Genomic DNA, 182,074 nt, shown 5'->3' on the forward strand with positions numbered 1-182,074 from the left:
GGTTTATGGGGGACCTGAAGGATACAGGAATACATAAAGCACCAACTGGAAGAGGATAAAATGGGTGAGCAGCTCTCGATCCCATATCCGGGCAGCCCGTTTACGGGCAGTAAGTAATCCATAGATGCAAATGTCAGATCGCGATGCGCCTGTTAGGGCGCGGCTGGTAACAGAGCCTTATAGGCGCATATGAAAAACCTCCGGCTATGCCGGAGGATATTTATTTGCCCATTTTTGTGATCACATTCACGTAAGTTCTTCGGGTGATTTAACGCTTTTAAGTTATTAGCACAGAAAGTGAAAAGATAGTGTTAAAGGGGTGGGCGCTTCAGGATTAGTCTGATAGATTAAATTTCAAGGCCTGAAGAGAACGTAATTATTAAGTGATGTGTAAGCGATGATAATTAAAAAGGGGCCGAAGCCCCTTAAGTGAAATAACTCAGTATATTCAGGTTAAAATGCGCACGCATTTATTCTCCCGACGAGTGATCTGAAAATATAAGAGTCAGATATAGAATATTAAATTAATGGTTGTAGAACATACGCGGTCCACCAGGGCCACCGCCGCCATGACCACCACCGTGACCGCCACCACCAGGGCCCCAGAACGGCGGGAATAGACAGCCACTGAGGCTGACGACGACCAGAGCTACGCTAAATAAAGCTAAAATACGACGCATAAAAGACATCCTTTGTTTGAATAAACAAGGCGAGTATAAAGAGATCGCAACAACGTTGTTGTCAGACTTACGTTAAGATTTGTTAGAGTCGTAATAAGATTTGAATAGATAATAATCTTCATCCTGTTGAGTTATTTCAATCAGGATATATTTGTATTTTTATTGTAAGGGCTCGGCAAGTTATCCGAAAATACGCCTATTTCTCATATTCACTTCTATTCCCTGCTGATATAAAAAACACGTCATAAAAAATAAAGAAGGCGTGACTATCGTGAAAAAATCTCTCTTATTGCTTTGTTGTGCACTGGCATTGCCTGTGATCGCGCAGGCAAATGTTTCTATTGACGTTAACGTCCCTGGCGTAACGCTCCACCTCGGGGATCAGGATCAGCGCGGCTACTACTGGGATGGCTATGACTGGCGTCCGCCGCAGTGGTGGCACGAGCATCAGGGTCATCATTACGGTGACCGTAATGAGCATGGCATGTACTGGCATGGCGATCGCTGGGATTCCAAACCGCCACAGCGCAGGCACTCGAACCCACCGCCAAGACCGCAGCCACGGCCACATAATCAGGGCCGTCCAAACGGCGATGATCACCGTGGCAACAACAACGGTCATCCTGGCGGCAACGGCCAGCAGGGCGGTCATAACGATCAACATAATGATCAACACGGGAACGGTCAGCCGATCCCGCCGGACGGTCATCAGGGGCGCTAATCCCCCCGTAAACGAAAAATATGTCCTAAGCCGGTGCTCAGTCACCGGCTTTTTTCATTTCTGCTTCCCTGTTGTGGAGCTAACTGCCTAATATCGGTAGGATAGTAAAATTCCAGCCACCGGAATTCAGCCTCAGGAATCCGATATTTATGCCTGTCCCGCAGACTTTTTCTGCTCTCGAACACCAACAAAAATCACGCGACCGTCTCTGGCTCTCCGGGCTGAGCGTATTGCTGCTGCTGATTGGTGTGCTCAGCCTGAGTGCGGGTGAGCGCTGGCTCTGGCCGGATCAATGGCTGAGCAGTGAGGCGCGTCTTTTCATCTGGCAGCTGCGTCTGCCCCGTGCGATTGCAGTGATTCTGGTCGGCGCAAGCCTGGCTGTTGCCGGATCGGTTATGCAGTCGCTGTTTGAAAACCCGCTGGCAGAACCCGGTTTGCTTGGCGTTGCAAACGGCGCGGGCGTGGCGCTGGTTTTTTGTGTGATGCTCAGTCACGGATTTATGCCGGTCTGGGTCATGAGTATCGCGGCCGTTGCTGGCGCGCTGATTGTGACGGCTTTTCTTTTGTATGTTGCGCGAAAACGCCTGTTGACCAATGCGCGGATGCTGCTGGTTGGTGTCGCGATTGGGATTGTGTGCAGTGCGCTCATGACGTGGGCGATTTATTTCAGCGACAACCTCGATCTGCGCCAGTTGATGTACTGGATGATGGGCGGATTTGGTGGCGTGGACTGGAATCAGATCTGGCTGGGCGCGATGCTACTGCCGGTTCTCCTGTGGCTTATCTTTCAGGGAAAGGCGCTCAATTTACTTTCCCTGGGTACGCAACAGGCACAGCAACTGGGGATATCCCTCCGCGCCTGGCGGTTTATTCTGGTTCTTTCGGTCGGCTGGATGGTGGGCATCAGCGTAGCGCTGGCCGGGGTGATCGGTTTTATCGGGCTGGTTATTCCACATATTCTCCGGCTTTGCGGGATCACCGATCAGCGTCGTTTGTTGCCGGCCTGCGCCCTGAGCGGAGCGGCAGTTCTGCTGCTGGCCGATGTTATCGCGCGCATTGGTTTATATGCGGCTGAGCTGCCCGTCGGAGTCGTGACCGCCACGCTCGGCGCTCCGGTGTTTATCTGGCTGCTGGTCAGAAACGGACAAATCCGCTGATCCTTTCTGAAGGGTCGGCTATGCTCTTCCTTTACCTAACCCACAAAACTCAGGACTAAACGATGAGTAACACTATTTTTGATATCTCCCTGAAAACTATCGATGGCGAAACAACGACTTTAGGCGCTTACAAAGGTTCGGTACTTCTGGTCGTTAACGTGGCGTCACAGTGTGGCCTGACCAAGCAGTACGAAGGGCTGGAAAGCCTTTATCAGGAATTACATCCGGAAGGTTTTGAAGTTCTTGGGTTCCCGTGCAACGAGTTTGGTGCGCAGGAACCAGGCACAGAAGATGAAATCAAAACCTTTTGCACCACGAATTTTGGTGTGAAATTCCCGATGTTCAGCAAAATTGACGTTAACGGTGATCATCGCCATCCGCTGTATTCCGCGCTGATCGCTGCCCGTCCGGAAGCCGTTAAACCGAAAGACAGCGCGTTTTACGAACGTCTTGCCAGCAAAGGTCGTGAACCTGTTAAGCCGGAAAATATCCTGTGGAATTTTGAAAAATTCCTGATTGGGCGCGACGGCACTGTGCTCGGGCGTTTCGCGCCGGATATGACGCCGGAAGATCCGCTGCTTACCGGTGCCATTAAAGCCGCACTGACAAAATAGTCCATTGTTGATAAAAGAGCAGGGAACGCAGATGCTGGAATGTCGTGAGGTGAGTGTGAGCGGGCGTCTTCGTGCGTTTAGCGCGCGGGTTTCGTCCGGTAGCCGGATCCACCTTATCGGCCCGAACGGGGCGGGAAAAAGTACCCTGCTGGCCCGGCTGGCGGGGATTTCCGGTTCTGACGGTGACGTTTTTATCGGCGGGGAAAACCTGACAGAAATCTCAGGGCCGCGGCTGGCACGTCTGCGTGCATGGCTTTGTCAGCAGCTGACGCCTGCGTCGCTGATGCCGGTCTTTCAGTATCTGTCATTGCACCAGCCGCCGGGCGCTTCCCCGGCTCTTTTAGAAAATACGATTGGCCGGTTGTGTGATGCGTTACAGCTCAGCGACAAACTTTCACGGCCTGTGACGCATCTTTCAGGCGGAGAATGGCAACGCGTCAGGCTGGCGGCGGTATTATTGCAGCTCTGGCCGGAGATGAATCCTGACAGTCAGTTACTGTTTCTCGATGAACCGGCAAACAGTCTGGATGTTGCTCAGCAGCAGGCACTTGATCAGCTTCTGACTGAGTTTTGTGCTGCCGGGCGTTCCGTTATCGTCAGTGATCATGACCTGAACCATACTTTGCATCACGCGCATCAGGTCTGGTTAATGTCGGCGGGCGTAGTGGTCTCGGCAGGTGAATGTTCGGAGGTTATGCAGGCAGAAGCACTTTCTGCGGTATATAAAGTTCCCTTTCAGATACATGCTCTGGCAGGCCGTCGCTGGATAATGACAACACCGGCATTAATCTGAGTTTAATGAATAGCGCTTTAATTATATAATTATTGGGTTTTCAACAATGGCGGCGTGCTTATATTGTTCATAAAAAATACAGTGGTCATTTTTTTTCCATAAAGTTCATTTTTTTAATTGAAAAATGAATAATGTAACTTTCTGTTATTGAAAGGTTTTGTTTTTTCTGCTTGTTTATTCCCACTCCATTTACTTTCTGTTTAACTTCACAAAACTGGAAAATCCTTAAGGTTAAATTAAGCTTAAACCGACATCATAAGAGTCATAATTTCAGGGCAGCGTTTACTTACGGTTAAATAAATGCGGTCTAAAGTCGGTATGAGTTAATTACCTTTTGGGATAGCGTAATGGAAAACTTTTTGCCTTTCTCCCGCCCGTCGATGGGTGATGAAGAGATTGAGGCTGTGGGGCAGGTTTTGCGCTCCGGTTGGATCACCACCGGGCCGCAGACACACCAGCTCGAACAGGATTTTTCTGCAGCTTTCGGTTGTAAGCACGCGATAGCGGTCAGTTCCGCGACCGGCGGTATGCACGTAGCGTTGATGGCGCTGGGTATTGGTCCCGGCGATGAAGTCATTACTCCTTCCCAGACCTGGGTTTCCACCATAAACATGATTGTTCTGCTTGGTGCAGAACCGGTCATGATTGATGTGGATCCCGATACCCTGATGGTCAGCGCAGAAGCCGTTGCGGCGGCCATCACGCCGAAAACCAAAGCGATTATTCCTGTCCACTACGCGGGCGCGCCTTTAGATCTCGATCCTATTTATGCCGTGGCAAATCAGCACGGTATTCCGGTGATTGAAGATGCTGCGCATGCCGCAGGCACGCGTTACCGTGATCGCTGGATTGGCGCGCAGGGGACCGCTATTTTCTCCTTCCACGCCATCAAGAACATGACCTGCGCCGAAGGCGGTCTGATTGCGACCGATGACGACGCGCTGGCTGATAAAGTCCGCGCACTGAAATTCCACGGTCTGGCTGTCGATGCGTTTGACCGTCAGGTTCAGGGCCGCAAACCGCAGGCGGAAGTGATTGAGCCGGGTTTCAAATACAACCTTTCGGATATTCACGCTTCTATTGCCGTTGTCCAGCTTAAGCGTCTGACGGAAATCAACGCCCGCCGTACCGAACTGGCGCAGCGTTATCTCGATAAATTGCAGGGTTCTCCTTTCCTGCCGATGGGCATTCCGGCGTATCCGCATCTGCATGCGTGGCATTTATTCATGATCCGCGTGGATAAAGAACGCTGCGGGATCACCCGTGATGCGCTGATGGAGCGTCTGAAAGAGCAGGGCATCGGAACAGGTTTGCATTTCCGTGCCGCCCATACTCAAAAATATTACCGCGAACGCTATCCTGACCTGAGCTTGCCAAACAGCGAATGGAATACCGATCGTTTATGCAGTCTGCCGCTGTTCCCGGATATGCAGGACAGCGATGTTGACCGTGTTGTCGCGGCTCTTTTTTCCCTTCTGGAGGCGCAGTAGTGGCGCAATATGAACCTATTCGTAAAGTCTCGGTAGTTATCCCGGTCTATAACGAAGAAGAAAGTCTGCCGGCGTTGCTGTCCCGGACGCAGGCCGCGTGTAAACAATTAACGCAACAATACGAAATTATTCTGGTCGACGACGGGAGTGCGGATCGTTCCGCCGATATGCTCACCGTGGCCGCGGAAGAAGCGGACAGCCATATTATTGCGGTTTTGCTTAACCGTAATTACGGCCAGCACTCTGCAATCATGGCTGGTTTCAGTCATGTGACGGGGGATCTGGTGATTACGCTGGACGCTGACCTGCAAAACCCGCCGGAAGAAATTCCGCGTCTCGTGGCGAAAGCGGATGAAGGTTACGACGTCGTCGGTACCGTTCGTGCAAACCGCCGTGATTCCTGGTTCCGCAAAACTGCTTCTAAAATGATCAACATGATGATCCAGCGTGCGACCGGGAAATCGATGGGCGATTACGGCTGTATGCTGCGCGCTTACCGCCGTCACATCATCGAAGCCATGTTGCACTGCCACGAGCGCAGCACGTTTATTCCTATTCTGGCGAATACCTTCGCCCGCAAAACGGTAGAAATTCCGGTTCAGCATTCCGAACGCGAATTTGGTGATTCCAAATACAGCCTGATGAAACTGATCAACCTGATGTATGACCTGATCACCTGTCTGACCACAACACCGCTGCGCATGCTCAGCGTAGTGGGCAGCGTGATTGCCATCTTCGGTTTCCTGCTGGCCGTGTTCCTGATTTTAATGCGCCTTATCAACGGCCCCGAATGGGCGGCTGAAGGTGTGTTCACGCTATTTGCATTGTTATTCATGTTTATCGGTGCGCAGTTTGTCGGTATGGGTTTACTCGGTGAATACATCGGGCGTATCTACAACGATGTTCGTGCACGTCCCCGTTATTTCGTTCAAAAAGTCGTCGGAGTTCGTTCCGAAGAAAACAGTCAGGAAGAAGAGTGATGAAAGCGATTGTATTTGCCTACCATGATATTGGTTGCGTTGGTTTACAGGCTTTGGTTGATGCAGGCTACGACGTACAGGCAGTCTTTACCCATACTGATGCCCCGAATGAAAATCAGTTTTTCTCTTCAGTTGCCCGCGTGGGTGCTGATCTCAATCTGCCTGTTTATGCGCCGGAAGATGTTAACCATCCGCTGTGGGTTGACCGCATTCGTGCCTTGCAGCCTGATGTGATTTTCTCTTTCTACTACCGCAACATGCTGAGCGAAGAGATTTTATCTCTCGCGCCGCGCGGTGGCTTTAACCTGCATGGTTCTCTGTTGCCACGCTACCGTGGCCGCGCGCCGGTGAACTGGGCGCTGCTGAATGGCGAAACAGAAACAGGCGTTACCTTGCACAAAATGGTGAAACGTCCTGATGCGGGCGACATCGTTGGCCAGCAGAAAGTCGCGATTACCGCGGATGATACGGCGCTGAAACTGCACGCCAAAGTGCGTGAAGCGGCGAAAGAGTTGCTGACCAAACTGCTGCCGGAAATGAAAGCCGGTAAAATCAGCCTGACGCCACAAGACGAAACGCAGGCGAGCTATTTTGGCCGTCGCACTGCGGCTGACGGTGAAATTCACTGGCACAAATCTGCGACAGAAATTAACAACCTGATCCGCGCCGTGACCGAACCTTATCCGGGTGCGTTTTCATTCCTGGGCCAGCGTAAGCTGACTATCTGGCGTGCGCGTCCGCTGGCGACTCAGCATGACAAACAGCCGGGCACCGTGCTTTCTTCTGATCCGCTGACCATCGCCTGTGGCGAAGGCGCGCTGGAAGTGCTGGCAGGGCAGAGCGAAAACGGTCTGTATGTACAGGGTTCCCGTCTGGCGCTTGAACTGGGCATTATGCCGGACATGCGCGTTGCCACGCTGCCAACGGCCGTGATGAAACGCCGTACCCGCGTTTTGATTTTGGGTGTGAACGGCTTTATCGGTAACCATCTGAGCGAACGTCTGCTGCGTGAAGATCGTTATGAAATTTACGGTCTGGACATCAGCTCTGACGCGGTCAGCCGATTCATGGATAACCCGCACTTCCACTTTGTTGAAGGCGATATCAGCATCCATTCCGAGTGGATCGAATACCACATTAAAAAATGTGACGTCGTATTGCCGCTGGTGGCCATCGCAACGCCAATCGAATACACCCGCAACCCGCTGCGCGTATTCGAACTGGATTTCGAAGAAAACCTGAAGATTGTCCGCGACTGCGTGAAATACAAAAAACGCATTATCTTCCCGTCCACGTCTGAAGTTTACGGCATGTGTGATGACAAAGAGTTTGATGAAGATAACTCACGTCTGATCGTCGGCCCGATCAACAAACAGCGCTGGATTTACTCTGTGTCCAAGCAACTGCTGGACCGCGTAATCTGGGCTTACGGCGCGAAAGAAGGGCTGGCATTTACCCTGTTCCGTCCGTTTAACTGGATGGGACCTCGTCTCGATAACCTGGATGCGGCACGTATCGGCAGTTCTCGCGCTATCACTCAGCTGATCCTCAACCTGGTTGAAGGCTCACCGATTAAGCTGGTGGACGGCGGCGAGCAGAAACGCTGCTTCACTGATATCAATGACGGTATCGAAGCGCTGTTCCGCATTATCGAAAACCGCGACAACCTGTGCGACGGCCAGATCATCAACATCGGTAATCCAACCAACGAGGCAAGCATTCGTGAGCTGGCCGAAATGTTGCTGAGCAGCTTCGAAGCCCACCCGTTGCGCGCACAGTTCCCGCCTTTTGCCGGTTTCAATCTGGTCGAAAGCAGCACGTATTACGGCAAAGGCTATCAGGACGTTGAGCACCGCACGCCAAGCATCAAAAATGCGCGCCGTCTGCTGAACTGGAAACCGGAAATCGGCATGGATAAAACCGTCGCTGATACGCTGGATTTCTTCCTGCGTTCTGTTAATCCTGATGCTGACAAAGCCTGAAACGGTGTCTGTGATGAAGAAAGTGGGTCTGCGCATTGATGTAGATACCTGGAGTGGCACCCGCGAGGGTGTCCCTCAGCTTCTGCAAGTCCTGTCGAAACATAACATTACCGCCAGTTTCTTCTTCAGCGTTGGGCCGGATAACATGGGGCGCCACTTGTGGCGCCTGCTTAAACCGCGCTTTTTGTGGAAGATGCTTCGCTCCAATGCCGCCTCGCTTTATGGCTGGGATATCCTGCTTGCCGGTACCGCGTGGCCGGGAAAACTCATCGCCCGCGACCTGGGTTATCTGATGAAAGAAACCGCCAAGCGCGGCCATGAAGTCGGTTTGCACGCCTGGGATCATCAGGGCTGGCAGGCAAAAGTGGGTAAATGGTCGGAGCAACAACTTGAGCAGCAAATTAAGCTGGGGCTGGATGCACTGGAAAAAAGCCTGGGTCACGATGTGGAATGTTCAGCCGTTGCTGGATGGCGCGCCGATGAACGCGTGATTGAGGTCAAAGAGCGGTTCCATTTTTACTACAACAGCGACTGTCGTGGGAAATATCCTTTCCTGCCGGTGCTGGAAAACGGCGCGCTGGGCACGGTGCAGATTCCGGTGACGTTACCCACTTACGATGAAGTGGCAGGTGGCGAAATCAATGCGGACAACTTCAATGATTTTATCCTCAACGCCATTATTGAGGATCAGGGCGTGCCGGTTTACACCATTCATGCAGAAGTTGAAGGTATGTCACTGGCTGCTCAGTTCGATGAGTTATTGATTCGGGCTGCCGCGCAGGGGATTCAGTTCTGTGCGTTGGGCGATTTGTTGCCTCAGGACCTCAGCACGTTGCCAAAAGGCAAAGTGGTTCGTGCCAGTTTCCCGGGTCGGGAAGGCTGGTTAGGCTGTCAGCAAGAAGGTTTTTCCTGATGTCTAAATCCCTTAAAGGCGTATGGAGCACCTTAATTTTGGTGTTCTTTGCCCTGGTTTATCTTGTTCCTCTTAATTCCCGCCTGTTATGGCAGCCCGATGAAACCCGTTATGCCGAGATCAGCCGCGAAATGTTACAGCGCGGCGACTGGGTTGTGCCGCATCTTCTGGGTTTACGCTATTTTGAAAAACCGGTGGCCGGTTACTGGTTTAACAACATCAGCCAGATGATTTTTGGTGACAGCAATTTCGCTGTTCGCTTTGGTTCAGTGTTCAGCACCTTACTGAGCGCCTTGCTGGTCTTCTGGCTGGCGAATCTGATGTGGCGTAACCGCCAGACGGCGTACATTGCCACGCTGATTTACCTTTCCTTCACACTGGTATTCAGTATCGGTACCTACAGCGTGATGGATCCGATGATCACGTTGTGGATGACCGCCGCGATGGTCGCCAGCTATTTCTGTCTGCGGGTTTCCGGAACACGGCAAAAAGCGCTGAGCTGGGTTGCGCTGGGGCTGGCCTGCGGTATGGGCTTTATGACCAAAGGTTTTCTGGCGCTGGCGTTACCGGTGATTGCGGTTCTGCCGATTGTCTGGCGTGAGAAACGGTTCAAAACCCTGTTTGCCTGGGGCCCGCTGGCGATTGTGGCTGCGGTGGTACTCAGCCTGCCATGGGTGCTGGCTATTGCCCGTGAGGCACCGGATTTCTGGCGCTACTTCTTCTGGGTTGAGCATATTCAGCGTTTTGCCGAATCCAATGCGCAACACAAAGCGCCGTTCTGGTACTACGTGCCGGTCTTGTTGCTGGGTGCTTTGCCATGGCTTGGGCTGCTGCCGGGCGCTTTACGCGATGGCTGGACGAAACGTGTGCTGCGTCCTGAATTATTCTTCCTGCTGAGCTGGACGATCATGCCGCTGATTTTCTTCAGCGTAGCGAAGGGTAAATTACCGACGTACATTCTTCCGTGTTTCGCGCCTCTGGCCTTGCTGATGGCCGATCATCTGGATCAGATCCGTCAGTCCGGAAAATTACGGGCGCTGAAAGCCAATGGCACCATTAACATCGTTTTTGGCGTGCTGATGGCGGTCGCGGTTCTGGTGATCTCCGGCATTTTACCGCTGCATGTTAAAGCCGTGTTCACCCGCGCCGAATTGCCCCGCGCGCTGATTGGTATTCTGTGCTTTGCCGTGTGGGCGCTGGCCGGTGCGATGTCGCTGACTGACGTGAAAAAACGCTGGTACTGGGCGGCTGCGTGTCCGCTGGTGCTGGCACTTCTGGTCGGGCAGGCGATCCCGCAAAAAGTCATGGACTCCAAGCAACCACAAGGATTCATCGGCGAAAATATTGCGATGTTGCAGGACAGTCGTTTTGTGCTGTCAGATAATGTGGGGATTGCAACCGGTTTAGCCTGGGTTCTGAAGCGCGACGATATCATCATGTTTGGTGAAAAGGGTGAGCTGGAATATGGCCTGAGTTATCCTGATGCGAAGTCAAAATTTGTCGATTCCGCGGACTTCCCGGAATGGTTACAAAAAGCACGTCAGGAAGGAAATGTTTCTGTGATCCTCAGACTTGATAGAAATGCAGGTATCTCCGGCAAACTCCCACCGGCTGACCAGACGGTGCAGATTGAACGTCAGGCGCTGCTGTTCTACAAAAAACTTCCATGACCGGATTCCTTCTGGTTCTTGCCGTAAGCATTATCACCTGTGCCGGTCAGCTTTGTCAGAAGCAGGCCGCACAGGTCGCGGGTAACGGTCTTGCCCGCGTCTTACGCTGGCTCGGGCTGGCGGTATTGTTGCTCGGCATCGCGATGTTGTTATGGTTGCGCGTGTTGCAGCTTCTGCCGCTGAGCCTGGCTTACCCGATGCTCAGCCTGAATTTTGTTCTGATCACGCTCTGTGCCCGCTGGTTTTTCAGGGAGTACGTTGACGCCCGCCACTGGTGTGGCGTGGCGCTAATCATGGCCGGTATTGCACTGATGAGTGTCAGCTTATGAAAGGGTATCTGTGGGGCGGGGCGAGCGTTCTGCTGGTGACGGCGGCGCAGTTGCTGATGAAATGGGGCATGGTGCAGATCCCGTGGGTTTCACTGGCTGAGCTCAATATTGCTTTTATTCTCAGCCATTTAAACCCGCTGATTGCCGTCTTTTTAGGGCTTTGCGGGTATGCGTTTTCGATGGGTTGCTGGTTCTTTGCATTACGTTATTTGCCGCTGAACCGGGCTTATACCTTACTGAGTTTGAGCTATGCGCTGGTTTATATCGCGGCGGTCACATTGCCGTGGTTCAATGAAAGCATCAGCTTAACCAAAACGATTGGCGGGCTGTTGATCTTATCCGGTGTCTGGTTAATTCACAGCAAACCGGTAAAAGACGTCCATTAAAAACGGCTTTAAACGATAAAAAACATTATTAAATATTGGATGACGGATAAAATAGCGCTAAATTCTATTAGTTCTTAGATAACGGCGACTTATCCGGTCCGCGCAAATTCCCGCGTCTGACCCTGCCGTGATGCAATTCAAGAAGGAATGCACTATGCGCTGGTCATCCGTATCCATGTATTCCCTGCTGGCTGTTGCTGCGCTGATTCTTAACGGCTGTAGCAGCCACGCGCCACCGCCAAGCGGACGTTTCGCCGATTCTATTACTGTTGTCGCAGAGCTTAACGATCAGCTTAGTCAGTGGCACGGCGCGCCTTATCGCTACGGCGGATTGCAGCCCAGCGGCGTCGACTGTTCCGGCTTTGTCTTCCGCACCTATCGCGATAGGTTTGGTGTCGTTCTGCCTCGTACCACGGCCGATCAGACCAAAATCGGGACCAAGGTTTCTCGCGATGAACTCCTTCCCGGCGATCTGGTTTTCTTTAAAACCGGCAGCGGCGAAAATGGATTACACGTCGGTATTTATGATACTGCCGACCAGTTTATTCACGCCTCCACCAGCCAGGGCGTAACGCGTTCCTCTCTCGATAATGTTTACTGGCGCAAAGTTTACTGGCAGGCACGACGCATCTGACACCCCGCATTAAATAAACTATCCCCTGATTTCGCTGCGTATTTCATCCTGATTTTTGCTGTTATTATCGGAACAGACTTTTTCAGGATGAATATGCAATGAAACCTCTCAGACTCTTACTTTCCGACTCTTACGATCCCTGGTTCAATCTGGCCGTGGAAGACTGTATTTTTCGTGAGATGACGACGCAGCGTGTTCTTTTCTTATGGCGAAACGCCGAAACCGTGGTTATTGGTCAGGCGCAAAATCCATGGAAAGAATGCAATACGCGCAGGATGGAAGAAGACGGCATTCGTCTGGCGCGCCGCAGCAGCGGTGGCGGGGCGGTCTTCCACGATCTGGGCAATACCTGTTTTACGTTTATGGCAGGCAAACCGGAATACGATAAAAGTGTCTCGACCGGTATTATTCTTAATGCGCTAAAAAGTCTGGGCATTGATGCCAGCGCATCCGGCCGCAACGATTTGGTTGTTCAGACTGCCGGAGGTGAAAGAAAAATTTCCGGCTCAGCTTACCGTGAAACGGCCGATCGCGGTTTCCACCACGGCACGCTGCTGCTCAATGCTGACCTGAGCCGTCTGGCAAACTACCTCAATCCGGATATTAAAAAGCTACAGGCAAAAGGCATCACGTCTGTCCGTTCGCGGGTTGCAAACCTCAATGAATTTGTTCCGGATATTAATCACGAGCAAATTTGTCAGGCCGTGACTGCCGCATTTTTCGAATGGTATGGCACCAGCGTCGAACCTGAAATTATCTCCCCTGACGTTTTCCCGGATATTCCCGGTTTTCCGGAACGGTTTGCGAAACAAAGCAGCTGGGAGTGGAATTTCGGCAAAGCGCCGGCGTTCAGCCATTTACTCAATGAACGCTTTGTCTGGGGCGGTGTTGACATCCATTTTGACGTGGAAAAAGGCGCCATCAGCCGGGCGCAGATTTTTACCGACAGCCTGAATCCAGCGCCTTTGCTGGCGCTGGCCGATGCACTGGTGGGAACGCGTTACCATGCGCAGGATGTTGCACTGACCTGTCAGGAAATCACTGCACAATACCCGGCAATGCAGGCTGAGCTTGGTGAGCTGCAAACCTGGCTGGTGCGCTGTATCCGCTAAACCCAGATAACCGGAACCCGTTTCTGCCGCAAAAAAGGGTTCCGGTAAACTCGTCCATGCCTCTCCGTCTCTAATGCCCCTTCTTTTATCCATGAAGCAGCAGACATATTTGAAATAATCTCTGGTTTATTATTGCGTTAGAAAGTCAACCGGGCTGCCAAACCGCACCTTATTCTTGCTGCTGATACTTGCGCAACATTTCATAAGCCACTATAACCATTAGATAAAATATTAAGTAACATGCTTAATTGTGCGATTGCACAATTAATAATCAAAATTTTGTCAAAATATGTCTGATAGCGCTCACAGACTGTGTTGCGCGTTTGCACCACTGACGATAAGATTAGTCCGAAAGCCCCTTTCTGACCGAAAGACGCCTCAAAACGAAGGCGCAAAAGGGACATACATTCTTACATTTTTTGATCTCTCTGCCGTTCGCGAGATCAGTGCCCGACCCTTGAATCCGGCTAGGTTCTTTCTTGATATCAATTTCTCTAATATTTCGGTGACGCCTCGGGGCTCCGGTATCTTTATGATCTGATTGATAGTCAAAAAAGTTATTAATCAATTCGCAGTGCCGTTGATGTTTTGGACAAAAATGAAAATACAATTCGATACGGCGTTTAACAGCAGCTATCTGTGCCAGCCGGTTTACTCAATCGAAGGGAAGTTACTCGCGATAGAATTAGTGTGTCGTTTTTCCAGCGCAGACAGCAAGCTAATCATGCCAACAGAGCTTGTACTAAATTTGCTCACTCAGACGCAGCTGCAACGTTTTCTGAATGAGCAACAAATTTGGGCTGATGAACATGCCCGTTGGTTTTGTGATAACCAGGTCATTTTAAATATCGGCGTGGAAGAAAAGCAGGTGGCGTTATTGCTCGAGGATGAAAATCTCCGCGATGCTTTTAAGGCACATCCTTTTATTCATCTGAATCTGAGCGAATCTTTTCCGCAACTCTCTGAAGGCCGGAAAAACCCGCAGCTGATGGCGCTGAAGCAGCACTTTCCCTTATGGCTTGAAAATTTTGGCTCAGGGAACGTCACGATGGCACCTGTTTTCGATCACCTTTTTCAGTGGGTGAAACTGGACAAAAATCTGTTCTGGCAGCTTTTCGAGGGCGAGCATTTCGCCATTGTAATGCCGTCGCTCCTGAGAAATGTTAACCGGTTTTGCCGCAATATTGTGGTGGATGGCCTGGACAGTCAGGCCTACTTCGATGCGTTGCGTAAAACCGACGTGCAGGGGATGAAAGGTTTGCTTTGGCCGGGTGTGGAACCGGCAGAGCTGGATAATCTGCTTTTACGGCCCGCCCAATTTCATTAATCGGAACTTCAGTTCTGGTGCCATGATCCCGGTCAGCGCCTGCTGCACCGGGATTTTTCATTTCCGCGCTCCGCAATCTCCCTGTTATTACTCCGTGTTAATCACCGCGATGCCGCCCTACACTAAAGAAAAGGGGGATTTATGCCGCAATTCGAACATCATTACGCAGACCAGTTACCCGGTTTTTATACCGCGCTTCAGCCCACGCCGCTGAAGGGCGCGCGCCTTATGTACCACAGTGAACCGCTGGCCCGCCAGTTGGGGCTGGATGACACTCTCTTTAACGCTGAGCACCGGGAATTCTGGTGCGGTGAGAAATTCTTTCCGGGCATGTTGCCGCTGGCGCAGGTTTACAGCGGCCATCAGTTTGGGCAATGGGCCGGACAACTGGGCGACGGTCGCGGAATTTTACTTGGTGAACAGGTTTTGCCTTCAGGACAGCGCTTAGACTGGCATCTGAAAGGCGCGGGTCTGACGCCTTATTCACGCATGGGCGATGGCCGCGCCGTGCTGCGCTCGGTGATCCGTGAGTTTCTGGCGTCCGAAGCGCTTCATCATTTATCAGTGCCGACAACCCGCGCGTTGTCGATTGTGACCAGCGACGAGCCTGTATTTCGTGAACAGCCAGAACGCGGCGCAATGCTGATGCGCGTGGCTGAAAGTCATATCCGCTTCGGCCATTTCGAACATTTCTATTACCGTAAACAGCCCGAACAGGTGAAACAGCTGGCGGATTACGTGATTGCCCATCACTGGCCGCAGTTGCCGGAAAGTGAGTCGGACGAGGCGCGGCGTTACCAGCAATGGTTCTCCGATGTGGTTGAGCGAACCGCCGCGCTGATTGCGCAGTGGCAAAGTATCGGGTTTGCGCACGGCGTGATGAACACGGATAACATGTCGGTTCTCGGCCTGACTATTGATTTCGGTCCCTACGGTTTTCTGGATGACTACCAGCCGGGCTATATCTGCAATCACTCCGATCATCAGGGACGTTACAGCTACGATAACCAGCCCGCGGTGGCGTACTGGAATCTTCACCGGCTGGCCCAAACGCTGTCCGGCCTGATGAGCACCGAACAATTGCAGGCAGCGCTGGGCTGCTACGAACCGGCGCTGATGAAAGCCTATGGGACGCTGATGCGCGGTAAGCTGGGCTTTTTCACGGAAGATAAACGGGATAACGATTTGCTGACCGGATTGCTCAGCCTGATGGCGAAAGAAGGCAGGGATTTCACGCAGACTTTCCGGCTGCTCAGCCATGTGGAACAGCAACAGGCGCAATCCCCGTTACGCGATGAATTCATTGATCGCGCGGCGTTTGACAGCTGGTATCAGTCCTATCGCGAGCGTTTGCAGACGGAAAATATCGACGATGCGACCCGCCAGCAGGCCATGAAGCAAAGTAATCCGCGGATTATTTTGCGAAATTATCTGGCGCAGCAGGCGATTGAAAAGGCGGAAAAAGACGATATCAGTGCGCTGACACAGCTGCATCAGGCGCTTCGCGACCCCTACAGCGATGCTCCGCAACATGATGCCATGGCGGCATTACCGCCGGACTGGGGAAAACATTTGGAAATTTCCTGCTCCAGCTAACGCGCAGTTAAAAATTGCCACAAACCCGAAACGGTGTTGTGGCATTTTTGTTTTGAGGTCGTGTTTACTGGCGCAGAAAAACTTGCGGCAAAGCGGTTTCCGGATGCGGGCAGACGTTCAGATCGGCCTGATACCAGCGGCTCAGCGTTTCTTCGCTCAGCACTTCAGCCGGTGTTCCGCTGGCGACAACTTTACCGCTGTGCAGCAAAATTATTCTGTCAGCATACAGCGCCGCCAGATTGAGATCGTGCAGCACGCAGCACACTGACAATGGCGTTTTCAGGGTTAGCTCGCGCAACAGGCGCAATGCATGTTGCTGATGGTATAAATCGAGCGCCGACGTCGGTTCATCCAGAAAAAGCCAGCGCGGGGCAGGTGCCGGTTGCCAGAGCTGGATCAGAACGCGTGCAAGCTGCACCCGCTGCTGCTCGCCGCCTGACAAATGGCGGTAGTCGCGTTCTGCCAGCGTCATACAACCGGTCTGCTGCATCACTTCGTTCAGTGCATGTTGCATATTTTGCTGGCCGTGCGGCGAGCGTCCGAGCGTCAGCACTTCACGCACGCTGAAACCGAACGCCATCGTACTGTTCTGGCGCATCACCGCGCGGGTGCGGGCGAGATCCTTCGATGTCCAGTCGGCCAGCCGTTTTCCCTGTAATGTACAATGCCCAGACTGCGGCGTCAGATAACCTGTCAGCATGCGCATCAGCGTGGATTTCCCCGCGCCGTTTGGCCCGATCAGCGCGACCATTTCGCCGCTTTTCAGGCTGAGTGAGACGTCGTCAATTAAGCGACGTCCCCCGGCGGAAAAGGACAGATTTTCCGCAACCAGCAATGAAGAGAGATCAGACATTGCGCGGCACTCCGGGACGTAAAATTAACCATAAGAAATACGGACCACCCAGCAGACTGGTCAGCAGACCCACCGGCATTTCAGCCGGTGCGACCAGCGTTCTTGCCAGTGTGTCGGCCAGTAACAACAGGCAGGCTCCGGCCATGGCTGATCCCGGTAATAACCAACGATGATCCGCACCCAGCCGCATGCGCAGCAGGTGAGGAATGACCAGACCGATAAAGCCGATAACACCGGAAACTGCGACCGCAGCGCCCACCAGCAGCGCACTCAGAAGCAATAATTGCAGCTGCGTGCGGCGGACGTTAACACCAAGGTAATGCGCATCTTCCTCACCGAGCTGCAAAATATTCAGGCGACGCGCCATGAATAATGTCGCCACGCAGGCGGGCAGAATTAACGATGCTGCAACCGCCAGCGTTGGCCATTGCGCCTGCCCGAGGCTGCCCATGCTCCACAAAGAAAACTGGCGCAGCTGCTGGTCATCGCTGACGTAAGTCAGAACCCCAACCGCCGCGCCACATAAGGCATTAATGGCAATCCCGGCGAGAAGTAAACGCGACAATCCGCCATGCCCGAAACGGCTCAGCGCAAACACGATGGCCGAAATCGCCAGGCTTCCCGCAAAGGCGCTGATCATGTGACCGTAGAGTGCCAGAATCGGCGGTAGCGAAAGCGGCATGACAATAGTCAGCGCCACGGCCAGCGCCGCGCCGCTGCTGATCCCAAGCAAACCCGGATCCGCCAGCGGGTTGCGAAACAAACCCTGCATCACGGCACCGGAACAGGCCAGCGCGCAGCCGACCACCACGGCCAGCAGCACGCGGGGCAGGCGCACGGTCAGCCAGATTTGCCATAACCCGTCGTCAAAAGGCCGCGTTAACAAGGTACGCAGCGACAACGCCATCGCGCCGGTATTGGCTGCCAGAATAGCCAGTACCAGCAGAGCACCACCGAGGCCGATCAGCGCCCAGACAGGAGAACGGCGTCGGGACGGCATTGGGGGGCTCATGCTGCTCATTTCGCTTGTTCCGCCGCCTGACGCAGTTTTGCCATAACGACCGGTGTTTGCAGGCCAAAGCCCAGCAGGGACATATCATCAAGCACTAAAACGCGCTTGTTTTTGCCTGCCGGCGTCATGGCAACCCCCGGTAATTTCCAGACCTGATCCATGCCACCCAGCGTTTTCACGCCGTCGGAGGTCAGCAATAAAATGTCCGGAGCGCTGGCAATGACGCCTTCCTGCGAAAGAGGGCGATAACGGCTGAAGCCCTGCATGGCATTTTTCGCACCGACGGACGTGATCATCGCGTCAGCCGCCGTATTCTGACCTGCTGCCATAGACGACATTCCGCCGTGGCTCATGACAAACAGAATCTTTACCGGCAAAGCATCGTGATGGATGGCATCAAGCTGAGAACGGTACGTCGCAATCAGCTTTGCACCTTCCGCCTGACGGTTGAGCGCGCCTGCAATCACTTCAATCTTTTTAGGTACGGTATCGACAGAAGCCGTGCCCGGCACGCGAATGACCTTCACACCGTTTTGCGCCAGTTGCTGTAAAACCAGTGAAGGTTCTGCCAGCTCGCTGCTCAGCACCATCGAAGGGCGCATGGAGAGGATCCCTTCGGTGTTGAGCTGGCGCATATAACCGACATCTGGCAGTTTCAGCACCGCCTGCGGACGCAGGCTGGTGCTGTCGCGTGCCACCATTTCATCGCCTGCGCCGAGGGCGTAGACAATTTCGGTCACATCGCCGCCGATGCTGACCAGTTTCTCTGCGGCGTGGAGCACGGGTGCAGACAAAATTGCCGCAGCGGCAATCAGCGCTTTCAGAGGTGTTTTCATGCGGCAACGCCTTCGCTGCTCAGTTGTGCCAGTTGTTCGCGCCACTGGGTCTGTTCTGCCGTGCCTTCAGTACGCTGGCCGTACAGTTGGGCAATTTGCGTGCCGTCTGCGGCAAATAATTCCAGGCTGGTGACAAAGCCGTCTTTGGTCGGTTTACGGGTGATCCAGCTTTCTGCGATGGCGCTTTCCACCAGATGAAGGGTGAAGCGTTCGTTGAAAACGTTAATCCATTCGCCGTGTGGCATCACTTTCTCAATCTGGCCGGTGAAGATTTGCACGCAACCGCGGTTGCCAACGAAAATCATAATTTCATTCTGATCTTCTTTTGCGATGTTCAGCAAACGGGTCAGTGAACCGTTTTCGACACGCCATGCCAGATCGTCACCTGCTGCTTTGAAAGCCTGCTGGCGGGTGACATCATGGCGTTTGAGAAGCTGGAAGAACTGGTGAACATCCGTCATTGCGCGCCAGTCAGCATCGATACTGCTGGTATCAGAAACGCTGGCCGGAGCCACAGGCGCGACCGGCTCAATCTGCAGCGGAGGATTGACATCAGTTTTGTATTGGGCAATCAGGGCGTCCCAGGCTGCCATGTCGGTTTCGTCGGTGTTATACACTTTATGAACCGCGTCGCCGTGTGCATCAAAGAACTGAATACTGTGGCGCACGCCGCGGGCTGTGTTTTCAGACATGCTGAAAACGTGCAGCCAGTGCTGAAGGAAAAGACGTAAATCCAGCGCGCGCGGATTCAGGATTAACCCCGCATGGCCGCTGAGATGCTGGTTTTCATAGCGCCCTTGCTGTTCGTGAACAGCGTAATCATTGCGGGTGATGGATTTTGTCCCGCCCACATTTTCCAGTGCGGCCAGCAATGTACGGGCATCGACATCCAGTTTCACTGCATCATGCGAAACGCGTAAAGACGTTAACTCGGCTTCACTGATACCTAAAATTCCCGCCAGATCGCGGGCATATTTACCGGGATTGGCTTCTTTGGCCTGTAAATAGTCCTGATAGTGAACTGAATGCATTGCTGTCTCCTCGTTGTCTTAACGTCATCTGCCAATAGGCAGATAAAAAATCGCGTTGTTATGTGAATGATTTGTAAAAATATTTGGGCCAGAGACCAGCTAACTTCATTGCTGGTAATGGGAATTAATATCAATTTGATAATCATTATCAAATCATTGCACAAACACATCAAGAAAATTTTTGTTGATGGAATGTAATTATTTACTGATAACACCTTAATTTACGGAGGATAAGCCGTGGGGAAAATCACTGGAAGCGGTTGAAGGGACGGAAAATTGCGCTGGAGCGGGCATTAAAAAGGGCAACATATGTTGCCCTTAAGAAGATGACTTCGGGGTGTTCAGAATCTTGAATTGGTCGCTTCAGCCAGCATCGACAGAAGGGTTTCAGTGTCAGCCCAGCTCAGACAAGGATCAGTAATGGATTTGCCGTAAACCAGCGGTTTGCCGGGAACAATAGGTTGCGTGCCTTCTGCCAGGAAACTCTCGGCCATAATCCCCGCGACGGCGGTTGAGCCATTGCGGATTTGCTGGCAGATGTCTTCGGCGACGTCCAACTGGCGGCGATGCTGCTTCTGGCAATTTCCGTGGCTGAAATCGACTACCAGACGTTGCGGCAGGTCAAACTCAGACAAACTCAGGCAGGCCTGTTCAAGATCATCGGCGTGATAATTAGGCTTTTTGCCGCCGCGCATAATCACGTGGCCGTAAGGGTTGCCAGCGGTGCGGTAAATGGTCATCTGACCGTTCTTATCCGGCGACAGGAACATGTGGCTGGTGCGTGACGAGCGGATGGCGTCAATGGCGATACGCGTATTGCCGTCAGTACCATTTTTAAAACCGACCGGGCAAGACAGCGCAGAAGCCATTTCACGGTGGATCTGGCTTTCCGTGGTGCGCGCACCGATTGCGCCCCAGCTGATAAGGTCGGAGATATACTGGCCGATAACCATATCCAGAAACTCAGTGGCCGTTGGAATTCCTAACTGATTGATGGCCAGCAAGACTTTACGCGCCAGTTCAATTCCGTCGTTCACGCGGCAGGAACCGTTGAGTTCCGGGTCAGAAATTAATCCTTTCCAGCCCACGACGGTTCGCGGTTTTTCAAAATAGGTGCGCATCACGATCTCTAAACGATCCTGATATTTTTCGCGCAATACGCTGAGCTGACCTGCGTAATCAATTGCAGCTTCAATATCGTGAATAGAGCAGGGACCAACAATCACCAGAAGGCGAGGGTCTTCGCCGCTGATGATTTTTTCAATACGTTTGCGTGATTGCATTACATGCTGTGCGACCGACGGGGAGATTGGCAATTTGTCTGCCAGTGCCTGAGGCGTAATCAGGCTGTCGATGCGCGTCGTACGCAGTTCATCTGTTTGTGACATGGTGTTCTCGAAAATTTGTTTCTTCGCTGCGGCAGGAATACCGGGAAGTGATGGCGATCACAATAACGTAAAAACAGATGATTTCAATCACTCTCGGCACGTTCTGCCATCCAAATCATTAAATGAATCAGAACATGCGGCGACTCATACCAAAGCTGTCCATAATCTTCGCCGAAATTTCCTCAACGGAATAATTTGTACTGTTGAGATACCGAATTTGGTTTTTGCGAAATAATGCTTCGACTTCAGACACTTCCATCCGGCACTGGCGTAAAGACGCGTAGCGGCTGTTTTCTACCCGTTCCTGACGGATAGCGGTCAGCCTTTCCGGGTCAATCGTCAGCCCGAAAAGCTTGTGCATGTGCGGTTTCAGCGCGGCGGGAAGCTGAATATTATCCATATCATCGGCGGTAAACGGATAGTTGGCCGCGCGGATCCCAAACTGTAATGCCAGGTAAAGGCTGGTGGGTGTTTTACCGCAGCGCGAAACGCCCAGCAAAATAACCTGTGCCTGATCGAGATTACGCAGGGATATCCCGTCGTCGTGCGCCAGCGTGTAATCGATAGCCGCAATACGGGCATCATATTTGCTGATATTGCTGGCGGTCAGACCGTGCGTACGGTTTGCCACCGGTGTCGGTTCAACGCCAAGCTCATTCTGAAGCGGTGCGACCAGCGACTGAACGATGTCCTGGCAGAATCCTTCGCTGCTTTCAATAATCTGACGGATCTTCGGAGCAATAATGGAGTAGAACACCAGCGGACGGGCGCCCGTTTTTTCGAAAATCTCATTGATCTGGCGGCTGACGGCCTGAGCCCGTTCTTCGCTTTCAACAAAGGGCAATGAGTAGGTCGTCGAATTGACCGGGAATTGTGAAAGCACGGCATGACCTACCACTTCAGCGGTAATCGCCGTGCCATCGGAAATATAAAACACGCATCTGTCCACTCATTGCTCCTAAATTTATATCAGTTCACTTTCCCTTGTCGGGACTCCGTAAGTAATAACCAGAATTTCAGGAAATAAAAAGGATAATTCTTCTTAACCATAACCTTCCTTTAATCCCTGCGAGACAGTGCGCAAAATGGCTGTAATAAATGAAATGGCATTTTAAATTTTCCGCGATATCTCGCAGCTTTATGAATTGCGTCAGCAATACTTCAGCAACTTTGTTATGGTTAATTTACTTGCGAAACTACTACGCACTTCTCACTGATTCATAAGGGATTATGTTGTTGTCGTGTTGCTGACGAATTTTAGCGTTCTGGAATTTTCCTAAACAAAAATAGTTTAATTTGCTGGATCGATTCACCTGTCTATGTCTTATGGATCATTATGCTAGTCTCGAAATGACAACGTTGCTTATTGGCATCCACTTGCCTCAGGCAACGATTGCACGACCGGTTTTACACTCCTACTGACTTTTACTGTGAATAAATTAAGAAAGGATTGTTTCATGGCTCATCTCGATCCCGATTTACGCAATGTTATCTGGTACAACCAACTGGGTATGAACGACGTTGATAAAGTCGGGGGTAAGAACGCATCCCTCGGGGAAATGATCACTAATCTGTCTGATCTGGGTGTTTCCGTGCCTAACGGTTTCGCCACTACGTCTCAGGCTTTTAATGATTTTCTTGATCAAAGCGGCGTTAACCATCGGATCCACGAACTACTGGACAAAACAGATGTGGATGATATCGGGCAACTGACCCAGGCGGGCACGCAAATCCGCCAGTGGATCATTGATACGCCATTCCAGCCTGAGCTGGAACAGTCCATCCGTGAAGCTTATCAGCAGCTTTCTGAAGGCGAACCGGACGCGTCATTTGCTGTGCGTTCCTCTGCCACCGCGGAAGATATGCCCGACGCTTCCTTTGCCGGGCAGCAGGAAACCTTCCTGAACGTTCAGGGGTTTGATGCGGTTCTCATCGCTGTGAAACATGTTTACGCCTCCTTATTTAACGATCGCGCCATTTCTTATCGCGTACATCAGGGCTACGACCACCGCGGCGTTGCGCTGTCTGCGGGCGTTCAGCGCATGGTTCGCTCTGATCTCGCGTCTGCGGGCGTGATGTTCACCATCGATACGGAATCCGGTTTTGATCAGGTGGTCTTCATCACCTCCGCGTATGGTCTGGGTGAAATGGTGGTGCAGGGCGCGGTGAACCCGGATGAGTTCTACGTGCATAAACCGACGCTGGCCAAAAATAAGCCTGCGATTGTGCGCCGTACCATGGGCTCGAAGAAGATCCGCATGATTTATGCGCCGAGCCAGGAACACGGTAAACAGGTACAAATTGAAGACGTGCCGGCTGAACTGAGCACCCGTTTCTCACTGACCGATGATGAAGTGCAGGCTCTGGCACGTCAGGCATTATTGATTGAAAAACATTACGGTCGCCCGATGGATATTGAGTGGGCGAAAGATGGCCATAACGGCAAGTTATACATTGTGCAGGCTCGTCCTGAGACCGTACGTTCAAACGGTCAGGTAATGGAACGTTATCAGCTCAATGGCAGCAGCAAAGTTCTGGTTGAAGGCCGTGCTATTGGTCATCGTATCGGTGCCGGGCCGGTGAAAATCATCCATGACATCAGCGAAATGCATCATGTGAAAGCGGGTGACATTCTGGTGACGGACATGACGGACCCTGACTGGGAACCGATCATGAAAAAAGCGTCAGCCATTGTGACTAACCGTGGCGGTCGCACCTGCCATGCGGCAATCATTGCCCGTGAACTGGGGATCCCTGCCGTTGTCGGTTGTGGCGATGCGACTGAAAAACTCAAAGAAAATCAGAAAGTGACGGTGTCCTGTTCTGAGGGCGATACCGGTTATGTCTACCAGGACGAACTGGACTTCACGGTACAAAGCTCAGAAGTCGATGAGCTGCCGAAGTTGCCGCTGAAAATCATGATGAATATCGGTAATCCGGACCGGGCTTTTGATTTTGCCTGTCTGCCAAATGAAGGCGTCGGGCTCGCGCGTTTAGAATTTATTATCAACCGCATGATCGGCGTCCATCCAAAAGCGCTGCTGGAGTTCGATACTCAGACGCCGGAATTACAGGAACAAATTAAGAAACTGATTCAAGGCTACGACAGTCCGCGTGAATACTATGTTGCCCGTCTGACAGAAGGGATCGCGACACTGGGCGCAGCGTTCTGGCCAAAACGTGTGATTGTGCGTTTATCCGATTTTAAATCGAATGAATACGCCAATCTGGTGGGCGGCGAGAAGTATGAACCGCATGAAGAGAACCCGATGCTGGGCTTCCGCGGCGCTGGTCGTTACGTTTCAGACAGCTTCCGCGATTGTTTCGCGCTGGAGTGCGAGGCGATGAAACGGGTTCGTAACGATATGGGGCTGACCAACGTTGAAGTTATGATCCCATTTGTCCGAACTGTGGCGCAGGCTGAGGCTGTGGTGAAGGAACTGGCAAATCAGGGGCTGAAGCGCGGAGAAAATGGCCTTAAGGTCATTATGATGTGTGAAATTCCATCGAATGCATTACTTGCCGATCAGTTCCTTGAGCATTTTGATGGCTTCTCAATCGGTTCAAATGACATGACTCAGCTGGCGCTGGGGCTGGATCGTGATTCCGGCGTGGTGTCTGAACTCTTTGATGAGCGCAACGAAGCGGTTAAAGCTTTGCTTTCAATGGCAATCAAAGCCGCCAAGAAACAGGGTAAATATGTCGGCATCTGTGGTCAGGGCCCGTCTGACCATCAGGATTTTGCACAATGGCTGATGGATGAGGGCATCGACAGTCTGTCGCTGAACCCGGATACCGTGGTGCAAACCTGGTTGGCACTGGCTGAAAAGTAAATAAACACGTCAGGTTTAAATAAATGAAATAAAGGCTGTTGCTTTCGGGCAATGGCCTTTTTTTTGAAACATCAAACCAGGAAAATGGAGGTGCCGTAATTAATCGCCGGGGAGAGAAAATAAAAAAAAAGCCCGTCATTGGAGACAGGCAAAGACTACACACAGCAATTTGGGGTATACCGGCTCAGGGGAAAGCCTGTATATAAATCAGTGGGTTGAAATCCGAACTGTTAATAATACTAGATTTCTCGAGATATTTAGTCTGTAAGAATCGTCCTAATAGGTATTATTCTCATACTAATAGATGAGAAGGATTGTTTTTGATGGTTTCAAAATAGGAAGAAGGAATGAGGAATAAAGAAGAGGGCGTTGCCTTTTAAGATCCAAGACAACGCCGGATGAAATTATTTCGCGGAACAATTACTCATCGAGTGCTTTCAGCGCTTCTTCCGGATCGGCATCCGGTTCTGGCGCTTCGTGAACCCACAACGAAATCAGGCGATAAGACACCGCCAGAACGACAGGGCCGATGAACAGGCCAATCATCCCGAACGCGAACAGACCGCCAATTACACCGGATAAAATCAGTAGCATAGGCAAATCTGCACCCATACGGATAAGCACCGGGCGTAAAACGTTATCCAGCGAGCCTACGACGCAACTCCAGACCAGCAGAACCGTACCCCAGGTATTATCACCCGACCAGTAAAGCCAGATGATGGCCGGGATAAGCACCAGCAAAGGTCCGATTTGTGCGACGCAACAAACAAACATCACCACGGTTAAAACCGTTGCATACGGGATACCGGCTATTGCCAGCCCGATGCCGCCCAGCACTGACTGAACAATCGCTGTGACCACCACGCCCAGCGCAACGGCGCGAATTGCCTGACCGGCGAGAATAACCGCAGCATCGCCACGTTCTGCCGCCAGACGCACGGCGAAATGACGGATACCCATCGCGACCTGCTCGCCACGACTATAAAGAAGCGCGCTGAACAGCAACATCAGAGAACAGTGGACGATGAACCGGCCCAGATGTCCGGCCTGCGTGACAAACCAGGAAGCGGTTTGCCCGACATAAGGCTGAACTTTGCTCATCAGGGCATTACCGCCGCCGTTAATGAGAGCATGCCAGCCGCTGTAAAGTTTATGGCCGACCAGAGGAATTGAGTTTAGCCAGTGGAAATCCGGCATATGAAGGGTCGACGGATTGGTGGCTATCCCCACCAGCGGCGCGCCATTTTCAATTGCGCTGCTGACCAGCAAGGCAATCGGCAAAACGAACAACAGGATCAGCAACAGCGTCATCACGATGACGGCCAGAAAACGCCGCCCCCACAGAATTCGCTGTAATTTAATCATCAGCGGCCAGGTTGCAATCACCACCATCCCCGCCCAGGCAAAGCCCAGAATAAAAGGCTGAACAATCCAGATACTGGCGATGGTCATCAGTGCTATGAACAATACCCCGAACATAATCTGGGGCAAATCGTAACGTTTAATTGGGAGATTCATTCATGTTTCTCATTTGGATAAACGAAGTAAGGCACGCGCCTTGTGCCTTAAAAACTACTGCTACATTGGGATAGCGATAAATAAGCATGGGACATCAGGCTGCTTTTGGATAGCGCCGCACACAATTAGTTGCAACACGTTGTTGCCAGTCGTGCTTTTTGCGGCGTGTCATGAAACAAATGCAACAAAGGCGAACCAGACGGAGCGCTTAAAAACGAAGTATGTTAGTTTTTATTCTGGGTAAATAACAGGGTGGATCTGCCTCGCAGATCCGGCAGGTCGCCTCGGGCCCGCCAGGCATACAACAAAGACAGAGTCATAATTCAATGATCCCACAGATTTCTCAGGCGCCGGGTGTCATCCAGCTGGTGCTCGATTTTTTGGAAGCGCTTAAAAGTAACGGTTTTACAGGTGATGTCACGACGACTTATGCGGACCGCCTGACGATGGCAACCGATAACAGCGTTTATCAGCTGTTACCGGATGCTGTCTTATTCCCTATCGCCACGTCTGATGTTGCACTGATTGCGCGTCTTGCCGGGCAGGAACGTTTTAAAACGCTGGTCTTTACGCCGCGTGGTGGCGGTACCGGTACCAACGGTCAGTCGCTGAACCGTGGAATTGTTGTTGATATGTCCCGTCATATGAACCGCATTCTCGATATCAACGTTGAACAAGGCTGGGTCAAGGTCGAAGCCGGTGTCATTAAAGATCAGCTCAATGATTATCTCCGTCCTTTTGGTTATTTCTTTTCTCCGGAGCTGTCGACCAGCAACCGTGCAACGCTCGGTGGCATGATTAACACCGATGCGTCCGGACAGGGCTCGCTGGTTTACGGTAAGACGTCAGATCACGTTCTCGGGGTTCGTGCGATTGTGCTAGGCGGCGAGATGCTCGATACCGTTGCCGTGCCGGTGGCGCTGGCGGATAAACTCGGTGAAGAAGATTCGGTAATCGGGCGGATTTACCGTACGGTGCTGGACAGTTGCCGCGATAACCGTGCGCTGGTTATTGAAAAATTCCCGAAATTAAACCGCTTCCTGACGGGCTATGACTTACGCCATGTCCTGAGTGATGACCTGCAAACCTTCGATCTGACCCGCATCCTCACGGGCTCTGAAGGGTCGCTGGCCTTTATTACTGAAGCGCGTCTGAATATTACGCCAATTCCCAAAGTGCGGCGTCTGGTGAATATCAAATATGATTCTTTCAACTCCGCGTTGCGCAATGCCCCTTTCATGGTGGAAGCCAAAGCGCTGTCGGTTGAAACCGTTGACTCCAAAGTCCTGAATCTGGCCCGTGAAGATATCGTCTGGCACAGCGTGCGTGATTACATCACCGACGTTGAAGGTAAGGATATGCAGGGACTCAACATTGTTGAGTTTGCGGGAGATGATGCCGACCTCATTGAAGATCAGGTCAGTGCGCTATGTGAGCGTCTGGACGGGCTGATGAGCGACAAAAAAGGTGGCGTTATTGGCTACCAGATTTGCGCGGATCTGCCCGGAATTGAGCGCATCTATAATATGCGTAAGAAAGCCGTCGGCCTGCTGGGGAATGCGAAAGGGCAGGCTAAGCCGTTGCCGTTTGCAGAAGATACCTGTGTGCCGCCGCAACATCTGGCCGATTACATCGTTGAATTCCGTGCGTTGCTCGACAGCCATAACCTGAGCTATGGCATGTTTGGGCACGTGGACGCCGGTGTTTTGCACGTTCGCCCGGCTCTGGACATGTGTGACCCGCAACAGGAAATGCTGCTGAAGCAGATATCGGATGAAGTCGTTGCCCTGACGGCCAAATACGGTGGTTTGCTGTGGGGAGAACACGGTAAAGGTTTCCGTGCCGAATACAGCCCGGCTTTCTTCGGAGAAGCGCTGTTCCATGAATTACGCCGGATCAAAACGGTTTTTGACCCTGACAATCGTCTTAATCCGGGCAAGATTTGTGCGCCGCTGGAATGCGATGAGCCAATGATGAAGGTCGATGCGCCGAAACGCGGCACTCTTGATCGCCGGATCCCGCTGGAGGTGCGCCAGTCATTCCGCGGCGCTATGGAGTGTAACGGCAACGGGCTGTGCTTTAACTTTGATGCGAAAAGCCCGATGTGTCCGTCGATGAAAATTACCGGCAGCCGTATCCATTCTCCGAAAGGGCGTGCCGGTCTGGTGCGGGAATGGCTGCGCTTACTTTCAGAACAAGGTGTCGATCCGCTGGCGCTGGAAAATGCGCTGCCGGAAAAAGGCCTGAGTTTCCGCAGCCTGATCGACCGTACCCGTAATACCTGGCATGCCAACAAAGGCGAATACGATTTCTCCCATGAAGTAAAAGAAGCGATGTCGGGTTGTCTGGCCTGTAAGGCGTGCTCGACACAGTGCCCGATCAAAATTGATGTTCCCGGTTTCCGTTCGCGCTTCCTCCAGCTTTATCACACCCGCTACCTGCGCCCGGCGAGTGACCATTTCGTGGCAAGTGTCGAAAGCTATGCACCGATAATGGCTAAAGCGCCAAAGCTGTTTAACTTCTTTCTTAAGCAGCCCTGGGTAAGGGAAATGAGCCGCAAAAGTATTGGCATGGTGGATTTGCCTTTGCTGTCCTCCCCGACGTTACGCGAGCAGTTGCTGGGGCATCGCGCCAGTAAAATGACGCTTGAAGAGCTGGAAAAAATCCATCCGGCACAGCGCGGCGAATACGTTCTGGTGGTGCAGGATCCGTTCACCAGTTTCTATGATGCACAGGTCGTGGCTGATTTTGTCCGGTTAATTGAAAAACTGGGTCTCAAACCGGTGCTGTTGCCTTTCTCTCCAAACGGAAAAGCGCAGCACATCAAAGGATTCCTGACGCGTTTCGCGAAAACGGCACGCAAGACGTCGGTATTCCTCAATCGTGTGGCGCAGTTAGGTATGCCGCTTGTCGGTGTCGACCCGGCGCTGGTACTGTGTTATCGCGACGAGTACAAGGAAATCCTTGGAGAATCACGCGGCTCGTTCCAGGTTCAACTGGTACATGAATGGCTGGATAACTGGCTGGGCGAACGACCGGCACAGCAGCAAAGCGGAGAGTCCTGGTATCTGTTCGGCCATTGCACTGAAAGCACGGCATTACCCAACAGCAGCAAACAGTGGGGAGATATCTTTGCCCGCTATGGCGCGAAGCTGGAAAATGTCAGTGTGGGATGTTGCGGAATGGCGGGAACGTACGGACATGAAAGTAAAAACCTTGAGAATTCGTTGGGGATTTACGAGCTGTCCTGGCACACCTCTTTACAGCGCTTGCCTCGCCAGCGCTGCCTGGCGACAGGCTACTCCTGCCGTAGCCAGGTAAAACGCATTGAAGGCAACGGGGTTCGCCATCCGTTGCAGGCATTGCTGGATATCATCCCCTAACCGATAAGGAAGCACGATGTCATTCTGGAAAAGGAACGCAAATCTTGAAGCGCTTAATCAGCGAAGTCAGGGATGTATGGTCGGGCATGTGGGGATTGTGTTCACCAGGCTGGGTGAAGATTTTCTTGAGGCGACGATGCCGGTAGATGCGCGCACGACTCAGCCATTTGGCCTGTTGCACGGCGGGGCCTCGGTGGTTCTCGCGGAAACTATGGGATCGATGGCCGGTTATCTGTGCACTGAAGGTCATCAGACAGTGGTCGGGGTTGAGATAAATGCCAGCCATATGAAGTCGGCGAGAGAAGGGGTTGTGCGCGGGGTTTGCCGTGCGCTGCGAACCGGGAAACGGAGCCAGGTCTGGCAGATTGAGATTTTCGATGAGCAGGGCGGTCTGTGTTGTGTGTCCAGACTGACCACAATGGTCATTGATCATTAAGTTCAGGCCATAAGGCTGGCGCATTTTTCCAACGTCATATCCATAAGCTCAATGCAAAAGGCGGAGTCACAGTAATGTGTCCGCCTTTTTTATTTGCCTTAAGTTTTTCTCTAACACGTTGAAAACTGACTAAAGCTGGAAGGGAACGCGCTTGGCAAAATCAGTTTGAAATGCCGTCGCTTTTTCCCAGATGCCCATCATGGCATAATACTGACAAATGAGTTTTAGCGTGTGTCTGGCAAAATGATAGCTCTGAACACGGAAGAGTTCACAACGCACAACGCTGTTGATTTCAAGGATCAGCCGGTTGTGGAGCTTGCACAAAGCATGCAGGTAACTGTGGTCGTCTCCGTTTTGCAGGCAAAGATTGGCCATATCAAGGCAAATGCTGTTAAAGCGTTTTAGCTGGCAAAGATGCGCATCCGGACGTCGTAAGGCGGCATCCGCCATATAGAAATCCACGGTGGCATCGCGGACACTCGATTTGTAGTCGTCTATCTTGCCCTGCAACCACGCATTTACCGATTGAGCCATTCTCAGTATTCCGGGTTATCTGAATGATAATCATTATCAAAGAATAAGTATCATATTGGCAAAAAATCGCCGGATCAACGTTTTCATCCGGTTTTTTTGATTTTGTTGCGCCAAAGCAGGTAAGCAAAAAGAGCTTTAATTATTTTGATTGTGGCGAATTCATAAATAGGCATTTCCGATGAATGTTTTATAATAGACACAATGAAAGCTATTAAGCCACACAAAATATAAGGTTAATTTTAATTTTTAACAAAAAATTGACAACTTATTCAATCAGTTGATGGTTGCGGTGTTCAAGACCCGCCAGCGGCCAGATGTAAACCCGATGCACATTGAGCGACTTTCCTCATGCGCAATCGCTATACCCTCTTAAAACAAGAGGTTGAAGTGATAAATCTTATCACTAGAATAGAGACAATAGGTCTTCTCTATGACCGTAAAAATATGAGGTAAGACAGATGCAAACTGAAACTGTCGGCTCTTTCTCTTTAGACGACAACGTATGGCAAGGTGTGATCCTGACTGATTCTGCGGCCAAACAGGTGAAGAACCTGATGGAGCAGGATCCAGAAGTCAAAGGTCTCCAGCTCTCGGTAAAACAATCGGGCTGCGCCGGCTTTGGCTACGTTCTGGATTTAACCAAACAACCGGCCAGCGATGACCTGGTGTTTGAGCATGACGGCGCTTTGCTGTTTGTTCCGCTAAAGGCGATGCCTTTCATTGACGGAACCGAGGTGGATTTTGTCCGCGAAGGGCTGAATCAGATATTTAAATTCAATAATCCAAAAGCTCAGCATGCCTGCGGGTGTGGTGAAAGTTTCGGCCTGTAAGTCAGCCGGGCAAACCGTCTTTAAGATTATTGTAAACAAAGCGATGTAACCAACATGTCACGAAGCAACGTAGAAATTCCAGATGATGTGCAGTCTTGGGTCGGCGAGGAGACGAACTATAAGGAAGGGTTCTTCACCCAGCTGGCAACCGATGAATTAGCATCAGGCATCAACGAAGATGTCGTGCGTGCCATTTCCGCAAAGCGCAATGAGCCGGAGTGGATGCTGGAGTTCCGTCTGCAGGCTTATCATGCCTGGTTGAAAATGGAAGAACCTCACTGGTTGAAAGCGTATTACACGCCTCTCGACTATCAGGATTACAGCTATTACTCCGCGCCTTCATGCGGCAGTTGTGATGATACCTGTGGTTCTCAGCCTGGAGCCACGCAACAACCTCCTGAAAATTCTCACAGCATTCCTGCGCTTGACGGTAAAAACTACCTGACAAGCGAAGTGGAAAAAGCGTTTGAACAGCTGGGTGTTCCTGTGCGTGAAGGGAAAGAAGTGGCGGTTGATGCCATTTTTGACTCCGTTTCCGTTTCCACCACGTACCGCGAAAAGCTGGCTGAATCAGGCGTTATCTTCTGCTCATTCGGCGAAGCCATTCACGAATACCCGGATCTGGTGCGTAAATACCTCGGTACCGTTGTGCCTGCACAGGATAACTTCTTTGCAGCGCTGAATGCGGCGGTCGCGTCTGACGGTACTTTCGTGTATGTCCCTAAAGGCGTCCGTTGCCCGATGGAACTCTCCACGTATTTCCGTATTAACGCGGCAAAAACCGGCCAGTTCGAACGTACGATCCTGATTGCCGACGAAGGCAGTTACGTCAGCTATATCGAAGGCTGTTCCGCACCGGTTCGTGATACTTATCAGCTTCACGCGGCCGTGGTTGAAGTCATTCTGCATAAAGATGCGGAAGTGAAATATTCCACCGTGCAGAACTGGTTCTCCGGCAGCAAAGACAGCAGCGGCGGGATCCTGAACTTCGTGACCAAACGTGCATTGTGTGAAGGCGCGGGCTCAAAGATGTCGTGGACGCAGTCTGAAACCGGCTCAGCGATTACCTGGAAATATCCGAGTGTTATCCTGAAAGGCGATAACTCAATCGGTGAATTCTTCTCAGTTGCGCTGACCAGCGGGAAACAGCAGGCGGATACCGGCACCAAGATGATCCACATTGGTAAAAACACCAAATCGACCATCATCTCCAAAGGTATTTCCGCAGGCCACAGCCAGAACAGCTATCGCGGTTTGGTGAAGATCCTGCCAAGTGCTGAAAATGCCCGTAACTTTACCCAGTGTGATTCCATGCTGATTGGTGCGGACAGCGCCGCGCATACTTTCCCGTATGTGGAAGTGCGTAACAACACAGCGCAGCTGGAGCATGAAGCCACGACCTCCAAAATCGGCGATGACCAGCTGTTCTACTGTCTGCAACGTGGTATCAGCGAAGATGACGCGATTTCCATGATTGTTAACGGTTTCTGTAAAGATGTCTTTTCCGAGCTGCCGCTGGAGTTTGCTGTCGAAGCACAGAAACTGCTGGCGATCAGCCTTGAACACAGCGTCGGTTAATCTTCCGAGCGCTTTTCCTCCCGTCGCCGCGTGGTGTGACGCCGGCGCCGGGCAGGTTTGAGTTCAGCACAGTCAAAGCATAAACAGAATTATGAGCGCGCAGGCGCAAACTCAAGGATACGTATGTTAAGCATTAAGAATTTGAAGGTCCGTGTCGAAGAAAAGGAAATTCTGAAAGGACTTGATCTCGAGATCAAGCCGGGTGAAGTACACGCCATCATGGGCCCAAACGGCTCAGGTAAAAGTACACTCTCCGCGACACTGGCTGGCCGTGAAGATTACGAAGTGACCGAAGGCTCCGTAATGTTCAACGGTAAAGATTTGCTGGAGCTTGCTCCGGAAGATCGTGCCGGTGAAGGCGTGTTCATGGCCTTCCAGTATCCGGTAGAAATCCCCGGCGTAACCAACCATTTCTTCCTGCAAACTGCGGTAAACGCTGTGCGCAAGTACCGCGAACAGGCTCCGATGGATCGCTTTGATTTCGCCGATTTCATCGAAGAAAAAATTGCCATGCTGAAAATGCCTGCGGATTTGCTGACCCGTTCAGTGAACGTAGGTTTTTCCGGCGGTGAGAAAAAGCGTAACGACATTCTGCAAATGGCGGCCCTTGAGCCAAGCCTGTGCATTCTGGATGAAACCGACTCCGGTCTGGACATCGATGCGCTGAAAATCGTCTCTAACGGTGTTAACGCACTGCGCGACGGCAAACGTTCATTCGTCATTGTGACCCACTACCAGCGTATCCTCGACTACATCAAGCCTGACTACGTGCATGTTCTGTATCAGGGCCGCATTGTTAAATCCGGCGATTTCACCTTGGTTAAACAGTTAGAGGAGCAGGGTTATGGCTGGCTTACCGACGAAGAGTAATGCACCTGCGGCGGGCAGTTCGCACGCCATGCAGCAGCTTTACCGTCTTTTTGAAAGCCGGGGTGGTGAACAATCTGCTCACGCGCATGCACATTGGCAACAGGTGCTTCGCCTTGGTTTTCCACACGCAAAACTGGAAGACTGGAAATACACGCCAGTTTCCTCACTGCTGGGCAATCAGTTCTTCGCCCCGCAGCAGCAGGCATTGACAGTTGAGAATGTTAAATCACTGGCTTTGCCGCTTGATTGCTATCGTCTGGTTTTCGTGGATGGCCGTTTTGATGCGAGCCTGAGTGACGAAAATACCGGCGCATTCGAAATTGAAAAACTGAACGCGGCTGCGCAGCAAACGCTGCCGGATCCGATTCAGTCCGAAGTCTTTTTGCACCTGACGGAAAGCCTGGCGCAGGATTCTTTTACTGTGCGTTTGGCTGCCGGTAAACAGGCTGATAAGCCGTTGTATTTACTGCATCTGAGCAGCGGTCGTGATCAGTCTCGCGAAATGAACACGGTTCATCATCGTTATCATATCGAGATTGAAAGCGGTGCAAGCGCTAAAGTCATCGAACATTACCTGAGCCTTAACGATCACGGTCATTTCACCGGTGCGCGTATGACGGTAAAAGTGGGCGATAATGCCGGTTTCACGCATTACAAACTGGCCTTCGAAAGCCAGGCCAGCTTCCACTTCTCGCATAACGATCTGGTTATCGGGCGTGATTCCCGTGTTTCCAGCCACAGTTTCCTGATGGGTGCGGGCCTGACCCGTAATAACACCAGCGCGCAACTGAACGGTGAAAACAGCGATCTGAACATTAACAGTCTGGTATTGCCTGTTGATTCTGAAATTGCTGATACCCGTACTTACCTGGAACACAACAAAGGCTATTGCAACAGCAATCAGCTGCACAAAGTAATTGTGAACGATCGTGCAAAAGCGATTTTCAACGGCATGATCAAGGTGGCGCAGCACGCTCTGAAAACTGACGGAAAAATGACCAACAACAACCTGTTGCTGGGCAAGCACACTGAAGTTGATACCAAACCTCAGCTTGAAATTTATGCCGATGACGTGAAATGTAGTCATGGTGCCACTGTGGGTCGTATCGACGACGAACAGCTTTTCTATCTGCGTACCCGTGGGATCAGCGGTCAGGATGCTCAGCAAATGATCATCTTCGCGTTTGCTGCTGAACTGACGGAAGCCATTGAGAATGAAACCCTGCGTGAAGTCGTGATTGCCCGTATTGCAGGCCGACTCAATCGAGGTGCGTAATGAGTTTTCCACTGGAAAGAGTACGTAGCGATTTCCCTGTGCTGAGCCGTGAAGTCAACGGCCAGCCGCTGGCTTATCTGGACAGTGCGGCCAGCGCACAGAAACCGCGTCAGGTTATTGACCGTGAGATGTCTTTCTTCGAACAGGGTTATGCTGCGGTTCACCGCGGCATTCATACCATGAGCGCCGAAGCGACCGAGCAGATGGAAAACGTCCGTGTTCAGGCCGCTCGCTTTATGAATGCGGCGTCAGCGGAAGAAATCGTCTTCGTAAAAGGGTCGACGGAAGCCATTAATCTGGTCGCCAACACCTATGGCCGCGCATTATTGCAGCCGGGCGACCACATTATTCTGACCGAAATGGAGCACCACGCCAACATCGTTCCCTGGCAGATTCTGGCGAAAGAGCGCGACCTGCACATCGATGTCTGGCACCTCACTCCGGAAGGTGAACTGGATTTATCACAGCTTGAAAAGCTGATTACGCCACGTACTAAACTGCTGACGCTGGCACATGTTTCCAATGTGCTGGGTACCGTTAACCCGATCGAGAAAATCATTCCTCAGGCGAAAGCTGCCGGTCTGACCGTTCTGGTCGATGGCGCGCAGGCTGTCATGCACCATGCGGTGGATGTTCAGGCGCTGGGCTGTGATTTCTATGTCTGGTCCGGGCACAAGCTTTACGGGCCAACGGGTATCGGCATTCTTTACGGTCGTAAAGAATTGCTCGATCAGATGCCGCCATGGGAAGGTGGCGGCTCAATGATCAAACACGTCAGCCTGACCGAAGGGACCACCTTTGCGGCAGCACCGTGGCGCTTTGAAGCGGGCACGCCAAACACCGGTGGCATCATGGGGTTGGGCGCGGCGATGGAATATATCACCGAACTGGGGCTGGAGAATATCCACGCTTATGAGCAGGAGCTGATGAGCTATGCGCTTGAAGCGATGGCGCAGGTGCCTGACATCCAGATCTACGGCCCGGCAACGCGCGCTGGCGTGATTGCGTTTAATCTCGGCAAACACCATGCCTATGACGTGGGCAGTTTCCTCGATCAGTACGGTATTGCAATTCGCACCGGTCATCACTGCGCGATGCCATTAATGTCCTTCTACGGTGTTCCGGCTATGTGCCGCGCCTCACTGGCGATGTACAATACCCGTGAAGAAGTCGACCGGTTGGTCGCAGGATTGCAACGTATTCACCGGCTGTTGGGTTAATCCTGACGGCCCTGAGCAGGACGTCGTTATGGCTTTGCCAGATAAAAATAAGTTAGTCAGAAATTTTTCCCGATGCCCGAATTGGGAAGAAAAGTATCTGTACGTGATTGAACTGGGCGGCCAGCTGGCTGCCTTGCCTGAAGAACATCGTCAGGACAAAAACCTGATTGCTGGCTGCCAGAGCCAGGTTTGGATCGTGATGCGCATGGATGAAACGGGTGCGCTGACCTTTGAAGGCGACAGTGATGCCGCTATCGTGAAAGGTCTGGTGGCTATCGTATTCAGCCTGTATCAGGGCTTAACGCCGCGTGATGTGGTGGAACTGGATGTGCGTCCGTTCTTCTCTGAGCTTGAACTCAGCCAGCATCTCACGCCTTCCCGCTCTCAGGGGCTGGAAGCCATGATTCGTTCTATCCGTGCAAAAGCGGCTGAACTGGCCTAAGCCGGTTCCTGTACGACACCTTTGCTCATTAGGAATTGTCTGCTAATGAGCAAAGTCATTTTTTCACTTCTCTCTGTATGAACTCATTTACTCCTGATTTTTCAACCCACTATCTCCTGTGTATTTCCCTGCATCTGCGTAAGGTAACTTTCTGATTTTCTGTGGTTTGATTGCCACCCGATTCTGCGCTGCTAGTATTATCAGACGAGATAATTGTCTTGCTTCAGATGGTCTGAATGCGAGCCGAAAAAGGACTGAGTATGAGACGCGCATTACCCCTTCTGGCAATGTTGGTTGGCACATTTCTGACAACACATTCCATGACCGCAGGTGCAGCAGAATACCCCTTGCCGCCGGACAACAGCCGCCTGATTGGCGAAAACACGACGTATGTCGTGCCCAATGACGGCAAACCTTTAGAGGACGTGGCGGCTAAATACCAAATCGGGCTGATTGCGATGCTGGAAGCGAACCCGGGTACCGACCCGTATTTGCCGAAAGCGGGCACTGTGCTGACCATTCCTTCGCAAATGCTGCTGCCGGATAGCAAGCGGGAGGGGATCGTCGTGAACCTCGCAGAGCTGCGTCTTTACTACTATCCGAAGGGTGAAGACAAAGTCATTGTTTATCCGATTGGTATTGGCCAGTTAGGCCGTAATACCCCGGAAATGGTGACGTCGGTAAGCCAGAAGATACCGAATCCGACCTGGACGCCAACGGCCAACATCCGTAAAGCCTACCTGAAAGACGGCATCACGTTGCCGGGTATGGTCCCGGCGGGGCCAGATAACCCGATGGGGCTGTTTGCCATGCGTCTTTCTGCCGGCACCGGCCAGTATCTGATCCACGGGACAAATGCTAACTTCGGTATCGGCATGCGTGTCAGTTCCGGTTGTATCCGCTTGCGTCCGGATGATATCGAAGCGCTGTTTAATTCGGTGCCAAAAGGCACCCGCGTTCAGATAGTCAATCAGCCCATCAAGTTTGACGTTGAGCCGGATGGCAAACGTTACATTGAAGTACATCAGCCGTTGTCGCATACCGAGAAGGACGATCCGCAAACTAAACCTATTCTTCTGACGGCCGCGATGAAAAAATTCATCAAAAGCGATGATACCAATGCAGAGATTGTAAAAGAGGCTATCAGGCGCCGTTCAGGGATGCCCGTAGTGGTCAGTGTGGGTGATAAAGCGACGGATATGCCACCGGCAGCTAATGCGCCGCAAACTGTGTCTGCGGATACACCTGCAGTTACGACGGCAAGTACGCAGTAACGTTATACAGAAACGTTTAAGAAGCGATTTTCCCCAAAGGAGCCAATATGGCTCCTTTATTGTTTCCGAAGCTCAGGAAGTGGCGTACAAGGCGTAAAATGGGCTAGAGAACAGCAGGGGATATTCAGGAAACGGAAAAGGAAGAGTGGGGAACTGACTGAATGACAGGCAAAAAAATGGCGCACTGAGTGCGCCATTGAACTAGAGAAGTAAATATTACTTCTTGTAAGCGTGAGCTTGGTTGTCCAGACGTTGGTTAGCGCGAGCTGCATCGTCTTTAGCTGCTTGAACGTCAGAACGGATTGCGTTCACGTCGTTGCTCAGTTGGTCAACTTTAGAGTTCAGAGTAGAAACGTCTGAAGACAGTTGATCGATTTTAGCGTTGCTTGAACAACCAGCCAGCATAGTTGAAGCCAGGATTACAGCGCCCAGTACCAGTTTAGTGCGATTCATTATAAAACCCTCTAGATTAAGTTAATCTCCATGTAGCGTTACAAGTATTACACAAACTATTTTCTAATGAGAATAATTTTTTGCCGGTAAACGCTATATTTTGATCGTTCGCTCAAAGAAGCATCTTTTTTTACGAAAAAGTTAAAAATTGCAGCGAAAACAGCCTTATTCCATGGGACTTATCCCAATTTTGCTGCTACTGCTTTTAGCACTTTTTAAGTAAGAAGAGCCTTTTTGAAGAAATAGACGCTGCATTATGCAACGTCTATTAATGCCTTAGGTCACGTTTCTAATTAAACAACATGTACCGAAGAAGTATTGGTTGTGCCGCTTTGTACCAGCGCACCAGAAACCATCACAACGATATCGCCTTTCTGAGCCAGACCACTTTCGATCGCTGCTTCTTTACCGATACGGTAGAAATCATCAGTGGAGGCAATCTCTTTCACCAGCTGAGTGACAACACCTTTGGTGAGGATCAGCTGACGGGCAGTGATTTCATTGGTGGTCAGAGCCAGGATAGTGGCGTGCGGGAAGTATTTACGCACAGCTTTAGCAGATTTACCACCGCTGGTTGCAACAACGATCAACGGAGCATCCAGTTTTTCTGCGGTTTCTACAGCGCCACGGCAAACAGCTTCGGTAATACGCAGTTTACGGTTTTCGTTCTGGCCATCGATGCGGCTCTGCATCACACGGTCAGTACGGTCGCAAATGGTCGCCATGATGGTCACAGCTTCCAGCGGGTATTTACCTTTTGCACTTTCACCAGACAGCATAACGGCATCGGTACCGTCGATGATGGCGTTAGCAACGTCGCCAGCTTCTGCGCGGGTAGGGCGTGGGTTTTTGATCATGGAATCGAGCATCTGCGTTGCGGTGATGACCACTTTGCGTGCGCGGTTACATTTTTCAATCATCATCTTCTGCGCGAAGATAACTTCTTCGACAGGGATTTCAACGCCGAGGTCACCACGAGCAACCATGATGCCGTCTGAAGCTTCGAGGATTTCGTCGAAGTTGTTCAGGCCTTCCTGGTTTTCAATTTTGGAGATGATCTGGATATGTTCGCCACCGTGTGCTTTCAGGTGTTCACGGATTTCCAGAACGTCCGAACGTTTACGGATGAAGGAAGCCGCAACGAAATCAACGCCTTGCTCGCAACCGAAGATCAGGTCACGTTTGTCTTTTTCAGCCAGTGCTGGCAGTGCGATAGAAACGCCCGGCAGGTTAACGCCTTTGTTTTCGCCCAGGTCGCCGTTGTTCAGTACTTTACAGGTCACTTCAGTTTCAGTGACGTTAGTGACTTCCATGCCGATCAGACCATCGTCGACCAGAATGGTGTTACCAATTTTCAGGTCAGCAGCGAAACCCTGATAGGTCACAGCAACACGTTCGGTGTTACCAATAACGCTCTGATCGGTAGTGAAGGTATAAGTCTGACCCGCAACCAGGGAAGCGTCTTTGCCGCCTTCCAGTTTCATGGTACGGATTTCAGGACCTTTGGTGTCCAGCAGGATTGCTGCTTTATGACCGGTTTTAGCCATAACATTGCGGATATTCTGGATGCGCTGACCGTGCTCTTCGTAATCACCGTGAGAGAAGTTCAGACGCATAACGTTCATGCCTGCATCAAGCAGTTTGGTCAGCATTTCTTCGGATTCGGTTTTCGGCCCGATGGTACAAACAATTTTGGTCTTTTTCATGACGATTTTATCTACAAGTTGTGATGGATTGGAAAAGTGTTTGCCTGACAGCATGGCTGCCCGCGCGGAATTGAGGTGTTGCCTGGTTGAATCAAATCATTACTAAGCGTAGAAGACTGTGAAAGGAATGGTGTATTAAGTTCAGCCAAAGCATAGCGATTTGTGCGATTAATCATCGCTACTGGAGTGGTCACGCTTTTATAAGTGCGATATCGACAGATCAAGGGGCTGAAACCATTCAATCGAAGAGACGATGGGTATTATAGGGGGGAACGGGGCGGGAAACCAAATAAAAAACGTGATGCTGCGCAAGCTTAGGGCAGATGACAGAGCTTTGTTGCGCAATTATCCAAAGCGGGCAGAGCAAAAACCCGAAGGGATAACAGTTTCGTCACGCTACCTTCGAAAATGCCACATTTGAGAAATAATCTTAAAAAAATACAAACGGATGACGGCGGAGCCATTTAAAATTCAGAAGTAGGGTGAACGGATAATTCAAATCAGATTTATTCAGAAACTGGAAGTGTTCAGGGAAAGTGTAAAACAGAAAGGAGGAGAGAGAACGTTGCTTTGGTGCGTCCGAGTGGACTCGAACCACCGACCCCCACCATGTCAAGGTGGTGCTCTAACCAACTGAGCTACGGACGCACAATGTGCAACGGTAAAGCTTTGAAGAATGGTGCGTCCGAGTGGACTCGAACCACCGACCCCCACCATGTCAAGGTGGTGCTCTAACCAACTGAGCTACGGACGCATCGTTTTCTTCGGTGTCAGCCAGTGTTGGCGACGGGGACGAATATTAGCGACCTCTCTGAATGCTGGCAAGGGAAAAAAGACATTTTACTGTCATATTGTGAGTGATTGCCGAGCTAATGCGCATTGCGTTGTTTTTTTAGGCATAACGGCTGGTCAGATGACGAAATTTTCCGCGGGCTGCATCACATTAGCAGCCCGCCGAATTTCAAGTCATGCTATCCCAAATCAGATCAGCGGCCTGCTTTTTGTAAAATAGTAAATGACGGTTGTTTTTGTAACCAGCGCATACGAAACGTCATCATGACCGCCGCAAAAGTCAGACCCAGAATGAAGCCGCACCAGAATCCGCTTGGCCCCATTTGCGGCACCAACAGATCAGTCAGCCCGAGCACATAGCCCACCGGCAATCCCAGCACCCAATAGGCGACAAACGTAATATAGAAAATCGAACGCGTATCTTTGTACCCGCGCAGTACGCCGCTGCCGATCACCTGAATTGCATCTGAAATCTGGAACAGTGCGGCAAATATCAGCAGGTGAGACGCAAGCGTCACCACTTCGACATTGTCATTATAAAGTGACGCGATATGTTCACGGAAAATGATGGCGGCCATGCTTGTACAGCAGGCCATCAGAATACCGGTCAGAATACTGGTGTAAGCCGCCACTTTGGCGCCTTCTACCGAAGATTCACCGAGCCGCGAGCCGACGCGGATCGTCGCAGCAACGCCCAGCGAAAGGGGGATCACAAACATCAGTGAGCCGACATTAAGCGCGATCTGATGGCTGGCGACGGCCACGATACCTAGCGGTGAAACCAGCAGCGCGACAATGGCAAACAGCGTCACTTCAAAGAACAGCGCCAACGCAATTGGCATCCCGAGCTGAATCAGACGGCGCAGCGTCGGCCAGTCAGGTTTTGCAAAGCGGGAAGGGGCGACGATATCGCGCATCGTGTAATTGCGGCGCACGTAAAATCGCATCATGAAGAACATGACCCAGTAAACCGTGCCCGTCGCCACACCACAACCTACGCCGCCGAGAGCCGGCGCGCCAAATTTCCCGTAGATGAAGATGTAGTTAACGGGAATATTCACCAGCAGGCCGATAAACCCGAAGACCATGCCGGGTTTCGTTTTTGACAATCCTTCGCACTGATCGCGTAATACCTGAAAGAATAAATACCCCGGTGCACCCCACATGATGGCGTGCAAATAACCGACGGCTTTTTCTCTCAGTTCAGGATCGATGTTGTGCATCAGCCCGATGAGATGATCACACTGAGACAAGACGGCGATGATCAGTACGGAAACGCCGGAAGCCAGCCAGAATCCCTGCTGGATCTGATGGCCGATTTTATCGCGGCGGCCGGCGCCGTTCAGATGAGCAACGGTGGGCGTCAGTGAAAGTAATAAACCATGGCCGAATAAAATCGCGGGCAGCCAGATGGAGGTGCCGACGGCAACCGCAGCCATATCGGTGGCACTGACTGAACCGGCCATAATGGTATCGACAACGCCCATGGCGGTCTGGGCGACCTGCGCAAGGATGACCGGGATCGCAAGCGCCAATAATACCCGCGCCTCTGCAAGGTACTTCTGCACTGATACACCTTTTTTTGTTGATTATATTGAATAAAAAACGCCACACGTGGCGGCATTTAAGAGCGGAAAATAGCCAGAAGATTGTACATCTTCAATATTTTTAAGCAAACAATGCTGTTAATGACCGGTTAAATAATGAAATTCGTCAATCCCAGACTATTTTTGTCCGCAGAGATTTGGCTTTCATTTAATTCTGCGGCAAACTGACCTTAGCGTCGTCTTAATACAGCAGATTTAAACATTGAGGAATAGGCTATGTTTACCGGAATAGTTCAGGGAACCGGAACGGTCGTGTCCATTGACGAAAAACCGAATTTCCGTACCCATGTAGTGCGTCTGCCTGAGGATATGCTTGATAACCTCCAGCTGGGGGCTTCTGTCGCGCACAACGGTTGTTGTCTGACGGTCACAGAAGTGAAGGGGGATTTAGTCAGTTTCGATCTGATGAAAGAAACCCTGCGTCTGACCAACCTCGGCGATCTGAACGTCGGTGATCAGGTCAATCTGGAACGCGCAGCGCGTTTTAATGATGAAATCGGCGGGCATCTAATGTCCGGGCATATTATTTGTACTGCCGAAGTGGCGAAAATTCTGACGTCAGAAAATAACCGTCAAATCTGGTTCCGCATGCCGCATGAAGATTTAATGAAATATGTATTACATAAAGGGTATATCGGGATTGATGGTATCAGCCTGACCATCGGAGAAGTGACCCGCACCCGTTTTTGTGTGCATTTAATTCCTGAAACGCTGCAAAGAACCACGCTCGGCACTAAGCGTCTCGGGGATAAAATTAATATTGAAATTGATCCGCAAACGCAGGCCATCGTCGATACGGTTGAACGTGTGCTGGCCAGCCGCGAAGCCGCAATAGCCACTGCGCAGGCGATGATCGAAAAGGCTGAATAATTATTTTCAGCACGTGTGTGAAGAAGCACCAAAGCAAAAAACCGGACATTAACGTCCGGTTTTTTGCTTTGGTAGCGCGGTAAAAGAATTTTGCGCATTAGCGCGGCACGCGCATCCCGCCATCCACACCTTCAGGGCTGAACACAACTTGCCAGAGCTGAATATCACGCGCTCTGAATGCACCCGCACAGGCATTCAGATAGTAGGTGAACATCCGGTGAAAACGGTCGCCGTAACGTTCTGCCAGTTCAGGCCAATGTTTCTGGAAACGTTCATTCCAGGCCATCAGAGTACGATCATAATCTGCGCCGATGTTGTGCCAGTCTTCCATCACAAACAATGACTCGCTGTTTTGAGCAATTTGCTGGACAGATGGCAGGCATCCGTTAGGGAAGATGTATTTATCTATCCACGGATCGACACTCAGATCTGTTTTGTTGGAACCGATGGTGTGCAGCAGGAAAATGCCGTCAGGTTTGATGTTGCGTCGGGCGACATTAAAGTAGGTCTCATAATTCTTTGGACCCACATGTTCGAACATACCGACGGAAACAACACGGTCAAACTGATCGTTAAGATCGCGGTAATCCTGTAGCAAAATGGTGACGTCCAGACCTTCGCAGCGTTTCTGGGCCAGCTTTTGTTGTTCGGCAGAAATCGTAACACCGACGACGCTGACGCCATAATTGCGGGCTGCAAACTCAGAGAGTCCACCCCAGCCGCAGCCGATATCGAGCAAACGCTGGCCCGGTTTCAGTTGCAGTTTATCGCAGATCATTTTGAGTTTAGCTTCCTGCGCTTCTTCAAGCGTGGTGGCATCTTTCCAGTAGCCACAGGAATATTGCATATACGGGTCGAGCATCAGGGTAAATAAATCATTACCTAAATCGTAATGTTCTTTCCCGACGATCCATGCCCGTTTGCGGGACTGAAGATTGGTGAGGCGTGCTGCTGCGATACGTAGTGTGTCTTTAAAATGGTGGGGGAGTTTATTTTCCAAACCGGCACGGAGAACGCGCTGGAAAAATATATCAAGGCGCTCGCATTCCCACCAACCATCCATATAACTTTCACCCAGACCCAAAGAACCTTCCTGTAAAACACGCTTGAAAAAGTCAGTGTTTTTTACTTTAAGGTCGAAAGGGCGATTACCGTTAACCTGGATGTCTGCCGTAGCCAGCATTTCACTGACTATCCGATACCACTGATTGTCCTGAATGCTTTGGTCTTCTATACACGATGAACTCATAGCTTCTCCATCACTTTCTCTTCTGACTTATTAACCTGCCGGGAAAAGCAAAGGCTATTTGTGCAGGTCTTTATGAGAACAGACGACTTGCGCCACGTCCGATATTCGACACCAACAGAGGAAATTAGAAGAACGCCTGCACACAAAATGTGGGCAGGAAAATCATCCTTGAAAAACGAACCAGAATAAATAGTGTGACGCGATCCTCGCGCCGACGCTAAGTATGTAATAAAAGTATTGTAAAAATGCTATTTTATTGGGTTCAGTTGAGTATAGGCTCGCCGGCTGGCATTCTCAATAGTTAATCGCTGCGAATGTAAATGTCCATTAAGTGATTGTTACTTAAAGTCATTATCACTATTAATTCGCATGCCGTGCCTGCTGTTTCTGCTCCGGTTCCTGTTCACCAGATTGCCCTTCTTCCTGACGCTGTGACAGCCAGCGGCCTAAAACTACCAACAGTAGTGTAGACAGCATCGTGGTGACTGTCGCCATGAGTGGTTGCACAATAAATGCGGAAACCAGCAAACTCGCGAGGAAACACAGACCCAACTGCAGGGTATTTTGCAACGCCGCGGCCTTACCTGTATTAGCAGGAAATGGCATTAATGCATTTGCGACAACAATGGGATAAATCGCGCCATTCACCAAAGCCATCAGACAGAACGGAATTAACAGACTCACCAGCCCCGCATCAGTAAATATAGCCACGCCGAACAGACCCGCCACACTGATGCCATAACCTGCCAGCAGCCACGGCAGGACCTTATTCCCATCCGTTTTGCTGATCAGCACACGACATCCAAAACCGCCCAGTAGGAAAGCAATAGTCTGCGGGACGTAGCTCAGGCCAATCACGCCCGGGGAATATCCCATGTCGCTGAGAATAAACGGGGAACCGGTCAGCCACGCAAAAAAGCCAGCAGAGCAGGCGGCATAAATCATCACGTTACCGCTGTAAACCCGCGAAGCGAGAAGCTTTGCGAAACCGGCTTTATCAGCAGGAGCATGAGCCTTTGGCGCATTTTCACGCAGTGTGAACGTGGTGATAAGTAAGATAGCTGCCACAGCGGTCAGCAGAACGAAAATCGCTTCCCAGTCAAAATGGTTGAGAACCCAGGCGCCCAGTAAAGGTGCCAGAGCAGGGGAAAGCGCAACCAGCGGCATGATGCTGGCAAAGGTTTTTTTAGCAACATCGGCAGAAAAGCGATCCACCACCAGCGCCTGCCAGGTGACGGCGGCGGCGCAGACGCCGACAGCTTGCAGAAAACGCAGAGCCAGCAGGGCGCGGACATTCTCAACCCACAGCACGCCCAGACAACCGACAACAAAGAGCGCCAAGCCAATCAGCAATACCGGTTTGCGGCCAATCTTGTCGGACAGTGGCCCCCACAACAGCTGGCCGATGGCAAATCCGCCAAGGAAAATACTCAGGCTGGCACTGATCATCCCCGGGCTGGTCATCAGGCTGGTTTGCATTGCACTGAAGGCCGGAAGGTACATATCTGTCGCTAAAAAGCCAAGCATGCTCAGCCCGGCAAGATAGAGCATAAATCCAAGTGAGGGTTTCATTATTGTCTCTTTAATTTATTTATTGCAGATGATTTGACGCGGAAATCGTATCGGATGCGGAGTTTAACGCTTTGATAACAGGCTTGTGAAACGCTAATATTTGCAATCTGCTATCAAAAATATTGAAGGCTAAACGATGTGGTCAGAATATGCTCTTGAAGTGGTCGATGCTGTCGCCCGAACAGGCAGTTTCAGCGCTGCTGCGCAGGACTTGCACCGGGTTCCTTCTGCCATCAGCTACACCGTTCGTCAGCTTGAACAGTGGCTGGCTGTTCCGTTGTTTGAACGCAGACACCGCGACGTTGTTCTGACTCCTGCCGGTAAAGTTTTTGTCGATGAAGCACGCGTTCTGACAAAAAAAATGATAGCGACCCGCCGCCAGTGTCAGCAGGTCGCCAACGGCTGGCGCGGAGAATTACGGGTGGCCGTTGACCGTATCGTTAGACCCGCGCGGACGCGGCGGCTGGTGCTGGATTTCTATCGCCATTTCCCGGATACCGAACTCATCATTCATTCTGAAGTCTTTAACGGTGTCTGGGACGCGCTGGTAGACGGGCGGGCGGATGTCGCCATCGGCGCGACGCGGGCGATCCCCGTCGGAGGACGGTTCAATTTCCGCGATATGGGTTTTATGGACTGGCATTGTGTGGTCAGCGCACAACATCCGCTGGCGCAGACGTCGGGAACACTGAGTGACGATCAGTTACGGCCTTATCCGGCGCTTTGCCTGGAAGATACATCGCGGACATTGCCGAAACGCGATACCTGGACGCTGGATAACCAGCGGCGGCTGGTGGTTCCCGACTGGACGTGTGCGCTGGAATGTCTGAATGAAGGTTTATGCGTAGGCATGATGCCGGTTCACCGCGTGACGCCCTGGATTGAACAGCAGAAATTGCAGGTTCTGTCGCTGGAAAATACATTTCCGGACAGCCCGTGCTGCCTGACGTGGGATCAGAGCAATCCGTCGCCTTCGCTGGCGTGGCTGCTGGAATACATGGGCGATACGGAAACGATGAACCGGGAATGGTTGCGCGACTGACAAAAAAAACGCCTGCGGCACAGGCGTTTAATGAAAGTTAACGGCGGTAATCGCGGTACGGGCCGTCGGCCACGGAACGGCGCTCAACCAGTTTCGGATGCACTTCAATGGTCTGCGACTCTTCGCGTTTGCTGATAATTCTGTCCAGCAGCATGGTAAATGCCATTTCGCCCAGACGTTCTTTTGGCTGATGAACTGTCGTCAGTGCCGGCGAGAAATAGCGCGCATTACGCACGTTGTCATAGCCAATCACGGAAATATCCTGCGGTACGCGCAGGCCCAGTTCATCGGCGGCACAAATTGCGCCCATTGCCATCACGTCGCCGCCACAGAATACGGCCGTCGGACGGTTTTTCTGCATCAGAATTTTGTGCATGGCCTGATAGCCCGATTCCGGCTCAAAGTCGCCCTGAACGACCCATTCTTCACGAAGAGGAATATTGGCTTCCGTCAGTGCTTTCACGAAGCCCTGGAAACGGCCGCCGCCGGTGTTTCGCGCCAGCTGCCCCGGGATCACGCCGATATCACGATGACCACGTTCAATCAGATAACGTCCGGCCATATAACCGCCTTCGAACGCGTTATCGATAATGCTGTCGGTGAAATTCTTACGCGCTTCGCCCCAGTCCATCACAACCATCGGGATGGAGCGGTATTCTTCAAGCATGTTCAGCAATTCGTCCGGATATTCCGCGCACATCACCAGTAAACCGTCGACGCGCTTTTGCGCCAGCATTTGCAGGTAGGCCTGTTGCTTCTCCAGATTATTGTGCGAGTTACACAAAATCAGCGTATAGCCTTTTGAGAAACAGCTGTTTTCCACGGCCTCAATCACTTCGGCGAAGTAGGGCGCTTCACTGGACGTTGCCAGCAGGCCGATAGTTTTAGTGTTATTGACCTTCAGGCTGCGTGCCACGGCGCTGGGAGAATAGTGTAACTCTTTGATTGCAAGGAGAACCGCGGCTCGGGTTTCTTCGGCGACGAAACGGGTTTTATTGATGACGTGCGACACGGTTGTGGTGGAAACGCCAGCGCGCTTTGCGACATCTTTAATCGTTGCCATGTAAAAAATGACTCCTGTGCTCACGTGTTTCAGCACGTTAGCATTATGTTAATCGTTTGCTTGCGTGGATTTAACTGCTGACTTCGAAAAGGGCAGTGAAATCGTTGGGTGGATTCTTCAGAGTGAGGCGTGAAATGCTCTCGGGTGAAATCGACCGGCACACAGGCGTGGTAACCGACAATTTTCACTTATAATGCAGGAAAGTGGAAGTAAAATTGTCATGAACCTGTTGTCATTCAGCACAAGATTTTAAATGCGAATTGTGAGAAAATGCGTTGGCACACATTTAGTGTGGCTAAACGAACGCCACAATTTGATCCGTAAGGGGGTTTGATGGACAGCAACCTGAAATTTTCTTTGATCACTACGGTCTGCGCTTTGCTCGTGATTATTGCTTTCAGCTTCACCGCAGTGATGAACTGATTTGCGTGAAAGCCGCAATAAAAAAGGGCGATTACCTATAACAGGAATCGCCCTTTTCAATTTTACGCAGTCACCCGTTCCGCCGATACTCTTCCCTGCAGAAACTCTTCGTTAAATGCTATTCAATGGCTGATTAGCGAAACTTCAGACTTAACGAATTGTTTATTATCGGATCGTCTTAGGGGTCATTACCCGACGTGCGCCTACATAATGATCTTGCCAGTAATCGTCACCCAGTGAGGTGATCTTAATGTCTTCGCCGGTGCGCGGTGACTGGATAAACTTCCCGTTTCCTACGTAAACACCGACATGGTCTGCGGCGCCTCGGTTATTAATCCGGAAGAAAACCAGATCGCCGGATTCTAATTCACCCCGTTTGACCGGAGCCGCATCGCGCAAGTGGTACATTTCATTCGCTGTGCGGGGCATTTTAATGCGGATCAAATCTTTGTATGCGTAGTAAACCAGTCCGCTGCAGTCGAAACCTGTATTCGGTGACGTTCCGCCCCAGCGGTAAGGTTTGCCGACCTGGTGCATCAGTTTGGTCATCGCAGTTTGTTGTGCGTGCTGATAACGTTTCTTGTGTGTGGCGCTGAGCGTTATCGGTTTACTGTCTTCTTCACGTAACTTTTTGCCTTTGCGGTGGCGGCCATACGCTTCTTTTTTACTGGCCTTTTCACTGCTGTTTTTAGCGAGAGAGCGGGTTTTCGTTTGCTTCCCTGCTTTCGCCTCGGCCCGTGTTGTCTTGAGTGTTTTTTCTTTTTTACTCTCGGCCCGCGTCGTTTTTACTGTTTTTTCAGAAGACGTCTTTCGCTTAACCAGTTCAGTGCTTTTGACTTTCTTCTTCGAATTTTTTTCCTGAGTTTTAGGTTCTGAAACCGGCGCGACTTTGGTTTTCTTGCTGGTTTTCGCGGCTGCCGTTTTTCGCTTTCGGCGTTCTTCAGGCGTGACCTGGTTAACATGACTCTTTCGCTGGTCGGCCGCGACACGAGTCTGTGGCGACGCATGAGCCATATTCAGAAACAGCTGGGTAAAGAGCAGCACAAAAAGCGTGAACAGTAAGCGCATAGCTTCGTTACCATGAGTGGTAGGGTTAAACATCAGGGATGTCAGAGTATTGCCTAAAAGAACGAGACAAAAAAGCACGAATTGCCTCGATTCTAGATCATATTGTGAGAAAAAGTTAATAGCTTTTTTTATGTCGAAATAACCGCCATTTTTAGTCAAAAAAATAACCACTTTTCATCATGTTATTATTTAAGTTAAAGAATGGGATTTTGCAAATCTGACATTATCGTGGAACGGCAAAAATGTTATTCTCGATGAATCTTTAAATATGTGAGCCTTAACGCAAGCGCTGAAGATTGTTTAGGAAAATGCCAGTATTGAGAAAGACCCCACAAAAATTGGCGTTTTTATCTGGTGGCAGCCATCGTTACAATAGAAAGCATTGTGATTGCGCACCGTCTCTGTGTGCTGCGCGTGAAGAGTAATGACCGTGACAGCCTGTACCGGCTTGAGGAAGCAAGAAATGACCACTCCAACGATTGAAAAAATTCAGAAGCAAGTTTCTGAAAACCCGATTCTGCTGTACATGAAAGGTTCTCCAAAACTGCCAAGCTGCGGTTTCTCTGCACAGGCCGTTCAGGCGCTGTCTGCGTGCGGCGAGCGTTTCGCTTACGTTGATATCCTGCAGAACCCGGATATCCGTGCTGAGATGCCAAAATTTGCAAACTGGCCAACGTTCCCGCAGCTGTGGGTTGATGGTGAACTGGTTGGCGGCTGCGACATCGTGGTTGAGATGTTCCAGCGCGGTGAACTGCAACAGCTGATCAAAGAAACGGCTGAGAAATACAAATCCTCTGAAGAGTAATTCAGGGCGATTCAGAAGTACCGGCAGCCTGACCCGGGGTTACCGGTAAAAAAAGAGCGACATTATGTCGCTCTTTTTATTTGTCCTTCCGACCGCATGAAAGCCGCGAAAATTATTGCTGATTCTCTTCCGGCGCTTCTTCCGCTTCGTTTTCATCCGCAGAAAGTGCCAGCGGCCAGCCGCCGAGACGTTTCCAGCGATTCACCAGCTCGCAGAACAGTTCTGCTGTGCGTTCAGTGTCGTACAGGGCGGAGTGTGCCTGACTGCTGTCAAACACAATACCTGCGCTGATACAGGCCTTCGCCAGCACGGTTTGCCCGAGCACCAGCCCGCTTAACGCGGCGGTATCAAAGGTGGCAAACGGATGGAAAGGATTGCGTTTTAGCCCCGCGCGTTCGGCGGCGGCCATCAGGAAACTGTGGTCGAAATTGGCGTTATGCGCCACGATAATCGCCCGGTTGCAGTTCTGCTCTTTCATCCCTTTGCGGATAACTTTGAAAATCTCATGTAGCGCTTCGTATTCGCTGACCGCACCGCGCAAAGGGTTGGTCGGATCGATACCGTTAAAAGCCAAAGCTTCCGGCACCAGCACCGAGCCTTCGAAAGGCTCGACGTGGAAATGCACGGTCTCGTCGCTTTGCAGCCAGCCGTCCTCATCCATTTTCAGCGTGATTGCGGCAATTTCCAGCAGCGCATCAGTTTTGGCATTAAATCCGGCGGTTTCCACATCAATCACCACGGGATAAAAACCACGAAAACGACCTTTCAGGGCGTTAATGTCACTATTCTCGGCCATTAGCTTCTTAATCTTCATCGAATTCAGCGCGCATTATGACAAATTTTGTCACCCGTTGCAGGGGCACGGAGAAATTGGCAATAAAAAAGGGCGCATCAGCGCCCCTGTCCGTGGTTAATGCCTTTATTGCAAAGGATTAATTTCCCAGACCCTGACCGGCATGTTTGGATTCGATCAGCTCAATTTTGTAGCCATCCGGATCTTCCACGAACGCGATGATGGTTGAACCGCCTTTAACCGGGCCTGCTTCACGTGTCACTTTACCGCCAGCATTGCGGATGTCTTCGCAGGTTTGCGCCACGTTATCTACGCCCAGCGCGATGTGACCATACGCGGTACCGATGTCGTAGCTGTCTACGCCCCAGTTGTAGGTCAGCTCGATCACGGCGCCTTCACTTTCTTCGGTGTAACCCACGAAAGCCAGTGAATATTTATACTCTGTATTTTCGCTGGTACGCAGCAGGCGCATGCCTAAAACGTCAGTATAAAAGCTGATTGAACGTGGCAGATCGCCGACGCGAAGCATGGTATGGAGTAAACGCATAATTTCCTCTTTATTTGCAGGATGATGATTATTATTTCAAGCCTAACTGATAGTGACCGTTTTGTCCGTAAAACGGCAATCAGTTGCTGAATGACTGACCAAAAAAAGCGGCAACCGGAGGGCATCGGCTGCCGCAAAGAAGGCGTAAAAATTTATTATTGATTACAGCGTTGGGTAATCGGTATAGCCCTGAGCACCGCCGCCGTAGAAGGTTTCAGGTTTTGGTTCATTGAGTGGCGCATGTGATTTCAGGCGCTCGACCAGATCCGGGTTGGCGATGTAGCTGCGGCCAAATGCCACGGCATCGATGTAACCTTTTTCGATCAGCTCTTCGCCTTTCTCTGCGGTATACGCGCCAGCACCGACAATCACGCCCTGATAATGCGCGCGGATCACTTCGCGGAATTCTGTGGTGTAAGGTTTGCCGCCCGCCCAGTCAGGTTCTGAAATGTGCAGGTAGGCCAGTTTACGTTTGTTCAGTTCATCCAGCAGATAGATTGCCGCTTCTTCCTGATCCTGGCCGTTGTCCAGGCCGTTGAACGGGCCCATCGGGGAAATACGGATACCGACGCGATCAGCACCGATGGCGTCAATGGCGGCGTCTACCACTTCGAGGGTCAGACGTGTGCGGTTTTGAATGCTGCCGCCGTACTGGTCTTCACGCAGGTTAGAGGCCGGAGACATGAACTGGTGCAACAGATAACCGTGCGCCGCGTGCAGTTCGATGTAATCGAAACCGGCTTCTGCTGAACAGGCTGCCGCGTGACGGAAATCATTCACGATGCCTGGGATTTCACTCAGCTCCAGCGCGCGCGGTGTCGGACAATCGACGCGAATGGCGTGGCCTTGCTCATCACGCAGGCTGGTGCGCGTATTGGGATTGACCGCTGAGGGCGCGACCGGCGTCTGGTTGTCCGGCTGAACGCTGTTGTGCGAAATGCGGCCGGTGTGCCAAAGCTGTACGGCGATGTGGCCGTTTTTCTGATGCACGCCGGCAACAATTTTTTTCCAGGCCGCAACCTGTTCCGGCGTATGCAGGCCGGGTGCGCCCGCGTAACCTTTCGCCTGGAAGGAAACTTGTGTCGCTTCGGTGATGATAAGGCCGGAGCTGTGGCGTTGTGCGTAATATTCACCCATCAGCGGCGTCGGGATATCACCCGGTTCAATGCTGCGCAGACGAGTGAGTGGCGCCATAAACACGCGGTTTGGCAGAATGTTTTTACCAACAACAAGAGGGGTGAAAAGCTTAGTCATTTTGAGTAACTCCGAAATTATGGGATTGATCGGTATGACATTATGGAGCGTACTCCCCGCATACGACCGTTTATTCATGGCTCTTTCTATCGTATCCGGGGCGCTTGTGACTACGCGCACGGTGCCTTTTCGAAAAAACTTACCCTGCGTAGTATCACTGTGTGGGCGAGAAATGAAGAAAAAAGAGCCGGCGGGTGCCGGCTGAGGTGAGGGCAAACATCTGTTTTCTTATTGTTGTCTGGGAAACAGTAGGGCTGTTTTCAGACAGAATAAACAGCCACGCGTAAGGTAGCAGCGCCGTGTTGCAGATATTTGAAGATTGAGACATCGGGCGATAAATCATCTTGCGGGATGGCGGGAAAACGTCTTGAATAAAAGTTCACCGTTATTTGCGGAGGGCGTGTGGCCCAGCAGCTTGAGTTTTTCGACATCCCCAGTCCGTGCCGCGGAATTTGTCAGGCCGATGAACGTGGTTATTGCCGTGGTTGCCTGCGCAGCCGCGAAGAACGTTTTGGCTGGATAAAAATGACCGATACGGAAAAACGCCACGTGCTGCGCTTATGTCAGCAACGTTTAGCGCGCCAGCAGCGTGCCGGAAAACAGCCGGACGAACAGCTGCCGGAACAACCCGAACTGTTCTGAAGACGTAACGCAGATTGTCAGGGTCGTGATGGCGGTCTGCTTCTTTGCAATTCTTCCGCTTCGCATCAATACAGCGTCACAGACGTTGTGTATTCTGTCGCTTGAAAATACGAAAAATTTAAGGGAATCATAATGGAAGCACGCACTCCGATTTCGCCGCAAGGCCCGGTTTTCTCAAAACTGATTTGCGGTTACTGGCGTCTAATGGAATGGAATATGACGCCGCAGCAGGTGCTGGCGTTTATGGAACAGCATATCGAGCTGGGCATTACGACCGCCGATCATGCCGATATCTACGGCGATTATCAGTGTGAAGCGGCGTTTGGCGCGGCTCTGCGTCTGAAACCGTCGCTGCGCGAAAAAATGCAGCTGGTGAGCAAATGCGGTATCGCCACCAGAGCAAACCCCGACAACAAGATTGGTCACTACATTACCGATCATAAATATATCGTTGAACGCGCTGAGAAATCTCTGAGCATTTTGCATACGGATTCCCTGGATTTACTGCTGATCCACCGCCCTGATCCGCTGATGGACGCCGACGAAGTGGCAGAAGCGTTCACGCAGTTGCATAAAAGTGGCAAAGTGAAACACTTCGGTGTTTCCAACTTCACGCCTGCGCAGTTCAGCCTTTTGCAGTCGCGCCTGCCGTTTTCACTGGTCACCAATCAGGTGGAAATTTCTCCGATTCATCAGCCCGCTATTCTCGACGGAACCTTAGATCTCTGCCAGCAGTTGCGTATCAAACCGATGGCGTGGTCCTGTCTGGGCGGCGGTCGCCTGTTCAGCGAGGCAGAATTCCAGCCTCTGCGTGACGAGCTTCAGGCCGTGGCCAATGAAACCGGTGCAGACACCATTGAACAGGTGGTTTATGCGTGGGTGATGCGTCTGCCTTCACAGCCGTTGCCGATTATCGGCTCGGGCAAAATCGAACGCGTGGCGTCAGCACTGAAATCATTATCGCTTGAGATGACGCGCCAGCAGTGGTTCCGCATCCGTAAAGCGGCTCTGGGTTACGATGTTCCGTAACCCGTTTTGAGTCTTAACGGTCAGGCGGGTTTTGTGGCAGTAAGCGCAGGATCCGCCGGGCCGTCATCCGTTGAAATCGCCTGTTGAAGCTGTGACAGCGAGCAATATAAACGCCAGATGACACCCGCCAGATCGCGCGCCGCCGGTTCAGGATGATGCGCCAGTGATTCACTCATACGCAGTAATTCAGCCAGCGTACCATCCAGATTTGCATGGCTGACGCCACGTTCCGTCATCACGCCTTTCAGACAATGAATACAGACATCACGTACCGCAGAAAGCGGGTCGGATCTTGTTTCCCATTCGCGTAGCTGCCAGACGATGTGACTGCAATTGAGCAGCACCACGCCCCAGCGCAGCAGCCAGGTGCGCGAAAGCTGATCTTTACTTTGATTGAGCTGATTCATCCGGTGGTAAATCAGGGATTCAAACTGGAAATGGCTCAGAGAAGGTTTACGGCTGAGCTGATCCATAAAGTCCCGGCGCAGTGCGCGAATAATGCGACGGCTTTTACGTTTATCCGAACTTGGGCGTAAAACCTGGAACGCAATCCCCGCCAGCATGACGCCCGCAATTTTGGCGACGCCGTCATTCATAAACGACCCGTAATCGAAGTCGGGCGGGTTTGTAACGGCAAGAAACGAGCCCATAAACACGATCATCTGGCCCCACAATCCGGCGTACTTTTTGTATTGCAGCTTCATCATCTGCATAGTCACCAGCATCGGCAGGAAGAACGCGCAGAACACCCAGAAGTTATCGATCTGCACCATCAGGCCAAATTTCAGTAAAAAACAGCCAATGAATAACAGGCCTAGCGATTTAATTAACAGCGTTATGCTGCCGATGGGCGATGCGGTTGAGGAATAAAGCACGCAACTGACGGCGGTCAGCGCCACAGCACCGGCACCGGAATCCCATTGCGTGGTCATCCAGAACGCACATCCGATAACAATACACAGGAACGTTCGCAGGCCGTTATAAGCGGCTTCAACGGTGTCTGTATGCTGAGCGAGATGGCTGATTTTTGGCGGTTGCAGCGTTTCTGCTTCTGCGGCATTGGCATTTTCAACGCGGCGCAGCCAGCGTTCACTGCGCAGATACAGCCAGCAAAAATCACGCAGCCGCTTCCAGAATGCCTGATGGCGAAAATCTGCGGTGTCATGAGGCTTAATGCACTGAAGGATTTTCGACAGCTTATATTTATCCGTGTCCGGTTTGCGGAGTTCATCGAGTAAAACAGTTAATACGTCAGCCAGATTTTCCGGCGGATGGGGCCAGTTCAGCAGCATCCGGCGCAGGCTGGAAATGTAACTGGTCATGCGCAGTTGCTGATGCAGCAAATAATTGAGTACGTTGTTTTGGCGGCGCAGGCGGTAATGGCTCCAGACTGCCTGTATGCGCAGCAGATTCATGGTCAGAATTTGCCCGATCAGTCCTTCATGCGAAGTACGGATCTGCTCATTGATTTCGGCCCGCCACAGCAACTGCGCGTGCTCCAGCAATTGTGTGTGCATTTTTCGCAGGGAAGTGAGCAGGGCGTCGCCGTCAGAGGTGCTTGGCAAAACCATCATCATGAAACCGCCGCACAAAATGCCGGTGATCACTTCCCCGACGCGTGCCTGAGCGATATCAAAAATCTGCGTTGTGTCGGTCACGTCTACGGTCGAAAACGCGATGATCGCCGCCGTGTAACCGGCCAGCGCGAAGGCGTACGAAACGTTATTTTGATAGTGGTTGGAAATATACGTGCAGACGCCCAGCCAGGCGGCGATAGAAAACGTAAACAACCACGGCTCATTCAGACAGTGTCCGGCGATAAAAACTGCGCCCACCGCACCCAGCAGGCTGCCAATAATACGCCCGATGCTTTTACTGATAACGCCGCCAACGGTGGGGAAACTCACGACTGCCGCGGACGTCAGCGCCCAGTAAGGTTCATCCATCTGGAATTCAAAGGCGATATACAGCGCCAGGATCATGGCGATGGAATTGCGCAATGCGTATCGCCATTGGCCGCCGGTCGCTTTGCCCCACGGTGTATTTTTCCACTCGAGCCAGGAAAGGTTCACGGCAGGGCCTTAATTACGGATCGAAATGGTGCAGGTGGTACCCGCCACCAGAACGACATGTTCCGGGACATTTTCCAGCTTAATCCGCACCGGAACGCGCTGTGCAAGGCGAACCCACGGCACATTAGGTTTCACGTTCATCAGCAAATCCGACGGCGTATCCAGGCTTTGATCATAAATGGCGCGGCCAATACTTTCGACGCGCCCCTGAAGTGGAATATTCCCGTTAAATAAAGTGATATCAGCCTGGCTGCCTTCGCGAATACTTTTTAGTTTCGTCTCTTCGAAATAGCCGAGTACGTAAAAAGAATGAATATCTACCAGCCCCACCAGCGGAGTCCCGGTGGTGGCGTAATTCCCTTTGCGGGTTTGCAGATTGGTTATATAACCGTCAGTCGGGGCGACAATATTGGTTTTACTCAGATTCCATTTTGCCTGTTCCAGAGACGCCTGAGCAGCCTGATATGCAGCCTGCATGGCTTTGGCGCTGATATTCGATTCATCCAGCGATTCGGCAGAAATAACGTTGGTGCCCAGACCGCGACGGCGCGTTGCCTCATGTTCCGCTTTGGCTAAATCGGCTGCCGCTTTTGCCAGCGCCGCCTGTGCATTGTCGACAGCGATTCTGAAAGGCACCGGATCCAGGCTGAACAAAGGATCGCCGCTTTTTACGAACTGATTATCATGAACATTGATGTCGATAATCCGTCCGGAAACCTCCGGCGTGATGTCAACAATTTCGGCGCGAACTTTGCCGTCACGCGTCCATGGCGATTGCATATAGTAATTCCACATCCACCAGCCCGCACATATAGCGACCGCAAAAACCAGCACGGTAGAGAAATATTTGAGTGTCTTAAATTTCATTTTTAGATGTTCACCATAAGCATCAGTGCGGCACAAATAGAGATAACAAAAAGGGATAAATCCATCAGGGTGGGATGCCAGACTTCACCAGAATAAATCCAATCACGCAGAACCCGGTGTATCAGAAGCCAGAATACCAGCCCCAGTAAAAATGCTTTGAACATCGGGGGGAAATAAAGTGAGGCACCCAGGACCAGATCCGGTAGGGGGAAGCCTGAGTGAAACATTTGCGCATTCACAATATTAATCTCTGCCAGTGATTGTGTTATAAACAAGTTTACCCTTGGAAGCAGACGACCCGCTTCCGGATGCAATAGTACCTACCATTATATATAGAATTGTAATTTCTCGATTAAAGTTCCTAAAACTAAGCTAAACTCTGGGGAGTTATCTTAGCATGCTAATTATAAGGAGGGGATAATTGGAATCGAATCTGGGGTCAGATCTAGCACGATTAGTTCGTGCCTGGCGTGCGTTGATTGACGATCGGCTAAAACCATTGGAACTCACGCAAACACATTGGGTAACACTGCATAATATCAATATGTTACCTCCTGAACAGTCTCAAATTCAGCTTGCAAAAGCCATTGGGATTGAACAACCTTCTCTGGTCCGCACGCTGGATCAGCTTGAAGAAAAGAAACTGATCACCCGTCAGACTTGTGCCAGCGATCGCCGTGCTAAACGCATCAAGCTGACTGAAGAAGCGGAACCTATCATCAGTGAGATGGAGTCGGTGATTGATTCCACGCGCAAAGAAATTTTGTCCGGTATGTCGTCTGCAGAAATTGAACAACTGGGCGGAATGCTGTCCCGGTTGGAAAAAAATATCGCTTCCCTGCAAAGCAAATCATAAGAATTGCGTTTTTTTTACGTCACACAGCGTTGTATTTGCTCTGCCGGAAAAGCAGGGCGCATAAAAAAAACCGAAGCCATTGGCTTCGGTTTTTTGTTTTGCGGCGAAAGCTATCAGGCGCCAGGAGAGACAGTAATGGTGCTGCCGCTGCTTGCCATGCTCACACGCTGACCGACGCTGAATTGGGTCGGGCCTGCTTTCTGAACAACCTGAATTGTGCTGCCGTCATCGCGACGGATTTGCAGTTCCACACCGTTTGAACGGTTAAGAGAACTTTGCACGCCCTGACCAGCTACACCACCGGCAACGGCACCTGCGGCGGTTGCCAGGCTGCGGCCAGTACCGCCACCGACAGTGTTACCCAGGAAGCCACCCAGCACCGCACCGCCCAAAGCGCCGACGATGTTCGCATCATCTCCGCCCTGAATCTGTACAGGACGTGCAGAAACGATAGTCCCGTAGGTAACTTGTTGAATTTGCTTAGCCTGAGATGCGGAGTAAACATCGCCAGACAGAGAATTATCGTTGACGCAGCCAGCAAGGGTTGCACCGGCAAGGGCGACGACGAGTAAACGCTTAATCATAAAGAGCTCCTTTTTTATGCTGCTGCACATCTTTCAGAGTAGCGGCAGCAACAGAGAAAAAACAGTACACAGTTCAACATCAGTGTCGAGGGTGTCATAACACATATTCACTTCACTATCTCCAGTATACAGGAGAGGGACTCAACTAATAATAAACGCAGGTTTAAGTTTTAGACAGCCATCTGTTAAATCAAAATTCCTGCGCTTTATCCTGCGCTTTATGTTGTTATTGGCGATTATTGCAGCACACTTATTTTCAAAAATAAAAAACCGTAACAAGAAAAACACGAAGTCATCACACGGCGTAATAAAAAATTCAGTAACTCATGGCGCTGCTCTCTAAATACCGATTACTCTGTGGCTATTACTTTGTCGGACGTTTTTCCTGAGGAGTTGGGGATGTTATCTATGAAGTCAGGTCGCTATATCGGGGTGATGTCCGGCACCAGTCTCGATGGTGTTGATGTTGTGCTGGCCGCCATTGATGAACGCATGGTGGCGCAGCAGGCGAGCTATTCTCATCCCATTCCTCTGGCGTTAAAAAATGCCATTCTGGGGATGTGCCAGGGGCAACAGGTTACGCTTGAACAGGTTGGCGAGCTCGATACACAGCTGGGAATTTTATTTGGTGAAGCGGTTTTAGGCTTACTGAAAAGTGCCAACATCCCGGCGGACGAAGTTACGGCGATCGGCTGTCACGGGCAGACCGTCTGGCATCAGCCAAAAGGCAAAACCACTTTTTCGATGCAGCTTGGCGACAACAACCGTATTGCGGCCATGACCGGTATTACTACCGTGGGCGATTTCCGCCGCCGCGATATGGCGTGGGGCGGGCAGGGCGCACCGCTGGTTCCGGCGTTCCATCAGGCATTACTGTCTGACGTGGCAGAACGCAGAATGATCCTGAACATTGGCGGCATTGCCAATCTCTCTATGCTTTTGCCGGGGCAACCGGTGCGCGGGTATGACACCGGGCCGGGTAATATGCTGATGGATGCATGGATCTGGCGTCATAAAGCCCAGCCGTATGATACAGGTGCGGAATGGGCCGGCCAGGGACGGGTCAATTTGCGGTTGCTTCAGCAGATGCTCTCGGATCCCTATTTTGCCGAGCCTGCACCGAAAAGCACCGGGCGTGAATATTTCAATATGGCGTGGCTTGAAAAACAGCTGGCGCGATCACCGGAAATTCCCCCCGCAGACGTTCAGGCGACGCTGGCCGAACTGACGGCGGTAAGCATCGCCGAGCAGGTTCAGCTGACCGGCGGCTGCGATCGTCTGATGGTGTGCGGCGGTGGCGCACGTAATCCATTACTGATGGCGCGGCTCTCGGCGATGTTGCCGGGCACTGAAGTCTGCACCACGGATTCCTGTGGCATCAGCGGTGATGACATGGAAGCGCTGGCGTTTGCGTGGCTGGCATTCAGAACGTTATCCGGCCAGTCGGGGAATCTGCCGTCCGTGACCGGTGCCAGCCGTGAAACCGTGCTTGGCGCGATTTATCCGGTGGTTTCAAGCCGTCCCTGATGCGTTCTCGGTTTTATCTCAATGTGCTGCGCCATCTGGCGTGGTACATAACGGAGGTAAACCAGAACCTACAGGGAGCACCACATGAAAAAGGCGATTATCGCTTCGTTAGCCGGATTAACGCTGGCAGGATGCAGCCAGTTCAGTCATCAGGCTGAAAGCCCGACGGAAGAATTACATTATCAGTGCGGTACGTTGCCACTGACCGTCACGCTGGATAAACCGGCACAGCAGGTGAGCATGGTGCTTGATGGCGAGCAGTTGAAACTCAAACAGGTCGAAGCTGCATCAGGAACCCGTTACAGCGATGGCCGCTATACCTTCTGGTCAAAAGGCAATCAGGCCTTCGTCCAGCGCGGGGATAACGTCATTATCGACGATTGCGTCCAGAAATAGCCTCGCTTTCCGCTTTCCAAAACCCTGCGTCAGGAACGTTGAGATCCTGACGCGTCGGGTGCACAATGCGTTTTACCTTCCTCAGAGACGCATTTGAATCCATATGGCTGATAACAAAGAATTTGATATTGCGGACTCGCGCCGTGAATACACGCGCGGCGGGCTGCGTCGCGCAGATCTAACTCCTGAACCGCTTCCTTTGTTTGAACACTGGCTGAAACAGGCCTGCGATGCGCGTCTGGCGGATCCGACGGCGATGGTTGTGGCTACCGTTGATGAACGCGGTCAGCCTTTCCAGCGTATCGTTTTGTTAAAGCACTATGACGAAAAAGGGCTGGTGTTTTACACCAATCTGGGTAGCCGCAAAGCGCAGCAGTTAGCAAACAATTCCCGCATCAGCCTGCTGTTTCCGTGGCATATGCTGGACAGACAGGTCATCGTCCTCGGTCAGGCAGAACGCCTGTCGACGCTGGAAGTCATGAAGTATTTCACCAGCCGCCCGAAAGACAGCCAGATCGGCGCCTGGGTTTCGCAGCAGTCGAGCCGTATCTCGGCGCGCGGTGTGCTGGAAAGCAAATTCCTCGAACTCAAACAAAAATTCAGCAACGGTGAAGTGCCGCTTCCCAGCTTCTGGGGCGGTTTCCGCGTGAAAGTGGATTCGATGGAATTCTGGCAGGGCGGCGAACATCGTCTGCACGACCGGTTTATCTATCAGCGCGATGAAACAGAAACAGAAACTGGCTGGAAAATAGACCGCCTCGCACCTTAACCACGAAAAAAAACGCGATTCCCTAGCGCTCGGACGACGAGCGCTTTATTCTATGTCGTTCCCCGTAAAGGTGAGAGAAAAGGCACATGCGCGGCATGATGTCAGACATGAATCTGCACACATTCAGTACATAATTTTCAGTACATACAAACGGAGTCTTTGATGGCGAGCAGCAACCTGATTAAACAATTGCAAGAGCGGGGCCTCGTTGCCCAGGTAACGGATGAAGAAGCGTTAGCTGAGCAACTGGCGCAAGGGCCAATTGCACTCTATTGCGGTTTCGATCCTACCGCAGACAGCTTGCATTTGGGTCATCTGGTGCCACTGCTGTGCCTTAAACGCTTCCAGCTGAATGGCCACAAACCTGTGGCGCTGGTCGGCGGTGCGACCGGCCTTATCGGCGATCCGAGCTTTAAAGCCACTGAACGTAAACTGAATACCAACGAAACGGTCAACGAGTGGGTTGAGAAAATCCGCCAGCAGGTTTCTCCTTTCCTGGATTTCAACTGTGGCGAAAACAGCGCCATTACCGCGAATAACTACGACTGGTTTGGCGGCATGAACGTGCTGACTTTCCTGCGTGATATCGGTAAACACTTCTCCGTTAATCAGATGATCAACAAAGAAGCGGTGAAACAGCGCCTGAACCGTGATGACAGCGGCATCTCCTTCACCGAATTCTCCTATAACCTGTTGCAGGGTTACGACTTCTCCGAGTTGTACAACCGCCATCAGGTGGTCTTGCAGATTGGTGGTTCCGACCAGTGGGGCAACATTACGTCCGGTATCGATTTAACCCGCCGTATGCACCAGAAACAGGTCTTCGGTCTGACCGTACCGCTTATCACCAAAGCTGACGGTACCAAATTCGGTAAAACCGAAGGCGGCGCAGTCTGGCTGGATCCGAAGAAAACCAGTCCGTACAAATTCTACCAGTTCTGGATCAACACAGCGGACGCCGACGTTTACCGCTTCCTGAAATTCTTCACCTTCATGAGCATCGAAGACATCAATGCGCTGGAAGAAGAAGATAAAAACAGCGGTAAAGCCCCGCGTGCGCAATACGTTCTGGCCGAAGAAGTGACCAGCATGGTCCATGGCGCAGAAGGTCTGGCCGCCGCGAAACGTATTACGCAAAGCCTGTTCTCCGGTTCCCTGAGCGAAATGACCGAAGTCGATTTCGGCCAGCTGGCGCAGGATGGCCTGGAGCTGTTTGAAGTCCCGCGTGATACCGACCTGCAACAGGCACTGGTGATCGCCGGTATGGCGCCGTCTAAAGGCCAGGCGCGTACTATGATTTCGTCAAACGCCGTGTCCGTTAACGGTGAAAAACAGACTGACACCGAGTACAGCTTTACTGACGGTGATCGTCTGTTTGGCCGCTACACCTTGCTGCGTCGCGGTAAAAAGAATTACACCCTGCTGCTCTGGGCATAAGTTTTACGACCGGCACGACGGGGAGCGAAAAGCTCCCCGTTTTGACCTGTGATCTCAGCTATTCCGCCATCCACCGATGACGCTGCTATCGGAAATTCCTCATGAAAAGCATTCTTTCTATCCAGTCTCATACTGTTTTTGGGCACGCCGGCAACAGCGCGGCTGAGTTCCCTATGCGCCGTATGGGCGCAAACGTTTGGCCGCTGAATACTGTTCAGTTTTCCAACCACACCCAGTACGGACACTGGACAGGCTGCGTGATGCCCGCCAGCCATCTGACCGAAATTGCGCAGGGTATTGCGGAAATCGATCGCCTGAAAGACTGCGACGCCGTGCTGAGCGGTTATATCGGCTCGCCGGAACAGGGGCAAAGCATTCTGGAGATTGTCCGGAAGGTGAAAGCAGCGAATCCCAATGCCTGGTATTTTTGCGATCCGGTCATGGGACACCCTGAGAAAGGCTGTATCGTGGCGCCGGGCGTGGCGGAATTCCACTGCAATCAGGCGCTGGTGAACTGCGATATCGTTGCGCCAAACTTGCTGGAGCTTGAACTGCTGAGCGGCCATGCGGTGGCAAGCGTTGAAGAAGCCGTTGCCACGGCGCGTGAGCTTATCGCGAAAGGCCCGAAAATCGTGCTGGTGAAACATCTGAGCCGTGCGGGATATCACAGCGATCGTTTTGAAATGCTGTTGGTGACGGCGGATGAAGCCTGGCATATCGACCGCCCGCTGGTCGATTTCGGCGTGCGTCAGCCGGTTGGCGTGGGCGACCTGACCAGCGGATTATTGCTGGTGAATCTGCTCAAAGGCGAGGCGCTGGATAAAGCGCTGGAGCATGTGACTGCCGCCGTTTACGAGGTGATGCTGACTACTCATTCGATGGGCGAGTACGAGCTGCAAATCGTCGCAGCGCAGGACAAAATGGTTAAACCGGAACATCATTTCCCGGCGGTAAAATTGTAACTGGCGTAAGGATCGGATCCGCGTAAAACGCGACATCACGCTTCAATAAAAATGCCCCGGACTGATTATTCAGCCGGGGCATTTTTTTAACTCAGGAAATGCTTATTTCAGGCCTTCAGCCTTCATGGCTGCGTCAACAGCCGGACGTGCAGCCACACGCTCCAGATAGGCATTCAGCTCGGTCAGCGCCGCGAAATCAAACTTCAGCGCTTTCGCCCAGCCCATCACGGTGAACAGATAAGCATCGGCTACGCTGAAACGTGTGCCCAGCAGGAATGCGTGACCTTTCAGGGATTCATTCACGTACGCAAATTTCTTGCTCAACGCTTCGCGGGTCAGTGCCTTGAATTCGTCAGGCGTTTTCGGATTGAACAGCGGCGAGAAACCTTTGTGGAGTTCGGTCGCAATGTAGTTCAGCCATTCCAGCGCGTGATAACGGGCCAGCGTACCTTGTTCCGGCATCAGCTGGCGGTCGGGTTTCTGGTCAGCCAGATACTGAACGATGGCAACGCCTTCGGTCAGAATGCTGCCGTCACTGAGCAGCAGCGTCGGGATTTGCCCTTTCGGGTTCACTGTCAGGAAGTCATCACCGGTTTCTGTCTTCTTGGTCGCCAGATCGACTTTCTCAATACTGAAATCCAGACCCGCTTCACGCAGGACGATATGTGGAGAAAGGGAACAGGCACCGGGTTTGTAATACAGTTTCATAAACACTCCATTGGATGAGCTACCAGTCTGCGCCCGCGAAACATTTCGGCTTCGGGATTCAGCTGCACGGCGATATAAGGTCTGCTTCTATCCTAGAACCGGCGGGAGCAAAAGTCAGTGATTTAATTGTGACGGGGCGTTCAATTGTTCACTTTATAACGCAGGGGATGACGGACGTTTCGCCCGTCATCCGGTGAAATCAGCGGGAACGCTGGTTCAGGAAATCGCGTACCGCCGTTTCGACATTTTCCGGTGCAGGCAGCATTGGCGAACGCAGTTCATTGTTCATCAGCCCGTCGAGTGAAAGGGCGTATTTAATCGCCGCCGGGTTCGGCGCGGAGAACATCAGCCGGATCATCGGCAGAAGGCCAAAGAATGTTTTTCGGGCGGCAATAAGATCCCCCTCTCTGAACTGCTTAATCAGTGCCACAAACTCTTCCGGGAAGATATGCGATGAGGCCGCAATCGCGCCTGCGCCACCGAGACTCAGGGTCGAGAAAATCTGCACATCTTCGCCACACAGAACGTCCAGTTCACCGTCTGCAATCAGTGAAAGCGTCAGGTCGATGCTGCCGCCACAATCTTTCACCGCAGTAATCTGCGGGTGTTTAGCCAGCTGGCGAAGTGTATCCAGTTCCATGTGTACACCGGTGCGATAAGGGATGTTGTACACCACAACCGGAACCGTCGAGTGGTCGGCAATTTCGGTAAACCAGGTGACCAGTGCGGCCTGAGACGGGCGAATATAGTAAGGCGCGGGGATAAGCAGACCGGCGACAGGACGCGCTAAAATGGCGTCCTGCATGGCGCGGATCACCGGCATATGCGTGCCGGAAAGCCCCATGATCACCTGCTGGCCGGGCACGACTTCCAGTACGGCGTCCAGCACCTGAAGTTGTTCTTCTTTGGTAAGCATCGGCGCTTCGCCGGTAGTACCACAGACGACGACGCCGTCCACACCCCGTTTGAGGAGCCGGGTGCACAAAGATTTGAGTGCAGTAAAGTCGATCTCACCCTGATGGAAAGGCGTGACCAGCGGGACCCAGATACCTGAAAACGATGACATGTTGAAATTCCTTAAACGGCGTGTTTTATCAGCCTCGGATCATGTCAGTAAAACAGGGACGAGCGCCAATTGAATGAATTAATAAGGTGTTTTGAGTTATCTATGGTGCTTATGGTTGCGGGTTTTATGTACCGGCTAACATATCCATTTCATTACTCAACAAACTGTTTAACACTTCGACGGTCACGGGACGCGAAAAAAGATAGCCCTGGAGATGTGAGCAACCCGCTGAAACCAGGAAGGATTTTTGCAGCTGATTTTCCACGCCTTCCGCAATCACGTTGAGATGCATTTTATTGCCGAGCTGAGAGACCGCCGTGACGATGGCGGCAGTATCATTCACTTCTGTGACGTACTGCACAAACGAACGGTCAATTTTTACGCTGTCCACGGAGATATCTTTCAGCAAACTCAGGCTGGAATAGCCGGTGCCGAAATCATCCAGAGAGATTTTAACGCCCAGTTTGCGCAGTTTCGCCAGCTGACTGAGGCTGTTTGCATTGGCGTTCATGACTGACGTTTCGGTCAGTTCCAGCTCAAGCCGCGAAGGCGGGAAATCCTCTTCTTCCAGCACGGCCAGAAAACGTGGCCCGAAATCCGGCTCACCGAGCTGCACGGCAGAAACGTTAATCGCCAGATTAAGCTGCTCAAAGTTTTTGATATCCCGGCAAGCCTGTCGCAGGACGATTTCACCCAGCTGAATCACCAGCCCGGTTTCTTCCGCAAGCGCAATAAACTGCACTGGTGAAACCTGTCCGAGCACGCCGTGGTTCCAGCGGGCGAGGGCTTCAACGCAGACCACTTTTTCGTCGCGGCTGCGCAAAATCGGCTGATAGACGCAGGACAAATCCCCGTCTTTTGCCAGCGATTCGGCCAGTGCTTTCACCATAATGCGTTTACTCACGCTGCTGGCATCGAGCAGTTCAGAGTAGAACGAGAACATATTTTTGCCGCGCTGCTTGGCTTCCAGCAAGGCGGTATTGCCCCGGCGCATGATTTCGCCAGCGGTAATATTCTCGGCACCAAACATCACGATGCCGAAAGAAATGGTGATCATCGGATTGGCGCGGGTCAGCGTAAACGGCTGGCGCATCATCACCAGGATTTCGAGGGCCAGATTATTGGCCATTTCACTGGTCGGGCTGTTACGCAAAATAATGGAAAACTCGTCGCCGCCAATCCGGGAAACGGTGCCGTTATTACCGACTTCGTTGCGCAGACGCTGACCAAATTCACATAAAATAGCGTCGCCGGCCTGATAGCCGTAGGTATCGTTGATGTAATTAAAGTCGTTGAGATTTAACAGGAAAAGGGCGTAAGGCTCGGGGCGGTACATTCGCTGTGCGGCAATCTGGCTCAGTTCTTCACTCAGGGCGGTCCGGTTCGGCAGACCGGTTAACACATCGTGGCGGGCAAGATAACGGATCTGCGCTTCTGAACTGCGTAACAGGGAAATGTCCATAATGGACGTCAGAATAAAATGGCGGGTCTCCAGCGTAACCCGTGACTTACGTACCAGAACACTACGACGCTTACCGGAAGGATCGACCAGCGTTTCTTCGTTCACCGTCTTTTCGCCGGTGACCAGCACTTCAATATCACGCTCACGCTGACGGGCTGCCTGCTCAGGATCGGTAAAAAACGAGACGTCCTGGCCGATCAGTTCTTCACGCGTGCGGCCATAGAACTCGCTGGCTTTCTGATTCAGAAATACCAGTTTGCGTTCGTCGTCTTTAAGTACCGTCGCTTCGGGAAGAGCATCAAGAACTGCCTGGCATATCGCAATATCAGTAAGCATGAGTTAAATACCCCGAGCAGGAAATGAGTGTGTTCTGGCAACATTTTTTAGCCAGTAATCTCATCAGGTTGTTTTTGCAATTATTACTCACATTTGGATGAGATTATTACCGTTGTTATTAAATTTGGAAATTCAATTGGTTATCACGCCCTAAGTAAGGTATTCGATATAATGTTCGGGTGAATAACGATCAACTCAGTTCAATCCGGTTCTTACCCGCAGATTTAGCCCGATACAAAGCATGATCTGCCTGGATCAATAAGTGAGAAATCGTGTCCTGATTAAGTTCGCTGAACGCAATACCCACGCTGACGGTCATTGGAATATTGTGCTGCGAACTTTGTGCCAGCCGGAAACGAATCGTTTCTGCCAGTTTTATGGCCTGTTCTTTAGGCTGGCTTGTCAGACAGGCAAATTCTTCACCGCCGATACGGGCAAATACATCTTTCTTTTCCAGCAGGGAATTAACGATATTGCAAAAGAAAATAAGCGCTGAATCACCGCCTGCATGACCGTACTGATCATTCAGTTTTTTAAAATTATCCAAATCAAATAACATTAATTGCAACGGTAAGGTGCAGTTTTTACGCTTTCTGATCAATTCGTTACCAAATTCCAGAAACGCGCGACGGTTTCCAACTCCGGTCAGCGGATCCCGCAGCGAAGCCAGTTTGTAGCTCAGTTGTCCGCGTTCATACACCATGGCAAGAATGATAAAAGTCAGGCAGATGGCGTAAAGAATCGCTTCGAAAATGAGTATGGCGAAGAATCCGCTGCTGTGACCTCCGGCCATTTCGGCGTAAGGCAGGCCGTTATCAAACACCGGCCGCATCAGATAGAACCCCGCATGAAACAGGCTGAGTGGCAGTGCAGGCCAGAAGGTAACGTTCAGCTGCCTGCGGACGTGCCACAGCTCCACGGTGGTCATCAGCGTATACGCAGCAGTCAGTAGGGATGTCAGCAAAATCCGCTGAGAAAGGCTGTGATAGAAATCCGGAGAAAGGCAGAAAAATGCCCAGATCAGCGGCCCGGCGAATACGCCGGGGAGGATAATCCGCCGGCCCGTAAATACCCTGACCGCCGACCACATAATGCCATAGCAAAGCAATATCAGCAGGTTACTGAACAAAACCGGAATAATATCGTTCACATCAGAGCGCATGCTGCTGAGCTGTGTTCCCGCTGTAGCAAAAGCCAGCATGAGCGCCATCAGTCCGAGCGTTGGATCTCTGCGGCCGCCGATCCACGCAAAAAGCATGACACCGGTCAGCAGAATGAGAATATAAAGTTCGAAAATAAATAACGTGTAAACGTCGAGATGCATAAATTGTATGAGTTGTTATTTGCGGGTATGCCAAATGTTATTCTGGCCGATAATCAGGTCGGAACAGAAACACTTTCGTAAAAATTAGGAATTTCTTTATGAAAGGAATAAGGGAAGAGCAGCTTAAGCTTACGAAACGGTTTCAGAGCTGTTTTTTTGTGCCGAATTTGGCGTCCCACTCGCGCCGGTAGCTACGGGATTGCTTTCTGCCTTTCAGCCATAAATAGGTACATACCACGCAAACACCCGCCGAGAAGACGATATTGCGCATGTCCTGATCGTAGAAAATGACCAGTACACAATCGAGAGCCGCCACGATAGCGAACCATTTATGCATGTGCACCTGCCGGCGGGTTTCCGCATTCAGGCGTTTGAGCTGACGTCCTTCATCCAGGACTTTTCGTTTATCCATCGCAATTTCCTGGTGGGAGTGAGTGAATAGCGTTGTCGTGCTTCTTAGAAGAATAGCAAATCACAAAAGTGAAAAGCTTCAATGCGATATTAACTGATTCGAAAATAATTATCGCGGAGTAAACACTCAAGCAATCGACCGAATAACCGCGCTTATTGACTGATTTCACAGTCTTTTGCCTGGACTCGTCGGACGCAGAAAATAGTCGTTTTGGTGAAAAAGTATTACCAATTGCTGCTGAGCATTGATTTCTCAGTATGACGTAGATTATCGTTTCGGAATAATCTTAATTTTCGGTGAGATAATGAGCGATTCATCATCACGAAAGATCGTTGACGGTGCCAACATTTATCAGGACTTCGAAACCCGTTTTTACGAATGGGAAGACGGGATGTCCAGCGCCGGTTTTAAACTGGAGCTGCCGGATCGCCACCGCGAAGAGTTTGATTGGGGCGTCACCGGCTACAATTTTGGCCGCGTCATCGGCGGCGTACTGACGGTCAGCGAGCACGACATCAACCGGCAGTATGGAAACTTGTTTTCGATGCCTGATCACATCGTAATCTTTATCGTGATTGTCGGCGGAATGTCGTGCCAGTGTTTTGGTGAACGTTTCGAATTAATTCAGGGCGATATCCTGATTCAGGATATGTCGCAGCCTATCAAAATCCACGTTTATCCTGGTGAAAGTAAGCCGCGTCTGGGCTCGTATCAGTACATTATTATGCCCAAGCACAGCCTACACTTTAATGTCGATATAGCCTCGCTGCATGGCAAGCGTATTCCTGCGGCTTCGCCGGTAAACATCATTTTGCGTAACCACTTTGCGACGATGGTGCAGGTTTTTGATCAGATGACGGAACAGGAAGTGCTGAGCACCGGTGAAGGTGCGGCCTCGGTGTTTCTACAAACGCTGCATCTGGTGGCGGGTAAAAAAGTCGAACATCCGTTTGAGCAAAGTGCGCGGCTGGAAAGGATCTGCCTTTACATTGAGAAGCATCTTAGCAAGCCCATCAGCATCGACGTCTTATGTAAAAACTTCGCAATTTCACGATCCGGTTTGTACCGGTTATTTGAGCCGCTTGGCGGTATTGCGCAATTTATACGCAGCCGTCGTCTTCTGCTGGCAAAACGTTTATTACGCACATCTTCGATGTCGGACCAAAGTCTGGCGGCCATTGCACGCCATTGCGGTCTTGAACTGAGCGCGCTGCGCCGGTACTTCCATGAGTTTTACGGCACCACGCCATCAGAGATGCGGGAGAAATATCGCCGCGACTCAGAACAATCCGGACAGGCCGATGCTACGCATGTGAATTGGGTCAGCTCGCTTTAATGGTTGATTTGTCGAACCTTGTACGAAATTTGTTAAAATTATATGCATTTCGTGATCTGTCACTATTCTGAATTTTGCCCGTGAAGGGCTGAATCAGGGCCGTTTTTCCGGTTAAACACAGTAGACTTGGTGGAATATTCACCAGTAATCATTGAGAGTGCATTATGTTAGTCCCTCAACAGGCAGTTGATGAACAAGCTCGTCTTGCCTTACTGGCTTCTCTGGGCATAGTAGATTCCCCCAGAATTGAGGAAATCGACCGCATTACCCGGATGGCAGCCCGCCAGTTTCAGGCAAAGGCCGTCGTTGTTTCACTGATTGATGCTGACCGGCAATGGTTTTTGTCCCACACCGGCGTTGATATCAATGAGTCTCCCCGCGATACCTCGTTTTGTGGTCACACTATTCTCCAGCAATGCCCGCTGATTGTCCGCGATGCGCGGCTGGATTTACGCTTTCACGACAACCCGCTGGTGGCCGGTGATCCCCACATTGTCTTTTACGCAGGCTGTGCGCTGTACTCAAAGGAGGGCGTGGCGCTCGGTGCGTTGTGCCTGATTGACGACCGCACGCGGGAGTGGAGCGAAGAAGATCAGCAGACGCTGACGGACATGACTGCGCTGGTACAAAGCTACATCTTTCACCTGGAAAACCGCCAGTACACCGCGCGGGTGGAAGACAACCTCGCCAAAAGCGAAGCCTTATTTGAGCAGACGTTTGCCCACGCGGCAGTCGGTTTCTCTCTCGTCGGGCTGGACTGGCGCTGGTTACGCATCAATCCGCAGGTTTGCAACATGCTCGGTTACGCCGAATATCAGCTGCGGACCTGCTTACTCCACGATGTTACTCATCCGGACGATCTCTACGCTGAAAACATTCTCGTACCGCGCCTGCTGTCGGGTGAAATCAACAGTTTCAGCGTTGAAAAACTGCTACAGCGCGCGGACGGCAGCACGCTTTGGGTGACGCTGACGGCTTCTCTGGTGCGTAACGCGACCGGTGACGCGCACCACTATATCGTCGTCATCAGCGATATCACTGAACGAAAGCATATCGAACAGGCGCTCTATTCCTTACAGGAAGATCTGGAGCGACGCGTGGCCGCGCGCACGCACGAGCTTCAGATGGCGATGGACCAGCTTCATCAGGAAATAGCGCAGCGCCTGACCCGCGAACGCGAGCTGACTGAAAGTAAAAATCGCCTCAGGGCCATAACCGATAACATTCCGGCCCTGATTTGCCACGTGGATGCCAATGAACAATATACGTTTGTGAACCATTTCCACGCGAACTGGTACGGCGTGGAAGAAAACAAAGTCAACGGGCAGCAGGTCAGGGATGTGGTGGGGTACGAGAGTTACGAAAAAATTCAGCCCTATATCCGGCAGGTTTTGCAGGGCATGACGGTCAGCTACGAAATTGAATTATCCGATGATTCCCGTTACGGCAAGGGCGGCGTTCTGCACACCACGCTGATCCCCTGTGATGATGTACGTAACGGATACTACGGTCTTTCCACTGATATCAGCGAAATCAAAGAACTTCAGGCGCAGCTTGAGTTCGAGGCCAATCATGATTCACTGACCGGATTACCTAACCGGCGTGCATTCCAGCAGTCACTGATTTATGCCGCAAAACAACAAGAAAAAGCAGATAAAGACATCGCATTACTCTTTTTAGATATTGATAACTTTAAAGCTTACAACGACACCTACGGGCACGAATTTGGCGATTTGATCCTGAAATTTTTCGGTCATACCTTACGCGATAATCTGCGTTCACAGGACATTGTGGCGCGGCTGGCGGGCGATGAGTTTACGGTTTTACTCGGGCATCTGGTGAACACCGAAAATGATGTCAGCCGCATTTGTATCAGCCTGATGAGCGCCTTACACTCCATCGAACGCGTGGCCGGTGTGCCGGTGGCATTGTCGGCGAGTATCGGTGTGGCGGTCGGGCGGGCGCGCCAGCCTTTGTTACCGGATACGCTGATGGCCAGAGCCGATGCGGCAATGTACCGGGCGAAGCAGAGCGGGAAGGGGCGCTATTACTTAGGATAAAAAGTATTTAGGATCGAAAGTGTTTGGAGCAGGGAATTGAGCACAAAAAAAACGCCTCCCGAAGGAAGCGTTTATCAACACGGAGAACGTTCTGTAATTACTTACTGAGCAGAAGCCAGTTCAGCTTGTTTTTCGTCAGTTTCACGGTCAAGCGTCATGCGGTGCAGCTTAGATGCTGTAACCAGCATCAGTACAGCAATCACGCCGGTCGCGATACCAATTTGCAGGAACACGTGGCTGTAGATTGCCAGTGAAGCGTGCGCATCATCGATATCCGCAGGAACCGCGGTCAGGTTCGCCACATAACCCGCGATAATCGCAGCCGCGGCGGTTGTCAGGAACCATGCGCCCATGATGAAGCCCATCAGACGTTGTGGAACCAGCTGTGCCACCATCGCCAGACCCAGACCAGAAATCATCAGCTCACCGATACTCTGCAACGCATAGCTCAGCACCAGCCAGTTAACAGACACAATCCCGTGTTCGTTGGCGAGGCTTGCACCCCACGGCAGCACCAGGAACGCACCTGAACACAGCACCATACCAATCGCAAATTTATGCGGCATTGGCATGCGGTCACCCACTTTGGTGTAAACAGCCGCCAGAATCGGGCTGGCAACCATGATCCAGAACGGGTTCAGTGCCTGGAATTGCTCAGGCTGGAAGCTGATACCCAGCAGATCGTGACCGACGTTATGAATAGCGAAGAAGTTCAGAGACGTTGGCATCTGGCTGTACAGCACGAAGAACACAACCGCTTCCATCATCAGCAGGAACGCCACAATCATCTTACGGCGTGCGATGCCTTGCATGGCGAAGGTTTCTTTCGCAAACACAATGATGATACCGACAGAAACCACACCCAGAACCATACGTGCGATGGTTTGGTTATGCAGCAACCAGCTGGAAACAAACACCAGCGCCACGACGCCAACCAGCACCATCAGTAATTTTTGGAACTGAAGTGGCGCGAAGTCTGGTTTTGAACCCTGACGTTTCACCCATTTACGGCAGAACAGGAAGTTCACGATAGTGATCAGCATACCGACGACGCTCAGGGAGAACGCGACGCTCCAGCCATACTTCGCGGCCAGCCAAGGTGTGGCGAGCATAGAGAAGAATGAACCGATGTTGACCGACATGTAATACATGGTGAATGCGCCATCAAGACGCGGGTCATCTTTTTCGTAGCAGGTAGAAAGCAATGAGGATGGATTTGCTTTAAACAGGCCGCTGCCGACGGCGATGGTCGCCATACCCAGATAAACCCAGAAGATTTCGTGGCCGGAATAGGCAACGAATGAATAACCCAACGCCAGCACGATCGCACCCAGCACGATCACGCGTTTCGAACCCAGCACTTTATCGCCCAGCCAGCCGCCGATAGCTACAAAGCCATACACAAGCGCACTGAATGAGGAGAAGAGGGTAATGGAGTCAGCTTCACTCAGGCCAAGCATTTTGACCAGGTAAACCGCCATGATTCCTTGCAGGCCGTAATAACCGAAACGTTCCCACAATTCGATGGAGAAGATCAGATAAAACGCTTTTGGCTGTTTGAACGCGTTCAGACTCACGCTTTCATTATTTGGTGTTTTGTTTGCAGTTGACACTCGTACCTCTGTTTATTCCTTTCGCCCGTGAATGGCGAAAACGCATAAGTGGCGCGAAATAAGCACCCTTTGCATTGTTATAAGATGGGATGACGGCAGGTAATGTTCACTATCTTCGTAAATGAGGCAAGGAGTTTGAAATGTATCGTTACATTTAACTTATCCGTCCTGATTAAACTATGTTCGAAATGTTATGCAGAATTAACGTTTATGTTTTCTAAATAGACAATGTGAAAATGTTGTATGAATAATAATCCGGAAGTGTAATTCGTTTTTGTTTTACATGAAAAGTCATAGGTGGGTTCATCGGCTGAAAAAGCGTGAATATGCAGTGAATATCTCTGGTTGATGGTGGCTGCTGCGGGGTTTTATGAATCAAAGCATGGTGGGTGAAGTTGTGACCAGAGCAGCAAATAACCTGATGTGATCTGCCTCTCGTTTTAACACTAAATTTCCGGTTGAAAATAAGATTAGTACGACTTATGGCGGTTAGAAGGCGGAGGCATTTACATTTAATGGATTCGGCAGGCGAATATCCTGCCGAAAAGGAGGGGCAAAGCATGAATGAAAAACGCGCCCTGCATTATCTGTTGAGCGTATCGCCCAACGTCTGAATCAGACGGTTCGACCAGCTGAACAACGCTGCGGTCAGCAGGATATCCAGAGATTGTACGGCACTGTAACCCGCGTCAGACAAACCGTGCAGACGGCGTGCGTCAAAACGTTCCGGTGTACGGGTTAACGTAATCACGGCTTCGAGCAACGCCGCTTCTTTGGCATCTGCCCGTTTTTGCGAGACAAAATCAACGGCGTCATCACGATGGCTTTCTTTAAACAATTCCTCGATCAGCGTTTCACTTCCGCCCGCTTCCAGATAGAGACGGCCGTGGATCCCCGCGCAGTACAGACAACCGTTTAACTGCGACGTCGTCACCGCCGACAACTCGCGCCACGCGGCTTTCGGGCGTTCGCCAGCCTGCATAATATTATTGAACACGGCTGAGAATTCGCTCAGCGCATCGGCGTCGTGTACCAGCAGCGTATAGAAAGAAGAAGAACGGGCATCCGGTGCGATCAAATCCAGCACATCCTGCTGGTGACGGCTGGCGGTTTCCGGCACCACTTCCGGCAAACGCGATGTCCATTGCAGCATCGCCAGTGAGAACCCTTTTTGCTCGCATCCTTCCGGCGACGGGAATCCTGGTAATACAGCCGCCGCGCGGCCACGCAGACCGTTAAGAACGGCCAGCACGCGCGCCTGATAGCTGACAAAACCGATGAGCTGCGTGAACGTGACAATATCGCGCGTGCTCAGCCCGACGTCGTAAAGCTGACTGAGCATCGGTGCGGTAATTAACGTGGGTTGCGTGGCGAGTAAGCGGGCGAACTGGGTAATGTGGGTCTGGCGGATGTTACTTTCACGTGAGGCGTCGGGGCTGGAAAGGGGGGCGAGGCGGGCAGCGTAATGGCTACAAAGACATTGTACGCCGCTCACCTGCGCGACTGTCAGCGCACTGCTGAGGCGGTCATATAAGGACAAGGTTTCGGTACGCGAAACGCTCAGGTTGTCCGGAAAGAGCACGTCGTAACAGGCGCGGGAAGCGCGCAGCAAACCCTGGCGGTCATTAATCAGCGGGCGAAGCGTCGGGTCGAGCTGGTTTTCCAGTCCGAGTAAAAAGCGATCCTGAATCAACGCGGCATGAGGATCGAGTGGCAGGTGACCATACTGGCTGGATTGTGTTTCGTGATACCAGCCGCTGTGCGCGGCCTTGCGTTGTTGTTCCATGATCGGGTCCTTTGCTTCAAGCCTGTCACTCAGGCGAATTTACAGACCCTATCCTTGCCGATACCGCTGTCGAGATAAAATAATGTTAAGCGATAAATCATAGCGAAATGGAATAGAAGACCGTGAATATTCCAGATGAAGGGATTTCGGCAGACGTTTTATCGACATTTTGTGAAATTAGAATCATAAAAAAACCGGCTCAGGGAGCTGATGCCGGTTTTAGTGCCAGAAAGGCGTGAGAGATCGTCTGTGTCAGTTCCCGTCGCGACGCCAGGCATCGGCAGTTAATGCCTCACCAAAATGGCTGGAGATGAGCCGTTTGGTAAGGTCATGAAGCGGTGCTGCGAGCACTTCCGCCGTGTTTCCCCGCTCAACCACTTCGCCTTCGTGCATCACCAGCACCTGATCGCTGATGTGTTTCATCATGCCCAAATGTTGCGTCACGTAAATATAGGAAATACCCTGCTTTTCCTGCAATTCGAGCATCATGTTGATGATTTGTGAGCGCATGGACATATCAAGCGACGCCAGTGCTTCATCGGCAACAATCACTTTCGGTTGCAGGATTAAAGCACGCGCCAGTGCGACACGCTGCTTTTGCCCGGAGGCCAGCATATGCGGGTAATAAAACGCGTGATCCGGCAACATGCCCACCAGCCGCAAAGTCTGGTTGATACGTTGTTCGCGCTGCTGGGCATCCATCTCGCTGTTGAGGCGAAGCGGTGCTTCAAGCAACTGACCGATGCGCTGACGCGGGTTCAGCGACGTACTCGGATCCTGAAAAATCATGCGGATTTGCTGGCTGCGGTAGCGGTAATCGCGAAACTCCAGCGGATGTTCATCAATCAGGATTTCACCGCCGCTCGGTTCAACCATGCCTGACAGCATCTTCGCCAGCGTGGATTTCCCCGAACCGTTCTCACCAATAATCGCCAGCGTCTGTTTCTCACGCAACGTAAAGCTGACAGGCTTCACGGCATCGAGATCCATCTTGCGGAACAGGCCGGTGCGATAACGGAATGTTTTGCTCAGGTTGCGGACTTCAAGCAAGGTCTCGCCCATTATTGCTCCTCCATATTCAGCGGAAAGTGGCAGGCAAATGCATGCGTTTTTGCCAGGCGGAGGCGCGGTGTTTCAATGCATTTTTTCTGCGCATAAGGGCAGCGTGGCCCCAGACGGCAGCCAATCGGCAAATGTTCCAGAGAAGGAATGGCACCCGGCAGCGTATTCAGGCGGCTTTTATGCGGCAGCGAACGGCCAAAGTCCGGCATCGCGCGGATCAGCGCCTGCGTGTAAGGATGATGCGGTGCAGCCAGCAAGTCTTCGCACACGGCACTTTCCACGGTTTGTCCGCAATACAGTACGTTAATGCGGTTGGCCCATTTGCTCATCATTTGCAGGTCGTGGCTGATAAGCAAAATGGTGGTGTTATTGTTCTGATTAAGCCGCGCCAGAAGGCGAAAAATCTGCGCCTGTGTGGTCGGTTCCATGGCGTTGGTCGGTTCATCCGCAATCAGCAAACGCGGCTGATTGGCCAGCGCGATGGCAATCATCACTTTCTGACATTCGCCTTCGGTCAGCTCATACGGATAGCTGGCCATAATGTCTTTATGATCTTTAATCCCGACACGGTGCAGCAGCTCAATGGCGCGTTTTTTACGCCATTTCCAGCGCTGATACCAGCGGCCTTTGTATGTCCAGCCGGGAATGGCCTGAATCAGCTGACGGCCAATGTTTTCGGAAGGATCCAGACAGGACTGCGGTTCCTGAAAAATCATCGACACGTTCTGCCCGACCAGCTTGCGCCGTTCGCGCGGGGACAGCGTCAGCAAATCAATATCATCAAAACGCATCCGGTCAGCGGTGACGCGCCAGTTGTCTTTGGTCACGCCGCAGATGGCTTTGGCAATCAGGCTTTTGCCTGAGCCGGATTCGCCCACCAGCCCGCGAACTTCGCCGGCGTTAAGCGTAATGCTCACGCGATCGACAGCTTTTACCGGGCCGTCAGCGGTCATAAATTCGATTGTCAGGTTACGGATATCAAGTAACGGCATTATTCCACCCCTGCATTAATCGCCCGGCGCACACCATCACCCAGCAGGTTGATCAGCAGCACGCTGACAAGGATTGCGGCACCCGGCAGCATCACCGTCCAGGGCGCGACGTAAACCAGCTCCAGCGAATCACCGAGCATGGCTCCCCATTCCGGTGACGGAAGCTGCGCGCCTAAATCCAGAAAACCTAATGCCGCAATATCCAGAATGGCCATCGACAGCGCGCGGGTAAATTCCGTTGCCAGTACGGCCACAATGTTTGGCAGCACCGCGTAACGCAGGATTTGCCAGGTTGATGCACCGTCCAGACGCACGGCTACCACGTACTCTTTTTCCAGTTCGTCATGCACGGCGCTGTAAATCGTACGGGAAATACGCGGCAACAGCGCCAGCCAGACGGCCAGCATTGCGTGTTCAAGTTTCGGGCCAATAAAGGCCACGACCACAATCGCCAGCAGCAGGGAGGGGATGGACAGCAGCGTATCGAGAATATGGTTGAGGATCGCTGATTTCAGCCCGCGCGTAATGCCCGCCAGCACGCCGATAATCACGCCGCACAGCGACGCCGCGAGGGTAATCACCAGTGCACCGCCGATGGTCGGTGCCGCGCCGGTTAACATCCGGCTGAGTAAATCGCGGCCTAAATCGTCGGTACCGAGGAAGAATGAAACATTCCCGTAGCGCGACCACGACGGCGGCAGCAACTGGTAGCCGAGGAATTGCTGATCAAGCGCATACGGCGCCAGCAGATGACCGAAAACACACAGGAACAGCAGCCCCAGCACGCCGTAGAAGCCGATCATCGACAGCGTATCGCGATAGAAAATCCCCCACGTATGACGCAGCGGGCTGGGAACCTGTTTTTCACGGTATACGTTATCGAAGGGCATACCATTCCTTATGTTTCAATGGATTCATCAGGGCACCGAGAATGTCTGAAAGCACGTTGACGACTATCACCAGCGAGCCCACTACCATCACACCGGCGGAAATCGCGGCGTAATCTTGCTGGCGGATCGCGTTGATCAGCCAGCGGCCAATGCCCGGCCAGTTAAAAACCACTTCCGTGATCATCGCCAGCGTCAGCATGGTGGAAAATTGCAGACCCAGTTTTGGGATAATCGGCGGCAGCGCATTGTGTAAAACATGACGGCGGATAATGGTAAAGCGCGACAGACCGCGGGTTGCAGCGGCTTTCACGTAGTTTTTCGCCAGAACATCATCAGTGGAAATCCGCATCAGGCGGATCACTTCCGTGGTCGGCGCAACGGCCAGCGCGGCAATCGGCAAAATCATGTGGCGGATGGCGCTGATGATCATCTCGTGGCGGTACGGCGAATGCGAAAGCCAGGCATCGACCAGCGTCAGGCCGGTCACAGTTTTCAGCTGATACAACAAATCAAGGCGACCAGAAACCGGCAGCCAGCCGAGCTGTAATGAGAAGAACAGCATCAGCAGAACGGCCAGCCAGAAAACAGGGATGGAAAAACCGAGCAGCGCCAGGCTGCTGATGGCCACATCCGGCCATTTTCCGCGCATTACGCCCGCCAGAATCCCCAGCGGGATCCCGACGAACAGCGCCAGCGCAAAGGCCAGAACGCACAGCTCCATGGTGGCCGGGAATACCGCTTTCAGCTGATAAGTAATGCTTTCGCCGTTGATGCTCGAGACGCCAAAATCAAACTGGCACAGCCCCATGAAATAAAAGCGATAAGCATCCCACAAAGATGCACCGCGCAGCGGCGCATTCGGCGTGAAATAGCTCAGGCTGAACGCTACCAGACTGAGGAAAAACAGCGTGACCAGCAGCAACAAAATGCGGCGTAACGTGAAGATAATCATGGTGCTTTCCTTCCTTCGTCATCACGGAAGACGCCTGCGAATGAAGAGTTGCCGAACGGACTCAGAACCAGCCCTTTGATGTCGTAACGGTAAGCCTGAAGACGCAGCGAGGAAGCCAGCGGCAGCACCGGTAATTCCTGTTCGAGGATTTTTTGTGCCTGCTGATAAAACTCAATGCGCTGGGAAAGCTGCTGTGACAACAGGCCCTGACGCAGTAATTCATCAAACGCCGGATCACACCAGTGAGCATAGTTGGTCTGTGAATGAATCGCTGCACAACTGAGCATCGGGCGGAAGAAACTGTCCGGGTCATTACTGTCCGTCGACCAGCCGGTCAGCGTCAGGTCATGGTTCATCTCCATCAGCTTGGCTTCCTGGAAACGGCCTTCAACCGGCACAATCGTCACTTTAATCCCCACCTGCGCTAAATCCGCCTGAATAAGTTCAGCGGTTTTCAGCGGGCTCGGGTTAAACGACTGCGACGCCGTCGGCACCCACAGATGCAGATTCAGTTTTTCCTGCCCGAGATCTTTGAGGATTTGTCTGGCTTTGGCCGGATTGTATTCCGTCACCTGCGCATTGCTGTCATACGCCCACGAGGCGCGCGGCAAAATGGACGCCGCCGTTTCTGCCGTGCCGTAGTAAATCGACTGCATCAGACGCTGGTTATTAATAGAAAGCGCCACGGCCTGACGGATACGCGGATCGTTAAGCGGCGCTTTATTGGTATTAAACGCCAGATAGGCAACATTCATGCCCGGACGCAGGGAAAGACGCAGACGCGGATCTTCACGCAAAATCGACAGCTGGCTGGCCGCCGGATACGCCAGAACATCGCACTCACCGGTGAGCAATTTAGATAAACGTCCTGTGCCGCCGACGCCCATGTCGATCACAATCTGCGCCATGCGCGGCGTGCCTTTCCAGTATTGCCCGTTGCGTTCAAGACGCACGTACTGGCCGGTGCGGTATTCGCCCAGCTGGAACGGGCCGGTGCCGACGGGCTGACGGTCTATTTCTTCTTCATTGCCTGATTTCGTCAGACTGGCTGCATATTCAGCGGAAAGTACCGGCGCGTAATGGGTCGCCAGATGCCAGAGGAAAGAGGCATCGGGATTGTTCAGGCGAAACTCGACTGTGTAGTCATCGAGCTTTTTGATGCTTTTCACCGTTTTGGCAAACTGCAAACTGTCGAAATACGGGTACTCTTCGCCGTTAACGCCGTGGAAATGATTATTCGGATCAATGATGCGTTGGAAGCTGAACACCACGTCATCGGCGTTCATTTTACGTGAAGGTGCAAACCCGCTGGTTTTCTGAAAAGGCACATCTTTGCGCAGATGGAAACGGTAGGTTGCGCCGTCGTCGAGCACTTCCCAGCTTTGCGCCAGTTCAGGGATCAGGCGATAGGTATACGGGTCAACGTCCAGCAGACGGTCGTAAAGCTGTGCAGCGAGCGTATCAATAATCAGCCCGCTGCTGGCTTTTTGCGGATTGAAGGTATTGACCATGCCGTTGACGCAATAGACAAAGCCGCTCTGGCGAATATCTTTGACTGGCGCGCTGGCCACCGTCGGGCTGGCATGTGTTGGAGCAGTCTCAGCAAAAACTGCTGTGGACAAACTGCTCAGTAAAAGCATCCACAAAGTTAGACGACGCATAAAGGCTTCAAAGTTAAGGTGCAATGCCTTAAGTGTACCGTACTCTGCGAGGTACCCCAATCCATTGCACAAAACAGGGTGAAATCCTGCGGCACTTCGCGCAGATTTTATCCGTTCCTTCAGAAAACTCTTGAAATCGCGCTGGCATTGTTATGTTATATTATAACAATAATTGCAGGCGAAGTATTTTGCCTGCGCGGTCTTCTGATTCGAGGTTAACTATGTCTTTACTGCCCGTCACCGTGCTTTCCGGCTTTCTGGGCGCGGGGAAAACTACCGTGCTGAACCACATTCTGAACAACCGTGAGGGCATGCGCGTAGCGGTGATCGTCAATGATATGAGCGAAGTCAATATTGATGCGGCGCTGGTCGCTAACGAAATTACGCTCGACCGCCAGCAGGAAAAACTGGTGGAAATGAGCAACGGCTGCATCTGCTGCACGTTGCGGGAAGATTTACTGATTTCCGTGCGCGAACTGGCACAGGCGGGGCGGTTTGATTATCTGCTGATTGAATCGAGCGGTATCTCAGAGCCGCTGCCCGTGGCGGAAACCTTTACGTTTGAAGATGAAAACGGCGAAAGCCTTTCACAATTTGCGCGGCTGGATACGCTGGTCACCGTCGTGGATGGCGTCAATTTTATGCAGCAATATCAGGAAGCCCGCAGCGTTCAGGAGGCGGGTGAAAGTCTGGGCGAGGACGACGCGCGCAGCGTGACCGATCTCCTGATTGACCAGATTGAATTTTGTAACGTCTTACTGGTAAGCAAAACGGATCTGCTCGACAGCCAGCAGCAGCGTGAAGTGATTGCTTTACTGAAAAGCCTGAACCCGGCAGCGCAAATCATTCCTATATCACCGGGCAGTTTGCCGCTGGAAAATGTGCTCAATACCGGCCTTTTTGATTTTGCCAAAGCGCAGCAGGCTCCGGGCTGGCTGAAGGAGCTGCGCGGTGAACATACGCCGGAAACCGAGGAGTACGGCATCAGCAGTTTTGTCTACACCGCGCGCCGGCCGTTTGATCCGGATAAATTTTATCGCGTGGTACACGGCGACTGGGGTGGCGGGACGTTGTTGCGGTCGAAAGGTTTTTTCTGGCTGGCGACGCGCCCGCGTTTTGCCGGGCAGTGGAGCCAGGCGGGCGGGATCGCGCGTTATGGCATGGCGGGGATTTTCTGGCGCGCATTGCCCGAAAATGACTGGCCGCAGGATGAAGAAACCCGCCAGCAAATCATGGAAAAGTGGGTTGAGCCGTTTGGCGATATGCGTCAGGAGCTGGTATTCATCGGCCAGCATCTGGATAAAGAAGAGATTATTCACCGGCTGGATGCATGTCTGCTGAGCGAGCAACAAATGGCTGAAGGGATCGACAGCTGGATGGCGATGGCCGATCCTTTCCCTGAATGGTAGTCCGTAATGTCGGTAAGGTTGTTCAAAAAGTAGCCGTAAAAACAGTGTGGTAATGAGAAATATTCTCAACAAAACACTTTACAGACGATACTGAGAACCATTATCATTCTTTTCACCGGACGAGAGGTGTCCCGCCAGGGGCGTTAATCGCGAGGTACGACATTGCTCACATTGCTTCCAGTATTACTTAGCCAGCTCGGGTGCTGGCTTTTTTTTGCCTGTTATTCAGTCACTTTCCTGCGCATTCACCTGTATTCCGTGCTTTTTCAACATTCCGCGTAATTGATGATACGTCACGTTTAGCAGCTCAGCGGCTTTGCGCTGGTTGAAACGCGCCTGCCGCAACGCCTGCTCAATCAGATTTTTTTCCTGACCGGTGACCCATTGTTTTAAATCCAGCGGCAACGCCGGTAACGAAACACTTTCACGCGGTTCCTCCGGTGCGGAATACGCTGCCCGCTGAGCAAACGGATTCAGAATAATGTTATCCAGCGGAAAATCGCTGGTACCGTGCCGGTACATCGAGCGCTCCACGACGTTTTTCAGTTCGCGGATATTGCCCGGCCAGCGATAGTGCATCAGCGTTTCGCGGGCATGTCCGGTAAAACCGGGGAACAGCGGCAGGGAGAGTTCGCGGCACATCTGGATGGCAAAATGCTCAGCCAGCAACATGATGTCCTGCTGGCGCTCACGCAGCGGCGGAAGCTGAACGACGTCAAACGCCAGACGGTCGAGCAAATCCGCGCGGAATTTTCCGGCGGCGGCCAGTGCCGGAAGATCATCATTCGTCGCGCATACCAGCCGCACATCGACCTGTAACGGCTGGCTGCCGCCGACGCGTTCCAGATGTCCGTATTCGATCACGCGTAATAATTTTTCCTGCACCAGCATCGGCGCGGTTGCCAGTTCGTCGAGAAATAACGTGCCACCGTCTGCCCGTTCAAAGCGTCCGAGATGGCGCTTCTGCGCGCCGGTAAACGCACCGGCTTCGTGGCCGAACAGCTCGGAATCCAGCAGATTTTCATTGAGCGCGGCGCAGTTCAGCGAAATGAACGGCCCCTGCCAGCGCGGTGACAGATAATGCAGACGGTGCGCGATGAGTTCCTTACCGCTGCCGCGTTCACCGGTCACCAGAACCGGTTTATTCAGCTTCGCCAGTTGCGAAACCTGTTCCAGCACTTCGATAAACGCATTGGCTTCGCCGAGTAAATTGTCTGTGTTATCAGGCATGAGGCTTTCCTTGTGTGGTGAAACACACTAACTCTTAGTGAAAATAATCATCTTGGAAATTAAGCATAGCAGAGACGAAAATAAAAAATTCAATTTATTCATGAAGATAATGATTTTAAAAAGTTGGCACGGATCCTGATATAGGTTTATCGCCGCGGATGAAAATTTTCCTGCGGCTTTAACCGGTAAACAATTGGCCGGAAACCAAACAGAATCAAAGAGGAATTTCGATTATGGGTATTTTTTCTCGCTTCGCTGACATCATTAACGCCAACATCAACACCTTGCTGGATAAAGCAGAAGATCCGCAAAAACTGGTTCGTCTGATGATTCAGGAAATGGAAGACACGCTGGTGGAACTGCGTTCAACCTCTGCCCGCGCGCTGGCAGAAAAGAAACAGCTGATCCGCCGCATTGATCAGGGTGAATCCCAGCAGATTGAATGGCAGGACAAAGCCGAACTGGCCCTGCGTAAAGACAAAGACGATCTGGCGCGTGCTGCGCTGATTGAGAAACAGAAATTGTCCGAGCTGGTGGCGACGCTGAAAAACGAAGTGACCGTCGTTGAAGAAACGCTGGATCGCATGAAGTCAGAAATTGGCGAGCTGGAAAGCAAACTGACTGAAACCCGTGCCCGCCAGCAGGCGCTGACGTTACGTCATCAGGCGGCAGCCTCTTCGCGTGACGTTCGTCGTCAGCTCGACAGCGGTAAAATTGATGAAGCGATGGCGCGTTTTGAGCAGTTCGAACGCCGTATCGATCATATGGAAGCAGAAGCGGAAAGCGTCAGTATTGGCAAAAAGAAATCGCTGGATCAGCAGTTTGCTGAGCTGAAAGCCGACGATGAAATCAGCGCGCAAATTGCTGCCCTGAAAGCCAAAATGAACGGTAATCAGGACGCGTAATATTCCGGTAAACCTGCCTGTCCGCAGGCAGGTTATGCGGGGTTAACGCACCCATAAGACTCATCAGAATTAAGGATAAATAATGAGCTTCCTGTTTTTAGCAATTCCGCTGACTATTTTTGTTTTATTCGTGGCGCCTGTCTGGTTATGGCTTCACTACAGCAACCGCCAGCAAAATGGCAGTCAGCTCAGTCAGCATGAGATACAAAATCTCTCGAACCTGACACATGAAGCGCAGCGCATGCGCGAACGTATTCAGGCGCTGGAAGAAATTCTGGACGCCGAGCATCCGGGCTGGAGGCAATCATAATGGCGACGCGTTTGTCTGAGAAAAAACTCTACCGCGTGCCGGAAGAGGGCGTGGTGAAGGGCGTGCTGGCCGGGCTTTCGCACTATCTCGGCGTACCGGTCAAACTTCTGCGCATCATGGCGGTGTTGTCGGTGTTTTTTGGCCTGTTCATGTTCACGCTGGTGGCTTACATCATTCTGAGTTACGTGCTCGATCCGGTTCCGGCCAGCGAATATGACGAAGAGACCGCGCCATCGCCGCGCAGTTTACTCGAAGAAGCCGATCGCGAGCTGAAAGCCAGCGAGCAGCGTTTGCGGCAGGTTGAACGTTACGTCACCTCAGAAACTTTTGGCGTACGCAGCCGCTTCCGCCAGCTTTAGCCTGATTCTTCGCTACGCCTCTGGCCGCCGGACAACGCTCCGGCTGCTATTTTTCCCCTCACGTCCGCTTAAGGAAACCTTATGGCCCGTTACCTGAATTCCCCGCTGCCGGGTAAGAGCAGCTGGTTTTCCAAAATTCTCAGCGTGGTCATCACGCTGGCGCTGACCTTTGGCCCGGCCGGGCTGGCAGCGCGTGTGCTGGGCGTGGTGGGAAAAGGCCCACTCAGGTACGTTTTGGCACTACTATTAGAACCGTTATTTAAACGAATTTTGACCGCGCTGTTTGGGCGCTACGCCAGGGAGAGCAATGAAAAGACTACAAAACGAGTTTAATTCACTGATCAATCGCGGGATGGACAGGCATCTGCGGCTGGCCGTCACCGGTTTAAGCCGCAGCGGAAAAACAGCCTTTATCACCGCATTCGTTAACCAGCTTCTACACATGCACAGCGGCGCACGTTTGCCGCTGTTTTCGGCTGCGCGGGAAGAACGCCTGCTCGGCGTAAAGCGCGTTCCTCAGCGTGATCTGGGCGTGTCGCGCTTTGCTTATGATGAAGGCCTGGCGTCACTTTACGGCACGCCACCTGCGTGGCCGACGCCAACGCGCGGTGTCAGTGAAATCCGGCTGGCACTGCGTTACCGCTCCAATGATTCCCTGCTTCGCCACTTCAAAGACACCTCGACGCTATATCTTGAAATTGTCGATTATCCGGGCGAATGGCTGCTGGATTTGCCGATGCTGGAGCAAAATTATCTCGACTGGTCGCGCCAGATGGCGGGGCTGTTACAGGGCGATCGCGCTGAATGGGCGAAGCCCTGGCTGGAACTGTGCCAGCAATGCGACCCGCTGGCACCCGCCGATGAAAATCTGCTGGGCGCGATTGCGCAGGCGTATACCGATTACCTGATCCGCTGCAAAACCGAAGGCCTGCACTTCATTCAGCCGGGGCGTTTTGTTCTGCCGGGCGATTTAGCCGGTGCGCCCGCATTGCAGTTTTTCCCGTGGCCGGAAATGCATCAGTACAGCGACGCACAGCTGGCGCAGGCAGATAAAAACAGCAATCTCGGCATGCTGCGCGCGCGGTTTGAGTATTACTGCCAGAATATTGTGAAAGGTTTCTACAAAGAACACTTTGTCCGCTTTGACCGCCAGATTGTGCTGGTGGATTGCCTGCAACCGCTCAACAGCGGGCCGCAGGCGTTTAACGATATGCGTCTGGCGCTGACGCAGCTGATGCAAAGTTTCCACTACGGTAAACGCACGCTGTTCCGCCGCCTGTTTAATCCGTGCATCGATAAACTGATGTTTGCGGCCACCAAAGCTGACCACATCACCGGCGATCAGCATGCGAACCTGGTTTCGCTGTTGCAGCAACTGGTGCAGGAAGCCTGGCAAAATGCGGCCTTTGAAGGCATCAGCATGGACTGCGCTGGCCTGGCTTCCGTTCAGGCGACCGAAACCGGCATGGTGGAATACCAGGGGCAAAGTCTGCCAGCGCTGAAAGGCCACCGTTTACAGGATGGCGCGCCGCTGACGGTGTTTCCCGGCGAAGTGCCTGCACGTTTGCCGGGCGCAGCGTTCTGGCAAAAACAGGGTTTTCATTTTGACGAGTTTCGTCCGCGCGAAATGAGCGTGGACACGCCGTTGCCGCACATCCGTCTGGATGCGGTGATGGAGTTTTTACTGGGAGATAAAATGCGATGAGCGAACCGATAAAACCGCGTATCGATTTTGAAACGGAATTAAAAGCGCCTGCGGATCCGGTGATCAAACCGGCGCTGGCCTTTGACGAAATGATTTCAGAACGTTTTATTCCGGTGACCGCCGAAACCGACGAACAGCAGGAAGAGGGCGAAGCCGAAGCGGTACTCAGCCGTGCGCTCAAACCGCGCCGCAGTTTATGGGGCAAAATTGTGCGTCTTGGCGTTGCGGTGCTGGGTATCAGCGTCGTGGCGCAGGGCGTGCAATGGGTGCATCAGGCGTGGGTTCAGCAGGATTGGGTGGCGCTCGGCGCCTGCACGGCGGGCGGCCTGATTATTGTTGCGGGCGTGGGTTCCGTGGCAACTGAATGGCGTCGCCTGTACCGGCTGCGTCAGCGCGCTGATGAACGTGATGTGGCGCGGGATTTACTGCACAGCCACGGGCTGGGGCAGGGGCGTGCATTCTGTGAGAAACTGGCCGCGCAGGCCGGGCTGGACAACAGCCACCCGGCATTGCAACGCTGGCAGGCGTCACTCCATGAAACGCAAAACGACCGCGAAGTGGTCGAGCTTTATGCCCGCTTAGTCCAGCCGGTTCTGGATGCGCAGGCGCGCCGTGAAATCAGCCATTCCGCCGCGGAATCTGCGCTGATGATCGCCGTCAGCCCGCTGGCGCTGGTGGATATGGCCTTCATCGCCTGGCGAAACCTGCGTCTGGTGAACCGCATCGCGGTGCTTTACGGCATCGAACTGGGTTATTACAGCCGCATCCGGTTATTCCGTCTGGTGCTGCTGAATATGGCATTTGCCGGCGCGTCCGAACTGGTACGCGAAGTGGGCATGGACTGGATGTCGCAGGATCTGGCGGCGCGCCTTTCTGCCCGTGCTGCGCAAGGTATCGGAGCCGGTTTGCTGACCGCGCGTCTGGGTATCAAAACCATGGAACTGTGCCGTCCGCTGCCGTGGCTGGAAGGTGACAAACCTAAACTCGGCGATTTCCGTAAGGAACTGGTCGGTAAGCTGAAAAACAGCATGGTGAAAACGGATAAAACGAAAGCCGGTGTTTAAACGTTAAGATATAAAAAAGCCCCGCGTGAGCGGGGCCTGAATTACGCTGAATAACCTTTAATTACTAGGTCGTCAGATAGTTCTGTGCTTTAGCAAGACCATCGGAAATTTGTGAATACGCCTTGTTCACCGCATTACTGGTGTCACTTACCGCGTCCTGACCAAAGTTTGAGAGGCGATCGGCAACTTTATTGATATCTTCCGACCAACCCGCACCATTAACCATTTCAATATCATGTTCTGTTAATTGTTTCATCTTAGGCCTTCCTTTTAATCTGTTAAAGCAAGTCCCCGAAAATCCGGGGGCGATGAAAACATTGAGTAATGCTATGGAGATAATTTCTACGCAATGTCTTCACGGGGATTAAGCCTAGAGCACCACGACTGAAATTAGACTAGGAATAATCTCCTAAGTGAAATGTCGAGTTTAACCTGTTGTTTTAAAGGCTAATTAATAGTTAATAAAATCTGAATAATTTATTTTCCGGACAAAAATTAATCTTATTCACTTTGGGTATTATTAATTCCGGGTGATTGATGCAATGTCTTCCGATGATATTGAGTGGTGACAATTTCATCATGAAAATAAAGGATTATCCTGTTTCAGAGTAATCGCGGTGGCAGGCCGTTTTCTGGCTGCTATCTTTTTGGGATTCTGTTTTTCCGGATCACAAAATATGCTCTTTCGCAAAGAGGTGAATGATCATCAGCAAAACCACTGGACGGGTAAGGCTTTATTACTCGCTGGGTGGCCTTTATGGATTGTGACTTCACTGACGGCCATTTTTATATTGGCTCTACTGATATTCCTAATCTTCGCAAACTACACCCGACGAATTAATGTCAGCGGTGAAATTATTACTCAGCCGCACAGCATCAATTTATTCAGCCCGGAACAGGGCGTGGTTACCGGTTTGTATGTTGATACCGGCAAACCGGTGAAAAAAGGCCAGCCGCTGTATGAAATCGACGTCAGCCGGGTGACGCAGGCGGGGAATGTCAGCACCACCACGCTGGCTGCCATTAAAAAACAACGTGAGCAAATTGACGCCATTATTGTGCAGCTTCAGCACAATAAGCAGGAAACGCTGGAAAACCTGCAACAGCAGCTCGACCAGTATCAGAAGGCGCATCAGGTGTCACAAAGCATGGTGGATTCCGCGCAGGAAGGGCTGGACGCCATGAAAAAAAGCATGCAGAACTACGGCGCGTACCAGAAGAAAGGGCTGATCAATACCGACCAGCTGAACAACCAGCGATACCTGTTCTATCAGCAACAAACCTCGTTTCAGAGCCTCAACACGCAGGCAATTCAGGAAGCCTTACAGATAACCAACCTGCGCAGCGAGCTGGTCACCCGCGCGGCTGAATTTGATAACCAGATTTCGCAATATGGTTATCAGCGTAACGATCTGGAACGCCAGCTGGCGCAGGCCGATGCAAAAGGTTCTTTGCTAATTACCGCGCCGACTTCCGGCAAGATTTCCTCGCTGAGCGTCACGCCGGGTCAGATGGTTAATGCCGGTGACAGCCTGGCGCAGCTGGTGCCTGCTAAAAATTCCCCGTTCTTCCTGGTCGCGTGGCTGCCGAATGAAAGCGTGCCTTACGTGAAAGCCGGTGAACATATCAACATCCGCTACGAAGCCTATCCGTTTGAAAAATATGGCCAGTTCCCCGGCAAGGTCGAATCGATCTCTTCTGCACCCGTTTCCGGACAGGAACTGAATACCTACGCCAGCGCGCCGCGCACGGCCAACGGTACGGTCAGCGGGCCCTATTACAAAGTGATTGTTTCACTGGATAAAAAAGCCATGAACTGGCACGGCGAAACGCTGAACTTATCCAGCGGCATGAAAGCCGAATCAACCTTATTCCTGGAGAAAAGGCCGCTGTATCAGTGGATGTTGTCTCCGTATTACAGCATGAAGAAAAGCGTGGTGGGGCCAATCAATGAATCTCGATAACGTACGCGAGCTGGCTGACCGCCTGCATTTCAGCTGGCGCCACCGGGTGCCGCAAATTATTCAGACCGAAGCCGCCGAATGCGGGCTGGCCTGTCTGGCGATGGTGTGCGGCTATCACGGCAAACACGTTGATTTGCAAAGCCTGCGTCAGCGCTATGGCATTTCGTCGCGTGGCGCAACGCTGCGCACACTGATGGATATTGCCACCGCCAATGAACTGAAATCCCGCGCGCTGAAGCTGGACATCGACGAACTGAATGCCCTGAAAACGCCGTGCATTTTGCACTGGGATCTCAACCATTTCGTGGTGCTGGTTGGCGTGAAACAGGGCAAGGTGATTATTCATGACCCGGCATTCGGGCGGCGTTCGCTGGGTATGCGCGAAGTGTCGGAGCACTTCACCGGCGTCGCGCTGGAGCTGTGGCCGGACAACGGTTTCACCAGCGAAAAACCGCGCGTCCGGCTGGACTTGCGCAAAATGATGGGCAACGTCAGCGGCCTGATGCCGGCGCTGACCAAGATTTTCTGCCTGTCACTGATGATTGAATCGGTCAACCTGCTGCTGCCGGTCGGGATGCAGCTGGTGATGGACCACGTGATCCCGGCGAAAGATCCGGATCTGCTGACGCTGATTTGCCTCGGTTTGCTGTTCTTCATTATTTTCCGCACCGGCGTCAGTATGTTGCGCGCCTGGACGTCGCTGGTCATGAGCACGCTGATTGACGTGCAGTGGAAAGCGCGGCTGTTTGACCATCTGCTGAAACTGCCGCTTGATTACTTCGAAAAGCGCAAACTTGGCGATATTCAGTCGCGCTTTGCCTCTCTCGATACCTTACGTACCACGCTGACCACCAACGTCGTGAACAGCATTATCGACGGCATTATGTCGGTCGGGCTGATCGTGATGATGGTGCTCTACGGTGGCTGGCTGATTTGGGTGATCCTCGGGTTTACCGCCGTTTACGTGGTGTTCCGCCTTACGACGTACAACGCCTATCGTCAGGTTTCGGAAGAACAAATCGTGAAAGGCGCGCGTGCCGGTTCGCATTTTATGGAAACCCTGTACGGCATCAGCACGCTGAAAGCGCTCGGTTTATCGAAAGCGCGTGCCAACTTCTGGCTCAACCTGAACGTGGATAACGCCAATGCGACGGTGCGTAAAACTAAGTTTGAAATGATGTTCACCGGGGGGAACACGCTGATCGCCACGCTCGACCAGGTCGCGCTGCTGTGGCTGGGCGCAACGCAGGTAATCGACGGGCACATGACGCTCGGGATGTTCGTTGCGTTCAATACCTATCGCGGGCAATTTTCCGAACGCGCGGCGAACCTGCTGAACATGGTGTTACAGCTGCGGATGCTTTCACTGCATCGCGACCGTATCGCGGATATTGCGCTGACGGATACCGAGAAATCCCTGCCGGAGCGCGAGTTGCTGCGGGCGGGCGAAGCGGCGTCGCTGGACGTGCGGGATCTGGTATTTCAGTACGACAGCCTTTCAGCACCGCTGATTAACGGCCTGAACCTGTCGGTGGCGGCGGGGGAAAGTGTGGCGATCACCGGGCCGTCGGGGCAGGGGAAAACCACGCTGATGAAAATTATGACCGGTTTACTCTCACCAACCGAAGGCCGCATCCTGATCAACGGTATGGATATCACCACCGCCGGGCTGAACAATTACCGCAGCTGCATCGCCTGTGTGTTACAGGATGATACGCTTTTCGCCGGTTCTATCGCCGAGAACATCGCCAGCTTTGATGAGGCAAAAGACGAAGAGCGGATCATGGATTGCGCGCGGCGCTGCAACATTCATGACGACATCGAACGGATGCCGATGGGCTATGAAACGCTTATCAGCGAACTGGGCGGCAGCTTGTCCGGCGGCCAGAAACAGCGGCTGCTGATTGCCCGCGCGTTGTATCGCCGTCCGGCCATTTTGTTCCTCGATGAAGCGACCAGCCATCTGGATCTCGACAATGAAGCGCGTATCAATCAGGCGATAAGCGAGCTGGATATCACGCGGATATTTATCGCGCACCGGCCATCGACGATTGCCTCAGCCGATCGTGAGATAAAACTCGGTTAATCCTCACTCCGGCGATCCCCTGAACGGGGATCGCCTTTCCAAAAATGCGGCCTCTGTTACATCTCCTCACGGAAAGTTCATCATTTGTTTAAAAGTTATTATAAAATGCGGGCTTCATCGTCTGACGGCGCTGCATTGCCTCCTGCCGTCTGAACTGTCTGCGCTCCTGTTTCTAAAAAATATCAGCGCAACAGATTAATTTTTAGGAGTTTTCATGTCGAATCAGTTCCCGAGCTCACGCCTTCGCCGCCTGAGACAGTCCGAATCCCTGCGCACTCTTTTTCAGGAAACTGAATTTAGCGTCAACGATCTGGTACTGCCGATTTTCGTAGAAGAAGAGACCTCTGAATACGTACCCATCGAAGCTATGCCCGGCGTTTTACGCATTCCCGAATCGCGTCTGGCGTTTGAAATTGAACGCTACGCCCGCGCCGGTATCCGCTCGGTGATGACTTTTGGTATTTCGCATCACATGGATGCGACCGGCAGTGACACCTGGAATGAAAACGGTCTCGTCGCCCGTATGGCGCGTATCTGTAAAGACACCGTGCCTGAAATGATTGTGATGTCCGACACCTGTTTCTGCGAATACACCTCGCACGGCCACTGTGGCGTATTGCACGACCACGGCGTGGATAACGATGCAACGCTTATCAATCTGGGCAAACAGGCCGTTGTTGCCGCCGCCGCCGGTGCCGATTTTATCGCGCCTTCCGCCGCACAGGACGGTCAGGTTCAGGCCATCCGCAGCGCGCTGGACGAAGCCGGATTCATTGATACATCAATCATGGCGTACTCCACCAAATTCGCATCCTCAATGTACGGGCCATTCCGCGAAGCGGGCGGCAGCGTGCTGAAAGGCAACCGCAAGCAATATCAGATGAACCCGATGAACCGCCGCGAAGCGGTGCGCGAGTCACTGCTGGATGAGCAGGAAGGCGCCGATGCGCTGATGGTGAAACCGGCGGGCGCGTATCTGGACATTATCCGCGATATCCGCGAAGCCTCCCGTCTGCCGCTGGCGGCGTATCAGGTCAGCGGTGAATACGCGATGATCAAATTCGCCGCGCAGGCCGGTGCCATCGACGAACGCGCCGTCGTGCGCGAAAGCCTCGGCGCAATCAAACGTGCCGGTGCAGATATCATTTTGACCTACTTTGCGATGGATATTGCCGAGCAGGGGATTTGATTTTCAGCTGACGCTGAGAATGACAAACCGGGCGAAAGCCCGGTTTTTTTATGCCTGAATCACTGCCAGTCAAAATCCTATTTCTTCACAATTCCGGCAATATCATTGGTATTCATCAGATGATAATCGCCGTTCATGTCGGTGTAGCTGGTCATGCCGGTATCGCGGTCGCGGTCGGGTTCGCCGTGGGCGAAAAGCTGGTCGCCGGCTTTGGTGTGTATCACATAATCGCCAGCGCAACCGGTTAATGTCATCGCCAGAACTATCGCCGTCAGGCAGGATAATCTCTTCATTGTTCAGTGGTTTCCTGTTGCAATCATCTGCCCGCATTACAAAACAACCCGCCGCAAGAAGCAAAGGATAAAAATGTCACCAGGCGTAATTGTGTGAACTGAGTGACTGATTTATCACGGCTCATTTTGGTGCACGCGGTTTCGCTATCCTCTTTTTCGTCGCTTTTCAGCACCAGCGCAGTGCGGTGTGATCCCGTCGTCGTTTCTGTCAGTTGCCCGTAACGCGGGCTGAGCGCTATCTATACTCACAGAGCCCGACACATTCTCAGAGCATTGGAAACACTGGCAGATATTTTGCTTATGTTTCTTACTTTTGATTCAACCTCGGGAAACCTTTCGTCTTTTGGCTTCAGCCGTGAATTTCAAAATTAAGCTTCAGAATTTTCTTTTTAGTTCAGGTTTCTACTCAAACACAGTGCTAAGGATCATGACGATGTCGATGAAATTTATGAAAAGTCCGCTCTCTTTGTTGCTGGCCGGTTGTCTGGTGACCGCTTTCTCCGCACATGCGGATATTGTGATTGGCGTTGCGGGGCCGTTTACCGGGCCGAATGCGACTTACGGTGATCAGTACTGGCACGGGGCCACGCAGGCTGCCGAAGACATTAATGCCGCAGGCGGGATTAATGGCGAGAAAATCAAACTGGTGCAGGGCGATGACGCCTGCGAACCGAAACAGGCGGTGGCGGTGGCTAACCGTTTGGTCGATCAGGATAAAGTGCAGGCCGTGGTCGGGCATTTCTGTTCTTCCTCCACCATGCCTGCCTCCGAGGTGTATAACGACGCCGGAATTATCGCCATCACGCCGGGCTCCACCAACCCGCAAATCACCGAACGCGGCATGAGTGATATGTTCCGCATGTGTGGCCGCGACGACCAGCAAGGATTAGTGGCGAGCGATTACATCATCGACAAACTGAAAGCCAAAAAAGTGGTCATCATCCACGATAAAGACACCTACGGTCAGGGGCTGGCGGACGCCACCAAAGCGGCGCTCAACAAACGCGGTGTAAAAGAGGTGATGTATGAAGGCCTGTCGCGCGGCGAAAAAGACTTTAACGCGCTGGTGACCAAAATCAGTGCGCAAAAACCGGATGTGGTGTTCTTCGGCGGCTGCCATCCGGAAGCCGGTCCGTTAGTCCGTCAGATGCGTGAGCAGGGCGTTCAGGCGACCTTCTTCTCCGGCGACTGTATCGTCAATGAGGAAATGGTGACCGCTGCCGGTGGCCCGCAATACACCAACGGTATTCTCATGACCTTCGGCAAAGACCCGCGTCTGATCCCGGACGGCAAAGCCGTTATCGATAAATTCCGCGCCAGTAAATTTGAGCCGGAAGGTTACACGCTCTACTCCTACGCATCCGTTCAGGCCATTGCTGCCGCATTCAAAGCCACCGGCGGTACGGATTCCGCCAAAGCCAGCGCCTGGCTGAAAGTCAACAGCGTCGATACCGTCATGGGCAAGAAAGCCTGGGACAGCAAAGGCGATCTGAAGGTTTCCGATTACGTAGTCTATAAGTGGGATGACAAAGGCAAATACCAGGAAGTGAAGGAATAAAACCATATCAGACAAAGACCGCGTTCGTTGAACGCGGTCGCAAAAAGAGACTGCGTATTTATGGATTCATTCTTTCTGCAACAATTGTTTAATGGCATCACGCTCGGCGCTGTCTACGGTTTGATCGCCATCGGCTACACCATGGTTTACGGCATTATCGGCATGATTAACTTCGCTCACGGCGAGGTTTACATGATTTCTGCGTACCTGTGCGCCATCGCGCTGGCGCTGCTTTCCTTCTTCGGGCTGCACTCCTTTCCGCTGCTGATCCTCGGCACGCTGGTGTTCACCATTGTCGTGACCGGCGTTTATGGCTGGGCGATTGAACGCATTGCCTACAAACCGTTGCGAAATTCCACCCGCCTTGCGCCGCTGATTTCCGCCATCGGTATGTCGCTTATCCTGCAAAACTACGCACAAATCAGCCAGGGACCACGCCAGCAAGGGATCCCGACCATGCTGGACGGCGCGGTGCGTTTCCACATTGGCGAAAGTTTTGTGCAGATGACGTACACCAAGCTGTTCATACTGGTGGCCTCGCTGCTCGGAATGCTGGTGCTGTCGTGGATTATCAGCAATACGAAGCTCGGGCGTATGTGTCGCGCCGTCCAGCAGGACCGCAAAATGGCGTCGATTCTCGGCATCAATACAGACCGCATTATTTCGCTGGTTTTTATGATTGGCGCGGCGATGGCCGGGCTGGCGGGAGTGCTGGTCACCATGAATTACGGCACGTTTGATTTTTACGCCGGTTTTATCATCGGTATTAAAGCGTTCACGGCGGCGGTATTGGGCGGTATCGGTTCGTTGCCGGGCGCGATGCTGGGCGGCCTGATTCTGGGGATCGCCGAAGCGCAGTTCTCGGGCATGGTGAACTCGGATTACAAAGATGTCTTTTCGTTTGGATTGCTGGTGGTGATCCTCATTTTCCGCCCTCAGGGCCTGCTGGGTCGTCCGGTCGTGACGAAAGTGTGAGGGGAAAAAATGACGTCACAAACTGATATGAGGAGCGATTTTTCGCTCAAACGTTGTCTGCTTGATGCCATTTTTGCCGGGCTGGTGGCGCTGATTATTTTCGGCCCGGTCGTCGGCGTTGTGCTTGATGGCTACAGTTTTACATTCCACAGCCAGCGGCTGGTATGGATTATCGCCGCGGTGATGCTCGGACGTTTCCTGCTTAGCGCATTTTTAGAAACGGCAGCTGGGCGGAAAATGCGTGCGCGTTTTGAGGCTGACAGCGCCGGAGTTTATGTGCGTCCGCCGGATTACAAAAGTAACCTGCGCTGGGTGATCCCGCTCATTCTGGTGCTGGCGATTTTCTTCCCGTTCGTGGCCACGAAATACATTCTGACCGTCGCGATTTTAGGGCTGATTTACGTCCTTCTGGGGCTCGGGCTGAATATCGTGGTCGGGCTGGCGGGCTTGTTAGATCTCGGGTACGTGGCTTTTTACGCGATTGGCGCGTACGGGCTGGCGCTGGGCTATCAGTATCTTGGCCTCGGATTCTGGTCAATGTTGCCACTGGCGGCGGTGATGGCCGCACTGGCGGGCGCATTGCTGGGTTTCCCTGTGTTGCGGATGCACGGCGATTATCTGGCGATTGTGACGCTCGGTTTCGGGGAAATTATTCGTCTGGTGCTGACCAACTGGTTGTCGTTTACCGGCGGACCGAACGGCGTTTCCGCGCCGCCACCCACATTCTTCGGGCTGGAATTCGGCAGGCGGGCGAAAGAGGGCGGCGTGCCGTTTCATGAATTTTTCCATCTGACCTATAACCCGAATATGAAGTTTATTTTCATCTACGCGGTGCTGGTTCTGGTGGTGTTGCTGGTGCTGTTTATCAAACATCGCCTGACGCGGATGCCGATCGGGCGGGCGTGGGAAGCGCTGCGTGAAGATGAAATCGCCTGCCGGGCCATGGGGCTGAACCATGTGCTGGTAAAACTTTCGGCGTTTACGCTCGGCGCATCAACGGCCGGTATTGCCGGGGTGTTTTTTGCCACCTATCAGGGATTCGTTAACCCGACGTCTTTCACCTTTTTTGAATCCGCGCTGATCCTCGCCATTGTGGTGCTCGGCGGGATGGGCTCGACCATCGGCGTGGTGCTGGCGGCGTTTGTTCTTACGGTCGCGCCGGAGCTGTTGCGCAGTTTTGCGGAATATCGCGTGTTGCTGTTTGGCGTGCTGATGGTGGTGATGATGATCTGGCGTCCGCGCGGGTTAATCCGCATCAGCCGCAGCGGCTTTACCGTGCGTAAAGGAGTCGCGCCATGAGTGAGGCTCTGCGTCGCGACAACATTCTCAGCGTACAGCATCTGATGATGCATTTTGGCGGGATCAGGGCGCTCAATGACGTCAATCTGGAGGTGAAACGTGGCTCAATCACGGCATTAATCGGCCCGAACGGTGCGGGGAAAACCACGGTGTTTAACTGCCTGACCGGGTTTTACAAGGCGACCGGCGGCAATATTTTACTCAATACGCAACGGCGTACGACCAATGTGATTCAGGTGCTCGGGCAAAAATTTCAGGCCAGTGACTGGGTGAAACCGGCGCAGCTCGGGCAGCGGATTTTCTACAAAATGTTCGGCGGAACGCATCTGGTGAACCGCGCGGGGCTGGCGCGCACGTTCCAGAATATCCGACTGTTCCGGGAAATGTCCGTCGTCGAAAACCTGCTGGTGGCACAGCATATGCAGACTAACCGCAATCTGATTGCCGGCGTGCTGAATACGCCGGGCTACCGCCGTGCGGAGAATCAGGCGCTGGATCGCGCATTTTACTGGCTGGAAGTGGTGGAACTGGTGGACTGTGCCAACCGGCTGGCGGGGGAAATGTCGTACGGGCAACAGCGGCGTCTGGAAATCGCCCGGGCGATGTGTACTGCGCCGGAAATGATTTGCCTGGATGAGCCCGCGGCGGGTCTGAATCCGGTTGAAACGCGCACGCTGAGCAAAATTATCCGTTTTTTGCGAGACCATCACGACATCACCGTGCTGCTGATTGAACACGATATGGGCATGGTGATGGAAATTTCCGACCACATCATCGTGCTCGACCACGGCGACGTGATTGCCGAAGGCGTTCCGCAGGCCATTCAGAACGATGAAAAAGTGATCGCCGCTTACCTGGGTGCCAGTGAAGATGAGGTCAGCCTATGAGCAACGCGATGCTGGAGTTTCGTGATGTCGATGTTTTTTATGGCGCGATTCAGGCGCTGCAAAAAGTGTCGTTGCAGGTTAACGAAGGGGAAACGGTGGCGCTGATCGGGGCGAACGGCGCAGGGAAATCGACGCTGCTGATGTCAATTTTCGGGCAGCCTCGCGTGCAGAGCGGGCAGATTCTGTTTCGCGGGGAAGATATCAGCCGTAAATCCACGCACTTTGTGGCGTCGGCCGGGATTGCGCAGTCGCCGGAAGGGCGGCGCGTTTTCCCCGATATGACCGTTGAGGAGAATCTGCTGATGGGCACCATTCCTGTGGGAAATAAATATGCGGCGGAAGATTTGCAAACTATGTTCGATTTATTTCCCCGCCTGAAAGAGCGGCGGAAACAGCGCGCGATGACCATGTCTGGCGGTGAGCAGCAAATGCTGGCGATAGCGCGTGCGCTGATGAGCCGTCCGAAACTGTTATTGCTCGATGAACCCAGCCTCGGGCTGGCACCGATTATCGTTAAACAGATTTTCCAGACGCTGCGTGAGCTGGCGCGCAACGGCATGACGATCTTCCTGGTTGAGCAAAATGCGCATCACGCGCTGAAGCTTTCCGACCGGGGCTATGTGATGGTCAACGGGCAGATACGTCTGAGCGGAAGCGGGGAAGAATTGTTGCATAATCAGGAGGTGCGTAAAGCCTATCTGGGAGGAATCTGATTTATCGCTTTCAAAGCCCGTAATACCGCGTATTGCGGGCTTCCCGCTAAACTATTTTCTCAATTTCCATCACCCCTCCACATTTCACTCACAGTATTCCGTTATCATGCAATTCTTACAAATTGGTGACTGGAAAGTTAAATTTCTGAGTTATCATGCAGAGTTACCCATCAAAAATTTGTTAAAGATGAGTTTTTTAGGACGAATCAATGACCTGACGCAGTGTTAAAGCGTTGACCCTCAGGGGACAACGGGCTATATAACGCTGTCCGTTTTTGGCATGAATTTTCCTGTCTCAAGGATCAAGGATGAAGTGAATGGCGAACGGGTCATTCATTCGATGAGTTGAACCGTCGGCGCTGCTCGTAAAAAAGCAGAAATGGGTCGTAGCGTTTATTGTTTAATCAGACAGGGTGCTGAAATGGCTTCTGAGATAATTTCTTTTGTTTTATTTCTTTCCTCTATCTTTCTCTACGTCACCCGCGCGTCGGCTGGGCGTGTCTGGTTTTCGCTGGTTCTGTTTTTCCTCGGGCTTTACGTCATTCTCAACGTCGTCTTGATCGGCAGTAATTATTTTACGGGCGAAGGCATCACTGACGCCGTGCTTTACACCGTCACCAGCAGCCTGAAAGGCGCCGGGCTGAACAAATATATTCTGCCATTCATCGGCTTACTTGCCGGTCTGATTGCCGTATTTGCCCTGCTGGCGTGGGGCCTGAAACAGCGTCGCGCTAAAAACAGCAGCGCGGTCTACAGCGTGCTGGCCGTGGTGCTGGCGGTATTTTCGGTCGGATCCACGCAGGCCTTCCAGAATATTTCCCGTCTGGTCAAAACGCAGATCAGCGGCAATGGTGCGGACTTCGACACGTATTACAAAGTGCCGGAAAAAGTGGTGAAAGGCGCGAAAAAGCCGAATCTGGTTTACATCTATGGCGAAAGTCTGGAACGTACATATTTTGATGACAAAGTGTTCCCCGGGCTGACGACTGAATTAAGCCGCCATAAAGCACAAAGTATTGATTTTACGAATACCAAACAGGTTCCCGGCACCGGATATACTATCGCCGGCATGGTGGCTTCCCAGTGTGGTATCCCGCTGTTTGCCCCGTTTGATGGCAATGCGTCCAGCGCATTAGCCACGTTCTATCCGGAAAACGTCTGTCTCGGCGACGTGCTGAAAGGTGCAGGCTACACCAACTATTTCTATCAGGGTGCGGAACTGGCGTTTGCCGGTAAAGGCACATTCCTGAAATCTCACGGTTTTGATCATCTGTATGGCTACAACGAACTGCGCCCGACCGTGGCTGACCCGGCATACAAAAATGACTGGGGCTGGTATGACGACACGCTGCTCGACGAGGTTTACAAGAAATTCATCACGCTGAGCAAAGAGGGCAAGCCTTTCTCGCTCTTCACGCTGACGGTCGATACGCATCACCCGGACGGCTTTATTTCCCGGGGTTGCACCCGCAAAGACTATAAAGTGAACGGGAAATCCAACCAGTCGCTGAGCGCGGTATCGTGCAGTCAGGAGCTGATTTCGGCGTTTATCGACAAGATTAAAGCGTCAGGTTATTTCGATAACACCATCATTGTGGTGTCTTCCGACCATCTGGCGATGAACAACACTGCCTATAACATTCTGACCAAGCAAAACCGCAAGGACTTGTTCTTTGTGCTCGATGGCCGTAAACCGGTTGGCGATCTGAATGCTGCGAAACGCAGTACGCTTGATAACGGTGCCACGGTTCTTGATATCATGGGCGGTGATAACTACATCGGCCTGGGGCGCAGCGGTTTTTCCGCGACATCCATGACCGCGCAGTTCCTCAATATTGATGACAAAGTGAATGCCTGGAAACCGGCGGTTATCAAACAGTGGGGCTTCCCGAACAGCATTAAAAATTACACGGTCAACAACAAAGACAGCAGCTTCACGTTCTCCGGTATGACGATCAAAACGCCGTTCATCCTGAAAGTGACTGGCGAAAAAATCGAGCCGATGTTTGATGTGTATCTGTCGACGCCGCTCAAGAAACAGCTTGCCGGTCTGGCGACCAGCGATAACTTCGTCTGGGTCGATAAATGCTATGAAATGGGCCGCGTCTGGGCACCGGAGCTGTCGCTCAATACCGGCCTGTGCGTGGCATCCGGTAACCTGGGTGCGAAGCCGTCTATCGTGCAGGTGAGCGGTGATACGTTTAAAGGCAAAGTCGACTTCGCCAAAGATACGTCGGGCAGCAATGCGATTTACCAGAAAACGCTGGCTGCGCTGAACATCGATGATGCAGCGACCACCTATCAGTCGCCGTCCATCGCGTTTATGGTGCCGGGCCTGCCTGAGCAGGTGAAAGCCATTACGGGCGTTTCTTCGGTTGAAAACTGGGGGCGCTGGTCAGATGCCAATCTGGCACCGTCGGTGAAAATTGATTACGTGAAACCGCTGCCAGCGACGTTTGATGTGGTTATCCGCGCCAGAGCGTATGGCAATAACATCGACAAACCGGTTTCCGTGCGCGTCGGCGATCAGGAACAGTTTGTGACCTTTGGCGATCAGGACGGCATTGTGAAGGTGCAGTTCACTAACCCTGACGCGGCGCAAAGTATTGTGATTACGCCACCGTCACCGACCGAGCCGACCGAAGGTACCAGCGGTGGTTTCCAGCCGCGTAAACTGGGCATCGGCATGGTGTCGCTGGAAGTTCAGCCGGTTGATCCGCAGTCATAAAAGTATTGATGTCAGGAATGAGGAAAACCCGCTTCGGCGGGTTTTTTTATGGCCGCAGATCGCGAATTTCCCTACTCCCGCAAGGTTAGCTTTTTTATTGATTTGCTATCCCATTTCACATATTCATTTCAGGAATATGAATCTCTGAAACAATATTATAAAGAAATAAGCCTATGGGTATACTCGCCAAATTCCTGCACGGAAACTCGGCTCTGCGCAGGCTTCTCATCTAAATTTTGGGGATACTCCATGCAAGCAATGTTCAATAAAACTAAGACCCGCCTTAAACGTACCATTTTACTGGCTGCCACCTCTGCGGTTGTGATTTCCGGCAGCGTTCTGGCACCGCTTGCGGCAGCGCACGCAGCCGATAAAACCACCATCAAAGTCGGCATCATGAGCGGCGAAGACGAAGATGTCTGGCGCGAAGTCGTTAAACAGGCGGCGGCAAAAGGGCTGACCGTTAAACCGGTCGTTTTCAATGACTACAACCAGCCAAACGAAGCGCTGCAAAACGGCGAAGTAGACGCCAACGCGTTCCAGCATCAGCCTTTCCTCGATAATCAGATCAAAGTGAACCACTACGATATCGTCCGCGTCGGATATACCGCCGTCTGGCCAATCGGTTTGTATTCCAAAAAAGTGAAAACCGCCTCAGAACTGAAAGACGGCGCGGTGATCGGCGTACCTAACGACCCGGCAAACGAAGCACGCGGGCTGGTTCTGCTGGAGCAATCCGGCGTGATCAAACTGAAACCGGGCGCAGGGATTTCTGCCACAACCGCAGACATCACTGAAAACCCACGCCACGTAAAAATCAAAGAGCTGGATTCCGGCATTATCGGCCGCTCCGTGCCTGATCTGGATGCTGCGATCGTTAACACCGACTGGGCGCTGAAAAGTGGCCTGACGCCGGCTGACCGTATCGCACAGGAACCGGTAAAAGGTAACCCGTACAACAACTTCATCGCTGTTAAAACTGCGGATGTTAACGCACCGTGGGTGAAAACGCTGGTGAGTTCTTATCAGAATGACGCCGTCAAGCAAGTGTTTGATAAGGTTTACAAGGGTACTGGCGTAACGGCCTGGTAAGGAAGTAAAAGCATGACAATAATCACTGAGACCGGGGCGCAGTTTACCGCTACGTCCCCGGAAAAGGACAATGCCCGCCGCCCTCTGGCGGGGACTCCGGCACAGACAGACCGGATTGCTGACAAGGATGCTGCACAAAATGTGGTGCGGTTGCATCAGGTCAGCCGCCGGTTCGGGGAAACACAGGCCCTGAACGGCGTGTCATTAACGGTAAAACGGGGCGAAATTCTCGGGATTATTGGCCGCAGCGGGGCAGGGAAATCGACCCTGATCCGCTGTCTTAACGGGCTGGAACAACCGGACGAAGGCGTGATCGAAATCGAAGGTCACGCCATTACCGGGCTGAGTGAAAAACAGTGGCAGTCGGTGCGCAGCCGCGTGGGGATGGTGTTTCAGCATTTTAATTTGCTGTCGGCCAAAACCGTCGAACAGAACGTTGCACTGCCGCTGAAAATTGCCGGTTTCGACAACGCGCGTCGTCAGGCGCGTGTGGCCGAACTGCTGGCGCTGGTCGGGCTGGAGGATAAAGCCAAAAGTTATCCGGCAGCGTTGTCGGGCGGGCAAAAGCAGCGTGTCGGCATTGCCCGCGCGCTGGCTGCCAGCCCGGCGCTGTTGCTGTGTGATGAAGCCACGTCGGCACTGGATCCTGAAACGACCCGATCAATTCTCGCGCTCCTCCAGTCTCTGAATCAGAAACTGGGGATCACGATTTTGCTGATCACCCATGAGATGGAAGTGATCAAGAAAATCGCCCATCGCGTGGCGGTCATTAACGCCGGTGAAATCATTGAAGAAGGCCCGGTGTGGCAGGTATTCGCCCACCCGCAGTCGCAGCTCACCCGCACATTGTTACAGGGCTTGCTGCCGCAGTTACCGGAAGCGCTGGCTGATGAACTGACGACGGAGCGTCAGGGGCAGGCGATTTACAGCGTGCAGTATGCCGGGCAGGGCAGTCAGGGGGAGATTATCACCCAGATGGCGGCGGAATTACCGGGTAAGTTCCGGCTTATTCAGGGCGGTGTGGATCATATTCAGCATTACGCTATCGTGCGATTTTTCTACTCGGTACCGGTGGCTGACGCTGCCGCCGAGCAGGCCGTTTTACACTGGCTGCAACAGCGCCAGGCAACTGTGGAGCTGACGGGCTATGTCTCCGGTAATGTTTGATCTGTTATTCAATGCCGTCCAGGAAACGCTGCTGATGACAGCAGTTTCGGGCTTATTCTCACTGGTTGCCGGTTTACCGCTCGGACTGATTCTGGTGATGAGCAGCCCGGGAGGGATTGCCGAAAACCACTGGGTTAACCGTTCGCTCGGGCTGGTTATCAACGGTTTCCGTTCATTGCCGTTTATCATTTTACTGGTGGCGCTGATCCCGGTGACGCGTTTTCTGGTAGGGACTTCGCTGGGCACGTGGGCGGCGATTGTTCCGCTTTCCATTACCGCTACACCGTATTTCGCCCGTGTGGCCGAAGTGTCGCTGCGCGATGTGGATCGCGGGCTGATTGATGCGGTGCGGGCGATGGGGGCCAGTAAGCTGCGCATCGTCTGGGATGTATTAATCCCGGAAGCGCTGCCGGGTATTTTGTCCGGGTTTATCGTGACGCTGGTGGCGCTGATTGGTGCCTCGGCGATGGCGGGCGCAATCGGTGCGGGCGGATTGGGTGATCTGGCTATCCGGTACGGCTATCAGCGTTTTGAAACCGTGGTGATGGTGGAAGTCATTGTGGTGCTGATTGTCATCGTCTGCGGCATTCAGTGGCTGGGCGATCGCATCGTGGCGCGCGTGGATAAACGTCATTAAAAAAGCCGGTCGTCATCGGGCGGCCGGCTTTATCAGACTGGCTAAAAAACGTTACATCTCACTGCGTGAACGCCAGCGCTCGCGGGCCATAAAACTTTTAACACCCACATCCAGGAACGGGCGCGGCGGCAGATAATTGGCGCGTCCGACTGCTTCCATATCCGCCAGCAGCGGATTATCTTCACCCAGCGCATGTTCTGCGAGTAACCGGCCAAACGCGCTCTGTTTCGAGCTGCCGGAGCCGTTACAGCCTGCCGACGAATACACGTTTTCCGATAAATTCCCCCACACCGGCGCACCATTACGCGTAATGCTGATCAGCCCCGACCAGGTGTACGCCATATTCACATCCTGCAATTGCGGGTAAATCCGCGCAAATAGCTGCTGATGGCGGCGCGCGTGGCGGCCGGTCTCCACCGCAGTGGTCACCAGACCCGGCGCAAAATTCACGTGTTCGCGGATAAGAAAACGATGATCTGAGGTATAACGCAACGTTGCGCCCGCGAGCGCATTCACCGGCGTCGACCCCCACGCAGAGATATCGCCAATAACACGGCGCTGTTCAGGCGTCAGCGGCTCAGTGAGCGTCGCAAACGTCGACATCGCGAATACGTTACCTTTGAACAGCGGCAGCCCGCGGGCGGCACCGTTAATCGCCAGCATCAGCTTACGGGCGCGGACTTCGCCGTGCGGCGTTTCGGCGCGGATCGTGCCCTGTGTCTCTATCTGCAAAGCCGGGGAATTGGCATAAACCGTGACGTTTTCCGGCAGTGTCGTCACTAAACCGCTGATCAGCGCCGCCGGATTGACCAGAATGCAGTTCGGTGTATACACCGCGCTGCGGTAGAAACTTGTGCCCAGGCGCTGTTTCAGGGCGGCGTTATCCAGATATTCAAAGTTTTCACTGAGCGTGGTCAGCTCTTTCTGATAATGCGCAATCTCGCCGTCAAACTGTTCGCTCACGGCGCAATGGTATTTCCCTGAATTCAGCCAGTCGCACTCAATTTCGTGCCGGTCAACGGTGTCTTTCAGGTGATGAAGCCCGTACTGCAACAGACGGCGGTAAGTGTTGGCATGCTCCAGTTCAGCCGACGTGCTGCCAACGGTGTGGGGCAAATCAATGACAAAGCCGGAATTGCGCGCCGAAGCGTTATCGGCAACGTCGAGTGCTTCAAGCACCACGACGTGTTCATGCGGGCGAAGCTCTGCAATCCGGCGGGCAAAAGCCAGCCCGGCAAATCCTGCGCCGATCACCAGCCAGTCAGCCGTTACCTTGCCATGCAGGGCCGGATGACGTGTTGTATCGCCACGCAGCGCCGCCCAGCCGTTGATATTCTGATCGAGTGGTAAGTTTTTAATTTTCATTTGCGACATCAAATTGTTATCCCGGGTGGTTCGATCCTAAGTTATGGACGTTTAGATGTCTAATGCACAATGATGATAAACATATATTCGTCTCGCGGCAGGGCGAGCGGGCAGGCGAAAATTAGGACAAAGTGAATATTAAGTAATCAGATGGCAGGGAGGTTAACTTGCTAGAATGCGCGCGGGTGCTTGAGGCTTATTGGTCTTGAGCAGTGTTGTTCAAGGTGTAATAAGAAGAAAGCCCCGAGTTAATTAATCAATCAACCCGAGGCTACCATCGACGCCTAGACAACGTCAGGATAGCCTCATAGATGCAGAAATGCAACGGAGGTTAAGATGGCGCGAAAGCTGATTTTGTACGGGCTCATGGTGATTTGTTTCACGTTATTGGCCTGGACCTGGATGGTGCGTGATTCGCTGTGCGAGTTGCATATTAAGCAGGGAAATACGGAGATTGCGGCAGTCTTAAGCTACGAAATTAACGGCTAACCGTAAGGTGGGGTTCGCCCCACCTTTTCGGATGTTGACAAAGCAAGTTGGCCTCAGGCACCCATTTGCAGAAAACGCAAAAACAAAAAGGCCCGAATTTTCATTCGGGCCTTCTCGTATTGTGTGGTGGAGAGAGAGGGGTTCGAACCCTCGATACGATTGCTCATATACACACTTTCCAGGCGTGCTCCTTCAGCCACTCAGACACCTCTCCAGTCGTCGGCTACACCGCAGTGCTGCTGACCGGCGCTAATGTAGGGAAAAGCGCGTTCAGCGTCAACCTTCTTTTTGCAGGTTCTGTGCTGTTTAGACAAACTTAGAGCAGTTTGCTGATTTACAGACCAAAAACTGTATTAAGGATGACCAGTTTGCCGTAAGTCACGCAGCGTCATTAATTCTGCTTATGCTTATGAATAGATAATTAGAATAACTGCATAAAAGTGCGATTAAGCAGCAAGCACTTCCCGTTACGGTTAAATAGCAAAATATGTTGTGAAAATCGCCAGTCCCGAAGGTATAACAATGGATTCTAAAAAAAGGCTTCGTATAAAAACTGGGCTAGTTAAAACCAGAAGCAGAATAAATCCACACAACGGGACAGGGGTTCTTACTTGAGTCAGTCAAATAACGCGACGGCGTCGCAGCACCGCACGGCGATACCAGCCGGCGCGGGTACATTATTCTTCGTTCAGACTTTCGCGACGCTCGGCTTCGCGGTGCTGTATTCCACTCTGGTGCTGTACGCCACAAAAAAACTCGGTTTCAGCGAAGATAACGCCAACGCCATTATGGGCGTGTTTGGTGCGTTCAACTATGGCCTGCATATGTTTGGCGGTTATCTTGGCGGCCGTTATCTGAGTAACCGTAACCTGTTTGTGCTGGGCATGGTGTTGCAGGTCTTTGGCTGTGCGCTGATTGCGCTGGAAGGCGTAACCGGCCTTTACTGGGGGCTGGCGATGTTCCTGACCGGCAGCGGGCTGAACGTGACCTGCCTGAATATGATGCTGACGCAGCGCTTTGCACCGGATGATGACCGCCGCGAATCGGCGTTCCTGTGGAATTATGCCGGGATGAACCTGGGCTTCTTTATTGGTTTCGCCGTTGCCGGTTATTTCCAGCTGAGCGAAAACTATCGCGCGCTGTTCCTGTTTGCCACGCTGGGCAACGTGGCGGCGGTGGTGGTGACGCTGTCTCGCTGGTCGATTCTGGCCGACATCAGTACGCCGCTTAAAGAAGCCAGCCGCGGCCAGTTGCTGCGCCGTATGGCTGTCGGTATCGCCATTTTAATCGTCCTGGTGCCGGTTATCCGACTGTTGCTGACCCACGCCGAGTTCAGCAGTTATTTTGTGGTTGCGCTGGGTATTATCATTTTTGCGCTGATGACGCTGGTCACTTTCCGTCACCGCCAGGCTGATGAACGCCGCCGCATGAAAGCGTATCTTCTGCTGGCGCTGGGTTCACTGGTGTTCTGGACGCTGTATCAGCTGGCTCCGATGGGGCTGATGCTGTTCTCCGAAAACAACATCAATCTGAACGTTTACGGCATCCGCGTGGCACCGCAGTGGATCCAGAATATTAATACCATCGTGATTGTTATCGGCGGACCGCTGATGGCGCTGTGGTTCAATAAATTGCGTCAGCGTGGCTGGAAAATTGATGTTCCGGCACAGTTCTCGGCTTCTTTATTCTGCATGGGACTGGGAATGCTGGTTCTGCCGCTGGGGATCCACCTGGCAGGCGGCGACGGGCTGGTGGCGTTTAAATGGATTGCCATCAGCTATCTGCTGCAAAGCATTGGTGAATTGCTGATTTCTCCTATCGGCTACGCGATGATTGGTAAACTGGCCCCGGCGCGTTATCAGGGTGTGATGATGGGCTGCTGGATGATGGTGACCGGCGTGGCTTCGGTGCTCGCCAGCTACATTTCCGGCCTGATGCCGCAAAACGAAGGCAGTACGCCGGTGCTCACTAACCCGGGCTACAGCGAAGTCTTCAACATGCTTGGCTGGGGTTCTGTTGTCACCGGTGTGGTTCTGCTGGTTCTGATCCCGCTTTTACGCCGGATGATCCGCCGCGAGCCTGCCGTTGCCTGACCTCAACGACAACGCTATCAGTGAATCTTCAAGCCCCGATTTTCGGGGCTTTTTCTTTTTTCGGCCTCAGGGTTGCATCCTGATGATATTCAGGGAAATCTATCAGCTCACAGGAGGCGTCCCCGATGAACATTATTTTTTACCACCCTACATTTGATGCAAAGCCCTGGATTGACGGAATAACAAAACGCATACCGCAGGCCAGAATGCGCGTATGGAACGCCGCAGACCACGAACCCGCCGATTACGCGCTGGTCTGGCGGCCACCGCACGCCATGCTGGCCCCGCGCACGATGCTCAAGGGCATTTTTGCCCTCGGCGCAGGCGTGGATGCCATTCTCACACAGGAACAGCGTCAGCCCGGCACATTGCCCGCCGGTGTGCCGCTGATTCGTCTCGAAGATACCGGAATGTCGTTGCAGATGCAGGAATACGCGCTGGCCAGCGTGTTACGGTATTTCCGCCGCATGGATGAATACCAGCTGTTCCAGCAGCAAAAACAGTGGCGGCCGCTGGCACCGCATTCTCGCGGTGAATTTACTGTCGGCATTCTTGGCGCTGGCGTGCTGGGCAGCAGCGTGGCGAAAGCGCTGGTGGATCTGCAATTCACCGTTCGCACCTGGAGCCGTAGTGAGAAATCTCAGGACGGCGTGCAAAGCTTTTACGGAGACAATCAGCTTGCGGCATTTGCGTCCGGCTGCAAGGTGCTGATTAACCTGCTGCCGAATACGCCGCACACCGCCGGTATTCTCAATCATCAACTGTTCACAAATCTGCAGCATAATGCTTATCTGATTAACCTCGGACGCGGCGGACATCTGGTGGAAGGTGATTTGCTGCGCGCACTGGACAGCGGGCAGATTGCTGCCGCTACGCTCGACGTTTTTGCCGAAGAGCCGTTGCCGGGCATGCACCCGTTCTGGTCGCATCCGCGCGTCAGCATCACGCCGCACGTGGGTGCGGATACTTTGCCGGAAGAAGCGATGGACAGCATTGCGGCGAATATTCTCGCTATCGAAGCAGGACGGGAACCGGCAGGACGTGTCTGCCTCGACCGGGGTTATTAACGTTCATCTGCTAAAATTACTCACGTGGCGGCCATGCAGTCGCCATGGGATCACTTAAGGAGAGCACATGCCGTACCCCGTTGATTTGCATATGCATACTGTTGCCAGCACGCATGCTTACAGCACATTACATGATTATATTGATGAGGCCGCGGAGAAGGGCATTAAGCTGTTTGCCATCACCGACCACGGCCCTGATATGGCCGATGCCCCGCACTACTGGCATTTCATGAATATGCGGGTCTGGCCGCGTCTGGTGAACGGAATCGGCATCCTGCGCGGTATCGAATCGAACATCAAAAACATTCATGGCGACATTGATTGCACCGGCCCGATGCTCGATGAAATCGACGTGATCATCGCCGGTTTCCATGAGCCGGTGATGCAACCGGTCGATAAAGAAACGCACACCGCAGCGATGATTGCCGCGATGGCGGGCGGCGAAGTGCATATTATTTCGCATCCGGGTAATCCGAAATACCCGATTGATATTCCTGCCGTTGCGGCGGCGGCGGCGAAATATAACGTCGCGCTGGAGCTGAATAACTCCTCCTTCATCCACTCGCGTAAAGGCAGCGAACCCAATTGCCGTGCGGTTGCGCTGGCGGTGAAAGAAGCCGGTGGCTGGCTGGCGCTGGGATCGGATTCGCACATTGCGTATTCACTGGGCGGGTTTGAGCATTGCGAGCGTATTTTGCGTGAAGTTGATTTCCCGGAAGATCGTATTCTGAACGTCAGCCCGCGCCGTTTCCTGGATTTTCTGGAGAAACGCGGGCGCGCACCAATTGCAGAATTAAGCGAACTGTGACATTGTCGCGGCCAATTTGCGGGGGATTGCCCCTTTTCACCGACTGATCAGGTTATTGTTATGAATGAATTTTCAATTGTCTGCCGTATTCTGGGCACGCTGTTTTACCGCCAGCCGCAGGATCCGTTACTGGTTCCGCTTTTTGGCCTGATTCAGGACGGAAAATTGCGCGAACACTGGCCGCTGGAGCAGGATGCGTTGCTGATCCGTTTGCAGGAAAGCGCCGACCCTCAGGCGCTGGCCGCTGAGTTTAACCGTTTGTTTGTCGGCTCAGAATGTGCAGTTTCGCCTTTCCGCAGCGCTTACGTTGATGGCGCAAATGAAATGGATATCCGTACTTTCCTGCAACAGCGCGGAATGCCGTTAGGCGAAGCGCCTGCCGATCACTTTGGCGCGATGCTGCTTGCAGCGTCATGGCTGGAAGATCAGTCGCAGGAAGATGAAGTGGGCGCGCAAATCACCTTGTTCGATGATTACCTGTTCCCGTGGTGCGGGAAATTCCTCGGTAAAGTTGAAGCGCACGCCACCAGCGGTTTTTACCGCACGCTGGCTGAAATCAGCCGCGAAGCATTGCAGGTGATGCGCGATGAGCTGGAAGAACAGCTTCCGCCGGATCTGGATGACGACGAAGAAGACGATCAGTAAATCCCTGATGAGTCAGAAATAAAAAAGCCCGGCCATGAAGATGTGCCGGGCTTTTTATATTAGTCAGCTTTTTATATTAGTCATTAAAAGGGATGACCAGTTCACCCGGTTTCACTTCTATACCTTTCGCCAGTTTTTTGGCCATCGCTTCGCCTTTGCTGCGATCGCCATTCAGTACGTACGCCGGACGCTGATCGAAGTAAGTTTTCAGCGAATTATTCAGGTAAGGCATCAGGCCTTTCATCACGCTGTCCATTTTTTCCGGCTGAATGGTGTAATCCACCACCTGCATATCTTTCAGGAAAATCGCGCCTTTATCCTTGTCGTACGACGGATTGGCTTTAAGCGTCAGGTGCATATCGGCTTTCTGCGGGCCAAATAATGACGAGATATCGACATGTGCGTCGCCGGTCAGCGTGACGACGCCTGGTTCGGCGCGTCCAATCTGGCTGCTGAGATTGGTCAGCACTAATTTCGCATCCACCAGCCCCGGCACGCCGAGTTGTTTCTCGAAATTATTGTTCTTGTGCAGATAGTCATTAACCTGCTGCTCGCTGATGGTGTACTGCGTCAGCTGGTTACACCCGGCCAGCAGGCTGGCGCACATCAGAACTGCTGCACCTAAAAGTCGCTTTGTCATTCTTCCCTCATTACGTAAAAACTATTTTGTCAGCATGACCGCTAAACGGTTTCGCTCCAATCAGACAACGCTGATTAGCCTAAGTGCTGGGGAAGGGGAAGAAAAGGGAAAATCGCCGGAAGCAGGCTTCCGGCGCAAGATTTAACTGGCGAGGCGGGTAAACAGATTAACCTGCGTCTGTTTTGCCATATTGTCGCGATAAGCCTGAACGCGGGACGGCCACTCAATTCCCTGAACGATAGTCAGCGAACGCAGTACCGGCCAGAGATTGATGTCATCTTCTGAAAGCTCGCCGTTGACGGCGTTCGGTTCGACGATCAGCTTATCGAGCGCACGTAAGTCCTGGCTGATTTTTTTCACCAGACCTTCTGAATGTTTCAGATGCTCCTGAAAATCGCCGCTGGCAGCCTGCTTTTTGTCGGAGAAATATTTACGCGCTTCCGGCGTGGAGAACTCTTCCAGCGGCGCGGCTGCAAAACGAGGCAGCAGCAAACGACCCATATATTCAGAAACATGACGCAGCCAGGTCGCAACAGACGCATTCAGCGGGCCGGTCAGCAGCGGTTTTCCGTCACTTTTATCCACGTAATGCACGATGTCCATACTTTCCGGCATAAAGCCGCCATCCTGTTTTTGCAGGATCGGCACCATCTTTTTGCCCACCATGGAAATCGGGGTTTTCTCGTCATCATTGAGCAGAACTTTGATTTCTACCGGAATGTTTTTCAGACCGAAAATCATGCGTGCTTTAACGCAAAAAGGGCAATGTTCGTAAACGTAAAGTCTCATGGTTCATAGCTCCTGTTGTCGCCGGCGTTGACCTGTAGGGTGCGTGAAAACTGCCGGATATAGGTTCGGATTTAATCGATACGCTGAAACCAGTATGGGTAAATGAGGAGGGGAGATCAAACCGCGTCCCTGAGAACGCGGTCTGCATCAAGGTATTAACTGCCGCTCAGCATGGCTGGTTCGATGCGGCGAAGATTGAATTGCCAGTACAAACCGGTGAGGGTGATGAAGCCCACGATGCCCAGTAAAAACCAGGGCAATTCAGGAAGTTCAAGCGCGCGGCCGGTGTCATACATCCAGCCGCCGCCGGTGTAACCAATCACGCCGCCCAGCGCCAGCCCCAGACGGCTGAAACCCATGTAACTGCCACGTGCCCGCGAGTCTGCCAGCGAGGCACTCAGTGTTTCTCGCGCCGGTTCGGCAATGATTGAGCCAATGTAGAAGAAACCGATCAGCAGCAACAGCGGGTTAATCGATGTCACCAGCCCGACGGGCAAAAGGCTGAGGGTCATGATCAGCAGGCCGAACATCAGACGCTGCTCAAGGCGGAAGCGTTTTTCGCTCCAGCGCGCAATCGGATAGAGTAGCGTCAGGGAAAGCACTGCTTCAATCGCATACATCCATTTCACCGCAGCCGGGCTGCCCGCGACATCATTGACCGCGATCGGCAACATCAGCATGACCTGCACGGTCAGCATGTAATATCCGGTCAGCGTCAGCACATACGCCAGAAAACGGCGATCGCGCAGCACGCGCATCATGCCTTCACGCATCGGCGTGCGCATGGTGGAAATGCGGTAAGCAGGGAGCAGCCAGGCGTTGCAGGCGGCGGCGAGTACAAATATGCCCGCGCCGGCCCAGCACACGTAATGGAAATCATATTGCAGCAACCAGCTGCCGATGAGCGCACCGATAACCGCACCGGCGCTGTCTTGCATCATCATCAGGGAGAAGAAACGGCTGCGCTCGTGCGGACGGGTCAGCTTAATCACCAGCGCGGTACGGGGCGGGTCGAACAAGGTGCCGCCGAGGCCGGAGAGAATGCAGGAACAGACTAAAATCCACGGTTCATCTGCCATTGCCATGGTGGCGAATCCGGCCGCGCGTAAAAGCATGCCGGTGATAATCATCGGTTTGGCACCAAAACGGTCAGCGATTGCGCCGCCGAAAATGCCTAATCCCTGTTGCGTGAGCTGGCGGACACCCAGCGCCAGACCGACGGCCATCGCGGCCCAGCCGAGCTGATCGACAAATCGGATCGAGATCAACGGAAAAACCACGAAAAAGCCTAAAATAACCAGCGCGTTGTCTAATAACAGAAAATACTTACCCAAGCTCCGAGCTTGTGATACCAGAGACATGCTTCACCATGAGCGATTATTTGTACCCTGTCCGGCAGATACAGAAAGGAAGAAAAGACCGTTCCAGTCTGAACTGGAATCAGGCAATTAGATAGGGCGCTATTGATAATATTTTTTTATCGTCAAGCCGCGTTCTGACTGGCAGAATTGGCGATGATCAGGTGTTTCCTATAAATTCTATTCATCGACCCGAGCGGGATGTGGAGGAAGGGATGTTTGGCTATAAATCTGCCGTGCCGAAAGTGCGGCTTACCACTGACCGGATGGTTCTGCGCCTGGTTCATGACCGCGATGCGCACCGGCTGGCTGAATACTATGCGGAGAACCGGGTGTTTCTGAAACCCTGGGAACCGGTCAGGGATGAAAGCCATTGTTATCCTTCCGGATGGCAGGCGCGTCTGGGGTTAATTTCCGAAATGCAGAAACAGGGCAGCGCGTATTATTTTATCCTGCTCGATCCCGATGAAAACCGCGTTATGGGTGTGGCGAATTTCAGTAATATTCTGCGCGGCTCATTCCATGCCTGTTTCCTCGGATATTCGCTGGGTCAGGAATGGCAGGGGAGAGGGCTGATGCAGGAAGCGTTGCAATCGTTAATCCGTTATATGCAGCGCCAGCAAAAAATGCACCGGATTATGGCCAATTATATGCCGCACAATAAACGCAGCGGGCAACTGCTCGAGCGTCTGGGCTTCGAGCGTGAAGGCTATGCGAAAGACTATTTACTGATTGATGGCAAATGGCAGGATCACGTGCTGACGGCGCTAACCTGGCAAGAATGGACGCCCCCGTCCCGATAAGGAGAGCAACATGAAACATGAACTCAGTGACCGGGAAGCCCGGGTTGTCGGTTGTTTGCTGGAAAAACAACTCACCACGCCGGAACAGTATCCGATGACGCTCAACGGATTAACCACCGCCTGCAACCAGAAAACCAACCGTGAACCGGTGATGGAACTCAGCGAAAGTGACGTTCAGCAAACGCTGGATTTACTGCTGCGCAAGCACATCATCCGCACCCTCAGCGGTTCCCGCACCATGAAGTACGAGCATCGTTTTTGTAATTCCGAATTCGGCAATCTCAAATTTTCCCCGCAGGAAGTGGCGGTCGTCACTACGCTGCTGTTGCGCGGCGCGCAAACACCGGGCGAATTGCGCACCCGCACCAACCGCCTGCATGATTTTTCTGACGTTGCTGAAGTCGAGCAAACTCTGACAGATCTGACTAACCGCGAAGATGGCCCGTTCTGCGTGCGTCTGGCGCGTGAACCGGGCAAACGCGAAAGCCGTTTTATGCACCTGTTCAGCGGTGAAGTCAGCCAGGCAGCCAGCGCCACGGAAGAGCCATTTTTCAGCGCCGCCGCACCGGACTCCGGGCTGGCCGCGCGCGTGGAAGCGCTTGAGGCCGAAGTGGCCGAACTGAAACAACGTCTGGAAAACCTGCTGCAACATTTGGGTGATTAAAAGGAAAACGTCGTGAGTAAACTTCGGATAGGCGTTATCGGGCTTGGCGGGATCGCGCAAAAAGCGTATCTGCCGGTTCTCAGTCATGCTGAAAAGTGGACGCTGGTCGGCGGTTTTTCCCCGAATCAGCAAAAAGCACAGGCCATTTGCGACAGCTACCGGATGGCCTGTTTTTCCCGGATGGACGAACTTGCCAGCCAGTGCGACGCGGTATTCGTCCACAGCAGTACGGCCAGCCATTTCGACGTCGTCGGGCAATTGCTGGCGCAGGGCGTCCATGTGTATGTCGATAAACCGCTGGCGGCTGAGCTGGATCAGGCTGAACAATTGGTAGAGCAGGCGAACCGGGCAGGCAAAGCGCTGATGGTCGGGTTTAACCGCCGCTTTGCGCCACTGTATCGTCAGCTGAAGGAGCAGATGCAACAACCGGCGTCCTTGCGGATGGATAAACATCGCACGAACAGCGTCGGGCCACACGATCTGCGTTTTACGTTGCTGGATGATTATCTGCACGTCGTGGATACGGCACTGTGGCTGGCGGGCGGCAATGCCAGCCTGGAAAGCGGGCTGATTCAGATTAACGAGGCTGACCAGATGCTTTATGGCGAGCATCATTTCCTGTGCGGAGAAACGCTGGTGACGACTTCAATGCATCGCCGCGCCGGAACCTTCCGCGAAAGCGTGCAGGCGGTGACAGAAGGCGCCGTTTATCAGCTCGACGATATGCGAATCTGGCGCGATGAACGCGATGATATTCTGACGCAGCAACCTGTTGCAGGCTGGCAAAGTACGCTGGCGCAGCGTGGTTTTGCCGGCGCAATTGAGCATTTCGTCGATTGCGTCTCGAACCAGACCGCACCTGAAACCAGCGGCGAACAGGCGATTTACGCGCAGGCTATGATCGAAAAAATTCTGCAAAACTGAGTGAAAGCCGCACAGGATGGTGCGGGTAACAATCTATAACAACTGCCGTTGGCTATTGCATGGCGGATGCGTAGACTAAGCGCATCTTTGAGCCATGCCGGTTCATCTTTCACGCCTGCTGATGCAGGCGTGGTTGTTTAACCTGTTGATCAATATTGAGTTAAAGACAGGCCACCGGCAAACAAGAAAAGTGACATGAATCTACTTAAATCTTTGGCAGCCGTCAGTTCAATGACGATGTTTTCACGTGTATTAGGCTTTGCCCGCGACGCCATTGTGGCCCGCGTTTTTGGTGCCGGAATGGTGACCGACGCCTTTTTTGTGGCGTTCAAACTGCCCAATTTACTACGTCGTATTTTCGCTGAGGGCGCATTCTCTCAGGCTTTCGTGCCGATTCTCGCCGAGTATAAAACCCAGCAGGGCGAGGAAGCCACGCGGACGTTCATTGCTTACGTTTCGGGCCTGCTGACGCTGGTTCTGGCGATTGTCACCGTGCTCGGTATGCTTGCCGCGCCGTGGGTGATTTACATTACAGCTCCCGGTTTTGTGGATTCGCCCGATAAATTTGCACTGACCAGTTCGCTGCTGCGCATCACGTTCCCGTATATCCTGCTGATATCGCTGGCCTCTCTGGTCGGGGCGATACTCAATACCTGGAACCGTTTCTCGATACCGGCTTTTGCGCCGACGTTCCTGAACGTTAGCATGATTGGCTTTGCGCTGTTTGCTGCGCCTTATTTCCACCCGCCGGTGCTTGCACTGGCCTGGGCGGTGGTTGCAGGCGGATTGCTGCAACTGGGCTACCAGCTCCCGCATTTGAAGAAGATCGGTATGCTGGTTCTGCCGCGTCTGAACCTGAAGGATGCCGGGGTCTGGCGCGTTATGCGTCAGATGGGTCCGGCAATTCTGGGTGTGTCGGTGAGCCAGATTTCCCTGATTATCAACACCATTTTCGCGTCATTTCTGGTTTCAGGTTCCGTGTCATGGATGTATTACGCTGACCGACTGATGGAGTTTCCGTCCGGCGTGCTGGGCGTGGCCCTGGGGACAATTCTGCTGCCGTCGCTGGCGCGGAGTTTTTCGAACGGCAATCATGCCGAATACAATCGCCTGATGGACTGGGGCCTGCGCCTGTGTTTCCTGCTGGCACTGCCAAGTTCTGTCGCGCTGGGTATTCTGGCGAAACCGCTGACCGTTGCGCTCTTCCAGTACGGAAAATTCAGCGCCTTTGATGCGTCAATGACGCAGCGCGCGCTGGTGGCCTACTCCGTTGGTCTGATGGGGCTGATTGTGGTGAAAGTGCTGGCACCGGGCTTCTATTCCCGTCAGGACATTAAAACACCGGTCAAAATCGCCATCGTCACATTGCTGATGACACAGGTGATGAACCTTGCGTTTATCGGTCCGCTGAAACATGCCGGTCTTTCGCTGTCGATTGGTCTGGCTGCATGCCTGAACGCGTCGCTGCTTTACTGGCAATTGCGTAAACAGGATATCTTCCAGCCGCAGCCGGGCTGGAAAGTCTTCCTGATAAAACTGTTTGTGGCGGTGATTGCGATGTCTGCGGCGCTGCTCGGCATGATGTGGCTGATGCCTGCCTGGGATGTCGGCGGAATGGCGTATCGTCTGGCGCGTCTGGCGGCCGTTGTCGCGGCTGGCGTGGTGGCGTACTTCGCCGTGCTCGGCCTGTTAGGGTTCCGCGTGAAAGAGTTTGCCCGGCATTAATGTGAGAAAATGCAGAAACAAAAAAGGGCGCTAAGCGCCCTTTTTTAATGCCTGCCAGACAGGAATTACATACGTTCTACGGTTTCGATACCCAGCGTATCCAGACCGGTTTTCAGCGTGCGCTGCGTTAACAGTGCCAGTTTCAGGCGGCTGTTGCGGCTGGTTTCGTCTTCAGCGTTCAGGATCGGGCAATGTTCGTAGAAGCTGGAGAACAGGCCAGCAACGTCGTAGAGATAAGCACACATGGTGTGTGGTGTGCCTTCGCGGGCAACAACGGTCAGGACTTCTTCGAATTGCAGCAAACGGGTAGCCAGTGCCGCTTCGCGTTCTTCACGCAGCACGACCGGCTGTGTCAGGCTATTAACGTCAATCTCTGCACGTTTGAAGATTGATGCCACGCGGGTGTAAGCATATTGCATGTACGGCGCGGTGTTACCTTCGAAGGCCAGCATGTTGTCCCAGTCGAAGATGTAATCGGTGGTGCGGCTTTTCGACAGGTCAGCGTATTTGATTGCGCCGATACCGACGGCGTTGACCAGTTTTTCCAGCTCTTCTGCATCTTTCAGCTCAGGATTCTTCTCTGTGATGAGCTTACGTGCGCGTTCAATCGCTTCGTCCAGCAAATCGGACAGTTTCACCGTGCCGCCTGAGCGGGTTTTGAACGGCTTGCCGTCTTTGCCCAGCATCATGCCAAACATGTGGTGTTCAAGCGCAACAGAATCTGGGACATAACCGGCTTTGCGCGCGATGGTCCAGGCTTGCATCAAATGCTGATGCTGACGGGAGTCGATGTAATACAGCACACGATCGGCCCCCAGCGTTTCGTAGCGGTATTTCGCACAAGCGATGTCGGTGGTGGTGTAGAGGTAGCCGCCATCTTTTTTACGGATGATGACGCCCATCGGGTCGCCTTCTTTATTCTTGTACTCGTCCAGATAAACCACGACGGCACCTTCGCTGTCGACGGCCAGACCTTTTGACTGCAAGTCAGACACGATACCCGGCAGCATGCTGTTATAAAGGCTTTCACCCATAACATCGTCTTCGGTCAGGGTGACGTTCAGGCGGTTGTAAGTCAGCTGGTTTTGCTTCATGGTCACATCGACCAGTTTGCGCCACATTTGCAAACAGTATTCGTCACCGCCCTGCAACTTCACCACGTAGCCACGGGCGCGTTCAGCAAAGGCTTCGTCTTCGTCGTAGTTCTTTTTCGCTGCGCGGTAGAATTCTTCCAGATCAGCCAGATTCATGTCACCGGCGTTTTCGTTCTGCACTTTTTCGAGATAGGCAATCAGCATCCCGAATTGTGTGCCCCAGTCGCCAACGTGGTTTGCGCGGATCACTTTATGACCCAGCAGTTCGTTGGTACGCACGGCGGCGTCGCCGATAATGGTGGAGCGGATGTGGCCAACGTGCATTTCTTTCGCCACGTTTGGCGCAGAGTAGTCGATGACGATGGTTTGCGGCTCAACGGGCGCAATACCCAGTTTTTCGTCATTCAGCGCGCTGTCGACATGCGCACCGACGAATGCCGGATCCAGGAAGATATTGATGAAACCCGGACCGGCAATTTCGACTTTGTTTGCGATGCCGTTCAGATCCAACAGTTCAACCACTTTCTCTGCCAGTTGTCGTGGCGGCATACCGAGTTTTTTCGCCACGGACATTACGCCATTAGCCTGATAGTCGCCAAACTGAGCTTTGGCGGACTGACGGACCTGCGCTTCGCTGTCGGCGGATGCGCCTGCTGCGATCAGCGCGTGGCTGACTTTTTCTGAAAGGAGTGACTGAATATTCACCGGATTACCTTTAGTCGATATCCCCGTCATCTTTCGGCTGCGCAGTTTCACTGCAACCCAGATGATTTAGGGGAAGAATGTAGTTGTTTACTGGTTATACGTTTTAAACGGATTAACCGAAAATGATGCGTATTTATATCATATTAGCCCTGCGGCGTCAGTATTGCCGCGTGTCCTGAAGGCATGAAAGCGCGATTCTGCGGCATGTCTCTGGCAACCGGATGAAAGGCTGTGTAAATTACCCGACCCTGAAGATCTGCAAAATGAAAAGAGATAGGATGCCCGCCATGAGACACGTGCCAGAGTTACAGGATTTAGTTGATGATATGTCGCGTTTCACCGACGTATTAACGACATTCGCTGCAAAATTGCAGATCAACCTGGGTGAATTTCATGCCGATCATATTTCTGTGCGCTGTCATCAGAACACGACAGCCGATCGCTGGAAATCCGGGCTGGAAAAATGCGGCAGCCTGCTCAATGAAACCCTGATTAACGGGCGGCCTATCTGCCTGTTTACGCTCGATGAGCCGCTCACGGTCGGGCCGCTGAGCATTGATCTGGTGGAATTGCCTTATCCGGGGGATAAGCGATATCCGCATGAGGGCTGGGAACATATTGAGATTGTGCTGCCGGGGGCAGAAGAAGAGTTGTATACGCGGGCGCTGGCACTGATTGCCGATGAAGCGCTAATGACGCCCGGTATAAAACTGAAGCAAAGTGCGCCCAAAGGGGAAAATGAGCGTTTGCCTAACCCCACGCTGGCGGTCACTGACGGTTCAGTAACGATAAAATTTCACCCGCACAGCCTGCGTGAAATTGTCGCCAGCGAAAGGGACGCGGGTTAACGCCGGAGCTTATCGAGTGCGGCTTCCATCCGGTCGAGTGCTTTCCCGAGAAGGGCGCGCTGACAGCCGAAATTGATGCGCACGCACTTCGGCGCGCCAAATTCGGCTCCGCCGGAGAAGCCCACGCCCGCTTCGACAAAGAAACGGTACGGATCGTCCACCGGCAATGCGCTGGCATCAATCCAGCCAAGATAGGTGCCTTCGGGTGCCAGCATGCGTAAACCTGGCATGGCGTTAATACGCGACGCCACAAGATCCCGGTTTTCACGCAAATAATCGAGCTGTGCGTTAAGCCACGCTTCGCCATCACGGTAGGCCGCCGTCGCCGCAACATACGCCAGAATATTGACGTGCGGCACGATACCTTTGCTGGTGTCTAAAAATTTCCGGCGCAATTCGGGGTTTGGGATGATCGCCATCGAGGCACCCAGTCCGGCCAGATTGAAGGTTTTCGATGGCGCCATCAGCGTAATCGAACGCTGTTCTGCATCCGCATTGAGTGAGGCAAACGGAACGTGCTTTAGATCCGGTTCCAGAATCAGGTCGCAGTGGATTTCATCGGAACACACCACCAGATTGTGGCGTCTGGCGAATTCCTGTTGTTGCAGTAATTCATCGCGACGATAAACAGTGCCGCCCGGATTATAAGGATTGCAGAGCATCAGCAGCTTTTCACTGCCATCAAGCTGGCTTTCGGCGGCGGAAAAGTCTGCCACCCAGCGTTGTTGCTGTTGGGTGACCGGAATGGATTTAAATGCCCGGCCTTCAGATTGTGCGGCCTGCATGAAAGGCGGATAAATGGGCATCGGCATCAGGCTGCTTTCGTGTGGCGCAACGTTGGCGCGTACGGCCACGTTCAGCCCGCAGACCAGACCCGGAAGCCAGACAATCCATTCCGGCTCAATCGCCCAGTCATAAAGGTCTGCAAGCCGTTTAACCACAATTTCAATCAGTTCCGGCGGAGTAATACCGTAACCAAAGACACCTTCGGCCACGCGTTGTTGCAGTTCTTTAATTACCTGAGGCGGAGACGTGAAGTCGGTATCGGCGACCCAAAGCGGAATCACATCCTGATGATGATATTTATTCCACTTAACGCTATCACTGTGACTGCGGTCTACCCACAAATCAAAATTGAGTGCCATAGTTAGCTTTCCTAAGCAGGCAGTTGGGCGGGAATGCTCATGTCAGAGCCTACGCGACATGGCCGGTTACACACAAGTGTTGTAGCATAATGCCGTAATCAGGAGAGGTCACATGACTAAATTAGAAGTGTGTTGTTACAGCGTGGATTGTGCGTTAACAGCAGAACAAGCCGGAGCCGATCGCGTCGAATTGTGCGCGAGTCAGGCTGACGGCGGTATTACGCCGAGTTACGGCACCCTCAAACTGGCGAGGGAAAAAGTGACGATCCCTGTACATCCGATTGTACGTCCGAGGGGTGGTGACTTTTGCTATAGCCAAAGCGAATTTGATGTTTTGAAAAGTGACATCGCGATGATCCGCGATCTCGGTTTTCCCGGTCTGGTGGTCGGCATGCTCGACGATGAAGGGCATATTGATATGCCAAGAATGTGGGAAGTGATGGCGTTATGCGGCGATATGGCTGTGACATTTCACCGTGCTTTCGACATGTGTCTGAACCCGAAGATTGCGCTTGAGCAGTTGACTCAGCTAGGTGTGGCGCGCATTCTGACTTCCGGACAGCAGCAAAATGCGGAAGTGGGTTTGCCGATGCTTCGGGAACTGAATCAGCTCACGCGTGGTCCAATTATTATGGCTGGCGCAGGTGTGCGTCTGACGAATCTGCAAAAGTTTGTGGACATCGGGCTGACCGAGTTACACAGTTCGGCAGGGCGTCAGGTTCCTTCCTCTATGCGCTACCGCAAAGCCGGTGTCACCATGAGTTCCGACACCGATTTTGATGAATTCAGTCGTTATTGCGTGGACGGTGATATTGTTGCCGCAATGAAAAGTACATTGCAGTTTGACGATCAAATATCCCGCACGGCGTAATAATCTCAAGATTTAACCGGGTCAAACGACCCTTATTGCGTCGCCCTGCGCAAGTACCAGGCCCCGTCATTTTGGCGGGGCTTTTTTTATGCTTAATTTCTGTGCTAGACGCGGTGTTTTTCGGAAGGGCCTGCTGCGGTTTCAATCAGCGTCACCAGATGTTCGATGGCGTCTTTTGTCGGATCCTGTTTATCGCTGTTCGCCGTATTACGGCGTAAAGACTCAACAACTTCCGTTTTAACATCGGGAAGATTTACCGAAATTGAAGCGATGCTGAATGCAATTGCTGCCTCCAGTGCCTGAGCGGTGCGCAGGAGAACATCCGGGTTTTCGTGTGAGTCGGACACTTTATAACCTTGTGGTTTGAATGGTTATGGGAGACTAGCATTTCCATTACATTTGGAAAGGGTATCAGATCGAAAATTGGACAAATGTTGTCATTTAATCTGAAAAGTGTCAGCCCCAGGTAAGGTAAGCCACGCCAAACATGCCGGCTTTGACCACCAGACACATTACAAAGAGACCTAAAACAATCACTGCACGATCAAAAAGGAATCGGATTCTCCGGCGCATACTTTTCTCCGCGACAGGTTCGCGTTCTGATGAATAACTTTGGCCGAATTTATACACGAAACACTATGAATCAATCCAACGATAAAGTATGAAAACAGGAAGCTTTACAAAGGCCTGGCGCACAGTGGCCGTCAGCCCTGATCTGAAGGCCGGAAAAGGTGAATAAATCGGAAGATTTATGTCAGTCAGAAGTGAGCTGGCTACTTTTCGTAGAAGTTTTTAATTTTGATTGCGACATCGATATTGGCCCAGTGCAATTCGTTTTCCTGATGCAGACTGCTGCTGCCATCTTCCCAGGAAACGTAATACGAGACGATGTCCTTATCAGATTCAAACGTATTCATCACGGTGCCTTTAATATCGCCGGATCTGTGTTGAACGATACTGCCTTTAGGGAATTTCATACATCCTCCCAGAACGTTAACCACGATCTCTGTCAGAACAAACAGATAGCCATTCCGAAAGGTTAGACCTTTTTAATCCCGGATGTACAGCGCGACGGGGCAGAAAGCCGGAGATAAATACGGGGGAGGTTACCGCCAGACAGTGAGTCTGGCGGAGAAAGCAGGGTTTAAGGTTTGCGGGCGATAAGCAACGCGCGGCGCGGTGCCGGATAACCTTCAATAGTTTTGGTTGGATCGTTCGGGTCAAGGAATTCGGCCAGTGATTCGCTGGTCATCCAGTCGGTACGGCGCTGTTCCTCAACCGTCGTGACGCTGACATCCGCGATACGCACATCGGCAAATCCGCATTTAACCAGCCAGTCTTTCAGCGCTTCGGCAGACGGAATGAAATAGATATTTCCCATCTGCGCGTAACGGTCGCCGGGCACCAGAACCTGCTGACTGTCGCCTTCGACAACCAGCGTTTCCAGCACCAGTTCACCGCCACTGACCAGCTGGTTTTTCAGCTGATAAAGATGATCCAGCGGTGAACGGCGGTGGTAAAGCACGCCCATCGAGAAAACGGTGTCGAACGCATTCAGCTCAGGCAACTGCTCGATGCCCAGCGGCAGTAAATGTGCACGCTGATCGCCGCCCAGCAATTTACGCACAGCTTCAAACTGGCACAGGAACAGCTGCATCGGATCGATACCTACGGCGAGATGCGCGCCCGCGCCAATCATGCGCCACATGTGATAGCCGCTGCCGCAGCCGACGTCTAAAATTGTACGGCCCGCCAGAGAAGAGATGTGCGGAAGTACGCGATCCCATTTCCAGTCTGAACGCCATTCGGTATTGATTTCAACGTCGTACAGCGAGAAAGGCCCTTTACGCCATGGCATCATATTGCGCAGCAGGTTCTCGATGCCTTCACGCTGACCGGCGGGCAGCGGGGTTTCCATATTGGCGGAAACGCTGTGTAGCAAATCAAGACGTTCTGGCTGTAACAACGGCAGGCGGTCAACCGAGTTGAACCACAGTTTAAATTTACCGTGCAGCGACTCTTTCTGCCATGCAGTGAGTTGTGAAGGCAAAGTGTTAAGCCACGGGCTCAGTGGCCCTTTGGCAATCACGCGGTAAAAATCACCAAAATCAATCATTCTGCTTCCCCGGCTTTGACGGCAATCAGCGAGCCGAAGTTAAAGCACTGGAACCAGAGTTCTGTGTGCTGGAAACCGGCCTGATGCAGGCGCGCTTTGTGGGTTTCAACAGAATCGGTCAGCATCACGTTTTCCAGCATGCTGCGTTTCTGGCTGATTTCCAGTTCGCTGTAGCCGTTCGCACGTTTGAAATCATGATGCATATTGAAGAGCAGTTCGCCGACGTCTTTGTCCGCGAAACTGAATTTTTCTGACAGTACCAGCGCTGCGCCCGGGCGCATTCCCTGATAGACCTGATTCAGCAGGCGCTGACGATCGTCCGGTTCAAGAAATTGCAGGGTGAAATTGAGCACAACCATCGAGGCATTTTTGAGTTCGATATCCAGAATATCGGCTTCGATAACGTTAACCGGCGTATCGGCGCGGAAGGCGTCGATGTGGCGGCGGCAGCGTTCCACCATGGCAGGGGAGTTATCGACTGCAATGATTTCGCAACCCGAAACCTTGATATTGCGGCGCATCGACAGCGTAGCCGCACCAAGCGAGCATCCCAGATCATAGACATTCGTGTCGGGCTTAACAAAGCGCTCGGCGAGCATGCCAATCATCGAAATAATGTTGGAATAACCCGGTACAGAACGTTGGATCATATCGGGGAAAACTTCAGCAACGCGTTCATCGAACGTCCAGTCGCCCAGCTTATCTATCGGTGCAGAAAACAGCGTATCGTGCTTTGCCATAATGGTGAGTCGAACCAAAAAATTGAAGGGACAGAATTTTGAGGGCGAATTTTAGCAGATACTGAGGCGGGCAGATACCTGTGCGCGGCGCTGCCCGTAAAAAACGGCGGAAAAGCTAGTCGAATGCCAGAAACTGGGACCACGGCAAATAGATGATATTCGCGATAACCATTAACACCAGCGAGATATAAGTAGCGGCCATGCCGCTGCGGCGCCAGGCGAATTCGCGGTGTTTTAAGCCGTAATAATGGAACAGCCGGCCGGTAATCAGCAGCAGTCCGCAGGCGTGAATCATCCAGACGCCGGCACCGTTCATTTCCATAAACAGCAGCAATAAACAGCCGATAGGCAGATATTCGACGGCGTTGCCGTGAACGCGGATGGCGGTTTGCAGTTCGTAGGAGCCGCCGTCGCCGGTGGCAATACGGTACTGCATTCTCAGGCGTACCACATCGAAAGAGAGTTTGATCAAAAGTATGGCGGCAAGCACGACATATAACGCGCTAATCATGATGACTTCCTTGGTTATTCCCTGTGATCCGGCGGGGCAATGACCCGCTTCACTGCGCCACTATGATAGCGGCAAGACGCAAAACTGTCGTCAGACAATCACGAATAATTTAGAACAGTGCGTCCTGTTCCGGCCAGTCAGGTTCAGGCTGAACGGTCGGGATTTTGGCCCGCAGCAAGGGCCAGAGACTGCGCGCCTGCTGCGGTGCGTCGGTGCAATCCGGCGTGTGGATAAACAGATAAGGAGAAAGCCCCTGGGTTTCCCACGCCGCAAGTTTGTCTGCCCACTGCACGAACAGCGGCCGGTTATCGTCAAGAATATCGCCGCCGATGAAACGCACGATGGGGCGCGTCGCCGTCACGACGGCGTGGAGCGGCAGAACAGGTTTTTTACGTTTGGCGTCAAGCACCGCTTCAGTCTGAGATTTCGAGCTGTGAACCGGACGGCTGTCGAGAATCGTGCGGTTGATCCCGCGCTGATGTAACCCCTGATTCAGCGCGCGCTCGGCATCGCCTTTGGCGAAAAAATCAGAATGGCGTACTTCAACGCCGTAATCAAAACCGGCGGGCAGGGCGTCCAGAAATTGCCATAAACGCTCAAGATGCGCGGGTGCAAAAGTGGGAGGAAGCTGTAACCAGAGCTGCCCGATGCGTTCGCCAAGCGGCCCGAGCGTGCGGTAAAACGTATCGACATCTTCCTGACAGTTTGCCAGTGCGGCTTTATGGCTGATGGATGACGGGAATTTAAAACAGAAACGGAAGGATTCAGGCGTCATATCGCGCCAGCGCATCACAACGTCCTGTTTTGGCAACGCATAAAATGTGGTGTTGCCTTCGACACAATTGAAATACCGGGCGTAATCAGCCAGATCGCGAAGCCCGATACGGGCCCAGGCGTTGTGGTGCCATTGCGGTAAACCAATATACATGCCGCGCTTCCTCTGTTTTTTCCATAAAAAACGCCGCCCGGCAGGCGGCGTCAGGGATATCCGGCAGGGTAACCTTACTGTGGCAGTGCGGCAAGCACTTCGGCGGTTGAACGCACGCGGCTGATGCGCGGGAAGATGAACTGCACGCTGGACTGATGATGGTCGTTATTGTGCGCGCTGCATGCATCTTCGGCGATCACCAGCTCATAGCCATGCTCCCAGGCGTTACGGGCTGTGGATTCCACACCGATGTTGGTGGAAATACCGGCCAGCACGATGCTTTTAATGCCACGGCGGCGCAGTTGTAAATCCAGATCTGTACCGTAGAACGCGCCCCACTGGCGTTTCACCACCAGCAAGTCTTTGTCGGTGACGCCCAGTTGCTCCGGGAATTCCCACCAGCTCGCTGGCAGGCCGCCTTCCGGCGCGGCCGCAGGGACGTCGACCGGCTGTTTCAGCGCTTCGTCAAAAGAGTCGGACCAGCCCACGCGCACCATTACCACCGGAGAGCCCAGTTTACGGAAACGGTTTGCCAGTTCAGTGGCGTTATCCAGAACCTGCTGCGCGGTGTGCGGGCCGCCGGCAAACGGCAGAATGCCTTTCTGTAAATCGATCAGCACTAATGCGGTCGTTTTAGGGTCGAGTTTCATGGTGTTAGCTCCCGGTTATCAAAAGGGGTAAATAGAGGCAGGAATAATGAACTGCGTGTACAAAGGGGATAGCCGGAGTCTATGCTAACGCGTGGGTCAAAATGGGGATAATTTTGTTAAATTATGTGTAGCAAGCAACATGTGTGAATTTCCGCGCCAGCCTTGATGCGTTCGCACTTATCCTGCGGCGGAAATTCCTTTATAATAGCCGCCTTTTTTCGACCCGAATAAAACCCATTCCGCGCGCTGCACAGTTTTGCGGCGGGCGACCAGAGTGAATAACCGTTTCTGTACCTGTGCGCCATGAAGCCGGGTAGTGGGATCAAAAGGATACCGTTATGCGTACTGTATATTGTGGAAAGCTGAATGCGTCCAATGTGGGCCAGGAAGTGACATTGTGTGGCTGGGTTAACCGTCGCCGCGATTTGGGTGGTTTGATTTTCATCGATATGCGTGACCGCGAAGGTATCGTTCAGGTCTTCTTCGACCCGGATCAGGCCGAAGCCTACAAACTGGCTTCTGAACTGCGTAACGAGTTTTGTATCCAGTTAACCGGTAACGTCCGTGCACGCCCTGAAAGCCAGTTCAACAAAGACATGGCAACCGGTGAAGTAGAAGTGTTCGCTAACCAGCTGAACATCATCAACCGTTCAGAAGCGCTGCCGCTGGACTCCAATCACGTCAACACCGAAGAAGCGCGTCTGAAATACCGCTATCTTGACCTGCGTCGCCCGGAGATGGCTAACCGTCTGAAAGCGCGCGCAAAAATCACCAGTTTCGTGCGTCGTTTCATGGACAACCATGACTTCCTCGACATTGAAACCCCGATGCTGACCAAAGCCACGCCGGAAGGCGCGCGTGACTATCTGGTGCCAAGCCGTGTGCACAAAGGCAAATTCTACGCATTGCCACAATCCCCGCAGCTGTTCAAACAGTTGCTGATGATGTCCGGTTTCGACCGTTACTATCAGATTGTTAAATGCTTCCGTGACGAAGATTTACGTGCTGACCGTCAGCCGGAATTCACCCAGATCGACGTGGAAACCTCTTTCATGAGCGCCGAGCAAGTGCGCGAAGTGATGGAGAAACTGGCCCGTGAACTGTGGCAGGAAATCAAAGGCGTGGATCTGGGCGATTTCCCGATCATGACCTTTGCAGAAGCCATGCGTCGTTTCGGTTCAGACAAACCTGACCTGCGTAACCCGATGGAAATGGTTGATGTTGCTGACCTGATGAAAAACATCGAGTTCAAAGTATTCGCCGATCCGGCTAACGATCCAAAAGGTCGCGTAGCGGCATTGCGCGTACCGGGCGGCGCACAGCTGAGCCGCAAGCAAATCGACGAGTACGCGAAATTCATCGAAATCTACGGTGCGAAAGGCCTGGCTTACATCAAAGTCAACGAAGTTGCCAAAGGTCTGGAAGGCATTCAGAGCCCGGTCGCGAAGTTCCTCAATGCGGATTTGTTGTCTGCCCTGATTGAACGTACCGGCGCGCAAGACGGCGACATGATCTTCTTCGGCGCAGCCAGCGCGAAAATTGTGACTGACGCAATCGGCGCACTGCGTCTGAAAGTGGGTCGCGACCTTAAAATCACCAACGAAGACATGTGGGCTCCGCTGTGGGTTATCGACTTCCCGATGTTTGAAGACACCGACGAAGGCGGCCTGAGCGCCATGCACCACCCGTTCACCGCACCAAAAGAAATGACGGCGCAGGAACTGGCGGCGAACCCGGTTTCCGCAATCGCGAACGCGTACGATATGGTCATCAACGGCTACGAAGTGGGCGGCGGTTCTGTGCGTATTCACCGCAGCGAAATGCAGCAGACCGTGTTCAGCATTCTGGGTATTAACGAACACGAACAGCGCGAGAAATTCGGCTTCCTGCTCGACGCCCTGAAATACGGCACACCGCCACATGCCGGTCTGGCATTTGGTCTGGATCGCCTGGTCATGCTCCTGACCGGTACGGATAACATCCGTGACGTCATCGCCTTCCCGAAAACTACGGCAGCGGCCTGTCTGATGACCGAAGCACCAAGCTTCGCGAATCCGGCCTCTTTGCTGGAACTCGGTATTGCGGTTGTCGCGAAAAAAGAAGTGACACCAGACACAAATACAGAGAATAACTAATGAGCTATAAGCGTCCTGAGTCGATACTGTGCGTCATCTACGCCAGAAACACCGGCAGGGTGCTGATGCTCCAGCGAAAGGATGACCCGAATTTCTGGCAGTCGGTGACCGGCAGTCTGGAAGGCGGGGAATCCCCGAATCAAACCGCGCAGCGTGAAGTGATGGAAGAGGTCGGAATCGACATCGCAGGTGAAAACCTGCCTCTTCAGGATTGTGACCGCTGCGAGGACTTTGAAATATTTGCGCATTTGCGCCATCGCTATGCTCCCGGCGTAACCCGTAATAAAGAACATTGGTTCTGTCTGGCGTTACCCGACGAGCGTGATGTGGTTCTTACCGAACATCATGCGTTCCGGTGGCTGGGAAAAGCGGAAGCGGCAGCGCTGACCGTCTCCCCGAGCAACCAGCAGGCGATTGAAGAATTTGTAAACTATTCGGTCTGTTAAGACTTTAGACTTTTTGGAGATATTTATGGCAGGTCACAGTAAGTGGGCCAACACCAAGCACCGCAAAGCGGCGCAAGATTCTAAACGTGGCAAAATCTTCACCAAAATCATTCGTGAGCTGGTTACCGCTGCACGTCTGGGCGGCGGCGATGCGGGTTCAAACCCACGTCTGCGCGCTGCAATTGATAAAGCACTGTCCAACAACATGACCCGCGATACCCTGAACCGTGCCATTGCGCGTGGCGTCGGTGGTGACGAAGACACCAACATGGAAACCATCATTTATGAAGGTTACGGTCCGGGTGGTTCTGCAATCATGGTCGAATGTCTGAGTGACAACCGCAACCGTACCGTGGCTGAAGTGCGTCATGCCTTCACCAAAACCGGCGGTAATCTGGGCACTGACGGTTCCGTCGCGTACCTGTTCTCCAAGAAAGGTGTGATTTCTTTCGCACCGGGTCTGGATGAAGATGTGCTGATGGAAGCCGCGCTGGAAGCGGGCGCAGAAGATATCCAGTCTTACGACGATGGCGCAATCGACGTGTTCACTGCCTGGGAAAATCTGGGCGAAGTGAAAGACGCCCTGGAAGCTGCCGGTTTCAAAGCAGATTCCGCAGAAGTCACCATGATCCCATCGACCAAAGCCGATATGGATGCAGAAACTGCACCAAAACTGTTGCGCCTGATCGACATGCTGGAAGATTGTGACGACGTACAAGAGGTTTACCACAACGGTGAAATCTCCGACGAGATCGCAGAAACTCTGTAATCTCACCGCAGCCGGTGGTCTCCACCGGCTGGCTATTCTGAAATCCCTCAGCAGTTTATACTGTCCCCAACTTTCTCAATAAAACGACAACACAAGGCGTTCAGCGGCTATGGCTATTATTCTGGGGATCGACCCCGGTTCACGCATCACCGGCTATGGCATTATCCGCCAGACAGGGCGTCAGCTGAGCTATCTGGGCAGTGGCTGCATCCGTACCGTCGTTGACGATATGCCGGGGCGTTTGAAATTAATTTACGCTGGCGTTTCGGAAATTATTACGCAGTTCCAGCCTGACTTTTTTGCCATCGAATCCGTATTCATGGCGAAGAATGCGGACTCCGCGTTAAAGCTCGGGCAGGCGCGCGGCGCGGCGATTGTGGCCGCAGTGAATCAGGATTTACCGGTGTTCGAATACGCCGCGCGGCAGGTGAAACAAACAGTTGTTGGCACAGGCGCTGCCGAAAAATCGCAGGTGCAGCACATGGTGCGTTCTATCCTGAAACTGCCCGCCAATCCGCAGGCCGATGCCGCCGATGCACTGGCGATTGCGATTACGCATTGCCACATGAGTCAGAATGCGATCCGGCTGAGTTCGGATAAATTGCAGATGGCGCGCGGACGTATGCGATAGACGCCGCAAGTCCATTGGGCTGGATATCCATCCAGCCTTTTTTATGATATAAACACTGCTGCTTTTGACCTGATAAGGAAAATGAACGTGATAGGCAGACTTCGAGGCATTATTCTGGAAAAACAGCCACCTCTGGTGCTGATGGAAACCAACGGCGTGGGCTATGAAGTGCATATGCCGATGACCTGTTTTTACGAATTGCCCGAACTGGGTCAGGAAGCCATCCTCTTCACGCAATTTATCGTCCGTGAAGACGCCCAACTGCTTTACGGGTTCAATGATAAACAAGAGCGCGCGCTGTTCCGTGAACTGATCAAAGTGAACGGCGTCGGGCCAAAGCTGGCGCTGGCAATCCTGTCAGGCATGTCGGCACAGCAGTTCGTCAGCGCAGTGGAAAAGGAAGAAATCACTGCCTTAATTAAGTTACCTGGTGTCGGTAAGAAAACCGCAGAACGCCTGGTCGTCGAAATGAAAGACCGGTTTAAAGGATTAAACGGTGATCTATTTAACAATCATACTGATATCACGCTACCTGCATCGGCGTCGAAAGCGAAAGAATCTGATGCCGAAGGTGAAGCAGTAGCCGCCCTGATATCCCTCGGATACAAACCGCCGGAAGCCAGCCGCATGATCAGTAAGGTGGCGAAACCGGGTGCAGAATCCGAAACGTTGATTAGAGAAGCGCTGCGCGCGGCGCTGTGAGGTAAACGATGATTGAAGCTGACCGCCTGATTTCTTCTGAAGTGTTTAGTGAAGAAGAGGTCATTGACCGTGCGATCCGCCCGAAGCTGCTTAACGAATACGTCGGGCAGCCCCACGTGCGCTCGCAAATGGAAATCTTTATTCAGGCGGCAAAGCAACGCAAAGACGCACTCGATCACCTGCTGATTTTCGGGCCGCCGGGGCTGGGTAAAACCACGCTGGCAAACATCGTTGCCAACGAAATGGGCGTGAACCTGCGCACGACTTCCGGGCCGGTGCTGGAAAAAGCTGGCGATCTGGCCGCGATGCTGACCAATCTCGAACCTCACGACGTGCTGTTTATCGATGAAATTCACCGCCTCTCGCCGGTTGTCGAAGAAATTCTGTATCCGGCGATGGAAGATTATCAGCTGGATATCATGATTGGCGAAGGCCCGGCGGCGCGATCCATCAAGCTCGATTTACCCCCGTTCACCCTGATTGGTGCCACGACGCGCGCCGGTTCCCTGACGTCTCCGCTGCGTGACCGTTTCGGTATTGTGCAGCGTCTGGAATTTTATCAGGTCGCCGATTTGCAGCATATCGTCGGGCGCAGTGCGTCCTGCCTCGGGCTGGAACTGTCGGAAGAAGGGGCGCATCAGATTGCCCGACGCTCGCGTGGCACGCCGCGTATTGCCAACCGTCTGCTGCGCCGCGTACGTGACTTTGCCGAAGTGAAAGGCGACGGCACGATCAACGGTGATGTTGCAAATGGTGCACTGGACATGCTGGACGTTGATGCGGAAGGTTTCGATTATATGGACCGCAAACTGCTGCTGGCGATTATTGATAAATTCACCGGCGGGCCGGTGGGGCTGGATAACTTAGCCGCCGCAATTGGCGAAGAACGTGAAACGATTGAAGACGTGATCGAACCGTTCCTGATCCAGCAGGGCTTTATTCAGCGCACACCGCGCGGACGTATGGCGACTAACCATGCGTATAAGCATTTCGGCATTACGAGGGAAACTGAATAACAGCCTATCTGAACCCTGTAAAAACGGACGCTGATGCGTCCGTTTTGCTTTCTGATTTTGTGGTCTGCAAGCAGCCTTTACTGATTCACCTCACACCGGCTGACCATCCGCCAGTGACTAGGCAATTCCCGTACTTTTCCGGCCAGCGTCACCCTGCCTTTAGCGCGAATATCAGCGCTGGAAGCCCCGATCTGAACGTCAATAAAGCCCGGCTCGACGAAGCGTTTATGCGCGGCGTTGGTGAAATTCAGCATGTCGGTTGGAATACTGAAATTCAGCGTGGCGGTTTCGCCGGCGTTCAGCTCAACGCGCTGAAACGCTTTCAGTTCGTGTACCGGCCGCACCAGAGAAGCCACGCAGTCGCGCAGATAAACCTGAACCACTTCACTGCCTGCCCGCGAACCGGTATTGGTCACCTGAATCTGTACGGAGATTTCACCGTTTTCGATGGCAACCGGCTGCTGATTTAACTGCAAATCGTGGTACCGGAACGTGGTGCCGCTCAGCCCGTAACCGAACGGGTATTTCGCGCCGAAGTGGAATGCAATTGGCGTTCCGCCACTTTTCAGTTTGTGATTGTAGTAATACGGCATCGCGCCCGCGCTTTTCGGCACGGAAACCACCAGCCGCCCGGATGGCGCTTCTTTGCCGCTCAGCACATCGGCAATCGCCCGTCCTCCTTCCTGACCGGGCGCAAACGCCATCAGGAATCCGGCTACTTTTTCCTCTAAACCGCCCAGCGAATAAGGACGGCCGCCGGTCATGACGACAATGGTCGGTTTGCCGGTTGCGACAACCTGCTCGAGCAGTTTTTGCTGAACGCCGGGTAACTGAAGGCTATCGGTGTCAGAACCTTCACCGACCGTGCCGCTCTGGAACAATCCTGCCAGATCGCCGACAAACACCAGCGCCACGTCACTTTCCTGCGCCGCTTTGACCGCAGCGGCGATCTGCGTGGTGTCCTGAGAAACCGGTGAACTTTGCATTGGCTTACCGGCATCACCGGGGAATACCGGCGCACCTGCTGTGCGTTTTTCGAGAATATGGCAGCCCTTCGCGTAACGAATATTCTGCTCGCCGTAGGCCGAACGCAGTGCCTGAAGCGGCGTGGTGACCTGTCCGGTCTGCGCTTCCATCTCGCTGATAATCAGATGCACCGGGAAACTGTAACCGCTGAGTAATGCCAGCGGGTCGTCCGCCGTCGGTCCGATTACGGCGATTTTCTGATCAGAGGCAGGTTTCAGCGGCAGAATACCGTTATTTTCAAGCAGTGTGATGGAGCGAACGGCCGCTTCCCGGGCAAGTTCACGTACGGCAGATTGCTGCATTTTTGGCTGTGATTCAGGCGCATACGGCTGCTCGAAAAGCCCGAGGCGGAATTTTTCCGTCAGAACGCGGGCGACGATTTCATCGATTTTAGCCATATCAATCAGCCCGCGTGATACCGCATCAGCCAGATGCCGGGCGCAATCGCCTTTCGGCAACTCAATATCCAGACCGGCGTTGAATGCCAGCGCCGCCGATTCGGCATCATCGTGGCTGACGCCGTGATGCTGATGCAGCAGACTGACGCCGCCGTAATCTGCCACAATCAGGCCGTCAAAGCCCCATTGTTCGCGCAAAATTTCCGTCAGCAGGAAGTGATCACTGTGGCACGGTTGTCCGTCAATATCGTGATAAGCCGGCATAACGGAACCTGCGTTGGCCAGCTTTACCGCCATTTCGAACGGCAGCAGGAAGGTATCGTTGAGTTCGCGGAAACCAAGATGTACCGGGGCGTGGTTGCGTGCGCCTTCGCTGAAAGAGTGGCCGACGTAATGTTTCAGCGTGGCGAGCAAATCACGGTTTTCACCCTGTAAACCGCGCACGTAGGCCGTCGCCATGATCCCCACCAGATACGGATCTTCACCGAAAGTTTCTTCGGTGCGTCCCCAGCGCACATCGCGCGAAACATCCAGAACCGGCGCTAAACCCTGATGACAGCCGATGCTTTGCGCTTCCTCACGGATAGCCGCGGCGACCTTCTCCATCAGTTCAGGATCCCACGTTGACGCGTAGCTGAGCGAAGAGGGGAACAGCGTGGCGTCCTTGCACAGTAAACCGACCAGACATTCCTCATGGAACATCGCCGGAATGCCCAGCCGCGTTTCCTCCACCAGCGTTTTTTGCAGGCGGTTCAGTGCCCGGACGCCTTCCTCCGGGTTGACAACGTGCGTGCCGAGCGGGCGGGTGATTTGCCCTGCGCCCCAGGCCAGCTGTTTATCCAGTGACAACGTTTCTTTATGACCGGCGAAATCATCACTCAGATCTGAGCGTTCTTTATGATTTCCGCCGCTGTCGAGGATGAGCCAGAATGCGTGCATTTGGGCAAATTTCTCTTCCGGCGTCATGCGCGCCAGCAGGTCGGCAACGCGGGTGGCGACGGGTTGTGAAGCATCCTGATACAGATGAGTCATCGTATTTCTCCTTGATTAATCAGTGGGGCAGAACCTGCGGGCACAGCGGCGCTCTCGCCCTCGAGGGAGCGTTTGCCCGCCAGTGAGGCCACGATGGTTTGCATCGTGCGGCTGTTGAGCCGGTAGGTGAAAAGAAGGGCGGCCATGACGAGGAATAGCGCGCAGGGAACCAGGGTGAACAGGGAATTGATGGTCAGCATGACCGCCGGTGCCTGAGCCACGCCGTTCGGGACATAATCCACCATGCCCAGCACCCAGCCCACGACGGCACCGCCGAGCGCCAGACCGAATTTAATGGCAAACAGCGCGGTGGAAAACACCAGTCCGTCCAGACGGCGGCCGGTGCGCGATTCTTCGTGATCAACGACGTCAGAGAACATCGTCCATTGCAGCGGAGTCGTCAGATTCTGGATGAAGCTGAATACCAGATTCAGGCCAAAAATGAACCACAGCGAATGTGCCGGAATAAAGAAAATAGCGGCGTTGCAGATAACGAAGGTCAGAATTGTCCACTGATAGGATTTGACGCGGTCAAATTTCCCTAATAACCGTTCCGACAGCAATGCGCCAAATAAAGACGCCAGCATCCCGAAAACAATAAAGTTGAAGACCAGATCCGGACGGCCAAGAACATATTTTACGTAATACATTGTTGCCGAGCCGCGGATAACCACCGCGCATAACAGCAAAATATTAAAAATAAAAACGATGCGCCATTGCGGGTTATTCCACAGTAATTTCAAATCGCTGAGCATGGAGCCTGAGGTGTCATTACGCGGGTGATAACGTTCGCGGGTCAGGCCAAAACAGCAGAAAAAGAGCACGATGCCGAGCAGCCCCATCAGGCTCATCGCGTAGAAATAACCCTTTTGCGGATTGCCGTCGCCCAATTTTGCCACCAGCGGAAGGGCAATCACCGTCACCACCAGACCGCCGACAAATGACAGACCAAAACGCCACGATTGCAAGGAATGGCGTTCACGCGGATCGAGCGTCAGCGCGCCCGGCATGGCGCAATACGGCACGTTGATGGCCGAATACACCAGACTCAGCAGGGTGTAAGTTACGCAGGCATAGATGATTTTTCCGGTCGGGGAAATGTCCGGTACGTAAAAGGTGATCAGGCAGCAAACCCCGAACGGGATCGCAAACCACAAAAGCCATGGGCGGAATTTACCAAAGCGGGTCGTGGTGCGGTCGACCATCGCGCCGATACAAGGATCGACGAAGGCATCAACGGCGCGGACCACTAAAAACAACGTGCCCATGATGGCGGCCGGCAGGCCGAAAACATCGGTATAAAAATAGGCCAGAAATAAAGTGGCCGTTTGCCAGACCAGCGCGCTGGCCATATCGCCAAGCCCGTAACCAATTTTATCTTTAACGGAAAGAACCGGGGTAGTTATCATTATTCGTTACCTGCTTTCAAAGATGAGAGATAACCGACTGAAACACTGTGCGTTCGAATCAAAAAATGTAGGGAAAATGCTGAATAAATAATCGTGCGACTGAAGTATTGATAATGAGTCGAGGGTAAACAATTGAGGAAACGAATATGTAATTTACGTTTTTTGATTTTGTTTTTTATTTGTGAACGGGATCAAACAGAATGAGGTCTGGCTGGCAAAAGCCCGCAGCGAACGGTGTGCGGTCTCTTGCGAATGGATGGAAAACTTTGCGGTTACGGCATGAAGATTTAAAAATTCGCCGGCCTGAGACTCTTCAAAATGCGGTGAAAGCCAGGCTCTCACCGCTGTCACGGATTAACTCTCCGCTTTAGGGCTCCGCAATTTAGGAACAACCAACTCCCCGTTGGCATTGTAATAACGGCTTGGCCAGATTTCCCACGCCGGAACGCCGATCATTGCCGCAATAATCAACTCACCTTTGGGCCAGCGTCGCGACAGCGTATTGGACAGGGTTGATGCGCCCAGTCCTGAATCACGCGAGAGTGCCGTCAGCGTTGAGCCTTTTTTGCGAATTGCAGCGATAATATCGGCGGGATGCCAGTCTTCACGGGTGTTCTTCATATGCTCTCTCCGTAAGAAACGGGAGCATAAACCAACAGAGGGGGAGGAAGTAATGCCTGCCTTGGCTTGTCGTTCATGGTTCATTGTCCAGTAGTTTGATGTTACAGCGACCACCGGAGTTGAGAATCTCACTGGTGGTAGCCCTGACGGGGTTCTCAACACCGGTTCTACTGGATACCGGCCTGACCGAAGTCAGCCCCGCCTGAGCCACCATTGAGATATTGCTTGTTGTTTGTACAGGCAATAGGCATGCGCAGACTCAAACGTGAAATGCAGTTACGCACTCCATGTCGCCAGTAAACATTCAGGTTGAGAATCCTGGTTACGGATTTTGCCGTAACAGGGGAATTATAACGTAACGGCTTACGTGTACCAACACCGCATTAGGAGTGCCTTTAAATTCTTGACGTTAAATGAGCAGATTAGTGATCCCGCAACGGTAAACGGAAGCTCTTAATCACGGCTTTTAACGCCGCAGAAAGCTGGCGGTGACCGGGATAATAGAGAAAGAAACCGGGAAACGTGACCGACCAGTCTTCGAGCACGCGGATAAGCAAACCCTGCGCGACCAGCGCGTCATGTTCCGGGCTGCGGGCGGTGTAGACCAGCCCGATGCCGTCGAGAGCGATGCGCGTCATCATTGTTACGCTGTCAACAATCAGCGGGCCGCTGACCGGTACCGCAATCTGTTTACCTTCTTTTTCAAATTCCCAGCGATACAGCGCACCGCCGGTAATTTCCCGTCGCCCGATGCAGGCGTGATGTTGCAAATCGGCGGGTGAGAGCGGTTCCGGATGCCGCGTGAAATATTCAGGCGAGCCGTAAACCGCTGAATGAAAATCGGGCGTCAGGCGAACCGCACTCATATCCTGCTGAACGTCGCCGCGGATACGCACTCCGGCGTCAAACCCTTCACTGACGATATCCACGAAACCGTCGTTGGTGGCCAGTTCCAGCCGGATATCCGGGAAATCCTGACTAAATTGCTTAAACTGCGGCATAAAAACGAGATCTGCCGCAATGCGCGGCGTATTGATGCGCACCGTGCCTTGCGGGGTTTCCCTGAAGGTATTCACTTTCTCAACCGCACCGGCAATTGCCGCAAACGCGGGCGCAATTTCGGCCAGCAGCGCAATCCCCGCTTCAGTCGGCGAAACGGTGCGCGTGGTGCGGTTCAGCAGCCTGACGCCCAGCCGTTCTTCCAGCGCGCGCAAAGAGTGGCTCAGGGTGGATGCAGTTAAATTCAGCCGCGCCGCCGCCTTACGGAAGCTTTTTTCTTCTGCCACGGCGACAAAGGCGGTCAGCTCACCCAGTTCGTTAGTCCGCATTTCGTTTCCTATTGATGAATATGAACCAGTAAATCATGCGATATAAGACGGCTTATCCACAACAATTAATCCTCTTATAGTCAGGTTCTGGTCAACACATTTCCTCAGAGGTTTCTATGTCACAACAATCGTATCTTCAGGGATCACATCTTCAAAATCAGCCCCTTCGTCTGCATAACCGCGTGGCGCTGGTCACTGGCGGAGGCAGCGGAATTGGTCGTGCCGCGGCGCTGGCTTTCGCGCGCGACGGCGCAAAAGTGGTGGTTGCCGGGCGTCGTGAAGCGGAACTTCTGCACACCGTGGCGCTGATCCATGAACAGGGCGGCGACGCGCTGGCGGTGCCGGCGGATGTTTCAGACAGCGCGCAGGTTCAGCACCTGATTGCGGAAACGCTGGCGCATTTCGGGCGTCTGGACGCGGCGTTTAATAATGCCGGTGTCGAGGGTTTTGCGCCGGTCAGCGAGATGACGGAAGCCGAATTCGACCGCGTGATCGCCATCAATCTGAAAGGCGTCTGGCTGTCAGTGAAATATGAGCTGGAGGCGATGGTAGCCGCAGGTCGCGGCGGCGCGATTGTGAATACGTCTTCGTGGCTGGCGCACGGCGCGAGTTTCGGGTCTGCGGCTTATTCCGCCAGCAAGGGCGGTCTGGATGCCATGATCCGCGCCATTGCGCTGGAAACCGGCGCGCATAAAATCCGTATCAACAACGTAAATCCGGGCATTATCGATACGCCGATGGCACGACGAATGGGCGCGAATGAAGAGATGCTCAGGCCGTTTGTTCACCTGACGCCGGCAGGGCGCGTGGGCGAATCCGACGACGTGGGCGACGTTGTTGCGTGGCTGTGCAGCGACGAAGCGCGGTTTGTCACCGGGCAAAATCTGCTGGTGGACGGCGGATTCACCATCGCCGGTCTGCGCTAGTTTGCCGGAGATGCTCAGGGACGAGCCTCCCTCAGCACAAAGTCTGAAGCCGATCACAGTTTCGTCACACGGCTGATATTACGACTTGTTTCTGTCAACGATTCGCCAGAGAATCCGGATCAGAAAGCAGGATTGTTACTGTCTGACAGGCAAAACCTAAACTTCTCGTTTCTTCGCATGTCGCGAAGAGACCGGACGTTTAGGTTTTTTTTTGGCCTGAATTCAGGGGCCGGCCGCCCCTTTGAAATACAACGGCAATGTCGTGCACGACGCCATTACTCTGATGAGATAACACCATGGAATACAAAACATTAGCCGACGAAATTCTCCGCGGAGTGGGCGGAAAGGAAAACGTGAACAGCGTGGTGCATTGCGCTACCCGTTTACGGTTCAAGCTTAAAAACATCAGTAAAGCGGATGCCGAAGGATTAAAAAAGAACCCCGGCGTCATTATGGTGGTGGAAAGCGGCGGCCAGTTTCAGGTCGTGATCGGCAACCACGTCGGCGCGGTCTATGACGCGCTGGTGCGCGGCAGCGCACTTTCGGAAAGCGGCGATGACGAAGAGGGGCAAGATAAAGGCAATCTGTTCGCCCGCGCCATTGACGTCATTTCCGGTATTTTTACCCCGTTTATCGGCATCATGGCCGCGTCAGGGATCCTGAAAGGGTTTCTGTCCCTGGCGCTGGCCTGCGGCTGGCTGAATCCGGAAAGCGGCACATATAAAGTCTGGTTCGCCGCCAGCGACGCCATGTTTTATTTCTTCCCGCTGGTGATAGGCTTCACCGCCGGTAAAAAATTCGGCGGCAATCCGTTCGTGACGATGATGATTGGCGGTGCGATGGTGCATCCGCTGATGACGGCGGCGTTCAACGCTCAGCAGCCGGGCGTGCCGTCTGAACATTTCTTTGGCATACCGCTGGTATTCATCAATTACGCCTCATCGGTTATTCCGGTGATCCTCGCCGCGTGGGCCTCCAGCTGGATGGAAAAACGCCTGATGAAACTGCTGCCGGGTTCCCTGCGCAATTTCATTACGCCGCTTATCTGCCTGATGGTGATAGTTCCGCTGACCTTCCTGCTTATCGGACCGGTCGCGACCTGGGCCAGTCAGCAACTTGCTAACGGCTATCAGTTTATCTATCACATCAGCCCGGCCATCGCGGGTGCCTTTATGGGCGGCCTGTGGCAGGTTTGCGTGATCTTCGGCCTGCACTGGGGGCTGGTGCCGCTGATGATCAACAACTTCAGTATTCTCGGCCACGACACCATGCTGCCGCTGCTGTTGCCGGCGGTCATGGGGCAGGTTGGCGCTGTTATCGGCGTGATGTTGCGTGCCAAAGACGCGCGTACCAAAGCACTGGCGGGTTCCGCAGTCAGCGCCGGGATTTTTGGTATCACAGAACCGGCGGTTTACGGCATTAACCTGCCACGCCGCCGTCCGTTTATTTTCGGCTGCGTCGGCGGCGCGCTGGGCGCGGCAATCCTCGGTTATTTCCAGACCACCGCGTACTCGTTCGGCTTCGCTAACATCTTCACTTTCACGCAGATCATCCCACCAACGGGTTTCGACCAGACGGTTACCGCCGCAATTGCCGGCACCGTCTTTGCCCTCGCTTTTGCCGCTCTGGCAACGTTCTTCTTCGGTATGAATGAAGAAGTGAAAGCGGGTGAAACGGCCGATACCGTCGCGACGGCTTCCGTTCAGGCACCGCGTGGCAAAACCCTGGTGACCAGCCCGATTGCCGGTGCCTGCGTGGCGCTTGAAGACGTGAAAGATCCGACATTTGCCAGCGGCTTGCTGGGTAAAGGTGTGGCGATTATTCCGTCCGCGGGCCGTGTTGTGTCGCCGGTCAACGGCACCGTGGTTTCCCTGTTCAAAACCCATCACGCCATCGGAATTGAATCAGAAGACGGCGCGGAAATCCTGATCCACGTCGGTATCGATACCGTGAAGCTTGACGGCAAATTCTTCACGCCGCACGTGGCAGTAGACACCGTCGTGAAGCAGGGCGATTTGCTGCTGGAGTTCGATATCCCGGGCATTTCCGAAGCGGGTTACGACCTGACGACGCCGGTGCTTATCACCAACAGCGACGATTATCTCGACGTCATTCCGGCCAGCACCGGTCAGGACGTCGGCGAACAAGCTTTATTACTTACTCTTTTACGATAACAGTCAGAACCAGGAGGTTCACATGAGCAAGCAATTCCCGAAGGAATTCTTATGGGGCGGCGCAGTCGCAGCTAATCAGGTTGAAGGCGCGTACCTGACCGACGGTAAAGGATTGTCCACCTCTGACCTGCAACCGCAGGGCGTTTTCGGCCCGGTGCAGGAGCGCGTGGAAGGCGATTTCGGCATCAAAGATGTGGCGATTGATTTTTACCATCGTTATCCGGAAGACATGAAACTGTTCGCGGAAATGGGCTTCACCGTACTGCGTACGTCTATTGCCTGGACGCGTATTTTCCCGGAAGGCGACGAGCTTCACCCGAACGAAGCCGGTCTGGCATTCTATGACCGCCTGTTTGATGAAATGGCGAAATACGGCATCACGCCGCTGGTGACGCTTTCCCATTACGAAATGCCTTACGGCATCGTGAAAAAACACGGCGGCTGGGGCAGCCGGGATACCATCGGTTTCTTCGAAAATTACGCCCGCACCGTGTTCACGCGTTACAAAGATAAAGTGAAACACTGGCTGACGTTCAACGAAATCAACATGTCGCTGCACGCGCCGTTTACCGGCGTCGGATTGCCGGAAGGCAGCAGTAAACAGGCGATTTATCAGGCCATTCATCATCAGCTGGTGGCGAGTGCCAAAGCGGTGAAAGCCTGTCATGACATCATTCCTGACGGCAAAATCGGTAACATGCTGCTGGGCGGAATGCTCTATCCGCTGACCTGCAAACCGGCTGATATGATGGAAACGCTGCAACAAAACCGCGACTGGTTATTCTTCGGCGACGTTCAGGTACGTGGCGCGTATCCGGCGTATATGAAACGTTTCTTTAAAGATCGCGGTATGGAAATTAACATTACTGCTGAAGACAAAATAGCGCTGAAAGAAACGGTCGACTTTATTTCCTTCAGTTATTACATGACCGGTTGTGTCACCACGGATGCAGAACAAAATATTAAAGCACGTGCCAATATATTAAATATGGTGCCGAATCCGCATCTGAAAAGTTCCGAATGGGGCTGGCAGATTGATCCGGAAGGTTTGCGGTTCTTAATGAATGAATTATATGACCGCTACCAGAAGCCGTTATTTATTGTTGAGAATGGTCTGGGTGCCCGCGATAAAGTCGAAGCGGACGGCAGTATTAATGACGATTACCGCATTGAGTATATCAATGACCATCTGGTGCAGGTTCGCGAAGCCATTGAAGACGGCGTGGAAGTCATGGGCTACACCAGCTGGGGGCCTATCGACCTGGTCAGCGCATCGAAAGCCGAATTCTCCAAACGCTACGGTTATATCTATGTCGACCGCGACGATCAGGGCAATGGCACGCTGGAACGCCGCCGCAAGAAAAGCTTCTTCTGGTATGCCGACGTGATTAAAACGCACGGTGCCTCCTTAAAAGCGTAAATAAACAAACTGTAATCCGGTGGCCTGAATGAGCAGGCCACTTCATACCGAACTTCATTTAATAATGCGAAATTTCACCCGCAGGGCAATCTGTGCCTGTGGGAAGGAATTCGAATAACAATAAAAAGATAATCAATAATTCGAAGGGAATGTAATGATGAAATTTTCTCAGACTACTGTATTACCTGCACACAATAATACCGGGTATAAAATACGACCCGCAGTTCGTTCATATCATAAATATCTCGCGCTGGCCGTTTGTCTTGCGGGCGCAGGGATTCAACCGGCACTGGCCGCCAGCGACTGGAACGGAACCGTGCTCGGTTTTGAGGCACCCGGCGAAGGGATGCTCGGCGATATGCTGGGGATCCGACCCATTCTTGAAGATCACGGTTTCCATTATCAGCTCGGTTATCTGAGTGAATCCTCCTACAACGCGGGCGGCGGTTATAACCACGACAAAAAACTGGCGTACATCGACCAGTTCTCGCTGACGTTTACGCAGGATCTGGAAATGTACACCGGCATTCCGGATGCGGCGATTGAAGGGAACATTGTTAACCGTAACCATGATGACAACCTGACGTCCGAACGTACGCAGGATCCGCGCGTGGGTTTTAACGATATCGCGCAGGAAAGCTGGGGAGGGCAGTCGATTACGCGTCTGGGCTGGCTGACTTTTGGCCGCAGTTTTGACGACCGGAAGCTGCACTGGCGCATCGGTATGATGAATAAGAATCAGGATTTCGACCAGATTATCCCGTGTGATTTCCAGCTGCTCAGTCAGTGCGGCGGTAAATCGGCCAACTCGATGACCTGGTACAACTGGAACAAACATTACTGGGGCACCACGTTCCAGTACAAACTGACGGATGGCCTGACGCTGAAAACCGGCATCATGGAACAAAACCCGGACGCGTCAGATAGAAAATACGCCTGGAGCGGTTCGCTGAAAGGCGCGCGCGGAATTTTGCTGCCGATGGAAGCCGAGCTGAAAACCAAGGTCAACGGTTTGCCGGGCATTTATAACTTCGGGCTGCTTTACACCAACTCGCCGCAGAAGGATCTTTCAGAGGGGAAAACGCAAAGCGTCGGCGCCAGCGACCCGGAAGGTTATCGTTCCCACAGCAGCACCTGGTTTATGTACACCGGTTTCAACCAGCAGGTGACGCAGCGTGGCGATGATCCGAACCGCGGCATGAGCGTGTCATACAGTCTCGGTCTCGCCGATCCGCGCAGCAACACCATGCATTACACGCAGGCGGCTTCCATGCGTTATCGCGGTCTGTTCGATGCGCGCCCTGACGACTGGCTGGGTTTTGGTATGACGTACATTAAAATGAGCGACCACTACCGGCAGAATCAGGAAAACCGGAACGCCATCTATCAGGTGGATGATTACGGCAATCCGTTGTACACGCCGCTGTCCGGACATTCGGTTAATGCCGATTTGTATTACCAGATCAAAGTGCGTTCGTGGCTTATCCTGCAACCTGATTTGCAATACTGGTACCGTCCGGGTGGCGTGAAAGAAACGCAGGACGCCTGGGTGACGGGGCTGAAAGCCATTGTCACTTTCTGAGTGCGGGCATGGCCGGAGAGCCGGGATCGTTATCACGCTTTTTCAGTAATGTGCATTGAGTGGCTAATCTAACCTGCTAGAATTATCAGGCAGATACGCAATGCTGCGGCAGACAAAACCTGATCTTCTTCACTGACGATCGGGTTTTTCTTTTCAGGGAATCACAATGAAAATCGCCAAAATTTTAAATAATAACGTGGTGGTTGTCGTCAACGATCAGCAGCGGGAACAGGTCGTCATGGGCCGTGGTCTGGCGTTTATGAAAAAAACGGGAGATGAACTTGATGACAGCAAAATCGAGAAAATCTTCGCCTTACAAAACGACGAACTGGTCGCACATCTGACGGAACTGCTCTCGCATATTCCGATGGAAGTGATGACGACCTGCGACCAGATCATTTCGCTGGCACGAACCCGGCTGGGAAAGTTGCAGGAAAATCTGTATATCGCGCTGACCGATCACTGCAACTTTGCCATTGAACGGCAGAAAAAAGGTGTGCCCATCAGCAATGCGCTGTTGTGGGAAACGCGCCGTCTGTATCCGAAAGAGTATGCGCTGGGCGTGGAAGCGCTGGACATTATCGATACGCGTCTGGGCGTGCGGCTGCCGGTGGATGAAGCCGGTTTTATTGCCCTGCATCTGGTCAATGCGCAACTGAACGGCGAAATGCCGGAAGTGGCGCGCATTACCCGTGTGATGCAGGAAATCCTCAATCTGGTGAAATACCAGCTGCGTCTGGAATATGACGAAGAGTCGCTGAGCTATCAGCGGTTCGTTACCCACCTGAAATTCTTCGCCCAGCGGATGCTGAACCGGACCGTGGTCGCCGATGATGATATGACGCTGCATGTGGCGGTAAAAGAAAATTACCCGCAGGCGTGGCAGTGTGCGGAAAAGATCGGGGACTATCTGGCGGCGCAGTACCAGCGCGGGCTGACGACGGAAGAGATCATGTACCTGTCGATCAATATTGAGCGGGTGCGCAAAGAGAGCAAACCGCAAGATCATGCATAAAACCGTCATTGCATGCGCAATTCACGCCGCGAATTATGTCTTATCACAATTTTTAAGTACGGTTTTTTTTGCCTCGGTTAATGAGAACAGGTAGCATCCTTCGCCGTTATTGCATCAAAAACAGTTCCGGCTAAAAAAACTACAGTGGGTTAACCACGTAAACGTCGTGGCTTGCAATCGTTTGCTTGCAGCACCGGCGTCAGGTGAAGGTTATTTTGGAGAACAAGTCATAATGAAGTCTCATAAGAAATCGGCAGAGGCAAAACACGCCGCAAAACGGCGCTGGCTGGATTCGCACGAAAGCGGTTATCACAAGAGCATGGGCAATCGTCAGGTTCAGATGATTGCTATTGGTGGCTCTATCGGTACCGGTTTATTCCTCGGTGCGGGTGCGCGTTTACAGATGGCAGGCCCGGCGCTGGCTATCGTGTATGCGGTATGTGGTATTTTCTCATTCTTTATTCTGCGCGCACTGGGTGAACTGGTTTTACACCGTCCGACCAGCGGCAGCTTCGTGTCCTATGCCCGTGAGTTTCTGGGCGAAAAGGCCTCCTACGTGGCGGGCTGGATGTACTTCCTGAACTGGGCGATGACCGGCATTGTCGATATCACCGCAGTGGCTCTGTACATGCACTACTGGGGAACCTTCGGTGATGTCCCGCAATGGATGTTTGCCCTCGGTGCGCTGGCGATTGTGGCGACCATGAACATGATCGGCGTGAAGTGGTTCGCTGAAATGGAATTCTGGTTTGCGCTGATCAAAGTCGCGGCTATCGCGATCTTCCTGGTGGTCGGCGTGGTGTTCCTCGGCACCGGCAAACAGCTCGACGGCAATACCACCGGTCTGCACCTGATCACCGACAACGGCGGTATCTTCCCGCACGGTCTGTTACCGGCGCTGGTCTTAGTGCAGGGCGTGGTCTTCGCCTTTGCGGCTATCGAACTGGTCGGTACCGCAGCGGGCGAAACGAAAGATCCTGAAAAAGTGCTGCCGAAAGCCATCAACAGCGTGATCTGGCGTATTGCTTTATTCTACGTCGGCTCTGTGGTGCTGCTGGTTCTGCTGCTGCCGTGGAATGCATATCAGGCGGGCCAGAGCCCGTTCGTGACCTTCTTCAGCAAGCTCGGCGTACCGTACATCGGGACCATCATGAATATCGTGGTGCTGACCGCCGCGCTGTCGAGCCTGAACTCCGGCCTGTATTCCACCGGTCGTATTCTGCGTTCGCTGTCGATGGGCGGTTCCGCGCCGAAATTTATGTCGAAGATGAGCGCACAGCAGGTGCCTTACGCGGGCATTCTGGTGACCGTCGGTATTTACGTAATAGGCGTCATCCTCAACTATTACGTGCCTTCGCAGGTCTTTGAGATCGTTCTGAACATCGCGTCACTGGGCATCCTCAGCTCATGGGCGTTCATCATTGTGTGCCAGATGAAACTGCGTACCGCCATCAAAGAAGGACGTGCGAAAGACGTCTCCTTCAAAATGCCGTGGGCGCCGTTTACTTCATGGCTGACGCTGGCATTCCTGGCGGGTGTGCTGATTCTGATGGCGTTTGATTACCCGAACGGCACCTTCACGGTTTCCACCATTCCGGTGCTGATTATTCTGCTGGTTCTGGGCTGGATTGGTTTGCGTAAGCGCGCGGCGGAAGTGCATGCCGAACAGGCTGCGCACGAAGAAGCGCATCACGAAAGCGTGGAATTGAAGTAAACCCGGCAGAACGTTTGCCATGAAAGAAAGAAGGTCGTCCCGCGGGGCGGCCTTTTTTTTGCCTTTCAGAAAGTAAACATTCCTAAACTCCCCTGATTTTTCACCGCATTGCCCTCCGTTGACTAGGCTTGTTCTTTTGCTGTGAGAGAAACCTATGCTGAAGAATCTGCTTCAAATTTTTTCCAGCCCCGAGCAATTTCTCGGGCTGTTCAGTGCGAAGGATATTGAAAATACGCTGGAGGAGGGCGAGCGTATTCTGATTGATGAAAACGGAACTGCCTCGGTTAATCCGGCGAATCAGGAGATGCAGGAAGATTTCGCCCGGCACGTCAAACGCATGAGCGTGCTGTAATGGCGACGGCGGTCTTCATGGTGTTAATGGTCTGCGGTTACTGGTACACCACCCGCGACATCTCATCACGTTTCAAACTCAAAAGGACATTTGGCTGGGATGTCTATTTTCTGGTGGCGCTCTACGGCTGCATTTTCGTCCTGCAAGGCGTGCTGATGATTGCGCTGGGTTATATGGCTCTGTGGGGAATTTCAGAAATCGTGAACGCCATTCCGGCCACGGTTTATGCGCATCAGAACGTTCATTACCACCGCGATTTTATCAACTGGAGTTTCTTAGGGATCCAGGCCCCGGTTGTCATCATGCTCGGCATTTCGGTAATGCTTTGTCTGGTGCGCACTACCTGGTCGCCGGGATTGCGGCTCAATACCGCCGGGCGTAAGCAGTTGTACAAACAGCTTACCCGCGCCAACGGCGTTGAAGGCCTTTTGTACCAGTGCATGGAACAGGGCGATATGGTGTTTATTACGCTCCAGTCACGGCGAGTGTATATCGGAATGGTACACACGGCGCGCTGTGAAACCTCATCGTCAGATAACGTCGTGGTGATCCCGATGGTCAGCGGTTACCGCGACAAAGACACTCTGGAGCTGCGCGTTGAGCATAACTACGCCCGGTATTATCAGGAACATGGCGTGACGCCTGTTTCGAAACCGGTGAATGCGCTGAATTTCAGGAAGGTGATTTTGCTCAGCCAGATAGAAACATTGTCACTGTTTGACCCGTCGAGCGCCTGTGCATTTGAGAAGCTGATCCCGATCGTTACGGAAGAGGCAGAAAGAAAGGTGGGAGAAAAGGACGCCTGAAATCAGGCGTCGCAGCAGGATTAACGCTTAAACGATAGTAAAGCGGAATTCGCTCAGCCCTTCGATCCCGCCGGTGATCACATCACCGCGCACGACCGGGCCGACGCCCGCAGGTGTACCGGTGTAAATCAGGTCGCCGGGTTTAAGCTCAACGGCCTGTGACAGATAACTGATCACATCCGCGACCTGCCAGATTTGATCACTTAAATCGCCGCGCTGACGTTTTTCGCCGTTCACATCCAGCCAGATTTTGCCGGCGGCAGGATGTCCGGTCTGGCTGACCGGCAGCAGCGGGTTCGCCGGTGCGGAATCATCAAAACCTTTGGCGAAATCCCACGGACGGCCCAGTTTTTTCGCCTGAGCCTGAATATCACGACGGGTTAAATCCACGCCCACGGAATAGCCCCAGACGTGAGAAAGCGCGTCTTCGGCTGCAATATTTTTCCCGCCTTTTGCCAGCGCCACCACCAGCTCCACTTCATAATGCAAATCTTCGGTCAGCGTAGGATAGGGCACATTGCCGATGGCCGGGATCACCGCGTCTGCCGGTTTTGCAAAGAAGAATGGCGGCTCGCGGTCAGGGTCATGACCCATTTCGCGGGCGTGCTCAGAATAGTTACGGCCAACGCAATACACGCGGCGTAAAGGGAAACGCGCACTCTGGCCTTCAACGGCCAGAGAAGGCGTTTTGGGTACGGCAATTACAAATTCGGTCATCGTATTCACTTCACAAAGTTAACGTATTTTCATATTTGCAAAGCGGACACCGGTTGACCAGTAAATTGTTGTTACTGATCAATGTCGGACGGTCAGGATTTGTAACGCGGTGCCGGATGTGACTGGCTGAACACCGGCACCATCACGCTGCGGCGCGCTTCGAAATCAATCCATTGCTGTTCATCCTGCAACGGTGGAATGGTGATTTTTTCCTTGCGGTCAAAGCCCAGCAGTGCGGCATCAACCAGTTCGCCGACTTCCATCACGCCGGAAATTTCGTCGATATTCTTGCCGGAGCGTTCCCAGATTTCTGTGCGCGTTGCGGCGGGCAAGACGGCCTGCACGTACAAACCGCGTTCTTCCAGTTCGAACTGCAATGTCTGGCTGAAGGTCAGCACGAAAGCTTTTGTCGCGGAATAGACCGCGGCGCGGGCTTCCGGCATCAGCGCCATCACCGAGGCGATGTTAATAATCGCGCCGTCTTTGTGTTTCAGCAGGCCATCCAGCGCCACGCGGGAAAGGCGGGCCACAGACGTGACGTTCAGGGTAATCAGATTTTCAATGGCATCGGCATCGCTGTTCTCGAAGCCGCCTTTCAGGGAAGCCCCTGCGTTGTTGATCAGCAGTGTAATTTGCGGGTTTGCGCGGATGAAATCTTCGACGCGAACCAGATCCTCAGAACGGGTCAGGTCTGCAGGCAAAACGGTGACGTTTGTGCGGTACTCCTGTTGCAGACGCTCTGCCAGGGCATCCAGTCGTGCAACGTCGCGCGCCACCAGAATCAGGTCATAACCGCGTTTCGCCAGACGGTCAGCATAAGTCGCACCGATACCGCTGGATGCGCCGGTGATTAAAGCGACGGAGTGTGAAACTTTTGAATCAGACATGGCAGAACCTCTCAGGAATGTGAATGTAGTTTAATTATGAAACCAGATGATTTTTAGCACTGGTGGTTTTATAATGCAACCAGATTTTGTAAACCGCCCTGAGCAGGAAGTGCCATGAAACGAACCCGACTGGAAAACACGCCATGCCCGGCAGGCCGCGCGCTGGATTTGATAGGTGACTGGTGGACTCTGCTGATTGTCCGCGATGCGATGCACGGTGTTTCGCGGTTCAGCGAATTCCAGCGCAGCCTGGGCGCGGCGAAAAACATCCTCAGCACGCGCCTCAAAGCGCTGGTAGCCGAAGGCATTCTGAAAGTGGAACCCGCCGCCGACGGTTCGGCGTATCAGGAATACATCCTGACAGAAAAAGGCCACGCGCTGCGCCCTGTGCTGATCGCATTAGGACAGTGGGGAAGTGAATACCTGTTCGAAGAAGGCGAAGCCTGCACCCTGATGGTCGACACCAAAAACCGCCAGCCCCTGCGCAAAATCGAACTGCGCGCACAAGACGGGCGAATACTGGAAGATAACGAAATTACAGCGATAGTCCCTCAAATCCACACTGATTAATTTTTTGAGAAAGCCACTGGTACGCTCAGAAATTTTGCAGATGAGTTCCCCAAGAAATGTCCACTGGCGCGCTCAGAAATTTTGCTGACCGGGGGTTCGAGACCTGTGGCTCGAACCCCCGGGGAAGGAACCGCGCAGCGGCAAGATTTCGCGTCACACGCCGGAGCAACGGAACATGTCCATCGTCCCAGCGGTAGCGCCTATTTAAAAAAACGCGGGAGTCCAGAGGGAGAAGGTTTATTCTCCCTCTGGTCGGTGTGGGCCGACGCCCACGGTCTTGACCTTGACCTGGAATTGCCAACCCCAACCCCAACCGCTACCGCGCAATTCTCTCATGCCAGTACTTCGTAAACTCCTCCTCCCCGTTCAGACTCACCACCATGTCGCCGCTGACGATAAAGTGGGTCAGGTCGCTGCGCAGCTCGAGCGTTATTTCCGCCTCCATCCACCAGCCTTCACGCCCCATTTTCATGGTTTGCGTCAGCAGATAGCGCGCGGAAAGCGGGTCACTGTTACTGACCGTCAGCTCGCGGCGTAAACCGTGATCGACCGTCGTATCGATATCATCGAAACGGTAAACCCCTTCACCGAATACGCCGCCGACGCCGTGGGTTACGCTGGTCCAGCTGTCAGTCAGGAAATCATAAGTGATGTTGCGGTCAACGCGTCCCGGCGACAGCACGGTCTGCGGAGTGAGCGGGGCGCTTTGCGGTTCGGCGATCGGGCCATCAATGGATACCGGCTGTTCGCAAACCGGCAAACTCAGTTGTGCGCTGTGCAGATCTACCGTCAGCGTCGCGGCTTCAGCCATCGGCCAGATCATCGGCCAGAACGTGGTTGCCAGCGAGAGTCGCAGGCGATGTCCGGCGGCAAAGCGGTGAGCAATGCCATCCAGCTGTACCGGTACTTTGACTTTTTGCCCCGGTACGAGCGGTACAGATTTATCGTGGCCGTGAAGATGCGCCAGATTCAGCCAGCCGTGCGTGACGCGGTTTACCGCGCCTTCCGGTGAAACGTCTGAAAGGCGCACGTAAAGCATCGCCGCCGGTTTATCACTGCTCAGCTCCACCGTGAATTCCGGAAAACCGAAGATGGACAGCGGTTCGGCCAGCGGTTCGCCGTCAAAGATTTCCGCCATACCGTCGTCAACGCGCTGATCCGGCGGCATTTCACCGGGCACGCCTGCGCCCATCCATTCCCCGGCCATCAGCCCGTGATTTTGCGGGGTACAGATATTGATGACGCCTGCATTGGCGTCCGGCTGAGTATTCAGCTGGCCGCGCGAAAGCCAGCGGGGCATGTAGTTAATATTGCTCGCGGTGCCGCGATCAAACCCCACCCATTCACCTTTGCTGACCGGACGCATCGCCGAAGGCGGCTGGCTGTCCTGCAACCAGGTCTGAATCATCGGGCCTTCCATCGCGCCGTTTTGTTCACCCTTCAGCCAGTGATCCCACCAGCGAACCGCTTCCTGCAGGAAACCGATCGCCGGTTCCGGCGTGCCGTCCTGCGGATAAATATGCGCCCACGGGCCGAGGATAGCGCGGCGCGGAACCTGCAAATTGTCCATCAGGCGGAAAACGGCATTGCTGTAAGCATCCGCCCAGCCGCCAATCGCCAGCACCGGGCATTCAATGGCTGACCAGTCTTCGCACACTGAACCGTGCTGCCAGTATGCATCGCGCAGCGGATGTTCCATCCACAACGCCGGGAAGAACGGCATGTTTTCCAGACGGTTAAGCCAGTCGCCATACCAGCTTTCGCCGACCAGCGCCGGGTCGGCAGGGCGGCTCTGGTACGCCAGCATAATGCCGCCCCACCAGAGGTTATCGTTAAGCAGGCAGCCGCCTTTGTAATGGATGTCGTCGCGGTAGCGGTCGTCGGTAGAACAGACGGTAATAATGGCTTTCAGGGCGGCAGGACGGCGTGCGGCGACCTGCAATCCGTTAAATCCGCCCCAGGATTTGCCCATCATGCCGACGTTGCCGCTGCACCAGTTTTGCCGGGTGATCCATTCGATGACTTCCAGCGCGTCGTCCTGTTCCTGTAACAGGTATTCGTCAGCCAGCAATCCGTCGGATTCGCCGCTGCCGCGCATGTCCACGCGCACTACCGCGTAACCGTGACCGGCAAAGAAACCGTGCATCGGCTCGTCACGCGTGCGGGTTCCGTCGCGTTTGCGGTACGGGATGTATTCGAGAATGGCCGGAACCGGCTGGCTTGCAGCGTCGTCCGGCAGCCAGAGGCGGGCGGCGAGGCGCGTGCCATCGCTCAGCGGGATCCACAAATGTTCGGTCACGGTGACGGCGTGAGGGAATTCGGTCACGATGCGTTTGGTGGTCATAAGACTCCTGTCGAAGAAAGGGCTGCCGCAGGAAGCGCGGTGCCGCGCAGGGCGAGAACGTCGTCCAGCCAGCTGGTGCGCATTTCCGGTACGGATGTCAGCAGTTTTTCGGTGTAGCTGTGCATTGGCGCGCTGAATACCACGTCGGTATCGCCGCTGGCGACAACCTGGCCCTGATACATGACCGCGACCTGATGGGCGATGCGTTTCACGGTGCCCAGATCGTGTGTGATGAACAGGTATGACAGCCCGAGCTGTTCCTGTAAACGGCGCAGTAAATTCAGCACTTCTTCCGCCACCAGCGGATCGAGCGCGGAGGTGGCTTCGTCACAGATAATCAGTTCCGGCTGCGCTGCCAGCGCGCGGGCGATACAGACGCGCTGTTTCTGCCCGCCGGAGAGTTCGCCGGGACGACGGTCAATCAGCTTTACCGGCAGCTCGGTCAGGCGCAGCAACTCTTCCACGCGGTCGCGAACCTGCTTTTTGTTCATCCCGAAATAGAAACTCAGAGGACGGCCAATGATATCCAGCAGCGTCTGGCGCGGATTAAGCGCCACGTCAGGAAGCTGATAAATCATCTGCATCCGGCGCAGGGTTTCTTTGTTGCGCTTCTGGTAATTGTGCGAAAGCGCCATGCCGTCGAAGTCCACCGAGCCTTCGGTGTCCGGTAACAGACCCACCAGCGCCCGCGCCAGCGTACTTTTTCCGCTGCCGGATTCACCGATAATCGCCAGCGTTTTGCCGCGCGGGAGTTGCAGGCTGACATCATGTACCACGCGTTTGCCGTTATAACCGGTACTGAGTTTCTTCATGGTCAGCAGCGGCTGGCCGGAAGATTCATGGCCGCCGGTCAGTGGCGTCAGCGCGTGTTCACGTTCCGCGACCAGCCTGCGGGTGTAATCCTGCTGCGGATTTTCCAGAATGGTTTGCGTGCTGCCGGTTTCCACTTCCTTGCCGTGACGCAGCACCATAATGCGGTCGGCGAGCTGCGCGACAACGGCCAGATCGTGCGTGATGTACAGCGCGGCGGTGTTAAATTCACGCACCAGTTTGCGCAGCATCACCAGCACTTCAATTTGCGTGGTGACGTCCAGCGCCGTGGTCGGTTCGTCCATGATCAGCAAATCCGGTTTACAGGACATCGCCATCGCGGCCATTGCGCGCTGAAGCTGTCCGCCGGAAAGCTGATGCGGATAACGCTTGCCGATGTTTTCCGGATCCGGCAAATCCAGTGAGCGGAACAGCGAAATCGCCCACTGGCGGCTTTCTTCTTTGTTCATCAGACCGTGGCGGATCGGGCCTTCGCAAACCTGTTTTTCGATGGTCAGCGCCGGGTTAAACGAGGCGGCGGCGCTTTGTGCGACATACGCCACGCGCTTGCCGCGCCATTCGCGTTTAACGTGTGAAGGCTGAGAAACGATATCGGTGCCGTCCAGTATCACTTCACCGCCCGCAATCCGGCAGCCCTGACGCGCATAGCCCAGCGCCGCCAGCCCGATGGTGGATTTCCCCGCACCGGATTCGCCTATCAGCCCGAGCACTTCGCCCGCCGCCAGCGTCAGGGAAATGTCCTGAACCAGCGGAGAACCGTCGAGAGTTTCGATGCGCAGGCTGCGCATTTCTAAAATTGTCCGGGTCATGCTTCATCTCCATGCGGCAGGCTGTTACGTGCCAGCAGCCAGTCAACCACCAGATTGACGCCAATGGTCAGCAGCGCAATCGCCGCCGCCGGATAAAGGGGCGCAAACTGGCCGAAGTTAATCGCCTGCGCGTTATCACGCACCATGCTTCCCCAGTCCGCGTACGGCGGCTGAATGCCTAAACCTAAGAAACTCAGGCCCGCGATGAACAGGAACGTGAAGCAAAAACGCATACCGAATTCGGCAAGCAACGGCGGCAGGGCGTTTGGCAGAATTTCCCTGAACAGCACCCAGCGCAGGCCTTCGCCGCGCAGACGCGCCGCTTCAACATATTCCTGGCAGACAATCGCCTGCGCCACCAGCCGCGCCAGACGGAACACGCGGGTGGCGTCGAGCAGGGCGATGGTCAGCACCAGAACCGGAATCGAGGTGCCCATTACGGACAATACAATCAGCGCGAAAATCAGCACCGGAATCGACATCACGGTATCGACAATGCGCGAAAGCACGGTATCCACCCATTTGCCGTAAATCGCGGCGGTAAAACCGGTGACGATGCCGATGATAAACGAGCTGAAGGTGATGGTCAGGGCGATGGCAATTGTCGTGCGCGCGCCAAATAAAATGCGCGAAAGCATGTCGCGCCCGAGGCTGTCAGTGCCAAACGGCGTGGCGGCAGATGGCAGCAGCCAGATATCGCCAACCTGTTCGGTTTCGCTGTGCGGCGCAAGCCACGGCGCGAAAATGGCGGCGAAGAGATTCACCGCAATAATCACAATGCCAATCCAGGCCGACAGCGGGATGTTAATGAAATACCGGTTCATGCTGTCCCTCTTTTAGCGCGCATGGCGCAGGCGTGGATTACACCAGATCGCCAGTAAATCGGCGGTGGTATTGAGAAAAATGTAGGTGCCGCCAAACAGCAGACCGCAGGCCTGAACGACTGGCAGGTCGCGCTTGGTGACGGCGTCCACCATGTACTGGCCGATGCCCGGATAAACAAACACCACTTCCACCAGAATGACGCCGACCACCAGATACGCCAGATTGAACGCCACGACGTTGATGATCGGCGCAAGAGCGTTGGGCAGGGCGTGCGAGACCACAATACGCCAGCGCGGAATGCCTTTGAGCACCGCGCTTTCGATGTACGGGCTGGACATCACCGCCGTCACCGACGCACGCGTCATGCGCAACATATGTGCCAGCACGACCAGCGTCAGCGTGAGCATCGGCAGGGTGCAGACGTAAAGCCGGTCGGGGAACGAGGATGAACTGTCGACCATCGCCAGACTCGGGAACCACGTCAGGCGGATAGCAAAGGCGATCACCAGAATGTAGCCGACGAAAAACTCCGGCACGGAAATGCTGATGAGCGTGAGGGTATTCGCCAGCCGGTCGAACACGGAACCGCGCCAGATGGCGGACGCAATTCCTAAACCGACCGCCAGCGGAATGGCGATCACGGCGGCGTATCCGGCCAGAAACAGCGTATTTGCCAGACGTGGCAACAGCTCGTCGCTGATGGCGCGACCATTGGCCAGTGAATGCCCGAGATCCCCGTGCATAATCCCCGCCAGCCAGTGCAGATAACGCAGCACCGAGGGTTCATCCAGCCCCAGTTGCAGACGCAGCGCCGCCACGGTTTCCGGCGTCGCGCTTTGCCCTAAAATCGCGGTAGCAACGTCGCCGGGCAGCATTTCTGTGCCGATAAATATCAGCACAGAGACCAGCCACAGCGTGATAATGCCCAACAGGACCCGCTGTAAAATCCGTTTTTTCATCATGCCTCCAGCCAGACGCGCTCGGCCAGACGACCACCCATGAAGTTGAACATCGGATGCGGTTTGATGCCGCCGACTTTTTTGCTGGCGGCATCAAGATAATCACCAAACAACGGGATCATCGCGCCGCCGTTGTCGCGCACGATGCTTTGAAGCTCGCCGTAGATTTCCGCGCGTTTGCTTTCATCGAGCAACGAACGTGCCTGAAGCAGCAGGGCGTCAAACTTTTCATCTTTCCAGTGCGTGTCGTTCCACTTGGCGGTGGACTGGTACGCGGTTGAAAACATCTGGTCAGCCGTCGGGCGTCCGCCCCAGTAACCCATGCTGAACGGCGCTTTCATCCACACGTCGTCCCAGTAACTGTCGGCAGGCTGGCGCTTGATATTGACCTGAATGCCACCCTTCTGCGCCTGACCCTGGAACAATGCGGCGGCGTCGAGCGCACCGGCAAAGGCGGCGTCAGACGAAGACAGCTCGACTTTCAGGTCGGTTAATCCGGCTTTTTTCAGGTAAAACTTTGATTTGTCCGGATCGTAAACACGCTGCTCGAGGCTGTGGTTGAAGAAGCGGTCGGTTTTCGGGATCGGGTGATCGTTGCCCAGCGAGCCGTAGCCGCGCAGGACGGTATCAAGAATTTTCTGGCGGTCGATGCCGTGTTTAATCGCCATGCGCACGTCGTTGTTGTTATACGGCGCGACGCTGCAATCCATCAGGAATGTAAAGTGCTGGCCGCCGGAGGAACGGATAATGTTCAGGGCCGGGCTGCGTTTAAGGAAATCGACGGTTTTGAAATCGACGCGGTTAATCGCGTGAACCTGACCGGAAATCAGGGCGTTGGTGCGCGCGGTCGGGTCGTTGATCACCAGCACTTCCACGGCGTCAACAAAGGCGCGATCCGGCTTCCAGTAATTCGGGTTACGTTTGAACAGTGAGCGCACGCCCGGTTCGTACTGATCAAAGATAAAACCGCCGGTGCCAATCGGGTGCGACCAGTCGGTGAAGCCCGCGGGCACGACCACCAGATGGTAATCCGCCAGCAGGTACGGCAGGTCGGCGTTGCCGCTGTCGAGCGTAATCAGAATCTGGTTGTCGCCCTGTTTGGTCAGGCCGGTAATCGGTGCCAGCTGCGTTTTGATGGCGCTTTTGGATTTGTCGCCGCGGTGCAGGTTGATGGAGTAAAGAATATCGTCGGCGTCCAGCTTTTTGCCGTTGTGGAAGGTGACGCCATCACGAACGGTAAACACCCATTCGGCTGCGCCCGGTTTAGCTTCCCACGCGGAGAAGAGTTCAGGCGTGGCTTTGTTATTTTCATCAATTTCAATCAGGCCGTTCATCAGCATATATGCCTGGTTGAGCGGCACCCAGTCGCTGAATAACGTCGGGTCGAGCGTATCACTGGTATTTCCGCCTGACATACCCAGTTTTAATATGCCGCCCTTTTTCGGTTCAGCGGCGAAAACAGAGAAAGGTGAGAAGCCCATGGCACTGGTAATACCCACAGCGGAAGCGCTGGTAATAAAGCCGCGACGGCTAAGTTGTGCATCCTGCATTAATTTCGTCAAAGGGGAATTATTATCTTTCATTAATTTTCTCCATAGTACGTGCTGGAATTTTATAGGTGCAGGCGAAATACTCCGGGTGTTTCAAAGGGGCGAAATGGATTGCCCTGATGATTTATATCAAAACCCCCTGCGGAACTTGCATGAGAATTTATCATGAGGGTATGCGAAAAATGCGCGGCAGAACACCCTGAAAAGCTTTATTTTTCTGAGCTATCAATGTCTGGAAAGGGAAGTGACCGGTGGAACTGCATACGGTTGTCGGCTTAATTGGCGTGTTTTGCTACCTTCTGGCTTATGCGCTGGTTCAGATGCGCAGGCTAGCGGTTGATGCTAACAGTTACGCCTATCTTAATATAATCGGCGGTGTATTTGGCCTGTATTCTTTAAGCCATGATTTTAACCTTGCATCTTGTATTTCGCAGTCATGCTGGTTGCTGTTTACATTACTGGGCATGAATTCGGCGAGAAAACGCAGAATTCTGGAGAAAAATAAAATCCCACCGGCGGATGTCAATTCATAATATTTTATTATGACGTCAGATTATTATTATTTTTAACGCCTCCCCCTGCGAAGGGGGAGGTTGGGAGGGGGTTTAGCAGGCCACTGAGAAGCTTAAACCAACACCCCATCCCGGCCTTCCCCTCGTGAGAGGGGAAGGAGCAAGACTACGGCTGTTTCAGCCAGTTAATGACTTTGTGCACGATGGGCTTCAGGTATCTGTCCTGCGGCGTCAGCATGTAGCATTTTCCGGCTGCGGCCAGTTTACCCGGGTGCGCGGCGACCAGCTGTCCGCTGTTGATGTAATCCTGCACCAGACCTTCCCAGCCCAGAAGAATGCCATCGCCCAGCACCGCCGACTGCACCAGAAACGGGTAGTTGTTGGCGCGCCATGTCCGGCGCGGGGTGACGAAAGTGACATCCTGTGAGGCGAACCAGTCGCGCCAGCCGGTCCATTCCCGCTGCGGATCATCCTGAATCAGCAGGGTTTGTTCCAGCAAATCCGCCGCGCTGGCACGGGCGGGCAAACGGCTGAAAAATTCCGGCGAGCACATCGGATAACAGACCTCATCAAACAGTGCCTGCACGTGATAGCCGGACGGTGGCTCGCGAAGATAGAAAATAGCCAGATCAAATTCTGATGACTTGAGCTCTGAAAAGCTGTCGGAAATTTTCATCTGGATTTGCAGGTCCGGCATCAGCTGGCGCAAAGAAGACAGGCGCGATGACAGCCACAGGCCGCTCATGGCGCTGGTACAGGCCAGCGTCACCTGCGGCAAACCGTTCCAGCCCATGACTTCGGCCGTTGAAAGCGAGATATCACCGAGCAGTTTTCTGACCTGATGCGCGTAAGTTTCACCGCGCGGTGTGAGCGTGGTTTTACGCTGCGCCCGCTGGAAAAGTTTACAGCCGAGCATTTCCTCAAGCTGAATAATCTGGCGGCTGATGGCGCTTTGCGTGAGGTTCAGCTCGTCGGCCGCCCGGGAAAAACTGCAATAACGCGCCACACATTCGAAGGCCACCAGGGTGTTGAGCGGCGGTAACGGTTCTATCTGCACAGTGAGGAGTTCTCCGGGATGCGTTTAGCAGCTTTCCAGCATGTATGAAACCATCTGCCCGACCTGCTGAACCGCGCGTTCAGTTTTGGCCGCCAGAGGCTGAGCATAGTTAATGCGCAGGCAGTTGCGGTATTTCCCTGAGGCGGAAAATATCGAACCGATCGCAATTTGCACAAAATGTTCTTCCAGCAGCCGGTTCAGCCGCTGCGTATCCACGCGTTCGTCGAGTTCAATCCACAGCAGGAACCCACCCTGAGGACGGCTGACCCGCGTGCCGCACGGAAAATATTTCATCACCCAGTCGGTCATGGTGCACAGATTACGCTGGTACTGATTACGCATTCTGCGCAGGTGCTGAAGGTAATGACCCTGCTTGATGAAATCCGCGATGGCGATTTGCGGCAGCGTGGCCGACGCGCCGGTGGTGATGTATTTCATGTGCAGGGCGCGGTCATGATAACGGCCCGGCGCAATCCAGCCGACGCGTAAACCGGGTGCCAGCGTTTTGGAGAATGAGCTGCAAAGCAGCACGCGGCCGTCGTCGTCAAACGAGGTAATGGTTGCCGGGCGCGGATACTGATACGCCAGTTCGCCGTAGACATCGTCCTCGATAATGGCGATATCGTAACGCTGTGCCAGCCGCAGCAGCGATTTCTTGCGGTCATCCGGCATGTTGTAGCCGAGCGGATTGTTGCAGTTTGGCGTGAGCTGGATGGCTTTGATGGGCCACTGTTCCAGCGCCATTTCCAGTGCTTCCAGGCTGATGCCGGTGACCGGGTCGGTCGGAATTTCCAGCGCCTTCATGCCAAAGCCCTTCAGGGTTTGCATCGCGCCGTGAAAACTAGGGGAATCCACCGCCACAATATCGCCGTGTTCGCAAACGGAACGGATGGCGATAGACAGCGCTTCGTGACAGCCGGTGGTGATCAATATGTTGCTGGCATCCATATGGCTGCCGCTGTCGATCAACAGGCGTGCAATCTGTTCGCGCAGATCTTCGGAGCCGTAAATGCTGTCGTAGTGAAAGGCGTTGAGGTTCTGATGTTGTCCGGCACGCCCCATCAGGCGGCTGAGCGGTTTGAGCGTGGCGGCAGTGACGTCCGGTGATCCGCGCCCCAGCTGAACAAAACCGGGAAGATGCGGCGAGGTGATCAGCTCCAGAACCTGATCCCACTGGGAAATTTCCACCGGACGCTGCGCCGGGCGGCACCCGCTTGGCAGCGCCGCCTGCAGGCGGGCTTCTTTGACGAAATAACCGGATTTTGGCCGCGCTTCCACCAGCTGTTTTTCTTCCAGTACGCGGTACGCCTGCTGAACGGTGCTGACGCTGACGCCGTGCTCGCTGCTTAAGACGCGCACTGACGGCAGGCGGATCCCCGCCGGGTACAGCCCCTGTTCGATGCGTTCGCTCAGTACATTCGCCAGATTTTCGTAACGGTTCATTTTCATTCCCTCAACGTCTGCGCAATAAGAGCAGTACAGATGCGTCTAATCTAACGCTGAATCTGTCATTGGATCCAGATCTGTATGGTTGAAATACAAAATAACTGAATCTGTAATGTTTTTGCCGGATGTTAGATCCTGATCACAGGTCGTTAACAGGAGCAGAAAATGAAAAATACCATTGAAGAACGGCAGTTTGCCGCTTGTGAGTCAGTGCGTTGTGCCGAAATTGTTGCACCGGTACAGATGCCGGTTAAGCAGGGCGGATGGGTAAAACAGGTGTTCAGTGTTTTACATGCCTGGAATGAGCGCCGCGTCAGCCGCAAACTTTTGCATGCGCTGAGCCCGGAGCAACTGAAAGATATCGGGCTGGCAAGATCGGATATCGATAAAGAGTATCCGCGCAGCGTCTGGCCGAACTGGCCGAAATAAATGAGACGTTATAAAAAAGGGGAAACGGTGTTGCGTTTCCCCTTCGAGTTCTTCAGCAGCCGCTTCTAGTAGCTCAGGCTGAGAATGCGGCGGGCAGCCACCAGATCGATATCTTTGTGTTCGCCCATCGGCAGCAGGTTGAATCGGGTCAGATTCTCCAGCACTTCTTCAATGACTTTTTCCGGCACGCCGTACGCGCTGATGCGCGTTTTCACGCCCATATCATCAAAGAAATCGCGGGTTTTATCGATGGCCGCGGTGATACGGGTTTCTTCATCACCTCCGGTCAGCCCCCAGACGCGCTCTGCGTATTGCAGCAGTTTGAGGCGTTTGGTTTCACGCTGTACCTGAAGCAGCGAAGGCAGCAGAACGGCCAGCGTTTCAGCGTGATCCAGATGATAGAGCGCGGTCAGCTGGTGGCCGATGCGGTGCGTTGCCCAGTCCTGCGGCACGCCGACGCCAATCAGACCATTCAGTGCCAGCGTTGCCGACCAGGTGACGGTCGAGCGCACATCGTAATTTTCCGGATCGGTCAGCGCTTTCGGGCCTTCTTCGATAAGGGTCAGCAGCAGGCCTTCGGCAAAACGATCCTGTACTTTGCCGTAAACCGGATACGTCAGATATTGCTCAATCACATGCACAAAGGCGTCAACCACGCCGTTGGACACTTGTTTAACCGGCAGCGTGTAGGTTTTTCGCGGATCCAGCACGGCAAACTGCGGGTACAGATGCGCGTCGCTGAAACCCATTTTTGCGCCCAGTGCGACGTTAGTGACCACGGCGGTCGGGTTCATTTCCGAACCGGTCGCCGGTAACGTCATGATGCAGCCGAGCGGCATGGCTTTTTCCAGCGGCAGGCGTTTCGACCACATATTCCAGACGTCGCCCTCGTACAGGACAGCGGCGGCAATAAATTTGGTGGCATCCACGACAGAACCACCGCCAACGGCCAGCAGGAAGTCGATTTTTTTCTCTTTAACCAGCTCAACGGCAACCATCAGGGTTTCGAAATGCGGGTTAACCTCAATGCCGCCAAATTCGAAAATTTCGCGGTCACCGAGAGCTTTACGCGCTTCATCAATCGTACCGAATTTTTTCGCGCTGCCGCCGCCGTAGGTAATCAGGACGCGGGCGTTGGCGGGAATGTACTGGCCGATATCGGCAATACGCTGTGTACCAAAAAGAACGCGGGTGGGATTGTAGTAATCGAAGTTAAACATAGCAGGAACTCCTTGAACCTCCCCCCGGGGATGAGGGGAGGGGCTTGCTGAGAAACGCAGTGGCTTATTTCACCTGCATGCCAGGTTGTGCGCCGGAATCCGGGCTGAGCAGGAAGATGTCTTTTCCGCCTGGGCCTGCGGCCATCACCATGCCTTCAGAAATGCCAAAGCGCATTTTACGCGGCGCGAGGTTCGCGACCATGATGGTCAGACGGCCTTCCAGCGCTTTCGGATCCGGATAGGCAGAGCGGATACCGGAGAAGATCTGACGGGTTTCGCCGCCCAGATCCAGTTGCAGGCGCAGCAGTTTGTCGGAACCTTCCACGAAATCAGCGCTTTTGATCAGCGCGATACGCATGTCGACTTTGGCGAAATCATCAAACGTGATGGTTTCCTGAATCGGATCATCCGCCAGCGGGCCGGTTGCAGGGGCTTTCGCCGCCGCAATGTCTTCTTTCGATGCATCAACCATGGCGGTCACTTTATCCAGTTCGATACGGTTAAACAGTGCCTTGAACGGATTCACCTGGTGAGAGAGCAGCGGTTGTGCAATCGCATCCCACTCAAGCGTGGTGTTCAGGAACGCTTCGGTACGTTCAGACAGTGAAGGCAGAACCGGTTTCAGGTAGGTCATCAGAACGCGGAACAGGTTGATGCCCATTGAGCAAATCGCCTGCAGGTCAGCGTCGCGGCCTTCCTGTTTTGCCACAACCCACGGTGCCTGTTCGTCAACATAACGGTTTGCCAGGTCGGCCAGCGCCATGATTTCACGGATTGCGCGGCCTGATTCGCGGCTGTCGTACGCCTGCGCGATGCTTTCTGCCGCATCGGTGAAGGTTTTGTACAGCGCTTCGTCCGCCAGTTTATCGGCCAGTTTGCCGTCAAAACGCTTGGCGATGAAACCGGCGTTACGTGAAGCCAGGTTGACCACTTTGTTCACGATATCTGCGTTCACGCGCTGCACGAAATCTTCCAAATTCAGATCGATATCGTCGATACGTGAAGACAGTTTCGCGGTGTAGTAATAACGCAGGCAATCCGCATCCAGATGGTTCAGATAGGTGCTGGCCTTGATGAAGGTGCCGCGTGATTTGGACATCTTCGCGCCGTTCACCGTCACATAACCGTGAACAAACAGGTTGGTTGGCTTGCGGAAGTTGCTGCCTTCCAGCATTGCCGGCCAGAACAGGCTGTGGAAATAGACGATGTCTTTACCGATGAAATGATACAGCTCGGTGGTGGAATCTTTTTTCCAGAACTCGTCGAAGTTCAGGTCGCAGCGGCGGTCACACAGGTTTTTGAATGAACCCATGTAGCCGATTGGCGCGTCCAGCCAGACGTAAAAGTATTTACCCGGCGCATCAGGAATTTCGAAACCGAAATACGGCGCGTCGCGGGAGATATCCCACTGTTGCAGGCCGGATTCAAACCATTCCTGCATTTTGTTCGCAACCTGCTCCTGCAACGCACCGGAACGGGTCCACGCCTGTAACATCGCGCTGAATTCCGGCAGGTCGAAGAAGTAGTGCTCGGAATCGCGCAGCACAGGCGTCGCGCCGGAGACCACAGATTTCGGCTCGATCAGTTCGGTCGGGCTGTAGGTTGCACCACACACTTCGCAGTTATCGCCGTACTGGTCTGGCGATTTACATTTCGGGCAGGTGCCTTTGACGAAACGGTCAGGCAGGAACATGCCTTTCTCCGGATCGTACAGCTGAGAAATGGTGCGGTTCTTGATGAAACCGTTTTCTTTCAGACGACCATAAATCAGCTCCGACAACTCACGGTTTTCGTCGCTGTGCGTGGAGTGATAGTTGTCGTAGCTGATGCCGAAGCCGGCGAAATCTTTCTGATGCTCCTGGCTCATTTCGGCAATCATCTCTTCCGGCTTGATACCGAGTTGCTGCGCTTTCAGCATGATCGGTGTGCCGTGCGCATCGTCCGCACAGATGAAGTGCACTTCATTGCCACGCATTCGCTGGAAACGGACCCAGACGTCAGCCTGGATGTGCTCGAGCATGTGACCGAGGTGGATGGATCCGTTGGCGTACGGAAGTGCACAGGTTACCAAAATTTTTTTCGCGACTTGAGCCATAGTAAGAGCTTGCTTTCTGTAGTTGAAATCAGGGGTATTGATGTTAACCGAAAGCGCCGCCCCGCGTAAACAAACGGGGGGATCTCCTTACGGGTGTTCTGTTATGCTATTAAACAGATAAATAGTCTGATAACCAGTTTCAAGGAGCCGGGATGACATCTCAATCCCCACAGCAGTCCACACCCGCAGGGCTGCGCGCACTAGTGACCGGCGTACTGGCCACCTTCCGTCATTCAACACTTCAAAAAGATTTAGCTGCGATAAAAGCGGTGCATCATTGCGTGCTGATGGACGAGGTTTTGCATATCGATCTGACGCTGCCGTTCGCATGGAACAGCGGTTTCGACATTTTAAAAGAAGAAACCAGCGGCGAACTGCTGCGGGTGACCGGCGCTTCGGCCATCGAATGGAATCTTCGTCACGACATTGCCACGATGAAACGTGCCAACGATCAGCCCGGTATTAAAGGCGTGCGCAATATTCTGGCCGTCAGCTCAGGCAAAGGCGGCGTGGGGAAATCGACCACGGCGGTGAATCTGGCGCTGGCGCTGGCCGCGGAAGGCGGAAAAGTGGGCATTCTGGACGCGGATATCTATGGCCCGTCGGTGCCGAACATGCTGGGCACGGAAGAAGAGCGTCCGACATCACCGGATGGCGTACATATGTCACCGATTATGGCGCACGGACTTGCAACAAACTCCATTGGCTATCTGGTCACCGATGAAAATGCGATGGTGTGGCGCGGCCCGATGGCCAGCAAAGCGCTGATGCAGATGTTGCAGGATACGCTGTGGCCAGATCTGGATTATCTGGTGATTGACCTGCCGCCGGGCACCGGCGATATCCAGCTGACGCTGTCGCAAAATATTCCGGTGACGGGCGCGCTCGTGGTGACGACGCCGCAGGACATCGCGCTGCTCGACGCCATGAAAGGCATTGTAATGTTTGAGAAAGTGCATGTGCCGGTGTTAGGCATTATCGAAAATATGAGCATGCATGTGTGCAGCAACTGCGGACATCATGAACCGATTTTCGGCACCGGTGGCGCGCAACGTCTGGCCGAAAAATACCGTTGCGAATTGCTGGCTCAGCTACCGCTGCATATTTCGCTGCGTGAAGATTTGGATCGTGGTGAACCGACCGTTGTCTCTAATCCTGAAAGCGAGTTCACGACGATTTATCGCGAACTTGCGTCAAAAGTGGCGTCGCAGCTGTACTGGAAAGGCGACGCGATTCCGACAGAAATCGCTTTCCGGGCGGTTTAATCTCCCAACTCTGCGAATTATTGCCCGATGTCAGCGATTACACCGCCTTAACGCTGGCATCGGGTAGTGTGTTGTACTTATAATTGGCGCGTTCAAAGCACACGCTGTGCTTGCCTTCCAACTTCCAAATCAGGTCTTTAATTTTATGTCTGACAAATTCCATCAGTGTGTCATCGTGGGTATCGCTGGCGCATCTGCTTCGGGAAAAAGCCTCATCGCCAGTACGTTATACCGTGAACTTCGTGATCAGGTAGGTGATGAGCATATCGGGGTGATCCCGGAAGATTGCTACTATAAAGACCAAAGCCATATGACCATGGAAGAACGGGTCAAAACCAACTATGACCATCCAAGTGCCATGGACCACAATTTGCTGTTCCAGCATTTGCAGGCAATGAAGTCAGGTCAGGCTATCGAATTACCGAGTTATAGCTTTATCGAACATACCCGTCTGGCTGAGACCGTGACGCTCAAGCCTAAGAAAGTCATTATTCTGGAAGGGATCCTGTTACTGACCGACGTACGTCTGCGTCAGGAAATGAATTTCTCTATCTTCGTGGATACGCCGCTGGACATCTGCCTGATGCGCCGCATGAAGCGCGATGTTAACGAGCGTGGCCGTTCTATGGATTCCGTAATGGCGCAATACCAGAAAACTGTCCGCCCAATGTTCCTGCAATTTATCGAACCTTCAAAACAATACGCAGACATCATTGTGCCGCGTGGCGGTAAAAACCGGATTGCGATTGATATTCTTAAGGCGAAAATCAGCCAGTTCTTCAACTAATCGCGGAACAATCCGTAGAAAACCATACCGGAGATACGATGAGACTTTGCGATCGAGATATAGAAGCCTGGCTGGACAGCGGCAAATTAGGCATTTCACCCCGTCCGCCGGTTGAGCGGATCAACGGTGCAACGGTAGATGTGCGTCTGGGCAACGGTTTTCGCGTTTTCCTCGGCCATAACGCCGGCTTTATCGATCTGAGTGGCCCGAAAGACGAAGTGAGCGCGGCGCTGGACAAAGTGATGAGCGACGAAATCGTTCTGCCGGAAGGTGAAGCTTTCTTCCTGCATCCCGGCGAACTGGCGCTGGCGGTGACTTTTGAATCCGTCACTATTCCGGATGATCTGGTGGGCTGGCTCGACGGCCGTTCTTCACTGGCGCGTCTCGGCCTGATGGTGCACGTCACCGCACACCGCATCGATCCGGGCTGGAAAGGTCGCATTGTCCTTGAGTTCTACAATTCCGGTAAACTGCCTCTGGCGCTTCGCCCGGGTATGCTGATTGGCGCGTTAAGCTTTGAACCGTTGTCCGGTTCTGCTGCACGCCCTTATAACAGCCGTCAGGATGCGAAATACCGCGACCAGCAAAGTGCAATTGCCAGTCGCATTGATAAAGACTGATTCTGTTTTTTATCGGCGTGAGCGGATGAAAACGTGAGGAAGGCATGAGAAGACTACTGACAACACTGGTGATTTTACTGGTGGTTATCATTGCCGGCATGACTTCGCTGGTATTTCTGATCAACCCGAACGATTTCCGTCAGTACATGGTGGAAAGGGTTGAGGTGAAAAGCGGTTACAAGCTGGCCATTAATGGCTCGCTGCGCTGGCATGTCTGGCCACAGCTGAGCATTATTGCCGGGCAGACGTCGCTCACCGCGCCGGGCGCGAAAGAACCGGTGGTCAGTGCTGAAAATATGCGACTGGATGTCAAACTCTGGCCTCTCATTTCTCATCAGCTCGCCGTTAAGCAGGTTCTGTTCAAAAATGCGGTTATCCGGTTAACGCCGGATACCGAAGAGAATCAGCCTGATGCGCCGGTTGCTCCATCTTCTCCTGTTCCTGTAGCGCCCGGTGCGTCTGAGCTGGACGCTGGCTGGAAGTTCGACATTGATAAAATCAGCATCGCTGACAGTTTGCTTATCTGGCAGCGTGGCGACGATGAACAAATCAATGTGCGCGACATTAATCTCGAAATTGATAAAGACGACAACCGCCAGGCCTCTGTCCAGCTTTCCAGCCGCATCAACCGTAATCAGCGTGATTTAGCCTTCACGATGAATGCGGAACTGGATATGCAGCATTATCCGCAGGCCTTTGCTGCCAACATCAGCAAATTTACCTATCAGTTGAGCGGCGCGGATATTCCGGTTAAAGGCATTCAGGGCAACGGTTCGATGCAGGCGAGTTATCAGCGGGATACTAATGCCGTGACGCTCAGCCAGATGGCGCTGACCGCCAATGATAATCAGATTTCCGGTACGGCTTCGGCCACGCTGGGCGATGAACCGAATTATCAGCTGAACCTGAACGCGGAAAAACTCGATCTGGACGCGCTTTCCGGCTGGCAGCCGAAAACGACGGAAGAGACAACCACGACTTCTCAGGCCATCACGTCGGCGCCGGTAATTGCGCGCGACGTAGATGAACAACCCAACGGGTTGAGTGAACTTCAGACATTCAATGCGCACCTGGCGCTGAAAGTGGCTGATCTTACCTACCGTGGAATGAAAATTCAGAACCTGGCGCTCGATGCTGATAATCAGCAGGGGCAGGTTTCGCTGTCGACGTTCAGCGGCAATATGGGTACCGGCAATTTCTCACTGCCAGGCAAAATGGATGTGACGGGTAAGAAAATCCAGGTTCACATGGTGCCTGACGTCAATAAGATTGAGTTGGGCGATTTGCTGGCGGCGTATGAGTTGCCTAAGGCGCTGACCGGCAACTTCTCGCTGAAGGGTGATGTGAGCGGTGAAGGCCTTTCAGCCGCTGATTTCGCGCGGCACTGGCAAGGCGACGGCCAGCTTTCAATGGATAATGCACGTCTGAATGGCATGAATATTCAGCAGCTTATCCAGCAGGCCATTGCGAGAAACAGCGATAAAGTTCAGGGCCTCGACCGTTACGAGCACTACAGCCAGATTGATACGCTGAATGCGAAAGGCCATCTTGCCGATGGCACGCTGACGCTGAGCAATATGGAAGGCGTGTCGCCGATGGTGACCGGCAAAGGTGACGGCACCATTAATATGGCAGCGCAGCAGGTGGATTTGAATCTGCTGATCCGCGTAACCGGCGGCTGGAAGGGCGACAGCAATCTGATCAATACGCTGAAAACGACCGATATTCCGCTGCGCGTTTACGGGCCGTGGTCACAGATGCATTATCAGTTGCAGGTTGACCAGATATTGCGTCAGTCACTGGAGCAGAGCGCCCGCAGCGCTATCCAGGACTGGATTGATAAACGCAAAGACAGTAAAGCCGGTGATGAAGTGCAGAAGATATTGAAGAAGTAACACCGGATTTGCCGGGAATAAAAAACGGGATGCTTAATGGCATCCCGTTTTTTTTTGTCACACTTACCGCGAAGAACTCAGACTTCGTAATCGTCGGACACCGGCGGATTGAGCGGGGTGATTTTCACTTTTAGAATCCGGTGACTGCTGACTTCCAGCGGTTCGTACAGATAATCGTTAATTTTTATCTGCGCGCCGACCTGCGGAATGCTCTGGGTATATTCCATCAGCAAACCGGCCAGCGTGTGGTATTCGCGCTTATCATCGAGCGGCAGGGGAATGTACATTGCCAGATCTTCGAGCGGCATATAGCCATTCGCAATCCAGCTTCCGTCTTCCTGCTGCTGAATGTCGTGGCGCGCATCCGGCAGCTCATCGGATTCCGGCAGATTCCCGGCAATGGTTTCCATCACGTCAGTCAGCGTCACGATGCCTTCGACAGAACCAAACTCATCCACGACAAAAGCAAAATGCGTTTTCGCCTGACGAAACTGTTCAAGCGCCATCAGCAGGGAAAGCTGCTCCGGGAAAATCAGGGGCTGGCGGATCAGCGCCTTAAGATCTAACTCATTTTGCAGCAGCTGCTGTTTAAGCAAGTCAACGACATGAACAACGCCCAGCGGTTCGTCGGTCGAGCTGTCTTCCGTCACCAGAATGCGCGTGTGCTGATTCTCGGCAATCTGATTTCTCAGGACATCAATCGGATCATTCAGTTCGAGATTGTCGACGTCATGACGCGAGGTCATCACGCTGCTGACTGTCCGCTGCCCCAGCCCCAGAACGCGTTCAATCATGTTGCGTTCCTGCTGGTTGAAAATGGCATCCTCTTCAGTGCTGTCCGCAATCATGCTGGACGAATGGGCATCCAGTTCTGCCTCTTCATGCTTGCCGCGTAAAACGCGCAGAACCGTCTCCGCCGTGCGTTCACGCAAAGAACGACGTGATGACAGGAAGCGTTTGCGGTTAAATTGTGCCAGCTGATTGAGCGCTTCGATGATCACCGAGAAACCGATAGCCGCGTACAAATAGCCTTTAGGAATCGCGTAGCCAAAGCCTTCTGCGACCAGACTGAAGCCGATCATCAGCAGGAAACTCAGACATAAAATAACGATGGTGGGATGCGCGTTCACAAACTTAGTCAGCGGCTTGCTGGCCAGGAGCATCAGCCCGATGGCGATACAGACTGCCGCCATCATAACGGCCAGATGATCCACCATACCAACGGCGGTAATCACCGAGTCGAGGGAAAATACTGCATCGAGAACCACGATCTGCGCCACGACAGGCCAGAATCTGGCACCGCTTTGCTGCTGGCTCTGCTCTTCATCTTTGCCTTCCAGGCGCTCATTGAGTTCCATGGTGGCTTTAAACAGCAGGAACACGCCGCCGGTCAGCATAATCATGTCGCGGGCGCTGAACGGATGCCCGAGTAAAGTGATGAGAGGGCGGGTGAGAGTCGACAGCCAGGAAATTGACGCCAGTAACAACAGGCGCATCACTAATGCCAGCATTAAACCCGTGACGCGGGCTTTGTCGCGCTGCCGGCGGGGAAGCTTTTCTGCCAAAATGGCGATGAAAATCAGGTTGTCTATCCCTAGGACAATTTCAAGGATTACCAGGGTAGCCAGCCCGGCCCAGATTGACGGATCGGCGATCCATTCCATATTGCTTGTTTCACCTTTGGTTACACGACGGTTGTCGCACGTTGAATAATGGGCGTCAGAGGGCGAAATTTCAAATCTAAATCAGCGTACTACCGCATATCGGGCAGGAATAGAAACGGGAACAGTCCGGAGTGAGAAAAGTTTAACCGGCTGTTTCGGAAAGCAGCAAATTGTGTGCAGAAAATCAGCGAACAGGTTCAACATTCCTAATTTTAAGTCTTAAGCTTACCGTTATGTGCTGCTTGCTGGTATCGTAATGGCATACACAGAATGGTGCTGGAGTCCTAAAGTCAGCAGTATAGTCTCCCTAAACGAAATCACAGGGACTATACTCAGGGAAGAAAATATCGTGCTGGGAAATTAATTTGTTTATACAATTTCAGTTCAGTGAACGCCCTGACATGTTTGGCTCCCAACTGACTGAATTTACACACCAATAGGTTTCAAGGAGTATCTTCTACAATGTTAAAAGCTGTTATCCCTGTTGCCGGTCTGGGCACACGCATGTTGCCAGCGACGAAAGCCATTCCTAAAGAAATGCTGCCTATCGTCGACAAGCCTTTAATTCAGTACATCGTTAACGAATGTGCGGCGGCGGGCATCAAAGAGATCATTCTCGTCACGCATTCTTCCAAAAATGCCATCGAAAACCACTTCGATACCTCTTTCGAACTGGAAAGCATGCTGGAAACTCGCGTTAAGCGTCAGTTGCTGGAAGAAGTGCAGTCAATCTGCCCGAAAGGCGTGACTATCATGAACGTGCGTCAGGGGCAGTCTAAAGGCCTTGGACATGCCGTTCTGTGTGCTAAACCATTGATTGGTAACTCTCCTTTTGCAGTTATTCTTCCAGACGTTCTCATGGATGATTCAACCAGCGATCTGCGTAAAGACAACCTTGCAGCAATGCTTCGCCGTTTCAAAGAAACCGGCAACAGCCAGGTTATGGTTGAAGAAGTGCCTGAAAAAGACGTGTCCAAATACGGTATCGTGAACTGTAATGGTGTGGAAGTTGAGCCGGGCGAAAGCGCGCCGATGACTGCCATCGTTGAAAAACCAGAACTGAAAGATGCACCCTCTAACCTCGCTGTGGTTGGCCGCTATGTCCTTTCTGAAGCGATCTGGCCTCTGCTGGCTGTCACTCCATACGGAGCAGGTAATGAAATCCAGCTGACCGATGCCATCGCGATGCTGATGAAAAAGCAAACCGTAGAAGCTTTCTCCATGACCGGCCGTTCACACGACTGTGGTGATAAACTGGGCTACATGAAAGCATTCGTCGAGTACGGCATCCGCCATAAAGCGCAGGGCGAAGCGTTCAAGGCGTGGTTGAAGGAATTTGCAGCAGAATAATTAAACTAGCATTTATCCTAACAATAAAGCACCGAATTTCCGGTGCTTTATTGTTCATAAAATAAGTACCTTCAAATTATCGATATCAATATTTAGACTCAAAACATTAGCTCACTACTTGTTTAGAATTTATTGTCTTTATATCAAAATTTCCATATCTGGAGTTAAGTAAGAGAATTATCTGGAAGAAAACAGGGTACCAGGATGTTAGCCTTAACCTTAACATGTGCAAAATTAGAATTAGCTCCTAATAAAGGCTATAATGTGCGCCTGTTTTATTCATGGTGAGTAGTTCTGCCTTAACTTTGTACCTACATTGGCAATTTTCTATAAAAAACAGCGCTTTGGTTGCTACATGCCAAGGGCGGTAGCGTGTCATCCTAACACCTAAAAATCTCTTACTGCATGTTTTTATTGAATTTATGCAGCCTGGGCAAGATATTCTAAGGACTCAAAATGTTACTTCCAGTGATCATGGCAGGTGGTACAGGTAGCCGGCTTTGGCCGATGTCGAGAGAACTGTATCCCAAGCAATTCTTGCGATTGCATAGTGCTAACTCTATGTTGCAAGAAACTCTGCTGCGTTTAAATAATCTCGATGTGAGAGAACCTGTCGTTATCTGCAATGAGGAACACCGATTTCTGGTAGCGGAACAATTACGCGAAATAAATAAACTTTCTAATAATATAATACTTGAACCTATAGGTAGAAATACTGCTCCTGCAATAGCTTTAGCGGCCCTAAATGCAACTAGCGATGGGAATGATCCAATTATGCTAGTCTTGGCCGCAGACCATGTAATCAACGATGTAAACCAGTTCCATGAAGCTATAATGAAAGCGATCCCTTTCGCGGCTGAAGAGCAACTAGTGACATTTGGAATAGTACCTACTGGGCCGGAAACAGGCTATGGCTATATTCAACGAGGCAGCCCAATTGGAGATTTAAATATTGGCTTCCAGGTAAACTGTTTCGTTGAAAAACCAGATATTGTGACGGCGGAAACATATTTCAAATCTGGTGAATATTACTGGAATAGTGGAATGTTTATGTTTCGAGCTAACCGCTATTTGCAAGAGCTAGAAAAATTCAGACCAGATATTCTTGAAGCTTGTAAGGCTGCTCTGGTTGAAGCATCGCCAAGCAATGATTTTGTAACAGTCAAAAAAGAAATATTCGCATCGTGTCCTGATGAGTCCATTGATTATGCTGTGATGGAAAAAACAAAGGATGCGATGGTTGTTCCACTGGACGCTGGATGGAGTGATGTTGGTTCCTGGTCAGCACTATGGGATGTAAATAGCAAAGATAACGGCAATAATGCTCTCACGGGTGATATATTCCTTCACAATACTAAAAATTGCTATATCAACTCTGATGAGAAATTAGTCGCGGCAATCGGCGTAGATAATTTGGTTATTGTTAACACTAAAGACGCTGTCTTGGTGGTCGATAAATCTAAAGTTCAAGATGTAAAACGTATTGTCGAATATCTAAAAGAAAATCAGAGAAGTGAATACCGACATCATAGAGATATTTACAGACCCTGGGGTAAATGCGATCTAGTTGTCGCTGAAAAACGCTTCAACGTCAACAGAGTAACAGTAATACCGGGCGGAGCATTTTCCACACAAATGCATCATCATAGAGCAGAACATTGGATAATACTTTCAGGTACAGCAAAAGTAACGATCGGTGACAAAACTTTTCTTCTAACTGAAAACCAGTCGACCTTCATTCCAATTGGTTCAATTCATACATTGGAAAATCCGGGTAAAATACCTCTTGAACTTCTCGAGGTTCGCTCGGGCTCTTACTTAGGTAATGATGATGTTATCCGAATTAAAGATCATTATGGTCGAGAATGAAAATTTTAATTCTGTAGTAAATTGAATTTCAGAGGGAAGAATGGAAAGGTTAACATGTTTTAAAGCATATGACATTCGCGGTAAGTTAGGATCGGAGCTTAATACTGAGATTGCTTACCGAATTGGGAGAGCCTTTGGTGAGTATCTGAAACCTAAAAAAGTTGTATTAGGCGGAGATGTTCGCTTAACGAGCAACGAATTAAAGCTTTCTCTCGCGAAAGGGCTTCAAGATTCCGGAGTTGATGTTCTAGATATTGGCGTGTCCGGTACTGAAGAAATATACTTTGCCACTTCACACTTAGGGGTCGATGGAGGCATCGAAGTTACTGCCAGCCATAATCCTATGGATTACAATGGCATGAAACTTGTTCGAGAAGGAGCAAAACCGATCAGTGGCGACACTGGGCTTCGGGAAATCCAAAGAATTGCTGAAGAAAATAAGTTCAAAGAGGTTGAAAATTCAAGCAAGGGTAAATATGCAAAAATATCGGTGCTTGAAAATTATATCGATCACTTGATGAGTTATATTAATCTTAGCAATTTTACAGAAAAAATGAGCTTAGTGATTAACTCTGGAAACGGAGCAGCAGGCCATGTAATTGATGAAATAGAAAAAAGATTCATTGCTGCTAAATGTCCAATAACGATTACTAAGGTCCATCATTTGCCTGATGGTAATTTCCCTAACGGGATCCCTAATCCTTTATTGCCAGAATGTCGTGAACATACTTCTACTGCAGTGTTGCAGAGTAATTCCGATATGGGAATTGCATTTGATGGAGATTTTGACCGCTGTTTCTTATTCGATGAAAATGCGCAATTCATAGAGGGATACTATATTGTAGGTCTGCTGGCAGAAGCATTTTTGAAAAAACAAAAAGGTGCCAAAATCATTCACGACCCTCGTTTAACCTGGAACACAATTGACGTGGTTAGCCAGAGCGGTGGGCAACCTGTAATGTCTAAAACCGGTCATGCCTTTATCAAAGAACGGATGCGCTCAGAGGATGCAATTTATGGTGGGGAAATGAGTGCACACCATTATTTCCGTGATTTTTCGTACTGTGATAGTGGCATGATCCCGTGGCTTTTGGTTGCAGAGTTGCTTGCACAATCGCCAGTGACTCTTTCTGAAATGGTGAAGGAAAGAATGTCTTCGTATCCTTGCAGCGGGGAAATTAATTATCGAGTTGAAGATGCAGCGGATATCATACTAAAAGTTAAAGAAAAATATTCTCAGGGAGCAGTGGAAGTAAACTATATCGATGGATTGAGCATTGAACATACAGAATGGCGTTTAAATATACGGACTTCTAATACAGAGCCTCTATTACGTTTGAATGTTGAGAGTAGAAATAACTCTGCGCTAGTCAACAAATATGTTAAAGAACTTGAAGAAATAATATTGAAGAAGTAATCGAAATCTTTTTTACATATTGATCGAAAAACTATCAGTAAAAATATACAGTCATGAAGGAAATAATATGTCAAATAAATGTGCAATAGTTACGGGAATTACTGGTCAAGATGGCGCCTACTTAGCTGAACTGCTCCTGAGTAAAGGATATAAAGTTTACGGTACTTACCGACGCACAAGTTCTGTAAATTTCTGGCGTATTGAAGAACTGGGAATTAAGAATCATGCTCTTCTGAACTTGACTGAATATGACCTAACAGATCTTTCTGCAAGTATCAGGTTACTCCAACAAACAGGGGCCACAGAAGTATATAATCTTGCGGCCCAAAGTTTTGTGGGGGTATCCTTTGAGCAACCAGTAACTACTGCTGAAATAACAGGGATCGGCCCTTTAAACCTGCTAGAAGCAATACGTATTGTGGATTCAAAAATTAAGTTTTATCAAGCCTCGACTTCAGAAATGTTCGGTAAAGTGCAAGCAATACCACAAATGGAAGACACACCATTCTATCCACGCAGTCCTTATGGTGTTGCAAAATTATATGCACATTGGATGACGATTAACTATAGGGAAAGTTATGACATATTCGCTGCAAGTGGAATTTTATTTAACCACGAATCTCCGCTTCGTGGCCAAGAGTTCGTGACTCGGAAGATTACTGATTCTGTAGCAAAAATCAAACTTAATAAATTGGATGTTTTAGAATTAGGTAATTTAGACGCAAAACGAGATTGGGGTTTTGCAAAAGAATACGTGGAAGGTATGTGGTTGATGTTACAGGCTGAAAAGCCTGACACATTCGTACTTGCCACTAATCGTACTGAAACCGTACGCGACTTTGTAACTATGGCGTTTAAATCTGCTGGATTCAATTTGCGATTTGAAGGCAAAGATGAAAGTGAAGTTGGTATTGATATTGCCACTGGGAAAACAGTCGTACGCGTGAATCCAAAGTTCTATCGCCCAGCTGAGGTAGAATTATTGATTGGTAACCCTCAAAAAGCTAAAGATGTTCTGGGTTGGGAACCAAAAACTACCCTGGAACAACTGTGTCAAATGATGGTCGATGAAGATTTACGTAGAAATAAGGAAGGATTTTCATTCTAATGAAAATTAATGGCAAAAAAGCTTTGATCACCGGCATCAAAGGTTTTACCGGCCGTTATATGGCAGCGGAGTTATCCGCTGCCGGATATGAGGTACACGGTTTAGGTACAGTCCAAAATGACGGAGATGAAAATTATCACGGGGTCGATCTCTTAGATGTGCCTCGTCTTAAAAACATTGTAGATGCGATATCGCCAGATGTTGTCGTTCATTTGGCAGCGATCGCCAATGTTGCTCATTCCAATGCAGAAGCATTCTATGCAATCAATACATGTGGTACTCGAAATTTATTAAATATTTTATCAGCTCTTGATACTAAACCAGAAGCAGTCCTGGTAGCGAGTAGTGCCAATGTATACGGCAATAATATTTCGGGTAAGTTAAATGAAAGGACTCCATTTAACCCTGCTAATGACTACGCAATAAGTAAAGTAGCGATGGAATATGTAGCGAGGTTATACTCTGACTCTCTGCCGATCATTATTACTCGCCCTTTTAATTATACTGGTAGAGGACAGTCTGGAGATTTTCTTATACCTAAGATTGTAAAACATTTTCGGGAACAAGCTGGTGTTATTCAGTTAGGTAATATTGATGTTTGGAGAGATTTCTCGGATGTGAGAAACTTTGCTACTCATTATCTGAATCTTATTGAGAAAAAAGCTACAGGGAACGTAATAAACATCGGTTCTGGAAAAATGTATTCTATCAGGGAAACCATTTCTTTATGTGAAGAAATAACTGGACACAAAATTAAGATACAGATCAATCCAAACTATGTCAGGAAAAATGAGATTAAAGAACTATGCGGTGATATAACACTGCTACAAAAGTTTAGTCCTTCAGTTGAAATGTATTCTTTTAAAGAAACGCTCACTTGGATGTTGGAAGAGTAATGCATAAAATAATTCTGTCGGTAGATTGCGTCAAATACCCACTCACGGGCATCGGGCGCTACACTGTTGAACTCTCTAGACAACTAGAAATGAGTGATAATATAGATGATTTGAGATATTTGCGCGGACTCAATGTTTCTCACACTTTACCTGTTCCTGGAGAGCAAACCGGATATAGTGGTTATGGTATAAAGAAGCATCTCAGAAATAGTACCTTAGTGAGTGAGATCTACAGGCGAACTATCCCAATAGCTAAGAGTTTTGTAATTAAAAAATATATTAATCATATTTTTCACAGTCCAAATTATTATTTGCCACCAGGCGTCAACAACTGCATAGCTACTTTTCATGATCTTTCAATTTTTCATTGGCCAGAGTTCCATCCGAGGGCTCGCGTGCATTTGATGCAAAAAGAATTAATTAGTGCAGAAAAAAGAGCAAAAATTTTAATTACAGATTCTGAATATACGAAAAAAGAATTGGTCGATTTTTTTCAAAGACCCCCAGAATCAATAGTTGTGGCCCCATTGGCCAGTAGTAATGATTTTATGGTTAAATCTGAATCAGATATAATATTAAGATTAAGAAAATACAAATTAGAATACAAAAAATTTATTTTATTTACGGGTACCATTGAACCACGGAAAAATTTGATCACTTTGTTAAAAGTTTATGAACGTCTGACTAATAGTGAGAAGTCAAATTTTCCCCTTGTTATTAGTGGTTATAAAGGGTGGGGCAATTCAGAGATTCTTCGATTATTCGATAAAGGACACCGAGAAGGGTGGTTGAAATATCTTGGCTATGTGCCTTCGGAAGAGCTGCCATATTTATTTTCAGGCGCTAAAGCCTTTGTATTCCCTTCAATTTACGAAGGTTTTGGCATTCCGGTACTGGAAGCAATGGCTTCAGGGACGCCTGTTATTTGTTCTGATAGCTCATCGCTGCCTGAAGTAGTAGGTAATGCTGCATTAATAGCAGACCCGATGGACATTGATACGTTTACATCTAACTTGCAAATTGTATTAAATGATAAGTATAAGGAAGAAAATTTAATAGCTAGGGGGTTAAAGCAGTCTTCGGAATTTACCTGGAGAAAATGCGCATCAAAAACTATTGAAGCATACGATCAGGTTCTAAAAATAACATGATAAAAATTCTTCATTGCTACAAAACCTACTATCCCGATACTTATGGTGGCGTTGAGCAAGTTATATATCAGCTAGCAGAAGGTACTATAGAGCACAATGTTAACTCAACGGTTTTTTCCCTCACGAGAAAAAATCTTGAAGGAAAAAACTTTGTTGACAATCATCAAACTTATAAAGTTAAGACACAATTTGAAGTGGCATCAACACCATTTTCATTTAGTGCTATTTCAAAATTTAAAGAATTGGCTGCAAAAGCGGATATTATACATTACCATTTTCCGTATCCGTTTATGGATATTATGCACTATGCAGCAAAAATCAAAAAACCTACAATATTAAGTTATCATGCCGACATAGTTAAACAGCAGCTATTATCAAAAGTCTATAACCCATTGATGAAATGCTTTCTCAATGATGTTGATTGTATTGTTGCCTCTTCACCTAATTATGCAAGAAGTAGTGTAGTGCTTTCTGAATTCAAACACAAAACTTGTGTCATTCCATATGGTTTAGAAGATAAAAAATATTTTGACCTTGACGACGAGAGACTTGCTTTTTGGAATAGTAAATTTAACGATGGTTTTTTTATTTTTGTTGGAGCCTTCCGCTATTACAAAGGATTACTTACGCTACTTAAAGCTGCCCGAGGCGCAAAGTATAAAATAGTATTGATTGGTGCTGGCGGTATTGAAGTTGAATTAAAAAAATATGCAAATTTGAATGAATTAGAAAATGTCCATTTTGTTGGAGCTGTCTCAGACCAAGATAAATATGCATTATTAAGTCTTTCCCGCGGAGTGGTATTCCCTTCGCATCTTCGTTCGGAATCCTTTGGGATATCTTTACTTGAAGGCGCTATATTTTCAAAACCATTGATCTCTTGTGAAATTGGGACAGGAACTACATTTATCAATATCGATAAAGAAACTGGTATTGTTATTGAACCATCGAATTGTGATGAACTGAAAAAAGCGATGGATACGTTATGGAATTCCCCAGTTCTTGCAG

General features: G+C 52.4%; 164 protein-coding genes, 3 tRNA genes, 1 other RNA gene and 1 pseudogene. 98 read left to right on the plus strand and 71 right to left on the minus strand.

Features of this window, described 5'->3' with window-relative positions:
- Positions 1 to 18: 18 nt before the first annotated feature.
- The 16 genes and pseudogenes from KWG64_RS25760 to KWG64_RS19765 all read left to right on the plus strand — a co-directional run.
- Positions 19 to 117: pseudogene (locus tag KWG64_RS25760) on the plus strand (IS200/IS605 family transposase); the annotation flags it as partial.
- Positions 118 to 951: 834 nt separating this feature from the next.
- A complete protein-coding gene (locus tag KWG64_RS19695) occupies positions 952 to 1,401 on the plus strand; it encodes a DUF2502 domain-containing protein (RefSeq protein ID WP_218522910.1) in 450 nt (149 codons plus the stop codon).
- Positions 1,402 to 1,550: 149 nt separating this feature from the next.
- Positions 1,551 to 2,558, plus strand: coding sequence for a vitamin B12 ABC transporter permease BtuC (btuC, locus tag KWG64_RS19700; protein ID WP_218522911.1), 1,008 nt, complete (start codon positions 1,551 to 1,553; stop codon positions 2,556 to 2,558).
- A 62-nt stretch (positions 2,559 to 2,620) separates the two neighbouring features.
- Positions 2,621 to 3,172, plus strand: coding sequence for a glutathione peroxidase (locus tag KWG64_RS19705; protein WP_218522912.1), 552 nt, complete (start codon positions 2,621 to 2,623; stop codon positions 3,170 to 3,172).
- Positions 3,173 to 3,203: 31 nt separating this feature from the next.
- Positions 3,204 to 3,965, plus strand: a complete 762-nt coding sequence (btuD, locus tag KWG64_RS19710) for a vitamin B12 ABC transporter ATP-binding protein BtuD (RefSeq protein ID WP_218522913.1) — start codon at positions 3,204 to 3,206, stop codon at positions 3,963 to 3,965.
- A gap of 347 nt (positions 3,966 to 4,312) precedes the next feature.
- Positions 4,313 to 5,455 (plus strand): UDP-4-amino-4-deoxy-L-arabinose aminotransferase, encoded by a 1,143-nt coding sequence (arnB, locus tag KWG64_RS19715; protein WP_218522914.1) that lies wholly within the window; start codon positions 4,313 to 4,315, stop codon positions 5,453 to 5,455.
- Positions 5,455 to 6,435 (plus strand): undecaprenyl-phosphate 4-deoxy-4-formamido-L-arabinose transferase, encoded by a 981-nt coding sequence (gene arnC / locus KWG64_RS19720; RefSeq protein ID WP_152325699.1) that lies wholly within the window; start codon positions 5,455 to 5,457, stop codon positions 6,433 to 6,435. The genes arnB and arnC overlap by 1 nt, the downstream gene beginning before the upstream one ends.
- Positions 6,435 to 8,417 carry a bifunctional UDP-4-amino-4-deoxy-L-arabinose formyltransferase/UDP-glucuronic acid oxidase ArnA gene (gene arnA / locus KWG64_RS19725; protein WP_218522915.1) on the plus strand — a complete coding sequence of 661 codons (1,983 nt, stop codon included), beginning with the start codon at positions 6,435 to 6,437 and terminating at the stop codon, positions 8,415 to 8,417. Before arnC ends, arnA begins: the two co-directional genes overlap by 1 nt.
- A 13-nt stretch (positions 8,418 to 8,430) precedes the next feature.
- A complete protein-coding gene (gene arnD, locus KWG64_RS19730) occupies positions 8,431 to 9,330 on the plus strand; it encodes a 4-deoxy-4-formamido-L-arabinose-phosphoundecaprenol deformylase (RefSeq protein ID WP_218522916.1) in 900 nt (299 codons plus the stop codon).
- Positions 9,330 to 11,000, plus strand: a complete 1,671-nt coding sequence (gene arnT / locus KWG64_RS19735; RefSeq protein WP_218522917.1) for a lipid IV(A) 4-amino-4-deoxy-L-arabinosyltransferase — start codon at positions 9,330 to 9,332, stop codon at positions 10,998 to 11,000. The genes arnD and arnT overlap by 1 nt, the downstream gene beginning before the upstream one ends.
- Entirely contained in the window at positions 10,997 to 11,329 is a 333-nt protein-coding gene (gene arnE / locus KWG64_RS19740) for a 4-amino-4-deoxy-L-arabinose-phosphoundecaprenol flippase subunit ArnE (RefSeq protein WP_218522918.1), read from the plus strand. Before arnT ends, arnE begins: the two co-directional genes overlap by 4 nt.
- The gene (gene arnF, locus KWG64_RS19745) at positions 11,326 to 11,715 is read left to right on the plus strand and encodes a 4-amino-4-deoxy-L-arabinose-phosphoundecaprenol flippase subunit ArnF (protein ID WP_195814441.1); all 390 of its coding nucleotides are present in this window, start codon (positions 11,326 to 11,328) and stop codon (positions 11,713 to 11,715) included. Before arnE ends, arnF begins: the two co-directional genes overlap by 4 nt.
- 154 nt (positions 11,716 to 11,869) lie before the next feature.
- Entirely contained in the window at positions 11,870 to 12,349 is a 480-nt protein-coding gene (locus tag KWG64_RS19750) for an NlpC/P60 family protein (protein ID WP_082465713.1), read from the plus strand.
- 98 nt (positions 12,350 to 12,447) lie between these two features.
- Positions 12,448 to 13,461, plus strand: coding sequence for a lipoate--protein ligase A (locus tag KWG64_RS19755; protein ID WP_195822928.1), 1,014 nt, complete (start codon positions 12,448 to 12,450; stop codon positions 13,459 to 13,461).
- Positions 13,462 to 14,002: 541 nt separating this feature from the next.
- A complete protein-coding gene (locus KWG64_RS19760) occupies positions 14,003 to 14,788 on the plus strand; it encodes an EAL domain-containing protein (protein ID WP_255562249.1) in 786 nt (261 codons plus the stop codon).
- 141 nt (positions 14,789 to 14,929) lie between these two features.
- Positions 14,930 to 16,384 (plus strand): YdiU family protein, encoded by a 1,455-nt coding sequence (locus KWG64_RS19765; protein ID WP_218522919.1) that lies wholly within the window; start codon positions 14,930 to 14,932, stop codon positions 16,382 to 16,384.
- A gap of 64 nt (positions 16,385 to 16,448) precedes the next feature.
- On the opposite strand, the gene KWG64_RS19770 is transcribed toward KWG64_RS19765, so the two are convergent.
- From KWG64_RS19770 to KWG64_RS19795, 6 genes are all read right to left on the minus strand, one after another.
- Positions 16,449 to 17,237, minus strand: a complete 789-nt coding sequence (locus KWG64_RS19770; protein ID WP_218522920.1) for a heme ABC transporter ATP-binding protein — start codon at positions 17,235 to 17,237, stop codon at positions 16,449 to 16,451.
- Entirely contained in the window at positions 17,230 to 18,258 is a 1,029-nt protein-coding gene (locus KWG64_RS19775) for a FecCD family ABC transporter permease (protein ID WP_370530258.1), read from the minus strand. Before KWG64_RS19775 ends, KWG64_RS19770 begins: the two co-directional genes overlap by 8 nt.
- On the minus strand, positions 18,255 to 19,085 hold the full coding sequence (locus KWG64_RS19780; protein WP_218522921.1) for a hemin ABC transporter substrate-binding protein: 831 nt from the start codon (positions 19,083 to 19,085) through the stop codon (positions 18,255 to 18,257). Before KWG64_RS19780 ends, KWG64_RS19775 begins: the two co-directional genes overlap by 4 nt.
- Positions 19,082 to 20,116, minus strand: a complete 1,035-nt coding sequence (locus KWG64_RS19785; RefSeq protein WP_218522922.1) for a hemin-degrading factor — start codon at positions 20,114 to 20,116, stop codon at positions 19,082 to 19,084. The genes KWG64_RS19780 and KWG64_RS19785 overlap by 4 nt, the downstream gene beginning before the upstream one ends.
- A 341-nt stretch (positions 20,117 to 20,457) precedes the next feature.
- Complete coding sequence (locus KWG64_RS19790; RefSeq protein ID WP_218522923.1) at positions 20,458 to 21,504, minus strand: 3-deoxy-7-phosphoheptulonate synthase; 1,047 nt, start codon at positions 21,502 to 21,504, stop codon at positions 20,458 to 20,460.
- 127 nt (positions 21,505 to 21,631) lie between these two features.
- Positions 21,632 to 22,453 (minus strand): pyruvate, water dikinase regulatory protein, encoded by an 822-nt coding sequence (locus tag KWG64_RS19795; RefSeq protein WP_101077080.1) that lies wholly within the window; start codon positions 22,451 to 22,453, stop codon positions 21,632 to 21,634.
- A gap of 508 nt (positions 22,454 to 22,961) precedes the next feature.
- On the opposite strand from KWG64_RS19795, the gene ppsA reads away from it, so the two are divergent.
- Complete coding sequence (gene ppsA / locus KWG64_RS19800; protein WP_195814448.1) at positions 22,962 to 25,337, plus strand: phosphoenolpyruvate synthase; 2,376 nt, start codon at positions 22,962 to 22,964, stop codon at positions 25,335 to 25,337.
- Positions 25,338 to 25,457: 120 nt separating this feature from the next.
- Here ppsA and rprA read toward each other — a convergent pair.
- Together rprA and ydiK are read right to left on the minus strand one after the other, a co-directional pair.
- An RNA gene (gene rprA / locus KWG64_RS19805) (antisense sRNA RprA) lies at positions 25,458 to 25,568 on the minus strand.
- Between the two features lie 189 nt (positions 25,569 to 25,757).
- Entirely contained in the window at positions 25,758 to 26,855 is a 1,098-nt protein-coding gene (gene ydiK, locus KWG64_RS19810) for an AI-2E family transporter YdiK (RefSeq protein ID WP_152325712.1), read from the minus strand.
- Positions 26,856 to 27,181: 326 nt separating this feature from the next.
- Between ydiK and KWG64_RS19815 the strand changes: the two genes are divergently transcribed.
- Both KWG64_RS19815 and KWG64_RS19820 read left to right on the plus strand, forming a co-directional pair.
- On the plus strand, positions 27,182 to 30,238 hold the full coding sequence (locus KWG64_RS19815; RefSeq protein WP_218522924.1) for an FAD-binding and (Fe-S)-binding domain-containing protein: 3,057 nt from the start codon (positions 27,182 to 27,184) through the stop codon (positions 30,236 to 30,238).
- 16 nt (positions 30,239 to 30,254) lie between these two features.
- Positions 30,255 to 30,674 carry a hotdog fold thioesterase gene (locus KWG64_RS19820; protein WP_218522925.1) on the plus strand — a complete coding sequence of 140 codons (420 nt, stop codon included), beginning with the start codon at positions 30,255 to 30,257 and terminating at the stop codon, positions 30,672 to 30,674.
- 129 nt (positions 30,675 to 30,803) lie between these two features.
- Here the strand turns inward: KWG64_RS19820 and KWG64_RS19825 are convergent, their stop codons facing one another.
- Positions 30,804 to 31,208, minus strand: coding sequence for a hypothetical protein (locus tag KWG64_RS19825; RefSeq protein ID WP_152325715.1), 405 nt, complete (start codon positions 31,206 to 31,208; stop codon positions 30,804 to 30,806).
- Between the two features lie 458 nt (positions 31,209 to 31,666).
- Between KWG64_RS19825 and sufA the strand changes: the two genes are divergently transcribed.
- The 7 genes from sufA to KWG64_RS19860 all read left to right on the plus strand — a co-directional run bounded on the left by sufA (position 31,667) and on the right by KWG64_RS19860 (position 38,698).
- Positions 31,667 to 32,038 carry a Fe-S cluster assembly scaffold SufA gene (sufA, locus tag KWG64_RS19830; RefSeq protein WP_104922540.1) on the plus strand — a complete coding sequence of 124 codons (372 nt, stop codon included), beginning with the start codon at positions 31,667 to 31,669 and terminating at the stop codon, positions 32,036 to 32,038.
- 54 nt (positions 32,039 to 32,092) lie between these two features.
- On the plus strand, positions 32,093 to 33,616 hold the full coding sequence (gene sufB, locus KWG64_RS19835) for a Fe-S cluster assembly protein SufB (RefSeq protein ID WP_152325716.1): 1,524 nt from the start codon (positions 32,093 to 32,095) through the stop codon (positions 33,614 to 33,616).
- Positions 33,617 to 33,739: 123 nt separating this feature from the next.
- A complete protein-coding gene (gene sufC, locus KWG64_RS19840; protein ID WP_165056895.1) occupies positions 33,740 to 34,486 on the plus strand; it encodes a Fe-S cluster assembly ATPase SufC in 747 nt (248 codons plus the stop codon).
- Positions 34,461 to 35,762, plus strand: a complete 1,302-nt coding sequence (sufD, locus tag KWG64_RS19845) for a Fe-S cluster assembly protein SufD (protein WP_218522926.1) — start codon at positions 34,461 to 34,463, stop codon at positions 35,760 to 35,762. Before sufC ends, sufD begins: the two co-directional genes overlap by 26 nt.
- On the plus strand, positions 35,762 to 36,982 hold the full coding sequence (gene sufS / locus KWG64_RS19850; protein WP_218522927.1) for a cysteine desulfurase SufS: 1,221 nt from the start codon (positions 35,762 to 35,764) through the stop codon (positions 36,980 to 36,982). Before sufD ends, sufS begins: the two co-directional genes overlap by 1 nt.
- A 28-nt stretch (positions 36,983 to 37,010) precedes the next feature.
- Positions 37,011 to 37,424: a cysteine desulfuration protein SufE gene (gene sufE, locus KWG64_RS19855; RefSeq protein ID WP_195814455.1), complete on the plus strand. Its 414-nt coding sequence runs from the start codon at positions 37,011 to 37,013 to the stop codon at positions 37,422 to 37,424.
- Between the two features lie 260 nt (positions 37,425 to 37,684).
- The gene (locus KWG64_RS19860; protein WP_218522928.1) at positions 37,685 to 38,698 is read left to right on the plus strand and encodes a L,D-transpeptidase family protein; all 1,014 of its coding nucleotides are present in this window, start codon (positions 37,685 to 37,687) and stop codon (positions 38,696 to 38,698) included.
- A gap of 216 nt (positions 38,699 to 38,914) precedes the next feature.
- On the opposite strand, the gene KWG64_RS19865 is transcribed toward KWG64_RS19860, so the two are convergent.
- From KWG64_RS19865 to KWG64_RS19885, 5 genes are all read right to left on the minus strand, one after another.
- Positions 38,915 to 39,151 (minus strand): major outer membrane lipoprotein, encoded by a 237-nt coding sequence (locus KWG64_RS19865; protein ID WP_013576093.1) that lies wholly within the window; start codon positions 39,149 to 39,151, stop codon positions 38,915 to 38,917.
- 293 nt (positions 39,152 to 39,444) lie between these two features.
- Complete coding sequence (pykF, locus tag KWG64_RS19870; RefSeq protein WP_015697801.1) at positions 39,445 to 40,857, minus strand: pyruvate kinase PykF; 1,413 nt, start codon at positions 40,855 to 40,857, stop codon at positions 39,445 to 39,447.
- A gap of 571 nt (positions 40,858 to 41,428) precedes the next feature.
- Positions 41,429 to 41,505, minus strand: a tRNA-Val gene (locus tag KWG64_RS19875).
- Between the two features lie 29 nt (positions 41,506 to 41,534).
- A tRNA-Val gene (locus tag KWG64_RS19880) sits at positions 41,535 to 41,611 on the minus strand.
- Between the two features lie 232 nt (positions 41,612 to 41,843).
- On the minus strand, positions 41,844 to 43,217 hold the full coding sequence (locus KWG64_RS19885) for an MATE family efflux transporter (RefSeq protein WP_195814456.1): 1,374 nt from the start codon (positions 43,215 to 43,217) through the stop codon (positions 41,844 to 41,846).
- Between the two features lie 255 nt (positions 43,218 to 43,472).
- Between KWG64_RS19885 and KWG64_RS19890 the strand changes: the two genes are divergently transcribed.
- Positions 43,473 to 44,126: a riboflavin synthase subunit alpha gene (locus KWG64_RS19890; RefSeq protein WP_195814457.1), complete on the plus strand. Its 654-nt coding sequence runs from the start codon at positions 43,473 to 43,475 to the stop codon at positions 44,124 to 44,126.
- Positions 44,127 to 44,223: 97 nt separating this feature from the next.
- On the opposite strand, the gene cfa is transcribed toward KWG64_RS19890, so the two are convergent.
- Both cfa and punC read right to left on the minus strand, forming a co-directional pair.
- Complete coding sequence (gene cfa / locus KWG64_RS19895; RefSeq protein WP_195822942.1) at positions 44,224 to 45,375, minus strand: cyclopropane fatty acyl phospholipid synthase; 1,152 nt, start codon at positions 45,373 to 45,375, stop codon at positions 44,224 to 44,226.
- A 360-nt stretch (positions 45,376 to 45,735) separates the two neighbouring features.
- Positions 45,736 to 46,947 (minus strand): purine nucleoside transporter PunC, encoded by a 1,212-nt coding sequence (gene punC / locus KWG64_RS19900; RefSeq protein WP_218522929.1) that lies wholly within the window; start codon positions 46,945 to 46,947, stop codon positions 45,736 to 45,738.
- Between the two features lie 136 nt (positions 46,948 to 47,083).
- On the opposite strand from punC, the gene punR reads away from it, so the two are divergent.
- On the plus strand, positions 47,084 to 47,989 hold the full coding sequence (gene punR / locus KWG64_RS19905) for a DNA-binding transcriptional activator PunR (RefSeq protein ID WP_218522930.1): 906 nt from the start codon (positions 47,084 to 47,086) through the stop codon (positions 47,987 to 47,989).
- A gap of 37 nt (positions 47,990 to 48,026) precedes the next feature.
- Here punR and purR read toward each other — a convergent pair whose 3' ends face one another.
- On the minus strand, positions 48,027 to 49,052 hold the full coding sequence (gene purR, locus KWG64_RS19910) for an HTH-type transcriptional repressor PurR (RefSeq protein WP_104922527.1): 1,026 nt from the start codon (positions 49,050 to 49,052) through the stop codon (positions 48,027 to 48,029).
- Between the two features lie 333 nt (positions 49,053 to 49,385).
- Between purR and KWG64_RS25910 the strand changes: the two genes are divergently transcribed.
- Positions 49,386 to 49,475, plus strand: a complete 90-nt coding sequence (locus tag KWG64_RS25910) for a YnhF family membrane protein (RefSeq protein ID WP_104922526.1) — start codon at positions 49,386 to 49,388, stop codon at positions 49,473 to 49,475.
- A 165-nt stretch (positions 49,476 to 49,640) separates the two neighbouring features.
- On the opposite strand, the gene KWG64_RS19920 is transcribed toward KWG64_RS25910, so the two are convergent.
- Positions 49,641 to 50,543: a C40 family peptidase gene (locus tag KWG64_RS19920; protein ID WP_218522987.1), complete on the minus strand. Its 903-nt coding sequence runs from the start codon at positions 50,541 to 50,543 to the stop codon at positions 49,641 to 49,643.
- 463 nt (positions 50,544 to 51,006) lie between these two features.
- On the opposite strand from KWG64_RS19920, the gene KWG64_RS19925 reads away from it, so the two are divergent.
- Positions 51,007 to 51,348, plus strand: a complete 342-nt coding sequence (locus KWG64_RS19925; protein ID WP_015697793.1) for a Grx4 family monothiol glutaredoxin — start codon at positions 51,007 to 51,009, stop codon at positions 51,346 to 51,348.
- A 112-nt stretch (positions 51,349 to 51,460) separates the two neighbouring features.
- Here KWG64_RS19925 and rnt read toward each other — a convergent pair whose 3' ends face one another.
- The 3 genes from rnt to KWG64_RS19940 form a co-directional block, all read right to left on the minus strand.
- Positions 51,461 to 52,144: a ribonuclease T gene (gene rnt / locus KWG64_RS19930; RefSeq protein WP_195814461.1), complete on the minus strand. Its 684-nt coding sequence runs from the start codon at positions 52,142 to 52,144 to the stop codon at positions 51,461 to 51,463.
- A 136-nt stretch (positions 52,145 to 52,280) separates the two neighbouring features.
- Complete coding sequence (gene gloA, locus KWG64_RS19935; RefSeq protein ID WP_152325728.1) at positions 52,281 to 52,688, minus strand: lactoylglutathione lyase; 408 nt, start codon at positions 52,686 to 52,688, stop codon at positions 52,281 to 52,283.
- A 162-nt stretch (positions 52,689 to 52,850) separates the two neighbouring features.
- Entirely contained in the window at positions 52,851 to 53,942 is a 1,092-nt protein-coding gene (locus KWG64_RS19940; protein ID WP_218522931.1) for an alkene reductase, read from the minus strand.
- Between the two features lie 402 nt (positions 53,943 to 54,344).
- Between KWG64_RS19940 and KWG64_RS19945 the strand changes: the two genes are divergently transcribed.
- Both KWG64_RS19945 and KWG64_RS19950 read left to right on the plus strand, forming a co-directional pair.
- Positions 54,345 to 54,584, plus strand: coding sequence for a DUF1289 domain-containing protein (locus KWG64_RS19945; RefSeq protein WP_218522932.1), 240 nt, complete (start codon positions 54,345 to 54,347; stop codon positions 54,582 to 54,584).
- A 132-nt stretch (positions 54,585 to 54,716) separates the two neighbouring features.
- Positions 54,717 to 55,613, plus strand: a complete 897-nt coding sequence (locus KWG64_RS19950) for an aldo/keto reductase family oxidoreductase (protein WP_218522933.1) — start codon at positions 54,717 to 54,719, stop codon at positions 55,611 to 55,613.
- A 20-nt stretch (positions 55,614 to 55,633) separates the two neighbouring features.
- Here the strand turns inward: KWG64_RS19950 and KWG64_RS19955 are convergent, their stop codons facing one another.
- Genes KWG64_RS19955 through KWG64_RS19965 form a run of 3 tightly spaced genes read right to left on the minus strand, consistent with a single transcriptional unit; the run spans position 55,634 to position 58,779 of the window.
- Positions 55,634 to 57,685 carry an FUSC family protein gene (locus KWG64_RS19955; protein ID WP_218522934.1) on the minus strand — a complete coding sequence of 684 codons (2,052 nt, stop codon included), beginning with the start codon at positions 57,683 to 57,685 and terminating at the stop codon, positions 55,634 to 55,636.
- A 9-nt stretch (positions 57,686 to 57,694) separates the two neighbouring features.
- Positions 57,695 to 58,552: an HlyD family secretion protein gene (locus tag KWG64_RS19960; protein ID WP_195814466.1), complete on the minus strand. Its 858-nt coding sequence runs from the start codon at positions 58,550 to 58,552 to the stop codon at positions 57,695 to 57,697.
- A 2-nt stretch (positions 58,553 to 58,554) separates the two neighbouring features.
- Positions 58,555 to 58,779: a DUF1656 domain-containing protein gene (locus KWG64_RS19965; RefSeq protein ID WP_152326335.1), complete on the minus strand. Its 225-nt coding sequence runs from the start codon at positions 58,777 to 58,779 to the stop codon at positions 58,555 to 58,557.
- A 194-nt stretch (positions 58,780 to 58,973) separates the two neighbouring features.
- Here KWG64_RS19965 and slyA point away from each other — a divergent pair, with 194 nt between their 5' ends.
- Complete coding sequence (gene slyA / locus KWG64_RS19970) at positions 58,974 to 59,408, plus strand: transcriptional regulator SlyA (protein ID WP_152325734.1); 435 nt, start codon at positions 58,974 to 58,976, stop codon at positions 59,406 to 59,408.
- A gap of 113 nt (positions 59,409 to 59,521) precedes the next feature.
- Here the strand turns inward: slyA and KWG64_RS19975 are convergent, their stop codons facing one another.
- Complete coding sequence (locus KWG64_RS19975) at positions 59,522 to 59,992, minus strand: glycine zipper 2TM domain-containing protein (protein ID WP_218522935.1); 471 nt, start codon at positions 59,990 to 59,992, stop codon at positions 59,522 to 59,524.
- A 408-nt stretch (positions 59,993 to 60,400) separates the two neighbouring features.
- On the opposite strand from KWG64_RS19975, the gene anmK reads away from it, so the two are divergent.
- The 5 genes from anmK to pdxY all read left to right on the plus strand — a co-directional run bounded on the left by anmK (position 60,401) and on the right by pdxY (position 65,083).
- Entirely contained in the window at positions 60,401 to 61,519 is a 1,119-nt protein-coding gene (anmK, locus tag KWG64_RS19980; protein WP_218522988.1) for an anhydro-N-acetylmuramic acid kinase, read from the plus strand.
- Between the two features lie 84 nt (positions 61,520 to 61,603).
- On the plus strand, positions 61,604 to 61,915 hold the full coding sequence (locus KWG64_RS19985) for an MliC family protein (RefSeq protein WP_152325736.1): 312 nt from the start codon (positions 61,604 to 61,606) through the stop codon (positions 61,913 to 61,915).
- 103 nt (positions 61,916 to 62,018) lie between these two features.
- Complete coding sequence (gene pdxH, locus KWG64_RS19990; protein WP_195814467.1) at positions 62,019 to 62,684, plus strand: pyridoxamine 5'-phosphate oxidase; 666 nt, start codon at positions 62,019 to 62,021, stop codon at positions 62,682 to 62,684.
- 162 nt (positions 62,685 to 62,846) lie between these two features.
- Entirely contained in the window at positions 62,847 to 64,121 is a 1,275-nt protein-coding gene (gene tyrS, locus KWG64_RS19995; protein WP_195814468.1) for a tyrosine--tRNA ligase, read from the plus strand.
- 101 nt (positions 64,122 to 64,222) lie between these two features.
- Positions 64,223 to 65,083 carry a pyridoxal kinase PdxY gene (gene pdxY / locus KWG64_RS20000; protein ID WP_195822950.1) on the plus strand — a complete coding sequence of 287 codons (861 nt, stop codon included), beginning with the start codon at positions 64,223 to 64,225 and terminating at the stop codon, positions 65,081 to 65,083.
- Positions 65,084 to 65,185: 102 nt separating this feature from the next.
- Here the strand turns inward: pdxY and gstA are convergent, their stop codons facing one another.
- The 5 genes from gstA to KWG64_RS20025 all read right to left on the minus strand — a co-directional run bounded on the left by gstA (position 65,186) and on the right by KWG64_RS20025 (position 70,391).
- On the minus strand, positions 65,186 to 65,791 hold the full coding sequence (gstA, locus tag KWG64_RS20005; protein ID WP_218522936.1) for a glutathione transferase GstA: 606 nt from the start codon (positions 65,789 to 65,791) through the stop codon (positions 65,186 to 65,188).
- A gap of 199 nt (positions 65,792 to 65,990) precedes the next feature.
- Entirely contained in the window at positions 65,991 to 66,857 is an 867-nt protein-coding gene (gene dapA / locus KWG64_RS20010) for a 4-hydroxy-tetrahydrodipicolinate synthase (protein ID WP_218522937.1), read from the minus strand.
- 124 nt (positions 66,858 to 66,981) lie between these two features.
- The gene (locus KWG64_RS20015; RefSeq protein WP_195822953.1) at positions 66,982 to 68,655 is read right to left on the minus strand and encodes a bifunctional diguanylate cyclase/phosphodiesterase; all 1,674 of its coding nucleotides are present in this window, start codon (positions 68,653 to 68,655) and stop codon (positions 66,982 to 66,984) included.
- A 190-nt stretch (positions 68,656 to 68,845) separates the two neighbouring features.
- Complete coding sequence (locus tag KWG64_RS20020; RefSeq protein WP_218522938.1) at positions 68,846 to 69,979, minus strand: diguanylate cyclase; 1,134 nt, start codon at positions 69,977 to 69,979, stop codon at positions 68,846 to 68,848.
- Positions 69,980 to 70,121: 142 nt separating this feature from the next.
- On the minus strand, positions 70,122 to 70,391 hold the full coding sequence (locus KWG64_RS20025; RefSeq protein WP_152325744.1) for a hypothetical protein: 270 nt from the start codon (positions 70,389 to 70,391) through the stop codon (positions 70,122 to 70,124).
- A gap of 304 nt (positions 70,392 to 70,695) precedes the next feature.
- On the opposite strand from KWG64_RS20025, the gene KWG64_RS20030 reads away from it, so the two are divergent.
- Together KWG64_RS20030 and KWG64_RS20035 are read left to right on the plus strand one after the other, a co-directional pair.
- Positions 70,696 to 71,727 (plus strand): AraC family transcriptional regulator, encoded by a 1,032-nt coding sequence (locus KWG64_RS20030; RefSeq protein WP_195814475.1) that lies wholly within the window; start codon positions 70,696 to 70,698, stop codon positions 71,725 to 71,727.
- Positions 71,728 to 71,891: 164 nt separating this feature from the next.
- On the plus strand, positions 71,892 to 73,787 hold the full coding sequence (locus KWG64_RS20035) for a diguanylate cyclase domain-containing protein (RefSeq protein ID WP_218522939.1): 1,896 nt from the start codon (positions 71,892 to 71,894) through the stop codon (positions 73,785 to 73,787).
- A 101-nt stretch (positions 73,788 to 73,888) separates the two neighbouring features.
- Here the strand turns inward: KWG64_RS20035 and dtpA are convergent, their stop codons facing one another.
- The 7 genes from dtpA to sapA form a co-directional block, all read right to left on the minus strand.
- Positions 73,889 to 75,400 (minus strand): dipeptide/tripeptide permease DtpA, encoded by a 1,512-nt coding sequence (gene dtpA, locus KWG64_RS20040; protein ID WP_195822957.1) that lies wholly within the window; start codon positions 75,398 to 75,400, stop codon positions 73,889 to 73,891.
- A gap of 583 nt (positions 75,401 to 75,983) precedes the next feature.
- A complete protein-coding gene (locus KWG64_RS20045) occupies positions 75,984 to 77,186 on the minus strand; it encodes a peroxidase-related enzyme (RefSeq protein WP_195814478.1) in 1,203 nt (400 codons plus the stop codon).
- A 252-nt stretch (positions 77,187 to 77,438) separates the two neighbouring features.
- Complete coding sequence (sapF, locus tag KWG64_RS20050) at positions 77,439 to 78,248, minus strand: putrescine export ABC transporter ATP-binding protein SapF (RefSeq protein ID WP_195814479.1); 810 nt, start codon at positions 78,246 to 78,248, stop codon at positions 77,439 to 77,441.
- Positions 78,248 to 79,240: a putrescine export ABC transporter ATP-binding protein SapD gene (gene sapD, locus KWG64_RS20055; RefSeq protein ID WP_104922501.1), complete on the minus strand. Its 993-nt coding sequence runs from the start codon at positions 79,238 to 79,240 to the stop codon at positions 78,248 to 78,250. Before sapD ends, sapF begins: the two co-directional genes overlap by 1 nt.
- Complete coding sequence (gene sapC, locus KWG64_RS20060) at positions 79,240 to 80,130, minus strand: putrescine export ABC transporter permease SapC (protein ID WP_195822959.1); 891 nt, start codon at positions 80,128 to 80,130, stop codon at positions 79,240 to 79,242. Before sapC ends, sapD begins: the two co-directional genes overlap by 1 nt.
- Positions 80,117 to 81,082 carry a putrescine export ABC transporter permease SapB gene (gene sapB, locus KWG64_RS20065; RefSeq protein WP_152325752.1) on the minus strand — a complete coding sequence of 322 codons (966 nt, stop codon included), beginning with the start codon at positions 81,080 to 81,082 and terminating at the stop codon, positions 80,117 to 80,119. The genes sapC and sapB overlap by 14 nt, the downstream gene beginning before the upstream one ends.
- On the minus strand, positions 81,079 to 82,743 hold the full coding sequence (gene sapA, locus KWG64_RS20070; protein ID WP_218522940.1) for an ABC transporter substrate-binding protein SapA: 1,665 nt from the start codon (positions 82,741 to 82,743) through the stop codon (positions 81,079 to 81,081). The genes sapB and sapA overlap by 4 nt, the downstream gene beginning before the upstream one ends.
- A 221-nt stretch (positions 82,744 to 82,964) precedes the next feature.
- On the opposite strand from sapA, the gene zigA reads away from it, so the two are divergent.
- Entirely contained in the window at positions 82,965 to 84,152 is a 1,188-nt protein-coding gene (gene zigA, locus KWG64_RS20075; protein ID WP_195822962.1) for a zinc metallochaperone GTPase ZigA, read from the plus strand.
- Between the two features lie 225 nt (positions 84,153 to 84,377).
- Here the strand turns inward: zigA and pspF are convergent, their stop codons facing one another.
- Positions 84,378 to 85,382 carry a phage shock protein operon transcriptional activator gene (pspF, locus tag KWG64_RS20080; RefSeq protein ID WP_218522941.1) on the minus strand — a complete coding sequence of 335 codons (1,005 nt, stop codon included), beginning with the start codon at positions 85,380 to 85,382 and terminating at the stop codon, positions 84,378 to 84,380.
- A gap of 233 nt (positions 85,383 to 85,615) precedes the next feature.
- Between pspF and pspA the strand changes: the two genes are divergently transcribed.
- The 6 genes from pspA to KWG64_RS20110 all read left to right on the plus strand — a co-directional run bounded on the left by pspA (position 85,616) and on the right by KWG64_RS20110 (position 89,725).
- Positions 85,616 to 86,287, plus strand: a complete 672-nt coding sequence (gene pspA / locus KWG64_RS20085; protein ID WP_195814485.1) for a phage shock protein PspA — start codon at positions 85,616 to 85,618, stop codon at positions 86,285 to 86,287.
- A gap of 82 nt (positions 86,288 to 86,369) precedes the next feature.
- On the plus strand, positions 86,370 to 86,597 hold the full coding sequence (gene pspB, locus KWG64_RS20090) for an envelope stress response membrane protein PspB (RefSeq protein ID WP_195814486.1): 228 nt from the start codon (positions 86,370 to 86,372) through the stop codon (positions 86,595 to 86,597).
- Entirely contained in the window at positions 86,597 to 86,956 is a 360-nt protein-coding gene (pspC, locus tag KWG64_RS20095) for an envelope stress response membrane protein PspC (protein ID WP_101077027.1), read from the plus strand. The genes pspB and pspC overlap by 1 nt, the downstream gene beginning before the upstream one ends.
- An 81-nt stretch (positions 86,957 to 87,037) precedes the next feature.
- Positions 87,038 to 87,289: a phage shock protein PspD gene (locus KWG64_RS20100; protein ID WP_101077026.1), complete on the plus strand. Its 252-nt coding sequence runs from the start codon at positions 87,038 to 87,040 to the stop codon at positions 87,287 to 87,289.
- Positions 87,264 to 88,661 carry a YcjX family protein gene (locus KWG64_RS20105; protein ID WP_195814487.1) on the plus strand — a complete coding sequence of 466 codons (1,398 nt, stop codon included), beginning with the start codon at positions 87,264 to 87,266 and terminating at the stop codon, positions 88,659 to 88,661. Before KWG64_RS20100 ends, KWG64_RS20105 begins: the two co-directional genes overlap by 26 nt.
- Entirely contained in the window at positions 88,658 to 89,725 is a 1,068-nt protein-coding gene (locus KWG64_RS20110) for a YcjF family protein (protein WP_218522942.1), read from the plus strand. The genes KWG64_RS20105 and KWG64_RS20110 overlap by 4 nt, the downstream gene beginning before the upstream one ends.
- Before the next feature lie 64 nt (positions 89,726 to 89,789).
- On the opposite strand, the gene KWG64_RS20115 is transcribed toward KWG64_RS20110, so the two are convergent.
- Entirely contained in the window at positions 89,790 to 89,981 is a 192-nt protein-coding gene (locus KWG64_RS20115; protein WP_195814489.1) for a chemotaxis protein, read from the minus strand.
- A gap of 421 nt (positions 89,982 to 90,402) precedes the next feature.
- Between KWG64_RS20115 and KWG64_RS20120 the strand changes: the two genes are divergently transcribed.
- From KWG64_RS20120 to hemB, 3 genes are all read left to right on the plus strand, one after another.
- Positions 90,403 to 91,689, plus strand: a complete 1,287-nt coding sequence (locus KWG64_RS20120; RefSeq protein WP_195814490.1) for an HlyD family secretion protein — start codon at positions 90,403 to 90,405, stop codon at positions 91,687 to 91,689.
- Positions 91,676 to 93,775, plus strand: coding sequence for a peptidase domain-containing ABC transporter (locus tag KWG64_RS20125; protein ID WP_195814491.1), 2,100 nt, complete (start codon positions 91,676 to 91,678; stop codon positions 93,773 to 93,775). The genes KWG64_RS20120 and KWG64_RS20125 overlap by 14 nt, the downstream gene beginning before the upstream one ends.
- 214 nt (positions 93,776 to 93,989) lie before the next feature.
- Positions 93,990 to 94,964 (plus strand): porphobilinogen synthase, encoded by a 975-nt coding sequence (hemB, locus tag KWG64_RS20130; protein WP_195822968.1) that lies wholly within the window; start codon positions 93,990 to 93,992, stop codon positions 94,962 to 94,964.
- A 77-nt stretch (positions 94,965 to 95,041) separates the two neighbouring features.
- Here hemB and KWG64_RS20135 read toward each other — a convergent pair whose 3' ends face one another.
- Positions 95,042 to 95,257: a YgdI/YgdR family lipoprotein gene (locus KWG64_RS20135; protein ID WP_195814493.1), complete on the minus strand. Its 216-nt coding sequence runs from the start codon at positions 95,255 to 95,257 to the stop codon at positions 95,042 to 95,044.
- Positions 95,258 to 95,690: 433 nt separating this feature from the next.
- On the opposite strand from KWG64_RS20135, the gene KWG64_RS20140 reads away from it, so the two are divergent.
- From KWG64_RS20140 to KWG64_RS20180, 9 genes are all read left to right on the plus strand, one after another.
- Positions 95,691 to 96,815 (plus strand): branched-chain amino acid ABC transporter substrate-binding protein, encoded by a 1,125-nt coding sequence (locus tag KWG64_RS20140; RefSeq protein WP_195814494.1) that lies wholly within the window; start codon positions 95,691 to 95,693, stop codon positions 96,813 to 96,815.
- Positions 96,816 to 96,875: 60 nt separating this feature from the next.
- The gene (locus KWG64_RS20145; RefSeq protein ID WP_218522943.1) at positions 96,876 to 97,790 is read left to right on the plus strand and encodes a branched-chain amino acid ABC transporter permease LivH; all 915 of its coding nucleotides are present in this window, start codon (positions 96,876 to 96,878) and stop codon (positions 97,788 to 97,790) included.
- Positions 97,791 to 97,799: 9 nt separating this feature from the next.
- Positions 97,800 to 99,089: a high-affinity branched-chain amino acid ABC transporter permease LivM gene (gene livM / locus KWG64_RS20150; RefSeq protein ID WP_218522944.1), complete on the plus strand. Its 1,290-nt coding sequence runs from the start codon at positions 97,800 to 97,802 to the stop codon at positions 99,087 to 99,089.
- A complete protein-coding gene (locus KWG64_RS20155) occupies positions 99,086 to 99,976 on the plus strand; it encodes an ABC transporter ATP-binding protein (RefSeq protein WP_195814497.1) in 891 nt (296 codons plus the stop codon). Before livM ends, KWG64_RS20155 begins: the two co-directional genes overlap by 4 nt.
- Positions 99,973 to 100,689, plus strand: a complete 717-nt coding sequence (locus KWG64_RS20160; RefSeq protein ID WP_218522945.1) for an ABC transporter ATP-binding protein — start codon at positions 99,973 to 99,975, stop codon at positions 100,687 to 100,689. The genes KWG64_RS20155 and KWG64_RS20160 overlap by 4 nt, the downstream gene beginning before the upstream one ends.
- Positions 100,690 to 101,110: 421 nt before the next feature.
- The gene (gene opgB / locus KWG64_RS20165; RefSeq protein WP_218522946.1) at positions 101,111 to 103,417 is read left to right on the plus strand and encodes a phosphatidylglycerol--membrane-oligosaccharide glycerophosphotransferase; all 2,307 of its coding nucleotides are present in this window, start codon (positions 101,111 to 101,113) and stop codon (positions 103,415 to 103,417) included.
- A 249-nt stretch (positions 103,418 to 103,666) separates the two neighbouring features.
- Positions 103,667 to 104,509: a MetQ/NlpA family ABC transporter substrate-binding protein gene (locus tag KWG64_RS20170; protein WP_218522947.1), complete on the plus strand. Its 843-nt coding sequence runs from the start codon at positions 103,667 to 103,669 to the stop codon at positions 104,507 to 104,509.
- Between the two features lie 12 nt (positions 104,510 to 104,521).
- On the plus strand, positions 104,522 to 105,676 hold the full coding sequence (locus KWG64_RS20175) for a methionine ABC transporter ATP-binding protein (RefSeq protein WP_218522948.1): 1,155 nt from the start codon (positions 104,522 to 104,524) through the stop codon (positions 105,674 to 105,676).
- Positions 105,657 to 106,313 carry a methionine ABC transporter permease gene (locus KWG64_RS20180; protein ID WP_218522949.1) on the plus strand — a complete coding sequence of 219 codons (657 nt, stop codon included), beginning with the start codon at positions 105,657 to 105,659 and terminating at the stop codon, positions 106,311 to 106,313. The genes KWG64_RS20175 and KWG64_RS20180 overlap by 20 nt, the downstream gene beginning before the upstream one ends.
- A gap of 51 nt (positions 106,314 to 106,364) precedes the next feature.
- Here the strand turns inward: KWG64_RS20180 and KWG64_RS20185 are convergent, their stop codons facing one another.
- Positions 106,365 to 107,678 (minus strand): FAD-binding oxidoreductase, encoded by a 1,314-nt coding sequence (locus tag KWG64_RS20185; protein WP_218522989.1) that lies wholly within the window; start codon positions 107,676 to 107,678, stop codon positions 106,365 to 106,367.
- Positions 107,679 to 108,014: 336 nt separating this feature from the next.
- Here KWG64_RS20185 and KWG64_RS20190 point away from each other — a divergent pair, with 336 nt between their 5' ends.
- Entirely contained in the window at positions 108,015 to 108,167 is a 153-nt protein-coding gene (locus tag KWG64_RS20190) for a Hok/Gef family protein (protein WP_195814503.1), read from the plus strand.
- Between the two features lie 124 nt (positions 108,168 to 108,291).
- On the opposite strand, the gene KWG64_RS20195 is transcribed toward KWG64_RS20190, so the two are convergent.
- Positions 108,292 to 108,381: transfer RNA gene (locus tag KWG64_RS20195), tRNA-Ser, on the minus strand.
- Positions 108,382 to 108,778: 397 nt separating this feature from the next.
- Between KWG64_RS20195 and KWG64_RS20200 the strand changes: the two genes are divergently transcribed.
- The 4 genes from KWG64_RS20200 (at position 108,779) to KWG64_RS20215 (ending at position 112,780) form a co-directional block, all read left to right on the plus strand.
- Entirely contained in the window at positions 108,779 to 110,260 is a 1,482-nt protein-coding gene (locus KWG64_RS20200; protein WP_195814504.1) for a peptide MFS transporter, read from the plus strand.
- 125 nt (positions 110,261 to 110,385) lie between these two features.
- Positions 110,386 to 111,327 (plus strand): glyoxylate/hydroxypyruvate reductase GhrA, encoded by a 942-nt coding sequence (ghrA, locus tag KWG64_RS20205; protein WP_195814505.1) that lies wholly within the window; start codon positions 110,386 to 110,388, stop codon positions 111,325 to 111,327.
- Between the two features lie 67 nt (positions 111,328 to 111,394).
- Positions 111,395 to 112,135, plus strand: coding sequence for a phosphatase (locus KWG64_RS20210; protein ID WP_218522950.1), 741 nt, complete (start codon positions 111,395 to 111,397; stop codon positions 112,133 to 112,135).
- Positions 112,136 to 112,195: 60 nt separating this feature from the next.
- On the plus strand, positions 112,196 to 112,780 hold the full coding sequence (locus KWG64_RS20215; protein WP_195814507.1) for a molecular chaperone: 585 nt from the start codon (positions 112,196 to 112,198) through the stop codon (positions 112,778 to 112,780).
- Positions 112,781 to 112,856: 76 nt separating this feature from the next.
- Here KWG64_RS20215 and KWG64_RS20220 read toward each other — a convergent pair whose 3' ends face one another.
- The 3 genes from KWG64_RS20220 to mdtH form a co-directional block, all read right to left on the minus strand.
- Positions 112,857 to 113,420, minus strand: coding sequence for a lipoprotein (locus KWG64_RS20220; protein WP_218522951.1), 564 nt, complete (start codon positions 113,418 to 113,420; stop codon positions 112,857 to 112,859).
- 141 nt (positions 113,421 to 113,561) lie between these two features.
- The gene (grxB, locus tag KWG64_RS20225; protein WP_195814508.1) at positions 113,562 to 114,209 is read right to left on the minus strand and encodes a glutaredoxin 2; all 648 of its coding nucleotides are present in this window, start codon (positions 114,207 to 114,209) and stop codon (positions 113,562 to 113,564) included.
- A gap of 155 nt (positions 114,210 to 114,364) precedes the next feature.
- Entirely contained in the window at positions 114,365 to 115,570 is a 1,206-nt protein-coding gene (mdtH, locus tag KWG64_RS20230) for a multidrug efflux MFS transporter MdtH (protein ID WP_195822979.1), read from the minus strand.
- A 212-nt stretch (positions 115,571 to 115,782) separates the two neighbouring features.
- Between mdtH and rimJ the strand changes: the two genes are divergently transcribed.
- The 4 genes from rimJ (at position 115,783) to murJ (ending at position 119,683) form a co-directional block, all read left to right on the plus strand.
- Positions 115,783 to 116,370 (plus strand): ribosomal protein S5-alanine N-acetyltransferase, encoded by a 588-nt coding sequence (gene rimJ / locus KWG64_RS20235; RefSeq protein ID WP_218522952.1) that lies wholly within the window; start codon positions 115,783 to 115,785, stop codon positions 116,368 to 116,370.
- 10 nt (positions 116,371 to 116,380) lie between these two features.
- Complete coding sequence (locus tag KWG64_RS20240) at positions 116,381 to 117,034, plus strand: YceH family protein (RefSeq protein ID WP_218522953.1); 654 nt, start codon at positions 116,381 to 116,383, stop codon at positions 117,032 to 117,034.
- 12 nt (positions 117,035 to 117,046) lie between these two features.
- Positions 117,047 to 117,958, plus strand: a complete 912-nt coding sequence (locus tag KWG64_RS20245; protein ID WP_218522954.1) for a Gfo/Idh/MocA family protein — start codon at positions 117,047 to 117,049, stop codon at positions 117,956 to 117,958.
- 195 nt (positions 117,959 to 118,153) lie between these two features.
- Positions 118,154 to 119,683, plus strand: a complete 1,530-nt coding sequence (gene murJ, locus KWG64_RS20250; RefSeq protein ID WP_218522955.1) for a murein biosynthesis integral membrane protein MurJ — start codon at positions 118,154 to 118,156, stop codon at positions 119,681 to 119,683.
- Positions 119,684 to 119,748: 65 nt separating this feature from the next.
- Here murJ and argS read toward each other — a convergent pair whose 3' ends face one another.
- Positions 119,749 to 121,482, minus strand: coding sequence for an arginine--tRNA ligase (gene argS / locus KWG64_RS20255; protein WP_218522956.1), 1,734 nt, complete (start codon positions 121,480 to 121,482; stop codon positions 119,749 to 119,751).
- Between the two features lie 287 nt (positions 121,483 to 121,769).
- Here argS and KWG64_RS20260 point away from each other — a divergent pair, with 287 nt between their 5' ends.
- Positions 121,770 to 122,330, plus strand: a complete 561-nt coding sequence (locus KWG64_RS20260) for a VOC family protein (RefSeq protein ID WP_218522957.1) — start codon at positions 121,770 to 121,772, stop codon at positions 122,328 to 122,330.
- Here the strand turns inward: KWG64_RS20260 and KWG64_RS20265 are convergent.
- Positions 122,327 to 123,475, minus strand: a complete 1,149-nt coding sequence (locus tag KWG64_RS20265; protein WP_218522958.1) for a MalY/PatB family protein — start codon at positions 123,473 to 123,475, stop codon at positions 122,327 to 122,329. The two genes, KWG64_RS20260 and KWG64_RS20265, sit on opposite strands and share 4 nt — an antisense overlap.
- A 112-nt stretch (positions 123,476 to 123,587) precedes the next feature.
- Between KWG64_RS20265 and cutC the strand changes: the two genes are divergently transcribed.
- Positions 123,588 to 124,346, plus strand: a complete 759-nt coding sequence (gene cutC / locus KWG64_RS20270; RefSeq protein ID WP_165056982.1) for a copper homeostasis protein CutC — start codon at positions 123,588 to 123,590, stop codon at positions 124,344 to 124,346.
- A 104-nt stretch (positions 124,347 to 124,450) separates the two neighbouring features.
- On the opposite strand, the gene KWG64_RS20275 is transcribed toward cutC, so the two are convergent.
- The 7 genes from KWG64_RS20275 to KWG64_RS20305 all read right to left on the minus strand — a co-directional run bounded on the left by KWG64_RS20275 (position 124,451) and on the right by KWG64_RS20305 (position 129,291).
- Complete coding sequence (locus KWG64_RS20275; RefSeq protein WP_195814516.1) at positions 124,451 to 124,693, minus strand: hypothetical protein; 243 nt, start codon at positions 124,691 to 124,693, stop codon at positions 124,451 to 124,453.
- 426 nt (positions 124,694 to 125,119) lie between these two features.
- On the minus strand, positions 125,120 to 125,323 hold the full coding sequence (locus KWG64_RS20280) for a hypothetical protein (RefSeq protein WP_195814517.1): 204 nt from the start codon (positions 125,321 to 125,323) through the stop codon (positions 125,120 to 125,122).
- A gap of 167 nt (positions 125,324 to 125,490) precedes the next feature.
- The gene (gene cmoB, locus KWG64_RS20285) at positions 125,491 to 126,462 is read right to left on the minus strand and encodes a tRNA 5-methoxyuridine(34)/uridine 5-oxyacetic acid(34) synthase CmoB (RefSeq protein ID WP_195822987.1); all 972 of its coding nucleotides are present in this window, start codon (positions 126,460 to 126,462) and stop codon (positions 125,491 to 125,493) included.
- The gene (gene cmoA, locus KWG64_RS20290; RefSeq protein WP_152325797.1) at positions 126,459 to 127,202 is read right to left on the minus strand and encodes a carboxy-S-adenosyl-L-methionine synthase CmoA; all 744 of its coding nucleotides are present in this window, start codon (positions 127,200 to 127,202) and stop codon (positions 126,459 to 126,461) included. The genes cmoB and cmoA overlap by 4 nt, the downstream gene beginning before the upstream one ends.
- A 115-nt stretch (positions 127,203 to 127,317) precedes the next feature.
- A complete protein-coding gene (locus tag KWG64_RS20295; protein ID WP_152325798.1) occupies positions 127,318 to 127,713 on the minus strand; it encodes an MAPEG family protein in 396 nt (131 codons plus the stop codon).
- A gap of 109 nt (positions 127,714 to 127,822) precedes the next feature.
- Positions 127,823 to 128,641 (minus strand): DUF72 domain-containing protein, encoded by an 819-nt coding sequence (locus KWG64_RS20300; RefSeq protein ID WP_195814520.1) that lies wholly within the window; start codon positions 128,639 to 128,641, stop codon positions 127,823 to 127,825.
- A 74-nt stretch (positions 128,642 to 128,715) separates the two neighbouring features.
- On the minus strand, positions 128,716 to 129,291 hold the full coding sequence (locus tag KWG64_RS20305; protein WP_152325800.1) for a hydrolase: 576 nt from the start codon (positions 129,289 to 129,291) through the stop codon (positions 128,716 to 128,718).
- Between the two features lie 338 nt (positions 129,292 to 129,629).
- Here KWG64_RS20305 and aspS point away from each other — a divergent pair, with 338 nt between their 5' ends.
- The 6 genes from aspS (at position 129,630) to ruvB (ending at position 134,990) form a co-directional block, all read left to right on the plus strand.
- Positions 129,630 to 131,426 carry an aspartate--tRNA ligase gene (aspS, locus tag KWG64_RS20310; RefSeq protein ID WP_218522959.1) on the plus strand — a complete coding sequence of 599 codons (1,797 nt, stop codon included), beginning with the start codon at positions 129,630 to 129,632 and terminating at the stop codon, positions 131,424 to 131,426.
- Positions 131,426 to 131,872: a dihydroneopterin triphosphate diphosphatase gene (nudB, locus tag KWG64_RS20315; RefSeq protein ID WP_152325802.1), complete on the plus strand. Its 447-nt coding sequence runs from the start codon at positions 131,426 to 131,428 to the stop codon at positions 131,870 to 131,872. Before aspS ends, nudB begins: the two co-directional genes overlap by 1 nt.
- A 25-nt stretch (positions 131,873 to 131,897) precedes the next feature.
- On the plus strand, positions 131,898 to 132,641 hold the full coding sequence (locus KWG64_RS20320) for a YebC/PmpR family DNA-binding transcriptional regulator (protein ID WP_152325803.1): 744 nt from the start codon (positions 131,898 to 131,900) through the stop codon (positions 132,639 to 132,641).
- A gap of 109 nt (positions 132,642 to 132,750) precedes the next feature.
- A complete protein-coding gene (ruvC, locus tag KWG64_RS20325) occupies positions 132,751 to 133,272 on the plus strand; it encodes a crossover junction endodeoxyribonuclease RuvC (protein ID WP_015696865.1) in 522 nt (173 codons plus the stop codon).
- Between the two features lie 87 nt (positions 133,273 to 133,359).
- A complete protein-coding gene (ruvA, locus tag KWG64_RS20330) occupies positions 133,360 to 133,974 on the plus strand; it encodes a Holliday junction branch migration protein RuvA (RefSeq protein WP_218522960.1) in 615 nt (204 codons plus the stop codon).
- 8 nt (positions 133,975 to 133,982) lie between these two features.
- Positions 133,983 to 134,990 carry a Holliday junction branch migration DNA helicase RuvB gene (gene ruvB, locus KWG64_RS20335; RefSeq protein WP_015696866.1) on the plus strand — a complete coding sequence of 336 codons (1,008 nt, stop codon included), beginning with the start codon at positions 133,983 to 133,985 and terminating at the stop codon, positions 134,988 to 134,990.
- Positions 134,991 to 135,067: 77 nt separating this feature from the next.
- Here the strand turns inward: ruvB and KWG64_RS20340 are convergent, their stop codons facing one another.
- The 5 genes from KWG64_RS20340 to KWG64_RS20360 form a co-directional block, all read right to left on the minus strand.
- Positions 135,068 to 137,446, minus strand: coding sequence for a glycoside hydrolase family 3 N-terminal domain-containing protein (locus tag KWG64_RS20340; protein WP_218522961.1), 2,379 nt, complete (start codon positions 137,444 to 137,446; stop codon positions 135,068 to 135,070).
- Positions 137,443 to 138,855 (minus strand): MFS transporter, encoded by a 1,413-nt coding sequence (locus KWG64_RS20345; protein WP_218522962.1) that lies wholly within the window; start codon positions 138,853 to 138,855, stop codon positions 137,443 to 137,445. Before KWG64_RS20345 ends, KWG64_RS20340 begins: the two co-directional genes overlap by 4 nt.
- A 354-nt stretch (positions 138,856 to 139,209) precedes the next feature.
- Positions 139,210 to 139,476 (minus strand): helix-turn-helix transcriptional regulator, encoded by a 267-nt coding sequence (locus KWG64_RS20350; protein ID WP_195822991.1) that lies wholly within the window; start codon positions 139,474 to 139,476, stop codon positions 139,210 to 139,212.
- Between the two features lie 73 nt (positions 139,477 to 139,549).
- Positions 139,550 to 139,720: an ash family protein gene (locus tag KWG64_RS20355; RefSeq protein ID WP_255534032.1), complete on the minus strand. Its 171-nt coding sequence runs from the start codon at positions 139,718 to 139,720 to the stop codon at positions 139,550 to 139,552.
- 178 nt (positions 139,721 to 139,898) lie between these two features.
- Positions 139,899 to 140,804 carry a LysR family transcriptional regulator gene (locus KWG64_RS20360; protein ID WP_218522963.1) on the minus strand — a complete coding sequence of 302 codons (906 nt, stop codon included), beginning with the start codon at positions 140,802 to 140,804 and terminating at the stop codon, positions 139,899 to 139,901.
- A gap of 116 nt (positions 140,805 to 140,920) precedes the next feature.
- Here KWG64_RS20360 and KWG64_RS20365 point away from each other — a divergent pair, with 116 nt between their 5' ends.
- The 8 genes from KWG64_RS20365 (at position 140,921) to KWG64_RS20400 (ending at position 150,793) form a co-directional block, all read left to right on the plus strand.
- Positions 140,921 to 141,730 carry an SDR family NAD(P)-dependent oxidoreductase gene (locus KWG64_RS20365; RefSeq protein ID WP_218522964.1) on the plus strand — a complete coding sequence of 270 codons (810 nt, stop codon included), beginning with the start codon at positions 140,921 to 140,923 and terminating at the stop codon, positions 141,728 to 141,730.
- 296 nt (positions 141,731 to 142,026) lie between these two features.
- Positions 142,027 to 143,904, plus strand: a complete 1,878-nt coding sequence (gene bglF / locus KWG64_RS20370; protein ID WP_218522965.1) for a PTS beta-glucoside transporter subunit IIABC — start codon at positions 142,027 to 142,029, stop codon at positions 143,902 to 143,904.
- Between the two features lie 22 nt (positions 143,905 to 143,926).
- A complete protein-coding gene (locus tag KWG64_RS20375) occupies positions 143,927 to 145,324 on the plus strand; it encodes a glycoside hydrolase family 1 protein (protein ID WP_218522966.1) in 1,398 nt (465 codons plus the stop codon).
- A 154-nt stretch (positions 145,325 to 145,478) separates the two neighbouring features.
- Complete coding sequence (locus tag KWG64_RS20380; RefSeq protein WP_255562250.1) at positions 145,479 to 146,906, plus strand: carbohydrate porin; 1,428 nt, start codon at positions 145,479 to 145,481, stop codon at positions 146,904 to 146,906.
- Positions 146,907 to 147,072: 166 nt separating this feature from the next.
- Positions 147,073 to 147,921, plus strand: a complete 849-nt coding sequence (gene bglG / locus KWG64_RS20385) for a transcriptional antiterminator BglG (RefSeq protein WP_218522967.1) — start codon at positions 147,073 to 147,075, stop codon at positions 147,919 to 147,921.
- Between the two features lie 232 nt (positions 147,922 to 148,153).
- Positions 148,154 to 149,635 (plus strand): L-asparagine permease, encoded by a 1,482-nt coding sequence (gene ansP / locus KWG64_RS20390; RefSeq protein WP_218522968.1) that lies wholly within the window; start codon positions 148,154 to 148,156, stop codon positions 149,633 to 149,635.
- Between the two features lie 154 nt (positions 149,636 to 149,789).
- A complete protein-coding gene (locus tag KWG64_RS20395) occupies positions 149,790 to 149,987 on the plus strand; it encodes a hypothetical protein (protein WP_195814531.1) in 198 nt (65 codons plus the stop codon).
- On the plus strand, positions 149,987 to 150,793 hold the full coding sequence (locus KWG64_RS20400) for a hypothetical protein (protein ID WP_218522969.1): 807 nt from the start codon (positions 149,987 to 149,989) through the stop codon (positions 150,791 to 150,793). Before KWG64_RS20395 ends, KWG64_RS20400 begins: the two co-directional genes overlap by 1 nt.
- Positions 150,794 to 150,820: 27 nt before the next feature.
- Here KWG64_RS20400 and KWG64_RS20405 read toward each other — a convergent pair whose 3' ends face one another.
- On the minus strand, positions 150,821 to 151,510 hold the full coding sequence (locus tag KWG64_RS20405; RefSeq protein WP_218522970.1) for a fumarylacetoacetate hydrolase family protein: 690 nt from the start codon (positions 151,508 to 151,510) through the stop codon (positions 150,821 to 150,823).
- Between the two features lie 92 nt (positions 151,511 to 151,602).
- A complete protein-coding gene (locus KWG64_RS20410) occupies positions 151,603 to 152,397 on the minus strand; it encodes an SDR family oxidoreductase (protein WP_218522971.1) in 795 nt (264 codons plus the stop codon).
- Between the two features lie 114 nt (positions 152,398 to 152,511).
- Here KWG64_RS20410 and KWG64_RS20415 point away from each other — a divergent pair, with 114 nt between their 5' ends.
- On the plus strand, positions 152,512 to 152,967 hold the full coding sequence (locus tag KWG64_RS20415; protein ID WP_218522972.1) for a helix-turn-helix domain-containing protein: 456 nt from the start codon (positions 152,512 to 152,514) through the stop codon (positions 152,965 to 152,967).
- 316 nt (positions 152,968 to 153,283) lie between these two features.
- Here the strand turns inward: KWG64_RS20415 and KWG64_RS20420 are convergent, their stop codons facing one another.
- Genes KWG64_RS20420 through KWG64_RS20440 form a run of 5 tightly spaced genes read right to left on the minus strand, consistent with a single transcriptional unit; the run spans position 153,284 to position 160,318 of the window.
- Positions 153,284 to 155,311 (minus strand): CocE/NonD family hydrolase, encoded by a 2,028-nt coding sequence (locus KWG64_RS20420; RefSeq protein ID WP_218522973.1) that lies wholly within the window; start codon positions 155,309 to 155,311, stop codon positions 153,284 to 153,286.
- Positions 155,308 to 156,951, minus strand: a complete 1,644-nt coding sequence (locus tag KWG64_RS20425; protein WP_218522974.1) for an ABC transporter ATP-binding protein — start codon at positions 156,949 to 156,951, stop codon at positions 155,308 to 155,310. Before KWG64_RS20425 ends, KWG64_RS20420 begins: the two co-directional genes overlap by 4 nt.
- Positions 156,948 to 157,775: an ABC transporter permease gene (locus KWG64_RS20430; RefSeq protein WP_195823002.1), complete on the minus strand. Its 828-nt coding sequence runs from the start codon at positions 157,773 to 157,775 to the stop codon at positions 156,948 to 156,950. Before KWG64_RS20430 ends, KWG64_RS20425 begins: the two co-directional genes overlap by 4 nt.
- 12 nt (positions 157,776 to 157,787) lie before the next feature.
- Positions 157,788 to 158,735 (minus strand): ABC transporter permease, encoded by a 948-nt coding sequence (locus KWG64_RS20435; RefSeq protein WP_195814539.1) that lies wholly within the window; start codon positions 158,733 to 158,735, stop codon positions 157,788 to 157,790.
- Entirely contained in the window at positions 158,735 to 160,318 is a 1,584-nt protein-coding gene (locus KWG64_RS20440; protein WP_195814540.1) for an ABC transporter substrate-binding protein, read from the minus strand. Before KWG64_RS20440 ends, KWG64_RS20435 begins: the two co-directional genes overlap by 1 nt.
- Before the next feature lie 218 nt (positions 160,319 to 160,536).
- Here KWG64_RS20440 and KWG64_RS20445 point away from each other — a divergent pair, with 218 nt between their 5' ends.
- Entirely contained in the window at positions 160,537 to 160,818 is a 282-nt protein-coding gene (locus KWG64_RS20445) for a cyclic nucleotide-binding protein (protein WP_195814541.1), read from the plus strand.
- 145 nt (positions 160,819 to 160,963) lie between these two features.
- Here the strand turns inward: KWG64_RS20445 and KWG64_RS20450 are convergent, their stop codons facing one another.
- Both KWG64_RS20450 and KWG64_RS20455 read right to left on the minus strand, forming a co-directional pair.
- Complete coding sequence (locus KWG64_RS20450; protein ID WP_218522975.1) at positions 160,964 to 161,854, minus strand: LysR substrate-binding domain-containing protein; 891 nt, start codon at positions 161,852 to 161,854, stop codon at positions 160,964 to 160,966.
- Positions 161,855 to 161,878: 24 nt separating this feature from the next.
- Positions 161,879 to 163,297 carry a PLP-dependent aminotransferase family protein gene (locus KWG64_RS20455; protein ID WP_195823004.1) on the minus strand — a complete coding sequence of 473 codons (1,419 nt, stop codon included), beginning with the start codon at positions 163,295 to 163,297 and terminating at the stop codon, positions 161,879 to 161,881.
- Between the two features lie 168 nt (positions 163,298 to 163,465).
- Here KWG64_RS20455 and KWG64_RS20460 point away from each other — a divergent pair, with 168 nt between their 5' ends.
- A complete protein-coding gene (locus tag KWG64_RS20460; RefSeq protein WP_195823005.1) occupies positions 163,466 to 163,729 on the plus strand; it encodes a DUF1127 domain-containing protein in 264 nt (87 codons plus the stop codon).
- Between the two features lie 65 nt (positions 163,730 to 163,794).
- On the opposite strand, the gene KWG64_RS20465 is transcribed toward KWG64_RS20460, so the two are convergent.
- Together KWG64_RS20465 and metG are read right to left on the minus strand one after the other, a co-directional pair.
- Positions 163,795 to 164,949 carry an iron-containing alcohol dehydrogenase gene (locus KWG64_RS20465; RefSeq protein WP_195823006.1) on the minus strand — a complete coding sequence of 385 codons (1,155 nt, stop codon included), beginning with the start codon at positions 164,947 to 164,949 and terminating at the stop codon, positions 163,795 to 163,797.
- Between the two features lie 64 nt (positions 164,950 to 165,013).
- Complete coding sequence (gene metG, locus KWG64_RS20470) at positions 165,014 to 167,086, minus strand: methionine--tRNA ligase (protein ID WP_255562254.1); 2,073 nt, start codon at positions 167,084 to 167,086, stop codon at positions 165,014 to 165,016.
- Between the two features lie 110 nt (positions 167,087 to 167,196).
- Here metG and apbC point away from each other — a divergent pair, with 110 nt between their 5' ends.
- From apbC to asmA, 4 genes are all read left to right on the plus strand, one after another.
- The gene (gene apbC / locus KWG64_RS20475; RefSeq protein ID WP_218522977.1) at positions 167,197 to 168,309 is read left to right on the plus strand and encodes an iron-sulfur cluster carrier protein ApbC; all 1,113 of its coding nucleotides are present in this window, start codon (positions 167,197 to 167,199) and stop codon (positions 168,307 to 168,309) included.
- A 145-nt stretch (positions 168,310 to 168,454) separates the two neighbouring features.
- The gene (udk, locus tag KWG64_RS20480) at positions 168,455 to 169,096 is read left to right on the plus strand and encodes a uridine kinase (RefSeq protein WP_120506638.1); all 642 of its coding nucleotides are present in this window, start codon (positions 168,455 to 168,457) and stop codon (positions 169,094 to 169,096) included.
- 38 nt (positions 169,097 to 169,134) lie between these two features.
- A complete protein-coding gene (dcd, locus tag KWG64_RS20485) occupies positions 169,135 to 169,716 on the plus strand; it encodes a dCTP deaminase (protein WP_152325831.1) in 582 nt (193 codons plus the stop codon).
- Between the two features lie 44 nt (positions 169,717 to 169,760).
- Positions 169,761 to 171,611, plus strand: coding sequence for an outer membrane assembly protein AsmA (asmA, locus tag KWG64_RS20490; protein WP_218522978.1), 1,851 nt, complete (start codon positions 169,761 to 169,763; stop codon positions 171,609 to 171,611).
- 77 nt (positions 171,612 to 171,688) lie between these two features.
- Here the strand turns inward: asmA and KWG64_RS20495 are convergent, their stop codons facing one another.
- On the minus strand, positions 171,689 to 173,275 hold the full coding sequence (locus KWG64_RS20495; protein WP_195814549.1) for a TerC family protein: 1,587 nt from the start codon (positions 173,273 to 173,275) through the stop codon (positions 171,689 to 171,691).
- Between the two features lie 462 nt (positions 173,276 to 173,737).
- Between KWG64_RS20495 and galU the strand changes: the two genes are divergently transcribed.
- The 7 genes from galU to KWG64_RS20530 all read left to right on the plus strand — a co-directional run.
- Positions 173,738 to 174,625, plus strand: coding sequence for a UTP--glucose-1-phosphate uridylyltransferase GalU (gene galU / locus KWG64_RS20500; protein ID WP_218522979.1), 888 nt, complete (start codon positions 173,738 to 173,740; stop codon positions 174,623 to 174,625).
- 456 nt (positions 174,626 to 175,081) lie between these two features.
- Positions 175,082 to 176,494: a mannose-1-phosphate guanylyltransferase/mannose-6-phosphate isomerase gene (locus KWG64_RS20505; RefSeq protein ID WP_218522980.1), complete on the plus strand. Its 1,413-nt coding sequence runs from the start codon at positions 175,082 to 175,084 to the stop codon at positions 176,492 to 176,494.
- A 40-nt stretch (positions 176,495 to 176,534) separates the two neighbouring features.
- Positions 176,535 to 177,911 carry a phosphomannomutase CpsG gene (locus KWG64_RS20510; protein WP_218522981.1) on the plus strand — a complete coding sequence of 459 codons (1,377 nt, stop codon included), beginning with the start codon at positions 176,535 to 176,537 and terminating at the stop codon, positions 177,909 to 177,911.
- Between the two features lie 67 nt (positions 177,912 to 177,978).
- Positions 177,979 to 179,019, plus strand: coding sequence for a GDP-mannose 4,6-dehydratase (gene gmd / locus KWG64_RS20515; RefSeq protein ID WP_218522982.1), 1,041 nt, complete (start codon positions 177,979 to 177,981; stop codon positions 179,017 to 179,019).
- Positions 179,019 to 179,915, plus strand: a complete 897-nt coding sequence (locus KWG64_RS20520) for a GDP-mannose 4,6-dehydratase (protein WP_218522983.1) — start codon at positions 179,019 to 179,021, stop codon at positions 179,913 to 179,915. Before gmd ends, KWG64_RS20520 begins: the two co-directional genes overlap by 1 nt.
- A complete protein-coding gene (locus KWG64_RS20525) occupies positions 179,915 to 181,066 on the plus strand; it encodes a glycosyltransferase family 1 protein (RefSeq protein ID WP_218522984.1) in 1,152 nt (383 codons plus the stop codon). The genes KWG64_RS20520 and KWG64_RS20525 overlap by 1 nt, the downstream gene beginning before the upstream one ends.
- Positions 181,063 to 182,074 (plus strand): glycosyltransferase (locus KWG64_RS20530; RefSeq protein ID WP_218522985.1); only part of this gene is annotated, 1,012 nt, incomplete at its 3' end. The genes KWG64_RS20525 and KWG64_RS20530, both read left to right, overlap by 4 nt.

The sequence above is a fragment of the Rahnella sp. PD12R genome (assembly GCF_019200965.1).
Taxonomy (GTDB): domain Bacteria; phylum Pseudomonadota; class Gammaproteobacteria; order Enterobacterales; family Enterobacteriaceae; genus Rahnella; species Rahnella laticis.

Coding starts and splice junctions, on each gene's coding strand:
- KWG64_RS19750 (WP_082465713.1), top strand. CDS start 11,870: ATGCGCTGGTCATCCGTATCCATGTATTCCCTGCTGGCTGTTGCTGCG.
- arnT (WP_218522917.1), top strand. CDS start 9,330: ATGTCTAAATCCCTTAAAGGCGTATGGAGCACCTTAATTTTGGTGTTC.
- ruvB (WP_015696866.1), top strand. CDS start 133,983: ATGATTGAAGCTGACCGCCTGATTTCTTCTGAAGTGTTTAGTGAAGAA.
- KWG64_RS20135 (WP_195814493.1), bottom strand. CDS start 95,257: ATGAAGAGATTATCCTGCCTGACGGCGATAGTTCTGGCGATGACATTA.
- sufB (WP_152325716.1), top strand. CDS start 32,093: ATGTCACGAAGCAACGTAGAAATTCCAGATGATGTGCAGTCTTGGGTC.
- sapA (WP_218522940.1), bottom strand. CDS start 82,743: ATGCGTCGTCTAACTTTGTGGATGCTTTTACTGAGCAGTTTGTCCACA.
- pspB (WP_195814486.1), top strand. CDS start 86,370: ATGAGCTTCCTGTTTTTAGCAATTCCGCTGACTATTTTTGTTTTATTC.
- KWG64_RS19950 (WP_218522933.1), top strand. CDS start 54,717: ATGGAAGCACGCACTCCGATTTCGCCGCAAGGCCCGGTTTTCTCAAAA.
- pdxH (WP_195814467.1), top strand. CDS start 62,019: ATGGCTGATAACAAAGAATTTGATATTGCGGACTCGCGCCGTGAATAC.
- KWG64_RS20110 (WP_218522942.1), top strand. CDS start 88,658: ATGAGCGAACCGATAAAACCGCGTATCGATTTTGAAACGGAATTAAAA.
- KWG64_RS20035 (WP_218522939.1), top strand. CDS start 71,892: ATGTTAGTCCCTCAACAGGCAGTTGATGAACAAGCTCGTCTTGCCTTA.
- sapB (WP_152325752.1), bottom strand. CDS start 81,082: ATGATTATCTTCACGTTACGCCGCATTTTGTTGCTGCTGGTCACGCTG.
- grxB (WP_195814508.1), bottom strand. CDS start 114,209: ATGAGACTTTACGTTTACGAACATTGCCCTTTTTGCGTTAAAGCACGC.
- pspF (WP_218522941.1), bottom strand. CDS start 85,382: ATGCCTGATAACACAGACAATTTACTCGGCGAAGCCAATGCGTTTATC.
- mdtH (WP_195822979.1), bottom strand. CDS start 115,570: ATGTCTCTGGTATCACAAGCTCGGAGCTTGGGTAAGTATTTTCTGTTA.
- ydiK (WP_152325712.1), bottom strand. CDS start 26,855: ATGAATCTCCCAATTAAACGTTACGATTTGCCCCAGATTATGTTCGGG.
- KWG64_RS20300 (WP_195814520.1), bottom strand. CDS start 128,641: ATGTATATTGGTTTACCGCAATGGCACCACAACGCCTGGGCCCGTATC.
- sapC (WP_195822959.1), bottom strand. CDS start 80,130: ATGCCCTTCGATAACGTATACCGTGAAAAACAGGTTCCCAGCCCGCTG.
- KWG64_RS19755 (WP_195822928.1), top strand. CDS start 12,448: ATGAAACCTCTCAGACTCTTACTTTCCGACTCTTACGATCCCTGGTTC.
- KWG64_RS20185 (WP_218522989.1), bottom strand. CDS start 107,678: ATGAAAATTAAAAACTTACCACTCGATCAGAATATCAACGGCTGGGCG.
- arnA (WP_218522915.1), top strand. CDS start 6,435: ATGAAAGCGATTGTATTTGCCTACCATGATATTGGTTGCGTTGGTTTA.
- KWG64_RS20430 (WP_195823002.1), bottom strand. CDS start 157,775: ATGAACCGGTATTTCATTAACATCCCGCTGTCGGCCTGGATTGGCATT.
- ghrA (WP_195814505.1), top strand. CDS start 110,386: ATGAACATTATTTTTTACCACCCTACATTTGATGCAAAGCCCTGGATT.
- KWG64_RS20520 (WP_218522983.1), top strand. CDS start 179,019: ATGAAAATTAATGGCAAAAAAGCTTTGATCACCGGCATCAAAGGTTTT.
- KWG64_RS19920 (WP_218522987.1), bottom strand. CDS start 50,543: ATGCGCTTACTGTTCACGCTTTTTGTGCTGCTCTTTACCCAGCTGTTT.
- sufA (WP_104922540.1), top strand. CDS start 31,667: ATGCAAACTGAAACTGTCGGCTCTTTCTCTTTAGACGACAACGTATGG.
- sapD (WP_104922501.1), bottom strand. CDS start 79,240: ATGCCGTTACTTGATATCCGTAACCTGACAATCGAATTTATGACCGCT.
- KWG64_RS19985 (WP_152325736.1), top strand. CDS start 61,604: ATGAAAAAGGCGATTATCGCTTCGTTAGCCGGATTAACGCTGGCAGGA.
- cmoA (WP_152325797.1), bottom strand. CDS start 127,202: ATGGCAAAGCACGATACGCTGTTTTCTGCACCGATAGATAAGCTGGGC.
- KWG64_RS20415 (WP_218522972.1), top strand. CDS start 152,512: ATGAAACGAACCCGACTGGAAAACACGCCATGCCCGGCAGGCCGCGCG.
- anmK (WP_218522988.1), top strand. CDS start 60,401: ATGAAGTCAGGTCGCTATATCGGGGTGATGTCCGGCACCAGTCTCGAT.
- gmd (WP_218522982.1), top strand. CDS start 177,979: ATGTCAAATAAATGTGCAATAGTTACGGGAATTACTGGTCAAGATGGC.
- KWG64_RS20100 (WP_101077026.1), top strand. CDS start 87,038: ATGGCCCGTTACCTGAATTCCCCGCTGCCGGGTAAGAGCAGCTGGTTT.
- ruvC (WP_015696865.1), top strand. CDS start 132,751: ATGGCTATTATTCTGGGGATCGACCCCGGTTCACGCATCACCGGCTAT.
- KWG64_RS20045 (WP_195814478.1), bottom strand. CDS start 77,186: ATGGAACAACAACGCAAGGCCGCGCACAGCGGCTGGTATCACGAAACA.
- KWG64_RS20280 (WP_195814517.1), bottom strand. CDS start 125,323: ATGAAATTCCCTAAAGGCAGTATCGTTCAACACAGATCCGGCGATATT.
- galU (WP_218522979.1), top strand. CDS start 173,738: ATGTTAAAAGCTGTTATCCCTGTTGCCGGTCTGGGCACACGCATGTTG.
- KWG64_RS20435 (WP_195814539.1), bottom strand. CDS start 158,735: ATGAAAAAACGGATTTTACAGCGGGTCCTGTTGGGCATTATCACGCTG.
- KWG64_RS20525 (WP_218522984.1), top strand. CDS start 179,915: ATGCATAAAATAATTCTGTCGGTAGATTGCGTCAAATACCCACTCACG.
- sufE (WP_195814455.1), top strand. CDS start 37,011: ATGGCTTTGCCAGATAAAAATAAGTTAGTCAGAAATTTTTCCCGATGC.
- KWG64_RS20365 (WP_218522964.1), top strand. CDS start 140,921: ATGTCACAACAATCGTATCTTCAGGGATCACATCTTCAAAATCAGCCC.
- pspA (WP_195814485.1), top strand. CDS start 85,616: ATGGGTATTTTTTCTCGCTTCGCTGACATCATTAACGCCAACATCAAC.
- murJ (WP_218522955.1), top strand. CDS start 118,154: ATGAATCTACTTAAATCTTTGGCAGCCGTCAGTTCAATGACGATGTTT.
- KWG64_RS20260 (WP_218522957.1), top strand. CDS start 121,770: ATGAGACACGTGCCAGAGTTACAGGATTTAGTTGATGATATGTCGCGT.
- KWG64_RS20495 (WP_195814549.1), bottom strand. CDS start 173,275: ATGGAATGGATCGCCGATCCGTCAATCTGGGCCGGGCTGGCTACCCTG.
- gstA (WP_218522936.1), bottom strand. CDS start 65,791: ATGAAACTGTATTACAAACCCGGTGCCTGTTCCCTTTCTCCACATATC.
- KWG64_RS20360 (WP_218522963.1), bottom strand. CDS start 140,804: ATGCGGACTAACGAACTGGGTGAGCTGACCGCCTTTGTCGCCGTGGCA.
- KWG64_RS19820 (WP_218522925.1), top strand. CDS start 30,255: ATGTCATTCTGGAAAAGGAACGCAAATCTTGAAGCGCTTAATCAGCGA.
- pspC (WP_101077027.1), top strand. CDS start 86,597: ATGGCGACGCGTTTGTCTGAGAAAAAACTCTACCGCGTGCCGGAAGAG.
- sufC (WP_165056895.1), top strand. CDS start 33,740: ATGTTAAGCATTAAGAATTTGAAGGTCCGTGTCGAAGAAAAGGAAATT.
- bglG (WP_218522967.1), top strand. CDS start 147,073: ATGAAAATCGCCAAAATTTTAAATAATAACGTGGTGGTTGTCGTCAAC.
- KWG64_RS20145 (WP_218522943.1), top strand. CDS start 96,876: ATGGATTCATTCTTTCTGCAACAATTGTTTAATGGCATCACGCTCGGC.
- udk (WP_120506638.1), top strand. CDS start 168,455: ATGTCTGACAAATTCCATCAGTGTGTCATCGTGGGTATCGCTGGCGCA.
- purR (WP_104922527.1), bottom strand. CDS start 49,052: ATGGCAACGATTAAAGATGTCGCAAAGCGCGCTGGCGTTTCCACCACA.
- cmoB (WP_195822987.1), bottom strand. CDS start 126,462: ATGATTGATTTTGGTGATTTTTACCGCGTGATTGCCAAAGGGCCACTG.
- ansP (WP_218522968.1), top strand. CDS start 148,154: ATGAAGTCTCATAAGAAATCGGCAGAGGCAAAACACGCCGCAAAACGG.
- KWG64_RS20155 (WP_195814497.1), top strand. CDS start 99,086: ATGAGTGAGGCTCTGCGTCGCGACAACATTCTCAGCGTACAGCATCTG.
- KWG64_RS20400 (WP_218522969.1), top strand. CDS start 149,987: ATGGCGACGGCGGTCTTCATGGTGTTAATGGTCTGCGGTTACTGGTAC.
- btuC (WP_218522911.1), top strand. CDS start 1,551: ATGCCTGTCCCGCAGACTTTTTCTGCTCTCGAACACCAACAAAAATCA.
- KWG64_RS19865 (WP_013576093.1), bottom strand. CDS start 39,151: ATGAATCGCACTAAACTGGTACTGGGCGCTGTAATCCTGGCTTCAACT.
- asmA (WP_218522978.1), top strand. CDS start 169,761: ATGAGAAGACTACTGACAACACTGGTGATTTTACTGGTGGTTATCATT.
- btuD (WP_218522913.1), top strand. CDS start 3,204: ATGCTGGAATGTCGTGAGGTGAGTGTGAGCGGGCGTCTTCGTGCGTTT.
- KWG64_RS25910 (WP_104922526.1), top strand. CDS start 49,386: ATGGACAGCAACCTGAAATTTTCTTTGATCACTACGGTCTGCGCTTTG.
- livM (WP_218522944.1), top strand. CDS start 97,800: ATGACGTCACAAACTGATATGAGGAGCGATTTTTCGCTCAAACGTTGT.
- opgB (WP_218522946.1), top strand. CDS start 101,111: ATGGCTTCTGAGATAATTTCTTTTGTTTTATTTCTTTCCTCTATCTTT.
- KWG64_RS20175 (WP_218522948.1), top strand. CDS start 104,522: ATGACAATAATCACTGAGACCGGGGCGCAGTTTACCGCTACGTCCCCG.
- KWG64_RS20410 (WP_218522971.1), bottom strand. CDS start 152,397: ATGTCTGATTCAAAAGTTTCACACTCCGTCGCTTTAATCACCGGCGCA.
- KWG64_RS20115 (WP_195814489.1), bottom strand. CDS start 89,981: ATGAAACAATTAACAGAACATGATATTGAAATGGTTAATGGTGCGGGT.
- KWG64_RS20220 (WP_218522951.1), bottom strand. CDS start 113,420: ATGACAAAGCGACTTTTAGGTGCAGCAGTTCTGATGTGCGCCAGCCTG.
- KWG64_RS20460 (WP_195823005.1), top strand. CDS start 163,466: ATGAAAAATACCATTGAAGAACGGCAGTTTGCCGCTTGTGAGTCAGTG.
- apbC (WP_218522977.1), top strand. CDS start 167,197: ATGACATCTCAATCCCCACAGCAGTCCACACCCGCAGGGCTGCGCGCA.
- KWG64_RS20210 (WP_218522950.1), top strand. CDS start 111,395: ATGCCGTACCCCGTTGATTTGCATATGCATACTGTTGCCAGCACGCAT.
- KWG64_RS20510 (WP_218522981.1), top strand. CDS start 176,535: ATGGAAAGGTTAACATGTTTTAAAGCATATGACATTCGCGGTAAGTTA.
- KWG64_RS20120 (WP_195814490.1), top strand. CDS start 90,403: ATGCTCTTTCGCAAAGAGGTGAATGATCATCAGCAAAACCACTGGACG.
- KWG64_RS20455 (WP_195823004.1), bottom strand. CDS start 163,297: ATGAACCGTTACGAAAATCTGGCGAATGTACTGAGCGAACGCATCGAA.
- KWG64_RS20340 (WP_218522961.1), bottom strand. CDS start 137,446: ATGACTCATCTGTATCAGGATGCTTCACAACCCGTCGCCACCCGCGTT.
- KWG64_RS20170 (WP_218522947.1), top strand. CDS start 103,667: ATGCAAGCAATGTTCAATAAAACTAAGACCCGCCTTAAACGTACCATT.
- KWG64_RS20140 (WP_195814494.1), top strand. CDS start 95,691: ATGTCGATGAAATTTATGAAAAGTCCGCTCTCTTTGTTGCTGGCCGGT.
- dcd (WP_152325831.1), top strand. CDS start 169,135: ATGAGACTTTGCGATCGAGATATAGAAGCCTGGCTGGACAGCGGCAAA.
- KWG64_RS20395 (WP_195814531.1), top strand. CDS start 149,790: ATGCTGAAGAATCTGCTTCAAATTTTTTCCAGCCCCGAGCAATTTCTC.
- KWG64_RS19890 (WP_195814457.1), top strand. CDS start 43,473: ATGTTTACCGGAATAGTTCAGGGAACCGGAACGGTCGTGTCCATTGAC.
- KWG64_RS19780 (WP_218522921.1), bottom strand. CDS start 19,085: ATGAAAACACCTCTGAAAGCGCTGATTGCCGCTGCGGCAATTTTGTCT.
- KWG64_RS19785 (WP_218522922.1), bottom strand. CDS start 20,116: ATGCATTCAGTTCACTATCAGGACTATTTACAGGCCAAAGAAGCCAAT.
- sufS (WP_218522927.1), top strand. CDS start 35,762: ATGAGTTTTCCACTGGAAAGAGTACGTAGCGATTTCCCTGTGCTGAGC.
- KWG64_RS20125 (WP_195814491.1), top strand. CDS start 91,676: ATGAATCTCGATAACGTACGCGAGCTGGCTGACCGCCTGCATTTCAGC.
- gloA (WP_152325728.1), bottom strand. CDS start 52,688: ATGCGTTTACTCCATACCATGCTTCGCGTCGGCGATCTGCCACGTTCA.
- KWG64_RS20345 (WP_218522962.1), bottom strand. CDS start 138,855: ATGATAACTACCCCGGTTCTTTCCGTTAAAGATAAAATTGGTTACGGG.
- KWG64_RS19940 (WP_218522931.1), bottom strand. CDS start 53,942: ATGACTAAGCTTTTCACCCCTCTTGTTGTTGGTAAAAACATTCTGCCA.
- KWG64_RS20305 (WP_152325800.1), bottom strand. CDS start 129,291: ATGAAACTCGACCCTAAAACGACCGCATTAGTGCTGATCGATTTACAG.
- ppsA (WP_195814448.1), top strand. CDS start 22,962: ATGGCTCATCTCGATCCCGATTTACGCAATGTTATCTGGTACAACCAA.
- KWG64_RS20380 (WP_255562250.1), top strand. CDS start 145,479: ATGATGAAATTTTCTCAGACTACTGTATTACCTGCACACAATAATACC.
- KWG64_RS19790 (WP_218522923.1), bottom strand. CDS start 21,504: ATGTCACAAACAGATGAACTGCGTACGACGCGCATCGACAGCCTGATT.
- arnD (WP_218522916.1), top strand. CDS start 8,431: ATGAAGAAAGTGGGTCTGCGCATTGATGTAGATACCTGGAGTGGCACC.
- arnB (WP_218522914.1), top strand. CDS start 4,313: ATGGAAAACTTTTTGCCTTTCTCCCGCCCGTCGATGGGTGATGAAGAG.
- rnt (WP_195814461.1), bottom strand. CDS start 52,144: ATGGCCGAGAATAGTGACATTAACGCCCTGAAAGGTCGTTTTCGTGGT.
- KWG64_RS20240 (WP_218522953.1), top strand. CDS start 116,381: ATGAAACATGAACTCAGTGACCGGGAAGCCCGGGTTGTCGGTTGTTTG.
- KWG64_RS20440 (WP_195814540.1), bottom strand. CDS start 160,318: ATGAAAGATAATAATTCCCCTTTGACGAAATTAATGCAGGATGCACAA.
- KWG64_RS20190 (WP_195814503.1), top strand. CDS start 108,015: ATGGCGCGAAAGCTGATTTTGTACGGGCTCATGGTGATTTGTTTCACG.
- KWG64_RS19975 (WP_218522935.1), bottom strand. CDS start 59,992: ATGATTAAGCGTTTACTCGTCGTCGCCCTTGCCGGTGCAACCCTTGCT.
- aspS (WP_218522959.1), top strand. CDS start 129,630: ATGCGTACTGTATATTGTGGAAAGCTGAATGCGTCCAATGTGGGCCAG.
- KWG64_RS20465 (WP_195823006.1), bottom strand. CDS start 164,949: ATGTTTAACTTCGATTACTACAATCCCACCCGCGTTCTTTTTGGTACA.
- KWG64_RS19815 (WP_218522924.1), top strand. CDS start 27,182: ATGATCCCACAGATTTCTCAGGCGCCGGGTGTCATCCAGCTGGTGCTC.
- KWG64_RS20420 (WP_218522973.1), bottom strand. CDS start 155,311: ATGACCACCAAACGCATCGTGACCGAATTCCCTCACGCCGTCACCGTG.
- dapA (WP_218522937.1), bottom strand. CDS start 66,857: ATGTCATCGTTTTCAGGTATCTGGGTCCCGCTGGTCACGCCTTTCCAT.
- nudB (WP_152325802.1), top strand. CDS start 131,426: ATGAGCTATAAGCGTCCTGAGTCGATACTGTGCGTCATCTACGCCAGA.
- cfa (WP_195822942.1), bottom strand. CDS start 45,375: ATGAGTTCATCGTGTATAGAAGACCAAAGCATTCAGGACAATCAGTGG.
- KWG64_RS20425 (WP_218522974.1), bottom strand. CDS start 156,951: ATGACCCGGACAATTTTAGAAATGCGCAGCCTGCGCATCGAAACTCTC.
- KWG64_RS19960 (WP_195814466.1), bottom strand. CDS start 58,552: ATGAAATTTAAGACACTCAAATATTTCTCTACCGTGCTGGTTTTTGCG.
- KWG64_RS20180 (WP_218522949.1), top strand. CDS start 105,657: ATGTCTCCGGTAATGTTTGATCTGTTATTCAATGCCGTCCAGGAAACG.
- arnE (WP_218522918.1), top strand. CDS start 10,997: ATGACCGGATTCCTTCTGGTTCTTGCCGTAAGCATTATCACCTGTGCC.
- cutC (WP_165056982.1), top strand. CDS start 123,588: ATGACTAAATTAGAAGTGTGTTGTTACAGCGTGGATTGTGCGTTAACA.
- KWG64_RS19925 (WP_015697793.1), top strand. CDS start 51,007: ATGACCACTCCAACGATTGAAAAAATTCAGAAGCAAGTTTCTGAAAAC.
- zigA (WP_195822962.1), top strand. CDS start 82,965: ATGTCTTTACTGCCCGTCACCGTGCTTTCCGGCTTTCTGGGCGCGGGG.
- KWG64_RS20215 (WP_195814507.1), top strand. CDS start 112,196: ATGAATGAATTTTCAATTGTCTGCCGTATTCTGGGCACGCTGTTTTAC.
- punC (WP_218522929.1), bottom strand. CDS start 46,947: ATGAAACCCTCACTTGGATTTATGCTCTATCTTGCCGGGCTGAGCATG.
- pdxY (WP_195822950.1), top strand. CDS start 64,223: ATGAAAAGCATTCTTTCTATCCAGTCTCATACTGTTTTTGGGCACGCC.
- tyrS (WP_195814468.1), top strand. CDS start 62,847: ATGGCGAGCAGCAACCTGATTAAACAATTGCAAGAGCGGGGCCTCGTT.
- KWG64_RS20160 (WP_218522945.1), top strand. CDS start 99,973: ATGAGCAACGCGATGCTGGAGTTTCGTGATGTCGATGTTTTTTATGGC.
- KWG64_RS19765 (WP_218522919.1), top strand. CDS start 14,930: ATGCCGCAATTCGAACATCATTACGCAGACCAGTTACCCGGTTTTTAT.
- hemB (WP_195822968.1), top strand. CDS start 93,990: ATGTCGAATCAGTTCCCGAGCTCACGCCTTCGCCGCCTGAGACAGTCC.
- KWG64_RS19825 (WP_152325715.1), bottom strand. CDS start 31,208: ATGGCTCAATCGGTAAATGCGTGGTTGCAGGGCAAGATAGACGACTAC.
- KWG64_RS20295 (WP_152325798.1), bottom strand. CDS start 127,713: ATGATTAGCGCGTTATATGTCGTGCTTGCCGCCATACTTTTGATCAAA.
- KWG64_RS20265 (WP_218522958.1), bottom strand. CDS start 123,475: ATGGCACTCAATTTTGATTTGTGGGTAGACCGCAGTCACAGTGATAGC.
- pykF (WP_015697801.1), bottom strand. CDS start 40,857: ATGAAAAAGACCAAAATTGTTTGTACCATCGGGCCGAAAACCGAATCC.
- KWG64_RS20350 (WP_195822991.1), bottom strand. CDS start 139,476: ATGAAGAACACCCGTGAAGACTGGCATCCCGCCGATATTATCGCTGCA.
- KWG64_RS20020 (WP_218522938.1), bottom strand. CDS start 69,979: ATGCATCTCGACGTTTACACGTTATTTATTTTCGAACTTTATATTCTC.
- KWG64_RS20030 (WP_195814475.1), top strand. CDS start 70,696: ATGAGCGATTCATCATCACGAAAGATCGTTGACGGTGCCAACATTTAT.
- punR (WP_218522930.1), top strand. CDS start 47,084: ATGTGGTCAGAATATGCTCTTGAAGTGGTCGATGCTGTCGCCCGAACA.
- KWG64_RS20320 (WP_152325803.1), top strand. CDS start 131,898: ATGGCAGGTCACAGTAAGTGGGCCAACACCAAGCACCGCAAAGCGGCG.
- sufD (WP_218522926.1), top strand. CDS start 34,461: ATGGCTGGCTTACCGACGAAGAGTAATGCACCTGCGGCGGGCAGTTCG.
- arnF (WP_195814441.1), top strand. CDS start 11,326: ATGAAAGGGTATCTGTGGGGCGGGGCGAGCGTTCTGCTGGTGACGGCG.
- KWG64_RS19705 (WP_218522912.1), top strand. CDS start 2,621: ATGAGTAACACTATTTTTGATATCTCCCTGAAAACTATCGATGGCGAA.
- KWG64_RS19860 (WP_218522928.1), top strand. CDS start 37,685: ATGAGACGCGCATTACCCCTTCTGGCAATGTTGGTTGGCACATTTCTG.
- KWG64_RS20375 (WP_218522966.1), top strand. CDS start 143,927: ATGAGCAAGCAATTCCCGAAGGAATTCTTATGGGGCGGCGCAGTCGCA.
- KWG64_RS20025 (WP_152325744.1), bottom strand. CDS start 70,391: ATGGATAAACGAAAAGTCCTGGATGAAGGACGTCAGCTCAAACGCCTG.
- bglF (WP_218522965.1), top strand. CDS start 142,027: ATGGAATACAAAACATTAGCCGACGAAATTCTCCGCGGAGTGGGCGGA.
- sapF (WP_195814479.1), bottom strand. CDS start 78,248: ATGGGCGAGACCTTGCTTGAAGTCCGCAACCTGAGCAAAACATTCCGT.
- KWG64_RS19775 (WP_370530258.1), bottom strand. CDS start 18,258: ATGAGCAGCATGAGCCCCCCAATGCCGTCCCGACGCCGTTCTCCTGTC.
- KWG64_RS20015 (WP_195822953.1), bottom strand. CDS start 68,655: ATGCTTACTGATATTGCGATATGCCAGGCAGTTCTTGATGCTCTTCCC.
- rimJ (WP_218522952.1), top strand. CDS start 115,783: ATGTTTGGCTATAAATCTGCCGTGCCGAAAGTGCGGCTTACCACTGAC.
- KWG64_RS20105 (WP_195814487.1), top strand. CDS start 87,264: ATGAAAAGACTACAAAACGAGTTTAATTCACTGATCAATCGCGGGATG.
- KWG64_RS20405 (WP_218522970.1), bottom strand. CDS start 151,510: ATGACCGAATTTGTAATTGCCGTACCCAAAACGCCTTCTCTGGCCGTT.
- KWG64_RS19770 (WP_218522920.1), bottom strand. CDS start 17,237: ATGTCTGATCTCTCTTCATTGCTGGTTGCGGAAAATCTGTCCTTTTCC.
- KWG64_RS20505 (WP_218522980.1), top strand. CDS start 175,082: ATGTTACTTCCAGTGATCATGGCAGGTGGTACAGGTAGCCGGCTTTGG.
- KWG64_RS19965 (WP_152326335.1), bottom strand. CDS start 58,779: ATGTTTCACTCAGGCTTCCCCCTACCGGATCTGGTCCTGGGTGCCTCA.